The sequence below is a fragment of the Bradyrhizobium sp. 191 genome (assembly GCF_023100985.1).
Taxonomy (GTDB): Bacteria; Pseudomonadota; Alphaproteobacteria; order Rhizobiales; family Xanthobacteraceae; genus Bradyrhizobium; species Bradyrhizobium diversitatis.
This window is the reverse complement of the sequence record NZ_CP064692.1, coordinates 2,106,050-2,331,265: the sequence shown is the minus strand read 5'-3', so window position 1 is coordinate 2,331,265 and position 225,216 is coordinate 2,106,050. Positions and strand designations below refer to the sequence as shown.

Annotated in this window: 210 protein-coding genes, 1 tRNA gene, 5 pseudogenes and 1 riboswitch (1 of these 217 running past the window's edge); of the genes and pseudogenes, 121 read left to right on the top strand and 95 right to left on the bottom strand. The window is 64.1% G+C overall.

All coding sequences use genetic code 11. From position 1 onward, the window contains the following. Positions 1-20: 20 nt before the first annotated feature. On the top strand, positions 21-1,586 hold the full coding sequence (locus IVB23_RS10730; protein ID WP_247803476.1) for an alkaline phosphatase D family protein: 1,566 nt from the start codon (positions 21-23) through the stop codon (positions 1,584-1,586). Between the two features lie 148 nt (positions 1,587-1,734). Then, entirely contained in the window at positions 1,735-2,553 is an 819-nt protein-coding gene (locus IVB23_RS10725; protein WP_247803475.1) for an aldo/keto reductase, read from the top strand. 60 nt (positions 2,554-2,613) lie between these two features. Here IVB23_RS10725 and IVB23_RS10720 read toward each other — a convergent pair whose 3' ends face one another. Both IVB23_RS10720 and IVB23_RS10715 read right to left on the bottom strand, forming a co-directional pair. Then, on the bottom strand, positions 2,614-2,844 hold the full coding sequence (locus IVB23_RS10720; RefSeq protein ID WP_061878705.1) for a hypothetical protein: 231 nt from the start codon (positions 2,842-2,844) through the stop codon (positions 2,614-2,616). Positions 2,845-3,017: 173 nt separating this feature from the next. Continuing rightward, entirely contained in the window at positions 3,018-3,467 is a 450-nt protein-coding gene (locus tag IVB23_RS10715) for a hypothetical protein (protein ID WP_247804824.1), read from the bottom strand. A 161-nt stretch (positions 3,468-3,628) separates the two neighbouring features. Between IVB23_RS10715 and IVB23_RS10710 the strand changes: the two genes are divergently transcribed. Next, positions 3,629-3,901 (top strand): helix-turn-helix domain-containing protein, encoded by a 273-nt coding sequence (locus IVB23_RS10710; protein WP_061878412.1) that lies wholly within the window; start codon positions 3,629-3,631, stop codon positions 3,899-3,901. Positions 3,902-3,903: 2 nt separating this feature from the next. Here IVB23_RS10710 and IVB23_RS10705 read toward each other — a convergent pair whose 3' ends face one another. Both IVB23_RS10705 and IVB23_RS10700 read right to left on the bottom strand, forming a co-directional pair. Continuing rightward, entirely contained in the window at positions 3,904-5,136 is a 1,233-nt protein-coding gene (locus IVB23_RS10705) for a PLP-dependent aminotransferase family protein (RefSeq protein WP_247803474.1), read from the bottom strand. A gap of 52 nt (positions 5,137-5,188) precedes the next feature. Further along, on the bottom strand, positions 5,189-5,716 hold the full coding sequence (locus tag IVB23_RS10700; RefSeq protein WP_197968053.1) for a DUF3124 domain-containing protein: 528 nt from the start codon (positions 5,714-5,716) through the stop codon (positions 5,189-5,191). Between the two features lie 67 nt (positions 5,717-5,783). Here IVB23_RS10700 and IVB23_RS10695 point away from each other — a divergent pair, with 67 nt between their 5' ends. The 4 genes from IVB23_RS10695 to IVB23_RS10680 all read left to right on the top strand — a co-directional run bounded on the left by IVB23_RS10695 (position 5,784) and on the right by IVB23_RS10680 (position 11,180). Then, positions 5,784-7,514, top strand: coding sequence for a cation:proton antiporter (locus tag IVB23_RS10695; protein ID WP_247803473.1), 1,731 nt, complete (start codon positions 5,784-5,786; stop codon positions 7,512-7,514). Between the two features lie 189 nt (positions 7,515-7,703). Next, a complete protein-coding gene (ribB, locus tag IVB23_RS10690) occupies positions 7,704-8,780 on the top strand; it encodes a 3,4-dihydroxy-2-butanone-4-phosphate synthase (protein ID WP_061878408.1) in 1,077 nt (358 codons plus the stop codon). A gap of 131 nt (positions 8,781-8,911) precedes the next feature. Continuing rightward, positions 8,912-10,126, top strand: coding sequence for an acyl-CoA dehydrogenase (locus tag IVB23_RS10685; protein WP_028135001.1), 1,215 nt, complete (start codon positions 8,912-8,914; stop codon positions 10,124-10,126). Positions 10,127-10,262: 136 nt separating this feature from the next. Then, positions 10,263-11,180 carry an MBL fold metallo-hydrolase gene (locus IVB23_RS10680; protein ID WP_247803472.1) on the top strand — a complete coding sequence of 306 codons (918 nt, stop codon included), beginning with the start codon at positions 10,263-10,265 and terminating at the stop codon, positions 11,178-11,180. 71 nt (positions 11,181-11,251) lie between these two features. On the opposite strand, the gene IVB23_RS10675 is transcribed toward IVB23_RS10680, so the two are convergent. Both IVB23_RS10675 and IVB23_RS10670 read right to left on the bottom strand, forming a co-directional pair. Continuing rightward, positions 11,252-12,106 carry a DUF1499 domain-containing protein gene (locus IVB23_RS10675; protein WP_061878406.1) on the bottom strand — a complete coding sequence of 285 codons (855 nt, stop codon included), beginning with the start codon at positions 12,104-12,106 and terminating at the stop codon, positions 11,252-11,254. Between the two features lie 248 nt (positions 12,107-12,354). After that, complete coding sequence (locus tag IVB23_RS10670) at positions 12,355-13,983, bottom strand: fatty-acid--CoA ligase (RefSeq protein WP_061878405.1); 1,629 nt, start codon at positions 13,981-13,983, stop codon at positions 12,355-12,357. Between the two features lie 64 nt (positions 13,984-14,047). Here IVB23_RS10670 and IVB23_RS10665 point away from each other — a divergent pair, with 64 nt between their 5' ends. Further along, positions 14,048-15,142, top strand: coding sequence for an extensin family protein (locus IVB23_RS10665; protein ID WP_247803471.1), 1,095 nt, complete (start codon positions 14,048-14,050; stop codon positions 15,140-15,142). Positions 15,143-15,178: 36 nt separating this feature from the next. On the opposite strand, the gene IVB23_RS10660 is transcribed toward IVB23_RS10665, so the two are convergent. Beyond that, on the bottom strand, positions 15,179-15,865 hold the full coding sequence (locus tag IVB23_RS10660; protein ID WP_247803470.1) for a L,D-transpeptidase: 687 nt from the start codon (positions 15,863-15,865) through the stop codon (positions 15,179-15,181). A gap of 331 nt (positions 15,866-16,196) precedes the next feature. Between IVB23_RS10660 and IVB23_RS10655 the strand changes: the two genes are divergently transcribed. Beyond that, positions 16,197-17,174, top strand: a complete 978-nt coding sequence (locus tag IVB23_RS10655; RefSeq protein WP_061878401.1) for a magnesium transporter CorA family protein — start codon at positions 16,197-16,199, stop codon at positions 17,172-17,174. Positions 17,175-17,379: 205 nt separating this feature from the next. Further along, complete coding sequence (locus IVB23_RS10650) at positions 17,380-17,598, top strand: hypothetical protein (RefSeq protein WP_247803469.1); 219 nt, start codon at positions 17,380-17,382, stop codon at positions 17,596-17,598. A gap of 78 nt (positions 17,599-17,676) precedes the next feature. On the opposite strand, the gene IVB23_RS10645 is transcribed toward IVB23_RS10650, so the two are convergent. From IVB23_RS10645 to pdxH, 3 genes are read right to left on the bottom strand one after another with little or no spacing between them, the layout of a single operon-like run. Continuing rightward, positions 17,677-18,447, bottom strand: coding sequence for a class I SAM-dependent methyltransferase (locus IVB23_RS10645; RefSeq protein ID WP_247803468.1), 771 nt, complete (start codon positions 18,445-18,447; stop codon positions 17,677-17,679). A 14-nt stretch (positions 18,448-18,461) separates the two neighbouring features. Next, positions 18,462-19,214, bottom strand: a complete 753-nt coding sequence (locus tag IVB23_RS10640; protein WP_247803467.1) for an SDR family oxidoreductase — start codon at positions 19,212-19,214, stop codon at positions 18,462-18,464. A 50-nt stretch (positions 19,215-19,264) separates the two neighbouring features. Further along, positions 19,265-19,906 (bottom strand): pyridoxamine 5'-phosphate oxidase, encoded by a 642-nt coding sequence (gene pdxH, locus IVB23_RS10635; protein ID WP_061878398.1) that lies wholly within the window; start codon positions 19,904-19,906, stop codon positions 19,265-19,267. 119 nt (positions 19,907-20,025) lie between these two features. Between pdxH and IVB23_RS10630 the strand changes: the two genes are divergently transcribed. After that, the gene (locus IVB23_RS10630) at positions 20,026-20,427 is read left to right on the top strand and encodes an RT0821/Lpp0805 family surface protein (protein ID WP_247804822.1); all 402 of its coding nucleotides are present in this window, start codon (positions 20,026-20,028) and stop codon (positions 20,425-20,427) included. Positions 20,428-20,533: 106 nt separating this feature from the next. Next, positions 20,534-21,499 carry a J domain-containing protein gene (locus tag IVB23_RS10625; protein ID WP_247803466.1) on the top strand — a complete coding sequence of 322 codons (966 nt, stop codon included), beginning with the start codon at positions 20,534-20,536 and terminating at the stop codon, positions 21,497-21,499. Positions 21,500-21,817: 318 nt separating this feature from the next. On the opposite strand, the gene IVB23_RS10620 is transcribed toward IVB23_RS10625, so the two are convergent. Beyond that, on the bottom strand, positions 21,818-22,588 hold the full coding sequence (locus IVB23_RS10620; protein WP_247803465.1) for an anti-sigma factor: 771 nt from the start codon (positions 22,586-22,588) through the stop codon (positions 21,818-21,820). Between the two features lie 105 nt (positions 22,589-22,693). Then, on the bottom strand, positions 22,694-23,182 hold the full coding sequence (locus tag IVB23_RS10615; RefSeq protein WP_028180365.1) for a sigma-70 family RNA polymerase sigma factor: 489 nt from the start codon (positions 23,180-23,182) through the stop codon (positions 22,694-22,696). A gap of 172 nt (positions 23,183-23,354) precedes the next feature. Between IVB23_RS10615 and fabI (IVB23_RS10610) the strand changes: the two genes are divergently transcribed. From fabI (IVB23_RS10610) to IVB23_RS10595, 4 genes are all read left to right on the top strand, one after another. Then, positions 23,355-24,170, top strand: coding sequence for an enoyl-ACP reductase FabI (fabI, locus tag IVB23_RS10610; RefSeq protein WP_247803464.1), 816 nt, complete (start codon positions 23,355-23,357; stop codon positions 24,168-24,170). A 12-nt stretch (positions 24,171-24,182) separates the two neighbouring features. Further along, positions 24,183-24,782, top strand: a complete 600-nt coding sequence (locus IVB23_RS10605; RefSeq protein ID WP_197968074.1) for a histidine phosphatase family protein — start codon at positions 24,183-24,185, stop codon at positions 24,780-24,782. Between the two features lie 205 nt (positions 24,783-24,987). Further along, the gene (gene aroC, locus IVB23_RS10600; protein WP_061878393.1) at positions 24,988-26,076 is read left to right on the top strand and encodes a chorismate synthase; all 1,089 of its coding nucleotides are present in this window, start codon (positions 24,988-24,990) and stop codon (positions 26,074-26,076) included. Between the two features lie 114 nt (positions 26,077-26,190). Then, positions 26,191-27,381, top strand: coding sequence for an adenylate/guanylate cyclase domain-containing protein (locus IVB23_RS10595; protein ID WP_061878392.1), 1,191 nt, complete (start codon positions 26,191-26,193; stop codon positions 27,379-27,381). Between the two features lie 4 nt (positions 27,382-27,385). Here IVB23_RS10595 and clpS read toward each other — a convergent pair whose 3' ends face one another. The 3 genes from clpS to IVB23_RS10580 form a co-directional block, all read right to left on the bottom strand. Continuing rightward, the gene (gene clpS, locus IVB23_RS10590; RefSeq protein ID WP_061878702.1) at positions 27,386-27,691 is read right to left on the bottom strand and encodes an ATP-dependent Clp protease adapter ClpS; all 306 of its coding nucleotides are present in this window, start codon (positions 27,689-27,691) and stop codon (positions 27,386-27,388) included. Positions 27,692-27,826: 135 nt separating this feature from the next. Beyond that, entirely contained in the window at positions 27,827-28,210 is a 384-nt protein-coding gene (gene crcB, locus IVB23_RS10585) for a fluoride efflux transporter CrcB (RefSeq protein ID WP_247803463.1), read from the bottom strand. Between the two features lie 28 nt (positions 28,211-28,238). Further along, complete coding sequence (locus IVB23_RS10580) at positions 28,239-29,441, bottom strand: MFS transporter (protein ID WP_247804820.1); 1,203 nt, start codon at positions 29,439-29,441, stop codon at positions 28,239-28,241. Positions 29,442-29,563: 122 nt separating this feature from the next. Next, a riboswitch (Fluoride riboswitch) is annotated at positions 29,564-29,641 on the bottom strand. 327 nt (positions 29,642-29,968) lie between these two features. Here IVB23_RS10580 and IVB23_RS10575 point away from each other — a divergent pair. Both IVB23_RS10575 and IVB23_RS10570 read left to right on the top strand, forming a co-directional pair. Beyond that, positions 29,969-30,838: a DUF1194 domain-containing protein gene (locus tag IVB23_RS10575; RefSeq protein WP_247803462.1), complete on the top strand. Its 870-nt coding sequence runs from the start codon at positions 29,969-29,971 to the stop codon at positions 30,836-30,838. A gap of 164 nt (positions 30,839-31,002) precedes the next feature. Continuing rightward, positions 31,003-31,638 carry a hypothetical protein gene (locus tag IVB23_RS10570; protein ID WP_061878389.1) on the top strand — a complete coding sequence of 212 codons (636 nt, stop codon included), beginning with the start codon at positions 31,003-31,005 and terminating at the stop codon, positions 31,636-31,638. A 99-nt stretch (positions 31,639-31,737) separates the two neighbouring features. Here IVB23_RS10570 and IVB23_RS10565 read toward each other — a convergent pair whose 3' ends face one another. Continuing rightward, positions 31,738-32,475 carry a nucleotidyltransferase domain-containing protein gene (locus tag IVB23_RS10565; protein WP_247803461.1) on the bottom strand — a complete coding sequence of 246 codons (738 nt, stop codon included), beginning with the start codon at positions 32,473-32,475 and terminating at the stop codon, positions 31,738-31,740. A 108-nt stretch (positions 32,476-32,583) separates the two neighbouring features. Between IVB23_RS10565 and IVB23_RS10560 the strand changes: the two genes are divergently transcribed. Continuing rightward, on the top strand, positions 32,584-33,183 hold the full coding sequence (locus IVB23_RS10560) for a hypothetical protein (protein WP_247803460.1): 600 nt from the start codon (positions 32,584-32,586) through the stop codon (positions 33,181-33,183). Here the strand turns inward: IVB23_RS10560 and IVB23_RS10555 are convergent. The 8 genes from IVB23_RS10555 to IVB23_RS10520 all read right to left on the bottom strand — a co-directional run bounded on the left by IVB23_RS10555 (position 33,180) and on the right by IVB23_RS10520 (position 42,675). Further along, on the bottom strand, positions 33,180-34,259 hold the full coding sequence (locus tag IVB23_RS10555) for a Tat pathway signal protein (RefSeq protein ID WP_247803459.1): 1,080 nt from the start codon (positions 34,257-34,259) through the stop codon (positions 33,180-33,182). The genes IVB23_RS10560 and IVB23_RS10555 overlap by 4 nt on opposite strands. A 104-nt stretch (positions 34,260-34,363) precedes the next feature. After that, positions 34,364-35,611, bottom strand: coding sequence for a methyltransferase (locus IVB23_RS10550; protein ID WP_247803458.1), 1,248 nt, complete (start codon positions 35,609-35,611; stop codon positions 34,364-34,366). Next, positions 35,604-36,338 (bottom strand): TlyA family RNA methyltransferase, encoded by a 735-nt coding sequence (locus IVB23_RS10545; RefSeq protein WP_247803457.1) that lies wholly within the window; start codon positions 36,336-36,338, stop codon positions 35,604-35,606. The genes IVB23_RS10550 and IVB23_RS10545 overlap by 8 nt, the downstream gene beginning before the upstream one ends. A gap of 27 nt (positions 36,339-36,365) precedes the next feature. After that, complete coding sequence (locus tag IVB23_RS10540; RefSeq protein WP_061878386.1) at positions 36,366-36,920, bottom strand: nucleoside 2-deoxyribosyltransferase; 555 nt, start codon at positions 36,918-36,920, stop codon at positions 36,366-36,368. A 181-nt stretch (positions 36,921-37,101) separates the two neighbouring features. After that, positions 37,102-39,030: a 1-deoxy-D-xylulose-5-phosphate synthase gene (gene dxs / locus IVB23_RS10535; RefSeq protein WP_247803456.1), complete on the bottom strand. Its 1,929-nt coding sequence runs from the start codon at positions 39,028-39,030 to the stop codon at positions 37,102-37,104. A 617-nt stretch (positions 39,031-39,647) separates the two neighbouring features. Next, entirely contained in the window at positions 39,648-39,899 is a 252-nt protein-coding gene (locus IVB23_RS10530) for an exodeoxyribonuclease VII small subunit (RefSeq protein WP_008132970.1), read from the bottom strand. A gap of 74 nt (positions 39,900-39,973) precedes the next feature. Further along, a complete protein-coding gene (locus tag IVB23_RS10525) occupies positions 39,974-40,903 on the bottom strand; it encodes a histone deacetylase family protein (RefSeq protein WP_061878385.1) in 930 nt (309 codons plus the stop codon). A 122-nt stretch (positions 40,904-41,025) separates the two neighbouring features. Further along, complete coding sequence (locus IVB23_RS10520; RefSeq protein ID WP_247803455.1) at positions 41,026-42,675, bottom strand: bifunctional metallophosphatase/5'-nucleotidase; 1,650 nt, start codon at positions 42,673-42,675, stop codon at positions 41,026-41,028. 354 nt (positions 42,676-43,029) lie between these two features. On the opposite strand from IVB23_RS10520, the gene IVB23_RS10515 reads away from it, so the two are divergent. Further along, entirely contained in the window at positions 43,030-44,256 is a 1,227-nt protein-coding gene (locus IVB23_RS10515) for an MFS transporter (protein WP_247804818.1), read from the top strand. 74 nt (positions 44,257-44,330) lie between these two features. Here the strand turns inward: IVB23_RS10515 and IVB23_RS10510 are convergent, their stop codons facing one another. Continuing rightward, positions 44,331-46,109, bottom strand: coding sequence for an acyl-CoA dehydrogenase (locus IVB23_RS10510; protein ID WP_247803454.1), 1,779 nt, complete (start codon positions 46,107-46,109; stop codon positions 44,331-44,333). Between the two features lie 254 nt (positions 46,110-46,363). Between IVB23_RS10510 and IVB23_RS10505 the strand changes: the two genes are divergently transcribed. The 5 genes and pseudogenes from IVB23_RS10505 (at position 46,364) to IVB23_RS10485 (ending at position 49,507) form a co-directional block, all read left to right on the top strand. Next, a tRNA-Gln gene (locus IVB23_RS10505) sits at positions 46,364-46,438 on the top strand. Positions 46,439-46,597: 159 nt separating this feature from the next. After that, a pseudogene (locus IVB23_RS10500) lies at positions 46,598-46,735 on the top strand (IS256 family transposase); the annotation flags it as partial. 205 nt (positions 46,736-46,940) lie between these two features. Further along, positions 46,941-47,363 carry a 2Fe-2S iron-sulfur cluster binding domain-containing protein gene (locus IVB23_RS10495; protein WP_247803453.1) on the top strand — a complete coding sequence of 141 codons (423 nt, stop codon included), beginning with the start codon at positions 46,941-46,943 and terminating at the stop codon, positions 47,361-47,363. 86 nt (positions 47,364-47,449) lie between these two features. Next, positions 47,450-49,138: an amidohydrolase gene (locus IVB23_RS10490; RefSeq protein ID WP_247803452.1), complete on the top strand. Its 1,689-nt coding sequence runs from the start codon at positions 47,450-47,452 to the stop codon at positions 49,136-49,138. A gap of 27 nt (positions 49,139-49,165) precedes the next feature. Further along, the gene (locus IVB23_RS10485; protein ID WP_247803451.1) at positions 49,166-49,507 is read left to right on the top strand and encodes a 5-carboxymethyl-2-hydroxymuconate Delta-isomerase; all 342 of its coding nucleotides are present in this window, start codon (positions 49,166-49,168) and stop codon (positions 49,505-49,507) included. A gap of 28 nt (positions 49,508-49,535) precedes the next feature. Here IVB23_RS10485 and IVB23_RS10480 read toward each other — a convergent pair whose 3' ends face one another. Genes IVB23_RS10480 through IVB23_RS10470 form a run of 3 tightly spaced genes read right to left on the bottom strand, consistent with a single transcriptional unit; the run spans position 49,536 to position 51,877 of the window. Next, positions 49,536-50,330, bottom strand: a complete 795-nt coding sequence (locus IVB23_RS10480) for an IclR family transcriptional regulator C-terminal domain-containing protein (protein ID WP_061878379.1) — start codon at positions 50,328-50,330, stop codon at positions 49,536-49,538. 60 nt (positions 50,331-50,390) lie between these two features. After that, on the bottom strand, positions 50,391-51,629 hold the full coding sequence (locus IVB23_RS10475) for an FAD-dependent oxidoreductase (RefSeq protein ID WP_247803450.1): 1,239 nt from the start codon (positions 51,627-51,629) through the stop codon (positions 50,391-50,393). Then, entirely contained in the window at positions 51,626-51,877 is a 252-nt protein-coding gene (locus IVB23_RS10470) for a 2Fe-2S iron-sulfur cluster-binding protein (RefSeq protein ID WP_346659153.1), read from the bottom strand. The genes IVB23_RS10475 and IVB23_RS10470 overlap by 4 nt, the downstream gene beginning before the upstream one ends. 288 nt (positions 51,878-52,165) lie before the next feature. On the opposite strand from IVB23_RS10470, the gene IVB23_RS10465 reads away from it, so the two are divergent. From IVB23_RS10465 to IVB23_RS10390, 16 genes are all read left to right on the top strand, one after another. Beyond that, positions 52,166-53,851: an amidohydrolase gene (locus IVB23_RS10465; RefSeq protein WP_247803449.1), complete on the top strand. Its 1,686-nt coding sequence runs from the start codon at positions 52,166-52,168 to the stop codon at positions 53,849-53,851. Positions 53,852-53,908: 57 nt separating this feature from the next. Beyond that, complete coding sequence (locus tag IVB23_RS10460; RefSeq protein ID WP_061878376.1) at positions 53,909-55,267, top strand: aromatic ring-hydroxylating dioxygenase subunit alpha; 1,359 nt, start codon at positions 53,909-53,911, stop codon at positions 55,265-55,267. A 34-nt stretch (positions 55,268-55,301) separates the two neighbouring features. Next, positions 55,302-56,744 carry a glutamine synthetase family protein gene (locus tag IVB23_RS10455; RefSeq protein WP_247803448.1) on the top strand — a complete coding sequence of 481 codons (1,443 nt, stop codon included), beginning with the start codon at positions 55,302-55,304 and terminating at the stop codon, positions 56,742-56,744. 31 nt (positions 56,745-56,775) lie between these two features. Further along, positions 56,776-57,951: an ABC transporter substrate-binding protein gene (locus tag IVB23_RS10450; RefSeq protein WP_061878375.1), complete on the top strand. Its 1,176-nt coding sequence runs from the start codon at positions 56,776-56,778 to the stop codon at positions 57,949-57,951. 64 nt (positions 57,952-58,015) lie between these two features. Then, on the top strand, positions 58,016-58,384 hold the full coding sequence (locus tag IVB23_RS10445) for a hypothetical protein (RefSeq protein WP_247803447.1): 369 nt from the start codon (positions 58,016-58,018) through the stop codon (positions 58,382-58,384). Further along, entirely contained in the window at positions 58,384-59,253 is an 870-nt protein-coding gene (locus tag IVB23_RS10440; RefSeq protein ID WP_061878373.1) for a branched-chain amino acid ABC transporter permease, read from the top strand. Before IVB23_RS10445 ends, IVB23_RS10440 begins: the two co-directional genes overlap by 1 nt. A gap of 28 nt (positions 59,254-59,281) precedes the next feature. Further along, positions 59,282-60,259, top strand: coding sequence for a branched-chain amino acid ABC transporter permease (locus tag IVB23_RS10435; protein ID WP_247804816.1), 978 nt, complete (start codon positions 59,282-59,284; stop codon positions 60,257-60,259). A gap of 32 nt (positions 60,260-60,291) precedes the next feature. Continuing rightward, complete coding sequence (locus tag IVB23_RS10430; RefSeq protein ID WP_061878693.1) at positions 60,292-61,023, top strand: ABC transporter ATP-binding protein; 732 nt, start codon at positions 60,292-60,294, stop codon at positions 61,021-61,023. Further along, on the top strand, positions 61,004-61,717 hold the full coding sequence (locus IVB23_RS10425) for an ABC transporter ATP-binding protein (protein WP_197968428.1): 714 nt from the start codon (positions 61,004-61,006) through the stop codon (positions 61,715-61,717). The genes IVB23_RS10430 and IVB23_RS10425 overlap by 20 nt, the downstream gene beginning before the upstream one ends. 635 nt (positions 61,718-62,352) lie before the next feature. Next, on the top strand, positions 62,353-62,637 hold the full coding sequence (locus IVB23_RS10420; RefSeq protein WP_197968422.1) for a hypothetical protein: 285 nt from the start codon (positions 62,353-62,355) through the stop codon (positions 62,635-62,637). A 229-nt stretch (positions 62,638-62,866) separates the two neighbouring features. Continuing rightward, positions 62,867-63,952, top strand: a complete 1,086-nt coding sequence (locus IVB23_RS10415; protein ID WP_061878370.1) for an AI-2E family transporter — start codon at positions 62,867-62,869, stop codon at positions 63,950-63,952. Between the two features lie 64 nt (positions 63,953-64,016). Continuing rightward, a complete protein-coding gene (locus tag IVB23_RS10410; RefSeq protein WP_247803446.1) occupies positions 64,017-66,236 on the top strand; it encodes a DUF3141 domain-containing protein in 2,220 nt (739 codons plus the stop codon). 29 nt (positions 66,237-66,265) lie between these two features. Continuing rightward, a complete protein-coding gene (locus IVB23_RS10405) occupies positions 66,266-67,228 on the top strand; it encodes a phosphate acetyltransferase (protein ID WP_061878368.1) in 963 nt (320 codons plus the stop codon). A gap of 5 nt (positions 67,229-67,233) precedes the next feature. Continuing rightward, complete coding sequence (locus IVB23_RS10400) at positions 67,234-68,448, top strand: acetate/propionate family kinase (protein WP_247803445.1); 1,215 nt, start codon at positions 67,234-67,236, stop codon at positions 68,446-68,448. Further along, positions 68,445-69,233 carry an enoyl-ACP reductase FabI gene (gene fabI / locus IVB23_RS10395; protein ID WP_247803444.1) on the top strand — a complete coding sequence of 263 codons (789 nt, stop codon included), beginning with the start codon at positions 68,445-68,447 and terminating at the stop codon, positions 69,231-69,233. The genes IVB23_RS10400 and fabI (IVB23_RS10395) overlap by 4 nt, the downstream gene beginning before the upstream one ends. A gap of 18 nt (positions 69,234-69,251) precedes the next feature. Continuing rightward, on the top strand, positions 69,252-69,515 hold the full coding sequence (locus tag IVB23_RS10390) for a DUF3551 domain-containing protein (RefSeq protein ID WP_247803443.1): 264 nt from the start codon (positions 69,252-69,254) through the stop codon (positions 69,513-69,515). Positions 69,516-69,561: 46 nt separating this feature from the next. Here the strand turns inward: IVB23_RS10390 and IVB23_RS10385 are convergent, their stop codons facing one another. From IVB23_RS10385 to IVB23_RS10365, 5 genes are all read right to left on the bottom strand, one after another. Then, entirely contained in the window at positions 69,562-70,020 is a 459-nt protein-coding gene (locus IVB23_RS10385) for a MaoC family dehydratase (RefSeq protein ID WP_035672683.1), read from the bottom strand. A 13-nt stretch (positions 70,021-70,033) separates the two neighbouring features. Next, the gene (locus IVB23_RS10380; RefSeq protein WP_247803442.1) at positions 70,034-70,684 is read right to left on the bottom strand and encodes a 3-oxoacid CoA-transferase subunit B; all 651 of its coding nucleotides are present in this window, start codon (positions 70,682-70,684) and stop codon (positions 70,034-70,036) included. A gap of 4 nt (positions 70,685-70,688) precedes the next feature. Then, a complete protein-coding gene (locus IVB23_RS10375; RefSeq protein WP_247803441.1) occupies positions 70,689-71,342 on the bottom strand; it encodes a 3-oxoacid CoA-transferase subunit A in 654 nt (217 codons plus the stop codon). Between the two features lie 91 nt (positions 71,343-71,433). Continuing rightward, positions 71,434-72,033 (bottom strand): hypothetical protein, encoded by a 600-nt coding sequence (locus tag IVB23_RS10370; protein WP_247803440.1) that lies wholly within the window; start codon positions 72,031-72,033, stop codon positions 71,434-71,436. Continuing rightward, positions 72,030-72,956 (bottom strand): alpha/beta hydrolase, encoded by a 927-nt coding sequence (locus tag IVB23_RS10365; RefSeq protein ID WP_247803439.1) that lies wholly within the window; start codon positions 72,954-72,956, stop codon positions 72,030-72,032. Before IVB23_RS10365 ends, IVB23_RS10370 begins: the two co-directional genes overlap by 4 nt. Positions 72,957-73,087: 131 nt before the next feature. Here IVB23_RS10365 and IVB23_RS10360 point away from each other — a divergent pair, with 131 nt between their 5' ends. The 4 genes from IVB23_RS10360 to IVB23_RS10345 are packed head-to-tail and all read left to right on the top strand — an operon-like array spanning position 73,088 to position 77,165. Continuing rightward, on the top strand, positions 73,088-75,595 hold the full coding sequence (locus IVB23_RS10360; RefSeq protein ID WP_247803438.1) for an alpha/beta hydrolase: 2,508 nt from the start codon (positions 73,088-73,090) through the stop codon (positions 75,593-75,595). Positions 75,596-75,603: 8 nt separating this feature from the next. After that, the gene (locus tag IVB23_RS10355; RefSeq protein WP_247803437.1) at positions 75,604-76,467 is read left to right on the top strand and encodes an alpha/beta hydrolase; all 864 of its coding nucleotides are present in this window, start codon (positions 75,604-75,606) and stop codon (positions 76,465-76,467) included. 23 nt (positions 76,468-76,490) lie between these two features. Then, the gene (locus IVB23_RS10350) at positions 76,491-76,667 is read left to right on the top strand and encodes a hypothetical protein (protein WP_197968415.1); all 177 of its coding nucleotides are present in this window, start codon (positions 76,491-76,493) and stop codon (positions 76,665-76,667) included. A gap of 60 nt (positions 76,668-76,727) precedes the next feature. Then, complete coding sequence (locus IVB23_RS10345; RefSeq protein ID WP_247803436.1) at positions 76,728-77,165, top strand: potassium channel family protein; 438 nt, start codon at positions 76,728-76,730, stop codon at positions 77,163-77,165. Positions 77,166-77,622: 457 nt separating this feature from the next. On the opposite strand, the gene IVB23_RS10340 is transcribed toward IVB23_RS10345, so the two are convergent. Beyond that, a complete protein-coding gene (locus IVB23_RS10340; protein WP_061878358.1) occupies positions 77,623-78,306 on the bottom strand; it encodes a helix-turn-helix domain-containing protein in 684 nt (227 codons plus the stop codon). Positions 78,307-78,548: 242 nt separating this feature from the next. On the opposite strand from IVB23_RS10340, the gene IVB23_RS10335 reads away from it, so the two are divergent. The 4 genes from IVB23_RS10335 to IVB23_RS10320 all read left to right on the top strand — a co-directional run bounded on the left by IVB23_RS10335 (position 78,549) and on the right by IVB23_RS10320 (position 81,149). Continuing rightward, positions 78,549-79,181 (top strand): response regulator, encoded by a 633-nt coding sequence (locus tag IVB23_RS10335; RefSeq protein WP_247803435.1) that lies wholly within the window; start codon positions 78,549-78,551, stop codon positions 79,179-79,181. 221 nt (positions 79,182-79,402) lie between these two features. Further along, positions 79,403-79,732, top strand: coding sequence for a response regulator (locus tag IVB23_RS10330; RefSeq protein ID WP_245311967.1), 330 nt, complete (start codon positions 79,403-79,405; stop codon positions 79,730-79,732). Between the two features lie 128 nt (positions 79,733-79,860). Then, on the top strand, positions 79,861-80,208 hold the full coding sequence (locus IVB23_RS10325; RefSeq protein WP_247803434.1) for a hypothetical protein: 348 nt from the start codon (positions 79,861-79,863) through the stop codon (positions 80,206-80,208). A gap of 275 nt (positions 80,209-80,483) precedes the next feature. Continuing rightward, positions 80,484-81,149 carry a helix-turn-helix domain-containing protein gene (locus IVB23_RS10320; protein WP_061878355.1) on the top strand — a complete coding sequence of 222 codons (666 nt, stop codon included), beginning with the start codon at positions 80,484-80,486 and terminating at the stop codon, positions 81,147-81,149. A gap of 34 nt (positions 81,150-81,183) precedes the next feature. Here the strand turns inward: IVB23_RS10320 and IVB23_RS10315 are convergent, their stop codons facing one another. Both IVB23_RS10315 and IVB23_RS10310 read right to left on the bottom strand, forming a co-directional pair. Continuing rightward, positions 81,184-81,768: an invasion associated locus B family protein gene (locus IVB23_RS10315; protein ID WP_197968412.1), complete on the bottom strand. Its 585-nt coding sequence runs from the start codon at positions 81,766-81,768 to the stop codon at positions 81,184-81,186. Positions 81,769-81,805: 37 nt separating this feature from the next. Beyond that, a pseudogene (locus IVB23_RS10310) lies at positions 81,806-82,258 on the bottom strand (transporter); the annotation flags it as partial. A gap of 136 nt (positions 82,259-82,394) precedes the next feature. Between IVB23_RS10310 and IVB23_RS10305 the strand changes: the two are divergent. The 4 genes from IVB23_RS10305 (at position 82,395) to IVB23_RS10290 (ending at position 85,807) form a co-directional block, all read left to right on the top strand. Further along, complete coding sequence (locus IVB23_RS10305; protein ID WP_247803433.1) at positions 82,395-83,075, top strand: YoaK family protein; 681 nt, start codon at positions 82,395-82,397, stop codon at positions 83,073-83,075. After that, the gene (locus IVB23_RS10300; protein ID WP_247803432.1) at positions 83,072-84,763 is read left to right on the top strand and encodes a SulP family inorganic anion transporter; all 1,692 of its coding nucleotides are present in this window, start codon (positions 83,072-83,074) and stop codon (positions 84,761-84,763) included. The genes IVB23_RS10305 and IVB23_RS10300 overlap by 4 nt, the downstream gene beginning before the upstream one ends. 153 nt (positions 84,764-84,916) lie before the next feature. Continuing rightward, positions 84,917-85,339: a hypothetical protein gene (locus IVB23_RS10295; protein WP_247803431.1), complete on the top strand. Its 423-nt coding sequence runs from the start codon at positions 84,917-84,919 to the stop codon at positions 85,337-85,339. A 33-nt stretch (positions 85,340-85,372) separates the two neighbouring features. Further along, complete coding sequence (locus IVB23_RS10290; RefSeq protein ID WP_061878350.1) at positions 85,373-85,807, top strand: hypothetical protein; 435 nt, start codon at positions 85,373-85,375, stop codon at positions 85,805-85,807. A gap of 42 nt (positions 85,808-85,849) precedes the next feature. Here IVB23_RS10290 and ppk2 read toward each other — a convergent pair whose 3' ends face one another. Both ppk2 and IVB23_RS10280 read right to left on the bottom strand, forming a co-directional pair. Further along, positions 85,850-86,650, bottom strand: coding sequence for a polyphosphate kinase 2 (gene ppk2, locus IVB23_RS10285; protein WP_061878690.1), 801 nt, complete (start codon positions 86,648-86,650; stop codon positions 85,850-85,852). A 17-nt stretch (positions 86,651-86,667) separates the two neighbouring features. Continuing rightward, positions 86,668-87,120: a hypothetical protein gene (locus IVB23_RS10280; RefSeq protein WP_061878349.1), complete on the bottom strand. Its 453-nt coding sequence runs from the start codon at positions 87,118-87,120 to the stop codon at positions 86,668-86,670. A gap of 164 nt (positions 87,121-87,284) precedes the next feature. Here IVB23_RS10280 and IVB23_RS10275 point away from each other — a divergent pair, with 164 nt between their 5' ends. From IVB23_RS10275 to IVB23_RS10220, 12 genes are all read left to right on the top strand, one after another. Next, positions 87,285-87,710: a hypothetical protein gene (locus tag IVB23_RS10275; protein ID WP_061878689.1), complete on the top strand. Its 426-nt coding sequence runs from the start codon at positions 87,285-87,287 to the stop codon at positions 87,708-87,710. Beyond that, positions 87,703-88,938, top strand: coding sequence for an HlyD family secretion protein (locus IVB23_RS10270; RefSeq protein WP_061878348.1), 1,236 nt, complete (start codon positions 87,703-87,705; stop codon positions 88,936-88,938). The genes IVB23_RS10275 and IVB23_RS10270 overlap by 8 nt, the downstream gene beginning before the upstream one ends. Positions 88,939-88,960: 22 nt before the next feature. Continuing rightward, entirely contained in the window at positions 88,961-89,371 is a 411-nt protein-coding gene (locus tag IVB23_RS10265; protein ID WP_061878347.1) for a hypothetical protein, read from the top strand. 120 nt (positions 89,372-89,491) lie between these two features. Beyond that, positions 89,492-90,238: a DUF2092 domain-containing protein gene (locus IVB23_RS10260; RefSeq protein WP_247803430.1), complete on the top strand. Its 747-nt coding sequence runs from the start codon at positions 89,492-89,494 to the stop codon at positions 90,236-90,238. Then, positions 90,235-90,519 (top strand): hypothetical protein, encoded by a 285-nt coding sequence (locus IVB23_RS10255; RefSeq protein ID WP_061878346.1) that lies wholly within the window; start codon positions 90,235-90,237, stop codon positions 90,517-90,519. The genes IVB23_RS10260 and IVB23_RS10255 overlap by 4 nt, the downstream gene beginning before the upstream one ends. A gap of 96 nt (positions 90,520-90,615) precedes the next feature. Continuing rightward, complete coding sequence (locus IVB23_RS10250; protein ID WP_247803429.1) at positions 90,616-92,499, top strand: ATP-binding protein; 1,884 nt, start codon at positions 90,616-90,618, stop codon at positions 92,497-92,499. A 128-nt stretch (positions 92,500-92,627) separates the two neighbouring features. Then, a complete protein-coding gene (locus IVB23_RS10245; protein WP_247804814.1) occupies positions 92,628-94,265 on the top strand; it encodes a DUF3300 domain-containing protein in 1,638 nt (545 codons plus the stop codon). Continuing rightward, positions 94,262-95,176, top strand: a complete 915-nt coding sequence (locus tag IVB23_RS10240) for a DUF2950 domain-containing protein (RefSeq protein WP_061878344.1) — start codon at positions 94,262-94,264, stop codon at positions 95,174-95,176. The genes IVB23_RS10245 and IVB23_RS10240 overlap by 4 nt, the downstream gene beginning before the upstream one ends. Then, on the top strand, positions 95,160-95,627 hold the full coding sequence (locus IVB23_RS10235; protein WP_061878343.1) for a hypothetical protein: 468 nt from the start codon (positions 95,160-95,162) through the stop codon (positions 95,625-95,627). The genes IVB23_RS10240 and IVB23_RS10235 overlap by 17 nt, the downstream gene beginning before the upstream one ends. 254 nt (positions 95,628-95,881) lie before the next feature. Beyond that, positions 95,882-97,636 (top strand): beta-(1-6) glucans synthase, encoded by a 1,755-nt coding sequence (locus IVB23_RS10230; RefSeq protein ID WP_247803428.1) that lies wholly within the window; start codon positions 95,882-95,884, stop codon positions 97,634-97,636. A gap of 212 nt (positions 97,637-97,848) precedes the next feature. After that, a complete protein-coding gene (locus IVB23_RS10225) occupies positions 97,849-98,682 on the top strand; it encodes a universal stress protein (RefSeq protein WP_247803427.1) in 834 nt (277 codons plus the stop codon). A 127-nt stretch (positions 98,683-98,809) separates the two neighbouring features. Then, entirely contained in the window at positions 98,810-98,986 is a 177-nt protein-coding gene (locus tag IVB23_RS10220) for a hypothetical protein (protein ID WP_197968403.1), read from the top strand. 12 nt (positions 98,987-98,998) lie between these two features. On the opposite strand, the gene ppsA is transcribed toward IVB23_RS10220, so the two are convergent. Next, entirely contained in the window at positions 98,999-101,419 is a 2,421-nt protein-coding gene (gene ppsA, locus IVB23_RS10215) for a phosphoenolpyruvate synthase (protein WP_247803426.1), read from the bottom strand. 119 nt (positions 101,420-101,538) lie between these two features. Here ppsA and IVB23_RS10210 point away from each other — a divergent pair, with 119 nt between their 5' ends. Next, entirely contained in the window at positions 101,539-102,672 is a 1,134-nt protein-coding gene (locus IVB23_RS10210; RefSeq protein ID WP_247803425.1) for an SbmA/BacA-like family transporter, read from the top strand. On the opposite strand, the gene IVB23_RS10205 is transcribed toward IVB23_RS10210, so the two are convergent. The 9 genes from IVB23_RS10205 to groL form a co-directional block, all read right to left on the bottom strand. Continuing rightward, positions 102,659-103,600: a 1-phosphofructokinase family hexose kinase gene (locus IVB23_RS10205; protein WP_247803424.1), complete on the bottom strand. Its 942-nt coding sequence runs from the start codon at positions 103,598-103,600 to the stop codon at positions 102,659-102,661. The two genes, IVB23_RS10210 and IVB23_RS10205, sit on opposite strands and share 14 nt — an antisense overlap. 4 nt (positions 103,601-103,604) lie before the next feature. Next, a complete protein-coding gene (locus IVB23_RS10200) occupies positions 103,605-105,041 on the bottom strand; it encodes a GH1 family beta-glucosidase (RefSeq protein WP_247803423.1) in 1,437 nt (478 codons plus the stop codon). 294 nt (positions 105,042-105,335) lie between these two features. After that, complete coding sequence (locus tag IVB23_RS10195; protein ID WP_156504872.1) at positions 105,336-105,500, bottom strand: hypothetical protein; 165 nt, start codon at positions 105,498-105,500, stop codon at positions 105,336-105,338. A gap of 29 nt (positions 105,501-105,529) precedes the next feature. Continuing rightward, a complete protein-coding gene (locus IVB23_RS10190) occupies positions 105,530-105,727 on the bottom strand; it encodes a hypothetical protein (RefSeq protein ID WP_247803422.1) in 198 nt (65 codons plus the stop codon). A gap of 249 nt (positions 105,728-105,976) precedes the next feature. Continuing rightward, positions 105,977-106,156, bottom strand: coding sequence for a hypothetical protein (locus tag IVB23_RS10185; protein ID WP_061878337.1), 180 nt, complete (start codon positions 106,154-106,156; stop codon positions 105,977-105,979). A 23-nt stretch (positions 106,157-106,179) separates the two neighbouring features. Then, positions 106,180-106,902 carry a CBS domain-containing protein gene (locus tag IVB23_RS10180; RefSeq protein ID WP_247803421.1) on the bottom strand — a complete coding sequence of 241 codons (723 nt, stop codon included), beginning with the start codon at positions 106,900-106,902 and terminating at the stop codon, positions 106,180-106,182. 77 nt (positions 106,903-106,979) lie between these two features. Further along, positions 106,980-107,501, bottom strand: coding sequence for an Hsp20/alpha crystallin family protein (locus tag IVB23_RS10175; protein WP_247803420.1), 522 nt, complete (start codon positions 107,499-107,501; stop codon positions 106,980-106,982). A 241-nt stretch (positions 107,502-107,742) separates the two neighbouring features. Then, the gene (locus IVB23_RS10170; protein ID WP_194389022.1) at positions 107,743-107,961 is read right to left on the bottom strand and encodes a ChaB family protein; all 219 of its coding nucleotides are present in this window, start codon (positions 107,959-107,961) and stop codon (positions 107,743-107,745) included. Between the two features lie 79 nt (positions 107,962-108,040). After that, entirely contained in the window at positions 108,041-109,663 is a 1,623-nt protein-coding gene (gene groL / locus IVB23_RS10165) for a chaperonin GroEL (protein WP_247803419.1), read from the bottom strand. Positions 109,664-109,963: 300 nt separating this feature from the next. Here groL and IVB23_RS10160 point away from each other — a divergent pair, with 300 nt between their 5' ends. The 5 genes from IVB23_RS10160 to IVB23_RS10140 all read left to right on the top strand — a co-directional run bounded on the left by IVB23_RS10160 (position 109,964) and on the right by IVB23_RS10140 (position 115,577). After that, a complete protein-coding gene (locus IVB23_RS10160; protein ID WP_247803418.1) occupies positions 109,964-111,199 on the top strand; it encodes an efflux RND transporter periplasmic adaptor subunit in 1,236 nt (411 codons plus the stop codon). Beyond that, the gene (locus IVB23_RS10155; RefSeq protein WP_247803417.1) at positions 111,196-112,422 is read left to right on the top strand and encodes an FtsX-like permease family protein; all 1,227 of its coding nucleotides are present in this window, start codon (positions 111,196-111,198) and stop codon (positions 112,420-112,422) included. Before IVB23_RS10160 ends, IVB23_RS10155 begins: the two co-directional genes overlap by 4 nt. After that, a complete protein-coding gene (locus IVB23_RS10150; protein WP_247803416.1) occupies positions 112,415-113,101 on the top strand; it encodes an ABC transporter ATP-binding protein in 687 nt (228 codons plus the stop codon). The genes IVB23_RS10155 and IVB23_RS10150 overlap by 8 nt, the downstream gene beginning before the upstream one ends. Before the next feature lie 154 nt (positions 113,102-113,255). Next, on the top strand, positions 113,256-115,100 hold the full coding sequence (ftsH, locus tag IVB23_RS10145) for an ATP-dependent zinc metalloprotease FtsH (RefSeq protein WP_247803415.1): 1,845 nt from the start codon (positions 113,256-113,258) through the stop codon (positions 115,098-115,100). 258 nt (positions 115,101-115,358) lie between these two features. Beyond that, positions 115,359-115,577, top strand: a complete 219-nt coding sequence (locus tag IVB23_RS10140; RefSeq protein WP_061878332.1) for a hypothetical protein — start codon at positions 115,359-115,361, stop codon at positions 115,575-115,577. 464 nt (positions 115,578-116,041) lie between these two features. On the opposite strand, the gene mgtA is transcribed toward IVB23_RS10140, so the two are convergent. From mgtA to fixK, 5 genes and pseudogenes are all read right to left on the bottom strand, one after another. Continuing rightward, positions 116,042-118,582 (bottom strand): magnesium-translocating P-type ATPase, encoded by a 2,541-nt coding sequence (mgtA, locus tag IVB23_RS10130; protein ID WP_247803414.1) that lies wholly within the window; start codon positions 118,580-118,582, stop codon positions 116,042-116,044. 110 nt (positions 118,583-118,692) lie between these two features. Next, positions 118,693-118,899, bottom strand: coding sequence for a hypothetical protein (locus tag IVB23_RS10125; protein WP_247803413.1), 207 nt, complete (start codon positions 118,897-118,899; stop codon positions 118,693-118,695). Positions 118,900-118,946: 47 nt separating this feature from the next. Continuing rightward, positions 118,947-119,411 (bottom strand): hypothetical protein, encoded by a 465-nt coding sequence (locus tag IVB23_RS10120; protein WP_245311962.1) that lies wholly within the window; start codon positions 119,409-119,411, stop codon positions 118,947-118,949. 472 nt (positions 119,412-119,883) lie between these two features. Continuing rightward, the gene (locus tag IVB23_RS10115) at positions 119,884-120,162 is read right to left on the bottom strand and encodes a hypothetical protein (RefSeq protein ID WP_247803412.1); all 279 of its coding nucleotides are present in this window, start codon (positions 120,160-120,162) and stop codon (positions 119,884-119,886) included. 364 nt (positions 120,163-120,526) lie between these two features. Then, a pseudogene (fixK, locus tag IVB23_RS10110) lies at positions 120,527-120,665 on the bottom strand (nitrogen fixation protein FixK); the annotation flags it as partial. 554 nt (positions 120,666-121,219) lie between these two features. On the opposite strand from fixK, the gene IVB23_RS10100 reads away from it, so the two are divergent. Beyond that, positions 121,220-121,453: a hypothetical protein gene (locus IVB23_RS10100; protein ID WP_131866686.1), complete on the top strand. Its 234-nt coding sequence runs from the start codon at positions 121,220-121,222 to the stop codon at positions 121,451-121,453. A 43-nt stretch (positions 121,454-121,496) separates the two neighbouring features. On the opposite strand, the gene ftsH (IVB23_RS10095) is transcribed toward IVB23_RS10100, so the two are convergent. Together ftsH (IVB23_RS10095) and IVB23_RS10090 are read right to left on the bottom strand one after the other, a co-directional pair. Beyond that, a complete protein-coding gene (gene ftsH / locus IVB23_RS10095) occupies positions 121,497-123,338 on the bottom strand; it encodes an ATP-dependent zinc metalloprotease FtsH (protein ID WP_247803411.1) in 1,842 nt (613 codons plus the stop codon). A 244-nt stretch (positions 123,339-123,582) separates the two neighbouring features. Continuing rightward, entirely contained in the window at positions 123,583-123,861 is a 279-nt protein-coding gene (locus IVB23_RS10090) for a hypothetical protein (RefSeq protein WP_082821986.1), read from the bottom strand. 339 nt (positions 123,862-124,200) lie between these two features. Between IVB23_RS10090 and IVB23_RS10085 the strand changes: the two genes are divergently transcribed. The 3 genes from IVB23_RS10085 (at position 124,201) to IVB23_RS10075 (ending at position 127,481) form a co-directional block, all read left to right on the top strand. Next, positions 124,201-124,563 (top strand): copper resistance CopC family protein, encoded by a 363-nt coding sequence (locus tag IVB23_RS10085; protein ID WP_061878327.1) that lies wholly within the window; start codon positions 124,201-124,203, stop codon positions 124,561-124,563. A 7-nt stretch (positions 124,564-124,570) separates the two neighbouring features. Then, positions 124,571-126,226, top strand: coding sequence for a CopD family protein (locus IVB23_RS10080; RefSeq protein ID WP_061878326.1), 1,656 nt, complete (start codon positions 124,571-124,573; stop codon positions 126,224-126,226). A gap of 67 nt (positions 126,227-126,293) precedes the next feature. Then, positions 126,294-127,481 carry a CoA transferase gene (locus IVB23_RS10075; protein ID WP_247803410.1) on the top strand — a complete coding sequence of 396 codons (1,188 nt, stop codon included), beginning with the start codon at positions 126,294-126,296 and terminating at the stop codon, positions 127,479-127,481. 112 nt (positions 127,482-127,593) lie between these two features. Here IVB23_RS10075 and IVB23_RS10070 read toward each other — a convergent pair whose 3' ends face one another. From IVB23_RS10070 to IVB23_RS10035, 8 genes are all read right to left on the bottom strand, one after another. Beyond that, positions 127,594-128,316 (bottom strand): DUF72 domain-containing protein, encoded by a 723-nt coding sequence (locus tag IVB23_RS10070; RefSeq protein WP_247803409.1) that lies wholly within the window; start codon positions 128,314-128,316, stop codon positions 127,594-127,596. Between the two features lie 95 nt (positions 128,317-128,411). Beyond that, positions 128,412-129,560, bottom strand: coding sequence for an amidohydrolase (locus IVB23_RS10065; RefSeq protein ID WP_247803408.1), 1,149 nt, complete (start codon positions 129,558-129,560; stop codon positions 128,412-128,414). Between the two features lie 189 nt (positions 129,561-129,749). Further along, on the bottom strand, positions 129,750-130,838 hold the full coding sequence (locus tag IVB23_RS10060; protein WP_247803407.1) for a mandelate racemase/muconate lactonizing enzyme family protein: 1,089 nt from the start codon (positions 130,836-130,838) through the stop codon (positions 129,750-129,752). A 147-nt stretch (positions 130,839-130,985) separates the two neighbouring features. Beyond that, positions 130,986-132,179, bottom strand: a complete 1,194-nt coding sequence (locus IVB23_RS10055; protein ID WP_247803406.1) for a M20/M25/M40 family metallo-hydrolase — start codon at positions 132,177-132,179, stop codon at positions 130,986-130,988. Positions 132,180-132,212: 33 nt separating this feature from the next. After that, complete coding sequence (locus IVB23_RS10050; protein WP_247803405.1) at positions 132,213-133,457, bottom strand: MFS transporter; 1,245 nt, start codon at positions 133,455-133,457, stop codon at positions 132,213-132,215. 110 nt (positions 133,458-133,567) lie between these two features. After that, positions 133,568-133,753 carry a hypothetical protein gene (locus IVB23_RS10045; RefSeq protein WP_061878319.1) on the bottom strand — a complete coding sequence of 62 codons (186 nt, stop codon included), beginning with the start codon at positions 133,751-133,753 and terminating at the stop codon, positions 133,568-133,570. Then, positions 133,750-134,880 (bottom strand): PepSY domain-containing protein, encoded by a 1,131-nt coding sequence (locus tag IVB23_RS10040; RefSeq protein WP_247803404.1) that lies wholly within the window; start codon positions 134,878-134,880, stop codon positions 133,750-133,752. The genes IVB23_RS10045 and IVB23_RS10040 overlap by 4 nt, the downstream gene beginning before the upstream one ends. A 21-nt stretch (positions 134,881-134,901) precedes the next feature. Beyond that, the gene (locus IVB23_RS10035; protein WP_247803403.1) at positions 134,902-137,187 is read right to left on the bottom strand and encodes a TonB-dependent siderophore receptor; all 2,286 of its coding nucleotides are present in this window, start codon (positions 137,185-137,187) and stop codon (positions 134,902-134,904) included. Between the two features lie 146 nt (positions 137,188-137,333). On the opposite strand from IVB23_RS10035, the gene IVB23_RS10030 reads away from it, so the two are divergent. After that, entirely contained in the window at positions 137,334-138,014 is a 681-nt protein-coding gene (locus IVB23_RS10030) for a TetR/AcrR family transcriptional regulator (protein WP_247803402.1), read from the top strand. 74 nt (positions 138,015-138,088) lie between these two features. Here the strand turns inward: IVB23_RS10030 and IVB23_RS10025 are convergent, their stop codons facing one another. Both IVB23_RS10025 and IVB23_RS10020 read right to left on the bottom strand, forming a co-directional pair. After that, on the bottom strand, positions 138,089-138,358 hold the full coding sequence (locus IVB23_RS10025) for an HGGxSTG domain-containing protein (protein WP_247803401.1): 270 nt from the start codon (positions 138,356-138,358) through the stop codon (positions 138,089-138,091). Further along, positions 138,355-138,957 carry a hypothetical protein gene (locus IVB23_RS10020; RefSeq protein WP_247803400.1) on the bottom strand — a complete coding sequence of 201 codons (603 nt, stop codon included), beginning with the start codon at positions 138,955-138,957 and terminating at the stop codon, positions 138,355-138,357. Before IVB23_RS10020 ends, IVB23_RS10025 begins: the two co-directional genes overlap by 4 nt. Before the next feature lie 128 nt (positions 138,958-139,085). Here IVB23_RS10020 and IVB23_RS10015 point away from each other — a divergent pair, with 128 nt between their 5' ends. Then, entirely contained in the window at positions 139,086-139,370 is a 285-nt protein-coding gene (locus IVB23_RS10015; protein WP_247803399.1) for a hypothetical protein, read from the top strand. A 17-nt stretch (positions 139,371-139,387) separates the two neighbouring features. Beyond that, positions 139,388-140,371: a tripartite tricarboxylate transporter substrate-binding protein gene (locus IVB23_RS10010; protein ID WP_061878315.1), complete on the top strand. Its 984-nt coding sequence runs from the start codon at positions 139,388-139,390 to the stop codon at positions 140,369-140,371. Positions 140,372-140,381: 10 nt separating this feature from the next. On the opposite strand, the gene IVB23_RS10005 is transcribed toward IVB23_RS10010, so the two are convergent. Together IVB23_RS10005 and IVB23_RS10000 are read right to left on the bottom strand one after the other, a co-directional pair. Further along, positions 140,382-140,840, bottom strand: a complete 459-nt coding sequence (locus tag IVB23_RS10005; RefSeq protein WP_247803398.1) for an NUDIX domain-containing protein — start codon at positions 140,838-140,840, stop codon at positions 140,382-140,384. 67 nt (positions 140,841-140,907) lie between these two features. After that, positions 140,908-141,882 (bottom strand): lytic transglycosylase domain-containing protein, encoded by a 975-nt coding sequence (locus tag IVB23_RS10000; RefSeq protein WP_247803397.1) that lies wholly within the window; start codon positions 141,880-141,882, stop codon positions 140,908-140,910. 179 nt (positions 141,883-142,061) lie between these two features. Between IVB23_RS10000 and IVB23_RS09995 the strand changes: the two genes are divergently transcribed. After that, on the top strand, positions 142,062-143,096 hold the full coding sequence (locus tag IVB23_RS09995) for a L,D-transpeptidase family protein (RefSeq protein WP_247804813.1): 1,035 nt from the start codon (positions 142,062-142,064) through the stop codon (positions 143,094-143,096). Here IVB23_RS09995 and IVB23_RS09990 read toward each other — a convergent pair. The 3 genes from IVB23_RS09990 to IVB23_RS09980 form a co-directional block, all read right to left on the bottom strand. Continuing rightward, positions 143,093-143,368: a hypothetical protein gene (locus IVB23_RS09990; protein ID WP_247803396.1), complete on the bottom strand. Its 276-nt coding sequence runs from the start codon at positions 143,366-143,368 to the stop codon at positions 143,093-143,095. The genes IVB23_RS09995 and IVB23_RS09990 overlap by 4 nt on opposite strands. Before the next feature lie 78 nt (positions 143,369-143,446). Next, the gene (locus IVB23_RS09985; protein ID WP_247803395.1) at positions 143,447-144,304 is read right to left on the bottom strand and encodes a VOC family protein; all 858 of its coding nucleotides are present in this window, start codon (positions 144,302-144,304) and stop codon (positions 143,447-143,449) included. A gap of 147 nt (positions 144,305-144,451) precedes the next feature. Beyond that, a complete protein-coding gene (locus IVB23_RS09980) occupies positions 144,452-145,642 on the bottom strand; it encodes a urate hydroxylase PuuD (RefSeq protein ID WP_247803394.1) in 1,191 nt (396 codons plus the stop codon). 225 nt (positions 145,643-145,867) lie between these two features. Here IVB23_RS09980 and IVB23_RS09975 point away from each other — a divergent pair, with 225 nt between their 5' ends. Continuing rightward, the gene (locus IVB23_RS09975) at positions 145,868-147,205 is read left to right on the top strand and encodes a sorbosone dehydrogenase family protein (protein ID WP_061878310.1); all 1,338 of its coding nucleotides are present in this window, start codon (positions 145,868-145,870) and stop codon (positions 147,203-147,205) included. A gap of 296 nt (positions 147,206-147,501) precedes the next feature. On the opposite strand, the gene IVB23_RS09970 is transcribed toward IVB23_RS09975, so the two are convergent. Further along, positions 147,502-148,302, bottom strand: a complete 801-nt coding sequence (locus IVB23_RS09970) for an SDR family NAD(P)-dependent oxidoreductase (RefSeq protein WP_247803393.1) — start codon at positions 148,300-148,302, stop codon at positions 147,502-147,504. A gap of 257 nt (positions 148,303-148,559) precedes the next feature. On the opposite strand from IVB23_RS09970, the gene IVB23_RS09965 reads away from it, so the two are divergent. The 4 genes from IVB23_RS09965 to cyoD are packed head-to-tail and all read left to right on the top strand — an operon-like array spanning position 148,560 to position 152,407. After that, positions 148,560-149,393, top strand: a complete 834-nt coding sequence (locus IVB23_RS09965; RefSeq protein ID WP_247803392.1) for a cytochrome ubiquinol oxidase subunit II — start codon at positions 148,560-148,562, stop codon at positions 149,391-149,393. Then, entirely contained in the window at positions 149,383-151,383 is a 2,001-nt protein-coding gene (gene cyoB / locus IVB23_RS09960) for a cytochrome o ubiquinol oxidase subunit I (protein WP_247804811.1), read from the top strand. Before IVB23_RS09965 ends, cyoB begins: the two co-directional genes overlap by 11 nt. After that, positions 151,383-152,024: a cytochrome (ubi)quinol oxidase subunit III gene (locus IVB23_RS09955; RefSeq protein ID WP_061878307.1), complete on the top strand. Its 642-nt coding sequence runs from the start codon at positions 151,383-151,385 to the stop codon at positions 152,022-152,024. Before cyoB ends, IVB23_RS09955 begins: the two co-directional genes overlap by 1 nt. Beyond that, positions 152,021-152,407: a cytochrome o ubiquinol oxidase subunit IV gene (gene cyoD, locus IVB23_RS09950; protein WP_028177683.1), complete on the top strand. Its 387-nt coding sequence runs from the start codon at positions 152,021-152,023 to the stop codon at positions 152,405-152,407. The genes IVB23_RS09955 and cyoD overlap by 4 nt, the downstream gene beginning before the upstream one ends. A gap of 319 nt (positions 152,408-152,726) precedes the next feature. Here the strand turns inward: cyoD and IVB23_RS09945 are convergent, their stop codons facing one another. After that, entirely contained in the window at positions 152,727-153,515 is a 789-nt protein-coding gene (locus IVB23_RS09945) for a thermonuclease family protein (RefSeq protein WP_247803391.1), read from the bottom strand. Between the two features lie 200 nt (positions 153,516-153,715). Here IVB23_RS09945 and IVB23_RS09940 point away from each other — a divergent pair, with 200 nt between their 5' ends. From IVB23_RS09940 to IVB23_RS09930, 3 genes are all read left to right on the top strand, one after another. Further along, entirely contained in the window at positions 153,716-155,314 is a 1,599-nt protein-coding gene (locus IVB23_RS09940) for a GMC family oxidoreductase (protein WP_247803390.1), read from the top strand. 9 nt (positions 155,315-155,323) lie between these two features. After that, positions 155,324-155,773 (top strand): hypothetical protein, encoded by a 450-nt coding sequence (locus IVB23_RS09935; protein ID WP_247803389.1) that lies wholly within the window; start codon positions 155,324-155,326, stop codon positions 155,771-155,773. 91 nt (positions 155,774-155,864) lie between these two features. Beyond that, positions 155,865-156,884 (top strand): trypsin-like peptidase domain-containing protein, encoded by a 1,020-nt coding sequence (locus IVB23_RS09930; protein WP_247803388.1) that lies wholly within the window; start codon positions 155,865-155,867, stop codon positions 156,882-156,884. 146 nt (positions 156,885-157,030) lie between these two features. On the opposite strand, the gene IVB23_RS09925 is transcribed toward IVB23_RS09930, so the two are convergent. Next, positions 157,031-160,507 carry an indolepyruvate ferredoxin oxidoreductase family protein gene (locus IVB23_RS09925; RefSeq protein ID WP_247803387.1) on the bottom strand — a complete coding sequence of 1,159 codons (3,477 nt, stop codon included), beginning with the start codon at positions 160,505-160,507 and terminating at the stop codon, positions 157,031-157,033. Between the two features lie 156 nt (positions 160,508-160,663). On the opposite strand from IVB23_RS09925, the pseudogene IVB23_RS09920 reads away from it, so the two are divergent. The 3 genes and pseudogenes from IVB23_RS09920 to IVB23_RS09910 all read left to right on the top strand — a co-directional run bounded on the left by IVB23_RS09920 (position 160,664) and on the right by IVB23_RS09910 (position 164,330). Further along, positions 160,664-161,612 (top strand): annotated as a pseudogene (locus IVB23_RS09920) (hypothetical protein). A gap of 341 nt (positions 161,613-161,953) precedes the next feature. After that, positions 161,954-162,652, top strand: coding sequence for an isochorismatase family cysteine hydrolase (locus IVB23_RS09915; RefSeq protein WP_061878300.1), 699 nt, complete (start codon positions 161,954-161,956; stop codon positions 162,650-162,652). 10 nt (positions 162,653-162,662) lie between these two features. Continuing rightward, a complete protein-coding gene (locus IVB23_RS09910; protein WP_247803386.1) occupies positions 162,663-164,330 on the top strand; it encodes a regulator in 1,668 nt (555 codons plus the stop codon). Positions 164,331-164,382: 52 nt separating this feature from the next. Here the strand turns inward: IVB23_RS09910 and soxA are convergent, their stop codons facing one another. The 7 genes from soxA to IVB23_RS09875 all read right to left on the bottom strand — a co-directional run bounded on the left by soxA (position 164,383) and on the right by IVB23_RS09875 (position 170,629). Next, complete coding sequence (gene soxA, locus IVB23_RS09905) at positions 164,383-165,162, bottom strand: sulfur oxidation c-type cytochrome SoxA (RefSeq protein ID WP_247803385.1); 780 nt, start codon at positions 165,160-165,162, stop codon at positions 164,383-164,385. After that, the gene (gene soxZ, locus IVB23_RS09900) at positions 165,159-165,476 is read right to left on the bottom strand and encodes a thiosulfate oxidation carrier complex protein SoxZ (RefSeq protein WP_247803384.1); all 318 of its coding nucleotides are present in this window, start codon (positions 165,474-165,476) and stop codon (positions 165,159-165,161) included. The genes soxA and soxZ overlap by 4 nt, the downstream gene beginning before the upstream one ends. Then, positions 165,476-165,943 (bottom strand): SoxY-related AACIE arm protein, encoded by a 468-nt coding sequence (locus tag IVB23_RS09895; protein WP_247803383.1) that lies wholly within the window; start codon positions 165,941-165,943, stop codon positions 165,476-165,478. The genes soxZ and IVB23_RS09895 overlap by 1 nt, the downstream gene beginning before the upstream one ends. Positions 165,944-165,947: 4 nt before the next feature. After that, complete coding sequence (gene soxX, locus IVB23_RS09890) at positions 165,948-166,370, bottom strand: sulfur oxidation c-type cytochrome SoxX (RefSeq protein WP_245311961.1); 423 nt, start codon at positions 166,368-166,370, stop codon at positions 165,948-165,950. A 214-nt stretch (positions 166,371-166,584) separates the two neighbouring features. Beyond that, positions 166,585-167,856 (bottom strand): NAD(P)/FAD-dependent oxidoreductase, encoded by a 1,272-nt coding sequence (locus IVB23_RS09885; RefSeq protein WP_061878295.1) that lies wholly within the window; start codon positions 167,854-167,856, stop codon positions 166,585-166,587. 125 nt (positions 167,857-167,981) lie between these two features. Beyond that, the gene (locus IVB23_RS09880) at positions 167,982-170,168 is read right to left on the bottom strand and encodes a molybdopterin cofactor-binding domain-containing protein (protein ID WP_197968362.1); all 2,187 of its coding nucleotides are present in this window, start codon (positions 170,166-170,168) and stop codon (positions 167,982-167,984) included. Between the two features lie 11 nt (positions 170,169-170,179). Beyond that, complete coding sequence (locus IVB23_RS09875; protein ID WP_061878293.1) at positions 170,180-170,629, bottom strand: (2Fe-2S)-binding protein; 450 nt, start codon at positions 170,627-170,629, stop codon at positions 170,180-170,182. Positions 170,630-170,969: 340 nt separating this feature from the next. Here IVB23_RS09875 and IVB23_RS09870 point away from each other — a divergent pair, with 340 nt between their 5' ends. Together IVB23_RS09870 and IVB23_RS09865 are read left to right on the top strand one after the other, a co-directional pair. Beyond that, positions 170,970-172,589 (top strand): B12-binding domain-containing radical SAM protein, encoded by a 1,620-nt coding sequence (locus tag IVB23_RS09870; RefSeq protein WP_197968360.1) that lies wholly within the window; start codon positions 170,970-170,972, stop codon positions 172,587-172,589. Between the two features lie 204 nt (positions 172,590-172,793). After that, positions 172,794-174,989, top strand: a complete 2,196-nt coding sequence (locus IVB23_RS09865) for a hypothetical protein (RefSeq protein ID WP_247803382.1) — start codon at positions 172,794-172,796, stop codon at positions 174,987-174,989. 33 nt (positions 174,990-175,022) lie between these two features. On the opposite strand, the gene IVB23_RS09860 is transcribed toward IVB23_RS09865, so the two are convergent. Then, positions 175,023-176,411 (bottom strand): MFS transporter, encoded by a 1,389-nt coding sequence (locus IVB23_RS09860; RefSeq protein WP_247803381.1) that lies wholly within the window; start codon positions 176,409-176,411, stop codon positions 175,023-175,025. Positions 176,412-176,594: 183 nt separating this feature from the next. On the opposite strand from IVB23_RS09860, the gene IVB23_RS09855 reads away from it, so the two are divergent. Next, positions 176,595-177,656: an isocitrate/isopropylmalate family dehydrogenase gene (locus IVB23_RS09855; protein ID WP_247803380.1), complete on the top strand. Its 1,062-nt coding sequence runs from the start codon at positions 176,595-176,597 to the stop codon at positions 177,654-177,656. A gap of 323 nt (positions 177,657-177,979) precedes the next feature. Further along, positions 177,980-179,080, top strand: coding sequence for a calcium/proton exchanger (gene cax, locus IVB23_RS09850; protein WP_247803379.1), 1,101 nt, complete (start codon positions 177,980-177,982; stop codon positions 179,078-179,080). A gap of 174 nt (positions 179,081-179,254) precedes the next feature. On the opposite strand, the gene IVB23_RS09845 is transcribed toward cax, so the two are convergent. The 5 genes from IVB23_RS09845 to IVB23_RS09825 all read right to left on the bottom strand — a co-directional run bounded on the left by IVB23_RS09845 (position 179,255) and on the right by IVB23_RS09825 (position 185,457). Further along, complete coding sequence (locus IVB23_RS09845) at positions 179,255-180,529, bottom strand: aminotransferase class III-fold pyridoxal phosphate-dependent enzyme (RefSeq protein WP_247803378.1); 1,275 nt, start codon at positions 180,527-180,529, stop codon at positions 179,255-179,257. 30 nt (positions 180,530-180,559) lie between these two features. Continuing rightward, positions 180,560-181,984 (bottom strand): amidase family protein, encoded by a 1,425-nt coding sequence (locus IVB23_RS09840; protein ID WP_247803377.1) that lies wholly within the window; start codon positions 181,982-181,984, stop codon positions 180,560-180,562. A gap of 64 nt (positions 181,985-182,048) precedes the next feature. Beyond that, positions 182,049-183,635 carry an ABC transporter substrate-binding protein gene (locus IVB23_RS09835; RefSeq protein WP_247803376.1) on the bottom strand — a complete coding sequence of 529 codons (1,587 nt, stop codon included), beginning with the start codon at positions 183,633-183,635 and terminating at the stop codon, positions 182,049-182,051. 238 nt (positions 183,636-183,873) lie between these two features. Next, positions 183,874-184,476, bottom strand: a complete 603-nt coding sequence (locus IVB23_RS09830) for a TetR/AcrR family transcriptional regulator (protein WP_247803375.1) — start codon at positions 184,474-184,476, stop codon at positions 183,874-183,876. A gap of 237 nt (positions 184,477-184,713) precedes the next feature. Further along, positions 184,714-185,457, bottom strand: a complete 744-nt coding sequence (locus tag IVB23_RS09825) for an SDR family oxidoreductase (protein WP_247803374.1) — start codon at positions 185,455-185,457, stop codon at positions 184,714-184,716. A gap of 141 nt (positions 185,458-185,598) precedes the next feature. On the opposite strand from IVB23_RS09825, the gene IVB23_RS09820 reads away from it, so the two are divergent. The 5 genes and pseudogenes from IVB23_RS09820 to IVB23_RS09800 all read left to right on the top strand — a co-directional run bounded on the left by IVB23_RS09820 (position 185,599) and on the right by IVB23_RS09800 (position 191,831). Further along, positions 185,599-186,369 carry a methyltransferase domain-containing protein gene (locus IVB23_RS09820; protein ID WP_346659152.1) on the top strand — a complete coding sequence of 257 codons (771 nt, stop codon included), beginning with the start codon at positions 185,599-185,601 and terminating at the stop codon, positions 186,367-186,369. Positions 186,370-186,568: 199 nt separating this feature from the next. Beyond that, positions 186,569-187,570, top strand: a complete 1,002-nt coding sequence (locus IVB23_RS09815; protein WP_061878282.1) for a DctP family TRAP transporter solute-binding subunit — start codon at positions 186,569-186,571, stop codon at positions 187,568-187,570. A 68-nt stretch (positions 187,571-187,638) separates the two neighbouring features. Beyond that, positions 187,639-188,148, top strand: a pseudogene (locus IVB23_RS39435) (TRAP transporter small permease subunit); the annotation flags it as partial. Positions 188,149-188,415: 267 nt separating this feature from the next. Beyond that, on the top strand, positions 188,416-189,696 hold the full coding sequence (locus tag IVB23_RS39430) for a TRAP transporter large permease subunit (protein ID WP_245311984.1): 1,281 nt from the start codon (positions 188,416-188,418) through the stop codon (positions 189,694-189,696). Positions 189,697-189,902: 206 nt separating this feature from the next. After that, positions 189,903-191,831, top strand: a complete 1,929-nt coding sequence (locus IVB23_RS09800) for an alkyl sulfatase dimerization domain-containing protein (protein ID WP_247803372.1) — start codon at positions 189,903-189,905, stop codon at positions 191,829-191,831. A 182-nt stretch (positions 191,832-192,013) separates the two neighbouring features. On the opposite strand, the gene IVB23_RS09795 is transcribed toward IVB23_RS09800, so the two are convergent. Continuing rightward, positions 192,014-193,084 (bottom strand): glycosyltransferase family 4 protein, encoded by a 1,071-nt coding sequence (locus IVB23_RS09795; RefSeq protein ID WP_061878280.1) that lies wholly within the window; start codon positions 193,082-193,084, stop codon positions 192,014-192,016. Between the two features lie 274 nt (positions 193,085-193,358). Between IVB23_RS09795 and IVB23_RS09790 the strand changes: the two genes are divergently transcribed. The 4 genes from IVB23_RS09790 to IVB23_RS09775 are packed head-to-tail and all read left to right on the top strand — an operon-like array spanning position 193,359 to position 199,241. Further along, on the top strand, positions 193,359-195,122 hold the full coding sequence (locus IVB23_RS09790; protein ID WP_247803371.1) for an ABC transporter ATP-binding protein: 1,764 nt from the start codon (positions 193,359-193,361) through the stop codon (positions 195,120-195,122). 59 nt (positions 195,123-195,181) lie between these two features. Next, on the top strand, positions 195,182-197,386 hold the full coding sequence (locus tag IVB23_RS09785; protein ID WP_197968351.1) for an amylo-alpha-1,6-glucosidase: 2,205 nt from the start codon (positions 195,182-195,184) through the stop codon (positions 197,384-197,386). Positions 197,387-197,409: 23 nt separating this feature from the next. Beyond that, on the top strand, positions 197,410-197,931 hold the full coding sequence (locus IVB23_RS09780) for a PRC-barrel domain-containing protein (protein ID WP_061878277.1): 522 nt from the start codon (positions 197,410-197,412) through the stop codon (positions 197,929-197,931). Positions 197,932-197,954: 23 nt separating this feature from the next. Continuing rightward, positions 197,955-199,241, top strand: coding sequence for an MFS transporter (locus tag IVB23_RS09775; RefSeq protein ID WP_247803370.1), 1,287 nt, complete (start codon positions 197,955-197,957; stop codon positions 199,239-199,241). 65 nt (positions 199,242-199,306) lie between these two features. Here IVB23_RS09775 and IVB23_RS09770 read toward each other — a convergent pair whose 3' ends face one another. From IVB23_RS09770 to fixL, 4 genes are all read right to left on the bottom strand, one after another. Further along, entirely contained in the window at positions 199,307-200,005 is a 699-nt protein-coding gene (locus tag IVB23_RS09770) for a helix-turn-helix domain-containing protein (protein WP_061878671.1), read from the bottom strand. A 203-nt stretch (positions 200,006-200,208) separates the two neighbouring features. Continuing rightward, on the bottom strand, positions 200,209-200,625 hold the full coding sequence (locus tag IVB23_RS09765) for a response regulator (RefSeq protein WP_061878276.1): 417 nt from the start codon (positions 200,623-200,625) through the stop codon (positions 200,209-200,211). A gap of 43 nt (positions 200,626-200,668) precedes the next feature. Beyond that, complete coding sequence (gene fixJ / locus IVB23_RS09760) at positions 200,669-201,286, bottom strand: response regulator FixJ (protein WP_247803369.1); 618 nt, start codon at positions 201,284-201,286, stop codon at positions 200,669-200,671. A 3-nt stretch (positions 201,287-201,289) separates the two neighbouring features. After that, positions 201,290-202,807 (bottom strand): sensor protein FixL, encoded by a 1,518-nt coding sequence (gene fixL / locus IVB23_RS09755; protein WP_247803368.1) that lies wholly within the window; start codon positions 202,805-202,807, stop codon positions 201,290-201,292. A 216-nt stretch (positions 202,808-203,023) separates the two neighbouring features. Here fixL and IVB23_RS09750 point away from each other — a divergent pair, with 216 nt between their 5' ends. From IVB23_RS09750 to ccoS, 10 genes are all read left to right on the top strand, one after another. Then, positions 203,024-203,857: a universal stress protein gene (locus IVB23_RS09750; protein WP_247803367.1), complete on the top strand. Its 834-nt coding sequence runs from the start codon at positions 203,024-203,026 to the stop codon at positions 203,855-203,857. 38 nt (positions 203,858-203,895) lie between these two features. Next, entirely contained in the window at positions 203,896-204,321 is a 426-nt protein-coding gene (locus IVB23_RS09745) for a CBS domain-containing protein (RefSeq protein ID WP_028179364.1), read from the top strand. 301 nt (positions 204,322-204,622) lie between these two features. Next, a complete protein-coding gene (gene ccoN / locus IVB23_RS09740; RefSeq protein WP_247803366.1) occupies positions 204,623-206,272 on the top strand; it encodes a cytochrome-c oxidase, cbb3-type subunit I in 1,650 nt (549 codons plus the stop codon). A gap of 12 nt (positions 206,273-206,284) precedes the next feature. After that, positions 206,285-207,019, top strand: a complete 735-nt coding sequence (ccoO, locus tag IVB23_RS09735; protein WP_028179362.1) for a cytochrome-c oxidase, cbb3-type subunit II — start codon at positions 206,285-206,287, stop codon at positions 207,017-207,019. A 13-nt stretch (positions 207,020-207,032) separates the two neighbouring features. Then, positions 207,033-207,197, top strand: coding sequence for a cbb3-type cytochrome c oxidase subunit 3 (locus tag IVB23_RS09730; RefSeq protein ID WP_028179361.1), 165 nt, complete (start codon positions 207,033-207,035; stop codon positions 207,195-207,197). A gap of 6 nt (positions 207,198-207,203) precedes the next feature. After that, positions 207,204-208,079, top strand: coding sequence for a cytochrome-c oxidase, cbb3-type subunit III (ccoP, locus tag IVB23_RS09725; protein WP_061878271.1), 876 nt, complete (start codon positions 207,204-207,206; stop codon positions 208,077-208,079). A gap of 118 nt (positions 208,080-208,197) precedes the next feature. Further along, a complete protein-coding gene (gene ccoG / locus IVB23_RS09720; protein WP_247803365.1) occupies positions 208,198-209,664 on the top strand; it encodes a cytochrome c oxidase accessory protein CcoG in 1,467 nt (488 codons plus the stop codon). A 17-nt stretch (positions 209,665-209,681) separates the two neighbouring features. After that, positions 209,682-210,167: a FixH family protein gene (locus tag IVB23_RS09715; protein ID WP_247803364.1), complete on the top strand. Its 486-nt coding sequence runs from the start codon at positions 209,682-209,684 to the stop codon at positions 210,165-210,167. An 11-nt stretch (positions 210,168-210,178) separates the two neighbouring features. Further along, the gene (locus IVB23_RS09710) at positions 210,179-212,368 is read left to right on the top strand and encodes a cation-translocating P-type ATPase (RefSeq protein ID WP_247803363.1); all 2,190 of its coding nucleotides are present in this window, start codon (positions 210,179-210,181) and stop codon (positions 212,366-212,368) included. Beyond that, positions 212,368-212,535, top strand: a complete 168-nt coding sequence (gene ccoS, locus IVB23_RS09705; RefSeq protein ID WP_061878267.1) for a cbb3-type cytochrome oxidase assembly protein CcoS — start codon at positions 212,368-212,370, stop codon at positions 212,533-212,535. Before IVB23_RS09710 ends, ccoS begins: the two co-directional genes overlap by 1 nt. Positions 212,536-212,628: 93 nt before the next feature. On the opposite strand, the gene IVB23_RS09700 is transcribed toward ccoS, so the two are convergent. Further along, a complete protein-coding gene (locus IVB23_RS09700; RefSeq protein ID WP_247803362.1) occupies positions 212,629-213,831 on the bottom strand; it encodes an MFS transporter in 1,203 nt (400 codons plus the stop codon). 100 nt (positions 213,832-213,931) lie between these two features. After that, positions 213,932-214,414 (bottom strand): cupin domain-containing protein, encoded by a 483-nt coding sequence (locus IVB23_RS09695; protein ID WP_061878265.1) that lies wholly within the window; start codon positions 214,412-214,414, stop codon positions 213,932-213,934. Positions 214,415-214,652: 238 nt separating this feature from the next. Between IVB23_RS09695 and IVB23_RS09690 the strand changes: the two genes are divergently transcribed. After that, the gene (locus IVB23_RS09690) at positions 214,653-214,937 is read left to right on the top strand and encodes a hypothetical protein (RefSeq protein WP_247803361.1); all 285 of its coding nucleotides are present in this window, start codon (positions 214,653-214,655) and stop codon (positions 214,935-214,937) included. An 85-nt stretch (positions 214,938-215,022) separates the two neighbouring features. Beyond that, entirely contained in the window at positions 215,023-215,739 is a 717-nt protein-coding gene (locus tag IVB23_RS09685; RefSeq protein ID WP_247803360.1) for a peroxiredoxin-like family protein, read from the top strand. A gap of 388 nt (positions 215,740-216,127) precedes the next feature. Here IVB23_RS09685 and IVB23_RS09680 read toward each other — a convergent pair whose 3' ends face one another. Next, positions 216,128-217,015, bottom strand: a complete 888-nt coding sequence (locus IVB23_RS09680; RefSeq protein WP_247803359.1) for a LysR family transcriptional regulator — start codon at positions 217,013-217,015, stop codon at positions 216,128-216,130. 177 nt (positions 217,016-217,192) lie between these two features. Between IVB23_RS09680 and IVB23_RS09675 the strand changes: the two genes are divergently transcribed. The 3 genes from IVB23_RS09675 (at position 217,193) to IVB23_RS09665 (ending at position 220,265) form a co-directional block, all read left to right on the top strand. Further along, positions 217,193-218,017, top strand: coding sequence for a 3-hydroxybutyrate dehydrogenase (locus IVB23_RS09675; RefSeq protein WP_247803358.1), 825 nt, complete (start codon positions 217,193-217,195; stop codon positions 218,015-218,017). A gap of 70 nt (positions 218,018-218,087) precedes the next feature. After that, on the top strand, positions 218,088-219,230 hold the full coding sequence (locus tag IVB23_RS09670) for a patatin-like phospholipase family protein (protein ID WP_247803357.1): 1,143 nt from the start codon (positions 218,088-218,090) through the stop codon (positions 219,228-219,230). Between the two features lie 90 nt (positions 219,231-219,320). Then, positions 219,321-220,265: an oxygenase MpaB family protein gene (locus tag IVB23_RS09665; protein ID WP_247804809.1), complete on the top strand. Its 945-nt coding sequence runs from the start codon at positions 219,321-219,323 to the stop codon at positions 220,263-220,265. 245 nt (positions 220,266-220,510) lie between these two features. Here IVB23_RS09665 and glgA read toward each other — a convergent pair whose 3' ends face one another. Then, entirely contained in the window at positions 220,511-221,926 is a 1,416-nt protein-coding gene (gene glgA, locus IVB23_RS09660) for a glycogen synthase GlgA (RefSeq protein WP_061878261.1), read from the bottom strand. A 192-nt stretch (positions 221,927-222,118) separates the two neighbouring features. Here glgA and IVB23_RS09655 point away from each other — a divergent pair, with 192 nt between their 5' ends. The 3 genes from IVB23_RS09655 to IVB23_RS09645 all read left to right on the top strand — a co-directional run. Next, a complete protein-coding gene (locus tag IVB23_RS09655; RefSeq protein WP_247803356.1) occupies positions 222,119-223,315 on the top strand; it encodes a CoA transferase in 1,197 nt (398 codons plus the stop codon). A 131-nt stretch (positions 223,316-223,446) separates the two neighbouring features. Then, the gene (locus IVB23_RS09650; protein WP_247803355.1) at positions 223,447-224,982 is read left to right on the top strand and encodes an ABC transporter substrate-binding protein; all 1,536 of its coding nucleotides are present in this window, start codon (positions 223,447-223,449) and stop codon (positions 224,980-224,982) included. Between the two features lie 7 nt (positions 224,983-224,989). Continuing rightward, positions 224,990-225,216, top strand: partial view of an ABC transporter permease gene (locus tag IVB23_RS09645; protein ID WP_061878258.1) — the start only. Its footprint extends 724 nt past the window's final position; 227 of the gene's 951 nt are visible here — the first part of the coding sequence; the start codon lies at positions 224,990-224,992; the stop codon falls past the right edge of the window.

Sequence of the window (225,216 nt, the reverse complement as noted above, 5' to 3'; positions counted from 1 at the left end):
ATTCGACGAAGGTTTCCTGAATGGCAACGCTCCGCGCCCCGCGCGCATGGACCCGGCGGCAGTTCCTGGTCCGCTCCGCCTCCAGCCTCGCGATCGCCTCGCTTGCGAAACCCTCCATCAGTCGTGCCGCCGACCGCCCGCAGATCGCGGGCGGGATCCAGTCCGGCGACGTCTCGGACGGCTCGGCCGTGATCTGGGCGCGCGCCGACCGGCCCGCGCGGATGCAGGTAGAGTGCTCGACCGTCGAAAGCTTCAAAACCATCATTGCGTCGGCTTCCGGTGATGCATTGCCCGACGCCGATCTCACCTCAAAACTGCTGCTGGCCGATCTGCCACCGGGCCAGGATATCTTCTACCGCTTGCGCTTCGACGACATTGCCACCGGTCTCGCCGGCGAAGGCCGCATCGGCCATTTCCGCACCGCGCCGGCAGCTAGCCAGTCGATTTCGTTCCTGTGGTCCGGCGATACCGCGGGGCAGGGCTGGGGCATCGACGTCTCGCGCGGCGGCTATCGCAGCTATCGGACCATGCTCGACAACCGTCCGGATTTCTTCATCCACTCCGGCGACCACATCTATGCCGACTGCCCGATTCCTTCCGAGTTGAAACTGTCGAACGGCGAGACCTGGCGCAATGTCGTGACCGAGGAAAAGTCCGAAGTCGCGCATACCCTGGCGCAGTTACGCGGCAACTACAAATACAACCATCTCGACGAGCACTTCCGTGCCTTCCACGCTGAGGTGCCGATGTTCGCGCAATGGGACGATCACGAGGTGACCAACGACTGGTCGCCGATCGGAACCTATGACGAGACCGGACACGAGGACGACGGCACCCCGCGCCTGGTCGCGCGGGCCCGCCGGGCCTTCTTCGATTTCATGCCGATCCGCGACATCGGCGCGCGGCAGGGCCGGGTCTGTCGCAAGATCGCCTACGGCCCGCTGCTCGACGTCTTCATGATCGACATGCGCAGCTTTCGCGACGAGAGCTGGAACAAGGGCGACGACCAACGCGGCTGGATCCTGGGCGCCGAGCAGCTCGCCTGGCTCAAGCGGGAGCTCGCCGCCTCGCGCGCAACCTGGAAGGTGATCGCGGCCGACTTGCCGATCGGCCTGATCAGCCTGGATGCCGTGGCGCTCGGCAACGGGCCGCCCGACCGGCGCGAGCACGAGATCGCGGATCTGCTCTCCTCCATCAAGCGTGCCGGCATCCGCAACATCGTCTGGCTCACCGCCGACATGCACTACACCGCCGCGCACTATTACGATCCGAACAAGGCGCAATTCCAGGATTTCGAGCCGTTCTGGGAGTTCGTCTCCGGCCCGTTGCATGCCGGCAGCTGGGGGCCTGGCGAGCTCGACGACACCTTTGGCCCGGTCGCGATGTATCAGCAGGGCTGCAGCGCAGCGCAGGGCGAGAACCTCGCGCCATGTTTCGGACTGCAGTTCTTCGGGCGGGTCGACATCGATGGCCGCAGCGGTGTGATGACCGTGACCTTGAAGGACGTGGACAATCGTCACCTCTGGTCGGTCGATATCGTGCCGCAGCCGCAGGGGCGGCCGGCCGTGGTGGCGCAGCATTCCTAAGCGCGAACCCGATCTTGATGATTGTGGCTGGCCGGCGACTCGCGCGCTATAGTCGCTACTCTCGCCGCCTCTTTCCATCACCGAAGAGTCTGCTCACGCGGCATTGCTGCGCGCATCGGCGGCCTGCGATATCTCAGGAGCCTGTTTCATGGACCATCTGAAAACACAGGGCATCAGCCTGCCCAAGCTTGGCCTCGGTACCTTCCGCATGCAGGGCGATGCCTGCCGCGCCGCAGTCGAGAGCGCGCTGTCGATCGGCTACCGCCATATCGATACTGCCGAGATGTATGCCAATGAGGAGCCGATCGGCTCGGCCATCGCGTCGTCCCGCGTGCCGCGCGGCGAGCTGCACGTCACCACGAAAGTCTGGCACGAAAACCTCGCCCCTGACGCGATCCGGCGCGCCTTCGATGCCAGCCTGAAGAAGCTCAGGCTCGACCATGTCGATCTCTATCTCGTGCACTGGCCGTCGAAGGCTGCGGACTGGGGTGCGGTGTTCGAGACCCTGATGAAGCTCAAGGAGGAGGGGCGCACGCGAGCCATTGGCGTTGCCAATTTCACAACGGCACTGCTCAAGGTCGCGGTCGAGGACATCAAGGCGCCGATCGCCTGCAACCAGGTTGAATATCACGCCATGCTCGATCAATCGAAGGTGCTCGGCTATCTCCAGGCCAAGTCGATTCCGCTCGTCGCTTATTGTCCGCTGGCGCAGGGGCGTATCGCCTCGGATCCGGTACTGGCCGAGATCGGCGCCCGGCACGAGGCGACCGCCGCGCAGGTCGCGTTGAAATGGCTGCTCGACCAGGACGGCGTCGCCGCAATCCCGAAGGCTTCGCGCCGCGAGAGCCAACAGGCCAATCTCGACGCGCTCAAGATCACGCTCGACGATTCCGACCGCAAGAAAATCGCCGCGCAGTCGAAGGACAGGCGTTGCGTCAATCCCGGCTTCGCGCCGGCGTGGGATTAGTTCGAGTGCTTGGGCAATAGAAATGGCCCCGTGAGGGGCCATTTTCATTCGCGTTGCGCATTAGTCCCAGTGATGGTGGCGGTGGCTGCGCTTGATCACGACCACGCGGTCTCCGCGATGGTGGCGGTGCCAGCCGCGGTCATGATGGTGCATGCGATATTCGGCGCGGGCGCCGTGCGGACCGTGATGGTGATGACCGCGCTTGATCACCACCGTCTCTGCGCTTGCCAGGGTCGGCGCCGCGATCACGAGCGCACCGAGAGCTGCAACCACATAACCAAGCTTCTTCATGATGTCCTTCTCCAAATGAATGCACATCTAAACCGTGTATTCACGCGAACGTTCCGGAGAAACGGGGAGAGAATTCTGAATGGATGTTCAGGTGAGCATGATCCGGACTCAAAGAGCCGCGTCAGCGCAAAGTGTGCGGCGGTTTCCGATTGGATCATGCTTGGGAATGACGGCTAATCGCAGCGTTGCTGCGCGGGCGTTGGTGCGCCGGTGGTGACGTACTTGCCGTCCTTGATCGTGTACTCGCCGCGCTCGCTGCGATTGTAGATCGCGCGCAGGCTTCCGTCCTTCTGCAATAGAAGTCCGAATTCACGCGTCTGACGCAGCGAGGGGAAGAACACCATCACGTCGAGCAGGCCCTCGGCGTCGACTGTGGCCGACACCACCTCGTTCTCGTCTTTGGCTTCGCCGAAATTGCGCCGGTAAATCACCCGGCCATCCTTCCTGATCTCGTAGCTCAGGAGCGCCCCCTTGTCGCGGTCTGGCCGGGCCGCGCAATCCACCGCCCACGAGCCGAGCAGGCCCCATTGCTCGACGGTCGCGGCCAGCGTCTCGGCACCGGCCATGGAGGTGAACGCAACCCACAGCACTACAGCCGCGATCCAGCGGTTCAAACGTCGCATCATGTCCTGAAAAACCCCGCCTCGAAGACTTCCAAACTGTACCATCGCGCCCGCGGCCGTTCCACGGCGGCCGGCGATCACTCGTGAATTTGATCCGCGTCAATGAGGCAGCGCATTTCGAGGGTAGGATGGCATTCCCGAAGGCGAACGTGGATAGACCAATGCTGAATCAAGTCGTGGATTTTGCGGGCGAAGTGCTGCCGGGGAGCTGTGCCGTACCGCCTTATTCCGAGGCCGCGTTTCTGACCGAGCTGGGCGATCGCTTGCGGTCCTCGCGCATGCGCTGCGATCTCTCGCGCCGCGAGCTGGCCCGCCGCTCCGGAATCTCCGAGCGCTATATCGCCCAGATCGAGGCCGGCAAGGGCAACGTCTCGATCGTCCTGTTGCTGCGGCTGGCTTCCGCGATCCACGGCAGCCAGCCCCAGGCGGCCTGATATCAGGCCCGCTTCTCCACATTGGCGCTGCGGGCCGGCACGCCGAATTCCTTGCGGCAGACCTCGGCCAGCACGGCGACGCCCTCGCGGATCTGCTGATGCGTGGGGCTTGCAAAGCACAGCCGCAGTCGCGAGCTGGAATGGCCCCTGTTGGTCGACCATTCCGGCCCCGGATTGATCGAGACGCCGGCGGCAAGCGCGGCCTGATACAGCTTCAGCGTATCGACCTGGCCGGGCAGCTTCACCCACAGGAAGATTCCGCCCTTGGGCTCCTCGAACTCGGCGGCCGTCCCGAACTGCTCGTTGAGCGCTTCCATCAGCGTGTCGAGCTTGGTGCGCAACGCCTTCGTCAGGGCCGGCACGTGGGTCGAAAAATGCGGCCTGCAATAGGTGGCGAGCACCATCTGCTCGAGCGCGCCGGACCCGGCATCTGTCTTCAGCGACAGCATCCGCGACATCACCTCCCAGGGCGCGACGATGAAGCCGACGCGCAGCGCCGGCGCGATCGACTTCGAGAACGAGCCGATATGGATCACGCCGCCGTTCGGGCTCATCGCGTAGATCGCCGGCGGCCGCTGCCCTGACCACACGAGGTCGGCATAGCAATCGTCCTCGAAGATGGGGACGCCGTATTCGGCCGCGAGCCGCACCAGCTCAGTGCGCCGGCTCTCGGGCATGATGCTGCCGGTGGGGTTCTGCACCGTTGGAATGGTGTAGATGTATTTCGGGCGGATGCCGCGGCTCTTCAGGTCGGCCAGCGTCGTCGCCAGCATGTCCATGCGCATGCCGTCCTTGTCGAGGGGAATGCCGACGACATTGACCCCGAGCCGCGCCAGGCGGTTCAGCGAGCCCTGATAGCTCTCCTGCTCGAAGATCACGGTGTCGCCGCGCGCCAGCAGCGTGGAGTTGACGAGATCGAGCGCCTGGAGGGAGCCCGAGACGATCAGCAGATCGTCGACCGTGCAGGTGATGCCGGCATCGCGCTTGAGTTTCGTCACCAGGAATTCGCGCAAGGGCAGGTAGCCCTGCGGGCCATGGGCCAGCCCGTAAGTGGCGAGCGAGCGGCCCTCGCGCCGCAGCACCGCGTTGGTCGCTTCGATCAGCTCGTCGAGCGGCACTTGTTCGGAATCATTATTGCCGCCGACGAAGCTGTATTTGGCAAGGCCCGTCCAGCGCGCAGAGGGGGCCGGCAGCCCTGCCGGAAACAGGGGTGCGAAATCGAAGCTGGACGTCATGGGAGCGTTCCTCGTTTTGTTCTTGTTGAGCGGCGGCTTTGCACCGGCCGCCTTACTTCTTGCCGGCCGTCCTGGTTGGGCGGCCCTGGCTGATGAAAGCGTAATGCGCATTGGCGATGCCGCCAACCATGAGGGCCTCGACCACCGGCTCGGCGATCTCCCCCGTGGCGGCCCAGTCGACCAGGAAGTTGGCCCCGGTCCCGCCGCGCACGTCATCGGTCGGAATGAAGATCGAGACGGTGGCGAGCGGCCTCAACGCCACCGGCGCCTTCAAATAGCTCTCGACCTGCTTGCCTGCGGTGTCGAAATAGGCGATGCGTTTGACGACCAGCGGCTGGGTCTCGGAGGCGTTGTGCACGCTCAAGGTCACCGAGAAATCGACTCGCAGCTTGCCCTGGCTCATCGCGACGCTGGAATAGGCGGGCACGTAGAACCCACCGGAAACGGCGAGGTCCTCCTTCGGCAGAGCGGTGAGCGAATCGGCAAAGTTTTGTTCGATATTGACCTTGGATTGCGCTGTGAGCGAATCGGCGAAGGCGAGGGGACCCAGCAGCATGGCTGCGACGAGCCCTCTCCGCATGTGACGAATTGCTCGCTTGCCGCACCGCAACCCGCCTCTAGGGTGCGGCAAAACGGACCAATTAGGCATGCACGAGCTCATTCGCGACATCACTCTCTCAATCCTGTTTGCCTGGATGCTGGGCCTGCTCGCCCATTTCTCCCGGCAACCGCTGATCCTGGCCTACCTTATCGCCGGCTTCTGCATAGGTCCATTCGGCGCCGGCTGGGTCCATTCGCAGGAATCGATCAGCGTCATCTCCGAGCTCGGCCTGATTTTCATGCTGTTCATGATCGGGCTCGAAATCGACCTGAAGAAGATCGTGCGGGCAGGGCGGGTGATTCTGTTCGCGGCGGGCAGCCAGCTGCTCGGCGGCTGTCTGCTCGGGGTCCTGTTCTTCGTCGGCATCGGCCTGTCGCTTGGCGGCGGGCATTTCGATGCGGTCTATCTCTGCGTCGCCTGCGCGCTGTCGAGCACCGTCATCATTGTCAAGGTGCTCTATGAGAAACGCGAGCTCGATACGCTGCCGGGCCGCATCACCCTCGGCGTCCTGGTGCTCCAGGACATCTTCGCGATTCTCTTCCTGGCAGTGCAGCCGAGCCTGGCCAATCTGCAGGTCACCGTCATCCTGCTCTCGATCGGCCGCGTCGCTGTGCTGGTTGCCGCCGCGCTTCTGGTCAGCCGCTACGTGCTGCCGCGCCTGTTCCACCAGATCGCCCGGCGGCCCGAGCTGATCCTGCTCGGCGCGCTGGCCTGGTGCTTTCTCGTCGCCGAGATGGCCGAGCGGCTGTCGCTGTCGCGCGAGATGGGTGCACTGATTGCCGGCGTGTCGCTCTCGACCTTCCCTTACGCCCTCGACGTGACCGCCAAGGTCACCACGCTGCGCGACTTCTTCATCACGCTGTTCTTTGTCGCGCTGGGGATGACCATCCCCGTGCCCGGCCTCTCGGTGATCGGACTTGCCTTGATGATCGCGGCGTTCACGGTGGCGAGCCGCCTCGTCACTACCTTCACCCCGCTCTACCTGATGAAGCAGGGCCTGCGAGCCAGCCTGTTGCCGGCGCTGAACCTCGCGCAGATCTCCGAGTTCTCGCTGGTGGTGATCCAGACCGGTATCGCCGACCACCATATCGCCGCGGAGACGGCAAATGCCGCCTCCTTCGCCTTCGTGGTGCTGGCGGTGCTCTCGACCTTCGTGATGACCCGCAGCGACGAGATCACCCGCTGGGCGATCGGCCCCCTGAAGCGGATCGGCCTGCGCGACCTCGACCATGGCAACGGCCATGCCGAGGACGGGCACGAGGGCGGCCATGGCGAAGCCCGCCGCGTCGTGATCCTCGGCTTTTTCCGTGCCGCGAGCGCGCTGCTGGCCGAGATCGAGCGGCAGGCGCCGGTGCTGCTGGAGCAGATCACGGTGGTCGACTTCAACCCCAATGTGTACCAGACCCTGCTTTCGCGCGGCCTGCACGTGATCTATGGCGACATCAGCAATGTCGATACGCTGCTCCATGCCGGCATCGGCAAGTCCGAGATGATCATCCTCAGCGTGCCGGATTCGCTGCTGAAGGGCGCCACCAACGAGAAGCTGGTCCGCCACGTCCGCGCGCTCAATCCGACCGCGCTGATCGTCGCCACGGCCGACCTCCTGGCCGACGTCGGGGCGCTCTACGAGGCCGGCGCCAGCTACGTCACCGTGACCCGGCTCAGCGACGCCCATGAGTTGTTTACCGTGATCGAAGCCGCCCAGGCCGGCCTGCTCGCCGACAAGCGTGCCGAACTCGATCAGCGGCTCGGCGAGCGGCGCGAGGTGCTGCCCTGACGGCGTCCGGCCGCCTTCCTTGCGGGCCCTGCGCGCCTATATCCCTGGTATCTTCGGTGCAAGCCTGAAACCGCGTGGACGGGCCTGTCCCGGGGCATATGCGGTTGCGTCCAGGACACTAGCATCCGGGGCCAAGTCCAGCTAAGGCGTCCGGCTGAGCCTCCGGCCCATAACCGATAGAGATTGGGAATGCCCGATACCGTCCAGGAAGTCTTGCAGGCCTTTGCCCGGGGTGAGCTCGTGGTCGTCACCGACGACGAGGACCGCGAGGGCGAGGGCGATCTGATCGTCGCAGCCTCGCTCTGCACCGCCGACAAGATGGCCTTCATCATCCGCCATACCTCCGGCATCGTCTGCGCTCCCGTGACGACCGAGGACGCGCGCCGCCTGCGGCTCGATCCGATGGTCGCCCACAACGATTCCGCGCACACCACCGCGTTCACGGTCTCGATCGACTACAAGCCCGATGGCGGCACCGGCATCTCCGCCGAGGAGCGCGCCTCGTGCTGCCGCGCGCTCGCCAATCCCAATGTCGGCGCCAACGACTTCGCCCGGCCCGGCCACATCTTCCCGCTGATCGCCAAGGACGGCGGCGTGCTGCTGCGCTCCGGCCATACTGAGGCTGCCGTGGACCTCTGCAAGCTCTCGGGCCTGCCGCCGGTCGGCGTCATCAGCGAGCTCATGAACGACGATGGCAGCGTGATGAAGGGCGAGCAGGTCGCCCGCTTCGCCGCCCAGCACAAGCTCAGGCACGTCACCATCGCGGATATGATCGCCTACCGCCAGGCGCGCGAAAAGCTGATCGAGCGGGTCTCGACCTTCGTCACCGACAGCCCGATCGGCCCCTTGCAGGGCTATGCCTACCGCTCGCCGTTCGATTCCATCGCTCACGTCGCCTTCGTCTATAACGGCGTCGGCGACGGCAAGAACGTGCTGACGCGCTTCCACAAGCCGAACATCGTCAAGGACACCTTCACCGGTCACAAGCGCATGGCGGCCGTGCTCGAACATTTCAAGAAATCGGGCCGCGGCGTGCTGGTCTACTTGCGGGATGGTGCGGCCGGCGTCCCCGTGGCGCCGCTGCCGGACGAGTCGTCGACGGAAGCCGACCGCAACCGCCAGTGGCGCGAGGTCGGCGTCGGCGCGCAGATCCTGCGCGACCTCGGCGTCACCTCGATCCGGCATCTCACCTCCTCGGTGCACGACTACAAGGGTCTGTCCGGCTTCGGCATCGAGATCGTCGCCAACGAGCAGCTCGAAAGCTGACCACAACGTTTCCAGGTTCACGCCGTGGCGCGAGCCGGAATGACCGAAACCAGGATGCAATTGAACTTGTTGCCGCGGCGCTTTAGTTTGTCGGGCAATTATTGACGGAACCAGACGCGAAAGGACGTTTCATGAGCGTGCGCCCTCAGGCCAAGGACAAGCCGGCTGCGGCTTCTTTCCAGTGGGACGATCCATTCCTGCTCGACGAGCAGCTGACCGAAGACGAGCGCATGGTGCGCGATACCGCCCGCGCCTATGCCCAGGACAAGCTGTTGCCGCGGGTTGCCAAGGCCTATCTCGAAGAGAAGACCGATCGCGAGATCTTCAATGAGATGGGCGAGCTCGGCCTGATCGGCATCACGCTGCCCGAGGAATATGGTTGCGCGAATGCGAGCTACGTCGCCTATGGCCTCGTCGCACGCGAGATCGAGCGGGTCGATTCCGGCTATCGCTCGATGAACTCGGTGCAGTCCTCGCTGGTGATGTACCCGATCTACGCCTATGGCGACGAGAACCAGCGCAAGAAGTACCTGCCGAAGCTCGCCAGCGGCGAGTGGGTCGGCTGCTTCGGCCTGACGGAGCCTGACGCCGGCTCCGATCCCGCCGGCATGAAGACCCGCGCGGAGAAGGTTTCGGACGGCTATCGCCTCACCGGCAGCAAGATGTGGATCTCGAACGCGCCGATCGCCGACGTGTTCGTGGTCTGGGCCAAGTCGGCCGCGCACGACAACCAGATCCGCGGCTTCGTGCTGGAGAAGGGCATGAAGGGTCTCTCGGCGCCGAAGATCGGCGGCAAGCTGTCCCTGCGCGCCTCGATCACCGGCGAAGTCGTGATGGATGGCGTCGTCGTTCCGGAAGACGCCCTGCTGCCCAACGTCTCCGGCCTGAAGGGCCCGTTCGGCTGCCTCAACCGCGCCCGCTACGGCATCTCCTGGGGTGCGTTGGGGGCCGCCGAGGACTGCATGCATCGCGCCCGCCAGTACACGCTCGACCGCAAGCAGTTCGGCAAGCCGCTCGCCGCGACCCAGCTGGTGCAGAAGAAGCTCGCCGACATGGAGACCGAGATCGCGCTCGGCTTGCAGGGCTCGCTGCGCGTCGGTCGCTTGATGGACGAGGGCAAGTTCGCGCCCGAGATGATCTCGATCATGAAGCGCAACAATTGCGGCAAGGCCCTCGATATCGCCCGCACCGCCCGTGACATGCACGGCGGCAACGGCATCTCGATCGAATATCACGTGATGCGCCACGTCCATAACCTCGAAACGGTCAACACCTACGAGGGCACCCACGACGTCCACGCCCTGATCCTGGGCCGCGCCATCACGGGCATTCAGGCGTTTTTCTGATTTGGTTCTCCGTCATTCCGGGGCGCGCGAAGCGCGAACCCGGAATCTCGGGCCGCATTATTCCTGTTCAATCGAGATTCCGGGTTTGGCCCTGACGGGCCATCCCGGAATGACGTCAAAGAACAAAGAAGAAGCCATGTCCGATAACGACGACGTCCCGTTCAATCGCAACTTTCCGCTGAAGCCCGGCATCGTCGAGGAGGTCCGCCCCGGCGTGCGGCGCGTGCTCTGCAACAATTCGAGCCCGTTCACCTTCACCGGCACGGTCAGTTATATCGTGGGCGAGGGCAATGTTGCGATTATCGATCCCGGTCCGGACGATGAGGCGCATGCGGCTGCGCTGCTCGATGCCGTGCGCGGCGAGACGGTGAGCCATATCTTCGTCACCCATACCCATCGCGACCATTCCCCGAACACCGCGCGCATCAAGCAGGCGACAGGTGCGCCGGTCTATGCCGAAGGCCCGCATCGCGCCTCGCGCCCGCGCTTCGAGAGCGAGAAGCACAATCCGGAATCCGGCGTCGACCGCGATTTTGCGCCAGACGTCAACCTCGCACACGGCGACGTCGTCGAAGGCGACGGCTGGCGGCTCGAGGCCGTGGCGACGCCCGGCCACACGGCCAATCATCTGGCATTCGCCTGGCCCGAGCGAAAGTTCAACTTCGTCGGCGATCACGTGATGGGCTGGTCGACCTCCATCGTGGCGCCGCCCGACGGCTCGATGATCGACTACATGGATTCGCTGGATCGGCTCGCGGCACGCGAGGAGGATCTCTATTTCTCAGGCCACGGCCCCGAGATCCCCGAGGGCCAGCGCTTCGTGCGCTTCCTGATCCGTCACCGCAAGGCGCGTGAGGCCTCGATCCTGCACCGTCTCGCCAAGGGCGAGACCGACATCCCGACGATGGTCCGCGCGATCTATATCGGTATCGATCCGAGGCTGACGACGGCCGCCGGCTACTCCGTGCTGGCGCACCTCGAAGACCTGGTCGCACGCGGCGTGGTCGCAACCGATGGCGATCCCGTGATCGGCGGGACGTATCGGGTGGCCTAGCTAGGGGCGAATGGCGAATAGAGAGTGGCGAATTGCGTTTCTCTATTCGCTATTCGCCACTCGCCAATTCGCTATTTTTTAACGGTCTTCGCCGGCGCCTTGGGCGGCGCGACCGGCGTCTTCTTCACCGGCTTGAGCGCGTCGGCATCGGCGGCGGTGTTGAGATCGTCGATGAACTTCTTGATGCGCGCGGCGTTGCTGCCGAGATCGCTGTCGAAATTGCGCGAAGCGGAGCGCATGTCGACCCGGGAATCATCGCCATCCGGCACGACCCTTATCGAAACGTCCTCGCGAAAACCCATGATCGGCGTGCGCGCCACCGCCTCGATGCGGCCGATGCGGCGCGGCGGCTGCGGCGCGCGCTCGTCGATGACGATCCATTTGCGCTTGTGCACGAGCTGGAGCGCGATTGCATAGGCGCGGTCGACGGAAATCTCGAGCTCGACGGGCACGATTTCGGGATAGAAGCGGCGCTGCTGCTCCGCCGAGTAGAGGCCGGCATAGACCGCAGTATTGGTGCCCTCGCCGGTGCGCAGTCGCGCCATCGCGTCGAAGCGCGGCGGATCGATCGGGTCGGTGGTGATGTCGTAGATGGACGGCAGCTTGCGATATTGAAAGGCCAGATAGGCGGGATAGGCGAGGATCGCGCCGTCGATCAGGAAGGCGAGCAGGATGCGCGCCATGCCCCGCGAGCCGTTCTGCCAGATCGCGGCAAAGCCCGCGAGCCCGAACAAGATCGAGAGGCCTGATATCGCGAGCCCGCCGAAGAAAGTCGCAAGCGCCGGTTTCGGCTCCAGGAAATCGAAGCGGACGACGATGACCGACACCACCACCGCCACCACCGCGAACACGGCCAGATTGCGCGCCCAGCTCGCCAGGCTGGACACGGGCTCCGACTGGTAGGGAGCGGAAAACCTGCGGGCCATCGGGTGAGCTCTGCCGGGGTTGGCGATGCCGGCCGATCTGGCGCGACGATGGCTTGTTGAGACCACGGCGCGGCGGCAAATTCAAGGGAGACCGGACTGTTACTGCCCGTCATTCCGGGGCGATGCGGAGCACTCGAACTCAGGTGCGCCCTCGCGCACCTGAGAATCTCGAGATTCCCCGGTGCGCAATTGCGCACCTGAGGTCTGGTCCTTCGGACCATCCCGGAATGACGTAGCTTGCTGTGCCGCTACGCCGCCGCGTTCGGGAAGCGATAATCCTTGAACTGGTCGCGCAGCGCCGTCTTCAGGATCTTGCCGGTGGCCGTATGTGGGATGCCTTCGACGAAGGCGACGTCGTCGGGCATCCACCATTTGGCGATCTTGCCATCCATGAACTTCAGGATGTCCTCACGTGTGGCCTGCTGGCCCTGCTTGAGCTGCACGATCAAGAGCGGCCGCTCGTCCCATTTGGGATGGAATACGCCGATCACCGCGGCTTCCGCCACGGCGGGATGGCCGACTGCGAGGTTTTCGAGGTCGATCGAGGAGATCCACTCGCCGCCGGACTTGATCACATCCTTGGAGCGGTCGGTGATCCGCATGTAGCCGTCCTCGTCGATCGTCGAGACGTCCCCGGTGTCGAAGAAGCCTTCTTCGTCGAGGATGTTGGTGTCGACCCGGTAATAGGCCTTGGCCACGGCAGGGCCGGAGACCTTGAGGCGACCGAAGGTCTTGCCGTCCCAGGGCAGCTCCTTGCCGGCATCGTCGGTGATCTTCATCTGCACCGCGAAGGGTGCATAACCCTGCATCTGAAGCACGTCGAGCTTGGCATCGCCCGTCGCATTGTGGAACGGAGGCTTCAGCGCCGCGACGCTGCCGATCGGGCTCATCTCGGTCATGCCCCAGGCGTGACGCACGTTGGAGCCCATGTCGAGGAAGGCCTTGATCATCGAGCGCGGCATCGCCGAGCCGCCGCAGATCACCATCTTCAGATCCGGCAGCTTGAGATTGTTGGCGGCCATGTGCTGGAGCAGCATCAGCCACACCGTCGGCACGCCCGCGGTGTGCGTCACCTTCTCGGTCGAGAGCAGCTCATAGACCGATGCGCCGTCGAGCTTGGCTCCGGGCATCACCAGCTTGGTGCCCTGCGAGGGCGCGGAGAAGGCGATGCCCCAGCTGTTGGCATGGAACAGGGGAACCACCGGCAGCATTGTCTCGGACGCACTGGTGCCGAGCGCGTCGACATTGTTGGCCATCAGCGCGTGCAACACGTTGGAGCGATGCGAGTACAGCACACCCTTGGGATCGCCGGTCGTGCCGGAGGTGTAGCACATCGCCGCCGCCGTGTTCTCGTCAAAGTCCTTCCATTTGAATTTGCCGTCGGCCTGCGCAATCCAGTCCTCGTAGGCGACCGCGTTCTTCAGCGTGGTCTCCGGCATGTGAGCCTTGTCGGTGAGCACGATGTAGCGCTCCACGCTGGGCAGCTTGTCCGCGATCTTCTCCAGGATCGGAACGAAGGTGATGTCGGTCATCACGATGCGATCCTGCGCATGATTGATGATCCAGGCGATCTGTTCGGGAAAGAGGCGAGGATTGACCGTGTGGCAGATGGCACCGATCCCCATGATGCCGTACCAGACCTCGAGATGGCGCCAGGTGTTCCAGGCGATCGTTGCGACGCGGTCGCCGAGCTTGATACCGTCGCGCTCCAGCATCTGCGAGACCTTGAGCGCGCGCTTGTGGATCTCGGCGTAATTGGTGCGATGGATCGGTCCCTCGACCGAGCGCGTGACCACCTCCTGCTTGCCATGAATCCTGGCGGCGTGTTCGATGATCCGGTGGCAGAGCAGGGGCCAATCTTGCATCAAACCAAGCATTCTCACGTTCCTCCGAGAAGTCGCTGGGCGCGTTATCGCTCTCAGCTTGGGCCAAAGAATTGTCATGACTTTTAGCCTGCCGGACTTTCGCCGCAAATGGTCTTGTCGCGGCTATATGTCCGTCGGCGCGGCAATGGTTACCGCCGCGCTGGGGCTGCTGCTCGTGCCTGTCGAGAGGGCAGAGGCGCGGAAATATCCTGCGCCACTCGATATCTTCGGCCTTGGTACACCACGGCCGCGCGCGGCCGTTCGTACCGCGAAGATTCCCCTGCCAAAACCTCGCCCCGAAGAGGCTCCAAAGGCACCGAATAAGGCCTCGGACGAGGTCCCGCCGGAGGCAGGGGAGAAGTCGTCTCCAGACCAGCCGAGCGCCGACAAGCCTGCCGAGGCTGTGCCGCCACCCCAGAAGCAGGCCTCAGACTGCCGCGTCGCGCTGACGGAGGACATTGCGATCGCGCCCTCGATCCCGGACATCCGCGGCCCCGGCGCCTGCGGCGGCGAGGATCTGGTACGGCTGGAAGCGGTCGTGCTGCCGGACAAGCGCAAGGTGACGGTCAAGCCGGCGGCCATCCTTCGCTGCACCATGGCGTCCGCGATCGCCGATTGGCTGCGCAAGGACATGGTGCCGCTGGCCACCAGCCTCGGCTCGCCCATCAGCGACCTCGACAATTTCGATTCCTTCGAGTGCCGCGGTCGCAACCGCGTCGCTGGCGCGCTGCTGTCCGAGCATGGAAAGGCCAATGCCATCGACATCCGCGCCATCAAGCTCGCCAATGGGCAGTCGATCGGCCTCACGGACCGCACCCTGTCGCGCGACGTTCGCGAGCGCGTGCTGCACTCGGTCTGCGCGCGCTTTTCCACCGTGCTCGGTCCTGGCTCGGACTGGTACCATGAGGACCACATCCATCTCGATCTGGCGCAGCGCCGCAACGGCTACCGCATCTGCCAGTGGAACGTCTGGGATCCTCTGCCGCAGGTCGCCCCGCTCCTGCCGGTGGAACGCCCCGAGGAGGCGCCGCCGCGCGAGGTCGCGGCCAAGCCTGAGGCGAAGGAAGGTGCTGACGACGAGCCGGCGGAGAAATCGTCTTCACCTGAAGAGAAATCGCCCCCTGCCAAGAAGTCTCCATCGTCCAAGCAGGCAACAAAAAAGCGCCGGTAAAACCGGCGCCTTTTGTTGTCCAGAGATCGTTGGCGATCAGTAGCTGGCCGCCTGGCCGGTTTGGCTGTTGCCGAGCGCCAGTCGCGAATTGTACGGCGAGTCGCCGTGCTTGGGCTCGAGCACCACGACCAGGGTCCCAACCTTGACGCGATCATAGAGATCGATCGCGTCCTCGTTGGTCAGGCGGATGCAGCCTGACGAGATCGAGGCGCCGATATATTCCGGCTGGTTGGTGCCGTGGATCCGGAACAGCGTGTCCTTGCCGCCCGAATAGAGGTACAGCGCGCGGGAGCCCATCGGGTTGTCCGGGCCGGGGGCGACATAGGTCGGCACGCCCAGACGCGAAATTTCGCCGGGGGTGGGGTGCCAGGCCGGCCACTCGGTCTTGCTGCCCACCTTGGCGATGCCCGACCAGGCCATGGCCTCTTCGCCAACGGTGATGCCGTAGCGGATCGCCTTGCCGCCCTCCAGCACGTAATAGAGGTAATGGTTGTCGGAATCGACCACGATCGAGCCCGGCGATTCCTTGCGGTGGTATTCGACGATGGCGCGGCGGAACGGCTCAGCGACCGGGGTGTTCTCGTATTTGACCTTGGCGAGCAGTTCCTTGTCCTTTGGCTTGAAGGACTTGGTGTCGGTCGCCTCATAATGAGTGGCCTGCATGCAGCCCGACAGCATCAGGCCGGCGGCAAAAATCCCCAATATAACTTTCAGCGACGACATGGTTTGGTTCCAATCAAAACAATACCGCACGGACGGCTTGAGCTTGGCGCCCGAGTTCCTCGACTCCGTTAAGCCCATTATCGTTGAAATCTGCCACAATTCCAGCTCTGAAGGTCTTTTCCCGCGCTACGAGACCCTAGCTGTGGCTTTTCTGCCGCAAATTTTGCGCTGCTATGCGGGTTTTTCGGCGGGAGGCGCCGAACTGTCGATTCCGTGCCACAGTTGAGCCTCGGATCGCCACAAGTCCAAACGCTCCGTTAATGTTGTTGTCATCGTGAACCTGCCAGAATCGCGCTAAGGGCTGGCTGTCGCAGGATCTCTGGAGCTTTTCATGTTTTCGGTGTTTGTTCCCTCCGAGTCCGCCCTCAAGAAGGCTGTCATCGAGGATCTTGCGGCCGTGCCGGAGAACGCTGTCTGGATCGACCTCGTCAATCCGAGCGCGGCCGAGGACAAGGCGGTGGAGCGGCTCGCGGGCATCGCCATCCCGACCCGGGAAGACATGCAGGAGATCGAGATCTCCAGTCGCCTCTATATGGAGAACGGCGCGCGCTACATGACTGCGACGCTGATGTGCCACTCCGATACCGACATGCCCCGGACCACGGCGGTGACCTTCATCCTCGGCGACCACCGCCTGGTGACGGTGCGATATGACCAGCCGAAGCCGTTCGCGCTGGTCGAGGCCAAGCTCGCCCGCTCCTGCACGCCTTCCGTCACGGGCGAGATGGTGCTGATGGAGCTGCTGGATGCGGTGATCGACCGCTGCGCCGATATTCTGGAGCGTTGCGGCGCCGAGATCGATCAGGTCAGCCACGACATCTTCGAGCCCGAGAGCGAGCGCCATGGGCAGGCAAAGAGATACTCCCAGATCTTGATCTCGATCGGCCGCAAGGGTGATTTGACCTCGAAGGTTCGCGAGAGTCTGGTGTCGATCGGTCGCGTCGTCACGTTCCTGTCCGCGGTGGTCGAGGGCGTGAAATGGTCGAAGGACATGCGCGAGCAGCTCAAGACCATGCAGCGCGACGTCGCCTCGTTGACCGACCACGCCTCCTATCTCTCCAACAAGATCACCTTCGTGCTCGATGCCATGCTCGGCGTCGTCAATCTCGAGCAGAACAACATCATCAAGCTGTTCTCGGTGATGGCCGTCGTCCTGATGCCGCCGACGCTGATCGCCTCGGTCTACGGCATGAACTTCAAGGTGATGCCGGAACTCGAATGGGTGCACGGCTATCCGATGGCGCTGGTGATGATGCTGGCCGCCGCGGTCGTCCCGTACTGGATCTTCAAATGGAAGAAGTGGCTGTAGGAGTCGCGCTCGAGCGAAGATACCTACCGAGACCTTACGCCGCTCGCGGAGACACAATAGAACGTGTCGCAGAATAGATCGGGATTGAGGCGGTGCCGTGATGTCCGCGCCGTGCCGCAATTCCTCCGGTAAAATTTGAGCGGTGGGCTGAACGTTTGCGCGAAACTTGTCTGCGATAAGCAGTGCGTAGCCGCGAGGAACAGCCATGGTTGAGAAACACATAACGACGCCCCGCAACGTCATCGATCTGGCGAACTATCGCCAGGCGATGACGAGCGGCAAGGCGCCGTCGATGTCGGCACGCATGTGCCGGCACTGTGGTGCTCCGCTGCTGGATGGTGAGAACGACGACGACTGCTCGACTGCATTCAGCAAGGCCGCTCCGCGGCCGCGCGAGAGGTCGCGTCGGATTCGACTCGATTGAGGAACGGAAGGTAAGGGCGATCCAGGCCTTGCGGCGGCGTTGTCTGGATCGCCTTGCTTCCACTCTTCGGCAAATCTGCTAGGGTTTAACTATCTGCGCCGTCGAGACGATGGTCTCTTCGATAGCATAGTCGCGGCTGAACGGGACGAGATGATGCAAGACCTCGCTCAGCATCGCCTCGACATTCTCGCCCAGTGCGTCCCGTGACGAGGACGAATAAGTAAGCGTGCGCTTCGCCAAATCGTGCAGGCCGACCAGATGGCTGGTCTCGACGGTGACAAGCTCGGCGAGCTGCAACGGGCTGCCGTGGAAGAACGCGGAAAGGTCGCGATGTGTCCGCGTGCCCCGTCCTGCCTCCTCCCAGAGCTGCGAAGGCGACCAGCGACGGCGAATTTCGTTGTAACCATCGAGCCATGGGTTACGGCCGTCGGTAGCCGAGAACGAAGCGCAGATCGCGATCGCGCCCCCGTGTGCAACCAGCTGGCCGAGTTGGGCAACCGTCGCATTGCGATCCATCCAATGCAACGCACGGCCGATCGTGACGATGTCGAAAGTGCCGATATCGGGTGGAAGCGTCTCTGCCTTGCCTTCAATCAGCGTGACATGTCGACCCGCGCGGGAAGCGGCAAGCCGCGCGGCGTCGAGCATCGCAGGCTCCGGATCGACTCCGACGACACGGCCGACATAGGGGCCGAAGCCGAGCGCCAGCAGCCCGGGTCCGGTACCGAGATCAATCAGACTGCTCTGTTTGGTGAGACCGAGTTTTTGCGCGACGCAGCGGAAGAATTCGCGCGGATACGGCGGCCGCAGATGCTCGTAGAGTGAGGCGGTGCTTGCGAACCGGCCCATGCTTTCGTGCCTGCCTACACGTGCTGGCCGCCGTTGATGTGGATCTCGGCGCCGTTGACGTAGGAGCTGGTATCGGTGCACAGCACGTAGATGATCTTGGCCACTTCGTCGGGCGTGCCGAGGCGGTGCATCGGGATCTGCTGTTCGACGATCTTCTCGGTGCCCGGCGACAGGATCGAGGTGTCGATCTCGCCCGGGGCGATCGCGTTGACGCGGACGCCGATACGGCCGAAATCGGACGCCATCTCGCGCGTCAGCGAGGCGAGCGCGGCCTTCGAGGTGGCGTAGGCGGCGCCCGCGAACGGGTGCACGCGCGAGCCCGCGATCGAAGTGACGTTGACGACCGAGCCCTTGGCCGCCTTCAATTCCTCGATCAGCCCGCGTGCCATCATGATCGGCGCGAAGAAGTTGACATGGAAGACATGCGTCCAGGTGTCGAGGTCAGTGTCGACCGAGCCGAGCCGGGAGCCGCCCGGGCCCTTCGGCGAGATCGCGGCGTTGTTGACCAGCGCATGCAGCATGCCGCCCTCCAGCCGGTTGCGGATATCGGAGATCGCGCGCGCCGTATCCTGGGGATCGCCAAGGTCGACCTGGATGTGGTCCTCGGGCCCCGCGTCCCACGGGCAGTCCTCCGGGAAAGGATGCCGCGAGCAAGTGATGACGCGCCATCCCGCCGAGGAAAAGCGGATCACCGTGGCGTGGCCGATGCCGCGGCTTGCTCCGGTCAGGAGCAGCGTGCGGCGCGGCGCATTGGACGAATGCGGCATGGACATCTTTCAGGTCGACCCAAAGCTCGAGACTAGGTTGAAGACAGGGATCAAGGGTACATCCGCGTCTTGGACCATTTCTGGCCGGCGGCGTCGCGGCGAAATTCGATGCGGTCGTGCAGGCGGAACGGGCGGTCGTGCCAGAACTCGATACGCATCGGCGTGATGCGCCAGCCGCTCCAGCCCGGCGGCCGCGGCACTTCGCCGATGACATATCTGGCCGCAACCTTGGCGATGGCCTGCTCGAAGGCGAAGCGGCTCTCAAGCTCTTGCGACTGCTTGCTCGCCCAGGCGCCGATCTGGGCCTGCTTGGGGCGGGTGGCGAAATAGGCGTCGGCTTCAGTGTCGGTCACCGGCGTCACGTTGCCGCGGATGCGGACCTGACGGCGCAGCGACTTCCAGTGAAACAGTAACGCTGCCTTAGGATTTGCGGCGAGTTCGCGGCCCTTCTGGCTGGCGATGTGGCTGTAGAAGACGAAACCTTCGGTATCGAAGCCCTTCATCAGCACCATGCGGACGTCCGGCAGCCCGTCAGGGTCGACGGTTGCGAGCGCCATGGCATTCGGATCGTTCGGCTCGCTCTTGGTCGCCTCGTTCAGCCAGGCCTCGAACAGCGCAAATGGCTCGTCGGCGGCGGTGAAATCACCGGATGTTAAGGGTGTCTGGTGTTTCATCGAGGTCGTGTCGGTCATGTCTGGAGTCCGAGTTGCGTCCCGCGGCCCAAAATGCGTCCTTGTCCGCTACCGTCCTATATAGGGCATGGGATCGCGTTGGCCTATCGGCGATCCGGCCCTCCGGCCTCGCCGTGACGATGATTCTGGTCGGGCTCGGCGCCGGCGGCTGCAGCTTTTCCCGCAATGACACGAGTGCCTACGCCAAGACCGACGACAGCGATCTCACCGGCTCGATCGCGCGGTCGGCGAGAGACGCGGCGCCCACCGAGACCGATCTCGCCTTCGCGCGTAATGCCGCCTCCGACGTGCTCAGCAAGGGCGACAAGGATTCCAGCCAGCACTGGGAGAATCCGGAGACCGGGGCGCGCGGCTCGGTGACGCCGATCGCCCAGTCCTATGCCGCCGAGGACGGACGCAGATGCCGCGACTTCCTGGCGAGCTATGTCAACGGCAGCACCGAAAGCTGGCTTCAGGGCGCCGGCTGCCAAAGGAGCCGTGGCCGTTGGGAGATTCATACGCTAAAGCCGTGGCGGAGCTAAGTTCACCACGCTGCTAGTTGCAAAAATGCCACTCTCTTCCCACATGATCCGCAGGTGGGGCGGGGAGCCCTTTGAACAATTCGATTTCTTGAAGGAGACGTGACGAATGCGCGACCCCTATGAGGTCTTGGGGGTGCCGCGGAGCGCCAGCGCTGCCGCGATCAAGAGCGCCTATCGCAAGCTGGCCAAGAAGCATCATCCGGACAGCAACAAGGGTGATCCGAAGGCTGCCGAGCGCTTCGCTGAGATCAACTCGGCCAACGAGATCCTCGGCGACGAGGACAAGCGCAAGCAGTTTGACCGCGGCGAGATTGATGCCGAGGGCAAGCCACGCTTCCAGGGTTTTCCTGGCGGCGGGGGGCCGCGCGGCCGCGCGGGTCCCGGCGGGTTCGAGAGCTATACGTTCCGGAGCGGCGGGGCGGGTGGCGGCCCAGGCGGCGGCGCGTTCGAGGATATCCTCAACAGCATGTTCGGCGGCGGGGTGCGCGGCGCCCGGCCTGGCGCTGGCGGCGGCGCCCAGTTCGAATTCGATACCGGCGGCATTGGGCTCGATCTTGATGTCAATGTCGCCATGTCCGTCTCGCTGGAAGAGTCGGCCAAGGGTGGCGAGAAGCGCGTCCGGCTGCCGACGGGCAAGGAGCTCAACGTCAAGATTCCGGCCGGCGTCACCGAGGGCCAGCAGATTCGGCTCCGGGGGCAGGGCGAGAGCGCGCAGGGCCATCCGCCCGGCGATCTCCTGATCACCATCAACATCGCGCCGCACCCGTTCTTCAAGGTCGACGGCGCCGACCTCAGGATCGACCTGCCGGTGACGTTGTATGAGGCGGTGCTTGGCGGCAAGGTCCGTGTGCCCACCCTCGGCAATGCCGTGGAGCTTTCGGTCCCGAAGAACACCTCCAGCGGCCGGACCTTCCGCCTCAAGGGCAAGGGCTTGCCGAAAGCTGGTGGAACCGGGGATCTCTTCGTGACCATCAGGATTATGCTACCGGACGGGAACGACGCCGAGCTCGAAGCATTGATGGAGAAGTGGCGGGACCACCACCCCTACAATCCGCGTAGCGGGCTCGGCTAGGGCGCTATCCGAGGCCACCTCGACGATCGGAGCATTCTCTTCCCGAAAGGATGATGCTCAACTTGGGTCTGAAGCGCAGCGCGCTTCGGCGCTGACTTCAAGACATGTCGGCTGTCCGGCGGGCAGCCGAGAATAAGGTGCGGCCTCGAGAGGGGGACCAGCGCGGTACCAAAAGCCCCAATCGAGGCCGCCCGCGTCGATCGGCGGATCGAACGCTGCTCATTTTCGCGTGAGCATCCGGTGCGATAATGAGACGCGCCGATGTCTTGATTCCAAATTTTCAATGTCGGAATCTGGGCATCGCGCTTATGCGCTTGCTCAGGTGCCGTGTTTCTCCGCTTGGTCGTACACGGCCTGCGCCACCTTGGTCAGCCGCTCGCGATCGCCGCTGCCGCTGACGACGTAGCCGACGCCGCGTTCGGCCCAGAACAGCGCTCCGTCCTTGTCCGTCCTGGCGTAGCGCATCTGCGTCGCACCATTGTCGGTCTTGGTGGCGTAGATCGTGTACCGCTCACCCGAAGCGCCCTCATACATCAGGAACGACGCCGGACCGTTCGGCCCGGGCAGAAGCCGGCCGCCGACGAGCTTCAGACCGCTCGCCTCCAGGTTCGGAGCGAACACCGTCCAGCCGCAGCGCCGGGTCAGCCAGGCCTGCAGATGGTCACGCTCGTTGCCGCCGACTTCGACGGGATGGCGGACCTCGACGACGTAGAGGCGGTGGGCATCGAGCGCGTCTGCCGTAAGGCTCTGAAACGTGGAGGGCGCGTTGGCGGCGCCATGTGCCACCCAGCCGGCCGTGCCGCCGGCAACGAAAGCAGCCAGCACGGCTGCGGCGGCGCCGTAGAACCATTGCCGCGGGCGGCGCTCCAGCCGCTCCAGCTCCAGCCGCGCCGGCACGGGCTCCTGCGCGACGGAATCGTAGCGGGCGTGCAGCATCTCGGCCATGCTCCGCCAGGATTGGACCCGCTCGGCCTCGTCAGGGTGGGCGGCGAGCCAGGCCTCGACATCGGCGCGACGTTCTGCCGGCAGCTCGCCGTCGACATAGGCGTGCAGCTCGTCTTCGGTCGCTGGGATATTGCGGTCGTTCATATCGGTCGTCTCTGGCTCTGCGGCCCAAAAAATCGTTCGTGGCTCAACTTCGCTCGCGTCCTCGGCTGGCTGCGGGCGGACGATGTGCGATGCATCACGCTGTCCTCATTTCACCCGCCTGAGCGCCGGGCGCTCACCCTCCAGCGAGGCTTTAACGTGGGCCCGTGCGCGTGCCAGGCGCGACATCACGGTGCCGATCGGCACGCCCTGGATGTCGGCGACCTCGCGATAGCTCATGCCTTCCAGCATCACCAGGAGCAGCACCGAACGCTGTTCCTCGACGAGGGTGGCCAGCGCCTTCTCGATGTCACGTCCTTCGGCCTCGGTCCCGCTGGCATCCGGGTTGTTCTCCGTCAGCGGCATGAATTGCGGCCGCCTTGCCAGTGAGCGCCGCCGGTTCTTGTTGAGGTTGGTCAGGATCGTATAGAGCCAGCTCCTGACGTCGCCCCCGAGAAACAGGCGTTCCGAACGCAGCGCGCGCACCAATGTATCCTGCACCAGATCGTCGGCCGCATCCGCATCGCGCGTGAGCGCGCGGGCGTAACGCCGCAACGCCGGGATCATGACTTCCACACTCTGGCGAAACGCGTTCATTGCAGTCTTGAAGTCCCAGCGTTCGGCGCAAGCGCCTCAACGATCATAACACCCGAGTGGAAGGGCTATTCCGGCACTCGAAACAGCGTTAACGCCGCGTATTAGGGCTGTACCGCAGGGGAGGGCTGGTGTACCTCCAGACCTCAACGAGAGCTTCGACGGGACGTTCAAAATGGCGCAGAATTCAGGTCTGATGCAAGGCAAGCGCGGAGTGATCCTCGGCGTTGCCAACAACCGCTCGATCGCCTGGGGCATCGCCAAGGCATGCCACGCCGCGGGCGCCGAGCTCGCCTTCACCTATCAGGGCGATGCGCTGAAGAAGCGTGTCGAGCCGCTTGCCGCCGAGATCGGCGGTCTCGTGCTCGGCCATTGTGACGTCACGGATGCCGCGACCATCGACACTGCCTTCGCAGTGCTGAAGGAGAAGTGGGGCAAGATCGACTTCCTGGTGCACGCGATCGCCTATGGCGAGCAGCTCGACGGCCGCTACGTCGACACGACGCAGGAGAATTTTTCGAAGTCGATGCTGATCTCCTGCTATTCGTTCACCGCGGTGGCGCAGCGCGCCGAGAAACTGATGACGGATGGCGGGTCGCTCATCACGCTCAGCTACTACGGCGCCGAGAAATGGATGCCGCATTACAACGTGATGGGCGTCGCCAAGGCGGCGCTGGAGGCCAGCGTGCGCTATCTCGCCGCCGATCTCGGCGAGAAGAACATTCGCGTCAACGCCATCTCGGCGGGACCGATCAAGACGCTCGCGGCATCCGGCATCGGCGACTTCCGCTATATCCTGAAGTGGAACGAATACAACGCGCCGATGCGGCGCAACGTCTCGACCGAAGACGTCGGCGGCAGCGCGCTGTACTTCCTCTCCGACCTCTCGCGCGGCGTCACCGGCGAGGTGCATCACGTCGATTCCGGCTACCATGTGCTCGGCATGAAGCGGCCGGATGCGCCGGACATCTCGCTGGGCGGGAAGGACTAGCCCTGAGCCGGAATGCCCGTGCCCACGATCTACTTCCTTCGCCATGGCGAGACCGAGTGGAACGCGCTCGGGCGACTCCAGGGCACCAGGGACGTCCCGCTGAATGCGCGTGGCCGGGCCCAGGCCGTGCAGGCGGCCGGCATTCTGGCCGATCTGTTCAGGCGCGAGGGCAGGGACAGGGCGGCGCTGCCTTACGTGTCGAGCCCGCTCGGCCGTGCGCGGCAGACCATGGAACTCGCGCGCGAGACGCTTGGATTGTCGGCTTCGGACTATTCGCTCGACGATCGCCTGCGTGAGATCGGCTATGGCGTCTGGGAGGGGCTGACGCTGGCCGAGAGCGAAGCCTCCGATCCGGATGTCTATGCGAGTCGCCTCGCCGACAAATGGACCGTCGCGCCCGCGGGCGGGGAGACCTACGCGGCCGTGCAGTTGCGCATGCTCGACTGGTACGAGTCGCTTCTGGTCGATACGGTGGCCGTCGCCCATGGCGGCACCTGCCGGGCCCTGATGGTGGCCCTGGGCGTCGAGACCCCTGTCAGCGCTGCGGAGCTCTTTATCGAGCAGGGCGCGGTCTACGTGTTCCGCGACGGCCGGCTGGAGAAGTTCAGTTAACGGCAGCGCCACATCCTCCGCCGTCATGCCCGGGCTTGTCCCGGGCATCCACGCGCTTTTTGCCCGACGTGACCGAGACCGTGGATGGCCGGGACAAGCCCGGCCATGACGGCTGTGGGGACCATTTGACCCCCAATTCAGATCGCGTTACGTCACGTTGACATTCAACATAGTTGTTGCAAGTCAGCGTTAGGCGGCATCCGCGATGTCCTTCAACACCTTCGGCCACATGTTCCGCGTCACCACCTTCGGCGAGAGCCACGGGGTCGCGATCGGCTGCGTGGTCGATGGCTGCCCGCCCATGATCCCGCTCACCGAGGCCGACATCCAGCGTGATCTCGATCGCCGGCGGCCGGGCCAGTCGCGCTTCACGACGCAGCGTCAGGAGCCGGATCAGGTGAAGATCCTGTCCGGCGTGATGGCGCATCCGGAGACCGGCGTGCAGGTGACGACGGGCACGCCGATCGGACTCCTGATCGAGAACACCGACCAGCGCTCCAAGGACTATTCCGAGATCAAGGACAAGTTTCGTCCGGGCCATGCCGACTTCACTTATGAGGCCAAGTACGGTCTGCGCGACTATCGCGGCGGCGGGCGCTCCTCGGCGCGCGAGACCGCGATGCGCGTTGCCGCCGGCGCGATCGCGCGAAAAGTCCTGCCCGACGTGAAGGTGCGCGGCGCCTTGGTGCAGATCGGCCCGCACAAGATTGATCGCGACAAGTGGGACTGGGACGAGATCGCCAAGAATCCGTTCTTCTGTCCCGACAAGGACAAGGCCGCATTCTTCGAGACCTATCTCGACGGCATCCGCAAGAGCGGATCCTCGATCGGCGCGGTGATCGAGGTCGTCGCCGATGGCGTGCCGGCAGGTCTCGGCGCGCCGATCTATGCCAAGCTCGATTCCGATCTCGCGGCCGCGATGATGAGCATCAACGCTGTGAAGGGCGTCGAGATCGGCGCCGGCTTCGGCGCGGCCGAGCTCACCGGCGAAGAGAACGCCGACGAGATGCGCACCGGCAATGACGGCACGCGGTTTCTGTCCAACCATGCGGGCGGCGTGCTGGGCGGTATCTCCACCGGACAGCCGGTGGTGGTGCGCTTCGCGGTGAAGCCGACCTCGTCGATCCTCCAGCCGCGTCTCACCGTCGATCGGCAGGGAGCCGAGACCGAGATCTTCACCAAGGGCCGCCACGATCCCTGCGTCGGCATCCGTGCCGTCCCGGTCGGCGAGGCCATGATGGCTTGCGTGCTGGCGGATCACTTCCTGCGCGATCGCGGGCAGGTGGGACGGTAGTTGCTTCACCTCTCCCCGCTGGGGAGAGGTGAAGACCTGCCGCGAGCGTTCATGTCGCGGTACTAGCCCACCGCGCAGCTTGACGACTCCGCAACTTCGTTCGCAAATGCGCCCATGAACAGCTCCGAGCTTCAGCGCATCTGCGACTGGCTGATCGACGGCACCTGGGCGGCTCAGGAGCCGGCGGTAGGGATTGCCGATTTCTGCGAGCGTCTGGTCGCGGCCGGCCTGCCGCTGTGGCGGTTCGGCATCTTCATCCGCACGCTGCATCCCGAAGTCTTCGGCCGCAACTTCATCTGGCGGCAGGGCCAGGGAGTCGAAATCGGTGCCGTCGATTTCGAGGTTCTGGAGACGCCCCAGTTCGCACGCAGCCCGCTTCGCGTCGTGTTCGAGCAGGGCATCGAGGTCCGGGGACGCGCAAACGACCCCGACAGCAAGCGATTTCCGTTCCTCGGGGACATGCACGCAGAAGGCGCGACCGATTATATCGCGGTGCCGGTGCCTTTTCTCGATGGCTCCATCCACGCGACGAGCTGGATCACGCAGCGTCCCGATGGCTTCAGCGACGACGACATCGCGGCCATCCGAGCTCTCATTGCACCGCTTGCGCGCATCAGCGAGATCATCAGCCTGCGCCGCACCGCCGAGATGCTGCTCGACACCTATGTCGGCAATCGCGCCGGCGCGCGCATCCTCGGCGGCCAGATCCGCCGCGGTCACAACGACACCATGCAGGCGGCGATCTGGCTGTCGGACCTGCGCGGCTTCACCGCGCTGTCGGACCGGCTGCCGGCCGAGACGGTGGTCGAGATCCTCAACCAATATTTCGACTGTCAGGTGGCCGCGATCCGCGGCCATGGCGGCGAGGTGCTCAAATTCATGGGCGACGGCCTGCTCGCCGTGTTTCCGATCGACGAATATGTCGGCGATGCCGCCCATGTCTGCGCGCGGGTGCTGGAGGCGGCGCGCGAATCCCGCGCCAGCGTCGAAGCGCTCGCCTTTCCGGTCGGCGACATCGTCGAGCGCTTCCGCTTCGGCGTCGCGCTGCACGTCGGCAACATCCTTTACGGCAATATCGGCGGCGGCAACCGCCTCGACTTCACCTGCATTGGCCCTGCCGTCAATCTCGCGGCTCGGCTGGAGAAGATCACGGGGCGCCTGGGGCGGACCGTCGTTGCCTCGGAAGGCTTTGCCAATGTCTGCCGCCACGATTGGCACGAGCTCGGCGAATTTCCGATCGCGGGATTTTCCAAGGCGCAGCGCGTATACGGGCTCGCGGAAGAAGCGCACGTGCAGGCTGGCTGAACCGCTATTCTTCCGGCTCGGTCGTGAACAGCAGCGGATAGCCCTTGGCGCGGCCGGCGTCGGTGGCGCGCGTCGCCTTGGTCTCGGCAACATCCTTGGTGAACACCGCGACGACGCAGGCACCCAGCTTGTGCGCGGTGATCATCACCTTGTAGGCCTGATCCTCCGTCATGCGGAATTCGGCCTTCAGCACCATGGTGACGAATTCGCGCGGCGTGTAGTCGTCGTTGATCAGGATGACCTTGTGCAGCCGCGGCCGCTCGACCTTGGTCTTTGTCCTGGTTTTCGGCTTGGTGACGGTGTCGTTCATCGTTTCCTGAAACCCGGCCCTGATGAGCTCCAGCCCTCTGATCATATTGCAGGCGCCCGGGCTTCTCCAAGGTGGTCGGCGCGCCGCCATCATGTCGTTGCAGACGGGCAGGGATGCGTCGGTCGCGCTGAGCCCCTACGGAAGAGCGCGAACGAACTGCATTGCGGCGATCAGCGCCCCCACGGACAGCACTACCGATGCAATCATGTAGACGGCCGAGGCGACGGTCTGACCGCGCTCGATCAGATACCAAGCATCCAGCGAGAACGTCGAGAATGTGGTGTATCCGCCACAAATCCCCACCGTCAAGAACATCCGGGCGGTCTGCGGCAGGTTCCATCTCGTCGCGAACAGCGCGGCGAAAATGCCGATCAGGAATGATCCCGTCACGTTGATGATCAGGGTGCCCCAGGGAAAGTTGGTGCCGAAAGCGCGGCCCGAACCGATTGCAACGAGGTAGCGCACGACCGCGCCGAGCGCTCCGCCGGCGGCTACAGCCAGAATGTATTGGATGTTCAACGTGTCGTTCCCTGGTTTGTGACCTGCACTACCCGTTCTTTGCCGCCAGCCCGTTGCCGACCGTGAGCAGCCCGACGAGCGAGACCAGCGCGAAGCCGAGCCCTGCGAGGAACGTGCCTTGGGGACCATATGCGTCCCAAAGCGCGCCGGCGATCACGCTCGCGGCCAGCAAGGCAAGTCCCGTGAACAGGTTGAAATAGCCGAATGCAGTGCCGCGCAGGCTCGGTGGCGCAGCGTCGGCGACGAGGGCCGAGAGCAGCCCTTGCGTCAATCCCATATGCAGCCCCCACAGCACGACGCCGAGCGCGAGGCCAGCAAGGCTCGGCAGCAGGGCCAGCGCGAGGTCGGCGCCGGCGAGGAAGACGAGGCCGAGGGCGAGCAGGCTGGTCCGGTTGATCCGGTCCGACAGCACGCCGGCCGGATAGGCCGACAGGGCATAGGCGATGTTCATCAGCACCAGCACCGCCGGCACCCACATCACATTGAGTCCGATGTTCTGCGCGCGCAGGATCAGGAAAGCCTCGCTGAAGCGCGCGAGGGTGAAGACGATTCCGACCGCCACGACACGCCAATAGACCGCTCCGAGCTGCCGCATGGCGGCGAGATTGAGCGGTTTTTTTGCACGTGTCCGGCTTGGATCGGGCTCCGGCTCGTTCACCGCGAAGGCGATCAAACCAAAGGACAGGAACGCCGGCAGCACCGCCACCCAGAACACGAGGGCAAAATTGTCCGCCGTCCACCACATCAGGCCGATCGCCACGAGCGGTCCGACGAAGGCGCCGATCGTGTCGAGCGATTGCCGCAGGCCAAAGCTCGCGCCGCGCAGGCCGACCGGCGCGATGTCGGCGATCAGCGCATCGCGCGGTGCGCCGCGAATGCCTTTGCCGACGCGGTCGATGAAGCGCGCCGCCACCAGCCATTCGACGCTGGGCGCGAGCGGGAACAGCGGCTTGGTGAAGGCGGCCAGCCCGTAGCCGAGGGCGGCGAGCAGCTTGCGGCGGCCGAGCCAGTCCGACAGCGCACCGGAGAAGATCTTCGTGATCGAGGCGGTAGCCTCCGCAATACCCTCGATGAACCCGACGGTGAGCGTCGAGGCGCCGAGCACGGTGACGAGATAGATCGGCAGCAGCGCATGGATCATCTCGGAGGAGATGTCCATCAGCATCGAGACGAAGCCGAGCACCCAGATTCCTCTGGGCAGCATCGTGCGCGCAGCATTCGGTGTCGGCATCGTCACGTCGTCGTCTTCTCCTGGCCTTCTCCGGCTGGCCTTCGTTACAAGGCAACAAAAAACCCGCCATCGGCGGGTATGTCCATGCTCCCGCCAAAGGCAGAGGCCTTGAGATTGCCTCTCCTCGAGCAGGAGTCATCAGCCAAGCACGATCATCGACCGCCGGGCGGTTGTCGGGGGACTCCATCCCCATCTGTCCGACCAACCCTAGCATGGAAATCGTGCCGGACAAGTAGGCGCGGCGTGCACTCCAGGCTCGCCGCCGCCATTCCGGGGCTCGCGAAGCGAGAACTCTGGCGCGCCCTTGCGCGCCTGAGAATCTCGTCATTGCGGGTTCGGCTCTTCGAGCCGCTCCGGATTGACGAATCCTGTAATCGCGCGTCTTCCGGTGACGCAAGCGCGGCGACACGGCGGCGGTTTCGCGCTGGCACGCAAGTTCTTAACTCGAATGTGAAGCACAAGCGATCTTCGGCCTTTGCGGCAAGGCAATTGCATGTCACCATCGCGTCATACGACGGGAGACTGCGATGCGTTTGCTGTTCTCGATCGGGGCTGTGCTGGTGGCCGGCATGCTTGCCGGAGGGGACGTCGCGGGCATCGCGGCACCGGGACCCAAATTTGAATCGCCTGAGAGACGATCTCAATCGCAACGGCTGGCGGCCGACAAGGACGCGCAGGCGGTCGACGTCGAACTGATCCTCGCGGTCGACGTGTCTTACTCCATGGACATGGACGAACTCGCGGTCCAGCGCGAGGGCTATGCGCAGGCAATCCAGTCGAAGGAGTTCCTGCAGGCGCTGAAGTTAGGTCCGAACGGCCGGATCGCAGTGACCTATTTCGAGTGGGCCGCCTCCAGCGACCAGAAGATGATCATCCCCTGGCGCCTGGTCGACGGACCGGAGACGGCGGACGCAGTTGCCGCCGAGATCATGAAAACGCCGATCCGGCGCGCCTCGCGCACATCGATCTCCGGTGCGATCACGTTCGCGATGCCGCTGTTCGACGAGGATCCCTATCGGGGCTTGCGCCGCGTCATCGACATTTCCGGCGACGGTCCCAACAACAATGGCGGCCCGGTCACGGTGGCGCGCGATGCTGCCCTGGAGAAGGGCATCGTCATCAACGGCCTGCCGATCATGGTCAAGGAGCCGTCCTATTCGACCATGGATATCGACAATCTCGATTTATACTATGAGGACTGCGTCATCGGAGGTCCCGGCTCTTTCGTCATCACGATCAAGGATCGCGACAAGTTCAAGGAAGCGATCCGCACCAAGCTGCTGATGGAAGTCGCCGGCCGCACGCCCGAGCGCCCCGTGATGCGCGTTGCCGACAAGGAGCCGCGCGTCAACTGCCTGATTGGCGAGAAGATCTGGTCGGACCGCTGGGGACGTTAACGTCCCGGCTGAGACCTTTTGCCCATCCCAACCGGCAGTTGAATTTAACTGCCCGTTAACCGGTGCATGGCCCTAATCAGACTGTTTCCTTCTGTTTCCAGCCGGCATCCCGGCATTGCTGGAGCGAACGAAAGCGGGTTTTCCAACCTGCCTTTGAGCAAGCCATGGCCATCGTCACGTCGAGCACCAACCAGATTTCGCCCGCCAACGAGCGGATGTATCGCCAGAGTGCTCTGGTCGGTGACTGGAAGGGCAATTGGGTGGGCAACAACCAGCCGGTCGGCTTCAAGGTTGTGAACATCCGGGGCGCCCGGGCGCAGGTCGAGTACACCCATAACGGTCGCACCGAACGCGGCTTTGGCGAGGTCAACGGCACGCTCATCACCTTTGGCGGAGTCACGGTCGGCACCAAGGATGGGAAGAGCATGGTGCTGCTGTTCTCGGTGGGCGGCGCTGGCAAGCAGACCGCGAATCTCGAGAAGCAGGAGCCGCCGGCTTCCGACAGCCGTCTCATGGGAAGCTGGGGTGGCTATTCCAGCGACAACGGCAAGAGCGCGAGCTTCAAGGTGCTCTCCGTCAACGGCAAGGAAGCGCAGGTCAGCGTCACCACCGACGGCATCACCCGCCAGGGCACTGGCATCGTCTACAAGAACGTCATCATGTTCGGACAGACGCAGATCGCGACCGATGACGGACAGAACGGCAAGGTCATCTATCAGGTCGGCACCAAATCCTTCATGGTGCCGGTGACGAAATATCCGCCGGCGGATTCGTCGTCATCCGTCGACAAGACGGCATAGCCGTTCACAGCGGCGTCCCGCCGGATCGTGTCAGCGCCTTCAATTGCTGATCGACCTGCCGCAGGATCGCACAAGCCTGCGCCAAATCGCCATCCCCGATCAGCCGCCAGATTTCGTCGGACTGTTCCACCAGAGGGGCAAGCCGGCCGTCTCGATGAGTGCGCCCTTTTCGTTGATGAGATATCGACGGTTCAATGCAAACAGCACCTGCGCGATGCACGCGAGCGCTCTGTAGACGCAGCCCGCGACGTGGGTCCGCTCGTCGCGAGCTGTCGCAAGTTCCGCATTGTCGATGCTGAACAGGATTTCCCACTGAAAGCGCCGCAACAAGGCGCGGCCCAGATCCTCCGGATAGGGGAGCGCGATTGCTTTGAGCCGCGCGATCAGGCCCTTCGGATCGTGCAGAGGCTGACAATATGCGATCTCGCCCATCCAGATTGCCGAGCAGAAGCCGTGTGGATGGCCGGGCTGGTAGGCCATGAGGACTGTACCGTTTCGGCAGTCCATCATGACTCTCTCGACATCGTCGGCGTGACGGTAAAGCAGATCGACCTTTTGTCCCTCGACCGACAGCCATGCGCCGCCGATGATCCATGGCCCCCATTCGCCATATCTCGTTACGGTCGCAGTGCCGGGATCGTCGGCGATTTCCGCCACGACGGTCAGGAGCCGATCCGTATCGAGCGGGGCCGCGCTCGAACAATACAGCCCGATGTCGTAGTCGGACGAGGGATGCGCGCTGCCCCGCGCGCGTGAGCCGCCGAGCACGACGGCGTGAACACCCGGTACGTCGGCAAGAACGGATGTCAGGCGGGTGAGCAACGGATCGTGCGGCATCAGGTGCAGTTCCCTGGGGACCTGCAGCCGTGACACCGACGCGGTCGCTCCGCTGGCATTGATGATGTTCGCGGAGTATAGTTTGCGAAATTGTCGACGGTAGTCTGAATGTTCAAGCCTGCACTTTCATGTGCTCTTGCAGCTCTCGCAGCGCTCTGCCTCGGCGGAGAGCCGGTTCATGCGCAAGTCGTGCCGCTGAGATATTGGATTCCCGGCGGACCTTTCGGCCTCGGCGGCAGTGCCGGCCAGAGCTCGGACAGCTACGGCAACTTCGCGAGATTCAATGCCGGCGATGCCGATTGGCGCGCCAGCTCTGCGAACGGTTTCTTCGTCGGCAGCCAACGCGGCAATCTTGGTTTGAGCGGCTTCAGTCAGGCGGGCGCGATCGGCAATTTCAGCGCGCTCTCTTATGACAGCACGCAGTTCGGCTATAACATGAAGACTGCGGGTGGCATGCCCGTCACGTTCTTTGCCGGTTTCGACACGCTGAAGTTCGGCAACGGCATCGGCAGCTCGCTGGCGCCGCTCACCTCCAGCGCTGCGCCCGGCTATGGCGGGTTTGCGGGTGTCGAATTCAAGCCGACCTCCAACCTCAGCCTGTCGTTCGGGGCCGGATTCATCCAGCAGCAATCGGGACTCATGGACAGTGACATCAACTCGTCGATGCTGCCCGGCGAGTCTCCTGCGCTGGGCGGCCTTCGGCGCTAGGATTGGATCACCAGCTCCGGCGGACGCCGCAGCGATTTCGGCAGGTCTGGACCGGTTCCGAAACGCATCACGATATCGGGACGCCGTTCGCCGAGGCCGAGTGAGGCCCCGAATTGCTGCCTCAGCGCCGCCACCTCGACCGGCTGGTTGATGAAGGAATATTTGAGTCCGAGCGCGGTCGCCTGCAATCCGAAGCGCTGGCAGGCGCGTCCGACCGCGATCCAGTGCGACTTGTCGCTGCGATCGGCAGCGAGCACGACGACGCCCGCAGAGCTGTCGAGTTCTTCGCGGTATTTCTTATTCTCCCCGCTCTCGGTGAAGAAGAGCTTGAGAAGCGGCCGCGCCACCCACGAGGGCAGCGAGGGGTTTCCGGACGCGGGCGAGAACAGCCCGTCCATGGTTGCGAGTGCCTCCGCCTCGTTGAAGCGAATCCAGCTGACGAGCTCGCGCATGAAGGCCTTGTCGCGCATCTGCGCCGAGTTGCCTTCGAGCACGTAGTCGGTGACCCCGGCGATCGCGGTGCGTTCGGTCATCAGGATCGCAGCGACGTTCGGTTCGCGACAGGCCTCCTCGAGCCGACGCAATGTCTCGGGTGCGGCCGGCCTGCCGTCGAACGCTGCGCGGGTGCATTGCCTGATCGGAATCGCGGCCGCCAGTGCCGATGTGCTCTGCGGGGCCTCCTCGAGCGTGATCACGATGCGGTTGCCGTCGACGGCGGCATCGGCGTGCCAGCCCAGCGTGGACGCGGCGAGGATGAGATTTTCGGCGGCACAGCCGAGACTGACGAAGAGATGATGATCGTCCGGATCGACGGCGGGACAGCGGCGCTTGAAGTCAGGCGCAATCGCGATGACGTTGCTGCGGACCGAGAAGATCCACGGCTGGGTGTTGTGGCTGTTGGCTGCGAGGGTGGCAAAGCGCACGAGTTCGCGATCCCGCGGCACGGCTTGCAGCGGAGCCCGTGACGACTTTACCGTCTCGTCATAGGTGTTCGCCGCCGCTGCGGCAGAGGGGCTGGTGATGGCCGCCGCGGACAGCCCCAGCGAAGTCGCGATGAATTGTCGTCGGTCGAGCACGAACGTCCGCTCCGCGTCTCACGGCACGGAACGCTTTTAGCGGCAGCGGAGGGCAGAGCGATTGACCGGTATCAAGGTTGTCGGCTCGATGGGGATTTCGCAGCCTATCGCGCAAACCGCGCCACCAGCTCGACATGCGGCGTGTGGCGGAACTGATCGACCGGCACCACCGCCTCCAGCCGGTAGCCGCCGTCGACCAGCAGCCGCGCGTCGCGGGCGAAGGTCGCGGCGTTGCAGGACACTGCGATCACGACGGGCACCTTGCTTGCGGCGAGCTTCAGTGCCTGCGCCTGCGCGCCCTGGCGCGGCGGGTCGAACACCACCGCGTCGAAGTCGCGCAGCTCCGGCGGCACCAGCGGGCGGCGGAACAGATCGCGCGGCTCGGCCTTGATCGGCTTCAGGCCCGGTGTGCGCGCGGCCTTCGCGAGGGCCGCGACGGCGCCGGCGTCGCTGTCATAGGCCGTGACGCGGGCCTTCTCGGCAAGCCGCAGGGCGAACGGGCCGACGCCGCAGAAGAGATCGGCGACCTCCTTGGCCTTGCCGACGCGCTCGGCGACCAGTGCGGCGAGCGCCTCTTCGCCCGCCAACGTCGCCTGCAGGAACGAGCCCGGCGGCAGCGTCACCTCCGCGCGGCCCATCTTCACCGTCGGCGGCAGGCGCTGCAGCACCAATTCGCCGTGCCGCGTCAGTCGCGCCAGGCGATGCTGCTCGGCGACACGCGACAGCGCCGTCACCAGCGGGGTCGGCAGCGGGCCGGAGCCGCGCACGTCGACATCGAGGCCGTTGGCGGTGGCCGTGACCTGGATGTCGAGCGGCTTCGTCACCGGCATCCTGGACGTCAGCGGCTCGGCCAGCGCCCAGGCCGCGTCGAGTGCGCCGTCGAGTCCGGGATCGAGGATGGGGCAGCGATGGATCGGGATGACGTCGTGCGAGCTCGTGGCGGAGAACCCGACCTTGAGGATGTCATGCGTGCCGAACCGGCCGTGCAGGGTGATACGGCGGCGGCCCGCGCCATGGGCGTCGACCAGCGGCGCCACCTCGCAATCAATGCCGGCCTGCGCCAGCGTTTCCACCACGATGTTGCGTTTCCAGGCGCGATACGGCTCAGTCGCCCAATGCTGGATGGCGCAGCCGCCGCAGACGCCGAAATGCGGGCAGAACGGCTCGATGCGTTCAGGGCTTGCGACCTCCACCGCGAGCAGCTTGCGGCGGTCGGGATGGTGGCCCAAGACGTGATCGACCTCGACGGTTTCGCCGCCGAGCGTATAGGGCACATAGATGGCTTCGCCGGCGTCGAGGCAGACGCCGTCGCCGCGATGGCCGACATGATCGATCTTGATGCGCTCAACCACGGCGCGCGCCCAGGAAGAATTCGATGTTGCCGTCGCCGCCGGTGATCGGCGAGGGGAATATCTCGATGTTGGTGCAGCCGAGCGAAGCGGCGAAGGCCGCGATATCGGCGCAGACCTCCTGGTGCACGGCGGCGTCGCGGACGATCCCTTTCTTGTTGTGCTTCCGGTCCGCCTCGAATTGCGGCTTGATCAGCGCCAGCAGGCTCGTCGGCGCGGCCGCCAGCGACAGCGCCACCGGCAGCACCGTCTTCAGCGAGATGAAGCTGACGTCGATGACCACGATATTGGGCCGCGCCGGCAGGCGCTTGCCCTCATAGCTGCGGATATCGGTCTCTTCCATCGATACGATCCTGGGATGATCGCGCAGCGAGGGATGCAGCTGGCTGCTGCCGACATCGATCGCGAACACCAGGCTCGCACCGTTCGCCAGCAGCACCTCGGTGAAGCCGCCGGTGGAGGCGCCGACGTCGAGGCAGACATGGTCCTCGATTTCAATCGGGTAGCGCTCCAGCGCCCCGGCGAGCTTGACGCCGCCGCGGGAGACGTAGGGATGTGCGGGCTCGGCCTGGATCATCGCGTCCTCGGCGATCGTCTCCGACGGTTTTGAAACCTGCTTGTCGTCGGCCATGACGAGCCCGGCTTCGATGGCCGCGCGTGCCCGCGCCCGGCTCTCGAACAGGCCGCGCTCGACCAGCAGGACATCCGCGCGCTTGCGGGGAGGGGGCATCGAAACTCCGAAAGACGACTGAAGAGCTTATGTAGCGATCAATCGCGCGGCCGCCATCCGGACGCAAGCCTCGAACGCGGCGAGGTCGTGCCAGACGTCGATCGGCATCGCGGCCGGTGTTACCAGCGGGCAGCCGTGCAGCTCCAGCGCATGGATCATCATGAGGTTGTCGGCAAGGCCGAAATCTTCGACCGTCAGCCCCTGGGCATCGACCAGCCGTCCCTCTTCGGAGGTGACCTCCATGAAGCGCGAGACGCGGTCGGCATAGGCGGCGCCATCGTTGGAATAGGCGAGACAAAACTTGCCGCGCCCGGCCATGTAGCCAAGCTCATAGACTGTGCCGGGATCGGCGCCGGCGCCGCGGAATGGCGTGAGATTGGCGATGATGGCATCGGCCGCGTCCATCATCGCCTCGTTGCCGCAGAAAATCTGCCGCGAGGCATCGCGCGCGGTGAGGTCGATCGCGTTGTCGAGGGGGTAGAGCCCGGTGAGGCCATGAGCGGCACAGATCGCAACCTTCTGCCGGCCGATCTCGACGGCATCCGACAGGAATACGTCGGGGCCTGCCAGATAGATATTCATGGCGTGAGTGCCGGAAAATTTGGGTCGAGGTGCAAGCAGCAGCCTGCAGTCTGCTCTCTCCCCCGCCTGCGGGGGAGAGTTGGGGAGAGGGTGTCTCCGCAAGCGAGAACCCCCAAGAGCGGAAAGCCCTCACCCGACGCTTCGCGTCGACCTCTCCCGCAAGCGAGAGAGGTGAACCAGCTCAAGCCAGCTTGACCGTCTCGGTCTTCACGTCCTTGCCGAGCGCTTCGAACACCTTGGCGACAATACCCTTGGCGTCGAGGCCGGCGCGGGCGTACATCGCGGCCGGGGTGTCGTGATCCTGGAACACGTCGGGCAGCACCATCGTGCGGAACTTGACCATGCCGGTGTCGAGCGCGCCCTGGTCGGTCAGGAACTGCGCGACATGCGAGCCGAAGCCGCCGACCGAGCCTTCCTCGATCGTGATCAGGATCTCATGGTCGCGCGCGAGCTTGAGCACCAGCTCGGTATCCAGCGGCTTCATGAAGCGAGCATCTGCGATAGTGGTCGAGAGGCCGTGGGCGGCAAGCTCGTCAGCGGCCTTCTCGCATTCGGCGAGGCGCGTGCCGAAGGAGAGCAGGGCGATCTTGCTGCCCTGACGGATCACGCGGCCCTTGCCGATCTCGAGCGGAACGCCGACGTCGGGCATCTCGACGCCGCGGCCTTCGCCGCGCGGATAGCGCAGCGAGCTCGGACGGTCGTCGATCGCGACCTGGGTCGCCACCATGTGCACGAGCTCGGCCTCATCCGCCGCCGCCATGATCACCATGTTGGGCAGGCAACCGAGATAGGCGTTGTCGAACGAGCCGGCATGGGTCGCGCCATCGGCGCCGACGAGGCCGGCGCGGTCGATCGCGAAGCGGACGGGCAGGCTCTGGATCGCGACGTCATGCACGATCTGGTCATAGCCGCGTTGCAGGAAGGTCGAGTAGATCGCGCAGAACGGCTTGTAGCCTTCGGTCGCAAGGCCGGCGGCAAAGGTCACCGCGTGCTGCTCGGCAATGCCGACGTCGAAGGTGCGGTCGGGGAAGGCCTTGTTGAAGATGTCGACGCCGGTGCCCGACGGCATCGCCGCGGTGATGGCGACGATCTTGTCGTCCTTCTGCGCTTCCTTGACGAGGCTCTGGCCGAACACGTTCTGGTAGGCCGGCGCATTCGGCTTGGCCTTGGCCTGGGTGCCGGTCGCGACGTCGAACTTCACGACGGCGTGGTACTTGTCGGCGGAAGCTTCCGCCGGGCCGTAGCCCTTGCCCTTCTGCGTCACGACGTGGACCAGGATCGGGCCTTCTTCCATGTCGCGGACGTTCTTGAGCACCGGCAGAAGATGGTCGAGGTTGTGACCGTCTATCGGGCCGACATAATAGAAGCCGAGCTCCTCGAACAGCGTGCCGCCGTCCATCATGAAGCCGCGGGAATATTCCTCGACGCGGTTGGCGCGGTTGGCGAGGATCTTGGGCAGACGCTTGTTGATCTGCTTGGCCGCATCGCGCAGCGTGCGATAGGTCTTGCCGGAATAGAGCCGCGACAGATAGGCGCTCATGGCGCCGACCGGCGGGGCGATCGACATGTCGTTGTCGTTGAGGATGACGATCAGGCGCGAGTTCATCGCACCCGCATTGTTCATGGCCTCATAGGCCATGCCGGCCGACATCGCGCCGTCACCAATCACGGCGATAACGTTGTTGGTGCCGCCGGAGAGGTCGCGCGCCACGGCCATGCCGAGGCCGGCGGAGATCGAGGTCGAGGAATGCGCCGCGCCGAACGGATCGTAGTCGCTTTCGCTGCGCTTGGTGAAGCCGGACAGGCCGCCGCCGGTGCGCAGCGTGCGGATGCGGTCGCGCCGGCCGGTGAGGATCTTGTGCGGATAGGCCTGGTGGCCGACGTCCCAGATCAGCCGGTCGCGCGGCGTGTCGAAGACGTAATGAATCGCGGTGGTGAGCTCGACCACGCCGAGGCCCGCGCCGAAATGACCGCCGGTCACCGAGACGGCATCGATGGTCTCCTGCCGCAGCTCGTCGGCGACCTGGCGAACCTGCTCGACCTTGAGCTTGCGCAGGTCTTCCGGCGTCCGGATGGTGTCGAGAAGCGGCGTCTTACTGTATGCGTTCACGGCGATTTCCAATTTGTCAGCGCCGGAAGGTCATTCCGGTGCGCGATGGGTTTGCACAATATCGGCGCAGCGCGAGTCCTCAAACCGTCGGAGCCACCTGCATGGGGCAAGGCCCCCGTCTTCAAGCTTAGGTAAGCTTAAGTGCGCTCCGGTTCAGTCTCTGTGATCCCTGTCACTCAGATCGGCTTCGTCCGTCCCAAGCCAATTTCATTAGCAGTTTGAAGCGCTTGTCGTCGGCAATCGGTGCCCACGCAAGGCTTGCAAAAAGCCACACTCCGCGCAGCTTTACACCAAAGCTTGGGCCAAAGCCAACCCGCCGCACCGATGAGTGGTATGCAGGTGCAACTTGCGGGCCGGATTGGTTAACCTTGGCCCGGGACGAGGGGTTCCGGCCTTGCTCGGTTCCGCGGCAGGCTTTTTTGCCTGAATGAGAGCCTTTTTGCCCTCGGCGGCCGAATCTCGAACGGGTTTGGTATTGGCCCACCCGCCCGAAACTGCGGTGTTCGGTGGAAACAGCCCGTGCGATCATGAAAGCGACACAGGAACCACGTCCCGCGAAGACATTTTGCGGGGCGCCGGTCGTCAGGCGACCGAGCGGCGGAAAGTTCCCGGCTGACTTACTGGACGTCGAGCGGCGCAGTGCCGGTGGCCTGGCCGCTGGCATCGGTGGTGATCTTGTCGACGCGCGCCTCGGCCTGACGCAGCAACTCTTCGCAGCGCCGCTTCAGGGCCTCGCCGCGTTCATAGATCGTCACGGATTCTTCGAGCGGGACCTTGCCGTCTTCGAGCCGCTTCACGATCGTTTCGAGTTCCTCGATCGCGCGCTCGAAGGTGAGCCGGGAGACGTCGACTTGAGTATTTTCGGCCATATCCGTTTCCGATTGCCCGATTCGCTTGCCTTACAGTGAAGGCGGGTTTTGCGGGCTTAATGTGGCGGGCGTCGTCAGGCGCCCATCAAGGCGCCGACATGCGCCGTAACAGATTCTTTCAGTCCTTGCAGGTCATAGCCGCCCTCGAGCACCGAAACAACGCGGCCGCCTGCGGTCCTGTCGGCGAGGTCCATCAGCTTGCGCGTCACCCAGGCATAATCCTCGGCGCGCAGGTTCAGCGAGGCCAGCGGGTCGCGGTAATGCGCGTCGAAGCCGGCGGAGATGACCACCAGCTCGGGGCTGAATTTTTCGAGCTGCGGCAGGATGAGGTTCTCGAACGCGGAGCGGAATTCCGGCCCGCCGTCTTCGGAAGCGAGAGGCGCGTTGACGATAGTGTCGTGATCGCCGCGCTCGCTCTTGGCGCCGGTGCCTGGAAATAGCGGCATCTGGTGCGTCGAGCAGTACATCACGGTCGGGTCCGACCAGAAGATGTCCTGCGTGCCGTTACCGTGATGCACGTCGAAGTCGACGATGGCCGCGCGCTTGATGCCGTATTTGCGCTGCGCGTGGCGCGCCGCGATGGCGACGTTGTCGAAGAAGCAGAAGCCCATCGGCTTGCCGATCTCGGCGTGATGACCGGGTGGGCGGATCGCGACGAAGGCGTTGCGGTGCTCGCCCGCCATCACCGCCTCGGTCGCCGCGACTGCGCCGCCGACGCCGCGCATCACGGCTTCCCACGTGCCCGGTGACATCGAGGTATCGCCGTCGATATAGATCTGTCCGCTGGACGGGGCGATGTGGCGCAGCTCGGTGACGTAATGCTCGTTGTGGCACAGCGTGACGAGATCGAGATCGCCCTCCGGCGCCTCCTCGCGCACCAGGAACTGGAAACGCTCATGCGACAGCGCTTCTTCCACCGCGCGCAGACGATCCGGCCTCTCAGGGTGTCCCGGCGGCGTGACATGGTCGAGGCAGGCCTTGTGGGAAAGGAGAAGCGTGCTCATCAGGTCGGCCTCATGGGATGCGGACTTTTGACGTCGTTGGCGCATCCAGCGCCAAAACGCAATGCAAAACCCAATCTAAGCGCTTGGCCGGGAATGGCAAAGCGCCGGCGGTTTGATCCGGATCAATTCACGCGCAGGATGCGGATCGGCGGCAGCGGACCGATCGGGCCGTGTGCCCGGAAGAACGCGAACAGCGCGTCCGCATCGTAGCCGCCATATTGCGGCGCCGTGCCCTGTTTGGCGACGGTAAACCCGTCCCCGCCGACGGCGAGGTAATCGTTGAGCGTGACGCGGTAGCCGCTTCCAGGATCGACCGGCCTGCCGTTGAGCGTGATCTTCTCGAGGCCGACGCGCTCGCCGAATGGCTTCGATGCGTCCCAAGTATAGCTGAACCCGTTCGACACCTGGAGAATCCGTGGCCGCTTCGGGTCCAGCCATTGCTGCTCGAGCAAGTCCTTGAGCTGGCTGCCCGTCAGCGTCATGGTGACGAGGCGGTTGCGGAACGGCTGGCTGGCGAAGACATCGCCGAACGTGATCGCGCCATTCTCCTTCGGAACGATGTCGGTGCGGATGCCGCCGGGATTGGTGAGCGCGATGACAGCGCTGCCATCTTTCGCGTCGCGGGTTGCGAGCAATTGCGCGTCGGCAATGATATCGCCAAGCGCGCTCTCGCCGGCCTCGTTTGGCACGCGCGACAGCGTCTGCGTCACCGAACCGGCCGGCCGATTGGCGATCGGCGCGGAGAGCTTGTCGTAGGCGTCGATCAATGCGGTCTGCTCGGGATCCTTGGCCAGCGAAGCGTTGGCGACGATCACATTTTCGGCTTCGGCACTGACGATGTCGCGCGTTGCGGGATCGAGCTTGAGGTCGATCGCGGTGACCAGCGTGCCGTATTTGTCGCCGCTGGTGACGAGCCGCCCGTCGATATCGCAGACATAGGCGCGGTGGGTGTGGCCGCTGACGACGACGTCGACGGCACGATCGAATTTCTTGACGATGTCGACGATCGGCCCCGTGATGGCAGGGCATTCGTTGTAGTCGCCGGCGGGCTCGCCGCCCTGGTGGATCAACACCACGATCGCTTCGACGCCGCGCGCTTTCAGCTGCGGCACCAGCGCGTTCACCGTCTCGGCCTCGTCGCGGAATTCGAGCCCGGCAATGCCCGCTGGCGAGACGATGCCGGCGGTCTCCTTCAAGGTCAGCCCGATGAAGGCGACGGGGATGCCGTCGAATTCCCGGATCTCGTAGGGCGGCAGCACGCTCTTGCCGGTTGCGGTCTCGACCGTGGACGCCGCGAGGTAACGGAACTTGGCGCCCGTGAAGGGATGCGGTCCCTGGCAGCCGTCGACCGGATGGCAGCCGCCGTTCTGCATGCGCAGGAGCTCGGTCTTGCCCTCGTCGAATTCGTGATTGCCGACCGAGCTGATCGCAAGGCCCATCATCGAGAGCGACTCGATCGAGGGCTCGTCGTGGAACATCGCCGACAGGAAGGGGCTCGCGCCGATCAGATCGCCGGCGGCGACGAAGATGGTGTTCTTGCGCCCCTCGCGCAGCTGCTTCACCAGCGTCGCCATGTACTCGGCGCCGCCGGCCGCCACCATCACCTTCTTGGTCTTGTCCTCAGGGTCATTGATGCGGATGCCGCCCGGTGGCGGGCGCAGATTGCCGTGGAAATCGTTGATCGCGAGCACGCGCAGCTCGACCGGAGCGGCGGGCTGCGCCGAAGCAGGGACGGCGGCGAGGATGGTCAGGATCAGAAAGACGTATCGCATGGGACAAGACTAGACGCCGCGCGCGAAGATTTCACGATGCTTTGTCGTGAACACGCGTGTCGACACGTATGAAATCCTTGATGTCGGCCGTGCAGACGCCGGAGCCGCCGGGGATGATCATGCCGCGGATATCGTGCGCCGCGACGCTCGCGGGTCTTTGCGAAGCATCAGCCCACATCATCTCGCAGGCGTGCCAATGCGCCGCTCAACCTTTTCGACGCGGGCGTCCCACAATTCTCATGCATGGTACCCGCTGCCGTCACGTGTCGCAACAATTAGCTACAACGTTTCATTTGAATAACCTTTGGTTGTGGTGCATGATCTCGTGCCGTTCCATGGCCGACCGCCCGATTGATGATTGCCGCAACCCGGATTGACGAATCCTCGCTGCACTATCGTGGCTGGCGTGTCGTGCTGGCCTGCTTCCTGATGGCCTTCTTCATGTTCGGCTTCGGTCTCTACGGCCAAGGTGTCTATCTTGCCGAGCTTCAGCGCGCCCACGGCTGGCCGGGCACGCTGGTCTCCGCGGCAAGTACCTTCTCCTTTCTCCTGAGCTCCGTCCTCGTCATCTTCACCGACGATCTGCTCGAGCGCATCGGGCTGCGCTCGCTGATCCTGAGCGGCCTGACGGCGCTCGGCGCTTCGACCGTGCTGCTGGCGTTGATGCAGACGCCTTGGCAGCTCTATCTCGCCTATGCGCTGATGTCGGTCGGCTGGACCGGCATGGGGACCGTGGTGATCGCGACCGTGCTCAATTCCTGGTTCGAGCGACGCCGCGGGCTCGCGCTCAGCCTTGCCTTCAACGGCGCGACCTGCGGCGGCATCATCCTCGTCCCGCTGCTGCTGTCGCTGACCGGCAGCATCGGCTTCCGTTCCGCCATGTTGGCGGCCACGCTCGCGATGATGGTGCTGCTGTTGCCGGTGGTCGTGACCTTCATCGGCTGGCCGGCCCGGATGTCACCGGCATCGGACGGAGGCCGGACCGCTGCCGGCGCGGCCGCGCCAGGCCATTCCCGCAAGGCGCTGCTCGCCAACGCGGCGTTCTGGACCATGGTGCTTCCGATCGCGATGGCGCTGCTGGCGCAGATGGGCTTCATCATCCACCAGGTGACGTTTCTCGAACCGCTGATCGGCCGCTCCGCGGCAGGGCGCGCGGTCACCATCATGGCGGCGATGGCGGTGGTCGGGCGCCTGTCGCTTGGCCTGTTCGTCGACCGGCTCGATCCGCGTCTCGCCTGCGCTGCGTCGATGACGAGCCAGGCGGCGGCGTTGTTCGTGCTTCTCCAAAGCACGAATCCGACCGTACTGCTGGCCTGCTGCGCCGTCTACGGCTTCTCGATCGGCAACATGATCACGTTCCCGCCCTTGATCATCCAGCGCGAGATCGGCTCTACCGCCTTCGCCGCCGCGATGGGGTTGGGCACATCGATCAGCGGCATCGTCAGCGCCTTTGGCCCGGGCATCGTTGGCGTCGTGCGGAGCTTGACGGGCAATTACACCACGGCGTTCGCGCTGTGCGTCGTGCTCGATCTCATCGCGACGGGCATCGTGCTGTGGCGGCCGGGAAAGAGCGCAGCCTGAATCTCCGCAAGCCAAGGCCAGACTAAGGGGAAGGCTCGCGCAAGGTATTCGAGGTCGTGGCGAGCCGATCCGACTTACCCCAGCAGCACCGCATCCGCCGCCGCGACCGACTCTGCGCTTTCTGTCACCGTGCGCTCGAGCGCTCCCGCCTGCACCGTGATGTTCTCGGCAAAGAAGCGCGCCAGCGCGACGTAGCGCGCAGCGTCCGCGTTGCCGTCGGCCTTGGCGGCGAGCGCCTCGGAGGCGAGCAGGCAGCCGCCGAGCGTGGCGCCGAACTGCTGCAAATAGGGCGTCGCGCCGGCGAGCGCGTCGTTCGGTGCGGAGGCAACGCGCTCCAGGAGCCATTTGCTGGTGCGCCTCAAGGCGTCGAGCGCCTCGCGCAGCTTTGCACCCGTGGTGCCGAAGCCGGGATCGTTGGAGGCTTCGACCTGGCTGATGGTCGCTGCGAGCTCGTCGAGCAGCGCCCACACCGACGCGCCGCCATTGGCTGCGAGCTTGCGCGTGACGAGATCGATCGCCTGGATGCCGTTGGTGCCCTCGTAGATCGCGGTGATGCGGGCATCGCGGTAGTGCTGAGCCGCGCCGGTCTCCTCGATGAAGCCCATGCCGCCATGCAGCTGCACACCGAGATAGGCGACCTCGTTGCCGATGTCGGTGGAATAGGCCTTGGCCATCGGCGTGAGCAGCGCCGCGCGTGCGGCCGCTTCAGTGCGCACCTTCGGGTCCTTGGCGCGCGTCGAGACGTCGATTGCGACGGCGGTCGCATAGCAGATGGTGCGCGCGGCCGCGGTCTGTGCCCGCATCCGCATCAGCATGCGCTTGACATCGGGATGCACGAAGATCGCATCGGAGCCTTCGCCCTTCTTGCCGACCGCGCGGCCCTGCTTGCGCTCCTGCGCATACGACAAGGCCTGCTGGTAGGCGCGGTCGGCAACGCCGACGCCCTCCAGGCCGACGCCGAGGCGGGCCTGGTTCATCATCGTGAACATGCAGCGCATGCCCTGGTTCTCCTCGCCGATGAGAAAGCCGATCGCGCCGCCATGATCGCCCATGGTCATGGTGCAGGTCGGGGAGGCGTGCATGCCGAGCTTGTGCTCGACGCCGGAGGCGTAGATGTCGTTGCGCTGACCCAGCGAGCCGTCCGCATTGACCATGAATTTAGGGACGAGAAAGAGCGAGATGCCCTTGGTGCCGGCGGGCGCATCCGGCAGACGCGCCAGCACGAAATGCACGATGTTGTCGGTCATGTCGTGCTCGCCATAGGTGATGAAGATCTTGGTCCCCTTGATGCGATAGGTGCCGTCGGCCTGCCTTTCGGCGCGGGTGCGCAGCGCGCCGACGTCGGAGCCGGCCTGCGGCTCGGTCAGCTGCATCGTGCCGGTCCATTCGCCGGAGACGAGCTTTTCGAGATAGATCTTTTTCAGCTCGGCGCTGCCATGCGCGTCCAGCGCCTCGATCGCCGAGGCTGTCAGCAACGGGCAGAGGCCGAAGGCGACGTTGGCGGCGCTCCAGATCTCCGTGCAGGCGGCGTTGATCGCGAGCGGCAGGCCCTGGCCGCCGAAATCTTCGGGGCCGGACACCGCGTTCCAGCCGCCCTCGGTCCAGCGCTTGTAGGCGTCCGGCCAGCCAGGTGCGGTCGTGACCTTGCCGCCCTCAAGCTTGATGCCGTGTTCGTCGCCGATCTTGTTGAGCGGCGCCAGCACGTCGGATGCGAACTTGCCGGCTTCCTCCAGCACGGCGGCCGCGAGATCGGCATCGAAATCGCCATAATGGCCGGCCTCCACGGCAGCCTTGAGGCCCGCGCCATGGTTGAGCGACAGCAGCATGTCAGAAATCGGCGCGCGGTAGGTCATGGCTCACTCCCGGGGGGACAAATATTGACGCCGTATTCTCACGAAACGGAGGCAGTCTCAATGGTCGGGAGGTGGGCAGAGGCGGGCCGGAAACGGAGCCGATGCGGGTCATAGAGCATCAAGCGCGGCCGATCCCGGGCTGCGGTATTTTGCCCCTCCAGACGGTTGAAATGCTGCCCCGCTCCCTATAGACCGGCTGCGACTGGAGAGAATTCGCGGTAGCCCGATCTTCCGCCATTCCGTCAGTCGCCTGGTGGGGCGTAGCCAAGCGGTAAGGCAGCGGATTTTGATTCCGCCATTCGGAGGTTCGATCCCTCCCGCCCCAGCCAAGCAGTCGCGTCCCCGGAGGTGGTGTAGCTCGGTAGAGCAAAGCCACCCGGACATGCGCCTCCAATAGCGCCGTAGCGGGCGGGCGGCTTTGCGGTGGTCGCCGGCAGTTCGCCGGTAGGGTCGGGTTGCAGACACCAACCTGATTCGAGGAACCACCGATGACCGATGAGATAATGAACCTTCGCACGTTCACGTTCGTGGAGAAGACCCCTGACGCCGATCTGTTGCGCGAGATGATCGGCCTTGCTGCCCAGCGCCTGATGGAGCTGGAAGTCGAAGGCCAGACCGGCGCGGCCTAATGCAAGAAGAGCCCCGAGCGCCTGACGGTGCTGAGCTCCCACCCTTCACCGCTGGCGCTCACATCGATCTGCATCTGACGAACGTCGTCATCCGCTCCTACTCGCTGCTCAACGACCAGCGCGAGCGGCATCGTTACGCGGTTGCGGTCAACAAGGATACGGCAAGTCGCGGCGGCTCCACTTTCATTTCACGACCAGATCCGTGCGGGATACGGTCACCGCGTCCGGTCCGCGCAACAACTTCGCGCTCGTCGAGCACGGGGATCATTCGATCCTGATTGCGGGCGGGATCGGCATCAGCCCGCTGCTCGCCGCGAGCTCTTCCTGCATGGAAGGCGTCTGCGGCACCTGCGAGACGCGCGTCCTGGAGGGCATACCCGACCATCGCGACCCAGTTTCTCAGCAAGGAGGAACAGGCGACGAACAAGACGATGATGATCTGCTGTTCGGGCGCGAAGGCAGCGCGACGGCATTTTTGCTGAGGACAAGTCAGGAGCAACGCGCACCAGGCGCGAGGGCAGCTGTGGATCACCGGCCGAACGATTCTGCTTGTCGGATGCCTCGCTCAGCGCGAGTCGCACGGTGCAGGTGCAATCTGTCGTCCTCCAAGGTCGCCAAAGCCTAGTCTTTGACAATTGCAAGCCGGACACTTAAGTAGGCAGGGAATACGAACAATCGTTCGGTAATCGAACGAAGAGCTAAAGTGAATGGATGATGGATTCACGTGGCCATGGTGCCCGTGGCGCGAACCGCAGCGAGTCCATCGGCGCGCCCGATACGATTTACACCAACGGCAAGTTCCTCAAGGTTGACCCGCTGTTCGGCGTGGCGAGCGCAGTCGCCGTGCGAGACGGCCGCTTCGTCGCGGTCGGCAAGATCGATGAAATATCTGCGCTCGCGGGCCCGAACACGGCCATCATTGATTTGGGCGGTCGAACCGTCCTTCCGGGCTTGATCGATACCCATGCTCATGTCGAGCAGGCGGGATTGATCAAGTACACGGTGCAGCTGAACGACGTCACCACGGTCGAGCAGGCATTGGCCCGTATCGGGGAACACGCTGGCAGATTACCCAAGGGGAAATGGGTGCGCGGTGCACAATGGCACCCGGTCTCGCAATTGGCCGAAAAGCGCTTCTTGACGCGCGAGGAGCTCGATCGGGCGGCTCCCCACAATCCGGTATGCTTGCCGATTGGCCACTTCACTCTCGTCAACTCGGAGGCATTCGCCCTCGCGAAAATAACGAAGGACACGCCTGATCCGGATGGCGGGATCATCCATCGCGACAAATCCACCGGTGAGCCGAACGGTACATTGGAGGAGGCCGCAGAGGACCTTGTTCACGCCCTTCTGCCCGAATGGTCGGACGAGGATCGCGATGAGCAGATGAAGTTCGCGATGCGATACTTCAATCAATTTGGGCTGACATCCGCAATTAGCGCGGCAGTCGATCCCGCAACCTTCCGCGCCCATCAGCGAGTCCGGCAAGCCGGGCAGGCGTCTTTGCGCATCAGCGCCATGTACGCGCCGACGGGCGGCCTCAATCCCAGCATGACGATCGAAGAATGGGAGCTGTTCTTCTCTCGCATCGGCGCAGCTTCAGACTTCGGCGACGATTGGTTGAGCTATTCCGGCGTCAAGCTTCAGATCGACGGCGGGATGACATTGCGAACAGCCGCGATGCGGGATGGTTACCCCGACGATCGCGAATACAAGGGGACCATCGTTATCGAGCCATCCAGGTTCAATGCCCTGGTTGCAGCGGCCAATCGCTATGGCTGGCGCGTCGGCGTCCACGCCGTTGGGGACGCCGCCATCGACCGTGTCTTGGATGCCTACGAGCTCGCGGATGCTGAGAGATCTATCAAGGGACGGCGCTTTATCGTCATCCATGGCAGTCTTATGCGGCCAGATCAAATGCAGCGTGCCAAGAAATTGGACGTGCGTGTCGACGCGCAGACTTCGTTCCTCTGGGACAAGGCAGCTGTCGTGGCGAAATTTCTCGGCAAGGATACCGCCGACCGGGCCTTCCCCATGCAAACCATGATCGACATCATGGGATTGAAGTTGATTGGGCAAGGTACCGACTATCCGATCAACCTCCTAAATCCATTCGTTAACATGTATGTCATGGTGACCCGCCGCGACAAGAATGGCGACGTGTATGGAGAAGGCGAACGGATCAGCCGGAAGGAAGCTATCCAGCTCTACACGAGCGCAGCATCTCGATATTCGTTTTCAGAGGACAAAGTCGGATCGATAGAACCGGGCAAGTATGCCGATATGGTTGTTCTGTCCGACGATATCATGACGATTCCGGAAGAAGGCATCAAGGACATCACGGCTGTACGGACCATCGTTGGGGGCCGAACGGTCTACGATGGTGAGGCCATCTCATGAACGCGGCCTAAAAACGAGAATAACGTCATGCCGCACTTGGTGATCGAATATTCGGAAGGGGTGCTCGCTCGCGACGACGTAACAGGTTTGATGGAAGCGCTCTTTGAAGCCGCTTGGCGAACGGGGATCATGAAGGCGGAGGACGTCAAGGTGCGGGCGTGCGTCTACAACGATTTCCTGGTTGCCGGGAAGCGTGACAGCTTCGTGCATCTGTCGGTCTACTTGCTCGAAGGTCGGTCGCCCGACCAGAAGGTCGAGCTGAGTACGAGCCTTCGACGGACGATGACAGAGCGATGCCCTGATGTGGTCAGCATAAGCGTGGATGTCCGTGACATGGACCCGGTCGCCTACAAGAAACGGCTGAAATGACGGGTGCTCGCCAAAAGGCGGCAGCTTCTCAGACGAGCAGGGGCTGCGCGGCGAGGGACATCTCTTTGAGGAGAGGCAGGAAGCGATCGATCATCTCACCGGTCGTGATGCGATCGACATGAGCGCCAATATTTGCGGCTGCGATGACGGCGCCATCGTAGCGGCGAATTGGCACCGATATCGACCGAAAGCCCTCTTCGGCTTCCTGATCGACAAGGCTATACCCTTTGGTGCGGTCGGCAATGATTGTCGCAATCACTGCCGATTTGTCGAGCAGCGTCGACTGGGTCTGAGCCGCCAGCTTCATGCCGTCGACCGTTCTCGTCAGTTCGTCGTTTGCCAATCTGCCCAGCAGAACGCGTCCCACTGACGTGCAGAAAGCCGGCAGCCGATATCCTATGTCCAGTCCGGTCGAAAATACCCGCGCCGGACTCGAACGGGCGATAAAAACGACCTCTTCGCCATCCAGGATCGCAAGGGAGCAGACCTCCTTGGCCTTGCCGGCGACCTCGTCCATCAACGGCTGCATCACGGTGCTGATCTGGTTCGACGTCAAATAGGCCGAAGCCAAAAGCAGCACTCTGGGCGTTAGCGAAAACAACCGCTCGTTGCCCGCGACGAATCCGGATTTGACGAGGGTCATCAGAATCCGGCGCACCGTCGCCCGCGGAAGATTCGCGCTCTTGGAGAGGTCGCTGAGGGTCATTGGACGGCGATCGATGCCAAACGACTGTATCACGCGAAGACCCCGATCCAGGGTCTCGATGAACTCGCCTCCCTCCCGTGCCTTTTCCTCTTCTTCCGTACGCTTCAGCCTCGGCATTCTATTGGGCGGTCCCTGTCGGCGGCCTCTCGGAAGTGAGGACCATCACAAATACGCGGGTCAGGCGCCAGCCTTGTCTGCGGCTGTCACCAGGGATTTGAGGTCAAAGGAAGCGTCGGCGGCCTGCTCCGGTGCAGGGGAGATCCCCGCGGCAATCAGGCGTCGGGCTGCCATTTGCTCGCCTGGCCGGTTGATGCTGTCCACCGCGACCAATCGGCCCCGGCGATAGTAGAAGACCGAGAACCTTCCGTCGTCGACCGAACCTCGGACCGCCTGCCGATCATACTGTCCGGCCAGTCCGACGATCTGCAGCTTGACGTCATATTGGTCGGACCAGAACCTCGGCACACTCTCATAGGGCGCGGGAGCGCCGGCGATCGCCAGTCCAGCGGCCTTCGCTTGATCCTGGGCGTTTTGCACCGATTCCAATCTGACCCAGCTTTCGCAAAAGCGGTTGAAGTGGTTGGCGCAGTCACCGGCCGCGAAAATGTCCGATGTCTCGGATTGTCCGTGCTCGTCAACAACAATTCCGTTCGTGCATCTAAGCCCCGCCGAGCGCGCGATCTCGTCATTGGCGACACCACCAATCCCCACCAACACCAGGTCGGCGCGGACACTGGCACCGTTGCCCAGCACGACAGCGGAAACTTTTCGATCGTTTCCTTTGAAGGAAGTCACCGTTTCGTTGAGCATCACGTCGACGCCAGTCCGCAGATGCGTATCAAGAAGAAAGGTCGACAAGACCGGCGAGACTGCACGCTCAAGCAGGCGGCTGCTCGCTTCCACGACGGTGACCTTCTTGCCCAGCTTTGCCGCGGAGGCCGCAACTTCCAGCCCTATAAAGCCGCCTCCGACGATGACGATCTCCGCAGCATCGGCCAGACGTGCCTTCAGCTCGATCGCATCAGTCACCGACCGCAGATAGAAAATTCCATCGAAGTCCGCGCCCTCGACCGCGATGCGCCGTGCGCGCGAGCCTGTGGAGATGAGGAGTTTTTCAAACTTCAGAGCGTTGTCGCCGGCCAGAGTGACCTGTCGCGCGCGCAAATCAAGCAGCGTGGCGCGCTGCCCAAGAACGAGATTGATCTGCTTGCCTTCGAAGAAAGTCTCGTCGCGCAAGATCAGATTTTGCTCGCTGATGCGCCCGAGAAGGAAGTCCTTGGATAGCGGCGGCCTCTGATAGGGCAACCACTCTTCGTCGCACACAATGGTGATGGGCTGAGAATAGCCGGCATCACGAGCAGTGAGAGCGGCTTGAACGCCGGCATATGAGGCGCCGATGATGACCAGCCCCGTCATGATTGCCTCGCCGGCACATGGACCACCAGCTCGTCGAGAGGGGCCAGCACCTTCAGCTGGCAACTCAGCCGACTGTTCGGCCTTCGCTCTCCCGAGACGGCGGATAGCAACTCGAGCTCTTCTTCGCTCGGCTGAGGGAGAGAGCTTGTTTGTTCTTCATCGACGTAGACGTGACAGGTCGCGCAATCGAGGCAGCCGCCGCATTCGCCGTCGATACCGGGAACACCGTTGCGAACGGCCGCGAGCATCACGCTCACCTCGCGTCCGACCTCGAGGGATTTTTCGCTGCCGTCCTGCTGGACAAATCTCACTCGCGGCATCCGACCTCCGCTCCTTGGTTTTGTTCGATCTAAGAACGTAAGTTCGTTAGACGGTTAAACTCATTCTAGCGACCCTTCAACCTCGACTTGTTACCGCCGCTGCGGTTCCATTAGGCAGGATTTGCGGAAATATTTTGCTTGCTTGCTCGTCACACTGGAGTCATTCTGAAGAATAACGAACGGTTGTTCGTCTACCGAACTGACGGGAAGGGCGCAATGAAGCTGACAACGGCGATCATGGGCGTGGTGCTGACATCAAGTGCGGCGTTTGCCCAGCAGCAAGAGGCCAATGCTCCCTCGCTTGCCTTGATCAACGGCAAGATTCTCACCATGGACGGTCAGTCAAAGGTTGCGGAGGCACTCGCCGTTCGCGACGGAAAAATCCTGGTCGTAGGAGACACGGCGACGATCAAGGCGGTGGCTGGCGATCGCACCCGCACGATCGACTTGCAGGGCAAGACGGTCGTTCCCGGGCTGATCGACACACACGCGCATTTCAAGGCCGCCGGCCTATCCGACTACGTCGTGAACATGAGCGGCGCCAAGACTGTTGCGGATGCCCTCGCAAGCATCAAGCAGTTTGTGGCGAAGAAAAAGCCTGGTGAGTGGATCATCGGAAGCGCCTGGCATCCCCCGTCGCAACTTGCGGAAAAGCGTTACCTGACACGGCAGGAAATTGATGGCGTCGCGCCGAACAATCCGGTCTATCTCCGGACCGTTGGCCATTTCTCGATGGCCAATTCGATGGCGTTCGAGAAAGCCGGCGTAACCAAGGCCACGCCAAACCCAAGCGGCGGATCGTTTGAGCGCGACAGTGCTGGTGACCTGACCGGCGTTCTGGTCGAGACGGCGATCGACAAGGTCGAAAAGGCCGTTCCGGAGTGGACGGCGGACGACGAGTTTCGCCAATTCAAGCTTGCGGAAGGTGTGCTGAACTCGTTCGGGATCACCAGCGTCGTCGAAGGGGCCACCTCGCCCAGGGACATCGCGGCCCTGCAGCGCGTGGCGCAGGCCGGTGAAGCAACGCTACGGGTCGGTCTCATGTGGCGCCCGGAGCCCCCCGGCGAGAACGCGGCCTGGGAGGACATCATGCGCGGCAACGGCGCCTCGTCCGGCTTTGGCGATGACTGGCTGAAGTTTGGCGGAATCAAAATCCTCTACGATGGCGGCATGACGCTCAAGACGGCGCTCATGCGCGATGCCTATCCGGACTCGCATAACGACTACCACGGCATTGCCCAGCAATCGCCGGAACGTCTGAAGGAGCTGGTGTCCATTTGCAATCGCTACGATTGGCGCGTAGGTGTCCATGCCGTCGGCGACAAGGGCATCGACCAGGTTCTTGATGCATTCGAAGCAGCCGACAAAGAAAAGTCGATTAGGGATCGTCGTTTCGTCCTGATCCACGGAAGCTTGATCGTGCCCGAGCAAATGGAGCGCGCGAAGCGCCTCGGTGTCAGGGTCGACTTACAGAACGTGTTCATGTGGGACAAGGCGGCCACCGTCGAGCGTTTCCTGGGCGCGACGGTCGCCAATCGGGCCGTGCCCACGAAGACTCTCATCGAGAAGGTGGGGCTGAACAGCCTCGGCGCCGGCACCGACTTCCCGGTGAACACGATCAATCCCTTCATCAACATGTATGTCATGGTGACCCGCAAGGATCGCGCCGGAGGCGTTTATGGTGCGAACGAAGCCATCAGCCGCGAGCAGGCGCTGCGCCTCTACACCAGCGCGGCATCGCATTATATGTTCGAAGAGAACGAGAAGGGGACGATCGAGGCCGGAAAACTGGCGGACCTGACCGCGTTGTCGGCGGATCTCATGACGGTCCCCGAGGAGCAGATCAAGGACATCAAAGCCGACCTGACGATTGTCGGCGGCAAGATCGTGTTTCAGCGTTAGTCTGCGTCCCGATAACAAGAGGACGCATCTCGAAGCCGGAGAGAGGAGACCCAAGTCATGATGAGCCAAGAGCAGAACGACCTCATTACCCGCGTCGGACCGAAGGCGCCTGCCGGAAAGCTGATGCGGATGTATTGGCAGCCTGCTGCGCTCGTCGACGAACTCGCGGAGGGGCGCCCCATCAAGGCCGTCAAGCTTCTCGGCGAGAACTTCGTTCTGTTCAAGGACGAAACGGGGCGCTATGGCCTGCTCGATCGCGACTGCCCGCATCGGGGTGCCGACCTCGCCTTCGGCCGGCTCGAGAACGGTGGCCTGCGCTGCGCCTTCCACGGGTGGCTGTTCGACGCCACGGGACAGTGCCTCGAGACGCCCGCCGAGCCTGCAAACTCCTCGCTCTGCAAAAACATCAAGCAGCGATCCTACCCCGTCCTGGAGAAAGGTGGAATCCTGTGGGCGTATTTGGGTGAAGGCGAGCCGCCTGCGTTTCCGGAGATCGACTGCTTCGCGGCGCCGGGCGAATACACCTTCGCCTTCAAGGGCCTGATCGAATGCAATTGGCTGCAGGCCCTGGAAGTCGGCATCGACCCGGCTCACGCATCGTTCCTTCACCGGTTCTTCGAGGATGAGGATACATCGGCGGCCTACGGCAAGCAGTTTCGCGGTGCGTCGGCCGACTCGGAGATGCCCATGACGAAGGTCCTGCGCGAGTACGACCGGCCGATCATCAACGTCGAGCACACCGAATACGGCCTGCGGCTCATCGCCTTGCGAGAAATCGACGAGCAGCGCACCCACGTTCGCGTCACCAACCAGCTATTCCCGCATGCGTTCGTCATTCCGATGAGCACGGAGATGACGATTACCCAGTGGCATGTGCCCGTCGACGACGTGAATTGCTATTGGTATGCGATTTTCACCAGCTACGCCGCGCCCGTCGACAAGGCGAAAATGCGCGCGCAGCGCCTCGAGCTTTACGAGTTGCCGGAATACCGCTCGCGGAAGAACAAGTCGAACGACTACGGCTTCGACCCGCACGAGCAAGCGACCGAGACTTACACCGGCATGGGCGCGGACATCAACGTCCACGACCAGTGGGCCGTCGAGTCGATGGGCGCCATTCAGGACCGGACGCGTGAGCATCTCGGGCAATCCGACAAGGCGATCATTCAGTACCGCCGGTTGCTTCGCCAGGAGATCGAGAAGGTGGCCTCCGGAGGCAAGCCGCTGTTGTTCCTCGACGCTGCCAGCGCGCGCAGCATCCAGGGGCCGGCCACAATGGACGGCATCGGTCCGACGAAGGGCTGGGAAACCTACTGGATGGAAGTGGACGTCAAGCGTCGTCGGGGCGCTCCCTGGGCCGCGCCGGTCCCCGCCGAGCTCGCCAAGAAGGTGTCTCACCTGACCGCCGCCGAATAACCCAGGCCGGCCCAGCTCAGCAAAGGAGATGTCGTTGAGTTTCGTCGAAAAGCACGGTCTCTGGTCGGCCGAACAGAAGGAGGCTGCCATCCGCATGCGGCGGATGGCGGAGGAGCAGGAGTTGCATACGATCCGGCTCTCCTTTCCGGACCAGCACGGCATCTTGCGCGGCAAGGCGCTGGTCGCTTCCGAAGCGCTCTCGTCGATCGAGAGCGGCTGCTCGATAACGACGACATTGCTCGCGAAAGATACCTCTCACCGCACGGTGTTTCCCGTCTTCACCGCCGGCGGCGGGTTCGGGATGCACGAGATGCAGGGAGGAGGCGACATCATGATGGTCGCCGATCCCACCACCTTCAAGGTTCTCCCCTGGGCACCAAAAACCGGGTGGGTGCTTTGCGACCTCTACTTCTCCGACGGACGACCCGTGCCCTTCGCCTCCAGGGGCCTGTACCAATCCGTGCTGGGGCAGCTCAAAGACCGGGGCTATGATTTCAAGGCGGGCCTCGAGGTCGAATGCCACATCTTCAAAGTCGAGAATGCCCGACTAGCGCCAGGGGACGCCGGCAGTCCCGGGCAACCGGGTGAGCCTCCGGAGGTCAGTCTGCTTTCGCAGGGCTATCAGTACCTGACGGAGCAACGCTATGACCAGATGGAGCCTGCGCTCGAGCTGATCAGGCAAAACATCGTGGCGCTGGGCTTGCCGCTTCGGTCGATCGAGGTGGAATACGGACCGAGCCAGTGCGAGTTCGTGTTTCAGCCCACCGTCGGCATTGAGCCGGCAGACACCATGGTGCTGTTTCGTACGGCAGTGAAGCAGATCTGCAACCGCCACGGCTATCACGCGACCTTCATGTGCCGGCCGCGGATACCGAACGTGATGTCATCGGGGTGGCACCTTCACCAATCGCTGGTCTCCCGAACAGACAGCGTCAACGCGTTCATGACGAGCGAACCGGCCGGTCTGTCGAAACTTGGCAAGCACTATATGGCCGGGCTGCTGGAGCATGCCAGGGCATCCGCGGTCTTCTCGACGCCGACGATCAATGGCTACAAGCGCTACCGTTCCTATTCGCTGGCTCCGGATCGGGCGATCTGGGGACGCGACAACAGGGGCGTCATGATCCGCGTGCTGGGCGGTCCCGACGATAAAGCCACCCGGCTCGAAAACAGGATCGGCGAGCCGGCCGCAAACCCCTATCTGTACATGGCGTCGCAGATTCTGGCCGGCCTCAACGGCATTGATAGCCAGCTCGATCCCGGTCCGTCGGCGGACACCCCCTACGAGACCAAGGCAAACCTCCTACCGACCTCCTTGCGCGAGGCGGTGTTCGCGTTGCGCGATGACCCCTTCTTCCGCGAGGCTCTGGGAGAGAAATTCGTCGACTACTACGTTTTCATCAAGAACGCGGAAATCGAGCGCTTCCAATCGACGGTCACCGAGTGGGAGCAGCGAGAATATTTCGAAATGTTCTGAAACAGCATCACCGAAGCGGGAGAATAGAGATATGAGCTTGAGGTTTGGACTTGTTGGGGCCGTCGCGATTGCCACCGCCTGGGTGTCGCCAGCGCAGTGCGACACGATCAAGGTGGGGATCATTGGCACCATGTCCGGTCCGTATGCCTTGTTCGGCCAGAACTTCAAGTACGGCATTGACGCCTGGGTGGCCAAGCATGGATCGAAAGTCGGCGATCATCAGATCGAGTTTGTCTATCGCGACGAAGAATCGCCGAACCCGGCCAAGTCGAAATCATTGGCTCAGGAGTTGATCGTCAAGGAGAAGGTTCAATACATCGCGGGACTGTACTTCACTCCGGACGCCCTGGCCGTCGCTCCACTTCTTGAGGAAGCGAAGGTGCCTATGATCGTCATGAACGCCGCGACGTCCGCGATCGTCGAGAAGAGCCCCTACATCGTGCGGACGTCCTTTACGATGTGGCAGAACACGGTCCCCGCGGCAAAGGTGGCGAAGGCCAGAGCGGCCAAGAAGGTGGCGATCGCCGTCAGCGATTACGGCCCCGGCATCGATGCCGAAGCAGCCTTCAAAAAGACGTTCGAGGCAGATGGAGGCACCATCGTCCAATCGGTCAGGATGCCGCTCAATACGACCGACTTCGGCCCAATCATGCAAAGGATCAAGGATTCCGGCGCAGACATGATCTTCACGTTCTTGCCGGCCGGTCCGCCAACCCTGGGGTTCGTCAAGGCCTATATCGACAACGGACTGAAAGCGTCCGGCGTGAAGTTGTTGTCCACGGGTGATGTCGTGACCGAGCCCGATCTTCCGAATATTGGTGACAGCGGCGAAGGCATCTTGTCGACTTACCACTACGCGGTCTCGCACGACTCCCCAGAGAACAAGACCTTCCTGGCCGATCTGATCAAGGCTGGCGCCAAGCCTGACGACATCACCATGGCGTCGGTCGCGGCCTATGACGGTGCTCGGCTCATTTACAAGATGGTCGAGGCCACGAACGGTCAAAAGGATCCGGACAAAGCCCTTGCGGCCGTGAAGGGCATGAAATGGGTCAGTCCGCGCGGACCCGTGTCGATCGACCCGGATACCCGGCATATTCGTCAGAACGTATATCTGCGCGAAGTCGTGAAGCAGGACGGCAAGTTCCTCAACAAGGAACTGCAAACGTTCGACGCGCAGCCGGACTGGGGTCTGGCGAAGAACTAGAGCGGATCGCTCGCGATGTAAATCTCGCGAGCGATCTCTTCATCGTGTCGAAGAAGGGCCCAGAATGAGTGGTCGGTCGCAGTCTATTCGCTTCGTCAGCGGTCGCATCTATCGCGGTGCCAGCGACCGGATTCCGGCCGATACGCTGGTGACGCAAAATGGCGCCCTTCTTTGTGTCGGCGTTCGGGACGAGGCCCGCTCCACAGACGTCACCGTCGATCTGCGCGGAGCAACGGTGATACCCGGCTTGACGGACACACACAGCAGTCTCCGCGCCGGCAGCGCCGCAGACCTGATCGCCTTGGAACAGGACCCGTTCGACTCGTCCGTCGACCTGCGGTCGGTCAAGACCTTGATGACGGTGGTCCGCGGGACCATTCAGCATGACGCGTTGGGGTCGCAACATTTCAAAGTCGCGGAAGTAATCAACTAATGGCGTGGACGGGTCTCAGCATCGGGCTGGATGCCCTTTCGTACGGCATGGTGCTTTTCATCATCTCCATCGGACTGTCCATCATGATGGGCCTGATGAGGGTCGTGAACCTTGCTCATGGCGCATTTGCGATGATCGGGGGATATCTCGCGTCTTTTGCGCTCAAGAGCGCAGGAGTTGGATATCCGCTCGCGATTGTCCTGGCGGTTCTCGGCACCATCGCGATCGCTTTTCCGCTTGAGTTTCTTCTCTACCGCCGGATCTATCGCAAGTCCGATGAGCTGACCCAGATTTTGCTCACGATCGGCATTGCGTTTGTCATCATCGGCGTTGCCAACTACATTCTTGGCCCGACAACCAAATCCATTCCGCTGCCTCCGCTGCTGAGCGGTCCCGTCGATCTCGGCTTCCGAATGATCCCAGCTCATCGGATTTTCGTGATGATTTGCGGAGTGTGCACCGCGGGCTTGCTCTGGCTACTGATCGACCGCACCGAGTTCGGGATCCGGCTGCGTGCCGCGGTCGACAACGGTGATATGGCCGAGTCGCTCGGAATCAAGACGCAGATCCTTTTTTCCGCGACCTTCGCGCTTGCGGTCGGCCTGGCGGCGTTCGGGGGCGTGGTGGGCGCCGAATTGTTGCCCGTCGAACCCTTTTACGCGCTCAGATATATGGTGACTTTCCTTGTCGTCGTCTCGGTCGGCGGGGCGGGATCGATCCCAGGCGCCGTGGCGGCATCGATATTGCTTGGCCTTGCAGACACGACCGGCAAGTACCTTGCACCCGAATATGGTGAGTTCTTCTTCTATCTTGCGGTCATCCTGGTCGTGTTTCTGTTCCCGAACGGCCTTTTGGGCAGGAGGCACTGACGTGACCGATCGAGCCATGGTCGATGGCATGAGCCCGCCTCGTTTTTTCGTGCCGCTCGAGCTGCGCGCTGTCGCAATCACGCTGGCGCTCGGAGCGCTCGGCTACACTCTTTTTCCGGACGACCTCGCGTTTCTGACGCGACTGATCAGCATCACGCTTCTGGTGCTGTCGCTCGATCTGGTCACGGGGTATTGCGGTGTCGCCACCCTGGGGCATGCGGCGATCTACGGTGTGAGCGCCTACGTCGTGGGCAACGCCTGCCTTGCCGGACATTCCGACCCCCTGCTGTTGTTGCTCGTGGGCGCAGTGGCTGGTGCCGTGATGGGGCTGGTCTCAGGGCTCCTTGTCACGAGGTTCAAGGGTCTCCCCCAACTCGTGCTGTCCATTGCCGTCGGACAGCTCATCGCGGCGCTAGCCAACAAACTGTCCAGCCTGACGAGCGGAAGCGACGGATTGTCCGGCATTTCGCCTGGACGAATCTTCGGGGTCTATGCGTTCGACATGTACGGTCGCACCGGCTACGTGTTCTCCGTTGCGGTGCTCATGGTCGTGTTCGTGGTGCTGCTTCGAATCGTGCACTCTCCCTTCGGCCTGCTTTGTCAGGCAATCAAGGATGACAGCCTTCGAGCTCGGATGATCGGGGCCCGCGTGTATCCCCGGCTCGTGCTGATGTATGGCGTGTCGGGGGTTGTTGGCGGAATTGGTGGTGCTCTCAATGCCATCAATACGGGCGTCGTGGGACTGGATAGCGTCGGATTTGAGCGGTCGGCTGAAGCTCTCGTCATGCTGGTCCTGGGTGGCGCAGGCAGTCTCTGGGGCGCGCTGATCGGATCCATCGTTTTCCAAGTGTTCGAGCACTATGTCTCGGCTGCGAATCCATTCCATTGGATGACCATGGTCGGTGCGTTGCTGATCGCGGTCGTTTTGTTCGCCCCGAAGGGCCTGGTATCCCTGGGAGGCTTGCTTGCTGGTCGCACCGCCTCGGTGCTGAGGAGGCGCCCGTGAGCCAGTCGCTGCTCGAACTGCGAAACGTGTCGATGTCCTTCGGCGGGATGAGGGTCAACGATGATATATCCTTCAGTATCGGGAAGGGAGAAAGGGTCGCGTTGATCGGCCCGAACGGCGCGGGCAAAACCACGCTCGTCAACGTCATCTCCGGTGACTTGACCCCTTCACAAGGGGCCGTACACCTCGCCGGGGTTGATGTGACCGCGCTACCGATTTCCGATCGCGTCGATGCCGGCTTGATCCGAACATTTCAGATTACGAGGCTCTTCAAGAGCCTGACGGTCGCACAGAACGTCGCGCTCGCCGTGATGCAACGAAAGGGACTCACGAGGAATATATTTTCCTCCCCGATGGATCGGCCGGACGTTCGTCGGGAGTGGGAGCGGGCCCTTGGAACGCTTGGTATCGCACATCTGGCCGACAGGCAGGTCTCGCAACTGGCGTACGGTCAGCAGCGCCTTCTTGACCTGGCAATCGGGCTTGCTCTCGAGCCGAAGGTCCTGCTCCTGGACGAGCCTGCGGCAGGGGTGCCGTCAGAGGAGTCTTCCAAGATCATCGAGGCGATCGACAGATTGCCGTCTGATATCGCGGTTTTGATGATCGAGCATGACATGGACCTGGTCTTCAGATTTGCCCGCCGTGTGCTCGTTCTCGCCAACGGAAAGCTGATCTTCCAGGGCGATCCGGCAGAAGTCACGCACCATCAGGAAGTCCGTCGAGCTTATCTAGGTAGCTACGCAGATGCCCGCCACGCGTCTTGAAGTCAAAGGTCTCAGTGCCGGGTATGGCCCCACCCGCGTTATCGATGACATGTCTTTCGAGGTTCTGCCCGGAGGTCGTCTCAGCGTCCTTGGTCGAAACGGAGTCGGCAAGACGACCTTGCTCGCATCGCTCATGGGTCTGACAACCCATCATGGCGGGAAAGTATTCCTGGGGGAAGCAGATCTCACGGAGTCCAAGGCATCTACACGTGCTCAGCGAGGTTTCGGCTACGTACCGCAGACGCGCGACATTTTTCGGTCGCTGACGGTGGAAGAAAACCTGGTCGCAGGTCTCAAAGATCGAGGTCGAGAGGCGCTTGAAGAGGTCTACGTGATGTTTCCGAGGTTGGCCGAACGTCGACGCCATTTCGGGACGCAATTATCGGGCGGCGAGCAGCAGATGCTCTCGCTCGCCAGGACGCTGCTGGGAAGGCCTTCAGTTCTCCTCTTGGATGAACCGCTCGAGGGGCTCGCGCCAGTGATCTGCGATCAGATCATGGAAATCATCACCGCGCTGGCGAGTTCCGGTGAGATGACCATCGTTTTGGTCGAGCAGCAGATCGAACGAGCGCTGCGCTTTGCCGATCATGTCATGGTGGTTGAACGCGGCAAGGCGGTCTGGAGTGGGGAATGCTCGCAGCTACGGGACGACCCCAAGATGGTCGAGCGCCTGCTCGGTGTTGGGGTGCACTGAGGCATGCTTGTCTGATTGGATCACCCATCCAGATTGAGTTGCGAGGTGCGGCACAAGTCTGCGACACGCACCACCGTGTTGCTCCGATTTCTGTAGCGATTTCAGGCGCCTGAGTGCGGCGACAATCTGGCTGAGCACCCTCCCGCCCCAGTCAGATCGCCCGCCCGCCTGACATCACTCGTGGGGAGCTGCCGCCCGGCCCTGCGAGCTCGACGCTCACATCGGGATGCGCCTTTGCAAAATCCCGGATCCGGATCCTATCAACTCACGTACGGCTTCGCCGAGGACGTGCTGCGCGAATTCCGGCGACGGGTTGCCTCGGCGCACCGAGCGGAGCGAAACGGTCTCGTTGCTCTCTCCGGTGAGCCGAATTGGCGAGCGTCTGCGCCCGGTCTCTTCGCCAGGCCGGGATCGACGTCATCCTCGGCGATTCCTTCGGCATCCCGCGGCACCAATTGAATCGAGAGGTTGTTTGTTCAACGGCGCACCGCCTGCGTGATGTCCCATTCCATCGATCTGCCGACTGCATCCCGACCATTGATCGAGATCAACGAACCGGAGGTATCCGCGCCGATGCTGAGCGTGGCCAACAGGGGCGACAAGCCCTCCTGGCGCTGAGCCATGGACGACGCGGAATGCAGCTCTGGCTGATACCATCCCTCTATGCCGCTGCAAGTATCGTGGCAGGCTTGTTGGTGTCGCGGCTGGAAGCCAGGTTCATGGCGTCTGGTCTTGATCTCTCGACATCATCTGCCCAGGCGTACCTCTCGGCCGTCGCTTCCGGAATCGAACGATCCGGATTCGATCCGGAGGATCGCGCCGCGGCCCGCATCGAGGATCGACAGGGCCTCGGCCTGTCTCATCGCGAGGACGAGAGCGACCCGATCAGACGCGCGGGACGGGGGCGGGTGGCATCATGAGCACCGGCTCCGCCGGATTGAGGCGCGTGAGGTTGCGGGCGCCACGCGTCGCTGCAGCAGCCTGCACCGGTCTCACGCCGGGGTGGCTCGTCTGCGGCGGATTTGACATCGCCGCGGTTCTTCCCCTCCGGAATTCCTACATTGACTGGAGCGGTGTCGTCCTTCCGTTCCGGGGGCTCCTGGCGAGCATCGGCATCTGTCTCCGACGAGACGGCGGAGAGGGGCGGCCATGAGAACACTCCTTCAACGTCTCACCGGCGAAGACGCGATCCAGCTGTTGATGCGGCTTGGATTGCTCGCTCTGTTGATCTTCTGGACATTCTACCTGGTCCGTCCGTTCGTGACCATTCTGGTCTGGGCCCTCGTGCTTGCCGTCGCGCTCCATCCCGCCTTCGTCCTGCTCGCCAACGCTTTGGGCGGCCGCCCAAAGCTGGCGGCGGCCATCTTCACCGCAATCAATCTAGCCGTCTTCATCGGCCCTGCGGCCTGGCTCGGCATGGGTGCGGCGGATGGCATCAAAGACTTCGCCGCCGAACTGGCCGCGGGCGAACTGACAATTCCATTGCCGCCGCAGGCCCTCAAGACCTGGCCGCTGATCGGAGCGCAGCTTTACGAGCTGTGGGAGCAGGCCTCAACGAATCTTCGCCCGGCCCTGTATCAGGTCGCGCCTTATCTGAAGCCGTTCGCCGGCACGCTGCTCGGTCTTGTGGGCGATGCTGGCGTGGGAGCAGTCAAGTTCCTGCTCTCGGTCGTCGTCGCTGGCGTCATCCTTCCCTATGGCCCGCAGCTCGTGGCCGCGGGCCGAGGCTTTCTCGCGCGGATCGTGCCCGAGCAGAGCGAGCATTTCCTGGATTTGGCGGGAGCGACCATTCGAGCGGTATCCCAAGGCGTGATCGGTATCGCGGTGGTCCAGGCGCTGCTGGCCGGTATCGGTTTCAAGCTCGCGGGCATCCCGATCGCCGGCCTCCTGGCGGTTCTGGTCCTGCTGCTCTCGATCGTGCAGATCGGCGCAGCCCTCGTCATGATTCCCGTGATCGTCTGGATCTGGACCGACAAGGACGTCACTACCGCATTGCTGCTGACCTTCTTCCTCGGAATCGTCAGCATCCTCGACAACGTCCTGAAGCCCCTGGTGATGGGGCGCGGTTTGACCACGCCGACACTCGTCATCCTGATCGGCGTGATCGGCGGAACGCTGGGGCATGGAATCATCGGTCTCTTCATCGGCCCCATCATCCTGTCGGTCGCCTGGGAGCTTGCAGTCGCCTGGATCAAGACGGACGCCGCCCCACTGCCGGCCGTCGTCGAACGTTGACTTAAATCAACGGTGGCGGCTTCCGGAAGCGCCTTCTGAATGCCTACGACAGCGAGATCGGGACATGACGATGGAAAACTTGAATCTGCCGGGTGGTCCCCTGTCCGGGGTCGTCGCCGCGGCCGTCGAATACATGGTCGATGCAGGGCAGCGGAGCGTGTTGTTTCTGGACATTATGCGCCAGCGCGGCGACCAGTATCGCGAGCACGTCGCGCAGACGGCGCCGCATGTCCTGCAATATGCTGCTGAACTGATCATCGACGGGCGCAAGCTCGACGAGCCCGTCAACTATGCGCTGGTGCGCATCATTCCACCCAAGGGGGTCGAGATCGATCTCGAACGGCGGCCGTTCATCGTGGTCGATCCGCGCGCGGGACACGGTCCGGGAATCGGCGGCTTCAAGGCGGACAGCGAGATCGGCGTTGCCATGAAAGCGGGGCATCCCTGCTACTTCATCGGCTTCCTGCCGGAGCCGATGCCGGGGCAGACCATCGAGCGCATCGCGCGCGCCGAGGCGCTGTTCATCGAGAAGGTCATCAGCCTGCATCCGAAAGCCGACGGCAAGCCCTGCGTGATCGGCAATTGCCAGGCCGGCTGGGCCGTCATGATCCTGGCGTCGCTGCGGCCTGAATTATTCGGGCCATTGATCATCGCCGGCGCGCCGCTCGCTTACTGGGCCGGCGTGCACGGCAAATATCCGATGCGTTATTCCGGCGGCCTGTTGGGAGGGAGCTGGCTGACTGCATTGGCCAGCGATCTCGGCGCCGGCAAGTTCGATGGCGCCTGGCTGGTGCAGAACTTCGAGAACCAGAATCCATCCAACACGCTCTGGACCAAGCAGTACAACGTCTATTCCAAGGTCGATACCGAGGCCGATCGCTACCTGGACTTCGAGCGCTGGTGGGGCGGGCATGTCAACCTGAACGCCGAGGAGATCCAGTTCATCGTCGATGAGCTCTTCATCGGCAACAATCTCGCGGCCGGCAAGATCGAGATGTCGGACGGGCAGAAGGTCGATCTGCGCAATATCAGGTCGCCGATCGTGGTGTTCTGCTCCAAGGGCGACAACGTCACGCCGCCGCAGCAGGCACTGGACTGGATTCTCGATTGCTATGCAGACGTCAACGAGATCAGGGCATATGGGCAGACCATCGTCTACACCGTTCACGAAAGCATCGGGCACCTCGGCATCTTCGTCTCCGGCGGCGTCGCGAAGAAGGAGCATGCGGAATTCTCCAGCAATATCGACCTGATCGACATCCTGCCGCCTGGACTTTATGAAGCGACGTTCGAAGCCAAGGGTGAGGAGACCACGAGTTCCGATCTCGTCGTCGGGCAGTGGGTGATGCGCTGCGAGGCGCGAACGCTCGACGATATCCGCGCCATGGGCGGCAATTCGCCCGAGGACGAGCGGCGCTTCGCAGCCGCAAAACGCGTCTCCGAGATGAATCTCGCGGCGTACCGGAAGTTCGTGCAGCCCTGGATCAAGAAGATGGTCACGCCACAGATGGCGGAGACCATGCGCAACCTGCATCCGCTGCGATTGCAGTACGAGGTCCTCAGCAGCCAGAATCCCTGGATGGGCGCCGTGAAGACGGCCGCCGATGAGATCGAGGAGAAACGCAAGCCTGTGGCAGAGGACAATCCGTTCCTGGCCTTCCAGGAGCAGATGTCCAAGCAGATCGTTCATGCGCTGGACAGCTGGCGCGACGCCCAGGAAGCCCTGAGCGAGACGATCTTCCTCAATGTCTATGGTTCGCCTGCACTTCAGGCGGCGGTCGGGATCGATCCGAACTGGGAGTCTTCGCGCAGGCGCGAGATGTCGGCGGAGCACCGGACAATGCTCGAGAAGCGTATCGCCGAGCTGAAGTCCAGGGTGGGGGAGGGCGGTCTTCGTGAAGCCGCCCTTCGTGGCCTGCTCTATATCGGCTCGGCCCGCGGAATGGTCGACGAGCGGAGCATCGAGGCGCTCCGTCGGATTCGCCGCGATGCCGGCAGTTCACGTTTGACGCTGCCCGAGTTCAAGATGCTGGTGCGCGAGCAGTTCTTCATGCTGTTGCTCGACCAGCAAGGCGCCCTGGCCGCGATTCCGAAGATGCTCCCAGAAGATGTCGCGCAACGACTCGCGGCAGTCGCAATGATCCGCGAGGTCCTTTCCGCGAGCGGCGAAATCACCGGCGAGCGTGCAAGCCGCCTGCAGCGTATCGCCGCGCTGTTCGGCGTCGAGGCGGGAGAGGGGACGTCGAACATTACCCCTTTCGACCCAAAGGCGAAAGCATCTTAGGCGTTCATGGAAGAGGCGGGAGCGAGATCATGTCAGCCGATACGAGGCCAGCGCAGTCTCCCAGCAAGTACGATCGCTTGATTGCGGCAGCGAAGGCCGTGCCACCGGTGCCGACCGTGGTGGTGCATCCTTGCGATGAAACCTCGTTGCGCGGAGCCGTCGATAGCGCGCAAGCCGGGATCATTCGACCGATCCTGGTCGGACCCGAGAGAAAGATCAGGGAGACGGCGGGCAGGCACGATCTCGATATCTCCGGCTTCGAGATCGTCGATGCCGCGCATAGCGAGGAAGCCGCGTCCAGGAGCGTCGAGTTGATCCATGCTGCCAGGGGCGAGATGCTGATGAAGGGCAGCCTGCATACCGACGAACTCATGCGCGCCATCACGGCGAAAACGGGCGGCCTGCGCACCGATCGCCGTATCAGCCACGTCTTCGTGATGGATGTTCCGGCCTATGCCGACACGCTGCTCGTCACCGACGCCGCCATCAACATCTTTCCCGATCTCGATGCCAAGCGGGACATCATCCAGAACGCCATTGATCTGTACAACCAGGCCGGTTTTGGAAAATCGCCGCGCGTGGCGATCCTGTCGGCCGTGGAAACCGTGACCTCAAAGATCCCATCGACGATCGAGGCGGCCGCCCTGTGCAAGATGGCCGACCGCGGCCAGATCAGCGGCGGCGTGCTCGACGGGCCCCTGGCCTTCGACAACGCCATCGATCCCGAGGCGGCACGGATCAAGGGCATCAAGTCCGAAGTTGCCGGGCGAGCCCAGATCCTCGTCGTTCCCGATCTCGAAGCCGGCAACATGCTGGCGAAAAATCTCGCCTACTTCGCCAAGGCCGACGGCGCCGGCATCGTGCTCGGTGCCCGGGTGCCGGTCGTGCTGACGTCCCGGGCGGACACGCCCCGTGCGCGCATGGCGTCCTGCGCGGTGGCATCGCTCTATGCTAATGCCCGGCGCCAACATGCGCCGACAGTCGCTGCGTGACCGCGATGGATACGATCCTCGTCGTCAACGCAGGCTCCTCGAGCGTCAAGTTCCAGATATTTTCTGTCGAGGGAGAGGGTATCCTTCGCCGGCAGATCAAGGGCCAGATCGACGGCATTGCCAGCCGACCACGGTTGCGGGCGAGTGGCGCGAACGGTGAGACGCTGGCCGAGCGAGCATATCCGATCGAGGCAGTCGCGGACGTTCCGGCGGCGATGGAGATCGCCGGGAGCTGGTTGCGTGAAGAGCTTCGCATCCATCCGATCGCGGTCGGACACCGCGTCGTGCATGGCGGCCCGGACTTTGACCGGCCGGTGTCGATCGATCACGGCGTTGTCGCCCGCCTGGAACGCTTCGTCAATCTCGCACCACTGCACCAGCCGCACAATCTGGCGCCGATCCGGTCGATCCTTGCCGGCTTCCCGAGCTTGCCGCAAGTGGCGTGCTTCGATACCGCCTTTCATCGCACGCACAGCGCGGTCGCCGATCACTACGCGATCCCGCATCACCTCCATGCCGAGGGGGTACGCCGCTATGGTTTCCACGGGCTGTCTTACGAATATGTCGCGAAGGCCCTGCCGCAGATTGCGCCCGACATCGCGAACCGGCGGGTCATCGTGGCTCATCTGGGGAGCGGTGCCTCGATGTGTGCGCTCAACGAGGGACGAAGCGTCGAAAGCACCATGGGCTTCACGGCGTTGGACGGGCTGCCGATGGGCACGCGGCCCGGCCAGCTCGACCCCGGTGTCGTGCTCTATCTCATCTCCGAGAAGGGCATGTCCGCGGCGAACGTCCAGGACTTTCTCTATCGCGATTGCGGACTGAAGGGACTCTCGGGCGTCAGCAACGACATGCGGGAGCTCGAGGCCAGCGACGACGTCAGGGCCAAGCTGGCGATCGACTATTTCGTGTATCGGATCTGCCTCAATGCCGGCATGCTCGCGGCCGCATTGCAAGGTTTGGACGCCTTCGTCTTCACTGCCGGCATTGGCGAGAATTCCGCGACGATTCGCGCCCGTGTGGTCGAGCAGCTCGGATGGCTCGGTGTCAGCCTCGACCACGCCGGCAATTCTCGCAATTCGCGGCTGATATCGCGTGCCGAGAGTCGTATCCCCGTCTATGTCGTACCGACCGACGAGGAACTGATGATCGCGCAACACACGCTGTCGCTGCTGATGAAGCAGCCATCGAGCAACTCCAGACAAGAGAGGGCGTCATGATCCCCGTGTTCCCGGATACCAAGGTTGCCTTGAAGGGTAAGAAGGGCCTCGTCGTCGGCATCGCCAACGACCAATCCATCGCCTGGGGCTGCGCAAGGGCGTTTCGCGCCCTCGGGGCGGAGCTCGCCGTCACCTACCTCAATGACCGTGCCAAGAAGCATGTCGAACCGCTGGCGCAGGCGCTGGAAGCGCCGATCTTCATGCCGCTGGACGTCATGATGGAAGGCCAGACCGAACAAGTGTTCGAGCGGATTGCAAGCGAGTGGGGGCAACTCGATTTCCTGCTGCATTCGATCGCGTTTTCGCCGAAGGAGGCGCTGCACGGTCGCGTGGTGGATGTCGGCCGCGACGGCTTCCTGAAGACGATGGATGTCTCCTGCTGGTCGTTCATGCGGATGGCGCATCTCGCCGAGCCGCTGATGAAGAACGGGGGCACGATGTTCACCATGACCTATTACGGCAGCCAGATGGTCGTGAAGAACTACAATGTGATGGGGGTGGCCAAGGCCGCGCTTGAAGCAGCCGTCCGCTACATTGCGGCCGAACTCGGTCCGAAGGGCATCCGTGTTCACGCGATCTCACCAGGCCCGCTCGCCACGCGCGCGGCATCGGGCATCCCCGAATTCGATGATCTCATGGACAAGGCGCAGTCCACCGCGCCGACCCGCAGCCTCGTCAGCATCGAGGACGTCGGCAATGCCACGGCGTTCCTGGCGCTCGACGGGGCCAAGCTGATCACCGGCGGCGTTCTCTATATCGACGGCGGCTATCACATCATCGACTGACTGACGGAGGAGGTTCTGGTGCGTGCGCTTGGGTTGAGCCTGTTTCTGCTCGCGATCCATTTCGTGCCGGCGCAGGCGCAAACCTACGATCCTCGCTATGCGATATGCATGAAGGTCTATGAAGGGTCCTTTGGCGGAGGCGAATGGATCGATTGCAGCTACACATCGCTGCCGCAGTGTCAGGCTTCGGCATTCGGTCGCGCCGCCACATGCGTGATAAACCCGTACTTCGCTCAGGCTTTCCCCCGTGGGAGATACCCGCGATATCCACGAGCCTATTGACGGCGTCCTCCATGTCGCCGCGGCTAGCCGTTGGCAGCACACCTAGCTAGCGATAATGCAGCGCGATCAGCTCGGCGACGCAGGCCGGCTTCTTGCCGCCCTCGATCTCGATGACGAGGTGATAGTTGACGCGCAGGCCGTCCGGCGGCACGTCCTCGGCTTCGGCGACCGTGATCCGCCCGCGCAGCCTCGATCCGGCGGGGACGGGGGCAAGATATCGAATTCGATCGGCGCCGTAGTTCAGGGTGTTGCGCAGGCCCTTCAGGCCCATCACCGAACGAATGAAAAGAGGTGCAAGCGACAGGGACAGCAGGCCGTGCGCGATGGTGGTGCCGCCCGGCGCTTCCCTCCTGGCGCGCTCCTGATCGACGTGGATCCACTGCTCGTCGCAAGTCGCCTGGGCAAACTGGTTGATGCGATCCTGCGTCACCTCGATCCAGTCGCTGACACCGATCTCGGTACCGACCGCGGATTTGATCTCGTCGAAGTTGCTGAATATGCGCATGATGGTGGCCTGCTCAGATCTTCATTTGCGGGATGTCGTCGGACACGACCAGCTCGGCGTCCGTCACCGCCATGACCTCGCCCACGCTGATGCCGGGAGCAATCTCCAGCAATGTGGCCTTGCCGTCAGGAAAGCCGATCACCGCCATGTCGGTCACGACCAGCTGCACCGGCCGGACCGACGTCAACGGCAGCGTGCAATTGGCGACGATCTTGGACTTGCCCTTCGCGGCATGCTGCATGGCGACGATGACCCGCTTGGCGCCGCTGACGAGGTCCATCGCGCCGCCCATGCCCGGAACCATCTTGCCGGGGATCATCCAGTTGGCGAGAAGTCCGTGGGCATCGACTTGGAGCCCGCCGAGCACGGTGACATCGACATGGCCGCCGCGGATCAGTCCGAACGACATCGCGCTGTCGAAGGTGCTGGCCCCCGGCAGCGCGCTGATCGGGCGGCCGCCGGCGTCCGTCAGGAGAGGGTGCTCCAACCCTTGCTCCGGAATCGGGCCCGTGCCGATCAATCCATTTTCCGACTGAAAGAACACGCTCAGTCCCGCCGGGACGTAGTTGGCGACGAGCGTCGGAATGCCGATGCCGAGATTGACGAGGTCGCCGTTTCTGAGCTCCCTGGCGACGCGTCGGGCGATGATCTCCTGTGCATCCATGGCTTCACCCGCTTGGGTTGGTAATGAGATAGTCGACCAGGGGCGCCGGCGTCACGACGTGGTCGGGCGCGATGACGCCAACGGGCACGATGTGTTCCGCCGTCACGATCACGGTGTCCGCCGCCATCGCCATGACCGGATTGAAGTTGCGCGCGGTCAGCGCATAGGAGAGGTTGCCGAGGTAATCGGCGAGAAAAGCGTGCACGAGCGCGAACTGCGCCCGCAATGCGGTCTCGAGCAGGAACGGCTTTCCGTCGACCTCGATCTGGCGCTTGCCCTCCGCGACCAGCGTGCCAACGCCGGTCGGCGTGAGGACGCCGCCGAGACCGCACCCGCCTGCGCGAATGCGCTCGACGAAGGTGCCTTGCGGAATCAAATCGACTGCGATTTGCTTGGCCAGCATCTGTTGCTGCGCCTTCGGATTGAGGCCGATATGGGTCGCGGTGAGACGCGAGACCAGTTCCGCATCGAACAGCTTCCCGACACCCTTGCCGGGCAACGCAGCGTCATTGCTGATGATGGAGAGCCCTGCCTTTTGCTGCCGGACGAGCTCGTCGAGCAGACGCCACGGCGTGCCGACCCCCATGAAGCCCCCGACCATGATGCTTGCGCCTGCCGGGATCATCGCGACGGCTTCTTCGATGGAAACGGCCCTCATGGTCCCAGCTCCAGTCGACAGAGATCAAGGAAGCGACGGTGGGATGCTCGCTTTGCGTTCATCCTGGTCCCTTGATCTGCGTCAAGGCTTCTCATGATTTGTGGACCACGATGCCGACGCCTTCGAGCGCGCTGGTCCATAGCTTGCGAGTCTCGACGTGGCGATGTTCGAGCGCAGCGCTGACAGCGTCGCGATGGGCCAAAAGCTCCGGTCCTTTCAGGAACAGGATTTGTGCCTGCAGCAACCGGCCGCTCTCCAGTTCGATGCGCCGCAAGGCCATGACAAAGGGATCGTCGGCATTGGCTTCCCTCGGGAGCAAAGCTGCCGGCCTTATGCCGGCATGAACGGCATGCGCAAGTGTTGCCAGGCTGACAGCCCGCGCCAGCGGCTGGTCCGGAATGCCCTCGGCTGGTTGCGGAAACCATGCCGTCTCCCAGGACATCGACAGGTATCCCAGCGCAAGGTCCGGGACCCAGGACGTCGCCCGAAGCAGCAGGGAGACGATCTCCGCCTCATGGTAGACCTGAGCGTTCAATTCGGTCTGCCAGGCGGACACGAGCTTTGCGGGCAGCACGAACGCGAACTGCCGCGCCAACGCGCCATGGGCGGAGGTCAAGAACGCAGCGACGCGAGTCTGCTGGTGCGGCGGCACACGGCCTTGCGGGTCGAGCGGTCCAAAGAATCCGCTCATGTGGCCGGTCCCTGCACGGGGATGGCACGCAGATGATCGTAGCCGGCAGGAAACGCAATGAGCTCGCCACCGGCCTCTTCCGGCGCGATCCAGACAGCCTTGTTGCCTTGCCATCTCCCGGCCAGCACGTCCTCGGCGAAGCGAGCGAGCAAATCCGCGGTCAGCGCCGGCTTCTCCAATGTGAAGGCGTGATAGGCGCGCTGGATGATCACGAGCGCGCTGTTCGGAATCTCGGCGCGCAGGGTCTCATGGACTGCACGGGGCGTCAGGAAGTCGAACTCGCCGTTCAGGATCATGGTCGGCAGGGTGATCGACGACAGTTGCGACGTCAGCGGCCGGAAGTCGAGAAAGGACTCCATCAAGTTTTGCAGCGCGAAGACGTCGTTGACCAGCCAGCCCTGCCGCTTCACGCTGTCGAGCTTGTCCAATACCGGTCCTAGCCATTGATCGGAGACGTTCATCGGCAGCAACAGATCCTGGAGGTAGCTGGTGCCGCCCAGGATCAGCGCGGTGCGGAGCGCGTTGCCAAGCAGGAACAGTTGCGGCGGAAGCTCCGCGAAGCAGCTCATCGGCGCCAGCCCGGCCAGCCGCTCGCCGTGCTCGATCGCATAGCGCAGCGCGATCAGGCCGCCGAAGCTGATACCGGCGAGAAAAATGGGTCCGTCACCGAGTTCGTCGACCAGGAGATGAAGCGCCGTCACCTGATCATCCTGGTTGATGAAGAGAGCGGGCTTGTCCGACTCCCCCTGGCCGAGCAGGTCGAACGTCGCGACGCGGAATTGCCGCGCAACCAGGGCGTCACGATACGCGGACCAGAGCTCGGCATATTGTGTAAGCCCGTTGACCAGCACATAGGCCGGAGCGTTCGCTGGCCCATCAAGCTCATAACGGATGCGATACGAGCCGTGGCTGAGAAAGGGCATTGCGAGGTCCGGACCAGATGGATGGCAACCACAATGCTCGTCCACGAAGACAGCGATCCATTGAGTTAGATCAAGGGTCGGCCGCGATCGCGTACCTAGCCTTTTGACAAAATTGCCAGGAGGAAGCCGCCATGGCCGGAAGGAATTTCATTCGGCATTGCTGTGTGAGTCTGCTGTTGCTGTTGGTGGGGACCGCGTTGGCGGTCGCGCAGCCCTACAGCCGCCGCTCGTCGCAGATGCAGCATGATGAGCTGAAGAAGACGGTCGAGATCCCGAACTTTCGCCTCGGCGGCAAGTACGATCTGTCCGATCCGTCGAAATGGGAGAATGGTGGCGAAGGCGGCGTGACGCTGGAGTCGCTCGGGGCGGGCAAGTTGCACTCGGCCTACATCGCCGTCGGCACGCCGCGGCGCAATGCTGCCGGGGAGATCACCAATGCCGTGATCATCAACTCGTACTATTCCGGCGACTCGACGGACATGTACGAGCAGTGGGTCAAGGGTGCTGCCTTGTCGGGTGGCGTGCCGATCATCGGGCCGGGCCGGCCGATCGACACCAATCGCTACTATGTCGTCATGGTCGATCCGCTCGGCACCTGGGGCGCGAGCAAACCGTCCGATGGTCTCGGCATCAAGTTTCCGCAATACAGCTACTACGACATGGTCCAGGCGAACTACCGCATGCTGCGGGACGGCTTGAAGATCGCCCGCGCTGCCTTGGTCACCGGCGTCTCGATGGGAGGCACGCAGACCTATGTCTGGGGCGTCATGCATCCAGAGTTCATGGGCGGCTTGATGCCGATCGGTGGCACCACCCAGTCGGATTCCGAGGACCCCGTCGGCAACTGGACCTTCCAACTCATGACCGCCGCGATCGAGGCCGATCCGGTGTGGCAGCAGACCAAAGGCGATTACTACAAGCTGCCGAAAGAGAAGCACCCGATTCCCGGCATAGCCTTCGGCTGGTCGGTGCTCGGCCTGACCGGCTACGACTTCGCTTTCCGCACGACGCAGAGCTTTGCGGCCGTGCAGCCGGAAGTATTCTACTGGAATCCGCCGAACGAGAAGGCCGCCAGCAGCGTGATCACGCGCGCCAAGCTCTACGACGCGGTCGATCTCGTCTGGCGCAACCGGGTGGGTGAGATTCACAACGTCAACCCCTATCTGGGCCGCATTCAGGCGCGCACGATGGTGATGCACATCACCAACGATGGCTGGCTGAACTTCAAGCTTGCCGAGCGCGCCGTCGATCGCGTGCCGGGCGCCCAGCTGATCTCCGAGGAGAGCCCGGTCGCCCATTACGGCGTGTTCTCGATCATCAACCACCGCAAGCACGATCCGAAGTTCGTCGCCTTCATGGAGGACGTGGCGAGCCTCGACCGCGCGCAGAAATACGTCGACAAGAATTATCGCGTGCCCGGCGTGGCCGCGAGCATCGACCCGGGCAAGTCGTTCTGGAAGGATTTTGTGACCTACCCTTATCCGGTCAAATACGCGACCACGAAAGACAAGCGGGGCACGTCCTGGCAGATCGGCTACATGGACGAGTACGCCGGCACCGAGAAGGATCCAAAGGTGCTCGTCATCATTCATGGCAAAGGCGCGTTCGGCGGGCACTACGGTAACGTCATGCAGTATGCGCTGCGTAGCGGCCTGCGCGTGATCGTGCCGGACCTGCCGCACTACGGCATGTCCGGTCCCGGCAATCTCGACAAGAGCCCGGCGCGGACGATGCAGGACATGCGCGAGGCCGTGTACGATCTCGTGGTCAATCAGCTCGGCGTCAAGAAGGCCTATTACCTCGGTCATTCGCTTGGCGGCCAGGTCGTCATGGGCTATGCGCTCACGTGGCCGGACGCCGTCCTGGGCCTTGCGCTCGAAGCTCCTTCGGGCCTCGAAGAGTATCCGCGCGACATCACGATCGCCAAGGACAAGAAGGCGCGCCTGTTCGATCAGGTGTTCGATCATGATTTCGACAAGTGGAAGGAAACCTGGGGGCCGACCGGCATCCTTGCCGCGGAGATCGGACGCCCGGAGCAGAGCGTCCGCGACTTCTTCTATTTCAAGAAACGTGATCCGGAGACCAACGCCGTGTCGGCGGCGAAGAGCGGCTATTTCTACAACGATAGCGAATATGCCCGCTTCCACACCGAGCAGCGCGTCGGGCTCATCAAGGGCAACCCGAAGGAGCTCGAGCAATGGGCCAACGTCTTCATCTACGACATCTATTCGATAGGGTCCGAGCTCCAGCAGGATGACCCGAAGAACCTCTACCAGCGGGTGGCCCAGATCAAGGCGCCGATCTTCATCTCCTTCGGCGACAAGGAGCCGTTCATCCCGACGCCGGCGTTCAACGGCTTGACGGACCTCGGACGCGACGTCATCACGCCGTTCATGTCGCGCATGACCAGTGCAGGCAACCGGCCGATCCTCAAGATCTATCCGGAGACCGGTCACTTCATCCACACCGACAATCCGGTGGAATTCCCGGTCGACGTGGTGGATTTCGTGATCAAGGGAACGGTCGATACGTCGTCGCCGCTCAGCACGGATCGGATGATCAAAGGTTCGGCGGTCTCGGCCTTGCCGGTGGCGCCGACGCCACCCGGCGCTGCACCGACCGCCGGCCTGAACAAGTAGGCTGGATCATGTCAACGGTTGAGGCAGGTGAGGTCCGGTTGGGCTGGCGAGAGTGGGGCCAAGGCGACGTCACCGTCGTCTTCATCCACGGCAATCTCGCCAGCAAGGACTGGATCGAGCTCGCTGCACCAATGTTTCCGAGCGGACTGCGCGTGATCGGAATTGACTGGCGCGGCTGCGGCGACAGCGATCGGCCGAAACCTGCGGCCGACTATATCAACTACTCGATGCAGCAGCATGCGCATGACATGCTGGCAGCACTGGATACGCTGGGCATCGGGTTCTGCCATCTCGCGACCCACTCGACCGGCGGCATCATCGCTGCACGGATGCTGCTGATGCAGCCGCAGCGGTTCGGGCGGGTGTTCGCGCTCGACCCGGTCACGCCGCTTGGAATGTCCTTCAATGCCGATCAGATCGGCCTTTTCCAGGCGATGATGGCGAACAAGCAACTGACGCGGACGGTGATGGCCAGTGCGGCGTCCTCGCTGTTCGTGCCAGAGAGCCTTGCGCCGAACGCGATCCCGCGATTCCGCGAGGGCCTCGGCGAGATCCCGGCGCTGTTCGATCGCATCATTGAGCAGACTTTTGGCGTCTCCGAGGGTGTCTGGATCGGCACGCCGGTCAACCTCGCCCGGGAAAAGGAAAGCCGGGAGCTGGAGCGCCGCATGCCGGAAATCCAGCATCCGCATCTTGTGCTCTGGGGCGAGCAGGACGGGTGGATAGCGCTGGCGGATCTGGAGAGTATGGCGGCGGCGATGCCGGACTGCCGGCTCGTGACCATACCCCGGATGGGTCATTCCATGAATCTGGAGCTGCCGGCGCTTTATGCCGGCTATTTCGGCGCCTGGTTCGGAGGATTGGCGCATTAGCAATTGTTCAATGGAGGATGCGCATGGCTGAAACCAAAAAGCTTTCCGTCGAGAAGGCGCTCGACAAGATGCGCGGCGAAGAGCAGACGAAGTCAAGGACTGAGCGGCAGGATGAGAAGACCGAGGCGCTTCAAGAAGAGATCAGGCGCATGAGAACTCAACGGCTGCGCCTCGACCGGACGCCAGGCAAGCGAGGTTGAAGTGCGCTCACGCCATCGGGCGGGCAAGCCTGGCGAACGGGCACGCGGGGAGGAGGGACAATGGTGCTTCAATTCCTGCTTGGCACCATTGTCAGCCTGATGAACATCATGATCCACGCGCTGGTCATGGTCGGCGCGATTGGGATCGCCCGTTCGGCCGGGCTGCGACATACGGTATGGCCGAGACTACACCTGATGGCCGCGATGGTCGCTACCGCCGCGGTTCTGATGGTGGCGCACACTTTGGAAAGCGTCGTCTGGTCGGCGGCTTACCTGATGGCCGGCGTAGCGCCTGCCGGCAGTGACTTGGTCTATTTTGCCTTCGTCAACTACACCACGCTCGGCTATGGCGACATCACGCCGGTCGAGACGCGCCGCCTGCTGGGCCCAATGACTGCGATGAACGGCATCCTGCTGTTCGGCTGGTCGACCGCGGTATTGTTCGAGGTGCTGCGCAAGACCGTCGAGCACCTGGCGGCGATCGAGACCCGCGACTGATCTATTCTTAACTCCTGATACGAGCGAACGAGGACGACTGGTCGGTTTCAGCGACGGCCAGCTCGATTGACGGGCCCCCCACGGTTCGCCGGGGTTCCAGGTCGCACGGCTTCGCGGGCGATCGGGCGCGGCCGTAGGACGACCCCCGGCTCTCGCGACGCAGCTCGGCGGATAATCCACGTACTGGCAGTAAACGACGGCTCCGGCCCCGGGTCGTCGCCATCAAGCTTGAAAATGCCACCGTTGTCCCGATGGCCAAGGAGGCCAACGTGAACGAGGCCGAACATGAGTTGCGCGACCGCATGAATCCCTCCCTGAAATGTCGTACTCCGCGCTCGAAGCACTCCGACCTTGCGACCTGGACGGTGAAACCGTCGTCTTTCGTTGATTGAAATCAATCGCCAGGTACAGTTGGCTGCATGATCACGGCGTAGGTTGCGATTAGCGACTCGCGGCTTCAGCTCTGGAGGTCGAGGCTGGCAAGCTTCGCCCGGTCTTGCAGCACGATCTGCCGTTGGGTATTGCCGACGAAGCCGAGAACGCCCAATTCGTGCAGCCGCGACAAAGCACGCGACACCGTCTCCAGCGTCAGGCCGAGGTAATCGGCGATGTCGCGCCGCGACATCGGCAGCGCGATGACGCCCGCGGCGGTCAGGCGCTTGTCCATCTCGAGCAAGAAGGCTGCAACCCGCTCAAGCGATGTCTTGCGGCCCAGGAGCAGCATGTGGTCCTCGGCATGATGGAGATTGGCGGTGGTCATGCGAAACAGGTTCTTGGCGACCATGACGTCGCTCTTCGCCACCATTTCGAGACTTTGCCGCTTGATGAGGTGAACGGTGGTGTCGATGATGGCTTCCGCCGTGAAGCGATGAGCTCCGTCATTCTCGAGGCCGAAAATGTCGCCCGGGAGATGAAACGCGCCGATCTGGCGCCGGCCGTCGGTCAGCAGCTTGTAACTTCGCACTGCACCAACCTTGACCTGATAGACGTACTCTGCCGGCTCTTTCTCCCCGTAGACTTCAGTGCCCTTCTTGTAAGTGAATTCGCTTAGACTGACGATCGTGTTCGAACTGCAGGTCATTCCGAAGTCACGGAGGGAATTGGGGCGCGGGGACCGTTCTGTTGCGATGCGCACAAACATGGACCGCCTCCTCTGGTCGCTGAGCTGGTTCGTCGCTGAGATTATTTCGCTGCCGGGAGCGCCTCGCTGTTTCCCGGGCGATTGGTGTACGATGAAGGCCGTGTTATAAGCCATTGCCTCTCAGGTCATTGTACCAAGGGGCAGGGGCTAATACCTTGCTCGACGTGAATCGCCTCAGGCGCATTTTTCTTTGGTTGCTTTTGTTGCGTATTTGAAGGTTGCGGGACCCTCCAGGAGGTCAAATGCCCGGCTTGGTTCACGTGGTGGACGACGACGCCTCCTTCCGCACGGCCGTCGAGCGCCGGCTGAAGCTCGCTGGTTATGAGGTCGCCACCTATTCATCGGCCCAGGATCTGCTCGAGCGGCTGCCGGGCGGTGATGGCCCCGGATGCATCTTGCTCGACGTGCAGATACCCGGGTTCTCCGGTCCTCAGCTACAGAGCCACCTCGCCGGGCTCGGGTCCACGCTCCCGATCGTGTTCGTGACAGGCTACGCAGATACGCCGACGACCGTGCGCGCCATCAAGGCCGGAGCCGAAGATTTTCTCACCAAGCCCGTCTCGTCGGAACAGCTGCTCGATGCGCTCGCGCGTGCCTTGATCCGCCAGCAGGCCGACCACATCCAGCGCACAAAGCTCGGTTTGCTCCAGATGCGGCTGAAGTCACTGACGCCGCGCGAACGCCAGGTGTTCGAATTGATCGTGCGCGGCAAGATCAACAAGCAGATTGCCCACGAACTCGGCACCGCTGAACGCACCGTAAAGGCCCATCGCCATCAGGTGATGGAGAAAATGCAGGTGCAGTCTCTCGCGGAACTTGTGTCGATGGCGGAGCGGCTAGGCGTACTGGATCCCGAAGCCAAACGGCCCGGCTGACGACGCCTGTGGTTCCGGCGGGTCTCCGTCAAGCAACCTGCACACAAGGACTATTTCAAAGCTCGGCAAGGGTATGCTGTAGTCCGGATGCGCGGGCTGTAGTCGGGCTTGTTGTCCGACTGATCCAAATCGTCCGGCAAACTGACGCCAGCCAATACCTGGAAGGACCGCCGAACTTGTCCTCGTGCAAACCTGTTCTTGTCGTCGACGACGACGCGTCGATGCGCATGAGCATCAAGCGCCTTCTGCGCGCGCACGGCTTCACTGCGCTGCTGTTCGACTCGGCACATGCGCTGCTCGACCATGGCGACTGCGGCGAGGCAGCATGCATCATCATCGACATCAATCTGGACGATGCCTCTGGAATTGAGTTGCGCCGCAGGCTTGCTGAGCATGGCGTTGCGGCACCGGTCATCTATATCACCGGCAACGACAGCCATTTGAATCGCACGGCCGCAATCGAGTCCGGATGTATTGCCTATCTGACCAAGCCGTTCGCGGCAAAGGCGTTGATCGACCCCATCCATCGCGCCTGGTCGACGGCAAACTAGCGGCCAGCGGTTTGCCTCGTCATCCCGTGTTGGGGGTAACCGTTGACGCGGATCAACCACATCACCCATGGCGCTGGATATTGAAGTCTGCTTCTCATCGGGAGCAATCGTATGCAGGGAGATGAGGTATGAAACGGCTATTAATGGTCACTGGCATGGCTGCTGCGCTGTCGTCCGGCGCGGCGCTCGCCCAATCGGTCAACCTTACCGGCACTTACACGTGCGTCCAGATGTGCCGTGGTAACTTGCCGGCCCACGTTACGCAGAACGGACCCGAGCTCAATCTCACCACCGAGGCCGGCGTGCCGTCGCGCGCATGGCCGGACTGGTTCTCGCCAGCGAGCCGCATCTGGATCGATGCTTACGACATAAGCGCTGTCTATACCCCCGACGGCATGACGATCCAGTTCGACAACGGGACCATCTGGCAGCGCTATGTGCCGCCGCCTGCGCCGTCACGTCGCAGGGCGAAATGAGCCAAACCCGTCGACAAGGCCCTGGGCGGCTTGATGCCCACCGACATGGCGCGACCGCTGACTTATACAAAAAGGGCTTACGGCCCAAATTGCACAAACTTCCCCCCATGTTGGCGCAGAGGAGCACGTGGCCTTTCGAACCTCCTGGTGCCCGTCCTCGCTCGCCCGGCAATAACGTAGCCACCGCTTTGAGTTGAGCCAGATCAAATGCTCTCGTATGCTATTGCCTAAAATTCCCGAATTCACTGCCAATTCTATTTGTAGGGAGTTCTGCAATGTTGATCAGGACCAGGACAGTGAGCCGTCCTGCCGATGACGGGCAATTGGAGGCCCTCGTCGGCGAACGGGTCTTTTGCAGCGAATTCACTTATCGGAGAGGAACGGAAGTCTTTGGAGAGGGCGAGGAGGCCGAGTACGTCTACCAGATCGTGTCTGGTGCGATCCGGACCTACAAACTGCTCTGCGATGGTCGCCGACAGATCAACTCGTTCCACCTTCCGGGCGATCTGTTCGGGCTGGAGAACGGCGCGGTTCATCGTTTTACCGCAGAAGCAGTCATTCAGACCAAGGTTCGCATCACGAGCCGTCGACACTTGCTCGACAGGATCGAGCACCAGGAGGCGGGCCAGGCAAGCCTGCTCACCCTCGTCACGCGCAATCTTCAGCACGCGGAGAACCACATGCTTCTCCTGGGCCGGAAGACGTCCGTCGAGAAAGTGGCCGCATTCCTTCTGGAAATGGACCGGCGACAGGATCATCCAGACGTGATGAGCTTGCCGATGAGCCGCCGCGACATCGCCGACTATCTTGGATTGACGCTCGAGACGGTCTCGCGTGCTCTCTCGACCCTGCGTGATGACAACATGCTGCGGTTTGACGGGCAGACGCAGCGCCAGCTCGTGCTTCTGGATCGCGAAGGACTGGCGCAGCTCGATGCCTGACGGTACAGGGACGATGTTCCGTGGGTTCGCCGTTTCATTCGTTGATGTCCTGCTCGAGCATCTGCGCCGGAGCGCCCTTGTGGACTGAGCCGAACTGCGCCAGCGGCAGCGAAGTCGTCAGCGACAGCAGATTGGAATCGACCACTTCCAACAGGAGTGCCTTTCCCGCTTCCATGTCTCTGATGATCCCTGGGTCTGCGACGTCAGCCGCGATGCAGGCGTTGCTGAGGCACCAGCTGTAGGGCACATGATAGGAATTGCCTTGGTCGACCGTGAGCTTGACAGGGTGCTGCAAGTACATGCCGACGGGTACGAACACTTGCAGGCGCTCGTTGCGGTCGCCGTCGCGCTCGATCAAGTCCACACGGACGGCTGTTTGGCCGGTCGGAAAGGTGCCGGTCATCGAAGTCCGGCACAGCGTCCGAGCACCACCTGCCTTGAAGCACAGCTTGCGCCAAATTCCGTACGTGATGTCCTTTGCCTCGCGCTGACCCCGGGGCGCGACCTCGGCAGGCTTGGCCGCCCGCGGCTTTTCGCGCGCGACCGCCTCCACAACCGGCGCTGTCGTGACGATGGTTGCAGTCAGCCAGGCCGAGAGGCAGTAACGCGCGGTGATCATGGCCGTGTCTCCAAACATGGCAATTCGGCTATCTTCGAGCCTCGAGCTTCTTCGCCTCGACCTTCAGGTCGATCCGCATCATCTTCGGTGCGAGCAGCGGGACGTATATCAGCGTGAGAATATAGCCCAGCACATAGGTGACGGCATGGCCGGCAGCGATGTTCGCCTCCTGATGCTCCAGCACGTCCTCGGGAAGTCCGAGCTGGGCCAGCGCACCCGAGGCCGTGCCGATCACCGAGGATTGCGTCAATGCGCCTGCGGCAAGTCCCGACGCCGTGCCGGGATCGAGGCCGAAGAAGGCGAAGATGAGCACGGCGATCAGGCCGGTGCCCCCGAGCCGACCGATCAGCACCGCCACGATCAGCGTGCACGCGGTCGTGCCGAGAGAGAATCCATGGATCTTGATCCGGCCGAGAACGGTCCCGAGCGCCATCGACAGCAGCAGAAAGATCTCCGGCGCAGTTGAAATGATTCCCCTGACTGCGTTCATCGACGTGGATCCCGGCGCCCCGTGGCAGGTCAAGCTGGGCTCGCAAGCGGCCGGGACGGTTGATCCAAGTCAACCCTTTCGCGGGCGGGACCACTCTTGATGGTCCAATACACCCGCGACAAACCACGTCACGAACATGAGCCTGATGAACACCGCCAGTCTTTCGCTGCGCCGCGACGAGACGGTTTCGATCGCGCTGCTGCTGGCTTTCGTTGGCGGCTATCTCGACGCCTACACCTGGATCACCCATGGCGTGATGGCGAATGCCCAAACGGCAAACCTCGTTCTGCTATGGGTCCATGGTTCGGCCGGGAATTGGGACGATGCGCTTCATTTCGTGCCGCCAATTCTCGCATTTGCAGTCGGCATTCTGCTGGTGTCCTGGCTTCGCGGCGTCATCGGACAGCGCATCAGCGCCATCAGCTCACTCCTCGAGATCCTGCTCCTGGTGACGATCGGCGTCCTGCACAACCGCCTGCCGGATCTCGCCGGCACGCTCGGAATCTCGTTCGTTGCTGCGATGCAGACGGCCGCTTTTACCAAGGTCGAGGGCGTAACCTACAGCTCGGTGATGATCATCGGCAACATGCGTCAGGCCATTGAAGGCGTTCTCATGGCCCTGTCAGGTGGCGGTCCGCCCGGGCCGCTGCGACGCTCCGGCATATTCGCCGCGCTTTGCGTCGCGTTCGGCGTGGGCGCGGCCGTCGGGGCCTTTGCGACCAAAGGCATTCCAGATCTCACGCTAGGCATTCCCGTGACCGCTCTGCTGATCATCCTGTTGCGCTGCGAAACCGAACGGAGCGAGGTGCCCGCATGAACTCGCCGTCCGACCGACCCCTGGGATGGTCGCGATTCTTCCCAGTCTCCGGCTGGCTTGTTGCCTATCGTGGCGAATGGCTGGCATCGGACGCAGTGGCCGGAATAACGCTGGCCGCCTACGCGATTCCCGTATCGCTGGCCTATGCGACGCTCGCCGGCCTCGCGCCGCAGGTCGGCATCTATGGCTACATGCTCGGCGGTATCGGCTATGCGCTGCTCGGGTCCTCGCGGCAGCTCGCAATCGGTCCGACTTCGGCAATTTCACTGATGATTGCCTCCACGGTCGGGGTGCTCGCGGGCGGGGACGCGGTGCGATACGCGCAGATCGCCAGCCTTGCGGCTTTTGCGGTCGCGGTCCTGTGCTTCGTCTGCTGGCTGTTCAAGCTCAGCGTCCTCGTCCGCCTGGTCAGCGACAGCATACTGGTTGGCTTCAAGGCCGGTGCCGGGCTCACCATCATCATGAGCCAATTGCCAAGCCTGTTCGGCGTCGCGGGCGGTGGGCATAATTTCTTCGATCGCGCGTTGCGACTCGTAGCGCAGATCGGCGACACCAACCTTCTCATCGTGACGATCGGCGCGGTTGCGCTCGCGCTTTTGCTTCTCGGCGAACGGCTTTTACCGGGAAAGCCGGTCGGCATCACGATCGTCGCGCTGTCGATCCTCGCTGCCACGCTGCTCTCCCTTCCGGCCGCCGGCGTACCGGTGACCGGAAAGATCCCCGAGGGATTGCCGACACTGGCTCTGCCGACGTTTGGTCTCCTGCAGTTTGACGATCTCTTTCCGCTCGCCGCAGGCTGCGTGCTCCTAGCCTACATCGAGGGCGTCTCCGCTGCGCGCAGCTTCGCGGCCAAACATGGCTACGCACTGGACGTGCGGCAGGAATTCCTGGGGTTAGGGGCCGCGAATCTCGCTGCGGCTTGTGGTCACGGCTATCCCGTCGCGGGCGGGCTGTCGCAATCCGCTGTGAACGACAGTGCAGGCGCGCGCACGCCACTGGCGCTGCTGATCTGCTCGGTCGCGCTGGCGCTGTGCCTGCTGTTCTTCACCGGACTTCTGACGAATCTGCCGAAGGCCGTCCTGGCCGCCATCGTCTTTGCCGCAGTGTATCGGCTGGTGGACGTTCAGGCCCTGCTGCGGATGTGGAAGGTCAGCAGGCTCGACTTCTATGCTGCGGCGATTGCGCTCGTGGCCGTGCTGCTGCTCGGCATCCTGCAGGGTGTCCTGCTTGCGTCGATTGCATCGATCTTCCTCCTGCTGGCCCGCGCATCGCAGCCGAACATTGCATTCCTTGGCCGGCTCCCGGGAACCGGCCGCTATTCCGACAACGCCAGGCACGACGGCGTCGAGCCGCTCGTTGGCGTCATTGCGTTCCGTCCTGAGGCCTCGCTCCTCTACATCAACGCCGAAGCCATCCTGGCGGTGGTCCTCGAGGCGCTGCGGAAGTCGTCCGACATCAGGCTGGTGGCCTGCGACCTCTCCGCATCGCCCTACATCGATCTGGCTGGCGCGCGTATGCTGCGAGATCTCCATGACGAACTCGCCTCTCGTCGCATCGCCTTCTGCATTGTTGGCGCTCATGCGCAATTGCGCGACCTGCTGCAGGCGGAGGGGCTTGCGGAGAAGACCGACAGCTCGCAGTGGCTGCGATCGCTCGACAGCGTCCTCGGTGACTCTCAAGTCAAGTAGCCTCTGCTGCAGCGCGAAGCGTCGGAGAGCGAGAAGTCACCAGCGCGTCTCCGATATCTCGCGACCGTTGACTTGGATCAAAGGAGCGGGCCCCCCGCCGTCCACGGTCCATCATCATCTTCCACGCGAACCGATAAGAATCGGGAGATACATATGTCGAATGACGCCAAGCCCACGCAGCAGCGCATCGATCAGTTCTTTTCGGGGCCCGGTGCAAGGGCTGACGATTGGCGCGATCTGGTGGATGCTGCAAAAGCGTGGGCCCGCGGCGGCGACCGCGCGAAATACGATGCGGCGCTGGCCGATCTCTCGGTCACGGAGGAGTTTCACGGCTATCCCGGCCTGCAACTCATGGGGGCGCTACGCGAAGCAGCGGCGGCCGGCGACGGGGCAACATCGCTTGCCCTTGCGACACGGATCACCCAGGCGTTGGCGACGCGATCCTTCCGCCAGCCTTCCGGCGACTGGAATGCGAAGGACGAGGGCGACGGCGATGCGCCCGAGCTGGTCCCACCGACCTTCGGTGCGCATACGACGCGCAGGCCCGGCTACTTCGCGATGCTGCTCGCCCAATAGTCCGGCGTCAAACTCCAAGAGGAAACGAAAACCATGAGAAAGCCTGTTGTCTATGCGGCCCTGATCGCGTCCCTCACCGGTATCGTCGGATTCAGCACGTCGGCGCGTGCCGATACCGGCCAGGTTGCGGTCGTCTTCACCAAGGGTGGCTTCATCGTCGGCGCCGGTGGCGGCGAGGGCGTTCTGCTCTACCGGGGCAAGAAATATCCATTCACGGTGTCGGGCATGAGCGTGGGCCTCACCATCGGGGCATCGACCACGAAGTTCACCGGCCGGGCGCTCAATCTGAAGGGGCCGGCGTCCATCGAAGGCTCCTACGCAGTCGGCGGAGCGGGCGGCGCCATTGCTGCAGGAGCCGGCGCCGTGCAGTTGCAGAACGCCAATGGCGTGATCCTTCAACTCAGCGGCCCCAGGGTCGGCGCGGAAGTGTCGGCTGCCGTTGGCGGGGTCACGATCCGTCTGAAGTGATCGGAACAGGCGACGGGCTGCGTCACCGCAGCCCGCTCGCCTTCAATATCGTTCGGCGACGAAATTCATTCCCTTCAGGCTGGCCTGGTCGTTGTAGCGTCCCTTGTCGGTGCGCTTCGGCAGCCTGATCTTGTCCTTCTTGATGCGTTTGTGGGGGATGGCGCCAAGAATGTGGGCGATGCAGTTCAACCGCGCCCTACGTTTGTCGTCGGAGCGGACGATGTACCAGGGCGCCTCCTTCGTGCTGGTCTTGTTCAGCATCAGGTCCCGCGCCCGCGAATAGTCGTACCACCGCCGAAAGGATTCCAGATCCATCGGACTGAGCTTCCATTGCCGGACCGGGTCGTCGATGCGGGCCTTGAAGCGCCGCTCCTGCTCGTCCATGCCGACCTCGAGCCAGATCTTGACCAGGATGATGCCGCCGTCGATGACGTACTTCTCCATCTGGGGGCATAGCGTGAGGAAGCGCTGGTGATCCGCGGGAGTGCAGAAGCCCATGACGTATTCGACGCCGGCGCGGTTGTACCAGCTCCGGTCGAAGATCACGATCTCGCCGCCGGCCGGAAACCGCTCCATGTAGCGCTGGAAGAACAGCTGCGTCTTCTCGCGGTCGGATGGCGCGGGCAGGGCGACGACCCGGAACACGCGCGGGCTGACCTTCTCGGTCATGGCCTTGATCGTGCCGCCCTTGCCGGCGGCGTCCCGGCCCTCGAACAAGATGATGACACGGAGCTTGTTTTCCCGCACATAGTCCTGGAGGTGGCACAGCTCGACCTGGAGCTTTTCGAGCTCCTTCTCGTAATCCTTCCGCTTCATCCGCTCCGCAGCTGCGTCCTTGGCCATGCCCATCCTTCCCGTTGCTAATCGTCCCAGGAAATGGTCACGCCGATGTCGCCGGGCATGCCGCCGGGAAAATCGATGATCTGATAGGAGATGCGGTAGCCGCGCGGCTTCAGATAATCGGTCCAGAGCTGGAAGATCTCCTTGGGGATTCCGGTCAGGGTGTTCTCCCACCCTTTTTCCATCTGGTTGATGGCGCGTCCCTTGTCCGTGCACAGCGTGTTGGGAAAGCGGTAGACCTGCACTTCGGTGAGGCCGTTTCGCACCGCACGCTGGATGACGGTCGAGGCGAGCTTGATCTTCTCCTCCTCGCTCTTGCCGGAGGGTTTGCTCAAGCGCTCGATCAGCGCGCGCTTCTCGGCCTCGGCGGCTGCGGCGAGGCGGACATATTCCTCTGCCTTTTCAGCCTCCTTGAGGGCGGCTTCCTTTCGAATTTGGGCGGCGTTGGGGATGAGGTCGTCTAGGCCGGGCATGGCTGGCGGCTCCTGATGGTTGTCCAATCAGCATGCCGGAAACGCTAGGGCGGACGGAAAGCGTTCCCTTGATTCAAATCAAGCAAACGAGGGCGTACCCGAACACAGTACCGCACCTGCAAGTTTTTGACCGGGAGAGACGTTTGAGCGATCAGCTTCATCCGATGGCACCGCATCATCTGCCGTTCTATCTGGCGCCGGGCAGCGGTACCGACACGCTGATGGTGGTGATGGGCGTGTTCCTGATCGGGGTCGTGCTCTGGGTCGGTACGCTCTATTGGAAACTGCACAGCCTGCCCGAGCGGATGGCGCACAAATCGCAAAAATTGCAGTTCGAGTTCGTTGCGGTGCTCGGCCTGATCTCCCTGTTCACGCACATGCACATCTTCTGGATCGCCGGCCTGCTTCTCGCGATGGTCGACCTTCCGGATTTCGGCACGCCGCTGCGCAGCATTGCAGGGTCCGTCGAGAAGATCGCCGACGCGACGCCGGCCTCTGATGCGGGGGAAGTCCAGGCCGAGCCGGCCGTCGCGCCGCCTCCGGCGGACAGGCAGGGACCCGCCAAGGAGAAGGAGCACAGCCATGCTTGAGCTGCTGATCTGCTCGCTCGTGACGATCCTGCCGGACTATCTCTACCGGCGCTACGCCCAGGGCAAGCGCTTCGGCAAGGAAATCACCTTCTTCTCGGTCTGGTACGAGCTGCGCTGGGGCATCACCGCCTGCCTGATGCTGACGGTGTCGCTGATCACCATGATCTTCTATTTCCATCCGGCGACGTCGTCGGCGGCGCTGTACTTCCGCACCGTGCCGATTCTGCCCGAAGGCTCGGGCCGTGTTGCCGAAGTGAACGTCGGCTTCAGCGCGCCCGTGAGGAAGGGCGATGTGCTGTTCACCCTCGACAGCTCGAAGCAGAAAGCAGCGGTCGAGACCGCCAGGCGGAAGGTGGCAGAGGTCGATGCCGCCATGCAGACGGCGCAGGCCGATGTGGTCAAGGCCGAGGCGCAGATCGGCGAGGCGAGAGCCAACTATCAGCAGGCCAAGGACGAGCTCGAGGTAAAGACCGAGCTCCAGCGCCGCAATCCCGGCATCGTTCCGCAGCGTGACATCGACAAGCTCCAGGTGCTGGTCGATCAGCGACAGTCCGGCATCGACGCCGCGACCGCGGCGAAGCAGTCGGCGTCCTTGCAGGTCTCGGCTCTGCTGCCGGCACAAAAGGCCAGCGCCGAAGCCGCGCTCGACCAGGCTCAGGTCGATCTCGACAAGACCCTCGTACGCGCCGGCGTCGACGGGCGCGTCGAGCAGTTCCTGGTTCGCCCCGGCGACGTCGTCAACCAGCTGATGCGTCCGGCCGGCGTTCTCGTTCCGGAGGGTGCGGGCCGCAAGGCGCTCCAGGCCGGTTTCGGCCAGATCGAGGCGCAGGTCATGAAGGAGGGCATGGTCGCGGAAGCGACCTGCATATCCAAGCCATGGGTGATCATTCCGATGGTGATCACGACGGTGCAGGACTATATCGCCGCCGGACAGTTTCGCTCCGGCGAGCAGCTCATCGATCCGCAGAATGCCGTCCGCCCCGGCACGATCCTGGTGTACCTGGAGCCGCTCTACAAGGGGGGCCTCGACGGTGTCACACCGGGCTCGAGCTGCATCGTCAACGCCTACACCAGCAACCACGAAGAGATCTCGGCCAAGGACACCCCGACCAGCCGGAAGATCGCGCTGCATGTCGTGGATGGCGTCGGCCTCGTGCATGCGCTGCTGCTGCGGATCCAGGCGCTGTTGCTGCCGATCCAGACGCTCGTGCTGAGTGGCGGGCATTGAACGACAGAGGAGGAGGGAGCAGATGGGTTTGCGGAGAATGGTCGGGCCAGGTGCGGCACTGATTTCGCTTGTCGTTACGGCCGTCGGCGCCAACGCGCTCGATCTCAACGGCGCCTGGGTCAGCGATGCCGACAATTGCGACAAGGTGTTCGTGCGTAAGGGGGCCCAGCTCGGTTTCACCGACATGTCTGACGTCTATGGCGGCGGCTTCATCATCGACGGAGATCAGATCATCGGAAAATTCGCGCGCTGCCGGATCAGGGCGAGGAAAGACGCAGGTCCCACCGTCAATCTGGTTGCGGCCTGCGCGACCGACATGATGCTCTCCAGCGTCCAGTTCAGCCTGAAGGAGCTGGATGCAAACAGCCTCATCCGGCTGTTCCCGGGTATTGAGGACATGGAGATCCGCTATCACAGGTGCCCGGCGCCCTGACGACAAGTTTCGGGAGCATTGACTCATGTCAAGCAAGCAAGCGGGCGGCGCATCTCAATGGCCTTCATCCGAGGAGGATACGCGATGAGATCAACAACCCTTCGTAAGATATTGCCTGGCATGGGCACGGCTCTGCTGCTGGCGGCGACCTCGTCCGCGCATGCCGATGATCCAGCCAAGATCCTGAAATCGATGACGGACTATCTGGCCGGCCAGAAGACAATGTCCGCGTCCTTCGATAGCGACATCGAGATCATCACGCCCGAACTGCAGAAGATCCAGTTCGCGAGCTCCGGCGAGATCAAGATGAGTCGCCCGGACAAGCTCCGGGTCAGACGCACCGGCGGCTATGCCGATGTTGAGCTGGTCTATGACGGCAAGCTGATTTCGATCTATGGCAACAATGCCAAGAGCTATGTCCAGGCGGACGCGCCCGGGACCATCGACAAGATGATCGACGCGCTTCAGGCGCGTTCCGGCACCGGGATGCCGGGCGCCGACCTGCTGCTCTCCAATGCGTTCGACGAATTGATGGCCACCGTCATCGAGGGCAAGCATATCGGGCAGGGTGTCGTCGATGGCGTCGAGTGCGAGCATCTTACGTTCCGCACGCCGGATACGGACTGGCAGATCTGGATCGAGGCCGGGGCCAAGCCCGTGCCGCACAAATACGTCATCACCAGCAAAACACTCGCCGGGGCGCCGCAATACACGCTCCGGATCAAGGATTGGAAGACTGACGCTTTGAACGCAGATGTCTTCGCATTCGTTGCGCCGGCGGGCGCCACCAAGGTCGATCTTGAGGGTGCCGCAATCGCAGAGTTCGACGAGCTTCCCCCTGGTACGCCGACAGGAGCAAAGAAATGATCGCGCTTCGAAAAGTCATCCTGTTTGCCGCAGGGGTAACCGCCTTCAGCGCCGGATTGTCCTCGAATGAAACAAATGGCCTCATCGAAGGAAGGTTCTTTGCCGAGGCCCAGGCGAGGGTCGGGCGCCCCTTGACTCCCATGAGCTATGCCGGTGTTGCCCGGAGAACCACACGCCGCGCGGTCGCCGTAGGAGCGGCGGGAGTTGCTGCCGGTGCCTACTACGGTTCGTCCTGCGTGCAGGTCGTCGATGCCTATGGCCGGGTCGTGACGCGCTGCTGACAAGACCCGCCAGGGCGAGACGCTTCTTCCGTGCGGCCGTGCTCGGATTGTGCTTTGATGAGAGCCGTTCGATCATTGTGGCCGCCGAAAGAGAGCATGAGCGGACGTGTCCCCAGTGCTGCAGGCGCCTCGTCCGGCCGGGCCGCGTGTCTCGCCGCTTGCCTGGTCGCCTTTCTGGTCGTCGTCGTCGCGCCGGCGATGGGTGCCGATCGCAGCGCGCCCAAACGGATCTTGTTGCTGCATTCCTTCGGGCGAGACTTTCGCCCATGGAGCGAGTATGCGCTAAGCATCAAGGCCGTGCTGGAGCAGCAGGCGCAGTGGCCGCTCGACGTCCAGGAGCATACCCTGCTGACGGCACGGTTCAACAATCCCGGGCCGGAAGAGCCGTTCGTCAACTATCTCCGCTCCCTCTACGCGGGCGTACCCCCTGATGTTGTTGTTAGCATCGGGGCGCCGGCCGCACGGTTTGCCCAGAAATATCGCGATCAGCTTTTTCCCGATACGCCGATGGTCCTGACCGTGGTCGAAGAGCGGCTGGTGAACCGCGCGGACTTGACCGACAACGACACCGTGGTCTCCGTCCAGAACAACTTCACGGCTGCCTTCCACGGTATCCTCAAGGTCCTGCCGGAGACGAAGACGATCGCTGTCGTGATCGGCGCCTCTCGCCTGGAAAAGTTCTGGCTCGACGAGATCAAGCGCGAGGCGACCCCCTTCGAGGGGCGCGTGGCCTTCGTCTGGTACAATGAACTGTCGTTCGACGAGATTCTGAAGAGAGCATCGGTGCTTCCGCCGCACACGGTTCTGTTCTGGGGCTTGATGTCGGTCGACGGGGCCGGCATTGTCCATGAAAGCGATCTTGCCCTGCGCAGTCTTCGTGCCGTCGCCAATGCTCCGATATTTTCCTACCAGGAGCCGTTTTTCAACGGCTATACGGTCGGCGGCCCGATGCATTCGATCGGGGACACGAGCAAGAAGACGGTCGAAGCTGTGATTCGCATCCTGGCCGGCGAGAGACCCAGCACGATGAGGTTCGAGCCCCTCCAGTTTGGACCTCCGAAGTATGATTGGCGTGAGATGCAGCGCTGGGGCATCAACGAGAGCGATCTGCCCGTCGGAAGCGAAGTTCTGTTTCGGCAGGCGGGCCTTTGGGAGACGTACCGCTGGCAGATCGCAATGCTCGCCGCCGTCATCCTGATCCAGGCGGGCCTGATCGGCGGCCTGCTTTACGAGCGGCGCCGGCGGCTCGTGGCCGAGGTCGAGTCCCGGCAGCGTCTTGCGGAGCTGGCCCACGTCAACCGGTACGCGGCGGCAGGCGAGCTGACCACGTCGATTGCCCACGAGCTGAATCAGCCGTTGGGGTCGATCCTGACGAACACCGAGACGGCGGAGCTGATGCTGAAGAGCGAGTCGCCCAATCTGGTGGAAATCGGAGAAATTCTCGCCGATATCCGGCGCGACGACCAGCGGGCCAGCGAGGTGATCCGCAGGCTGCGCAGCATCCTGAAGAAGACGCCGTTCGAGATCGCCAATATCGACCTCAACGACACGGTGGGGGAGGCAATCAGGCTGTTGTCCGCTGTCAGCGATGGGCGCCGAATTGCCCTGAAATTTGCGCCATCCACTAGCGTGCTGCGGGTCAAGGGCGATCCCATTCAGCTTCAGCAGGTCATTCTCAACCTGATCATCAACGCGATCGACGCGATCTCGCAGGCCGGTGCGACGGAGCGGGAGATCAATGTGGCGACGGCCCAGTCCGATGCGTTTGCGGAGATCCGGATCGGCGACAGCGGGCCGGGAATTGCTCCCGCAGACCTGAAGAACATCTTCAACCCGTTCTTCAGCACCAAGCCGCAAGGCATGGGCATGGGCCTTGCCATCGTCAGGACCATCGTTGAAGCCCACGGCGGCAAGATCGCTGCCGAGAACCAGCTATCGCGCGGTGCGCTGTTCACGATCCTGCTGCCCATCGCGCATTGACCGTCTGTCGCTGAACTGTCGACGGGCGCATCGCAGCAAATCGCATGCGCGAGGTTTCTTTGATCTTTGTCAACGAAGGTCGGCTTGGCGCACCGATGCTGACACTTGCCTCGACGATGGAGGATGCGATGTTTCGTAGCGGCAAGACCCTGATTGCGCTCATGCTGTTCATGGCGACACCCGTCGCAACGTTCGCGCAGACGTCCGACAAGCCAGCGGCCCCGGCGATGCAGCCGGCGAGCCCGGCCGCGCCGTCTGCGGAACTGCTGAAGCCTGAGCAGCTCGAGGCGCTCGTGGCACCGATCGCTCTTTACCCGGACGATCTGCTCGCAAACGTGCTGGCCGCCTCCACCTACCCACTGGAGGTGGTGCAGGCAGACCGATGGCTCAAGGAGCGCAAGTCACTGAAGGGCGATGCATTGAAGACCGAGGTCGACAAGCAGTCCTGGGACGACAGTGTCAAGGCGCTCGCGAGTACGGCGGATGTTCTCGCCATGATGAGCGACAAGATCGATTGGACCAAGAATCTGGGCGATGCGTTTCTTGCCCAGCAGCCGGACGTGATGGACGCGATCCAGCGCCTGCGCACCAAGGCCTATGACAACAAGAAGCTTGTTACGACGAAGCAGCAGAAGGTCAGCGTTCAGACCCAGGACAACAAGCAGGTCGTCGTGATTCAGTCGGCGGATCCGGAAGCGATCTATGTTCCCTATTATGATCCGGCAACGGTCTACGGATCGTGGCCTTACGCAGAATATCCTCCCTATTACTTCGGATATCCGTCGTATATCGGCGCCGGCGTGATCGCCACGGGTCTCGCGTTCGGTACGGCCTGGGCGATCGGACGCTGGGGCAATTATTGGGGCGGCGGCTGCAATTGGGGCAACCGCAACGTCTACGTCAATCACCGGGCCACCAACATCAACGCCGGCTGGCAGCACAATCCGACACATCGTCAGGGCGTGCGCTACAACAATGCCAACGTGTCGCAGCGTTTCGGCAACAACAATATCAAGGCCGGCGCGTCGGACCGGATGGATTTCCGCGGCCGCGATGGCAGTCAGGTGCTGCGTCCCAGTCAGGGTGCTGGAGATCGCGCGGGTGACCGTGCGGGCGATCGCGGCGATCGTCAGGGAGCAGGGGATCGCGCCGGGGCCGGTACGCGAGATCGTCCGGGCGGCGGCGATCGCGTGGGCGCAAGCGATCGTGCCAAAGGTGCCGGCGATCGTGCCAAGGGTGGCGGCGATCGCGCCAAGGCGGCAAACCGCGCCGGTGGCGGTGCGGCAAGCCGCGGCGGTGGTGGCAATCGTGGCGGCGCGATGAACGTCTCGTCCGGGCGATCGGCGGCCGCGGCGTCGGCGCGCGGTCGATCCAGCATGGCGAGCATGCCACGCGGCGGAGGCGGACCGAGCATGGCCGGCCGCGGTGGCGGCGGAATGTCGATGGGAGGTGGCGGCGGCTTCCGCGGCGGAGGCGGAGGCCGCGGTGGCGGCGGCCGGCGCTCCGATGTCGCGCTGAAGCATGATGTCGTCCTGCTCGGCCATCTCGGCAATGGGCTCGGCTACTATCGCTTCAGCTATATCGGCAGCGACAAGGCCTATGTCGGCGTCATGGCGCAGGAGGTCGCGCAAATCATGCCGAACGCCGTCATGCGCGGCAGCGACGGGTATCTGCGGGTCCATTACAAGAGGCTCGGCCTGAAATTCCGCACCTACCGCGACTGGCTCGCCGCCGGCGCGACGATCCCGGCGGAGGTGACGCCATGATCGGTCTGAAATCATGTCGTCGCGCCGCTTTGCCGAGCGTCATGGCGCTCGCGCTGATGTGCACCGCGAGCCTGGCACAGCAGTCCTACCGGACGCCTGAGGAGGCGGGGTCCGCGCTCGCTGCCGCGGTCAAGAGCGGACCGCGTGAGATCCTGAAGGTCCTCGGCAGATCGGCGGCCGACATCGTCTCGTCCGGAGACGAGGTCGCCGATGCCGATATCCGTGCACGCTTCGTCTCCATGTATGACTCCAAGCATGCGATCAAGGCGGAGGGCAACAAGAAGGCCACGCTGATGCTCGGATCCGAGGACTTCCCGTTCCCGATTCCGCTCGTCAACACCAGAACGGGCTGGGAGTTCGACACCGACGAGGGGCGCATCGAGGTGCTTCGTCGCCGTATCGGCCGCAACGAGCTCGATGCGATCCAGACTTGTCTCGCCTATGTCGATGCCCAGAACGAATATGCCGACAAGGATCGCGGCGAGGGCGCAGGCGTCTACGCGCAACGCATTGTCTCCACGGCCGGCAAGAAGGATGGTTTGTTCTGGTGGGACGACAGCGACCCAAGCCCGCTCGGCGCGCTGGCGGCACAGGCCTCGGCCGAAGGCTACAAGGCTGGTGACAGGCCGGCTCCGTATCACGGCTATTACTTCCGCATCCTCAAAGGGCAGGGGTCTGATGCGCCGGGCGGCGCGCTCAACTACGTGGTCAAGGGCAAGATGATCGGTGGCTTCGCGTTGATCGCCTGGCCCGCAGAGTATGGAAATTCCGGCGTCATGACCTTCCTGGTCAATCACGCCGGCACCGTCTACCAGAAGGACCTCGGCAGGCGGACGGAGTCCGTCGCGCAGCGCACCACGCTGTTCGATCCCGACCAGACCTGGAAGAAAGTCGATGCTGCGAAGCCTTGACCACATGCGCCCTGCACGGCAGGCGTTCGTCATTCGCCTGGCGGCGCTGGCGCTGCTGGCAGTTTCAGTGCCGGTGACGCCTTCGCTTGCCCAGGCATCCGGCGAGGTGCGGGTCAAGATCGTGAAAGCGGGCCTGCTGGTCGGGGGTGGTGCCGGCAGCGGCGTTCTGACCTATCGTGGCCGCAACTATCCGTTCCGCATCACTGGCGTCAGCCTGGGCATCACCGCTGGCGCGACGGTCGGTCGGCTCGATGGCCGGGCGTCAGGAATTCGCCACATCGGCGACTTCGCCGGCACTTACAGTTCTGTCGGTGGCGGCGCCGCTCTGGTCGGCGGCGTCAATGGCGTCCATCTCCGGAACGACAAGGGCGTCACGATGGTGCTGCAGGGACCCAAGGCTGGGGTGGAATTCGCCGCCAATCTCAGCCACATCACGATCTCGCTGAGATGACGGGCGCGCCTTATTGGGGCCCATATCCATATTATCCGGCCCCGGTCTTCTATCCTGCGGGACCTTACCATGCACCGTACGGGCCCATCCACTACGGGCCGTACGTTCGCCGCACCGGAATTGGCCCTGAACCAACCGGCTTGTGGAAACGCGAGCGATCCTATAATTCCTTCAGGAGCGACCGTCGAACAAGTTCAATTGCATGATCCCCTTGCTTCTCATGCAGTCGCGATTGCAGGCGCGCAACTGAAACAATGTGGCGCGTCCGCGACATCGCGGCAGGTGAAAAGCGGCACTGCACGTGTGATCAGTTGGTCTATCCTCGAAAAGCAAGCTGGTTCTCCAGGCTGTTGCTCTCGCCAAGCGGGGAAGCCAGTCACGTCGCGCCTGCCGGAAGACCGCGGGATGCTGTTCGCGTTTCGCTCGCGCTCTTCCTGATATCGCTGGGCGCCATCGCCGTCGTGTGGTGGTGGTTGGGGACTCCAGTCCATCTGGTGCGCGCGCCCATCGATCCGAACGACAAGGTCCAGTGCATCTCATACGCTCCATTCCGCAACCATCAGACGTCGCTTTCGCCTGCGACGCAGGTATCGCGTGAGCAGATCGCGGAGGATCTTGCTCAACTGGCGGAGATAACCGACTGCATCCGTACCTATGCGAACGATCTTGGTCTCGACCAGATCCCCGAACTTGCGGCCAGAGCGGGGCTGAAGGTCATCCAGGGCATTTTCCTCGACAGGGACAAGCAGAAGAACCAAACGCAGATTTCGACGGCGATACGCCTCGCCAGGGAATATCCCGAGACCGTGATCGCGCTCGTGGTCGGAAACGAGACGCTGCTGCGCAAGGACATAACTGTATCCGATCTCGCCGACACGATCCGCTCGGTCAAGGCGCAGGTCAGTGTCCCCGTGACCTATGCCGACGTCTGGGAATTCTGGCTGAGCAATCGTGAGCTCTATGACGTCGTCGATTTCGTCACGATTCATATCCTGCCCTATTGGGAGAACGTGCCGATCCCGGCGGAATCCGCTGTTGCGCACGCCGACGCAATACGCCGACAGGTCGCGGCGGCTTTTCCGGGCAAGGAAATCCTGATCGGAGAGATAGGTTGGCCGAGCCAGGGACGGATGCGGGAATCGGCGTTGCCGTCCCCTGTCAATCAGGCTCGGGTGGTCTCGGAGGTCCTCGACCTTGCCCGACGCGAGCATTTCCGCGTCAACCTGTTCGAGGCCTATGACGAATCCTGGAAGCGGGAGATCGAGGGCACGGTCGGCGGATCATGGGGACTGTTCGGAGGCGAGGAGCGCGTGCTCAAATATCCTGCCGGCATCCCCGTCAGCAACTTTCCGCTCTGGAAGCTGCAAATGTGCAGTGGAATTGCGCTAGCGACGCTGGTCTTCGGCGCGGCGTGGTTGACCTCGCGTCGCAAGCCCGGGCGCGCTGGCCTGGCTTCATGGTTTGGGGTCGCAATATCGGCGACGACAGCCGGAATCCTGTTTGGCGTGGCCGCCCAGAAGGTGTTCTTTGAAAGTATCGGAATGGGTGGCTGGCTCCTGTGGAGCTCTCTGCTGGTGGCCGCCACGGTTTCGCCGGTGCTCGGCGCCAACGCCCTGATATCGGGGCGCCCACTGCCCAGTTGTCAGGAATTGCTCGGCCCCAAAGGCTATCGGACGGAATCGATGCTCGTGACCATGCACGGGTTGGCCCTGATCGGAACGGCCGTGATCGGTACGGCCACTGCGCTCGGGCTTGTGTTCGACCCGCGCTTTATCGACTTTCCTTTTGCGGCTCTCACCATGGCGGCGTTACCTCTCGCGGCCGTGACGCTGCTCAATCCGCCCGGGAAGGGAAGCCGTCCTGTGGCGGAGACGTTGTTTGCGGGCGTGTTTGTCGGAGCGGCGGTCTACGTAGGATTCAACGAAGGGCCGGCGAACTGGCAGGCGATATGGACTTGCGCCGCCTATCTCCTGCTTGCCGCGACGCTGTGGCGAGTGCGCGCCTCTTGATCGCCATCAAGGTCGCCTCGGAGCCGGAGCACGCGATGATCGGCACACGCTTGATCTGACGCTCCTCGAGCGGGAGCTGGTTTTCGGCATCTTGCCGCCGGGCCAGCCGGATTGTTCGGGATCAAGGAGCGCGACCGAACCGCTTGATTTGCGTCAACGGGACGATCGGGAAACGCGAGATAAGAGTCCCATTCGAGTAATGGAGCAATGACATGTCTCTTGCCAGCTCTCTTGCCAGCGTCATGGTCTACGTCGATTCCGAGCAGCAGGACGAAGGCCAGATCGCCGTCGCCGAAGCGGTCGCGAACGGCTTTGAAGCCGCCTTGCTCGGCGTCTCGGCCATCGCAATCGATCCATCGTTCGTAGCCGAAGGCGTGATCATCGAACAGACGAGTGCGGAGGATCTCGAGCGCATACGCGCAACGCTGTCGGACAAGGAGGCGTGGTTCAGGCGCATCGTTCGCCTGCCGAATGAAAAGGTGGAATGGCGCTGGACGATCGGCTTTCCGACCGAGTTCCTGGTCGAGCAGTCCAGGGCGGCGGACCTCGTCGTGGTGCGGCGCAGCCAGCTGAAGCCGAATTACTCCCGCCACCTCGATGCGGCGGGAGCGATGTTGCGGCTGGGCCGTCCGATCCTGTCGGTGCCGGACGGCGTCACCCGATTTTCGGGCGATCGGATCGTGGCCGGCTGGAAGGATGCCCGGGAGTCGCGCCTGGCCGTTCGGGACGCGCTGCCGTTTCTGACCCGCGCTTCGCAGGTCACGGTCGCCGAAATCTGCACGTCGAGCGAGCAGGATGCGGCGCGAGACCGGGTGCGGGACGTGACCAGATATCTTCAGCGTCACGGCGTGAGCTGCCAGCACGAGGTGCGCGTGCATACGGCGGAGCCCGACGCGGGCTACCTCGTTCGGCTGGCCGCCGATGTCGGCGCCGACCTCATCGTGACCGGAGGCTACGGGCACAGCCGGTTGGGCGAGTGGGTCTTCGGCGGCATGACGCAGAGCCTTCTGCGGCACGCTCCGGTCTGCCTGCTGATGTCGCACTAGAGCGTTTTCGAGCGAAGTGGATACCGGTTCGCGTCAGGAAAACGCGTCAAAACAAGAGTCTAGAGCCCCGTTCCGATTCCATCGGAGCGGAAAAGGCTCTGACGTCCACGTCCCAGGAGAGTGTGCAATGGACAAGGATGGCCAGAAGAGCGGGGCGAAGCGAAAGGCGGAGGTGCCCGCACCTGAGCGCGACGCACCGGTCCTGGAGACCAGGCCGGCCGACCGCGCGATCAGGGATGCCCTCGAGGACGATGAGGTGCGTCAGGCGCTTGGCGTACATCGCAGGAGTGACGGCTCGTCCTAAACTCATCGCACTCTAGCCCGCAGCCCGCCGGCCTTCCCCACTGTCGCGCTCCGCAGTGCGGACGATCTCGATGGTCCGCAACACGCTCGACGGATTCACGCTGATCGAGTCGATCCCGAGCTCAGCCAGATATCTCGCGATTTCCGGATAGTTGGCGGGAGCCTCGCCGCAGATGCCGACGTGGCGCCGGTTGCGCTTGGCGCCAAGCACGGCCATCGACAGCATTTGCAGCATGCCGGGATCACGCTCGTCGAAGTCGAAGGCGACGATCTCGGAGTCGCGGTCGACGCCGAGCGTCAGCTGGGTGAGATCATTGGAGCCGATGGAGAAACCGTCGAACAATTGCGCAAACTGGTCGATCAGGATGACGTTGTTCGGGATCTCGCACATCATGAATATCTCCAGGCCGTTCTCAGCCCGCTTGAGGCCATGAGTTGCCATGGCTGCAATGACCTTGCGCGCTTCCTCGACACGCCGGCAGAACGGAACCATGATTTTGAGATTGGTGAGGCCCATCGCCTCGCGCACCCGCTTCAATGCAGCGCATTCCAGCGCAAATCCTTGCGCATAGGCGGGATGCGCGTAGCGCGCGGCGCCTCGAAAGCCGAGCATCGGGTTCTCCTCGCGAGGCTCGAAATCGGCGCCGCCGAGAAGGTTCGCATATTCATTGGTCTTGAAATCGGACAGGCGCACGATCACCGGCCGGGGATAGAACGCGGCGGCGATGGTGCCGACGCCCTCCGAAAGCCGCTCGACAAAGAACTCCGACGGTTGCTTGTGGCGTGCGGTCAGCAGCTTGATCTTGCGCCGGTCCCGCACCGAGGTCACCTTGTCGGGGCAGGCGAGCGCCATCGGATGGATTCCGATATGCTGGTTGATGATGAATTCCATCCGGGCGAGGCCAATGCCATCGCTCGGCAGGGATGCGGTCTTGAACGCGACCTCGGGATTGCCGAGGTTCCCCATGATTTCGGTGCGCGGCTTCTGCACGCTTTCGGTCGCGGTCCGTTCGACGTCGTAGGGCAGGGTGCCCTCGAAGACGTGACCGATGTCACCTTCCGCGCAGGACACCGTCACAGCCGTGCCGGTCTTCGCCCTCTTGCTGAAACCGCCCGTTCCGACCACCGCGGGCACCCCGAGCTCGCGTGCGATGATGGCGGCATGGCAGGTGCGGCCGCCATGATCGGTCACGATCGCGGCGGCGAGCTTCATGACGGGCTCCCAGTCCGGGCGCGTGGCCGTCGCGACAAGCACCTCGCCCGGACGGAATTTCTGGAGATCCCGCTCGTTCCTGATCAATCGGATGCGCCCGGCCGCGATCTTTTCCCCGACGGCACGGCCTTCGGCCAGCGCCGTCCCGGACGATTTCAGGACATAGCTCTCGAGTGCCTCCGGCTTCCGCCGCGAGGCGACCGTCTCGGGCCGGGCCTGGATGATGTAGAGCGCGCCGTCCTTGCCGTCCTTGGCCCATTCCACGTCCATCGGGGTCGGCTTGCCTGACTTTTGCGAGTAATGCTTCTCGACGAGCATCGCGCATTCGGCCAGCGTCAGGACTTCGTCGTCATTGATGCAGAATTGCCGGCGCGCATTTGCCGGCGTTGCCTCGTTCCGGGTCGTGTTGTGCCCGCGGCCGTAGACCATCCGCTTTGCCTTGGATCCCAGGCGGCGCGACAGAACCGCGCGGAAGCCAGCGTTGAAGGTCGGCTTGTGAACGTAGAATTCATCGGGGTCGACGACGCCCTGCACGATATTCTCGCCGAGCCCGTAGACCCCGGTCACGAATACGACGTCGCGAAAGCCGGTCTCGGTATCGAGCGTGAAGGTGACGCCGCTTGCCGCAAGATCCGAGCGGACCATCTTCATCACGGCAACCGACAGCGCGACCTTGAAGTGATCGAAGCCATTGTCGATCCGATAGGAGATCGCACGGTCCGTGAACAGTGAAGCAAAGCAGCGGCGGCAGGCCTCCATCAGTCCGTCCGCGCCCCGGATGTTGAGAAAGCTGTCGTGCTGACCGGCAAAGCTCGCGGTCGGAAGGTCCTCGGCCGTGGCCGAGCTGCGAACCGCGACCGCGACGTTGCGTCCGTATTCCTGCTCCAGCTGCCGATACGCCTGCCTGACCTGATCGCGCAGATCCTCCCGGTCGGTCGCCGCGTAGACGATCGCGCGCGCGGCGGCGGCGCGGCGGGCAAGATCGGCGATCCGCCGCTTGTCGACGCCGGCGAGGAGCCGGCCGAGCTTGTCCCATGCGCCCGCCTCGGTCAGGGCGTCCCGATATGCGGCCGCGGTCAGCGCAAAGCCGTTCGGGACTTTGACGCCCTCGGGCGTCAGCGCCGAATACAATTCGCCCAGGGATGCGGTCTTGCCTCCGACCAGCGGCACGTCGGCGAGACGTATGTCCCCGAACCAGCGAATGTAGCTCGATGCGTCCATCGCGCATTCTCCCGCGCTGCAAAATGGGTCTGAATGGCGACGACTTTGGCGCATCTCCGCGCCGTCGGTTTGCGAAAGATCAAGTGCGCAGCTCATGCCCGCTTTAGCTGTGAACGTCGATGATGATCGAACCGGACCAGAACGGCTCTTCGCGGGCGAAGTCGCGATTTTGGCAGAGCGCCTCCGGCTTCTGGCGGGGAGCATCGGCCTGGCGCGTATGGATGCTATGCGTGCTGTTGGTGACCGTCGTCGTCCTTCAGCTCTACGTGCAATTTCGCTTCAACTACTGGAATCGCGACTTCTTCGATGCGCTGGAGAGCCGCGATCCTGCGCGGCTGAGAGGGCAGGCGTTCCTGCTCGTCCCTCTGTGCCTCGGCAGCGTCACGCTCGCCGTCACGTCGGTCTGGGGCCGCATGACCGTGCAAAGAAAGTGGCGGGAATGGCTGACCGGGAAAGTGATCGACTATTGGGTCGAGGATGACCGTTATGCCCGCCTCGCGGCGGTGCAGAGCGAGCAGCAGATTCCCGAATACCGGATCGCCGAGGACGTCAGGATCGCTACGGATGCTCCGATCGACCTTGCGCTCGGGCTCGTATCCGCGCTGCTCAGCGCGGTCATTTTCATCCAGATTCTCTGGACCGTCGGTGGCGACATCGCGCTCCCTGTGGGAAGTCATTCCATCCGGATCCCGGGCTACCTGGTCATCGGTGTCGCGCTCTATTCCGGCATCGTGACGACCGCGATGACGCTGGTCGGGGCGCCCCTGACCCGGCTGGTTCAGATCAAGAACCAGGCCGAGGCGGAGTTGATCACGGCGGCTCATGAGCTCCGCGATATCGGGGAGGGTGCCGCGCCGCGAGACCGACGGTCGGAAGTCTGCCGTGACGTTCGCGGTGCGCTCGGGGCCACCATCGATCAATGGCGCCGCCTGTGCTGGCAACTGATGCGGACGACGATCGTGTCACATGGAAACACGCTTCTGGCGCCGATCATCGGCCTGGTGCTTTGCGCGCCGAAATTTCTTTCCGGAGCCATGACGCTGGGCGAGCTCACGCAAGCCGCCGCGGCCTTCACTCTGGTGCAGGCCTCGTTCAACTGGGTTGTCGACAATTACGCGCGTATCGCCGATTGGAGGTCGTCGCTGGAACGGGTCGGCGGTCTTCTGCTGTCGCTCGACCGCCTCAACCGGGAAACGCCGCCGCAGCAGGCAGAGCCCCCGGCGCTTCCGACCGGCTCGGTCAGATTGCCGTAGAGAGAATGACCTGCTCGGCGAGGCGTTTGACGTCGTCGGGCCGGCAGAGTTCTGTGCCGGGATTGAGCAGGGCGGCGGCGCCGGCAGCGACCGCCTGTCGAAAGCAGTGTTCGAGGCTGGCTCCGGATGCCAAACCGTAAACCAGCGCGCCGAGAAAACTGTCACCTGCGCCGACGGCGCCGACGGGCACGATCGCCAGAGGTTTGGCGCGCCACACGCGGTCGCTCGTCACCAGCGCGGCGCCGAGATGTCCCATCGTGAGGGCGACCATCGCCGCTTTGCCGCTGCGTACCAGCGTTCCGGCGGCGGCTTCCCATTCGGCGGAATCGGACGGCTCGTGGCCGACCAGCTCGCGCATCTCCCGCAGGTTCGGCTTGACCAGTTCGACTCCTTCCGCCACCGCAGCAACAAGGGCCTGACCGGAGGTATCAAGGATCATCTTGGCGCCGCGCTGCTTGACGATCCTTGCGACCCTTGCATAGAAGTCGTCGGGCACGCCTGCCGGCAGGCTTCCGCTGGCAACCACGAAGCTGGGAAACGGCTGCAGCGCCGACAGCAGGGCAAGGCATCTCTGCCATTCGTGCTCTGCAAGAGGCGGCCCTGGCAGGATGAATCGATAGGGCTGGCCCGTGCCGATCTCGCGGACGAAGAAGTCTTGTCGGGTCTCGCCCACGATCGGAAAGGTCAGGCTTTCGACGCCCTCCTTGTCCAGCAATTGACGCAGCAGGTCTCCCGTGAGGCCGCCCACTGGATAGAGCGCGGTGGCATTGCCGCCGAGGCGCTTGACCACGCGCGCAACGTTGATGCCGCCGCCGCCGGGATCGCGGCGCTGCCCGATGCCGCGCAGCTTGGCGACAGGAACGATCCTGTCCACTGTTGTCGACACGTCGACCGCCGGATTGGGCGTGATCGTGAGGATCGCGCTCATCGGCCTAGCTGGAGACCGTGGAGGCGGCCATCGCGCCGGGCATTGCCGTCACGTTGTCGAGCCCCGCACGGTCTGCGGCAATCTGCGACCGTCGTGCCGACCGGATGAGATCGGAATACCAGTTCGCCGACGCTTTCGGGGTTCGCTTCTGCGTGGCAAAATCGACATGAACGAGACCGAAGCGCTGCGAGTAGCCCGATGCCCACTCGAAATTGTCGAGCAGCGACCACACGAAATAGCCCTTGACGTCGGCTCCGGCCCGCATCGCTTCCTGCATTGCCCTTGTATAGGCGTCGAGATAGGCAATTCGTGCGGTGTCCTGAACGCGGCCTGTATCGTCCGGCTTGTCGTCCGCGGCGGTTCCGTTCTCCAGCACGTAGATCGGCAACCGGAAGCGCCGGTGGATGTCGAGCAGCGTATCGCGGAACGCGTCGGGAATGATGGGCCAGCCGATAACAGTCCGGTGCACGCTATCCGGCGGTGCACCGAAGCCGGCGCCGATCGGATTGCTGTCGGCCTTGACGTAGTGCGGCGAATAGTGGTTGAGCCCGAACCAGTCGACCGGCCGCGCGATCTGCGCCATGTCGCCGGGCTTGACGTAAGGCTCGATGGCCTCGGCAAGCTCGAGGGGATAGTGGGCAAAGTGCTGCGGATACGGGAATGCGTCATTCCAGTACGGCGCAAAGCGCCGCGTCGCCGCAACATCCTCCTCCCGCGTGGTAACGGGATAACAGGGCTGGCGGTTGTGAATGGCACCGAGCGATGCATCCGTCACCGATTGCCGGAGCACGTCGATGGCGCGGCCATGACTGAGGTTCACGTGGTGAATGGCCCGGTGCAAAGCGCTCCTGTCGGCAATGCCGGGCGCGTTCCAGCCGAGACCGTATCCGAACAGCGTGAATACGCATGGCTCGTTGAAAGTGGCGAACCGCTTGACGCGGTCGCCAAAGCGTCGGGCCGCCAGCGCGGCATAATCGGCGAACCATCCCGCGATGTCCCGGTTCTGCCAGCCGCCGAGGTCCTGCAGCGCCTGCGGCAGATCCCAGTGATAGAGACAGACCCAGGGTTCTATGCTGGCAGCCAGGAGTGCATCGACGAGCCTGTCGTAGAAATCGAGGCCCGCCTCGTTCGCGGCCCCGCGACCGCGAGGCAGGATGCGCGGCCACGAGATCGAGAAGCGGTAGGCGCCGACGCCGATATCGCGCATCGTCGCGATGTCTTCACGGTAGCGATGATAGTGATCGCAGGCGATATCGCCGGTATCGCCATTCTTGATGCGGCCCTTCTGCCGGCAATAGCTGTCCCATATGCTGTCGCCGCGCCCATCCACATGGGACGCGCCCTCGATCTGGAAGCTCGAGGTCGAGACGCCCCACAGAAATGGTTCTGCTGCCGGCACGCGCGTTTGAGGTGAGGGAGCGGCTCCGTCTGTCGTTGTCATGTGCCTGCCTTGAGATGGCGCAGTTCAGATCATGTTCGGTCCACAATGCTGCTCTTTGCCGATCGACGTTTGACCGAGATCAACCGCCAGGCAAGCAACGGGCGAGGGGAGCGGGCGGGGTTCTAGCGCGGCGGCACCCGATCGCGGCCGGGCGGTTGATCTCGATCAAGCCCCTGTTCGATTACGGCGGCGGTGACTTCGTCTCGCTGCAGGCAGAGCCTTCCTCGATGACGAACCATTGTAACGATCGTCCCTGACGCCGCGGTCTCGCGACGGGCGACCGCGCCGATCGACCTAGTCCTCCGCCACGGGACGGGTGAAATCGGGATTCGCAGTCTGGCCGGGTGTCGAACGCACCGATTGCTTGGCAGATCTGGCGATCGACGAAAAATAGAGCGCGAGTTCGAGGATGCCGTACATCGCGAATATCATTAGCGCCTTGATTGCTTCGTTGGTCATCTGAATATCCTCCAACAGCCCGATCTCGATTAGCGTTGGGCCATTTCGGTCAGTGCGTGCATCGGACGTGCCTGGTGAACGGCCAGAGTCTTCGCCTTCTGCATCAATTCAGGCTGCGCCAAGTGCACGGTCAGCGTGGTCGCTACGACGGCGATGCCAGCCAGCAATCCGGTAACGGCCACTTTCAGATGCGTTGTCCTGTCTGCAGTGTAGATCGAGTGGTTCATTTGCAGGCGCCTCGCCGGTGCGTGCTGACAAACCCTTACTAGCGGATAAATTGCCCGTCCGAAATTTGGGAGCTTCACCTAAGGTGATGTCCGGAGCCACACGGCGAACACCTGCACTCCCGGAGTACCGGCCCACCGCGTTACCTTTGCTGTGCCTTGCCGATGCCATCGGGCGGCTTCGCGCATCTGTGCGGCAGGAGCGGGCGAGCCGGTCGGCGGCAGGCGCCGGCCACCGTGTCGCGTCGGCAGTTAGCGCGGGGCCTGTCGGTCCCGCCCGGTATAGGCGGCAATCAGCCCGACCAGGACAGTCACGAGCAACATGGTCACGATGGTCTGGATCAAGCCGAAGTTCAGTGCGTCACGTGCCACGAACAGCGCCGTGATCGGCGCTGCTATGGCGAAGAGAATCCGAACGAACCATCCGAGCATGGTGACCTCGATCCGCGGGGAGTTCAGCCGGCGGCCCTCATGTCTTCGGGCGCTTCCACGTAGAACCCGCTATAGGTGTCGACGAAGCAGAGATGGTCGTGAACGTCCTTGACGCCAGCGGTGCTCTCGGCGGCAACGATCGCGGCCCGACGCGCCTCGTCGGTGGTGACGAGGCCGTGCAAATGCACGACGCCTTTGCGGACATTCACCTCGAAGCCGATCGGACGCCAGTCCGTGGCGTTGACCGCGCGCGTGATGCGCTCGCGAATGTGCTCGTCATCGGCAGTCGGATCCGGAATTTCGTGCAGGAGGCTCGCCACGGCCTGCAGCAGGTTCGACCTCGTGACGATCCCGACGGGCGCCTTGCCCCGCAATACGGGGACGCGCTTGATGTCGTTCTTCTCCATCAGGTCGACCAGCTCGGCCAGATCCGTGTCCTCCTGCACCGAGACGACCTGCTTCGTCATCACGTCCTCCACCTTGCGGCCGCGCTCGTGAACGAATTCGGCAGCCGCGCGTCCTGGTCCCATGAAGAACTTCAGCCAGGCGGCGTGCCTGCGACCGGTTCCGATCTCGCTACGGCGGAGGAAGTCGCTTTCCGAGACCACGCCGACGAGGTTACCGGCATCGTCGATGACGGGCAGACCGCTGATGTGCATTCGGAGCATGATCCTGGCCGCCTCCTCGATCGTCGTGTGCGGCGTTACGGCAACGAGGTCCTTCGTCATGATATGATGCGCGCGCATGGTGTGTCCTCGAGTTCGCTGGCGAATGTCCTGGGTGAGGCGAGGCTGCGGCTGTCACAGCCTCGCGTCGGCGGCCGTCAGGCGGCCTTCACGCTGATGGTCTTGGCCGGCTTCTGGGCTTCTTCGGTCTTGGGAAGGACGACCTTGAGCACGCCGTTCTTGAACGTCGCCTCGATCTTGTCGGCGTTGACGCCGTCCGGGAGCGCGAAGTAGCGCTCGAACGAGCCGTAGCGGCGCTCGGAGACGTAGTAATCCTTCTTCTTCTCTTCGGTCTCTTCCTTCTTCTCGCCCCTGATGGTGAGACCTCCGTTGACGAGCTTGACGTCGATGTTCTTCTCGTCGAGGCCGGGAAGCTCAGCCGTGATCTCGTAGGCCTTGTCGCTTTCGGCGACGTCGACGGCCGGCGCATTGAAGTTCTTGGACAGGTCGCGCTCCAGCCGGGCAAGCGAGCGGAGCGGCCGTTTCCAGAAGCCGTTGCCGAAATCGTCGAAGATCTGGTCGATTTCGTTTCTCAGCGCCTGGAACGGTTGCCATGCCTCGCCGGCGGCTGCAGGCGCGGCGGACGGTTTGGTGACAGGAAGTTTGGGTTCGGTTGCCATGATCATTGTCTCCTTCGAGCTTGACCATTCCGGTCATCGAAAAGAATAGCCATGGCCCTCGTGCACCGGTTGATTTCGCTCAAACTCGAGAGCATCGCATGCGAGATCAGGCGGTGTCGGCAGGTCATGGGATGATCATGCCCAATGCGGGTGTGGAACTCGTCGTTCCACATCCGACGTCCCGCAATACGGGTGGATACATCGACGTTTCTCGATGGCCGGGCAGTCGAGAGCGATGGGCTCATGAATCCGGTCGCTTTGGCAACCATTGGTCGCCGAGTTTCACGTAGGAGCGCTTCACCGCAGCCCAGGCCGTGCGGTGAGCGATCTCTTCCTGCCGGAGGTCCCCGGCATGCGAGGCAAAGGAATGGTTGAATGCCTCCCGGTAGATGTCCAGGGCATGAGGCGGCAAATGGTGCCGCACGCCAGGGGGAAGGTCCTTGTTCGAGCGATAGGGCATCGTTGCATCCTGTACGGAATCTTCGCCCGCCTTGCGCCGACGGCCAATGCCTCTGCGTTCGCTGCAGGGCCTGCGGCGGCTACATCGCCATGTCGGACTCGGGCAGCCGCTCGCGCTTCGGCTCCGGAATCTCCGTCATCGTCGCCTCCGTCAGAAGAAGCACGCTTGCGACGGACACCGCATTTTCGAGCGCGATCCGTACGACCTTCACGGGATCGACGATGCCGGCCTCCACGAGGTCGACATAGACCTTCCGGGCGGCATCGAAGCCGGAATTGCCTTCGCTCGCCAGCATCCTGGCAACGACGACGCCGCCATCGGTTGCGGAATTTTCGGCGATCTGGCGCGCGGGAGCTTCGAGCGCGCGCTTCAGGATCTGCACGCCCGTTCTTTCGTCGCCCTCGCAGGTGGCCTCCTCCTTGGCCACTGCTGCGATCGTGCGGAGCAGGGCAAGCCCGCCGCCCGGAACGATGCCCTCGGCCACGGCGGCCTTCGTCGAGCTGATCGCATCGTCGAGCGCCTCCTTCTTCGCCTTCATCTCGGCTTCGGTCGGTGCTCCCACCCGGATGACGGCGACGCCACCCGAGAGCTTGGCGAGGCGTTCCTCGAGCTTCTCGCGGTCGTAGTCGCTGGTCGTCTTCTCGATCTCGACGCGGATTTGCGCGAGCCGCGCGTCGATACGGGCGCGATCGCCGCCACTCCCGATCAGGGTGGTATTCTCCTTGTCGGCGACCACCCGTGCGGCGCGACCGAGCTGCTGGAGGGTGGCACTTTCGAGCTTGAGCCCGATCTCCTCCGAGATCACCTGCGCGCCGGTGAGGATGGCAATATCTTCCAGCATGGCCTTGCGCCGGTCGCCGAAGCCAGGTGCCTTGACCGCGCAAGCCTTGAGCACGCCGCGAAGCTGATTGACGATGAGCGTCGCCAGCGCTTCGCCCTCGATGTCCTCGGCGACGATCAGAAGCGACCGGCCGCTCTTGGCGACCTGCTCGAGCAGGGGAACCAGATCGCGCAGGGCGCCGATCTTGTGGTCACAAAGCAGAACGTAGGGATCCTGCAGCACGGCTTCCATGCGGTCCGCATCCGTGACGAAGTAGGGCGATAGGAAGCCGCGGTCGAACTTCATGCCTTCCACGACCTCCAGCAGCGTCTCGGTGGTCTTGGACTCCTCCACCGAGATCACGCCGTCACCGCCGACCTTCTCGATCGCATCGGCCACCAGCTCGCCGATGGAGATGTCGTTGTGCGCCGAGATCGTGGCGACCTGGACCTTTTCCGCCCTGGTCTTCACCGGTTTCGCCATGGCATGCAGGGCGGCGATGGCAGCCTGTGTCCCGCGATCGAGGCCGCGTTTGAGATCGATCGCGCTCGCGCCGGCGACGACGTTCCGGACGCCGTCTGCAAGGATGGCATGGGCCAGGATGGTCGACGTGCTGGTGCCGTCGCCGACGACATCGCCGGTCTTCTCGGCGGCCTGCCGCAGCACCTGGGCGCCCAGGTTCTCTTCTGCGTCCTTGAGATCGAATTCCTTGGCAATGGTGACCCCGTCGTTGCACACGATGGGTGCGCCCCACGATTTCTGGATCAGGACGGATTTCGACTTCGGCCCGAGCGTGACGCGCACGGCATCGGCGAGAAGGGACGCGCCGCGCAAGACTTTTTCACTAGCCGCCGAGTGAAACAGGACCTGCTTGTGCGCCATTTTTCACGTCCTCCATCTTGCTTCATGGCCGAGGCGATTTGCGGGTCAGTTTGGACGAGTGAGCTGCAGCCGGATTGATCTTCGTCAACGTGAGCATGCCGGCGTCGAAGCCCCAGGAGTTCTCGACAGGCCGTCGATCGATGCAAACTCGACAATATTTTGAGACAGCGCGCATTTTGCGGGCAGCGCGTTGACTTGGCGCAATCTGGAACAGGGGTGATGCGGTATTCAGTTTGGCGGAATTCGCATCAGCGCAGAGTCATGGTCGAGCAAACACTATCGGTTTCGAAGCAGGAGCACATGACCCGGCTCTCCGCCGCGTCGGCGTGGTCGGGAGTCCTCGTCCACAAATGGTTCGTGCTCGCGGTCCTCGTTCTGCTCGCCCTTGGTGCCTGGCAGGGCGTCCGCATCCTGTTCGGACCTGCCGTCGTGGTCGACCAGGTCGCGCGCGGGCGATTGATCGAGACCGTGGTGGCGAGCGGACATGTCGAGACACCGTACCGCGTCGAGATCGGCAGCCAGATCACCGGCACGGTTGCGGACGTGCTGGTGCAGGAAGGCGAGAAGGTCAGCAAAGGGCAGCCGCTGATCTCGCTGGAGGCACGGGAACTCAAAGCGAGCGTGATCCAGGCGCAGGGGGCGGTAGCCCAGGCCGAAGCCCGGATCAGGCAGCTCGAAGAGCTGACGCTGCCATCCGCGAAGGAGGCTCTGACACAAGCGCAAGCAACGCTTCTGAATGCCCAGCAGACCCATAACCGCACGGCGCAGCTCGAACACAATGGCTACGCGACCAAGGCAGCCTTGGATGACGCGCAGAAGACGCTCGACGTCGCGCGCGCCGTGAAGCGCGCGGCGGAGTTCCAGGTCTATACCGCAAGCCCGGGCGGCAGCGACTATGTCATGGCGCAAACGCAGCTCAACCAGGCGCGCGCCAATCTGGACACGGCGGATTCCCGCCTGGGCTATGCGACGATCGTGGCCCCTCGCGACGGCGTCCTCATCACCCGGAACGTCGAGCGAGGCACCGTGGTGCAGGCGGGGAAAGCGCTCCTGGTGCTGGCGCCGTCAGGTGACCTGCAGCTGGTCTTGCAGATCGACGAGCGCAATCTCGGCAAGCTCGCGCTCGGACAGAGCGCGCTGGCGTCCGCAGATGCCTACCCGGACCGGCGTTTCGCCGCCAAGGTCTCCTACATCAATCCGGGCATCGACATTTCCCGCGCGACCGTCCAGGTGAAGCTGACGGTGGTGGAGCCATCCGACGACCTGCGCCAGGACATGACCGTCTCGGTCGACATCGAGGTTGCCGCGAAAGACAATGCGAAGGTGCTTCCCGTCCGCTCGGTCCATGACATCCTCTCCGGACAGCCCTGGGTCCTGACCGTCGAGGGTGGTCGTGCGGCCAAGCGTCCGGTGAAGCTCGGCCTGCGCGGCAGCAGCAACATCGAGATCGTCGAAGGGCTCGAAGCCGGTGATGTCGCGATTCCACAGAGCTCCGGCGTCGTGACCGGGCAGCGCGTGCGGCCCGTCCGGCCATGAATCGCTGGCTTCCATTCGAGTGGATCGCTGCCGTGCGCTTCCTGCGCGAGGGGAGATTGCAGACCATCTTCATCATCGGCGGCATTTCGATCGGCGTTGGCGTCATTGTCTTCATGTCGGCGATGCTTGCGGGCATGGAGGCAAATTTCATCAGGCGCGTGCTGACGTCGCAGCCGCAGATCCAGCTCCTCACGCCGGATCAGGTCGCGCGTCCCCTGCGCAATGCCGCCGGCGAGATCGAGGACGCGGTGGTGCAGCGGCCGAGCCAGCGGGTGATCTCGATCGACCAGTGGCCGAAGATCAGAACCCAGATGCTGGCGATGCCCGAAGTCACCGCAGTCTCACCCACCATCACCGGATCCGCGCTGGCGATCCGCGGCGACGCCAGCCGGGCGGTGACGCTGACCGGAATCGAGCCGGACACCTATTTCAACATCGTCAAGGTGCCGGACTACATCGTCGCCGGCAGCGCGCGCCTGACCAGCGAAGACATCATCATCGGCACCGAGCTCGCCAAGAATCTCGGCGCCAGCGTGGGCGACAAGCTGAACCTCCAGGCGGCAAGCTCCGCCAACCGGGTGCTGACGATCTCCGGCCTGGTCGATTTCGGCAACAAGGGCGCCAATCAGCGGGTGGCCTTCATCGCGCTGCGGACGGGACAGTCTCTGCTCGGCATGATCGGCGGCGTCACCACCATCGACATGACGATCAAGGACATCTACGCGGCGGAAACCATCGCCAAGCGGATCCAGGCCGCGACGGCCGTCGAAGCCGATAGCTGGATCGCCACCAACGCGCAGTTCTACACCGCCGTCCGGGCGCAGATCTACACGAACACCTTGATCCGTGTGTTCGTGGGCCTGTCTGTGGCCTTTGGCATTGCCGCGGTGCTCATCGTCTCGGTGATCCAGCGCTCCAAGGAGATCGGCATCCTCAGGGCAATGGGCACCTCGCGCGGCCAGATCCTGCGGGTGTTCCTGCTCCAGGGTGGTCTGCTCGGCTTTGTCGGCTCGCTGTTCGGCGCGACGATGGGCGCCCTTGCGCTGATCTATTGGCACGCTGTCGCCTGCCAGGCGGATGGAAGCGAGTTCTTTCCGTTGATCCTGGAGCGAAACCTCTTCATCTATACGGCGCTGCTCGCCACGGTCACCGGCCTGTTGGCTGCGACAGCGCCGGCGGTGCGCGCGGCGAAACTCGATCCGGTGGTAGCGATCCGTGGCTGAGGAAATCCTGAGGCTCGAGCGCGTCTGCAAGACCTACAATGTGGGCCTGCCATCGGAGGCCGAGGTACTGCACGACATCGAACTCGAGCTCGACCATGGCGAGTTCCTGGCCTTGATGGGTCCGTCCGGCTCCGGCAAGAGCACGCTGCTCAACATCGTCGGTCTGCTCGATCGGCCCACGTCCGGCCGGCTCCTCATCAAGGGGCGCGACACCGGGCTGCTGCACGACGACGAACTCACGCATCTCAGAGGCCACACCATCGGCTTCGTGTTTCAGCATCATTTGCTGATCTCTGCGTTCACCGCGCGTGAAAACATCATGATGCCGATGCTCGCGGATCGCGGATTTCCGAGCGCGGAGATCGCGGCCCGGGCCGATCATCTCCTCGCCGAGGTCGGTCTCGGGAGATTCGGAAACAATCTCGCCAACAACATGTCGGGCGGCCAGCAGCAGCGGGTGGCGGTGGCCAGGGCGCTCGCGATGAATCCGGATCTCGTACTGGCGGACGAGCCGACCGGAAATCTCGATTCGAAGTCGGCCGATGCCGTCTTCGAACTGATGCGACGGGTCAATCGGGAGAGCGGCACGAGCTTCCTGCTCGTCACCCATAATCTGGACCTCGCGCGCCGCTGCGACCGCATCATCGAGGTGGTCGACGGCCGGATTGCGCAGCATTGAACGCAGGGACTCCGGCGCGAGCGTCATGTGCTGTCAGCCCTGTTGAGTTCATCGGCCCGGTCGTGTGGGACCGCGCTGTTGACCTGAATCAAGCAGAGGTCGCCGTTCCCTCATTACCATTCACGGCGCAGCCGACGGCGATGGGAGAAGCAGAGTGGAGTCCGATCAAGGTTCACGGAAGCAGAGCATGGTCATGGCCGCTGTCTTGGCAGGCGGCCTGCTGCTCGTCATGCTGCAGTTCGGGCTCGCGACGTACAGTTCAATCGAAACCATTCCCTACAGCCAATTCGAGCAGCTGCTGGCGCAGGACAAGATCGCCGAGGTGTCCGTCGGCTCGGACATGATTCAGGGGAAATTGAAAGAACCGCTTCCGAGTGGAAAGGCCGCATTCATCACGGCGCGGGTCGATATGGCTTTGGCCGAAAAGCTCGCGGCAAAAGGCGTGAATGTGACCGGCGTTCCCAGTGGCGGTCTGCTGCAGAGCTTGCTGTCCTGGATCTTTCCGGTCATCGCCTTCTTCGTGATCTGGTTCTGGATCGGCCGCCGCATGGGCGGCGGACAGGGCCTGGGCGGGTTGATGGCGATCGGCAAGTCCCGTGCAAAGGTCTACGTCGAAAAGGACATCAAGGTCACCTTCGCGGATGTAGCCGGAGTGGACGAGGCGAAGTTCGAGCTCCAGGAGGTCGTTTCATTCCTCAAGGACCCCGCGAGCTATGGCCGATTGGGGGCGCATGTACCCAAGGGAATATTGCCGGTCGGACCGCCGGGAACGGGAAAGACGCTGCTGGCCCGCGCCGTGGCGGGAGAGGCCGGCGTTCCGTTCTTCTCGATCTCGGGCTCGGAGTTCGTTGAGATGTTCGTCGGTGTCGGCGCAGCCCGCGTCCGGGATCTGTTCGAGCAGGCCCGAAAGGCGGCACCGTGCATTATCTTCGTCGACGAACTCGACGCGCTGGGACGCAGCCGCGGGCCGCTGTCGTTCGGAGGCTACGACGAGAAGGAGCAGACCCTCAACCAGCTGCTGTCCGAGCTTGACGGCTTCGACCCGAGCGCCGGCGTCATCCTGCTGGCGGCCACCAATCGCCCCGAGATCCTGGACCCCGCACTGTTGCGCGCGGGTCGCTTCGACCGCCAGGTTCTGGTTGACCGGCCGGACAAGAACGGGCGCGTTGCCATCCTCAAGGTCCACGTCCGCAAGATCCGTATGGGCAAAGGCGTCGACCTCGACAAGGTGGCGGGACTCACGACCGGCTTCACCGGCGCCGACCTCGCAAACCTCATCAACGAAGCCGCGATCGCCGCGACCAGACGGAGCGGTGAGGAGGTCACGTTCGACGATTTCGTCACGGCGATCGAGCGGATCGTGGCCGGCATCGAGAAGAAGAGCAGGGTGCTCAGCAAGGACGAACGGCGCAGGGTCGCCTATCACGAGATGGGCCATGCCCTCGTCGCGGCCAGCCTGCCCGGCGTCGACCCGGTGCAGAAGGTCTCGATCATTCCGCGCGGGATCGGCGCGCTGGGATACACCATCCAGCGTCCGACCGAGGACAGGTTCCTGCTGACGATCGAGGAACTCAAGAACCGCATCGCGGTGCTGATGGGGGGACGCGCATCGGAGCGTCTGATCTTCGACGGTGCGATCTCCACCGGCGCCGCCGACGATCTTCAGCGTGCGACCGAAGTCGCGATCGAAATGGTGACCAAGTACGGCATGGACGAGACGGTGGGGCAGCGCACCTATGCGCCCAAGCCGCAGGTGTTTCTCGGGGCGGCCCAGGACAAGATCGTCGGGACTGCCGAGGCAACGGGCCGCGAGATCGATCTCGCCGTCCGCAACCTGATCGAGGAGGGCGACCGCAGCGCCAGGGATATCCTCCAGCGGCGGCGTGGTGACCTGGACGCCGGCGTGGAACTGTTGATCGCCAACGAAACGGTGACGTCCGAGCAGTTCGCGCCGCTGCTCGGCCAGCGCAGCGAGGAGAGCAAGCCGGTCGCCGCGTGATTGCGGCACGGATGAGCGTTTAAAATGTATGTGATCCTCCTGAAGGGCGATCCGAGCCGTGCAGGACATGTCGGGGCAGCACGGGCTTGATCCGGATCAAGCCTGGGATCCGCGGGCGCGTTATCATTTAACTTGCGTAACGCGACCCCACGTTACGTCCCCCAGTGGCCGCCGAGGTTCATTGCCCCGCATCTCGGCGGCTCCTTCTGTCAGCATGACGATCTCAACCGAACTGCATGGGGCCGCGGGAATGAGCCGATGCCCACCTACTATTTCGATATCAAGGACGGTGTGCCCGTCCGGGACAAGTCGGGATTGGAGCTTGTGAGTGACGGCGCGGCCATCGCGCACAGCAAAAGCCTCGCCGACAAGGTGCGCAGAGAAAAACCGAAAGGCCATCCCGCGCTCAAGATCGTCGTCATCGACGAGAACGGCCGGGAAGTTCACCGCGAACAGATTTATCCAGGCGCAACCTGAGCACCGGTAAAGGCTCTCTCTCTGCCGGAGCCCGATACCTGCTCCACATCGCGGAATTCGGCCCCTCATTGATCTAGCGCAAGGCCGCGAGCTGATCGGCTTCTAGCCTGAAGCCAAAGCGCTGGGTCGAAGTGCTCGTGTCCCTCGCCCAACAGGCGCTCAACATAGGGGGAAGCACTGTGAGGCGGCAGCGCGTCAAGCAAACCGCATCGTTTCAGGACCGCCTTTCGGCGTGGGCCGAACGGCTCCGTGAGCAGGCCGCGAGGCTGAAGCCTGGCCGCGAGCAGGACGACCTGCTCGCGAAGGTTCGTCAGGCCGATGTCGCGGCTCACCTCGACGAATGGGTCAACTCTCGGGGTCTTCAGCCACCAAAGTAGGATTGCTCTGCTTCCTGCCGAATGCGGGCCAGACGGCGCGCCGTCGCCCTCGCGCACGGCATCGAACCAGATCGATCGTCTCGAGAGTCAAGTCTTCGGGATCGCGAGGCGCTTGGCGGCGTTCGCCGAGATCAGATAGGCCGCTGCGATGGCAATGATCGCCGCCAGTATTCCTCCGGAAAGCGCGGTAAAGCCGAACAGTCCGCGCCACGGACCAAGCGCAAGCGCCAGCCCGGCGAGAAGGGCGCCGACAGACGTCGCGATCAGGATGTTGTGGGGGCGGTTCGCGCGCCATGGCATGCGGCGCGACCGGATGACGAAGATGACCAGGATCTGGGTGAAGATCGATTCCACGAACCATCCGGTTCGAAACAGTGCTGCATCCGCCTCGAACACCTCGAGGAGAACGACGAAGGTGATCGCATCGAACAGGGAGGACGCCATTCCCATGATGATGGAGAAACGCAGGATGCCGGCCATGTTCCACGTTTCGGGCTGGGCCACGTCTTCGCGGTCGACCTCGTCGAACGGGATTCCGATTTCGGAGAGATCGTAGATCAGATTGTTCAGCAGGATCTGCAGCGGCAGCAACGGCAGGAATGGAAGAACGATCGACGCCAGGGCCATCGAAAGCATGTTGCCGAAATTCGAGCTCGTTCCCATTCGGAGATATTTCAGGATGTTGGCAAAGGTTCTGCGGCCCTCGCGCACGCCTGCCGCAAGCACGGACAGGTCGGGGGTCACCAGGATCATGTCGGCGGCTGCGCGGGCGACCTCGGTCGCGCCCGTGACGGATATGCCGACATGGGCTGCGTGGATAGCCGGCGCATCATTGACGCCGTCTCCCATGAAACCGACGACGTGACTGCGGCGTCGGAGTGCGGCAATGATCCGCCGCTTCTGGTCGGGGTCGATCCGGGCAAACAGATCGACGTCATCGACCCGGGTGACGAGTGCGGCATCGGTGAGCTTTGAGATCTCGGCTCCGGTCATGACCCGTTCCGACGGGAGACCGACCGCTCGCGCGACATGGGAGACCACGGCATCATGGTCACCCGAGAGGATCTTTATCGTCACGCCGAGCGAGGTGAGCGCTTCGATCGCCGAGGCCGCATCCTGTTTCGGCGGATCGGCGAATACACAGAAGCCGAGCATGGTCAGATTGGCCTCGTCACCGACGGCGATCGTCCGTTGCCCAACCGGAATGGACCTGATTGCGACGGCAAGAAGCCGGAAGCCGTCGCGGGCATATCGAGCCTGGATGTCTGCCATTTTCTGTTGCCACGCGGCGTCGAGCGGATGAGCCAGGCCATCGATCTCCACGGCAGCGCAGCGGGCCAGGATGGATTCCGGAGCCCCCTTTGCGATCAGCATGTGCTCCTCGTGCCGTGCGGCGAGAACGGACAAGCACCTCCGCTCGAAGTCGAACGGGACTTCCGAAAGCCGGGCCCAGCCGTCCGGGCCATCGCGGCTCGCTGACAGGATCGCGTCGTCGAGAGGACTTCTGACCCCGGCCTGGAACGTGCTGTTCAGGCGCGCGAAGCTCAGCACGCGGTCGCTGGGCCGATCCTGCGGATCGATATGCGCCTCCAGCGTGATCCTGGCTTCCGTCAACGTGCCGGTCTTGTCGACGCAAAGCGTGTCCATCGCGCCCAGGTCGTGAATGGCGGACAGTCGCTTGACGATGACTTTTCGCCTCGCCATGCGCAGCGCGCCGCGGGCGAGGGTCACCGTCATCACCATGGGCAACAGTTCGGGCGTCAGGCCGACGGCGAGTGCGACCGCGAAGAGGAAGGACTCCATTGCGGGACGATGCGCGACGAGATGAGTCATCAGCACAAAGAGGGTGAGAAAGAGCGTCAGGCGAAGGATCAGCACGCCGAGCCTTCGGACGCCCTCCTCGAGAGCCGTCGGCGGTGCGTCGGCGGCCATTGCGGCGGCGATCGCGCCGAAGCGCGTCCGGCCTCCGGTCCTAACGACCAGCATCCTGCCGCTTCCGCCCACGGTGCTGGTTCCTGCAAACAGGGCGTTCGTGGCGTCCGCCGGCAGTGCCGCCGCGCAAGGAGCGTCCGTCTTGAAGGCCGGAAACGGCTCGCCCGTCATCAAGGCTTCATTGACGTGCAATTCCTGGGCATCGAGGACGATGCCATCGGCCGGTATCAGATCGCCGATGCGGAGCTTCACGACGTCCCCGGGGACGAGAGCCGTCACCGAGACGGTCATGCCGCTGCCGTCCCTGATGACGTCGGCCTGAATGGCGACGGATTCCCGCAACGCTTCGGCCGTCCGCTCGGCGCGATGCTCCTGAACGATATCGAGCGTGATGGACAGGGACAGCACGGTCGCGATGATGGCAAAACTGCCGATATCGCCGCTCAGCCCGGATACGAGCGCAGCCGCCAGCAGCATCGCAATCAACGGATTCCAGAGGCGTTGGCCGAGCTTGCGCAGAGCAGACCGGGTTTGGGAGGCGTCGGCGTGGTTGGCTCCGAAAATTGCCAGCCTTCGTTTCGCTTCGGTTTGTGTCAGGCCTTCCGGACCTGAGCCGAGCGCGCGGCAGAGCTCGTCCTTTGGCGTTTGCCAGAACTCGGCAGCCAAAGCCTCCGCCGGAATGGATTGCGCGATCATTGGAAGGGCTCGCCGGTCACTGACATCTGGGCCAGGCGAGGGTAAGAGGCTGCTCGATCCCCGGGTTGATGCAGCTCAACCCGGTTTCGGGTGACACAGTCTGTGCATTGCTAATAGACGGATACAGCACGACCTGTGTCTGCGTGAGCACCGTCCTGATACGGCCGATCGATAGCGGCGAGGGCGGCCTGTTCCTGCGACAGGCGGCACTCGATGTAGTTGCGCTCGACATCGGTGAGATGCGTCTTCAGCAGCCGGTGATAGCGCTCGATATTCCTGCCGTGGGCGCGACTGAGCGCAAAGCTGACTGCCGACATGTCACCTGCTCGTGTTGATGTTGAGAGCTACGCGCCGCTTCAGCGCATCATTTCTTCCGGCTGTTCGCCGCTGGCGAAAATATCTGGTTGGCAGGTGGCTGCCCGCCGGTCGGAACGGCGATGGTCACGAAGCCGCGGCCCATCGCGGTGTGGCAGGCATTGCAGCCGTCGGTCAGCGCGCGCATGGAGGCGGTGAACTTGCGATCATCTCCGGCCGCGATCGCGTCGGCGACCGAGACCAGCGGCTCCCTCATCGTGGTCACGTTGCTGATGGGCACCGCCGGATAGAAGACGGCTGCTTCGGCCAGGCTATTCGTCAGCTGCCTGAGCTCATACGCGGCCAGGTCCCAGTTTTTCGCCTTGCCTGCATACCACAGCTTGAGATGCTCGAGCTGTGCCATGCCCATGACCTCGACGAGACGAGGCACCTCCTGTTTCGCGCTCGCGGACGGCGGAAAGTCGGATTGAGCAATCGCGGATGTGACCGCACCTGCCGAAATCGCGAGAACCACACACCAATGTCTTAGCGTCATCCGAGCATTCCCTGTCAGTTTCGCCCTTTACTATCAGGCTCCTGTTCCAGGCCTTTGCGCTGAATCAAGCTTTCGCGTTCCCGCCGCCGGATCTCGTCAGGAAGAGGCGCGGCGAACAGGGCGAGAGAAGCAGCGGACGGTCAATTCGAATTTGGTGCCTCGGCGCGAAGCGCCCGAGCGGGATCAATTCAGCCTTCCAAGAAGTCTGCGGATGATCTTCCTCAAATTGTCGGCGTACTCGTCGATGACCTGGCGCCTCTCGGCCGATGGCGAAAGCCGACGAGCATCGCCTTCGTCCGCTGACGGAGTATCCGTCCGGGATCCCCCGCGGATGATGGAGGCGGTGGGCTTTGTTGGTTTCACGGGATTTCTGGCCTCTGGATAGAGCTGCGCGCTCCGTTCAGGATAAGAACCAGTTCCATCCGCCCGATCCCTTCCACTCGCGCCGGGCTCAACGCCCCGGGGCCGTCGGATCGCATTTGGGGCAGCATCCGTCGGCGGCTGCTCCGAGCTGGCGGCCAATCTCCATCCTGAGAGTTTCTTTCTCCCATTTCGTGCCGTCACTTCGGGCCATTCGCTTCACGCGTTCGAAGGCGTGGCTCTCGGCAGCGTCATCTCCGATGCGGACGATCACGTCGCGGTGGAAGGGGCAAACAGTCGTCGCGCGGGTCGTCTCCAGTGCGTAGCGCACGACCGCGGTGAGATCGTCGGTGTGAGTGTCGGTAAGCATGTCGGCTCTCCTGATCAGCGTATTCCTTTGCCCGGACGATCCCAAGGGTTCGACGAAAATCGGCCCCGGGCTCCATGGGAGCGCCGAGGCCGATTGTTCGCTTGGTTCTTCCATTCAGGGTCCGAGCTCGTCCAACAAACCCGCGTTGCCGACATTCGTTCCATCGAACTCTCCGGCGGAGCCGCGCTCCGGCCTGCTCCATGCTCGCGGTTTTCTGCACCTGTCTATGAAAGCGCCGCCCGGAAGGCCTGAAAATCCGAACTTCGCTTCCTTCGGCAACGGTACCTCAGCAAGCGCATCCCGATGCCGTCGTGACGCTACAATCGGGGTCGCCAACATGTCTTGATCCAGCTCAAAGGCGCGATCAGGCGTTCATGTCCCTGAGGTGCTGACGATTGCGCAGCACGATCTGCCTGGCACCGGAAAAGCCGAGAATGCCTCCGCTGTGCAGCTCGGACAGTGCGCGCGTGGATCCGTTCAGGACAGTTGCCTAAGTATTGGCCCGCAATTTCAATGCCGGAGCGGCGGGCGCATATCGTCAACATGGAGCGCAACATCATCTTCAAGTGCCCGCGCACGGGCATGAACGTGCAGCACTGGCTTCCCGGCCCAATGTCGGGAGCCGCGGACACGCACGTCTCCGTCCGATGTCCCGCTTGCGGCTCGCTGCACTTCGTCAACATCGCCACTGGCAAGATGTTGAGCGAAGGGAATCATCCGGCGTCGAACGACTACGGCTCCAGCCGGTCTCGCCGCCCAGCCTGATCCCTCACATGCTTGACGCGGTGAGAGGCGCGCCCGCGCTCCGATGCGCCGGGATAACGCGATCACTCCACCCGCCAGAGCAGCCGTTCCGCGTCCCCGTCGCTGCGCCGTCCACCGCGCTCGCCCGGCGCATCCTCTGTACGATCCGCCTGACCCTCCCCAGCATCGCGCAGCGGCGAAGGAGACTACCAGCTCCTTCTCCGCTGCCGACAGGCTCTTGAAACGCGCAGCTTCCATTCCAATTTGGTCCACGCAGGTTCCGATTTGGCTGCACGCATGCTTGGCTTTTGGAATGAATGACTATCGTGACCTTGTCGGCGCGGCTCTTGCGCTGCTATGTGCCGGCCTGATGTTGGTGGCCGGCCATATCTTGCTCGAATGGCGCGCCAGGCATGCCGATCCCGGCATAGGGATCGTGGCGCCCAGGAGCGAAGGCACGCCATCGCCGCTCATCTCGAACGGTTCGCCGCCAGACCGGAGGATGATCGAGCTCCCGGCCGGGATCAGGCGGAAGCGCGCTGCGTGAAGCCGCCTTGCGGCGGGGCGCGTGTTGAACGCCGGCGCGAACCCTAGATGGCGCGCAGCGCTTCCTTGGGCATCTCGCGGATCAGCACATCGATATCGCTCTGCTCGAGTGTCTCCCTCTCCAAGAGCTTCTTCGCGGCGCGGTCCAGGATCGGCCGCCGTGTGCTCAGGATGCCCTGAGTGCGCTGGAAGACCTGGTCGACGATGGCTTTCACCTCGCGGTCGACTGCGGCCGCAGTCTCTTCCGCATAGTCGCGCTCGCGAACCGGATAGGGGCGGTCGGCGCCGGCAAGGAAATTGCCGGGATCACGCTCATAGGCGACGCTGCCCAGTCTCTCGGACATGCCGTAGCGCGTCACCATGCTGCGGGCGATGTCGGTCACGCGGCGCAGATCGTCGGCTGCGCCGGTCGACAAGTGCCCGAACACGATCAGCTCCGCGGCGCGGCCGCCGAGCAGCACCGCCATCTTGTTCTCCAGCTCTTCCTTCGTCATCAGGAACCGGTCTTCGATCGGTCGCTGGATGGTGTAGCCGAGCGCGCCCACGCCGCGCGGGATGATCGAGACCTTGTGCACTGGATCGGTCCCCGGCAGTGAGAGCGCGACGAGGGCGTGCCCCATCTCGTGATAGGCGACGATCTCGCGTTCCTTGGCGTTGAGCAGGCGGTTGCGCTTTTCGAGGCCCGCGACCATGCGCTCGACTGCATTGTTGAAGTCACTCATGCTCACCGCCTCGGCAGCGCGACGTGTCGCCAGAAGTGCCGCTTCGTTGACGAGATTGGCAAGATCCGCGCCGGTAAAACCCGGGGTGAGTGCGGCAACGGCGTCCGCATCGACACCGTCCGCCAGCCGCACCTTCTTCATGTGCACCTTGAGGATCTCGATGCGGCCCCTCTTGTCGGGTCGGTCGACCAGCACCTGCCGGTCGAAACGGCCGGCACGGAGCAGGGCAGGGTCAAGGATTTCCGGCCGGTTGGTGGCGGCGAGGATGACGAGCCCGGAGCGCGAATCGAAACCGTCGAGCTCGACCAGCAGCTGGTTGAGCGTTTGCTCCTTCTCATCGTGGCCGCCGGCGAAAGGGCCGATGCCGCGGGCGCGGCCAAGCGCATCGAGCTCATCGATGAAAATGATAGCCGGCGCCTTTTGGTGGGCCTGCTGAAACAGGTCCCGCACACGCGCGGCGCCGACGCCGACGAACATCTCGACGAACTCCGAGCCCGAGATCGAGAAGAACGGCACTCTGGCCTCGCCGGCGACGGCCTTGGCAAGGAGGGTTTTGCCTGTGCCCGGAGGTCCCACCAGCAGCACGCCTTTCGGCATACGGCCGCCGAGCCGGCCATAATCGGTCGGGTTCTTCAGGAAATCGACGACCTCGCGAAGCTCGTCCTTGGCTTCGTCGACCCCGGCGACATCGGCAAAGGTGACGCCGGTATCGGATTCGACATACACCTTGGCCTTGCTCTTGCCGATCGCCATCAGCCCGCCGCCGATCCCGCCGCCCTCGGCCATGCGGCGGCCGATGTACCACCAGATGCCGAAGAACAGCAGCACGGGCATGACCCACGACAACAGGTCGCGCAGAAACGTGCTCTCGATCTGCCCGGTGAAGCGGACGTTGTATTTCTCCAGTTCCTGCGCGACGTCCTGGTCGACGCGCGTGGTGACGAATTGCTTCTGGCCGCCAGGCAGCGGCTCCTTCAGTGTGCCCTGCAGGGTGCGGTCGGAGATGCCGACGGTATCGACTTTCCCCTGGCGCAACAATTGTTGGTATTCACTGTAGGGGATTACCGCGATTTGGTGCGCCGCGGAGATCAGATACTGAATCAAGATGACTGCGAAGATCGCCGCGACAGCATATCCGAGATTGAAACGGACATTCTTGTTCATGCGAGAACCAGATCCGATCGTGTTACGCGGCCGGGCTGCGTCGAAGCGCATTGTTGCGCGCCCGTTCGGGCCCGGCACGCGTCCGGACCTGCATCCTATCCACAGAACTTCTCCCGCTGCCTTCTGTTCCGGGCAGACCATCGGGCTCGGGTTGGAGGCACTCGCATTCGCAAGGGCCGTGTTCAGGCGATCGGGATGTGAGGCAGCGATAAGGCCCGGCTGCAGGCCGGGCCTTATTCTCGGCTTACCAGGGATACCAATAGGGGTATGCCGCCGGATAATAGCGGACGGTCCGATAGTATCGGGGTCCGTAGTAATATGCCGGTGGACCATAGACCGGCGCATAGTAGATCGGAGGTGCGGTCGCCGCCGCCAGTGCTCCGGTGAACAGGCCGAGCGCCACGGCCGGACCTATCCCTGGACCACCCCAGTGATGATGGCCCCGCCAGTGGGCCGAGGCCGGCGCAACCGTTCCAATGAGGAGCGTTGCTGCGGCGGCGATTGCAAGAGCAAGCTTTCTCATGTGCCTTCCCTCGAACATATGCCCGCGCAAGCGACGGGCTCTTCCTAACCTCAGCATCAGTGTTGATATCGCCGGACCCGCGGGTTCGGCTGTGTTTGACTTAGAATTGGTCGCGTCGACTTCAAGTCTCCGTGCTTGGCTCGACGCGTGCCTCCCGCATCGGCATTTTGCGGCGGCCGGTGTGTCGCGGCGGCAACAGCCGATCCTTTTCCGTCGATTGTAACCGGCTGGCGGCTCGCGCGCCCTTGGCGAAGTGCGCCGCGGTTCCAACATAGGCACGGACCACGCGCCGGGGGGCGGTGCAGTGGCGGGACGGCTGCCGACAGCGAGTGACCAACCATGCGCGTATTCGTTCGAATCGCGATCCTTCTATCCGCCATCTGGTGTCTTGCCGACCCGAATGCAGCCTCGGCACACGCCATCATCGTGTCGTCCTCGCCGGCGGCCGGTGCGACCGTCTCGGGGGACGCCGTCGCGATCAGCCTGCATTTCAACAGCAGGATCGATCGCGCCCGTTCCAAGCTGACGCTGCTGGCGCCGAACGGCGCCACGCAGGCGCTGACGCCCGCGGCCAATGCTCCGGCCGACGAGCTCAAGGCCGAGGCGACGCGGCTTTCCGGCGGCGCATGGCGCCTGCGCTGGCAGGTGCTGAGCGTCGACGGACACATCACGCGCGGCGACATTCCGTTCATCGTTCATTGACCTCGCCTTGTACCTGTTTCTCGACATCTTCGGCTATCTGTCGGTCGTTCTGCGCGGCCTGATCCTGATCGCCCAAGCCTTCACGCTCGGCGGTCTTGCCTTTCAGATGCTGTTGTGGTGGCCGTTGCAGCCGCAGCTGTCGGTGTTCGGTCTCACGATCGAGGAGAAATGCCTGACGGTGCTGAAGGTCAGCGCCTTCGCCTGGGCGCTCCTCACCATCGCTTCGCTGGGTCTCAATGCCGCCGCGCTGGTCGGGACGCTTCAGGTGTCGTGGCGCGAGGCGATCAGTGCCGATTTCGCCCGGGCCGGCCTCGTCATTGCGGCGAGCGCATTCGGCCTCGCCGTGCTGGCAAATGGACGCGCGCAGGGCCTGCGATCCCTGGCACTCCTCGCGCTTGCGCTGCTCGCGCTCGCGATGCAGACCCGGCTGACCCACGCGGCGAGCCGGCCGGTCCTCAGCTGGCCGCTGCTCCTGTCCGATGCCGGCCACATGCTGGGCGCCGCGATCTGGATCGGCGGGCTCCCCTATTTCCTGATCGCGCTGAACGGCTGCAAGGTGCCCTCCGACTGGCGCCTCATCGCCCGGCGCTACTCGCTGATGTCCATGGCCGCAGTCGCGGCCATCGTCGGCGGCGGTCTCGTCATGGCCATCGATTACATCGGCTCGATCGAGGCGATCTACGGCACCGCCTATGGCGTCATGATCCTCGCCAAGATCGGGTTGCTGTTGATGCTGCTCGCGCTTGGCGCGGGCAATTATCTCTTGGTCGAACGGCTGCGGCGCGATCCCGCAACGCCGATCCTCCGCCTCAAGCGCTTCGCCGAGGTCGAGGTCGGCATCGGTCTCACCGTTCTGCTCGCGGCTGCGTCGCTGACGTCGCTGCCGCCCGGCGTCGATCTGTCGCGCGACCGACTGAGCTGGCAGGAGATCGTCGAGCGCGCCACGCCGCAATGGCCGCCGCGCCTGACCAGCCCGGACTACGACAAGCTGACCATCGCGCAGCTCCAGGCCAGGATCACCCTGGCCGATGCCGGGCGCAGCAGCGCACCGGCCGCCTACGTTCCCGGCGAAGGCACGATCCTGCCGCGCAACGCCGAGGACATCGCCTGGTCCGAGTACAATCATCACTGGGCCGGCGTCTTCGTGGTGCTGATCGGCCTGCTCGCCTTGATCGAGCGGTTTCGCTGGGGCCGCTGGGCGAGGCATTGGCCGCTGCTGTTTCTCGGCATGGCGGCCTTCCTGCTCCTCCGCGCCGACGAGCAGGCCTGGCCGCTCGGGCCGGCCGGATTCTTCGAATCGCTGCGCGATCCCGAGGTGGCGCAGCACCGCATCTTCGTGCTGCTGATCGCAGTATTCGGACTGTTCGAATGGCGCGTGCGGCTGCGCGGCGACAAGGCCGGACGCGCGGCCTTGGTGTTTCCACTGACGACCGCGCTCGGCGGCGCGCTCCTGCTCACGCATTCCCATGCCATCGCCAACATCAAGGACCAGCTCCTGATCGAGATGAGCCACACGCCGCTTGCGCTGTGCGGGATCGCCGCGGGCTGGGCGCGCTGGCTCGAATTGCGGCTCGACGGCCGCGTCCGCGGCGTCGCGGCGTGGATATGGCCGGTCGCCTTCATCCTGGTCGGGCTCGTCCTGCTGGACTACCGCGAGGCCTGAGCGCCGGCGCCATCTTGCCGCGGCAATCATTCCCTGTAATCTGAGCAAAACACTGGGGAAGAAGCCGATGGGAGGAGTTCTGGAGGGCGTGCGCGTGCTCGATTTCGGGCGCTATATCGCCGGGCCCTATTGCGCCACCCTGCTAGCCGAGTTCGGGGCCGAGGTCATCCGCGTCGAGAAGCGCGACGGCAGCGAGGACCGCTTCGTGGCGCCGGTCGGCGAGAACGGCGAAGGCGCGCTGTTTCTCCAAGTCAATCGCAACAAGAAGTGCATCACGCTCGATCCGATGAAGGCGGAAGGGCAGGAGGTGATGCGCCGCCTGGTCGCGACCGCGGACGTCGTGGTCGCCAATCTGCCGCCGCAGACCCTGCGTGCGATGAAGCTCGACTACGAATCCTTGAAGGCGATCAAGCCGGACATCATCCTGACCACGGCGACCGCGTTCGGCGGGCCGGGTCCCTGGTCCGACCGCGTCGGCTTCGACGGCGTCGGGCAGGTGATGTCGGGCGCGGTCTACATGACGGGCGCGGGCGATCCGCCGTACCGGGCCGCGGTGAACTGGGTCGATTTCGGCACCGCCTTGCACTGCGCGTTCGGCACGCTCGCCGCCCTGATCGAGCGCGGCAAATCCGGACGCGGGCAGATCGTCGAGGGCGCGCTGCTCGCAACCGCCTTGTCCTTCACCAATGCCACGCTGATCGAGCAGGCCGTCATCAACGTCAACCGCGTGCCCACCGGCAATCTCGGCCAGACCGCGGCTCCCGCCGACATCTACCGCACCAGGGACGGCTGGGTGCTGTGCCAGGTCACCGGCCATCCGCTGTTCAAGCGCTGGGCGCGGCTGATGGGCGAGGAGGAGGTTTGGCTGAACGATCCGCGCTTCGCCGACGACATCAGCCGCGGCAACAACGGCCGCATCATCAGCGAGCGGATGGCGCGCTGGTGCGCCGAGCGCACCACGCAGGAGGCCGTCGATGCGCTGGGCCAGGCGATGATTCCGACCGGCCCCGTGCTCTCACCGCAACAGGCGCTGGATCATCCGCACATCCGCGCCGCCGGCTTCATGCAGGATGTCGATTATCCGGGCCTGCCGAAGCAGGCGCCGGTCGCCCGCGCCGCGGTGCGGCTGTCGGAAACGCCGGGCAAAATCGTGAGCCGCCCGCCGACGCTCGGCGAGCACACCGATCTCGTTCTCGCCGAACTCGGCTATGATGCCGCGGCGATCGCAGCGCTTCGGCAAGGCGGCATCATCTAGCGCATTATGAGGCACGATCGCAGCAGCGGCGGAGGTGCACTCCCTCTCCCGCTTGCGGGAGAGGTGAAGCGAGCCGCAGCCCCGACTGCGCCAAAACGCATCCCGCTCAGCATCACAGCAGCTGCTTCAATGCCTTGGCATCGGCGGGTGCGGCGCTCTTCTGGTCGTTGTCGAAATAGACGTAGACGTCGCAGCCCTGCCGCTTCCACGACTTGATGCGCTTGGCCCATTGCCCCAGCGTCGCCTTGGAGTAGTGGCCGTGATAGCGCCCGCTTGGCCCGTGTCCGCGCACATAGACGAAATCCGCCGTGCGCTTCCACGGCGCCGGCGCATCGTGATGGTCGGACAGGCACAGCGAGATGTTCTCTTCAGTCAGCATCCGCAGGATGCGCGGCTGATACCAGCTCGGATGTCGGAATTCGAAGCTGTAGCGGCGCTTCCGCGACAATAGCTTGAAGAACGAGGCCAGCCGGTCCGCGTCCGCCTCGAATTGCGGCGGCAGCTGGAACAGGACCGGGCCGGCCTTGCCGCCGAGCCGCGAGATGCGGTTCTCCAGCAGCTCGAGGCTGTTGACGGAGCGGTCCGACAGCCGCTTCCAGTGCGTGATGAATTTGGACGCCTTCCAGGCGAACACGAAGTCGCGGCCGGTCTGCTCGCGCCAGCCCTTCACCGCCTCCGGCGTCGGCGTCCGGTAGAACACCCCGTTCAGCTCCGTGGTGTCGAACTGCCCGGCGTAGTAGCTGAGCTGCTGCTTCAGCGTCACGCCCTCCGGGAAGAACGGGCCGCGCCAGGAGGCGTAATGCCAGCCGGAAGTTCCGATCAGAACGCGCGCCATGTCTTACGTGCCATCCCTTGCCATGTGCCGGGAGGGAACGCCCGTGCCGCCGATACGTTGCTCGTCGGATTGATCTACGCAGGACCGGAACAGAGTTAGTTCGAGGCCAGCGCCGCCTTGGCCACTTCGGCCATCCAGCCGGACGCGACGGGCAGGATCGCGTCGTTGAAATCATAGCGCGGGCCGTGCAGCTCCGCGCCGTCGCGCAACGCGCCATTGCCGATCCAGACGAAGGCGCCCGGCCGCTGCTGCAGGTAATGGGCAAAATCTTCGCCGGCCATGCTCGGCGCGAGGTCGCGCCGCACCGGCGCGTGCAGCTTCTCGGCAGCGATGCGCGCGAGGTCGGCCTCATCAGGCGAGTTGATCACGACACCCACGCCCCAGACGATCTCGGGCGTGACCTTGACGCCGAAGCTGGTCGCAATGCCGGCGCAGCTGCGCTCGATACCATCGAGGATGACGTCCTTGACCGCCTCGCGATGGTAGCGCAGCGTGCCGCGGATGGTGACGCGCCCGGCGATCTGGTTCGGCGCGGTGCCGCCTTCGATCGTGCACAGCGACAGCACGGCAGTGTCGAGCGGATCGACCCCGCGCGAGGCGATCGATTGCAGCGCGACGATGAGATGGCCGGCCGCCACCACCGGATCGCGCGTCAGATGCGGCATGCCGGCGTGGCCGGCATGGCCCTCGATGGTGATGGTGATGCGCCCGCCGGAGGCCATGACGACGCCGTCGTGGACCGCGATGGTGCCGGCGGCAAGGCCCGGCCAGTTGTGGAAGCCGAAGATCCGCTCCATCGGAAAGCGGTCGAACAGCCCGGCCGCGACCATCGCGCGCGAGCCGCCAAAGCCCTCCTCCGCCGGCTGGAAGATGAAATCGACCGTGCCGCTCCAGTCGCAGTCGGCGACGAGCAGCGCCGCGGCGCCCAGTAGCGAGGCGGTATGGCCGTCATGGCCGCAGGCATGCATCACGCCGGGAGTCTTTGAAGCATAGGGCAGGCCGGTGTCCTCGGTGATCGGCAGCGCATCCATGTCGGCGCGCAGGCCGACCCGGCTTCGTGCGTGGCCACGCGTCAACGTCGCGACGATGCCGTGCCCGCCGATCCCTGCCTCGAACGGAATACCGAGCTCGGTGAGCCTGTCCTGCACGAAGGCGGAGGTGGCCTTTTCCTGGAGCGACAGCTCCGGGTGCGCATGAAGGTGCCGGCGCCACGTGGTCAGTTTCTGGTGCAGTTCGGGGTGCAAGGCAGGGAATCTTTCGCAAGGTGTCGGTTGCCGTCACCATAAAGGATTATCACCGTCATGCACCCCGCGCCTTGGAATGCCTCGCGTGCAGCCACATCGTCATGGCCGGGCTTGACCCGGCCATCCACGTCTTCCTCTCGGCACAAGGAACGTGGATGCCCGGGACAAGCCCGGGCACGACGGCGTGCTCTACGCGGCTAGCGTCGCCAGCCCCGCCCAGTCGAAGCTGATCCCATGCCCGGGCCGGTCCGGCGCGAGCGCCAGCCCGTCCTGCAGCACCAGCGGATGTTCGATGTATTTGTCGAGCCCGAAGCCATGCGCCTCCAGATACGACCGGTTCGGGCAGGCCGCGAGCAGATGCACGGTGATGTCGTGCGCGCCGTGGCTGGTGACGGGCAGGTTGAACGCTTCCGCCAGCCGGGCGATCTTCATGAAGGCGCTGACGCCGCCGCAATTGGTGACGTCGGGCTCGGGATAGGACACCGCGCCTGATGCGATGTAGTTCTTGAACTCCCACAGCGAGCGCAGATTCTCGCCGGCCGCGATCGGCACGCCGCCGGCCTGCATGATGCGGGCGTGCCCGGCGACGTCGTCGGGAATGATCGGCTCCTCGAGCCAGGTGAGGTCATAGGGAACGAAGGCGCGGGCGGCGCGGATCGCCTCCTCGACCGTCCATTTCATGTTGGCGTCCACCATCAGCGGAAAACCGTCGCCGAGATGCTGTCGCATTGCGGAGACTTTTGCGACGTCGGATTTCAGGTCGGGCCGGCCGACCTTCATCTTGATGGCGCGAAATCCCTTGGCGAGATTGCCGTCGGTCTGCGCGAGCAGCGCATCGACGGAGAGATCGAGGTCGATGCCGCCGGCATAGCACGGCACGTGCGCATCGAAGCCGCCGAGCAATCGGTACAGCGGCAGCTTGGCGCGCCGCGCCTTCAGATCCCACAGCGCGATGTCGAGCGCCGAAAGCGCCAGCACCGCCGGCCCGCCGCGCCCGCCATAATGCAGCGCCCACCAGACATGATGCCAGAGCGCCTCGGTATCGTCGGCCTCGCGTCCCTCGACCAGCGGCGGGATCTCGCGCTTGAGAATGTCGGCGACCGCGCCGCCATTGCGCCCGACCGTGTAGGTGTAGCCGACGCCCTCGGCGCCATCGGCATCGCGAATGCGGCAGGTGATCAGCTCGAACGCCGCGATCTCGCCATGTGTGGAGTCGGAGAGGGTGACGGGGAGGCGGATCCGGTAGAGCCCGGTCTCGATGTTTGCGATGCGCGGCATGGTGCCTCCCTTTTGTTCTTGTTTCGTAGGGTGGGTTAGCCGAAGGCGTAACCCGCCATTCTTCATATCCGCGGAAGCAGAAGAGGTGGGTTACGCCCCGTGACTGCGCTTTGCGCAGCCCAGCGCTAACCCACCCTACAACCCAACTCACCGCATCGTCGCGAGTTGCACCGCCAGTGCGCAGGCGCGGTCATATTCGTCGAGATTGATCCATTCGTCGACCGTGTGCGCCTCGTTCTGCCCCGCACCGAAGGTCACGGTCGGAATGCCGTGGCGGACCATCCAGTTGGCATCTAAGCCGCCATTGGCCGTGCGGACGTTCGGCGTGCCGCCGACCGCGGACACGGCCTCGACCGCGCGCTTGATCACGGGCTGGCTGTCCTTCATGCGGAACGGATAATAGTCGGTCTCCGCCTTGAACTTGACCTTGCCGGACTTGCCTTGTGCATTCGTGACCTTCTTGGCCGCCTTCTCGAACGCGGCCTTGTAGGCCTTGGTGATCTCCTTGAAGAACTTGCCGTCATGGCTGCGGCTTTCGCCGCGCACATGCACGTAGTCGGTGACGACATTGGTGGCATCGCCCGCCGGACGGCCCTCGCCGCCGGTGACCGGGCCGACATTGCTGGTGCCCTGCCGCTTGCCCTTCACCACCTTGCCGAACCAGCCGCCGGCCTTCACGTCCACGAGCGCGAGCGCCAAGATCATGGTCGAGGAGATGCCGCGCTCCGGCGCGACGCCGGCATGCGAGGCGCGGCCGAAGATCTCGACGCTCCAGCGGTCGGCGCCGACGGCACCGATGACGACGTTGGAGGCGGCGCCGCCGTCATAGTTGAACGCCATCACGGGCGAGCCGAGTTCGTCCAGCTTGACGTGGCGCGCGCCATAGAGCCCGCTCTCCTCGCGTACGCAGAACAGCAGCGTGATCGGCGGGTGATCGAGCTTCTGCCTGGCGAGCTCGGCGGCCAGCGTCACCAGCACGCCGCAGCCGCAGCGGTTGTCGCCGCCGAGCGCGGTCCTCGCTTCGTTGACGATCTTGCGTCCCGATTTCTTCGGCTTCGCTCCGGTGCAGAGCGGCACGGTGTCCATGTGGGTCATGAACATGATGCGCGGCTGGTTGTGCAGCGCGCCGCGGCCGGGCAGGTCGACGATGAGGTTGCCGGTCTCGGTCGGCACGGGAATGCGAGTATTGGCATCGTCGAGCCGGATCGCCTTCGCCGGCACGCCGGCCTCCTTGAGCGCGGCGGCAAGCTCGCGCCCGATCGCCGCCTCCTGTCCGGTCACGCCCTCCACAGTGAGGAAGCGCATGAGGCGGTCGGTGGCGGCCTTGGTGTCGACGGGCATGAGTGATTCCTTTGGCGAGCTGGGCGCGTCATCCTATGGGCTTGGCGAGGTGTAAGCCAAGAAGATCAACACGCCGAACGCCAGCATGGCAGCCATGAACAGCAGCACCGCCGGCAAGCCCGCGAGCGCCGCCACCGCGCCGGTCACCGACTGCATCAGCGCCGCGCCGAGGAAGAAGGCGAGGTTGACGGCCGCGAGGGCCTTGCCCGCGACTTGCGCGTCCACCAGCTGCCTGGACATGCCGAACAGCAGCGGCTGGGCGGAGGTCGCAAGCCCGATCAGCACGAACAGCACGAGGTCGTATTGCGGCGGCATCACGGGCAGGCCGAACAGCGTGGAGACCGCGGCATGCGGTGCGCCCAGCGCCATCAGCGCCAGCAGCACGGCGGCAGCCAGATGCGAGCCCGCCACCAGGGCGCGGCGGCGACCGAGCCTGCGGTCGATCATGCCGATGCACAGGGGGCCCGCGATCATCGCCAGCGTGAACGCGCCGAGCTGGTTGCCGGCCTCGACCCGCGAGAGTCCCTTGACGTCCATCAGCCACGGCCCGCCCCACAGGCCGCGCAGCACCAGCGAAGTCGCCAGCGACACCAGCGCCAGCGCGATCAGCCCGCGCAGCGGGCGCGAGAGGCCGAGCCTGAGCACTTCGATCATCTGCGTCAGCGGCGAGGACTCGTCCTTGTGCTCGGCCGGCTGATGTGGGACCAGCGCGAACACCGCAAGCGCCACCGCGATTCCGCCGATCGCCGACATCCAGAATCCGGCGCGCCAGCCGTAGGCGTCCACCACGAAAGCGAGCGGGCTCGACGACAGCAGCATGCCGATATTGCCGATCGAGAGGATCGCGCCCGACCACAGCCCGAAGCGGGCCGCCGACAATTGCTTGGCCGCCAGCGTCATCGGGCACATCAGCATGCCCGAGGTGGCAACGCCCAGCATCAGCTGTCCGACGGCAAAGCTTTCCGGCCCCGTCGCAAACCCTGACGCGACCGCGCCGAACACGGTCCCCGCGAGCAGGCTCAGCGACACCGGCCGCACGCCGAAGCGGTCCATCGCCGCCCCGACCGGAATCTGCGCCGCCGCAAAGGCGAAAGGATAGATCGACGTGAGGCTCGCCAGCGCCTGCGGCTCGATATGGAAATCCGCCGCCATCAGATCGAGGCTCACAGCCGGAATGGTGCGCAGCAAGGTCGAGAGCATGTGGCCGCAGGCAAGCGCCACCAGCGCGAAGATCAGCGCGCGGGTGGCGGTGCCCGCGTCGTTGGCGGCTTTGGTCATGAGCGTTTCGTCCCGGCAAGGGTTTTGGCCGGGTTACACGATTTTGCGGGAGGCTGCCAATGGCGAAAGGTGTAGCGTCAGCGTGGGGGCCGCCTGACCTGACGTCAGGGCTATTGAGGCGGCGGCATCAAGCCCCGAACGAGGTAATAGAGACTGCAGACGCAGGGAACAGCCAGCGTCGCCCACGAAAGCGGCCACCAGATGCCGCCTTCGCCGATCAAGGCGGCCAGCAGGCCGAGCAGCGTCACGAGCGCCAGCAACGCGGGGATCAGCCACAGTGTTCGCCTCGACGTCATCGGGCAAACTCCGTCGCGGCCGCTCGCATGTCGGCCGCGGCCGTGCGGCTTGTCCGCCATCTCGCGAGCCAGAGATAGAGGCCGCTGGCCAGGATGACGATGGTGACGATATCGAGCACGGCCCAGATGATTTTCAGCGGCAGCCCGCCGTAATCGCCGAAATGCAGCGGCTGCGACACGAACAACGCGGTCGCATACCATGGCATGTCGCGCACCGCGACGACCTCGCCGCTGGCTGCATCGATGATGGCTGGCTTGAGAATGCGGCTCGTCAGCGGCGTATCGCCGGTGAGGAACGCCGCGTAGTGGGTTGGCGTTGAAAACGGGCTGCCGGGAAAGGCGAGCGTCGTGACAGTCATTCCCGGTACGGCCGCGCGGACATTGGCGAGCACCAGGTCAACCGGAGCTTTGCGATCGCCTTGCGCCTGTCCCCTGTTTTGCGCGGCCATGTCGAGCAACTGGTTCGACTGCCACATCAGCTCGATTGGCGCGGCCAGCGTGTTGATCACGCCGGTCAGCGTGACGATGCCGAACCAGGCCAGCGTGATGATGCCGAGCAGATTGTGCAGGTCGAGCCAGCGCAGCCGGTTGCTGTGCCGCTTGCGTATCTCGCCGAACTTGAGGCGCCGCGCGAACGGCCCGTACAGCACCATGCCCGAGAGGATCGAAACGGTCAGCAACAGCCCCATGCCGCCGAGGAACAGCGTGCCCTTGATGCCGGCAAACAAATCGGCATGGAGCCGCAGCATGACATAGATGAAGCCCTCGTTGGGCTGATCGGCGCTGAGTGCCTTGCCGGTCCTGACGTCGAACATCTTGTAGAAGAAGGTGTCCGGAGCAGACGTCATGCTGGCGGCCGTCGGTATCTTCACGATCGGTTTCTCGCGGTCGTAGAATAGATACGGCACGACCTCACCCGGCCGCTCGGCGAGCGCCTCGGCGATCATCGTGTCGACCGACGCGCGGACGCCGGGTTCGGCGACCTCGTCGATCGCCGGATTCGGTCCCAGCTCCTCGTGAAAGATGAGGGGCAGCCCGGTGAGACACAGCAGCAGCGCAAAGATGGTGCAGATCAGGCTGCTCCACTTGTGAATCCAGGACCACCATCGCAGCTGTCTCGCCGTCATGGCCGGCACAACATCATGCGATCACCACCTGTAGCGCAGGCCCGCCAGCACGAGGCGGCCATTTCCGAACTGGCAGTAGAAATTGGAGCTGCAGCTGGTGTAGTAGCTCTTGTCGAAGAGGTTGGTGACGTTGAGCGTTACCTCCGCGCCCTTCCAGGCTCGCACGAGATTGGCAAGATCGTATCGCACGGCGGCATCGAACACGACGTATCCCGGCGACACCAGGCTGTTGATGTCGTCGCCATAGCTGGGACCGACCGAGCGCACGCCGCCGCCGATGGTCAGGCCGGCAAGGCCACCGGTGAGAAAGCTGTAATTGGCCCAGAGCGATTCGAAATGCGTCGGCACGGCTTGCGGTCGCTTGCCGATCGCTGTGAGATCGGTCGATTTCGTCACCTTGGTGTCGAGGAAGGTCGAGGCCGCGATGATCTCGATGTTCTCGGTCAGCTTGCCGCGCGCCTCCAGCTCGACACCGCGCGAGCGGATCTCGCCCTGCTGCACGCTGAAGCCCGGTATGGCGGACGGCGTCAGCGTGTTCTGCTGGCGCAGGTCGAACACTGCCGCCGTGAACAGCATGTCGGCGAAGGCCGGCTTGTATTTCAACCCGCCCTCATACTGCTCGCCGGTCGTAGGCACGAAGGGCAGGCCGTTGCTGCCGACGCCGATGGTCGGCTCGAACGACGTCGAATAGCTGACATAGGGGGCAAGGCCGTTGTCGAACAGATAGAGCAGGCCGGCGCGGTAGGTCTGCTTGTCGCTCTCCTGCGACGTTTTCGTCGCGGAGATACGGTTGTCGTTGCTCTGCTCGGTCCAGTCGTGCCTTGTGCCGAGCGTCAAACGGAAGCCGCCGAACTTCATCTGGTCCTGGACGTAGAGTCCGGTCTGCGACAGCGACTGGTCGTTGTTGATGAACGGGAACAGCGTTCCCACCGGCTGATAGTAGGCGGGGTTCACGACATCGAGCGACGTCGCACCGCCGAATTGGTAGAGCCACGAGCTGTGCGAATTCTGCTGGTCCCAGCCGGCGAGCACGGTGTGTTCGACAGCCGATGTCCGGAAGTCGAAGCGCAGGCGGTTGTCGGCGGCGATGCCGTCGGCGCTCTCGATCGACCGGATCGCTGCGCGGGGGATGGTCCCGGCCGCGGTCAGCGCGCCCGCCATCTGCAGCGACTGGAAATCGGTGTCGACCTTGGAGTATCGCAGGGCCGAGTGGAAGCTCACGACGTCGTTCAGGCGGCGGTCGAACACATATCCGACGCCCGATTGCTCGCGCTCGAAACGATCGAAGCCGGGATCTCCGATGTTCAGGTTGCGATTGAGATACGGCCGGTACGCTGCCGGCGCCAGCGACTGCGGATAGAGCGAGTTGAAATAGCCGCCCTTCGGATCGCGCTGGTAGAAGCCGGACACCGTCAGCTGCGTATCGGCATCCGGGCGCCACGTAATCGCCGGCGCTACGCCGAAGCGCTGTTCGTCCACGTCGTCGTAACGCGTGCCGGACATCCGGCCGATCGCGCTGATGCTGTAGAGCCATTGATGCGCGGCATCCAAAGCGCCCTGGCTGGTGATGCCGCCCTGGACGCGGCCGTGGCTGCCGCCTTCGATGCGCGCTTCGTTGTAGGAAATGTCGCTCGGCTGGCGGCTGACCAGATTGACGAGACCGCCGGGGCTGATCTGCCCGTACAGGACGGCCGAGGGGCCCTTGATGACCTCGATGCGATCGAGCAGGAAGGCGTCGATCGACGTGACCGCAAAAGCCTGGCCGCGCGGCAGCTTCAATCCGTCCAGGAAGCTGACGAAATTGGTGGAGGTGCCGAAGCCGCCGATGCCGCGCAGGAACACGCTGTCATAGCGGGTGGTTGCGTCGCGTTCGGAGAGGACGCCTGCCGTGTATTGCAGGGCATTGCCGACGGTCTGCGGGTTTTGCGCGTCGATCTGCCGGCGGGTCACCGTGGTGACGGATTGCGGCGTTTCCAGCACGGGCGTGGACGTCTTCGTCGCCGTCGACTGGTTGGTTGCAACCATCTGGTCGCGCGTGTCTTGCCGGGCCGTCGCCGATGCAGCCGCGGCGGGCGTGGCCCTCGCCGGCGCGTCGGAGCTCGTCCTCGACCGGTTGCTGCGCCGTGTCGCGCTCTGCTGTCGCTGCGATGTCACGTTGCGGGCCGACCGCTGCGCTTGCGGCGCGTCCACCGTCACCGGCGGCAGCGCGGTGTTCTGCGCAAATGTCGGCCCGTCCAGCGCAAGAAAGGCAGTCGAGCCAAGCAGCAGCGCCGCACCTCGCAGAACCCGCTGCGATCCCCCCGTCATTCCCATCGTCAAAACCCCACCCCAAATCCGGCGGGCAGGGTTAAAACAAAACGGGACGATAGTGTCCAGTTATGAGGTTGGATTTTTCGAGTATTTAGAACTATTAAAAGTCCAGAACGGCGATTCCGGATCGCGCAGGGGAAGGCATGAAGCAGGCAGTCAAGTCCGGCAAGCGCACGAAGAGGCGCATCGGCGAAGGTCGCGGCGGGCGACCGACCAAGGCAGAGGCGCAGGCGATCGAGGACCGGATCCTTGCGGTGGCCGCGGATCTATTCGCCCGGGATGGCTATGCCGCGACATCCATGGAGCGAGTCGTCTCGGAGTGCGGCGCCGGCAAGGACACCATCTACCGGCGCTATCCGTCGAAGCGCGCAATTTTCGATGCAGTCCTCGACCGAAGCCGTCGGCGCATCATGGCGCGCCTCGGCGACCTTCAGGTGAGGCAGTCGAGCCAGGACAGCCTCGCGCAGCTCAAGGAGCTGACGAGCCTCCTGCTCGACATCAATCTCGATCCGGAACTGGTTGCCTTCAAGAGGATCGCCGCCAGCGAAAGCCTGGTTGCCGCCGGCAGTCATGCCGCGCCGGAGCCGGATGCCATCATGTCTCTGCTGCGAACATCGGTGACGAAGGCCCAGGCGGATCGGCACATCGTTCCGGGCGATGTCAATTTCCTGACCGATTTTCTCATCAACAGCATCATCGTGGGCCCGACCACGCTGGCGATGTTCGGATACAAGCCGCTCGCCTCGCCCAGGGAGCGGAAGCTGTATTTCGAAAAGGCATGGAGATTATTCTTGGGGGGAGCTGCCGGTCGGCGCGACGGGTGAGGGCTGCCGTGTTGCCGGGCGGCGGGCCGGACTTGATGTGCTGCCGCGGCCGCAGCAGGACGCGACTTCGGAGATCAGGTAATCTCTTTCAGCAATTGCTGCGCCTCATCCAGCAGAGAATCGATACGTTTTCGTTCCTGAATCGCATCCCTGGTAAACAGCCCGTGCTTCCATGCATTCCGGTTTCCTCCTGGCGCTCCCGATCGCCGCGCTCCGCCGTGCATGCGACATCGCTGCTTACCCTTGATGGCCGGTGCGCGGCAGCTAGTCCCATTGCGGGTCATCGCGCCGCAGCGAAGGCTTGACTGCATCGGCGCCGTGTTGCGGGCGTGGTCGCCGGTCATCGGTTCGTTGCTTGCATTGCGTCCGAGTTTGCGTCCGAGACAAGTACGCTCGCATGCTGCGTGACGTTGCCGACGATCGCCCGTCCGCCGTCCTGCACCGACAGGTTCTGCACCGTGATCGCGCGCTCGTCGCTGTTGCGGTGGCGATTCAGCGCCTCGACCTGGGCGGCGAAGGTGCGGGAGAGCCGGGTCAAAGCGCGGGCGATGCCCTCCTGCTGCGCGAGATCGTCGGTGCAGGCGAGCCGGCAGGCACAGCGCATCGCGGCCATGTGCACCGACACCATCTGGGCCACCAGCAAGGCCTCGATGGAATCCTTCGGCGCGATGCTCCTGATCGTCGAGATCATGAAGGCGAGATTGGCCTCATCCGGCTTCTGCCCGACCACGCTGGCCTTGACCAGTTGCCTCAAGATGCCGTGCATCGCATCGCGGTCGGCGGCGCCGAGCGCCTCGGCCAGCAGCCGCTCGCCGGCCTGCGGGTCGGGATGGCTGATCGCGATACGCCGCTTGTAGAGTTTTACGCGCGGGGTCACGGCGGGGGCGCTGCGATCGTTTGCCGCGAGCGGCGAAGTGATGGGCCGCGAGAGAGCTGTCGTCATGTGCTGTGGTCCTTCTGGTGGCGCAGGCGCGAACGGCCGTTCGCTGCTGCGCGCGAATGCGGATTTCGGGATGTCGATGAAGGGTTTGGGCGCAACTGCGTCGGGACGGCCGCGATGGGCAGGCCGTGATGCTCACGCGTGTTGCGATGATGCCATTATGCCACTGTTTTGCCCGACGCGACAGAATTTATTTTGTAAATCCGAAAAATTTCCACGGCCCTGCGCAAGCCTTTGTTCTGAAAGGGGCCGCCTACTGTGCATGGGGTTGTTTTCGCGCTTTTGTTTTGGAATCGGCGCGTACGTGCCGTGCGACGGAATGCCAACGCCCGAACGCGATTGCGGAATCCGGCGTGGCCGCTATTCATGATCCTCGAATGCGTCGCACGAACAAACATGCACAAGCGGCGCTGTGAGGCCTGGGAGAGAACGAATGCAACGAACGGTCCGCCTGCTGGCAGTCATCGCCGGATTGTGCGCTTCTGCGGCGTCGACGCAGGCCCTGGCTCAGAAATACCCGGTGCGGCCGGTCAAGGTCATGGTCGGCTTTAGCGCGGGCGGCCCGGTCGATGTGGTCGCGCGCATCATCGGCGATCGCCTGAGTAACAAGCTCGGACAGCCCTTCGTGGTCGAGAACCGCGCCGGCGCCAACGGCATGATCGCCGCCGAAGGCGTCGCGCGTGCGGACGCGGACGGGTACACCATGCTGGCCTGCAACTCGTCGACGATCACGCTCAACAAGACGCTGTTCAAGGACGCCCGCTATGACCCGCAGGGAGACTTCGCGCCGCTGACGACCGTCGTCTCGGCGCCGCTCGTGCTCGTCGTCAATCCGGAGAATCCCAAGACGGCCGACATCAAGACCGTCGCCGATCTCGTTGCCGCGGCAAAGGCTGCGCCCGGGGCGCTTGCCTACGGCTCGGGCGGCAACGGCAATCTCGCCCATCTCGCCATGGAGCTGCTCGGCCAGAAGGCCGGCATCAAGATGATCCACGTGCCCTATCGCGGCGGCTCGGCCGCCGAGGTCGGCATCCTCGCGCAGGAGGTGCTGGCGGTGTTCGATCCGCTCTCCGCGGTGCCGCTGGTAAAGGCCGGCAAGTTGCGTGCGCTGGCGGTGTCGTCGGCCGAGCGGTTGCCGGCGCTGCCCGACGTGCCCACCGTCGCGGAAGCCGGCTATCCCGGCTTCGACATCTCGTTCTGGGTCGGCTTCTTCATGCCGAAGGCGACGCCCGCGCCGATCCTGGAGACGCTGCACCGGGAGATCGTCACTGCCGCCAAGGATCCCGCGGTCGCGGAGAAGCTCGGCTCGCAGGGCGTCGTCAGCGTGCTCGGCACGGCCGACTACGCCGCGAAGATCGCGAAGGAGACGAAGGAGCTCGCCGAGGTCGTCGTGGCCGCGAACATCAAGGCGGAGTGAGGGCGGGGCGCTATCCGCCGATCAGCTGCGCCAGCCGGTCGAGCAGCGGACGTTGGCCGGCGTTGATCTTCTCCCACGCCGCGTCGAGCGTGAACCATGCGGCGCGGTCGACCTCTGGGAACGTCTGCCGTTTGCCGCTGCGAGGCGGCCATTCCATCTCGAACGTGTTGCTGCGAATGCTGGCCGTGTCGATGTCGAGCTTGGCCGCGAACGCGGTGACGACCTTTCCGCCGCGTTGCTTGACCTGACCCAGCGCGGTCAGCGGCACCGTCACCTCGACGCCGAGCTCCTCGGCAAACTCCCGTCGCGCGGCGGCTTCCGCATCTCCCGCGTCCGCATACTCGCCCTTCGGAATCGACCACGCACCGAGATCCTTGCTGCGCCAGAACGGACCGCCGGGATGAACGAGCAGAACCTCGATCTCTTCGCGCTTCCGATAGGCGATGAGCCCCGCACTGTTCGATGGCATGGCAGGTTCCGTGCAGCAGCGATCCGGCTCTCCGGAGAAGGGGAGTCGCATATTCCAGCAGCGAACACTAGCCGGACGGACGTTCGCGCGATGCGAAGCGAATGGCGCGCGCCTTTGCGCCCTTTCCGGCGGCGCGTGCCGCGATCATGCTGCGTCCCTTGCGGTGGGCCGCGGCATTGTTCCGCAGCTGGGTTGCAAACCGCTTGCGCGCGCGGTTCGTCGTCGCCCGGGCGGCGATCTGCTCGGCCTTGCGAATGATGCTCGCGACCGAGGGCGTCAGGTTGACCGGAACCCAGGCGACGTCCCTGGCCTTGGAGAGACTGCCGATGCCTTCACACGGCGCCTCGCGCGGCAGATCGATCCTGATCGCAAGCGCCTCGGAGCGTTCGATCCAGTCCTCGGCCTTGGTGCCGGTGATGATCCGGACATAGTCGCGCGTCTCGCGCGGCAGCCCGCTCTCTCGGGCCAGCCATTTCTGGATGCGGCCGGGACCTGCGTTGTAGGCGGCGGCGGCAAGGCCGAGATTGCCGAAATCGTCGCGAAGCTTGCGCAGGAATTTTGCCGAGGCCGGCAGCGCCTTCATGGGATCGAAGGGATCGTCGAGCCCGACCTCCGTGGCCGTCTCCGGCATGAACTGCGCGACGCCCTGCGCGCCGGCATGGCTGACCTCGTTGGACTTGAAGCGGCTCTCCTGCCAGAGCAGGCGGGCGAAGAAGGGCACCGGAATGCCGCTGGACTCGGCGGCTTCACGAAGCGCGTGACAGAATTGCTCGGTTGGTGAATCCGGCGCCCGTACCGCCGGCTCGACGGCGCGCGGCGGCTCGATCACCTGCTCGATCACCTGCTCATGGGCAGCGTGCGCGTTCGCGAGCTCGATGGCCTGCACGCTGGCGACGAAGAATTCGACCATCGGAACAAGTCGCGAGGCATGATTGTTCTGAAGAATGGTGGTGTGGAGCGGTGATGCTTGCCGGGACGACGACGCATCGAGGTCGCACATCAGAATCAGGAATGCGGCGCAAGCCGCGACGACAAATCGCATTTGCGGAGACAACCTCGAACTGTGGGATGAATGGTCGGTGATGCGCCGGCGGCAGGGAGTTCTTAACCGTCCGATTGCGGCAAAGCTGCGATCTCGTCGTTCCTTCGGTGTTACTACGGTGTTCCCGAAGAGAAACTCTCCGCGGCCTCGCGGGCCGCTTGCGAGTAGGATGCGCGATGATGATACGAGCGATGCTTGGCGCGGTGATTTCGCTGTGGCTCATCGGCCCGGCGCTCGCAGGCAATCTCGATCCGGCTGCGGTGAATGACGCTGCGCGTCCTCCGAGACCGCCGGCCACCGACAAGCTCAATCCAGCGGTGGTGAAGCTCCAGGTCCTGCTCGATCGTGCGCAGTTCTCGCCCGGCGAGATTGACGGCAAGCTCGGCGAAAACGCGCAGAAGGCACTCAAGGCATTCGCGGCGCAGAACGGCATCGCATCCGACAAGGCCATAGCGCCGGAGCTCTGGGACAAGCTGACAGCGGCGAGCGAGGGTCCCATCGTCGCCGACTACAGGATTGCCGACGCCGACGTAAGAGGCCCGTTCCTGAAGGAGCTGCCGGGCAAGCTCGAGGACATGAAATCGCTGAAGGCGCTGAGCTACACCAGCCCTCTCGAAGGACTTGCCGAGAAATTCCACATGAGCGCGGATCTGCTCAGGGCGCCCAACCCGGGCAAGGCCTTCGACAAGGCGGGAGAGACGATCGTCGTCGCCAACGTTCCGGCACGGAGAGAGCTGCCGCGCATGGCCCGGCTCGAGGTCGACAAGAACAACGGGACGTTGAAGGCGTTCGACGCAAGCGGCGCTCTGCTGGCGTTCTATCCGGCGTCAGTCGGCAGTCCGGATCGTCCGACGCCGAGCGGCACGCTCAAGGTGACGAGCGCACACGAGAATCCGACCTATCGCTACAATCCCGACTACAAGTTCAAGAGTGTCAGATCCAAACGGCCGTTCGACATCGAGCCGGGTCCGAACAATCCCGTCGGAGCATACTGGATCGGCTTGTCGGCGCAGGGCTATGGCATCCACGGAACGGCAGAGCCCGACAAGGTTGGCAAGTCGGCGTCTCATGGCTGCGTCAGGCTGACCAATTGGGACGCGCGTGCGATCGGCGAGAACGTCAAGCGCGGCACGCCCGTCGTCTTCCTCGATGCGCCGACGGATACCTCCGCGAAGCAGCAAGGCCGGCCCACATCGAGGCGTGCCTCGAACTAGTCTTTTGGGAAATCCTTGCGCATCGCGATCTCGGCGGCATCGCCGGGCGACAGCACGGTCTGCTCGAACGCCGGTTGTGGCCTCGTCATGATATCGTAGAGTGAGATGCCTTTGATCGGCTTGCCCATGAGTTCGCGGACGCATTCGGCGAGCGTGCCGTTATAGACGAGATAGGGCGCGCCCCGGTCCTTCAGCCTCTCGCCCTTCAGCGACGGCCACTTCTTCAATTCGGCCGGCGCGTCATAGGCGATCGGCGATTCCTCTTTGAACATGCCTATGGTCCCGGCGACTTGGATCGCCGGGAATCCTAGCGCCGCCGGGGTAAACACCCGTTAAAGAATTAGTTCAAATCAGCCGGCAACGAAGGCGAGCAGGGTGCCGTTGGCCTTGGCCGGCGGCACGCAGATCGCATCGCCGCTTCGGACGGCGGCTGAACCCAGCGCCTTCCCGGTTGCCGCCAGATCGCCGCTGACCAGCACCAGCGCGGCACCGCCGCGCTCGGAGAGACCGGTCAGCGGCACGCCGGGATAGCGTTTGCCGAGCTGGTCCAGCGTCAGATAGACGAAGTCGGCGCGATCGCCGCCGGAAGGTACGGTGACCGCGCCGTCCGCCTCGGTTTTCGGCGCGCGGTCGATGAGCCGGCCGAGATGCGCGGCTTCCTGCGCCGGCTCGGGCGTTGCGATCAGCGTCTGCTTGATCCGCCTGGCCGCATTGGCGTGCTGCATGAGTTCGGGAATCCACACGGTCTCGCGCGTCTTGTGCTGGCACGCGAAGATGCGCACGCCGCCGGGCGCTTCCGCGGTCGGCCACATGAAGGTGCGGAATTTCGCCGCCGAGACCGTGCTGTCAGGCAGCGTCACCGGCCGCTCGAAATCGGTCGGGCCGATCGGCGCCAGGCCCCGTGCGCGGATCTCCTCCGCGCCGGCGGCGGAATCGACCGCAGTGAACGCGATGCGCTCGATGCCCTCTCCCTGCCTGTCGAGGAACGCGCGCGCCGGCGCGTTCTGCTCGGTCGCGGCGAGCACGCCCAGCAGCTCCATGTAGTCAGGGTCGAACATGATGGTGTAGTTGCCGGTGCCCATATGCGCGCTGTGGGTGCCGCGCGGCGACACCGTGAAGCCGAGCTGCCGGTAGTTCTCGGCGGCCTTGTCGAGGTCCTTCACCATGACGACGGCGTGGTCGATACCGATGACGTTCTTGAGGGCCACTGTTCTTTCCCCGATTGCGAACTGATCTTGCGCCGCGCCGGCGGCCATGGCCCCTGTCTACGCCGGTTAGGCGGTCAAGTCATTTTCAATTCAGCAGGGCAAAGCGGAAATTCATTCCGCCGAATGGTCTGGCCGCGCAAGTCGGCGTCAGCGCGCCTGCGCGAGATAGGCCGCGAGGACGGCGCGCTCCTCGCTGGTCATCTCCGTGATGTTGCCCGGCGGCATCGCGTTCGACCAGGCCGCGACACGGCCGATCAGGCGGATGTTGCGATGGATGTGCTCGGGCGCGTCGAGCAGGATGCCCTTCGGGGCGGTCACGATGCCGGCCCAGACTGGCTCGGCCGCGTGGCACATGCTGCAGCGGGTCATCACGATTTCCTCGACATTGGCGAGCGTCGGCTGTGCGGGCAGCGCGCCGGTCTTGACATCGCGCGGGCCGGCCGCGGAGAGGAACAGGATCGCGACCACGCCGACTGCCGCCACGCCCCACACCCACCACGGCGATTTGCGCCCCGCGTGTCGTTCGTTGAAGAAGTGGCGGATCACCGGGCCGAGCGCCAGGATGATCGCGACGATGATCCAGTTGAAGCGCGTGGCGTAGAGCAGGGGATAGTGGTTGCTGATCATCAGCACGACGACGGGAAGCGTCAGATAATTGTTGTGGACCGAACGCTCCTTGCTCGCCTTGCCGAGCTTCGGATCGGGCGCCTCGCCCGCGATCAGGCTGGCCACGATCTTCTTCTGGTTCGGGATGATCAGCGCGAAGACGTTGGCGACCATGATCGTGCCGATGATCGCCCCGATCTGGTTGAAGGCGCCGCGGCCGCTCAGCACGTGGGTGAAGGCGTAAGTCAGCGCGACCAGGAACAGATAGCCGCCGATGGCGAAGGGCAATTCGTGCTGCGCAAGCCCGCTGCGACAGGCGGCTTCATAAAGCAGCCACGCCAGCGCGAGGCTGCAGAAGCTGAACAGCCCGGCCTGGAACGGCGTGATGTCGAGAATCGCCTTGTCGACCAGGAACAGGTCGGCCTCGAGATAGTACACCACCACCATCAGCGCGAAGCCGGACAGCCAGGTGGTGTAGGCCTCCCATTTGAACCAGGTCAGCTCGTCCGGCATCTGGCTTGGGGCCACCAGATACTTCATGATTCGGTAGAAGCCGCCGCCATGGACCTGCCAAGCCTCGCCCTGCACGCCATCAGGCAGGTCGCGTCCAGGCCTGAGGCTGAGATCGAGGGCGATGAAATAGAAGGAACTGCCGATCCAGGCGATCGCCGCCACCACGTGCAGCCAGCGCAGCAGCAGGCTCGCCCATTCCGATATGACCGATCCCCACATGATCTTCCCATCAGTCGCGACAGCGATGTCGCAGCTTTGATGACCGCAGCCGCACCCTTACAATGTGTCGCATCTATCTGCGATGTTTTCCAGTACGATGGTACACCTGATGCACATCGTGCGGGCCTGAGCCGGCGTCGAATGCGGCGGGTGTTTGACTTGCCGCAGAACGTTTGCGGAAGAATGGCGTTGACGACCTGTACGTACAGGTGGGGAGAAGGCGACGTGAAGAACAGGACTCCGTACGCGGCGATATCCGCGGGGCTGCTGGCTGCAGTTGCAGCCGGCGCGCAGGCCGAGCCGGTGTTGCAGGGCAAGGATGCCTATGGCGACTGGCGGGCCGACAAGCCCGGCACCGTCAGGTTGATCCAGCCGCAGGATCTGGTCAGGCCCGGCGCCACGCGCTCGGTTGCGAGTTCCGCGCGCGTCGTGCCGCGTCCGCAAGAAGCCTCGCCCCAGGTGCCGGCAGGCTTCAAGATCGAGCTGTTCGCCGAAGGCCTGCGCGCGCCGCGCATCATCCGCGTGGCGCCGAACGGCGACATCTTCGTCGCGGAGACACGGGCAGGTAACATCCGCGTGTTGCGCGCCGGGGAGGGCGGCAAGGTCGCGACCAACGAGGTGTTCGCCAGCGGACTGCGGCAGCCGTTCGGCATCGCCTTCTTTCCGAACGGCGACAATCCGCAATGGGTCTATGTCGCCAACACCGACGGCGTCGTCCGCTTCCCCTATCAGGCCGGCGATCTCAAGGCGCGCGGCAAGGCGGAGACGATCGTGGCAAGCCTGCCGCATGACGGCGGCCATTCCACGCGCGACATCGCCTTCACGCCTGATAACAGGCGCATGCTGGTCTCGGTCGGTTCGCTCAGCAACGTCGCCGAAGGCATGGGAACGCCGCCGGGCGGATTGGAGGCGTGGTCGAGGGCGCAGCCGCTTGGCGCGGCCTGGGCGAGCGAGACCGAGCGCGCCACCGTGCTGGCCTTCAATCCTGACGGCAAGGAGCGGAAGATCTACGCCACCGGCCTCCGCAACTGCGTTGGCCTTGCAATCCAGCCGCAGACCGGTCTGCCCTGGTGCTCGACCAACGAGCGTGACGGCCTGGGCGACGACCTCGTCCCCGATTACGTGACCAGCGTGAAGGAGGGCGCGTTCTACGGCTGGCCCTGGTTCTACATCGGCAGCAATGAAGACCCGCGCCATGCCGGCGCGCGGCCGGACCTGAAGGACAAGGTGACGGTGCCCGACGTGCTCATCCAGCCACATTCGGCCTCGCTCGGCATGACCTTCTACCAGGGCACGCAGTTTCCGTCCGAATACCAGGGCGACGCCTTCGCCGCCGAGCACGGTTCCTGGAATCGCTCGAAGCGCACCGGGTACAAGGTGATCCGCATCCGGATGAAGGACGGCAAGCCGACCGGCGAATACGAGGATTTCGTTACGGGGTTTGTCGTGAGCGACACCGAGGTGTGGGGCCGTCCGGTCGGCGTCGCCGTGGCGAAGGATGGATCGCTGCTGGTGTCGGAGGATGGGAATGGCACGATCTGGCGGGTGACGCATTCGCGGTGAGCGACTTCTCTTCGCCTCTCCCCGCGTGCGGCAGGGCTATCGCATATGGTGTGAATGATGCTTCGGCGTCGGGACTGGGCTCCCTCTCCCGCTTGCGGGCAGGGGCAATCGCATGTGAGTTTTGCAGAGGTCGTCATGCCCGGGCTTGTCCCGGGCATCCACGTTCTTTGTGCTGCGTGGCAAGGCGTGGATGGCCGGGGCAAGCCCGGCCATGACGATGTGGAGACAGTCGGTGCCCATAGCCACATCTCATATGCGATAGCCCTGCCGCGTGCGGGGAGAGGCAGAAGAACGACCTACCCCCGCCGCACGCTTGCGCCGCCATCCACCGGCAGCGTTACGCCGGTGATGAAGTTCGCTTCGTCGGACGCCAAGAACAGCGCGGCGTTGGCGACGTCCCATCCGGTGCCCATCTTCCCGCGCAGCGGTACCTTGCTGTCGCGCTCGGCTTCGACCTCGGCGCGGGTCTTGTGCCATTCGCGGGCGCGGGTGTCGACGGCCATCGGCGTGTTCATCAGGCCGGGCAGGATGACGTTGGCACGGATGCCGTACTCGGCGTTCTGATACGCCAGCTGTTCGGTGAAGGCAATCATCGCCGACTTGGTCGCCTTGTAGGCGACGTAAGGATACGTTGTGATCGCGGCCATCGAGGAGATGTTGATGATCGCGCCGCCTCTCTGCGAGCGCATGATCGGGATCACCTCCTTCGCGGCGAGTATGCAGCTCTTCAGATTGATCGCGACGACGCGGTCGAACGCCTCCTCGGTCAGTTGCAGCAGCTCGGCGTCGCCGCCGGACAGGCTGACGCCGACATTGTTATGCAGCACGTCGATCCGGCCCCAGCGCGCTTGCGCGTCGGCCACCATCGCCTTGATGTCGGCAGCCTTGGTCACGTCGGCCTTGAAGGCCGCGGCGGTGCCAAGCTTCGCGGCGATCATTGCCACCGTTTCCTGCGCCGACTCCAGATGATGGTCGACGCACAAGACCTTCGCGCCTTCGCGCGCGAAGGTGAGCGCGGTGGCGCGGCCGTTGCCCACGCCTTCGCCGGGACTTTGCCCGGCCCCGACGACGATCGCGACCTTGTCCTTCAACCGCATCTCAGTTCACTCCCCGGCACGGGCACCATTCGCCCCATCATTTTCGTGCAGATTAGCAATCGCCCCGACCGGAGAGAAGGGCGTGGCTCCTGCGTGCATGTCATTGACATCACATGGAATTGCATATTGCGGCCGGCCTGTCGCGCATGACTGAGCCGTGCCGTGCAGGAACCGTTCTGAGCTCGCAGCGTTTGCTGCCGGAGCCTTTCCCGCGCTAGGCTCTGCCCCGGGGGCTCCCAACCGCCAGTGGCTTGCCGATGAATCTGCTCGATCCGCAAGGGCCCGTGGCTACGGGCAACAGCACCATCCTGGTCGATTCCGTCTTCATCATGCTCGTGATCGTGGTGCCGACCATTTTTACGATCCTCGGCTTCGCTTTCTGGTTTCGCGCCTCGAATCCGAGAGCGCGCTACCAGCCTGGCTTCGTCTATTCCGGCCGCGTCGAAATGGTGGTGTGGTCAATCCCTGCACTCACGGTCATCCTGCTCGGCGGTGTCGCCTGGATCGGTTCGCACCAGCTCGATCCGGCCGCGCCCGTGCCGGGCACCGGAAGTCCGGTACGGATCCAGGCCGTGTCACTCGACTGGAAATGGCTGTTCATCTATCCGGACCAGCGCATCGCCACCATCAACACGTTGACGGTGCCTGCGGGCGCCGAGCTGAATTTCCAGCTGACATCGTCGAGCGTCATGAACACGTTCTTCATCCCGCAGCTCGGCAGCATGATCTACACCATGAACGGCATGGTGACGAGGCTCAACCTGCGTGCCGACAATGAAGGCAAGCTCCAGGGCCTGTCCGCGCATTTCTCCGGCGACGGGTTTCCCGACATGATGTTCGACGTCAACGTCGTCTCGCCGCTCGCCTTTCCGGAATGGGTGGCGAATACCGCGAAGACGGACGCGGTGTTGAATGCGGACAGCTACAAGAAGCTGATGCAGCAGGGCATCGAGAAGGGCCGACCTGTCTATCGCCTGGACGATCCACGGCTGTTCGACCTGATCGCGACCCAGCACATTCCGCCGGGACCAGGGCCGGAGCTCGCATCCGAAGCAGGCCGGGCGCACAGTGGAGGCCATGATGCTCGGTAAGCTCGATTGGTCGGCCATTCCGTTCGATCAGCCGATTCCGCTCGTCGCCGGCGCGGTGGTGCTGGTCGCCATCCTCGGCGTCCTGGCGTGGGTCGTGGTGAAGGGACATCTGCCCTATCTCTGGAGCGAATGGATCACCAGCGTCGATCACAAGCGCATCGGCGTCATGTACATCCTGCTCGCCTCCGTGATGCTGCTGCGCGGCGGCAGCGACGCCATCATGATGCGGATCCAGCAGGCGATCGCCTATCAGTCGCAGGGCTATCTGCCGCCGGAGCACTACAACCAGATCTTCTCCGCGCACGGCACCATCATGATCTTCTTCGTGGCGATGCCCTTCGTGATCGGGCTGATGAACCTCGTCGTGCCGCTCCAGCTCGGCGTGCGCGACGTCGCGTTTCCGACGCTCAATTCGGTCGGCTTCTGGCTGACCGCGACCGGGGCGCTGCTGGTCAACGTCTCGCTCGTGGTCGGGGAGTTCGCGCGCACCGGCTGGCTCGCCTTTCCGCCGTTGTCGGGGCTGGTCTACTCGCCCGGTGTCGGCGTCGACTATTACGCCTGGTCATTGCAGATCTCCGGCGTCGGGACGCTGGTCGCCGGCATCAATCTCGTCACGACCGTGCTGAAGCTGCGCACGAAGGGCATGAACTATCTGCGCATGCCGATGTTCTGCTGGACCACGCTGGCCTCGAACCTTCTCATCGTCGCGGCCTTCCCGATCCTCACCGCCACGCTCGCGATGCTCTTGCTCGACCGCTACCTCGGCTTCCACTTCTTCACCAACGAGGCCGGCGGCAACGTCATGATGTTCATGAACCTGATCTGGGCCTGGGGCCATCCCGAGGTCTACATCCTGGTGCTGCCAGCCTTCGGCATCTTCTCGGAGGTGGTGTCGACCTTCTCCGGCAAGGCGCTGTTCGGCTATCGCTCCATGGTGCTGGCGACCATGGCAATCTGCGTCGTCTCGTTCATGGTCTGGCTGCACCACTTCTTCACGATGGGGGCGGGGCCCGACGTCAATGCCATCTTCGGCATCGCCAGCATGATCATTGCGATACCGACCGGCGTGAAGATCTACAACTGGCTGTTCACGATGTATGGCGGCCGCATCCGCTTTGCGACGCCGATGTTGTGGTCGGTCGGCTTCATGGTCACCTTCATCATCGGTGGATTGACGGGCGTCCTCGTTGCAGTGCCGCCGGCCGACTTCATGCTCCACAACAGCATGTTCCTGGTCGCGCACTTCCACAACGTCATCATCGGTGGCGTGCTGTTCGGCGCCTTCGCCGGCCTGGAATACTGGTTTCCGAAGGCGTTCGGTTTCCGCCTCGACGAGCGCTGGGGCAAGGCCGCGTTCTGGTTCACCTTCCTCGGCTTCTACGTCACCTTCATGCCGCTCTACATCGCCGGCATGCTCGGCATGACCCGTCGCCTGCAGCACTACGACGTCGCGGCCTGGCGGCCCTGGATGATCGTTGCGGCGTTCGGCATGGCCGTGCTGACGATCGGCGTGATCTGCCAGATCGTGCAACTCGTGGTCAGTGTCCGCAATCGTGAGGCGTTGCGCGACCGCACCGGCGATCCCTGGGACGGGCGCTCGCTGGAATGGGCAACCTCGTCGCCGCCGCCGGTGTTCAACTTTGCCTTCAATCCCGATGTGCGCGGCGAGGACGCCTATTGGGAGATGAAGGTCCACGCGCGGCAGCAGTCGCTCGCGCACGAACAGCCGGAATATCAGGACATCGAGATGCCCCGGAATTCTCCGACCGGATTCGTCTGCGCCTTCTTCGCCACCATCATGGGGTTCGCGCTGATCTGGCACATCTGGTGGATGGTGATCCTCGGCGGCCTCGGCGCCTTCGCCACCTTCGTCGTGTTCGCCTGGCGCGACCATGACGAGTATGTCATTCCTGCCGAGGAGGTCGCCCGCATTGACCGCATCAATGTCGAGGAGCGGCGCAGCCTCGTCAGCATGGCGGGAGCAGTCTGATGGCGATGACCGCGACCGCCGACCACGCCCGTGCCGATCCCCATCACATCGGCCTCGTCATCGAGCATCCCGGCCCCGCGCCGAAGCGGATCGTGACCGCCTACGGCTTCTGGGTCTTCCTGCTCTCCGACATCGTGATGTTCTCCTGCTTCTTCGCGGCCTATGCGGTGCTGTCCGGCCAGACTGCCGGTGGCCCGAAGGGCGCGGAGATCTTCGATCAAAGGAATGTCGCGATCGAGACGGTCTGCCTGCTGCTCTCGAGCTTCACCTGCGGGATGGCCAGCATCGCCGCCGACGTGCGCAACCGGTTCTGGTTCTATCTCGGCATGACCGTCACCTGCGTGCTCGGGCTCATATTCCTCGTGCTCGAGTTCCGCGAATTTGCCGATCTCATTGCGCGCGGGTACGGTCCGTCGCGCAGTGCGTTCCTGACCGCGTTCTTCTCCCTGGTCGGCTGCCACGGCCTGCATGTCTCCGCCGGCGTGCTGTGGCTCCTCACCATGATGGCCCAGGTGTTCGCAAAGGGCTTTCGCGCCGACATTCTGCGCCGGATGATGTGCTTTGCGCTGTTCTGGCATGCGCTCGACATCATCTGGGTCGCAGTGTTCTCGGTCGTCTACCTGCTCGGGGGTGCGCCATGAGTGAGCAGACGCATGGAATGGTCAAGCACGACCTCGCACCGGGTGAGGAAGAGCAGCATAGTGTCGGCACGCGGGTCGTCGGATACGTGGTCGGCCTCGTGCTCGCGCTGCTGCTTACGGCGACCTCGTTCTTCATCGCCGGCACCGATCTGGTCTGGCAGCCCTCGATTCCGGTCGCGCTGATCGTGCTTGCGATCGCACAGATGGGTGTGCATCTCGTGTTTTTCCTGCACATCACCACGGGGCCCGACAACACCAACAACGTGCTGGCGCTCGCCTTCGGGCTGCTTGTCGTCTTCCTGGTGGTGGGCGGGACGGTCTGGATCATGGCGCATCTCAACGCGAACATGCCGCCGATGGACCAGATCATGCGGATGCAGTGATCACGCGCAACGATCGCAAGAAGGCGTCACGGGGCATCCGGAGCGCTGACGTTGCCGCGGCGTCATGGCTCGTCCCGGGCACCACGCCTCGGCTTACACAGCGGTGCACAGAAAAGAACGGCCGCTTGCTCGTGACAAGCGGCCAAGTCTAGGGAGGAAACGCCCGAGCAAAGACAATCGGGCCGGAGCCGGATTGTTGCCAAGGAAACGCTCGCGCTAGGCGCTCGCGTACGCATACAAATGCAGCAATTGCGGATGAAGTTCAATCCCGGATCAATACGTAGTCGGAATACTACTCACAGATGCGGAACCAGACGGTTCATTTTGGCCGGCGGCAATTATAGGCCTTGCGGAAGCCGGCGGCCTGGGCGTCGTCCTCCGAGCAGAACCAGCGGTCGGGTCTGGTGGTCGCGGGATAGCTCGGGCATCCCCGCAGATGGTAGATGCCGATATTGCCGGTCACGCGGGCGCGCACCGCAAGCTTGCCCTTGATGCTGCAGCTGGGCGGCATCGTCGGTTCCTCCGGGAACAGCACGGCGCGAATCTCCTTGTCGCGGTCGGGCCGGCAGGCGGCGCCCAGGAGCGTGCCGTCCTTCTTGCCGGCGCGAAAATCTTGCGGTGCAACAAAACAGCCCTTCCAGATCCCGGCGGCAGCTGTCCTGGCTTCGGCTGCGGCGGGCTTGACGTTGGCCTTGATCGGCTCCCGGGCGACGGCAAAGCCGAGCCTGACCAGCTGTTCGTTCAAGGTCGACTTGTCGCCCTCGGCCGTGCAGATCGCCCGGTGTCGCTTGCCGAAGCTCTTTTCCGGCCCGACATCGTCGCAGCGCACCACGCGTCCCTTGATCAGCTTCGTGAGCTGATCGCGGGCCTCGATGCCGCACGTCCAGGCATCGGCGTGATCGTCGATGCAGACCTGGTCCAGCTCGGGCGCATCGACGCCGTCCAGCCGATACGTCACGTCGCCAAGCTGGATGGAGTTGCCGTCGCGGGCCGTCGCGGCGCCGGTCAGCGCCGAGGCAGGGGAGGAGGCGCCCAGAAATCCGGACAAGGCGAAAAACGAAATGAGCGCAAAAACGCGGGCGCTGGCAAAGAAATTTCGGAAGGACATACGGTCTCGCTATCGATGGGCTCGTGCGTCCCGTTCCTAGCATCGGGATGTGGCGATACCAATGGTCTGCACCCCGCGAAGCGCGACATTCCGGCCTCGCGGCTTTACTCGGCCGTCGCTCTGACCCTATCGTTCGCCGGCCTCGCTAGCCGCGAAAGGCCGAATCGCCCGGGAAGCGGCGAGGGGGAGGAAAGCTTGCGATGAAAGACCCCGTGGACGTCCTGATCATCGGCGCCGGCGCTTCAGGTGCGGCGGTAGCATGGTCGCTGGCCGAGACCAAGATGCACATCCTCTGCCTGGAGCAGGGCGGCTGGATGAACCCGGCGGAATATCCCAGCACCGGCCGGGATTGGGAGGCCAAATTCTACGGCGAGTGGTCGTCGAGCCCCAATGTCCGCGGCCGGCCCGAGGACTACCCGATCAACGACGACAACTCCCCGATCAAGGTCGTCAATTACAATGCGGTCGGCGGCTCGACGGTGATGTACACCGCGCATTGGCCGCGGCTGCATCCCTCCGATTTCAAGGTGAAGACGCTGGACGGCGTCGCCGACGACTGGCCGATCGATTACGACGCGCTGACCCCATTCTTCGAGGAGAACGACCGCATGATGGGGACGTCCGGCCTGTCAGGCGATCCACGCTCGCCGCTGACGCATCCGCCGATGCCGCAACAGCCGCTCGGATTGTCCGGCGCCATCATCGGCAAGGCCATGAACAAGCTCGGCTGGCACTGGTGGCCGTCGGATACGACGGTCGCGACCATGGACTATGAGGGCCGGGCACGCTGCATCAATCTCGGCCATTGCACGCCGGCCTGCGCGCAGGGCGCGAAGTCATCCACCGACATCACCTATTGGCCGCATGCGATCCGCGCCGGCGTCGAGCTGCGCACCCATTGCCGGGTGCGGGAGATCACCACCGACGAGAACGGCATGGCTTCGGGCGTGGTCTATTACGACAAGGACGGCGTCGAGCAGTTTCAGCCCGCGCATGTCGTCATCATCGCCTGCAACGGCGTGGGCACGCCGCGCCTGCTTTTGAACTCGGCCTCGGGGCGCTTTCCCAACGGGCTTGCCAATTCGTCCGGCCTCGTCGGCAAGAACCTGATGTTTCATCCCTATGCTCAAATCTACGGATTTGTGAAGGAGCCGACCGACAGCAATCGCGCGCCGCCGACCTGCCTGTGGAGCAAGGAGTTTTACGACACCGACCTGTCGCGCGGCTTCGTGCGCGGCTACGGCATCCAGTTCGGCCGCGGCGCGGGGCCGGTGTTCGAGGCGGTCGCGAGCGAGCAAAAGGGCATTCTGCCATGGGGCGCGGACCATCATCGCGTATTCCGCAAGCTCAACGGTCATCGGCTCGCGGTGTCGGCGATCTGCGAGGATCTGCCCGAGGAGCACAACCGCGTCACGCTCGATCCCGTGCTGAAGGACAGTCACGGCATCCCCGCGCCGAAGGTCGACTATACGATCAGCGAGAACAGCCGGAAAATGATGGAGCACGGGCTGGCACGCGGCAGGGAGATTCTCGAGACCGCCGGCGCGACCGACATCTGCATCAACAATCCGATCCCCTGGGGCGGCTGGCATCTGCTCGGCACCGCGCGGATGGGCACCGACCCCGAGCGTTCTGTGGTCAACGAATGGGGCCGCGCGCACGACGTGAAGAACCTCTTCATCGTCGACGGCAGCATCTTCGTCACCTCGGGCGGCGTGAACCCGACGTCGACCATCCAGGCCCTTGCGCTCTACATCGCCGACCAGATGAAGCAGCGCCTCGCCAATTTGTTCGATTAGAGGATTGCCATGTCCGAGCAACTGACCCTCACGCCGCGGCAGCGCCAGGACTTGCGCACCATCGCCGCGATGATCATTCCGCCAAGCGAGGAATACCGCGTTCCGGGCGCCGATGACGACATCATCCAGGCCGACATCCTCGCAACGCTCGGCCGCGACACCAAACAGGTCGTGGCGGCGCTGGATCACCTGTCGCGGCTCGCCGGCATGCCGCTGGCCGATCTCGAGCCCGCCGCGCGCGACGGCGTCGCCCAGCAGTTCCGCATCTCCGGCGGCGCCGCCGCCGCAACGCTCGTCCGCGTGGTCCTGCAATGCTACTACCGCGACGACCGCGTGTTCGGTTCGCTGGGGCTCGAGCTCCGCGCGCCATTCCCCAAGGGCCATGTGCTTCCCGATGGAGACTGGACGCTGCTCGACCCGGTCAAGGCCAGAGGCGGCTCGCTGAGGCGAGCGCCCTAGCCATCTGGGCAGTCCAGCCCTGCGCTCCAGGCGGGCACCTTGCGCGGCAGGACACAGGCCACCATCTGTGTGAGCCTCAAGGACTCTTGCCATGCTGGACTTCACCTCAGACATCGTCGATGACGCCCCGTCATCGCGAACGACAACATCTGCCCCTGTCGACGACCGGGCCCTGCTGGATGCCTATTCCAATGCCGTGATCGACGTGACCGACCGCGTCGGTCCCGCGGTCGTGCGCGTCGAGACCGGGCCGAAGGTGCCGAACGGCCGCGAGCGCGGCGGGCTCGGCTCGGGTATCGTGATCTCGCCGGATGGCCTCGTCCTCACCAACAGCCATGTGGTCGGCAGTTCGAAGGAAATTCGGCTGCGCGACGTCGAGGGCCACGTCGGCGACGCCCAGGTGCTCGGCGTCGATCCCGATACGGACCTCGCGCTGCTGCGCGCCAACGGCGCGCGCCACTTGCCCTATGCCGCGCTCGGTAATTCCAAGACCCTGCGCCGCGGCCAGCTCGTGATCGCGATCGGCAATCCGCTCGGCTTCGAATCGACCGTGACCGCCGGCGTCGTCTCGGCGCTCGGGCGCTCGATCCGCTCGGTCGGCGGGCGCACCATCGAGGACGTGATCCAGACCGATGCCGCGCTCAATCCCGGCAATTCGGGCGGGCCGCTGGTGTCGTCGCATGCCGAGGTCATCGGCATCAACACCGCCATCATCAACGGCGCGCAAGGGATCTGTTTTGCGGTCGCCAGCAACACCGCGCAATTCGTGCTGTCGGAGATCATTCGCCACGGTTACGTCCGCCGCGCCTATATCGGCGTTGCCGGGCAGACGGCACCGGTCCCGCGGCGGCATGCGGTGCTGGCCGGCGTCGAGAACAAGATGGGCGCGCTCTTGATGCATATCGAGCCGGATGGACCTGCGGCCAAGGCGGGCCTGTTGCCCGGCGACGTCGTGATCAGGCTCGACGGCGTCGAGATCAACGGCGTCGACGATCTGATCCGCGTGCTCGACCGCGACCGGATCGGCCGGCGGCTCGCCATCGACGTGCTGCGGCTCGGCCGCCTGCGGGCGATCGACATCGATCCGATCGAGCGCAAGCCGGGGCGCTAGCGCGGAGCAGTGGAGAACACGTCTCCACAATCTCGTCATTGCGAGCGGAGCGAAGCAATCCAGAATCGTTCCGCGGCGACAGTCTGGATTGCTTCGTCGCAAGGGCTCCTCGCAATGACGCGTGGAGAGGGCTTGAGCTCTAACCGCTACTCCGCAGCTGCCGCAAAGCGGCTGTTCTCGAGCTCTGCTTCCAGCCGCGCCGTCTCCGCCGCCGCCAGCCTGATGTTGGCTTCCTTGACATGGCCGAAGCCGCGGATGGTCTGCGGCACGCGCGCAAGCCTTGCCAGCAGCGGGATCTGCTCCGGCTTCAGCCCTGTGATCCGCTGATCGATCATCGATAGATAATCGGCGATCAGCTTCCGCTCGGTCCGGCGCTCCTCGGTGCGGCCGAACGGATCGAGCAGGCCGCCGCGCAGGAACTTGAGCCTGGCGAGCAGGCGGAAGGCGTGGATCATCCAGCTGTCGAACTCCTGTTTCTGCAGATGTCCGGTCGTCTTGTCGCGCTTGGCGAAGATCGGCGGTGCCAGGTGATACTTCAGCGTGAAATCGCCGTCGAACTTCTCCGACACTTTCTTGGCAAAGCTGCCGTCAGTGTAGAGACGGGCGACTTCATATTCGTCCTTGTAGGACATCAGCTTGAACAGGTTCTTTGCGACCGCTTCGGTGAGCTCGGTTGACCCCGGCGAAGCCGCGCTCTCCGCCTTGCGCACCTTGGCGACGGCTGCGAGGTAGCGGTCGGCATAGGCCTTGTCCTGATAGAAGGTCAGGAATTCCGCGCGCGTCGCGATGATGTCGTCGAGCGATTTCGCCGGCGCGAACGCTCTCGCTTTGAACTGAAGCACGCTGCGCACGCGCGACATGTCGTGGGCGGCGAGGCGGCCCCAGGTGAAGGCGAGCTTATTCATCTCGATCGCGGCGCCGTTGATCTCGATGGCGCGAAGCAGGGCCTCCAGCGATAGCGGGATCGCGCCCTTCTGGAAGGCGAAGCCGAGCATGAACGGATTGGTCGCGATGCTATCGCCCATCAGTGCCGAAGCAATGCCCGTGGCGTCGATGATGTCGAGGTTGTTGTCGCCGACGGCGTCGCGCAGCACGGTCTGCATCGTTCCCATCTCGAAATCGAGATCGGGGTTCTGCACGAAGCTGGCGGTCGGCTGCAGGTCGGCGTTGATGTAGGCCTTGGTCACGCCGCGCTCGGCGCGGCTGAGTGCGGTCGGGCCGGCCGAAACGATCATGTCGCAGCCGAGGATGACGTCGGCACCGCCGGTGGTGATGCGGACCGCGGAGATGTCCTCCGGCTTCGGCGCGATGCGGACATGGCTCATCACCGCGCCGTTCTTCTGCGAGAGGCCGGTGAAATCCAGTGCCGAGCAGCCGCGGCCGTCGACATGGGCGGCCATGCCGAGCAGGGCGCCGATGGTGATGACGCCCGTGCCGCCGATGCCGGTGACGAGGATGTTGTAGGGACCATCGAGCTCACGCGCCGGCGGCAGCGGCAGATCGGCGAACAATTGCCCGGAATCGACCGCCGAGGTCTTCATGCGTTTGAGCGTGCCACCGTGCACAGTCACAAAACTCGGGCAGAAGCCCTCGACGCAGGAGAAGTCCTTGTTGCAGTTCGACTGGTCGATCTGGCGCTTGCGGCCGAACTCGGTCTCCAACGGCTGCACCGAGACGCAATTGGAGGCCTGCGAGCAATCGCCGCAGCCTTCGCAGACCAGCTCGTTGATGAAGGCGCGCTTGGCGGGATCGGGATACAGCCCGCGCTTGCGGCGGCGGCGCTTCTCGGCGGCGCAGGTCTGGTCGTAGACGATGACGGTGAGGCCCTTGATGTCGCGCAGCTCGCGCTGCACGGCATCAAGCTCGCGGCGGTGATGGATCGTCGCGCCTTGCGGGAAGTAATTGCCTTGCGGGTACTTGGCGGGATCGTCCGAGACGATCGCAAGCCGCTTGACGCCTTCGGCCCAGACCTGATGCGCGATCTGGGCGACGTTGAAGGCACCCTCGGCCGGCTGGCCGCCGGTCATGGCGACGGCATCGTTGTAGAGGATCTTGTAGGTGATGTTGATGCCGGTGGCGGACGCGGCGCGGAGCGCCAGAAGACCGGAATGGGTATAGGTGCCGTCGCCGAGATTCTGGAAAATGTGCTGCTCGGTGGTGAAGGGCGATTGGCCGATCCAGTTCACGCCCTCGGCGCCCATATGCGAGATCAGGTCTGTCCGGCGGGTCGGCATGCTCAGGGCCATGCCGTGGCAGCCGATGCCGGCCATGGCGCGGCTCCCCTCCGGCACGCGCGTCGAGGTGTTGTGCGGGCAGCCCGAGCAGAAGAACGGCGTGCGCGCGAGCTTGATCGGCGTGCTTGTCGTGACCGGGTTGTCGAAGGCCTCGAGCCGGGCGAGGCGCTGTTCCAGCACCGGGCTGTGATGGCCGAGCTTGCGCAAACGCACCACCAGTGCGGCCGCGACGATGGTCGGTGTCAGTTCGCCCTCGCTCGGCAGCAGCGGTGCGCCGCGCTCGTCGCGCTTGCCCGTGACGGTCGGACGGCGGGATGCATCGACGTTGTAGAGGATGCGCATCAGCTGGTCTTCGATGAAGCCGCGCTTCTCCTCGACCACCAGCACGTCCTGAAGACCTTCGGCGAAACGTTTGGCGCCGCTTTCCTCGAGCGGCCAGGTCAGCGCGACCTTGTAGATGCGCAAGCCGAGATCCTGCGCGTCCTTGTCGGTGATGCCCAGATCGGCGAGCGCCTGGCGCAGGTCGAGATAGGCCTTGCCGGTCGCGACGATGCCGAGCCGCGCCGGCTTTGAATCGAGCACGATGCGGTCGAGCTGGTTGGCGCGGGCGAAGGCCTGCACCGCGGCCATCTTCGGGCCGAACAGCCGCTTCTCGGCTTCCAGTGGCGGATCGGGCCAACGGATGTTGAGGCCGCCGGGCGGCATCTCGAAATCGTCGGGCAGCCTGATCTGGATACGTTCGGGATCGCTGTAGATCGACGCGGAGCTCTCGACGGTCTCGCTGATCGCCTTGAAGCCGACCCAGCAGCCGGAGAAGCGCGACAGCGCGAAGCCGTAGAGGCCGAGATCGAGATAGTCCTGCAGCGTCGCCGGATTGATCACCGGAATCAGCGCCGCCGCGAACACCTGCTCGCTCTGATGCGCCAGCGTCGAGGACTGGCAGCCGTGGTCGTCGCCGGCAAGCGCGAGCACGCCGCCGTTCAGCGAGGTGCCGGCCGCATTGGCATGCTTGAGCGCGTCGACCGAGCGGTCGACGCCGGGACCCTTGCCATACCAGATACCGAACACGCCATCGACCTTGGCGCCGGGAAACAGGCCGACCTGCTGGCTGCCCCAGACCGCGGTCGCGGCCAGGTCCTCGTTCAGTCCGGGGACGAAGGCAATGTCGTGCTGCTGGAGATGCGACTTCGCGCGCCACAGCGCGTGGTCGTACATGCCGAGCGGGGAACCGCGATAGCCCGAGATGAAGCCGCCGGTGTTGAGCCCCTGAAGCCGGTCGCGTTCGCGCTGCAACATCGGCAGTCGAACCAGAGCCTGGGTGCCGGACAGAAAGATCCGCTTCGATTCGAGCCGGTATTTGTCGTCCAGCTCGACCTGCATCAGCGTCATTTCGGAAGTCCTTGGCTCTCGGGGTTTGCGCTGCGGGAGGGATTGCGGCTGCGCGTCGCGAATTGTGACAGTCAAAAGCATGTCACAGCGAAGTCAATATCGCTGGCCGCATCCGTGGCGGTCCTGTTAGTCATGGCTGCCTGTGGAGGAAAAGCCATGACTGCAAACGCGTTCGAGACCGAGATCACCGAGACCACGGAGGCGCTGATCGGCCCGTGGCGCAGGCCGCGGCAGATGCTGCAAGCGCAGGTCTACGATGCGCACGCCTCGATCCATGACGATGCCACCGCCCAGAAGCTGGGCTTCAAGGGCGGCACCATCGAAGGCCCCACGCATTTCAGCCAGTTCGCACCGCTCGGCGAGCGGCTGTGGGGACAGGCGTGGTTCGACACGGGCTGCCTTTCCGCACATTATCGCAGCGTCTGCTACGAAGGTGAGGAAGTGCAGGCGATCGTGTCGAAGCCATTGCCCGGCACGAGCCTATGCCAGATTCAGATGGTCAAGCGCGACGGCACCGAGGTGATGCGCGGTACGGCCTCGGCCAGCGATGCGCCGGTTGCGACCGCGCTCGAGACGCGCCTCGGCGAGCTCAAGCCGCTGACCGATCCCGTGATCCTGCGCGATGTGAAGGTGGCGCAGACCGGCAAGCGGCAACCTGTGCGCATGGCTTTCGATCAGAACATGGGCGACCTCTATCCGTTCTCACTCCGGCAGAAGCTCGCCGTCATCACCGAGAACTCGCCCTACTACTCGAGCGCGGATAGTCCCTGGGGCAGGCCCATCATCCCGATGGAGATGCTGAACGTGCTGTTTCAGTACCGCTCCAAGGACGATCCGTTGCCGGCCAAGGGCCCGGCTGTCGGCCTGTTCGCCGACCAGGAGATCCGCCTCGTGAAGGGCCCGCTCTTCGTTGGCGAAGAGTACGAAGCGCGAGGTGGTCGCGCTCTCCGGCAGCCGCCGCACCGAAAGCGCCTGGGTAAAGACGCGCGTGTTCGACAGTGCGGGCGCGATGGTGGCGACCATGCTGCTGAACATGGCGACACTGAAGGACTCGTATGCGCCGTATGAGAGCGAGTACCGGCAGCTGTATGGGGCGGGGCGGTAGGGGCAAGGCGTCGCCACACACCTGCGTCGTCATTCCGGGGTGACGCGTAGCGTCGAGCCCGGAATCCATTTCACCTCAGGTACTGCGGCCCGATGGATTCCGGGCTCGCGACTGCGTCGCGCCCCGGAATGACGGCTGGTGAAAGTCTCGCCACCGCTTAAGCATTGAGCAAATGCACGCCGTAAAAGCGCCGCGCAGCGAATGAGCACACGCGCACTTAAGCTCGTAACATTTTGACAGAGCAGATAATTTCTCGAAGCTCTCCTTCCAATCGGAATTGTACACAATGGCACGGCGCTTGCAGAACTCCTGGCCAAGAGAGTTCTCGCGGGGCCTGCGTCATGTTGAACTCAGCCAAGCCGACAAAGGGCGTCATCAGCGCCGAGCCCGAGCCGATCACGCTCGACTGGCCCGCCACCGCGCTTCTCATCATCGACATGCAGCGCGACTTCATGGAGCCCGGTGGCTTCGGTGAAACGCTGGGCAACGACGTCAGCCAGCTTGCACGCGCGGTGAAGCCGATCGGTACGGTGCTGACGGCCGCGCGCGACACCGGCATGCTGGTCATCCACACCCGCGAGGGGCATCTGCCTGATCTCTCCGACGCCCCGCCGGCGAAGGTCGAGCGCGGCGCGCCGAGCCTTCGCATCGGCGATCCCGGTCCGATGGGGCGCATCCTCATTCGCGGCGAGGCCGGCCACGACATCATTCCCGAGCTCTATCCGCTCGACAGCGAAATTGTGATCGACAAGCCCGGCAAGGGGGCGTTCTACGCGACCGAGCTCGGCGACGTCCTTGGGAAATACGGCATCGAGAATTTGCTGGTGTGCGGCGTCACGACAGAAGTGTGCGTCAACACTACCGTGCGCGAGGCCAATGATCGCGGCTATCGCTGCGTCGTCATCTCCGACGGCTGCGCATCCTACTTCCCCGAGTTTCACGAGATGGGCCTGAAGATGATCAAGGCCCAGGGCGGCATCTTCGGCTGGGTCGCGGATTCAGCCGCAGTTCTGGAGGCAATGAAGGTTTCGACCACATAGGGGTACTATCATGAGCACATTGACGGGGTCGGCCGGCAGTTCTGAGCTGAACAAGTCCGAGTTCAAGCCGGCGCTATGGACATCGGGCGACTGGAACGCGCTTTTCGGCTTCGGCACCAACATCCTCGTCAACATGCTGGTGCTCACGGGCCTGTTGCGCTTCGTGCTGAAGATGCCCGACAGCCTCGTGTTCGGCCGCATCCTGCCCGCGCTCGGGCTGATGATGTGCCTGTCCACCTTCTATTATGCGTATCTCGCGTACCGGCTGGCGCAGAGGACCGGCCGCAACGACGTCTGCGCGCTGCCCTCCGGCGTCAGCGTGCCGCACATGTTCATCGTCACCTTCGTCATCATGCTGCCGATCACGCTGAAGACCGGCGACCCGCTCAAGGGCTGGTCGGCGGGCCTCGTCTGGGTGTTCTTTCAGAGCTTCATTCTCATGATCGGCGGCTTCATTGCGCCGTTCATCCGCAAGATCACGCCGCGCGCAGCGCTGCTCGGCACGCTTGCCGGGGTCTCCGTCACCTTCATCTCGATGCGGCCGGCGCTGGAGATGTACATGACGCCGCAGATTGGTCTGGTCTGCTTCGCCATCATCCTGGTGAGCTGGTTCGGCGGTGTGAAGTATTGGCGCGGCATTCCCGCCGGTCTCGTCGCCATTGCCGTCGGTATGGTCATCGCCTGGGGCTCGAACCTGTTCGGGCTCGGCCTTGGCGGCTTGAGCCTCAAAGGCGTTGGCGCTGCCTTCGCCAACTTCGGCTTCTCGGTGCCGATCCCGGCAATAGGCTATGTCTTCTCCGGCTTCGAATTCCTCGGCATCATCCTGGTCACCGCCATTCCGTTCGGCATCTACGACCTCGTCGAGGCTATGGACAATGTCGAGAGCGCGGAAGCGGCCGGCGACGACTATCCGACCACGCGCGTGCTCACCGCTGACGGCGTCGTCAGCCTGATCGGCTGCCTGATGGGCAATCCCTTCATCAACGCCGTCTATATCGGCCACCCCGGCTGGAAGGCGATGGGCGGCCGGATCGGCTACTCCGCGGCGACCGGCATCATGGTCGTGGTGCTGGCCTGGTTCGGCATCATCTCGGTGTTGCTGGCGCTGGTGCCCGTCGTCGCGATCTCGCCGATCCTGCTCTATATCGGCATGCTGATCGGCGCGCAGGCGTTCCAGACCACGCCGGTCAAGCACGCGCCCGCCATCGTGCTGGCGCTGACCCCGCATCTGGCCGCCTGGGCCAAGCTCCAGATCGATACGATGCTCGGCTCCACCATGAACGCGGCGGCAACCGTCGGCGGAATGGCGGCCGACAAAGCCGATGCGGTCAAGGCCGCCGCGATTGCCGCGCTGCCGCAGCAGGGCGTGTTCTATCACGGCCTTGAGGTGATGGGCGGCGGCTCCATCCTCGGCGGCCTCATCCTCGGCGCGATCGGAGTCTTCATCATCGAACGGGATTTCGAGAAGGCGTCCGCCTTTGCGCTGGTCGGGGCCGTGCTGACTTATTTCGGCTTCATGCACGGCGAGGCCGTCGACATCGGCGGCGGCTTTGGCGTGACGCCCGCGGTCGCGCTGGCCTACGCCGTGATGGCCGCCGGCCTGTTCGCCGCCGCCAAGCTCGGCGCCAGCGAGCCCTACGTCGCGCATCCGGAGATGTCGGCCGCGCCGGCGGAGTAGGCGTGGCCTCAAGTCTCGCGGAACGGCCGGGCGGTGTCCCGGCCGGTTCCTTTCAGGGACGCACCGCCGGCGTCTCCATCGGCAGGCCACGCGCCCGCGACATCAGATAGAGCTCGAGCGCGACCAGCTCGGGCGAGCCGTAGTCATAGGCCTGGGCGCGGACGCCGGTCATGCAGCTGCGCAGCCGCCGCGCGAGCGATCCCAGCGTCTGCCATTCCAGGCGGTAGAGCGGATAGCCGGTCGGCTGTCCCTGCGTGATCGGCGCGCCCGCAAGGCGCTTGTCGAAATTGTCGTCATGGCAGTTGGTGCAAGCGAGGTTGAGCTGGCCCTCGCGCTGCATGAAGAGCGCGCGGCCCTGCGCGACAAAGGGTTTGGCTTGCGGATCGTCACCGGCCGTGATCGGGATGCCGCGCGACTGGTGGGCGACGAAAGCGGATAATGCGAGCAGGTCGCGGCTCTCGTAGGGCAGCGGCGCCGCCTGCTGATGATCGGCGCGGCAAAGATTGATCCGCTGATCGAGCGTGACGGGACGGCCGAGGGACTTGTCGAAGGAGGGGTAGCGCGCCGCGACGCCCTTCATGCTGCTGCGCGCATCGCCATGACAATCCGCGCAGGCTCTGCTGGCGCTGCCGGTCTTCTTCGCCCAGAGCGCTTCGCCGTCGAGCACGAACAGCATGCCGGGATTGGTGGTGTCGTCGTCCTGCATGGCGCGCGTGTCCGGGCCCATGAAGGTGTAGCCGGAGCGGCGTGCATCGGGTGGGATTTCACCGGCGAGCAGGGCAGGAGCTGCGGTGAACAAGGTTGCCACCGCTATCGCGCGCCAGGAGATCATTCGATCGTGATCGATGCCGACGCGGTTGTCGAATAGCCGTTATCTCCGATCCATTCGAACTCGAATTTGCCGCTGTCCTTCGCGACCGTGAAGAACGACAAATATGGGTTCGCCGCGATCGCCGGAAACAGATCGGCGCGAAAAATCTCCGTGCCGTTGTAGCGACATGCAAAGCTCGTGATGATGTCGCGCGGCACCAGCTTGCCGTCGGCGGTGTGGCGGAAGCCGGTCTCCATGATGTGCGAGGTCAGCGTGCGGATCTCGATGATGTCGCCGCGTTTGGCCTTCGAGGGAACGTTGATGAGGGCGGCCATCAGTTCGTCTCCTCGGTGCAGGCGGCCAACGTCACGACGACGTCCGCGGCAACCTGCCAGAACGTGTCGTCGGAGAGATGCGCGATCGCGACGACCTTCTGGGTATCGGCGAGCCGGATCCGGGTCGAGACCTGGGCTCGGCCGGTGGAGTGGCCGAAATAGAAATTGCCGATGTTCGGCTGCGGGTTCTTTTCGTTGAAGACGTGGATGCTCTTGACGTGGTCATCGGCCGTCATCGGGCTTGCAACGCTCACCGTCATCGGCACCGTGTTGCCGTTCTCGACCAGCGGCGGAATGTCGAGCTTCACCCTGCCGTTGCGAATCTGTGCTTCGCCGACGACGTTGCGGATCGCGGTGTTGAGCATTGCCGGCGTTGCTTCGATCGGCCGCAGCGTGACGATCGGGATGGTGCCGGCGACCGTCACGCCGCCGGCGAGGCCCAGGAATTGTCGTCGCGTGGTTGGCATGAACCTAGTCCCGAAGCGTTGCAAGAAAAGCCACGATGTCCTCGATCTCCGCAGCCGACAAGATCGGCTTGCCGGCGAAGTTGCGTCCGACGCGGACGAGGCCGTCGGCGCGATAGTAGGACGGCATGATGGTCTGCGGGTTGAAACGCGAGGCATCGACCAGTCGAAGCCGCAACTGGCTCACCGACCACCGGTTCCCGGCGCCGGTGAGATCAGGCGCGAGATCGCCCTGGAACCGGGTTTCCGGAAATGGCCCGGAATGGCAGAGAATGCAGGTCGTCGTGCGCGCCAGCACCAGCGCGCGCCCGCGCGCGGCATCGCCGGGGAAACCTGTGAGCGAGGCGGGAATGCTGTCGCTGACGATTGTGTAGGGCAGGAGCTCTTCGGCTCTCGCGCCGGCGGCAAGTGCAAGGCTTAGCGCGATCACCGCAGCGACAATCGAAGGAATGTGAGACGAGAGATCAAGCCGCGGCCTCCTCTTGCCTCTCCCGCTTGCGGGAGAGGTCGGCGCGCAGCGCCGGGTGAGGGTTCTTTCCTCTGGGGGAGTCTTCGCTGTTGAGACATCCTCTCCCCAACCCTCCCCCGCAGGCGGGGGAGGGGGCACACTGGGGTCGTGGCGGCAGGCCCGTTCCATCATTGCTCTAGCCAAAACAATCCGCCGTGATGGCCTGAAACCAGCGCTCGGCTTCAGTCGCCTCGCGCGCCCGCAATTCGCGTGGCGCGTCGACTGGGCTGGTCGCGCCGCCCTCGACCTCGGCAAAGATGTCGCCCCTGGGCTGGTAGTTGCCGGCGAGCGAGAAACCGTAGCCGGGCGCGACGGTGCTGTAGCAGACCCCTGCGAGTCGTGGCGCCTCCGGTGTGCGACCCGCGAGCAGGTTGACGATCGCGGCCGCGCCGGCCTTGCCCTGCGCGCTAGCAGCGGAGGCCGATTTTGGGATGCCGCCGCCAAGGCTGGCGTCGCCGATGACGTGGACGTTCGGGACGAGTTTCGATTCGAACGTGACAGGATCGATCGGGCACCAGCCGGTCGCATCAGCAACGCCCGCGACCCCGGCAATGCGGCCGGCGCGCTGCGGTGGGATGACGTTGGCGACATCAGGGGTGTAGTTGCCGAATTCGGTGACGATGGTCTTGGTCGCGGCATCGATTGAGGTGACGCGGCCGCCTTGCGAGAGGGCGACGCGTTCGATCATGTCGCCGTAGAGCTCCTTCCATGCCTGTTCGAACAGCCGCTGCAGGGAGAAAGTGTCCTTGGCATCGAGGATCAGAACTTTCGAGCGCGGCTTCTTCGTCTTCAGGTAATGCGCGATCAAGCCGGCGCGCTCGTAAGGCGCGGGCGGGCAACGAGAGGGATTGGCCGGGATTGCAATGGCGACGGTGCCGCCATCCGGCATCGCTTCGAGTTGCCTGCGCAGCAAAAGCGTTTGCGCACCGGCCTTCCAGGCGTGCGGCATCGTCTCCGATGTGGCCTCGTCGTAGCCGGGCAGGGCTTCGAGATGGAAGTCGATGCCGGGCGAGAGCACGAGCCGGTCATAGCCAAATGCGGTGCCATCGCTCGTGGTCACACGACGCTTTTGCGCGTCGATGGCCGTTGCAGCCTGGGCGACGACGGTGATGCCGGCAGCGCCGAGCCTGTCATAGCCGAACTGCTGCGCCTCGATCTCGCGCAGGCCCGCGATCACCTCGTTGCTGAAGGGGCAGGAGACGTAGGTCTTGTTCGGCTCGATCAGGGTGACCTGCAATCTGGCGTCGGCGCGCTTGAGCGCCCGGGCGCAAGCCGTGCCGCCAAAGCCGCCGCCGACCACGACGACGCGGCCCGCCGATTGCGCGCGCAGCATCGAAGGTGCGACGAGCGATGTGGCCGCGACGGCGATGCCGAGGATGGCATTCCGCCGTGTCACCGGCGCATTCATGAGGCTTGTCCGGAAAATGCTGCGGCGGCCGGCATGGCCGCCGCGAGTCGTTGTTTGAGCATGATCCTTTTCGGAAACCGCTTCGCGCTTTGCGCTAGCGCGGCCCTTCGGGTCCGAATCATGCTTTACGCGAACGTGATGTTCTGGTCCCGCAGCGGCACCGAACGGATGCGCTTGCCGGTCGCGGCGAAGTACGCATTGAGTACGGCCGGCGCTGCGACGCCGATGGTCGGCTCGCCGACGCCGCCCCAGAACCCGCCGCTCGGCACCATCACCGATTCCACCTTCGGCATCTCGTTGATGCGCATCGAGTTGTAGGTGTCGAAGTTGGTCTGCTCGATCTTGCCGTCCTTGACGGTGCAGCCGCCATAGAACAGCGCGGAGAGGCCATAGACAAAGGAGCCGGCAATCTGCCGCTCCACCTGCGCCGGATTGACGATGTAGCCGGGATCGGTGGAGGCGACGATGCGATGCACCTTGATCTTGCTGCCGTCGGTCACCGAAATCTCGGCGGCGCCGGCGACATAGCTGCCGTAGCCCATGACCTGCGCGATGCCGCGATAGACACCCTGCGGCGCCGGCGTGTCCCAACCGATCTTCTCGGCCACGGCATTGAGCACCGCGAGGTGCTTGGGGTGATTGCCCATCAGCTTGCGACGAAATTCGAGCGGGTCCTGGCCTGCGGCCTGAGCCAGCTCATCCATGAAGCATTCCATGTAGATCGCATTGTGATTGACGTTGACGCCGCGCCAGAAGCCCGGCGGAACGTGCGGGTTCCGCATCGCATGCTCGATCAACAGGTTCGGCACCGAATAGCCGAACGCGGCGTCTCCGGACTGGGCGACGCCCTGGAACGCGACGGGATCCATGCCGTTCTGCAGCGCTTCGGGACGTAGCGAGAACAGGATCGACTGGCCGGACAGGCGGTAGTGCAGCGCGATCAGATTGTTGTTGGCGTCGAATGCGCCGGTCATCTTGCACTGGGTGATCGGGTGATACCTGCCCTGCGCCATGTCCTCTTCGCGCGACCACAACAGCTTGATCGGTGTGCCCGGCATCTGCCTGGCGATCATGACCGCCTGGCGCACATAGTCGGTCTGACCGCGCCGGCCGAAGCCGCCGCCTGGCATCACCTTGTGCACGTCGCACTTCTCGGCCGGCAGGCCGGAAGCCTCCAGCACGGCAGCGAAGGCCGCCTCGCCATTCTGCGTGCCGCACCAGACCTCGCATTTGTCCGCCGTGTAGATTGCGGTGGCGTTCATCGGTTCCATCGTGGCGTGGTTCTGGTAGGGATAGCTGTAGACGGCCTCGACCTTCTTGGCGGCGCTGGCAATCGCCGCCTTCGCATCACCGTTCTTGTTGCCGACATAGGCCGGCTGCGCGTCGTCGAGTCCCTCGGCCAGCCATTTCGCAATCGACGCGCTGGAAACCTTGGCGTTGTCACCCTCGTCCCAGACGATCGGCAGCGCCTCCAGTGCGGTCTTGGCGTGCCACCAGGTGTCGGCAACGACGGCGACCGCGGTATCGCCGACCTTGACCACCTTCTTGACGCCCTTCATGCCGGCGATCTTGGCTTCGTCGAAGCTCTTCAGCTTGCCGCCGAACACGGGGCAGTCCTTGATCGCGGCGTTCAGCATGCCCGGCAGCTTGACGTCGACGCCGTAGATCATGGCGCCGGTAGTCTTGTCGACGGTGTCGAGCCGCTTTACGCCCTTGCCGATCAGCTTCCAGTCCTTCGGATCCTTCAGCTTGACGTCCGCTGGCGGCGTCAGCTTCGCCGCAGCCTCGGCGACCTTGCCGTAGGTCGTGGTCCGGCCCGAGCGTGTATGGGTGATGACGCTGTTCGCGGCCGTGCATTCGGAGGCCGGCACTTTCCACGCATCGGCGGCGGCCTGGATCAGCATCACGCGCGCGGTGGCGCCGCCCTTGCGGACATAGTCCTGCGAAGAACGGATGCCGCGGCTGCCGCCGGTCGAGAAATCGCCCCAGACGCGCTTGCGCGCGACGCTCTGGCCCGGGGTCGGATATTCGGTCGTGACCTTGGTCCAGTCGCATTCGAGCTCCTCGGCGACGAGCTGGGCGAGACCGGTGAGCGAGCCCTGGCCCATCTCGGAGCGGGCGATGCGGATCACCACGGTGTCGTCGGGCCTGATCACGACCCAGGCGCCGATCTCGGGCGAGCCGTCGGCGGCGCGCACCACGGCGGGGCCGCCGAAGGGAATGTCGAGGCCGATTGCAAGCCCCGCGCCGACGGCAGCGCTGCCGATGACGAAGGCACGACGGTTCATCTTGGGAGAGAGGTGCTTGTTCATGGGGCGGCTCCTTACGCGCTTGCGATCGTGTGGATCGCCTCGCGCACCTGCTGGAAGGTGCCGCAGCGGCAGATGTTGGTGATGGCTTCGTCGATGTCGGCGTCGGTCGGCTTCGGCTTCTCGTTCAGCAGCGCCGCCACCGCCATGATCATGCCGCTCTGGCAATAGCCGCATTGCGGCACGTCCTGGGCGATCCAGGCTTCCTGAACCTTGTGCAGGGAATCGGCGGATGCGAGCCCCTCGATCGTGGTGATCTTCTTGCCCTCGGCCTCGCTGACCGAGATCCCGCAGGAGCGCATCGCCACCCCATCCATGTGGACCGTGCAGGCGCCGCATTGTGCAATGCCGCAACCATATTTGGTCCCGGTCAGGCCGGCGTTCTCGCGGATCGCCCAAAGCAGCGGCGTATCCGGCTCGACGTCGAGAGTGAAGGTTTTTCCGTTGATTGTTAGGTTTGCCATCGCAAGTCCCCTGATTGGCCCAATCCACCGATTGAACTCAGGGGCGCAATCTGTCCGGCAAACTGGAACTGTTCAAATCAACAGTCCGAGGGCTAGCCGGGAGGCATTGCCCGGCCCGCGAGAGTATGGACCGCGGCGCTGTTTTGCCTCATCCCTTCGTCGATCGATTCGGGTTGACGTCTGCTCCATGGGCGCCAATCCGTGGCTTCAGGCGACGACCGGCCGTCAAGGCCGGTTCCAGGCCCGGGTCGCGCCCCGCACAGCGGCGACAGTTTGTCCCTTTTGCCGGGATGCAAGACGCCTGCGCTCTGGTACACTGGGCCGAAGCAAAAGGAGTTCCATGAACGTGCCGAGTCCCTGCAACGTGCTGATGCTCTACCCGCTGTTCTCGGCAGAGTCCTTCTGGAGCTTTGGCGAATCCTGCAAAGTGATGGGCGTCAAGCGCCCTGCCGCCCCCTTGGGCCTGATCACCGTTGCCGCGATGCTGCCCGAGAGCTGGACGGTCCGGCTGATCGATTGCAACACTGCGCCGCTCGGCGACGATGATCTCGCCTGGGCCGACGTCGTGTTCACCGGCGGAATGATGCCGCAGCAGGCCGACACGCTGCGCCTGATCGAGATGTGTCGCGCCGCCGGCAAGCCGGTCGTGGTCGGCGGTCCGGATCCCACCTCGAGCCCCCACCTCTATGAGCGGGCCGACTTCCGGGTGCTCGGCGAGGCCGAGAGCGTCATCGACGAATTCATCGCAGCCTGGGAGAGCGGCGCACGTTCCGGCACCTTCACCGCGCCGAAGTTCCAGGCCGACGTCACCAAGACGCCGGTGCCGCGCTTCGACCTGCTCAAGTTCGAGGACTATCTCTATCTCGGTGTGCAGTATTCGCGCGGCTGTCCCTTCACCTGCGAATTCTGCGACATCATCGAGCTCTATGGCCGGGTGCCGCGGACCAAGACGGTCGAGCAGATGTTCGTCGAGCTCGAGACGCTCTACCGGATGGGCTATCGCGGCCATCTCGACTTCGTCGACGACAATTTCATCGGCAACAAGAAGTCGCTGCGGCAATTCCTGCCGAGGCTCGCCGAATGGCAGCGCACGCACGGCTATCCCTTCGAATTCTCCACGGAAGCCTCGGTCAACCTCGCCGACGATCCGGAGCTGCTGGAGCTGATGGGGGCGGCCAATTTCTTCGGTATCTTCGTCGGCATCGAAAGTCCGGACCCGGCGACGCTGGTCGCGATGCGGAAGAAGCAGAACACGCGGCGCAACATCGCCGAGAGCATCCACAAGATCTACGCCGCCGGCATGCTGGTCACCGCGGGCTTCATCGTCGGCTTCGACAACGAGAAGGTCTCGATGGCGGAGGCCATGATCGAATTCATCGAGGAGGCCGCGATTCCCGTCGCCATGGTCGGCCTGCTCTATGCCTTGCCGAACACGCAGCTCACGCGCCGCCTCGAGCGCGAAGGCCGGCTGCATCCGGGCCATGATGTGGCGCCGACCATCGGCGCCGATCAGTGCACGGCCGGCATCAATTTCGATCCCGTCCGCCCGTTGCGCGACATCCTGTTGGACTACAGGCGGGTGCTGGAGCACACCTACAGCCCGGCGGCCTATGCAGGACGCGTCGACCGCCTGATGACGCTGCTCGACCGATCCAGGCAGCGCCCCGAACTCGCCGAAGGAGATATCCGCGCCAGACTGGGGGCGATGGAGACGGTGCACAAGGTGGTCTCCGCCCTTCCCGAGGCACGGGGGCCGCTGTGGCAGACCTTCATGAATTGCGCCAAGCGTGACACCTCGTCCGCACGCATCGCCGTGCAGATGATCGCGGCCTATGCGCATCTCGGACCGTTCTCGCGCAAGGTGATCGCGGCTATCGACGAGCGTCTGGCCGCGCTGGACGAGCACATGCCCAATCCCGTCGTGGAAATGGACGCGACCGAGATTCGACATCTGGCCTGAGATCCGGAAGGCCTACGGGGGCCGCGGGGCGCTTCGATGCGCCGCCGGGCAGGCCTTCTGGCAATCAAAGCGGCTGTCATGTGTGAGATCCCGGCTTGACAGCCGAACAACCTCAAGCTGATCGTCATCCGGACGACACCGGGCCTGCCATGATTTCGGTGCGCCGCTGCGTCATTGCCAGATTGGCTTTAACGGGGTTGAGCCATGTTCAGGAAGGTGATCCGCTGGTCGATTGCATTGATTGCCGTGGCGGTTCTGGCCTTTGCGTATCTGCCTTCCTTCATCGCCGATTCCATCTACAAGAACGTCGACGACATCACCGACGGCGAGATGCCCGCCACGGTCACCGCCTTTCAATCGGGGCCGGACGTCGTCAGCACCATCGGCGGCAGCGGCGAGGGCTTGAACTGCAGCCTGCCGCCCTGGGCCAACATCTTGTTCGACGGCGGGACGGATTCCAACCAGAAGCGCCATCTCGTCCTGCAGCGCTTCAGGCAGGCCTGCGTCTTTCACGATCTGTGCTATCGCCACGGCCTTGCGACCTACGGCTATAACCAGAACGACTGCGATCGCATTCTGCAAAACGCGGCTTTTCGGCTGTGCGTGTACATACGAAACAGCAGTCAGGAGAGCAGCGCGGCGCGCTGTCAGACCGATTCCAAGATGGTTCTGGCCGGCGTGAGTCTCGGAGGGTACGACGCCTATCGCGGTTGGGACCGGTCGACCTATTTCGAATTCGACTCGGATCCGTCGCGATCGAACGGGTTTCAGGTCAGTCGCGTGGTCGATCATCCATTCAAGGCGACGCTACCTGCCAAATACGCAGATGACCCCGATCAGGTCATTCTCATGTTCGAGAACCTTCGCTCCAATCTGGCCGTGACCTGCATCACCTGCGCGACTGTTCCCGTTCTCGAGTGGACCACCGATCCCAACGCCGTCAGCGCCGAACTGCGCTCGGTCGGGGTGACGCGGTTGCCGGACGTGCTGCTCAAGCGCGTGCCCATGCTGACCGAAACCATGCCGGTCTGGTTGCCGCCACGCCGGCGGCACGCGGCGCCGCATCTCCTGGTCGATGGAGCGGGCAAGAACCATCTGATCTGGATGAGCCGGAACAACTCGGAGAACAGCATATCCTGTGTCGTCAGCGCCGATGCGGCGCGACTCCTCACCAATACCTTGCCGACCCGGGATCTCTGCTCGGTCGATGCGGGCCCATCGCTGACCCGCGTGGAAGTCGACATGTTCGCGACCTCTCCGCTTCCGATGGAGGTACCCGGAAGTTCGGATCTCATCTATGCGACCTCGGCGAGCCCACAGAAGACGACAGAGCACCATCTGAGCTTCTGTTCGCGCTCTGCGTCCCGGAAGGTCGAGGAGACCGACCATGACGATCGGTCCAAATGCGTCACCTTCCCCGAAACGGAGGTCCGCAACGGCGCGGCGCTCGGCGCATTTCAGAACTTTCCGCTGGTTCGCCCCGGGCAGCAGATCTATTTCGCGCGGGACATCGCACAGCAGGCGGACTCGCTGCTGACCGCCGCCCGGCAGCGCGCCTTCGGCAATAGCTTTTCGCCCGAAGGCGCCCTGCTCGTGATCGACGTTGCACCGCCGCTCGCCGCAAAAGGACCCCTCTCGGCCAGGCTGAAGAAGATCGTTCGGTTCGACATCGACGATCGCTTCGATCCGATGATGCCGATCACGCGCAAGGTGGACGACCTGCGCTTCCTGAGCCTCGAGGCGGCGAAGTCGAGCGTGCACCTTCGCTTGGTCGATTTCGCCAAGGACAAGCCCTCCGTCGGCAATGTGCAACTGATGATGGGCAACGGCGAGGTGGAACTGGATCGCTCCTGGGCAGAGAGGCCCACGCTGGTGCTGGAGACCAGGGACGCGCGACCCAGAACCAAGCTGGTGTTCTCGCGCGGAGAAGTCGCGGTCCAGGCGGACAAGCCCGTCACGTCCGACGCGACGACGGAAGCGTTGACGCTGCAGACATTGGTTTTCGAACGCGATGCCGCGGCGCCTTCGAATATGCCCTTCGTGAAATCGGCCGGAGCGGCGTGCCGGGTCGTATACGAGTTCGCACCGAACCACACCGACTGGCCGTGCTACCGCGCGTTCGATCCCGAACGTACGATGCGGGCGTCGCCGGCGACGCGGATGCAGGCCTCCCAGATGCTGGTCGGGCGGTTCACCCGAGCCGGCGGCCATGGCATCGCATTTCCCGATCTCTGCCTGAAATCAGAGCCGATCATTCTGGCGCCGCAAGGAAGCACGTTTGTGCCCGTGAACGAGACCGCGGGTTGGACAGGGCCGCCAAGGCTGACACGGACGGTCAAATGCGAGCCGCTCGATACGGCGGCAGTCGTGAGCCGTCCGATCGCGCAGAAGGCGCCGTGAGGGTCGCCTGAAAAGCGCGCCAACGCGTCCGGTCTACTTCACGGCGAGCCGCAGGAAGCTCATCACGCTGCCGAGCGCGGCAAAGCCTGCGCCAAGCGCGAGCGCCAGTGTCGCGCCGTCGTGACCCGCGAGCGCGAAGCAGGCGGCGGCGAGCGCCGCGCCGGTCGTCTGTCCCGTCAGGCGCGCAGTGGCGACGATGCCCGAGGCGCTGCCGCTGCGGTGCGGCGGCGCGCTCGACATCACCGCCTTCATGTTCGGCGCCTGGAAGAAGCCGAACCCCATGCCGCAGATCACCATGCGCCAGATGATGTCGGGAATCGCAGGATTGGCCGGCAGCATGGCGAGCAGCGCCATGCCGAGGCCGAGCAGCACGAGGCCGATGCCGCCGAGCAGGCCGACGGCATAGCGGTCGGAGAGGCGTCCCGCGATCGGCGCCATGATGCCGACCACCAGCGGCCAGGGCGTCATGAAGAAGCCGGTCTCGACCTGAGAGCGGCCGAGCACGTCCTCGAAGTAGAACGGCAGCGAGACGAAGGCGAGCCCCTGCACCGCGAAGGAGCACACCGCGGTCGCCGCCGACAGCGCGAACATCGGCCGGCTGAACAGATCGATCGGCAGCATCGGCGCGGGATGGCCGGCATGGCGGCGCGCCAGGATGAAGCCGAGCGCGAGGGCGGAGACCAGTTCGATGCCCACGACCACCGGCGACAAATTGTGCGCGGCGCTGCCGATGCCGGTGATGAACAGGCCGAGGCAGGCGACGGCGAGGATCGCGCCGAGAAAATCGAAACCATGATCGGCGCGCGAGGTCTTCGGCAGCATCGCAAAGCCGATGCCGATGGCGACGAGGCCGAACGGGATGTTGACGGCGAACAGCCAGGGCCACGGGCCGATCGCCAGGATGGCGGAGGCGATCGAGGGACCGAAGGTAAAGGCGGTCGCGACCACCAGCGCGTTGTGGCCGAAACCGCGGCCCTGCATCCGTCCGGGATAGACGAAGCGCACCAGCGCGGTGTTGACGCTCATGATGCCGCTCGCGCCCAGGCCCTGCAGCGTGCGCGCGACGAGCAGGCTGTCCAGCGACCACGCCACCGCGCAGAGCAGCGAGGCGATGGTGAACAGAATGAGGCCGCCGAGATAGATGCGCTGGTGTCCGACGATTTCGCCGAGCGCGCCCAGCGGCAGCAGCGTCGCGACCAGCGCGATCTGGTAGACGTTGACGACCCAGACCGACTGCTCCGGCGTGACGTGCAGATCGGCGGCGATGGCGGGCAGGGCGATGTTGGCGATCGCGGTGTCGAGCGAGGCCATCGCCAGCGCGGTGAAGATCGCAGCGATGGCCCAGCGCCGCTGGCCGGCCGGCAGGCCATCGGACATGGTGTGATCGGGCTCGCGCGTGGCGGCCGGTAACGTGATTGTCATTGCCTCGTTGTCATTGCGTTCGCGCGTTGCTCCGGCGGCGGAGCTGGGGCCTCTCGGCATGTACTACGGCCGGGCCGCCTGCCACAGGCACAAGCGCGCATGCTGTGTATGCGCGAAGGTTGGGCGCTGATGCCATCCACCGGCGTATGATCACGGCGGCTGTTGCAATCTTAGGAGAGCGCCATGCACATCGTCGTGTTGCCCGGTGACGGCATCGGACCGGAGATCACGACCGCGACAACGGGCGTGCTGCGGGCAGCCTCCGAGCGCTTCCAGCTCAATCTGCGGCTGGAGGAGCATGCGGTCGGTCACGTGAGCTTGAGGCTATCAGGCACCACCGTCCGCCCCGAGCTGCTCGACATCGCCCGCACGGCCGATGGGCTGATCCTGGGGCCGACCGCGACCTTCGACTTCAAGGACGAGGCGCATGGCGAGATCAATCCGTCGCGGCACTTCCGCAAGAGCCTCGATCTCTACGCCAATGTCAGGCCCGCGCGCACCTATGCCGGGCGGCCCGGCCGCCTCGGCGAGTTCGACCTCGTCGTAGTGCGCGAGAACACCGAAGGATTCTACGCCGACCGCAACATGGAACAGGGCAATGGCGAGATGCTGGTCACGCCTGACGTCGTGATCTCGCTGCGAAGGATCACGCGGGCGTGCTGCGAGCGCATCGCGCACGCCGCCTGCCGGCTCGCGATGAAGCGGCGCAAGCATCTGACCATCGTGCACAAGGCCAATGTGCTCAAGATCGGGGACGGCATGTTCCTGGACATCTGCCGCGCGGCGGCAAGGACATATCCCGGTCTCGTGGTCGACGACATTCTGGTCGATGCCATGATGGCGCATGTGGTGCGCAATCCCGATCGCTTCGACGTCATCGTCGCGACCAACATGTTCGGCGACATCCTGTCCGATCTCACGGCGGAACTCTCCGGCAGCCTGGGCCTCGGCGGCTCGCTCAATGTCGGCGACCGCCATGCCATGGCGCAAGCCGCGCACGGCTCGGCGCCCGACATTGCGGGGCAGGACGTCGCCAATCCGGTGTCGTTGATCCTGTCGTCGGCCTTGCTGCTGGCCTGGCACGGCGAGAACAGCGGCGCCGTGCGCTATGAGGAGGCTGCGCGCGCGATCGAGGCAGCGGCGGCGAAGGCGATCGGCGAGGGCAGGGCCACGCGCGACGTCGGCGGCAGGCTCGGCACCATCGCGGCGGGGGCTGCGATTGCGGAGATCCTGCAGGGAGGGTGAGGAGGTCTCGCGAATTTTTTTCGGTGGGCTCAAGACAAAATCGCGAAAACAACCCCATGCACAGTAGAAGGCCCTTGATCGACAAGGGGTTTTTCGAGGAGCCTCGCGACGACATCCGTGACCTCGATCACGTTGATCCGTCGGGCAAAACACTGGCATGATGCTACGTGCCGGCGGTCGTGAACGAGGGCGCATTCTCACGATGCGTGATGTCCGGCCTCACGCCATTTGGCGGCGCGCCGTCTCGCCTTGAGGCAGATCAATACTCACCCCGCAGGGCCGCCAGACCATCCATCAACGCATCAATGGAAGGCGGCGTCGATATGGCGGCTTTGCTCAGGGAAATCCGGGACACCCCTTTGCTCTGGATGCTGGTCTTTGTACCCATCGTGCTGGTGGCCGGTGCGGCTGCGCCGCACTCCCACACGCTGCTCTTCGTGCTGGCCGTGCTTGCGATCGTGCCGCTGGCGGCGCTGCTCAGCCACGCCACAGAAGCGGTCGCTGCCAAGACCGGCGATGCCGTGGGCGGACTGCTCAATGCAACGCTCGGCAATCTGACGGAGTTGATCATCGCCATCACGGCGCTGCGGGCGGGCCAGTACATGCTGGTGAAGGCCTCGATTGCGGGCGCGATCGTGACCAACGCGATATTCATGCTCGGCGCCTGCCTGCTGATCGGCGGCATGCGCTACCATGTGCAGGAGTATAACCGCGCCGGCGCGCGGCTCTCGTCCGGCTTGTTGTTGATGGCAACGGTCGCGCTGCTGGCGCCTTCGGCCGTCGCCGACCTCGAACATCTGCCGCAGGGCGGAGGCGTACTTCACAAGCTGAGCGTCGGCATTTCGATGCTCCTCATCGTCGCTTACGCGCTGGGCCTGTGGTTCTCGCTCGGGACACACAAGGAATTGTTCGCAAGCGCCGATTACGGCGAGCACGAGGAGACGCACTGGCCGATCGGGGTTGCCGTCGGAACGCTGCTGGTCGTCACCGTGCTGGTCGCGCTGGTGAGCGAGATCTTCGTGGAATCGGTGCAGAAGGCGGCGGAAACCTTCGGAATGAGTCCGGCCTTCGTCGGCTTCATCATCGTTTCGCTGGTCGGTGCGGCCGCCGAATTCGCGGTGGCGTTTGCCGCGGCACGCAAGGACCGGCTCGACATGGTCGTCAGCATTGCGCTCGGCAGCGCCTCGCAGATCGCGCTATTCGTTGCACCTGCGCTGGTGCTGCTGAGCTACGTCGTGGGACCGACGCCGATGAACCTTCAGTTCTGGCCGGGCGCCGTCACAATGGTGATGATTGCAACTGTTACGTCGACCTTCATCACCACAAGCGGTCGCTCGGCATGGTTCGTCGGCGCCTTGATGATTTTCATATACGCCGTGTTTGCCCTGACCCTGTATGTCGTCCCGCCGGCGGGTCAGGAATGAGGTGCTGCTGCCTATCGGCACGGGCGTGAATTGGCCTGTCGGGGGATGGCGGCGCGCGTGACGAATGAGGCGGTCAAGGTCATTGTAACCGGCGGGATAACTGACCGCGCTGGAACTATGCTCGAATGATGGCGCCGCTCAACCTTCAGCGCCCATCGTCTTCAACGCCCAGGTTCAAAGTCCAAGGCGTTGCAGCACCAGCTCGTTCGATTGGGCGGGCAAGGACGGCAGCCGCCTCTTCAGTTCGGCGAATGCTCTGTCCGTGATGTCGAGCGTGTTGTCGATGTCGTGCGTCGTCAGGGCGGCGTTGAAGAACATGTTGTGATAGGGGTGAAGGTAGGCCCCAGATCGAACTGCAAAGCCGGCCCAGAAGTAACCCTTCCGCATGTCCGGATCGTCGTCGAACAGGATTTGCGGCATCTGCGACGGTCCGGTCTGGCGAACCCCGATGCCGTGCGCGGAGGCCTGCGCCGCGATGCCGGCGCGCAGCCGCGTGGAATTGGCGACGATCCGTTCGAGATAATCGGTCGTCCGGATCTCCCGCAGGGTCGCGATCGCCGCCGCCATCGGCACAGCGGAGAACCAGAAGGATCCCGTGACGTAGATGCTCGACGCTGCGTTGCGCGCCTTCTCCGAGCCGAGAAGGGCCGAGATCGGATAGCCGTTGGCGAGCACCTTGCCCCATGCGCTGAGATCGGGCTGAACGCCGTGCACCGACCAGCTGCAGTCGCGCGAGAGGCGAAAGCCGGTGCGTACCTCGTCGAGGATCAGCAACGCATCCGCATCATCGCAGAGCTTCCTCAGTCCAAGCGCATATTCGGCCGAGGGCGCGTACTGGTCGTTGAACGTCTCGTGACGGAATGGCGTCGCGAAGACGCCGGCGACATCGCCGGCGGCCTTGCGAAACGCCTCCGTCGCACTGTCGAGGTCGTTGTAGTCGAAATAGATGATGTGGGCCCGATCCTCCGCGGTGATGCCCTTCATGTTGGGAGTATTCCAGGGGGCGGCGCCGTGATAGGTGCCCTTCGCGACGAGAATTTTGCGGCGATCCCGATAAGCCCGTGCCGTCACCATCGCCATCGAGGTCGCATCGCTTCCGTTCTTGCAGAACATGGCCCAGGCCGCATGCCCGATCATCGATACGAGGTCTTCCGCAAGCACGACCATGGCTTCGGAGGGACCGGTCATGGTGTCTCCCATCGCGGCCTGAGCCCGTGCGGCTTCCTCGATGCCGCGGTGCCGGTAGCCGAGCAGATTGGGACCGAACGCACACATGTAGTCGACATAACGGTTGTGATCGCAGTCCCAGAGATAGGCTCCCTCGGCTCGCGAGAAGAATTGCGGAAAGTCCTCTGACAGAAGGGCGACCGATTCGTGACCATACATGCCCTTCGGGATCACCTGCCGTGCGCGTTCGCGCAGTTCGGAGTCCTTCGAATTTCTCATCATGGATTGTCCTGTCGGATTTGGGGCCGCGCGTCAGCTCGGCATCGCGATGTCGGGACGACGCTGTCTCCACGGCATTGCAGCCTCGAAGGCGGCGGCAGCCTGCAGGACGCCAAGATCGTCGAAGCGGCGGCTGACGATCTGCAGGCCCACGGGCAGGCCGGCGCGGGTCATGCCGCAAGGCACGCTCGCGGCCGGGTGGCTCGACATGTTGAAGGGGTAGAGGAATTCCGACCATTCAAGCCAATCCCAATCGTGCTCGGGCCAATGTTCCGGCCTGACCCGCTCGACGGGAAAGGCCGCAACCGATGCGACCGGCGTGACGAGATAATCCCAATCCTCGAGAAAGCTCGATATCTCCGCGACGTACGCGAATTTGCGCTCGCGCATGTTCATGTACTCGGTCGCGGAATAGTTGGCTCCCTCGCGAATGCAGGCGACGAGGTCGCTGCCCATGCTGCCTTCCCATTCCGGCAGCAGTCCGGCCCGGCGTCCCCAGAGAACCGCCCAGAAGAAGCGCCCGAGCTCCGGTCCCTGCGGTCCCCATTGCGGCGTCACGATCTCCACTTCCGCCTGAAGCTCCCCGGCAAAGACCTTGGCCGCCGACGCGACGATTGCTGCGATCTCGTCGTCGACGCGGGCATGGCCGAGGTCGGGGCTGAACGCGATGCGCTTGCCCTTCATCGAGGCCTTCAGCTTCGCGAGGTAGGCATCGGGCGCCGCTTCGCAGGATGTGTGGTCGAGCGGATGCGGGCCGGCCATTGTCTCCAGCATCAGCGCGGCATCGGCGACGGTTCGCGTCATCGGGCCGATATAGGTGGCGTAGTCGTTGTTGGAGACCGGCGCGTAGGGGACCCGGCCAAAGGTCGGCTTCAAGCCGAAGACGCCGCAGAAATGGGACGGCATCCGGATCGAGCCCGCTCCATCCGAGCCGAGGTGCAGCGGTCCGTAGCCGGCCGCTGCACCTGCGCCTGCGCCTGCAGACGAGGCGCCGGCATTGAAGCCGCGCTTCCATGGGTTGTGCGTCACGCCCGTCACCGGATTGCGGCTGATGCCGGACCAGCCGAATTCGGACATCGTGGTCTTGCCGAGGATGATCGCGCCGGCATCGCGCAGGCGCGCCACGACGATGTTGTCCTCGCGGGCAACAGGGCCCTTCAGCGCATGCGTGCAGGTCGCCGTTTCGTAGCCGGCAACACCGAAGGCGTCTTTGATCGTGACGGGAATTCCTTCGAGAGGCCGAGCCTCTCCGCTGCGCAGGCGCCGCTCGGAGTCCCGTGCTGCCGCCAATGCGTCGTCTCGCATCACCACGGAGAACGCGTTGATCGCCGGCTCGAGCGCCGCGATCCGGTCGAGGACGCCCGATACGGCTTCTACCGGCGAGAGCTCGCGGCGTTCAAAGCGCGCCTTCAGTTCCAGCGCGGTTGCGTAACCCAATTCGGCGTGCAAGTCGTTCATGTTTTCGGCCATCCACCGAGGTGTTGATTGCATGGGTCGACGTGTGATCGACGGGCCCCGAGGATCAGGCCTTCTTCACACCGTAGAACTGGGAGAAGCCCAAGGGAATGCCGCTGAGCTTCTGGGAGTACGCGGCCGGCTGCGCAAAGTAGCCGAGCGGCAGATACGGGGTGTCCTGCATGGCCTGCGCCTGGATTTCCCGAACCAGCCGCTGTCTTTCCTTGTCGTCCTCGGCCGACAGAAATGCGAGGCGCAGGGCCTCGATCTTCTCGCTGCTCGGCCACCCGAAGGTGCCGGCCTTGCCGATGCCCCTGAGATAGGAGTGAGCGGCGGGATTGATCGCGGACGCGCCGGGGACGTAATTGCACCATGCGCTCCAGCCGCCCTGGTCGAGTGGGCGCTGCGACGCAATACGCTGCAACACGGTGCCCCAGTCGGACACCTGGTAGTCGACCTCGAGGCCGATCTTCTTGAACATGTCGGCGGCGACCAGGCTCATTGAATTGAGGGCGTGGAGGTCGGTCGGGACGACGAAGACGATACGCTCGCCCTTGTAGCCCGCCGCCTGCAGATCGCGCTTGGCCTTGGCGTAGTCCGGCGCGCCCGCGAAGACGTCCATGCCGGCATCGTTTGCGAAGGGGGAGGCGGGCAGGAAGAAGCCGACATTGTCCTTCCAGAAATTGCCGTTGGTGCCCATGACGGCCGTCATGAATTCCGTCTGGCTGATGGCCGACAGGATGGCGCGACGGATTGCGGGATTGTCAAAGGGGGGAACGAGATGATTGAGCCTGATCATCGCGAGATAGCCGCCGGTGTCCTTGACCTCGACCTTGATGTTGCCTCGCTTGGCGAGCAGCGGCAACAAGTCCGGAGTCGGTTGCTCCCACCAGTCGACTTCGCCGACCTGAAGGGCGGCCGCGGCCGTCGCAGCATCCGGCAGAACGCGCCAGATCACGCGGTCGAGGTGGATGGTCTTGGGGCCGGCCATGAAACTGGCGGTGCCTGACGGTCGCGGGACGTAACCGTCAAACCGCTTGTAGACGACCTGGGATCCGACGACGCGTTCATCCGGCACGAACTGGAACGGTCCGCTGCCGATCATCTCCTTGACCTGCTCCGTGCCCGGCGTGAGCGCAAGGCGCTCGGGCATGACGGGGCACACGCTCGATGGCTTGCCCAGCGCATAGGCCAGCAAAGGAAAAGGCTTCTTCAGGTCGAAGACGATCGTATTGTCGGACGTTGCGGAGAGTTCAGCGGTGGCGCTGCGAAGATCTCCACCGAAGACGTCTCGGCTCCACCAGCGCTTGATGCTGGCCACGGCATCCCGCGCCAGGACCCGTTCGCCGTCGTGAAACTTCAATCCCTCGCGCAGCGTCAATGTCCAGCGCAGGCCGTCGCGGTCGATCTCGTGACCAGCCGCCATCTGCGGCTGTGCTTCGAAGCGTTCGTCGACGCCGTAGAGCGTGTCGAACACCATCAGTGCATGGTTGCGGGTCACAAGCCCCGTCGTCTGCACAGGATCGAGCAAAGTGAGATCGGATTGCGGAACGAAGGTCAGGACCTTCTCACCCGACGCCGAGGCGAGGCGAGGCGCTGCAACTGTGGCCGTTGCCGTGGCGGTTGCGGCTTTCAAGAAGTCTCGGCGGTTCATGGCACTCCTTTCTAGGGAAACGGAGATCAGGCGGCGGACCTCACCATGCGCGGGATAATACTGATATAAATTTCGATTATAAAGCGGAGTCTTTGGGCGCGTCCTCCAGGGAAAGATCTCTGCATTTTCACGATCATACGGAAATGTGAGCAAAAATTGGTCAGAGATCCGCCCGCGGCGGAAGCGGGGAACGTCGGTGGCCTGAGAGATAGTAGAATTTTATATGATTAGAGAAGCGTCAGGGGGCGCGCCGATCGACGACTTCCGGCAGGTAGCATCGCAAATATGCGATGGAGCATCTGATCGATTCCTCGAGATATTCCGGGGTGATGGATCGATGGAGGCTGTAGGAGAGCGCCCAGATGCCATCCACGAGCGCGATCGACACCGCGACCCATTTCTCCAGATCCGGTACCTTGGGCATGTCGAACGTCGCACGCAGATAGGCGGTACGCTGCTTTGCGAGATTGGCGTTGCCGCTGAGATCCGTGTTTCTCACCTCGACACTGACGCCTGCGCCCATGAAAAGGCGCAGCGCTGCAGGATTGCGGTTCAGATGCGCTGCGCCGGCCTTCTGGCTGTTGGCGATGTAGTGCTGCCAGGTCTGGGGACGAGGATGAACCGGGCCCGCGGCGCGTGCCGCGATCTCGGCGTGGTAGCGTTGCGCCAGGGCTACAAAGGCGGCGCCTCGGTTCGGAAAGAAATGATAGACCGAGGCGAGAGGCACATCGGCTCTCTCGGCGATTTGAGCGAGACTGATATCCTCGTCCAGCCGTTCGGCCAGCAGGTCTGCGGTGGCATCGAGCAGAAGCTGAAGCCGCTCGCGACCGCGCTTGCGCATCGGCGAACGACGTCCAGCACCCAATTCTTTGCGGTTCCCCAAACTGTTCGCCATCACGCACAGAGATTCAGACGAAGCACGGCGCGAAATACTGAAATGCACTGCGCTCTTCGACAGCCGGGCGTGTACCGGTCATCGTAATTATCACCAACCCCTTGGCCAGATCAACCGGCGCTGCCGACGTGAAGCCGTCGCATCGCGTCGGCCGCGGGGCGTCGCGGTCGTCTGTCACCCACCCTAAAACTGATATCTCCGCAATCCCCCATCCACCGGGATCACCGTGCCCGTGATGTAGCGCGCCACCGGTGAGGCCAGAAACACCGCGAGGGCCGCGAGATCTTCCGGTTCGCCCCAATAGCCCACCGGGATCTCTTCCTCGGCAAAACGCTCGCGATAGTCCGGCGCGTAGTTGCGGCGGATCTGTTCGCTCATGATGCGGCCGGGCGGGATGCAGTTGATGGTGATGCCGTGCGCGCCGATCTCGCGCGACAGGCCCTTGGCCCAGGCGTGCACCGCGGCCTTGGCGGCGAAGGCGGCGTTGAGGCCTTCCGGCTCGGACTTGCCGGTAATGTTGACGATGCGGCCCCATTTGCGTTCGATCATCTGCGGCAGCAGCACGTGCGCGATGCGGCGATAGCTGGAGAAGTTCAGCGCGATCGCCTCGTCCCATTTGCTGTCGGGCGCATCGACGGGGAGGGGACGGCTGCCGCCGGCATTGTTGACGAGAATGTCGACATGGCCGAACTCGTTCAGCGCGAAGGCCGCAATGTTTTCGGCGGCATCCTTGGCCATCACATCCTGCTCGAACGGCGTGATCGATCCGCCGCCGACTTCTTTCGCCAGTTCGGCCAGCAGGTCGGTTCGGCGCGCCACGCCGATGACGCGCACGCCTTCGGCCGCGAGGCCCCTGGCGATGGCGCGGCCGATGCCGATGCTCGCGCCGGTGACGACAGCGGTTTTCGATTTGAGCCCGAGGTCCATGGTCGCATGCTCTCTTGGTTGCTTTGCGTTTTGCTGTTCGTTTCCTGCCCCGTCCCGCGTGCGGCGATTTGCCGAACCGAGACGAGCAGTGGTAACCAAGAGCCTCGGCGAAGGAAACACGAAAAAGAAAAGGCTCAAATGATGGTCTGGGATCCGCAGCAATATCTGAAGTTCTCCGGCCATCGGCTCCGGCCCGCCGTCGACCTCCTGATGCGGATTCCGGATTTTGCCCCGCGCGCGATCGCCGATCTCGGCGCCGGCGCCGGCAACGTGACGAAGCTGATCAGGGAGCGCTGGCCGGATGCGCGCGTGACCGGCGTCGAGGGGTCGGCCGAGATGGTCGCCGCGGGGCGGAAGGCCGCGCCGGACGTGGAATGGTCGCACGAGGATCTCGGCCATTGGAGTCCCGCCGGGCGGTTCGATCTGATTTATTCCAATGCCGCACTGCACTGGCTGCCCGATCATGCGGCACTGTTTCCGTCGCTGATGGAGAAGGTGGCGCGTGGGGGCATCTTAGCAGTGCAGATGCCGCGCAACTTCACCGCGCCTTCGCATGTGCTGATCGGCGAGACCGCACTGGACGGTCCGTGGCGGTCCAAGGTGGAGCATCTCGTCACCCCGCCGCCGGTCGAGGGGCCTGCCTTCTATCACGATCTGCTTGCGCCGATGTCGGCCAACATCGACATATGGGAGACCGAGTATCTCCAGGTGCTCGAGGGCGAGAACCCCGTGAAGGAATGGACCAAGGGGACCTGGCTCACGCGCTATCTCGACGTCCTGCAAGGCGAAGAGAAGATCGCGTTCGAAGCCGCCTACGGGATGCGCGTTGCAAAGGCCTATCCGAAGAATGCTGCGGGGCAGACGCTGTTCCCGTTCCGGCGCCTCTTCATGGTCGCCCAGCGCAAAGGCTGATTGAAGTGCCGCATTGCGGCATAAAGCGCACGTTCCCTTTGGACTCGCGCGGACACCGGGTTGCGCATGCAGCGGTCCTCAAGTTAGCTTGGCTGCGGCAAACAGGGCTTGGGTCCAGTTGTTCGGGTAGCGGGTTGCTGCCAGGACTGACCTGAAGAACAAGAAGAACCCGGTTTCCAAGTTGTTGGGAGGTACGTTCATGCGCAAGCTGCTTGCCGCGGTCGCCGCCGCGGCTGTTTTCTTGGCTCCCGCCATCGCCCAAGCCCAGAGTCCCATCGTCATCAAGTTCAGCCACGTGGTCGCCAACGACACCCCGAAGGGCAAGGGCGCGCTGAAATTCAAGGAGCTCGCCGAGAAATACACCGACGGCAAGGTCAAGGTCGAAGTCTACCCGAACTCCACGCTCTACAAGGACAAGGAGGAGATCGAGGCGCTGCAGCTCGGCTCGGTGCAGATGCTTGCGCCGTCGACGGCGAAATTCGCGCCGCTCGGCATCAAGGAGTTCGAGGCGCTCGACCTGCCCTGGCTGTTCAGGGACGACCAGACCTATGCCGGCGCGATGAAGGGCACGATCGGCAAGTGGCTGTTCCAGAAGCTCGAGGCCAAGGGCATCACCGGGCTCGCCTATTGGGACAACGGCTTCCACATGCTGTCCGCCAACCGTCCCTTGCTGAAGCCGACTGATTTCCAGGGGCTGAAATTCCGCATCTCCGGATCGAAGGTCGCCGACCAGTATCTCCGCATCATGGGCTCGATCCCGCAGATCATGGCGTTCTCGGAAGTTTACCAGGCCTTGCAGACCGGCGTGGTTGACGGCTGCGAGAACACGGCGTCAAACTACCTCACGCAGAAGTTCTACGAGGTGCAGAAGGACATCACCGTATCCTATCACGCGCATCTGCAATATGCTGTCATCGTCAACTCGAAGTTCTGGTCAGGTCTTCCGCCCGATATCCGCACCAAGCTGGACAAGGCGATGGCGGAGGCGACCGACTACACCAACTCGATCGCGCGCCAGGAGAACGAGGACGCGCTGGCCGAGATCAAGAAGACGGGGAAGACCAATCTGCATTATCTCACCGACGCCGACCGCAAGGCCTGGCAGGAGGCGATGCAGCCGACGTATAAATGGGCAAAGGGGCGGGTCGGGCAGGAGGTGCTCGATCTCCTCGCCAAGGAACTCGACGTCAAGATGAACTGACGGGCTGCGCCCTAATAAGAACAATACCAACGGTCGGGGGTGATCGCACTCCCGGCCGTTGCGCTTGAATGATCCAATCCGGGGGGACCAAGTTGTTGCGCGCGCTGAATCGTTTTCTCGATCATCTCGAGGAGTGGCTGATCGCGACGATGATCGCGGCTGCGACATCGCTCATCTTCGTCGCCGTGCTGCACCGCTACGGTGCCGGGCTGTCGATCGACATCGCGAAATGGGCGGAAGCGCGAAATCTCGCCTTCCTCGCCGTGCCGGCGCGAGCGGTGTTTGTGTGGCTTGCCGCGCTCGACCTGTCCTGGGCGCAGGAACTCTGCATCTACATGTTCATCTGGATGGCGAAGTTCGGCGCCGCCTATGGCGTGCGGACCGGCATCCATGTCGGCGTCGACGTGCTGGTCAACATCCTGCCTGGCGGGTCGCGCCGGCGCGTGATCACCTTCGGCCTTCTGTGCGGCGCGCTTTTCACCGCCATCGTCGGCTATTTCGGGGCCGCCTTCGTCACCCACATGTGGCAGAGCGGCCAGCAATCCAACGATCTCGAAGCGCCGATGTGGATGGTGTATCTCACGATCCCGCTCGGCTCCGGCCTGATGTGTTTCCGCTTCCTGCAGGTCGCCTGGTCGTTCTACCGCACCGGCGAGCTGCCGCATCACGACATGGCGGGCGTCGAGGGTGTCGAGGCGGACCCGGTGCATCCGGCGCCGGTCTCGCCCAGCCAGGTCGTCCGCGACGAGCGCAGCCCGCTCGGCTGGATCCTGATGCTGCTGCCGGTCCTGATCGTCGCCATCTGCTTTGCCCATGCAGGCCATCTCATCACGCTGCCGCAGGGCGTGCGCGTCGCCATCGTCTTCGCGCTGCTGCTCTCGCTGATGCTGACGGGCATGCCGATCTCGATCGCGCTGGGTCTGACCGTGCTCAGCTTCATGTTCACGCTGACCGACGTGCGAACGGAATCGGTGGCGCTGAAGCTGTTCACCGGCATCGAGAATTTCGAGATCATGGCGATCCCGTTCTTCATCCTCGCCGGCAACTTCCTGACCCATGGCGGCGTGGCGCGGCGGATGATCAACTTCGCGACCTCGCTGGTCGGCCATTGGTACGGCGGTCTGGCGCTGTCGGGCGTGGTCGCCTGCGCGCTGTTTGCCGCCATCTCCGGCTCATCGCCGGCGACCGTCGTGGCGATCGGCTCGGTGATCCTTCCCGCGATGGTCGCGCAAGGCTTTCCGAAGCGGTTCGGCGCGGGCGTGATCACGACGTCGGGCTCGCTCGGCATTCTCATTCCGCCGTCGATCCCGATGGTGCTCTACGCCGTGTCCACCAACAGCTCGGTAGGCAAGCTGTTCATCGCCGGCATCGTGCCGGGGCTTGCGCTCGCCTCGCTGCTCGGCGCAACGACGTTCTATCGGGCCTGGCGCAACGACTATCCGCGGATGCCGAAAGCCACCTTCCGCGAGCGTTTCGATGCGTTCCGCAAATCGATCTGGGGCATCCTGCTGATCGTGATCGTGATCGGTGGCATCTATAGCGGCCTGTTCACGCCGACCGAAGCTGCCGCTGTGAGCGCGGTCTACGCCTTCATCGTCGCCGTGTTCATCTACAAGGACCTGAGGCTGCGCGACGTGCCGCGCGTGCTGCTGTCATCGGCGAATCTCTCCGCGATGCTGCTCTACATCATCACCAACGCCGTGCTGTTCTCGTTCCTGATGACCTACGAGAACGTGCCGCAGGCGCTGGCGCAATGGATGATCGACCAGGGCCTGGGGTGGATCGGCTTCCTCCTGCTCGTCAACCTGCTGCTGCTGATAGCGGGCAACGTGATGGAGCCGTCCTCCATCATCCTGATCATGGCGCCGATCCTGTTTCCGGTCGCGATCAAGCTCGGCATCGACCCCATCCATTTCGGCATCCTGATGACGGTCAACATGGAGGTCGGGCTGTGCCATCCGCCCGTCGGCCTCAACCTCTACGTCGCCTCCGGCATCGCCAAGATGGGAATCACCGAACTGACGGTCGCGGTGTGGCCGTGGCTGCTGACGATGCTGGGATTCCTCGTCGTGGTGACGTACTGGCCCGGCCTGTCGCTCTGGCTGCCTCGCTTGCTGGGGATGTAGCGGGCGCGCGGCACGAATGGTGCACCCTCTCTCCGGTCGGAACACCCCCTGTGGGAGAGGGTACATCGCAACGAAGCGGCGAGCCGGGTGAGGGGTCTCTCCTCACGAACAGTATTGCGAATGGAAAGAACCCCTCATCCGGCGCTTCGCGCCACCTTCTCCCACAAGGGGAGAAGGGAAGAGAACTCCGTCTTGGAGGAACGAGCATGACCGAACTCAGCAATGAGCCGAAGGACGCATCGCCGTCCGTCATCGCGCAGCAAACGGCGATGCTGAACGCCTTGCCGTTTTCCGACAGGCGCGACTTCGACGCCGCCGCGCGCGGCTTTCTCGGCACGATCGAGAATGCGACGATCATGAATCCGCAAGGGCGGACGGTCTGGAGCCTCGAGCCCTACGGCTTCCTGTCCGCCGAGCAGGCGCCGCACACGGTCAATCCGAGCCTGTGGCGGCAGTCGCGCCTCAACATGCAGCACGGCCTGTTCGAGGTCGTGCCCGGCGTCTACCAGGTGCGCGGGCTCGACATCGCCAACATGACGCTGATCGAGGGCGACAGCGGCGTCATCGTCGTGGATACGCTGACCTCGATCGAGGGGGCGCGCGCCGCGCTCGATCTCTACTTCAAGCATCGCGGCACGCGACCGGTCGCGGCGATCATCTTCACCCATACCCACACCGACCATTGGGGCGGCGCGCGCGGCGTGCTGGCGGAGGATGCACTCGCCACCGGCAGCGTGCCGATCATCGCGCCGAACCTGTTCATGGAGCACGCCGTCTCCGAGAACATCATCGCAGGACCTGCGATGCTGCGCCGGGCGCAGTACCAGTTCGGACCCCTTCTCGCCAAGGGCGTGCGCGGGCAGGTCGATTGCGGTCTCGGCAAGTCGATGGCGGCGGGCTCCGTTGCGCTGCTGCGCCCCACGGACCTGATCATGGCGACCGGCGATACGCGCGTGATCGACGGCGTCGCATTCGAATTCCAGATGGCGCCGAACAGCGAAGCACCGGCGGAGATGCACTTCTTCGTTCCGCGCTATGGGCTGTTGAACCTCGCCGAGAACTGCACGCACAATTTCCACAATCTGCTGCCGTTCCGCGGCGCCGACGTGCGTGACGCGCTGGCCTGGTCGAAATATCTGGGCGAGGCTTTGCAGCTCTGGGACGGCAAGGCCGAGGCGATGTGCGGCCAGCACCATTGGCCGGTGTGGGGACGCGAGCGCATCGGCACGATGATCCGGCAGCAGCGCGACCTCTACAAGTTCGCGCATGACCAGACCATCCGCCTGATGAACCACGGCCTGACCGCGGCCGAAATCGCCGAAACGATCCAGCTGCCGAAGAGCCTGGAAGGCGCCTGGCACGGCCGCGGCTATTACGGCCACATCCGGCACAATGTGAAGGCGATCTACCAGAAATATCTCGGCTGGTACGATGCCAATCCGGTCAATCTCGATCCGCTGCCGCCGGTCGAGGCGGGCAGGAAGTATGTCGAGTACATGGGCGGCGCGGACGCGATTCTGGCGCGGGCGCGCACCGATTTCGACAAGGGGGAATTCCGCTTCGTCGCGCAGGTGCTCGGCCATCTCGTCTTTGCCGAGCCGGACAATGCGGCGGCGCGCGCACTCTTGGCCGATACGCTGGAGCAGCTCGGTTATGCCGCCGAGAGCGCGACCTGGCGCAACGCCTATCTGTTCGGCGCGCAGGAATTGCGCCAGGGCATGCCGAAGGTGCCGGCGCGTCCGCCGATGCCGCGCGAAACGCTGGCGGCGCTCCGCACTTCCCAGCTCTGGGACGTGCTCGGTATCCGCCTCAACGGCCCCAAGGCGGAAGGCAAGCACATCGTCCTGAACTGGCGCTTTTCCGACACCGGCGAGACGTTCGTGCTCAATCTGGAGAACTGCGCGCTCACTTACACCGAGGGCGCGCAGGCGGAAAACGCGGACGCCAGCTTCACGCTCGCGCGCGCAACGCTCGATGAGGTGATCGCGAAGCTGACGAGCTTTCCGGAAGCGGTCGCCGCCGGCAAGGTCAAGCTCGCGGGCAATCCGATGAAGCTCGCCGAGCTGATGGGACTGATGGACGAATTCCCGCGGATGTTCGAGATCGTGGAGCCGAAGCGGGCGGTGGTGAGATAGTCTACTGTCGCCCCACATTCAGTGTCGTCCCCGCGAAGGCGGGGACCCATAACCCCAGGGAGACGTGTTGGCGAGACTGGCAACTTCGAGTCTTCGTAACACCACTACCGCGGAGTATGGGTCCCGGATCGGCGCGCGCTTGCGGCGCGCTTGTCCGGGACGACAGTTGTGGGTGTGACTAGCTACTCCGCGCTGCTGACCAGCTTGATCCGCGGCGCCTGTGCCTCGGTCAGGCTGCGATAGGCCGCAAGATAGTCCAGCGCCATGCGCCGTGCGGTGAAGCGCGTCTCGAACTGCTTGCGGATCGCGGCGCGGTCGAGTTGTGGCAGGCGTTTCACCACGCCGGCAGCGCTGATGACGTCCTCGACGATAAAGCCGGTCAGCCCATCGTCGACGATCTCCGGAACCGAGCCGCGGTTGAAGGCGACCACCGGCGTCCCACAGGCCATGGATTCGATCATGACGAGGCCGAACGGCTCCGGCCAGTCGATCGGCAGCAGGAGGCCGAGCGCGCCGCTCAGGAAGTCAGACTTCTCGTGATCGCTGATCTCGCCGATGAACTCGACCAGCGGATTGTTCTCGATCATCGGCCGGATCAGCTCGTCGTAATAATCCTGGTCGGCGCGATCGACCTTGGCCGCGATCTTGAGCGGAATGCCGCAATGGGTCGCGATCTTGATGGCGCGGTCGACGCCTTTTTCCGGCGCGATGCGGCCGAGCACGGCGAGATATTCCTGTTTCGCCGGCTTCGGCGTCAGCAGGGTCTCCGGCAGGCCGTGGTGGATGGTCGTCACCCAGTTCGCCTGCGGCACCGGCCGCCGCTGCGCGTTGGAGATCGAGATGACGGGCATCCTGGAGAAGGTGTTGAAGACCGGCTGATGCTCCGGCAGGTCGAGCCGGCCGTGCAGCGTGGTCACGAATGGCGTCGGCTGCCGGTGGAACAGCGACCAAGGATAATAGTCGAGATGGAAATGGAGGAAATCGAACTCCTCGTCGTCACATTTCTGCCGCACCCGCTCCAGCAGCACCATGTGCAGCGCGTTGGGATCGCGCACGGAACCGTCGAGACGGAGCGCCTTCGGCCACAATGCATCCAGCTTTGCCGACGTCTGCGAGTCGCCGCTGGCGAACAATGTCACGTCATGTCCAAGGGCTACCAGCTCCTCCGTCAACCAATGCACCACCCGCTCGGTGCCGCCATACAGCTTGGGTGGAACAGCCTCCGTCAACGGAGCTACCTGCGCGATGCGCATCTCACCATCTCCTCTGCGATCATGAACGTTGAAAGCCCCCGCGTGTCGGCACCGGCTATGCCAGCCAAGGGAACGTTCCCGCACTTGCGAAGTTCCTTACTCCAAACGTTACATATTCGACACGTCGGGGGACTGTCGCGATGCTGCCACTAGATCTTCGCACATCGCCCGCATCCGCATGTCGTGATGGCGTTGCCCGGGAACCGAGGCGAAGTGGTCGATGTTCACTCGGCCAGTAACGAAACGAAAATCAGCATAGCGGGGCGATAGCCATATGGATCAGCTTTCTGGATACGCGCGCAGGCCATTTGCCTTTGTCTTGCGCTATCTCCGGCGTCGTCTCGCCTCGCATCTGGTGATCCTGGCCGCCGTCGTGGCGGCCGTCGCCTGTTCCGTGGGCACCCAGTACGGCGTCAAATCCCTGGTCGACAGCCTGTCCGCCGGACCGGGGCATGGCGGCAGCGTATGGCTGGCATTCATTCTGCTCATGTCGCTGATCGCCGCCGACAACTTCCTGTGGCGGATCGCGAGCTGGACGGCGAGCTTCACCTTCGTCCGTGTCACGGGTGATTTGCGCCGTGACATATTTCGTCATCTGACCGGGCATGCGCCGAGCTATTTCTCGGACCGGATGCCTGGCATGCTGACGAGCCGCATCACGGCGACGTCGAATGCGGTGTTCACCGTCGAGAACATGTTCGTCTGGAACGTGTTGCCGCCCTGCATTGCCACAGTTGCGGCAATTGCCCTGATTGGAACCGTCAGTCCTTACATGGCCCTCGGCCTGGTCGTGATCGCCGGCGGCATGGTGGTCGCGATGTTCCATCTGGCAGCCGCCGGCAAGCCGCTGCATGACGATTTCGCCGACAAGGCCGCGGTGGTCGACGGCGAGATGATCGACGTCATCAGCAACATGCCGCTGGTCCGTGCCTTCTGCGGCATCGGCCACGAGCATGAGCGGTTCGACGCGACGGTGAACCGGGAGCTCACCGCGCGAAGCCGCAGCCTGCGTTATCTGGAGAAGCTGCGGCTGTTGCATGCCGCCATCACCGTGCTTCTGACGATCGCGCTGATGGCCTGGGCCATCACGCTGTGGCAGAAGGGCCAGGCGACGACCGGCGATGTCGTGCTGGTCTGTACGCTCGGCATCTCCATCCTGAGCGCTACGCGCGATCTCGCGGTGGCGCTGGTCGATGTCACCCAACACGTCGCACGCCTGACCGAGGCGATCGCCACCCTGCTGGTGCCGCACGAATTGCGCGATCACCCCGAGGCCGAGCCGCTGGTGAAGAGCGGCGCTGCCATCGCGTTCAACAACGTCACCTTCGGCTATCCCGGCGGCGAGAAGATCTTCGAGCGGTTCAGCCTGCGGCTCCAGCCGGGCCAGCGCGTCGGCCTCGTCGGGCAGTCCGGCGGCGGCAAGTCGACGCTGTTCACGCTGCTCCAGCGCTTCTACGACGTCGACGAGGGCAGCGTCACCATCGACGGCCAGGACATCTCCAAGGTGACGCAGCTGAGCCTGCGCGAGGCGATTTCCGTCGTACCGCAGGACATTTCCTTGTTTCACCGCTCCATTCGCGAGAACATCCGTTACGGCCGGCCGAACGCGACCGACGACGAGGTGCTGCGCGCGGCGATCGCTGCGCGCTGCGACTTCGTCGAGAGCCTGCCTGACGGCCTCGACACCATGGTCGGCGACCGCGGCGTCAAGATGTCCGGCGGCCAGCGCCAGCGCATCGCGATCGCGCGCGCCTTCCTCAAGGACGCGCCGATCCTGCTGCTGGACGAGGCGACTGCCGCGCTCGACAGCGAGTCCGAGGAGGCGATCCGCGAGGCGCTGTCGCGCCTGATGCGCGGCCGCACCGTGATCGCGATCGCGCATCGACTGGCGACGCTGCGCAATTTCGACCGCGTGGTGGTGCTGAGAAATGGTAAGATCATCGAGGACGGCTCGCCCGAGCGTCTGATGCAGGGCCACGGGCCGTATCGTGAGCTGGTCACGCGGGAAATGAGCCGGCTCGCGCAAGCTGCCGCGTAAACCAACAGTCGCGTTTCTCGAGTCGGTTGCGTTTTGAAACAGGCGCAGGGGAGCAGCTCATGTCGGCAGAAGCCGTCACCCAATTCGTCTCCGTGACGCGGACCTCGGAACAGGTCGCGGAACAACCGTTCTATATCCCGATGACGGGGCCGTCGGCGCGGCCACGGCGTTCGCTCAAGCACGACGACACTTTCATCGTGCTCGACAGCCATGGCGACATCGGCGCATCCGCCGGTGGGCCGGACGGCCTGTTCCATCACGATACGCGCTACCTCGCGCGGCTCGAGCTCGTGCTCGACGATCTCCAGCCGCTGCTGCTCGGCTCGAATCTGCGCGACGACAATTCGGCGTTGACCGTCGATCTCACCAATCCGGACATCTACCGGCAGGGCAGCCTCGTGCTGCAGAAGGACCTGCTGCACATCGTGCGCACGGTCTTCCTGTGGCGTGGCACGGCCTATCAGCGCATCGGCGTACAGAACCATGGCGACCGGCGCACCAGCGTCGACCTGACGCTGCTGTTCGGCAACGACTTCGCCGATTTGTTCGAGGTCCGCGGCGAGCGGCGGCCGCGCCGCGGGATCGGAACCAGTCGGCTGCTCGGGCCGACCGACGTCATGTTCGAATATCGCGGCCTCGACGAGGCCGAACGGGCGACCGGACTGCATTTCGACCCGCGTCCGACGCGGCTCTCGGTCAACGCCGCGACCTGGGAGCTCGACCTGGAACCGCACCAGGCCAAATCGCTGTTCGTGGCCGTGTCCTGCAACCGGCCGGTGACGGAAAAGCCGGTGCGGTTCTTCCCGGGGCTGCTGGCGCACCGCCGCGAGATGCGGCAGTCGACCATGGGCGCGGCCAGCATCGAGACTTCCAACAACATCTTCAACGAGGTGCTGTGCCAGGCCATGGCCGACCTCAACATGCTGATGACCGAGACGCCGCAGGGGCGATACCCCTATGCCGGCATTCCCTGGTACTCGACGACGTTCGGTCGCGACGGCCTCATCACGGCGCTCCAGATGCTCTGGGTCGATCCGCGCGTCGCCAAGGGTGTCCTGCGCCGGCTTGCGCATTTCCAGGCCACGGCGAGCGATCCGCTCGCCGACGCTGCGCCCGGAAAGATCCTGCATGAGATGCGCGGCGGCGAGATGGCGGCGCTCGGGGAGGTGCCGTTCGCGCATTACTACGGCAGCGTCGATTCGACCGCGCTGTTCGTGCTGCTCGCAGGAAGCTATTTCGAGCGCACCGGCGACGAGGCCACGCTGATCGAGCTGTGGCCGGCGATCGAGGCGGGGCTGGCCTGGATCGACGGCCCTGGTGATCCTGACCAGGACGGGTTCGTCGAATACCAGCGCGCGACCGAGAAGGGGCTGGCGAACCAGGGCTGGAAGGATTCCTACGACGCGATCTTCCATGCCGACGGCCAGCTTGCTGAGGGCAATATCGCGCTTGCGGAAGTCCAGGGCTACGTCTTCGCTGCCAAGCAGCTCGCCGCGCGTTGCGCGCTGCGGCTCGGCAAGCCGGAGCGGGGCCGCAAGCTCGAGGCCGACGCCAGGGCACTCGCCGAGCGCTTCGAGACGTCGTTCTGGTGCGAGGAGCTCGGCACCTATGCGCTCGCGCTGGACGGCGAGAAGCGGCCCTGCAAGGTGCGGACCTCGAACGCCGGGCAGGTCCTGTTCAGCGGCATGGTCCGCGAGGATCGCGCCCGCCTCGTCGCCGCCGATCTGATGGGGCCGCATTTCTTCTCGGGCTGGGGCATCCGCACCGTCGCGCAGGGCGAGGTGCGCTACAATCCGATGTCCTATCATGACGGGTCGATCTGGCCGCACGACAATGCGCTGATTGCGCTCGGGCTCGCGCGCTACGGCCTCAAGCATTCGGTGGCGCATGTCTTCAAGGGGCTGTTCGATGCCGCGACCTATATGGATCTGCGCCGGTTGCCCGAATTGTTCTGCGGCTTCCGGCGCGAGAAGCGGCGCGGCCCGACGCTCTACCCGGTCGCCTGCGCGCCGCAGGCCTGGGCAAGCGCGACGCCGTTTACGCTGCTGGAGGCGGCGCTCGGCCTCGAGTTCGATGTGGCGCGGGGCGAGATTCGCCTGCGCAATCCGCATCTGCCGGCGTTCCTCAACGAGGTGATCCTGCGCGATCTGCGCCTCGGCGAATCCAGCGTCGATCTTCGCGTCAGCCGCCACGGCGACGACGTGGCGCTGGAGGTGCTGCGCACACGCGGCCAGATCCAGGTCTCGATCGTGCTGGCGCGCTAGCGGTGCATCGTGAGGAGGGTGTCATGCGTGCGATCGGAGCGTTGATCCTGAGCGTGGCGATCGTGGTTGCCCTGACGGTCGCACCGTCGCGCGCCGCGGAGGATCAGCCCGCAGGCCAGAATGAAGCGAACGTGCCGCCGACGGCACCGCCGCCGGTCTCGACCGTTCCGGTGACGCCCAAGGACGCCGCGCCGCCACCGTCGGTGACCATCATTGGCGCGAGCGAGGCCCACGGCGTGCTCGGCCGCGACGTTCGCAGCGCCGCCGGCGAGGATATGGGCCGCATCGTCGACGTCATCGTCGATCGCACCGGCCATGTGCGGGCCGCGGCGATCGATTTCGGCGGATTCCTCGGCGTCGGCAGCCGCAAGATCGTGGTGGACTGGAACGCGCTGCGCTTCGGCAAGATCGCCAACAAGAAGGACAGCATCACGCTGGAATTGACCAAGGCGCAGGTCGCGGCCGCGCCGGAATACAAGGAGGACACGCCGATCGTCGTGCTCGGCGCGTCCGGCAGCCTTCAGCCGCTGCAAGCGATCCAGTGAGGTGCCGGGAGGGCTCACCGCCTGTGCTGTTGTCGAGGAAGCCGAACCATGCGGATCGCGGCGCTCGCGGCGAGCAGGACAAGGTCGCCGCGCCGTCGGCCGCGGCTATTCCGGCGCCGTCGCGCCAGAGCCTGCGCGGCCTCGACTGGTTCATCTTCTTCCTCGCCGACGTGCAGACCGGCTTCGGCCCCTTCATCGCGGTCTACCTGACGACGCAGAAATGGACCCAGGTCGAGATCGGCCTCGTGCTGTCGATCGGCGGCATCGTCGCGTTGATCGGGCAGATGCCGGGTGGCGCGATCATCGATGCCGCGAAGTCGGAGCGCCTGGTCGCCGCCCTCGCGATTGCGACCATCGGCGTCTGCGCGCTTGCCTATGCCGCCATGCCGATCTTCCCGGTTGTGGTTGCCGCCGCCACCTTGCACGCGGCGGCGAGCTGCGTGCTCGGGCCGGCGATCGCCGCGATCAGCCTTGGCCTCGTCGGCCCGCTCGCGATCGGCGAGCGGCTCGGCCGCAACGCGCGCTTCGCCTCGCTGGGTAATGGCGTCGCGGCGGCGGTAATGGGCACCGCGGGTTATCTCCTGTCGAGCCGCTCCGTGTTCCTGGTCACTTTCCTGCTCGCGATCCCGACCCTGATCGCGCTCTCGCGCATCCGTGAGAACGAGGTCGACATCAGGCGCTGTCACGGCGAGATGCCGCCTGAAGCCGCCGACCGCGGCGATACCAACATCTGGCACCTGATCCGGCAACGTCCGCTCATCGTCTTCGCGCTCAGCGTGCTGTTGTTGCAGCTCGCGAATGCTGCGATGATGCCGCTGATGGCGAGCGCGGTGACGGCGCGGTCGAGCCAATGGGCGACCGTGCTCGTCGCCGCCTGCATCATCGTGCCGCAGGCGATCGTGGCGCTGCTGTCGCCGACGGTCGGGCGCAAGGCACAGCTCTGGGGCCGGCGTCCCCTGCTCCTGATCGGATTCGGCGCGTTGACGATTCGCGGACTGTTGTTTGCGACCGTGCGCGATCCCTACCTGTTGGTGCTGGTGCAGGTGTTCGACGGCTTCACCGCCGCGGTGTTTGCAGTCATGATTCCGCTGATCGTGGCCGACGTCGCCTTCGGCAGCGGTCATTTCAACCTGGCGCAGGGGATCGTGGGGACGGCGACCGGCATCGGCGCATCGCTGAGCACGGTGCTCGGCGGCTATGTCAGCGACAAGTTCGGCAATGCCACCGCATTCATCGGGCTGTCCGGCGTCGCCGCGACGGGGCTCCTTCTGATCCTGCTGATGATGCCGGAAACCCGGCGCACGGCATGACCGCGGCAAAAGAGAAGGCCGGCCGAAACGGGTTCGGCCGGCCAAGTCACGGGGGAGAAAATCGGTCAGGCGTCGAGATTGTGCAGGCGCTGGCGGTTGCGCAGCACGATCTGGCGGGCGCCGGAGAAACCGAGAATGCCCTGGGCGTGAAGCTGCGACAGCGCGCGCGACACGGTTTCGAGCGTGAGGCCGAGATAGTCGCCGATGTCGCGGCGGCACATCGGTAGCGCCATCATGCCGGCAACGGCGAGGCGGCGGTCCATTTCGAGGAGGAAGGTCGCAACACGCTCCATCGCGGTCTTGCGGCCCAGGAGCAGCATGTGGTCCTCAGCATGACGAAGCTCACCGGCGGTCATCGTCCAGAGCTTGCGGGCAACCTGCACGTCGGTGCCGGCGGCCTTCTCGAGGCTCGCGCGCTTCACGAGGCGGACGGTGGTGTCGATGATGGCTTCCGCGGCGAGGCGGTGAGTGGGACCGGATTCGAGGCCGAACACGTCGCCGGCGAGATGGAAGGCGCCGATCTGACGGCGGCCGTCGGAGAGAAGCTTGTAGCTACGCACCGCGCCGGTGACCACCTGATAGACGTATTCGGACGCCTCGTCCTCGCCGTAGATCTCCTCGTCCTTGCCGTAGGAGAACTCGGTGGCGACCAGGCCGACATGGCCCGTGATCGCGCCGAACTGGTCGGTTACGGGGTGGGCAGGGGCAATCTTGCCACCGATTTGGGTGTTGATCGCCTGGGTGTTGATTGTCTGGGTCAGCATCTGCGCCATCTCCGTTGTGATGGCGCTTTCCTACGCGGTATCGGGGGCTTCGAAAATTTCGAGCGATATCTTAAGGGGGGTGCCTTACGTAGAATCCCGTAGGCTTAGGCGCGATGAGATCAGGATGAATCGTCATCGCGCCTAGGTCATTGTTTGAGCATGATCCTTTCGGAAAACCGCTGCACACTTTTCCGGATCATGCTCTAGGCGCGGGGGCGGTCCTGGATGGCGTGGCGGATGCACTTGACCAGGTTTTCGTCGAGAAGCGGCTTCAAAACCACGTCCTTGATGCCCGCCGTCGCCGCCCGGGCCGAGATGTTCTCGTCGGGATAGCCGGTGATCAGGACCACAGGCGCGTCGCGGTCGGATTTGCGCAAGCGGCCGGTCAGCTCGATACCGTTGATGTCCGGCATCTTGTAGTCGATGACGTAGCAGTCCGGCCCGGGCGCGCCGCTGATATTGAGTAGCGCCGTGCCGCTCCTGAATGTCCGCACGGCAAAGCCATCGGTCTCCAGCAGGAACCGCAACGATCCCAGCACGGCGGCATCATCGTCGACCACAAAGACGGTGAGTTGTGGGGAGGACGGCAGCCGCGCACCATGTGAGCTGACCTCGATCATCCTGACTGGTTAGCACGGCCCCGGGAAGGCGCCTTGACCTGCCTCAATCGTTGAGCATGCCGGCACGCATCGCCAGCCGGACCAGTTCGGAGAGGCTGCTCGCCTGCATCTTGGTCATGACATTGGCCCGGTAGACCTCGATGGTGCGCGGGCTGATGTCGTATTCGCGGGCGATCAGCTTGTTGGAGAGGCCCGCGATCAGCCCTTCCATGACCTGGCGCTCCCTGGGACTCAAGGACGCGACGCGGGCGGCGATGTCCTGCGCGACGGCTTCGTTCTTGGCGGCGGGCTCGGCCTGGCGGATGGCCGAGTCGATCATGGCGGTGAGACGGTCGTCATCGAACGGCTTTTCCAGGAAATCGACCGCCCCGAGCTTCATGGCTTCGACCGCGAGCGGCACGTCGCCATGACCGGTCATGATCACGATCGGGAAGGGGCTCTGCTGCGCCTTCATCCGCTTCAGCAGCTCGATCCCGTCGAGCCCGGGCATGCGCACGTCGGAGACGACGCAGCCGAAGGCGAGGCCGGGCAGGGCTTCGAGAAAGGCGAGGGCGTCGTCGAACAGGGTGACGCCGAAGCCGGCGGAATCCAGCAGGAAGTTCAGCGAGTCCCGCATCGCTGCGTCGTCGTCGATGACGTAGACATGTCCCTTGGTCGTCATGGATCAGCTCTCGTCGGTTGCCGGCAAGGTGAAGCGGAATGTCGCTCCGCCCGCCGCGTTGCTCTCGGCCCACATGCGGCCGCCGTGAGCCTCGATGATCGAGCGGCTGATGGACAGTCCCACGCCCATGCCGGTGTCTTTGGTGGTGAAGAAGGTCTGGAACAGGTTAGGAATGACGTCGTCCCGGAAGCCGATGCCTGTGTCTGAGACCTCCACCTCGATCATGTCGTCGCCGACGCGGGTGTTGGCGACGACGAGCTCGCGCCGCGGCGACTGCGCCATGGCCTCGAGCGCGTTGCGGAACAGGTTTACCAGCACCTGCTGAATCTGCACCCGGTCGGCGAGGACGAGATCGGCGCCGGGATCGAGGCTGAAGCGGAGCTGCACGTTCTGCTCGCGCGCGCCGGCGAGCCCGAGCGCGCCGGCTTCCTCGATCAGCTTCGACAGGCTCTCGACCCGCTTTTCCGATTCGCCGCGGGAGACGAAGTCGCGCAGCCGGCGGATGATCTGGCCGGCACGCAAGGCCTGCTCCGCCGCCCGATCGAGCGCGCTTTCGACCTTCGGCGAGTTGGGATCGCTGCTGCCGGCGAGGAGGCGCCGCGATCCCTTCATGTAGTTGCTGATCGCCGCCAGCGGCTGGTTGAGCTCGTGGGCGAGCGCGGAAGCCATTTCGCCCATTGCGGTCAACCGCGACACGTGCACGAGCTCGGCTTGCAGCTCTTGGAGCCGCGCCTGGGTCTGCTGGTGCTCGGTGAGGTCGCGCACGAAGCCGGTGAAATAGGGCTCGCCCGCGCGTTGCGTCTGCCCGACGGACAGGTGCATCGGGAAAGTCGTGCCATCGCGGCGCTTGCCCGTCACGATCCGGCCGATGCCGATAATGTGCGGATCATTCGTCCGGAGATAGCGCGCGAGATAGCCGTCATGACGAGACTGATCGGGCTCCGGCATGAGAATGCTCACGTTTCGGCCGATGGCTTCCTGCTTGCTGTAGCCGAACAGCCGCTCCGCGGCGCTGCTGAAGAGCTGCATGATGCCGCGCGAATCGATGACGATCATGGCGTCGGGCACCGTTTCGAGAATCGAGCGAAGATGATTCTCCTGGGAGCGCAGGGCCTCCTCGAGCTGCTTTTCCTCGTTGATGTCGAGGAATATCCCGCTGAGATGACGTGGCGTGCCCGAATCGTCCCGGATCACGCCGGCCCTGGCCCGGATCCATTGACCGTTTCCGGACGCGGTGCCGAGCTTGAAGGACAGATCAAGCTCCCCGCCGCCTTCCGAGGTGCGCCCGATCGCCTTCAGGAAATTGTCCCGGTCGCTCGGCTCCAGCAGGGACAGAAAGAGATCGTAGCTGACGGCCTGGTCCCGCTCGAGGCCAAACAGCCGCTTGGCCATCTCCGACCATTCAAGCTCGCGCGTCTTCAGATCGAGGTCCCAGGTGCCCACCCCGAATCCCTCGATGCGGCCCCGGAAATGCTCGCCCCGACCGTCGTCTGCCGGATGGGTCACGCGGGTCGGCGCCAAGCTCTGCTCCTGTTCTCAGCGGGCAGGCAGGATGCCTTTACCGCTACGGCAATTTCGCCCAAGGCTCGCCCAGAGGCAAGCGCGGACGTTGAATTCGCCGTCGTATCTCTCATTGAACAGCGAGAGAGCCAGAAAGCGCCTGTTTGATCTATCTCATCCTGCCGCGCGGCAGCAGGCTTACGATTTGCAAAAATTTGGTGATGCTGGAGATACCCGATGACATACGCGACCGTCATGGTCAGCTTGGCGCTCGATCAGCCCAACGAAGCGCGTCTTCAGGTCGCGGGGGAGCTTGCCGAGCGCTTCGAGGCTGCCATCGTCGGGGTCGCCGCAGCGCAGTTCGCGCCGCCGCTCTATTTCACCGACGGCACCGAGGCGCAGGCGCTGATCGACGAGGGCGAAGCTTCGGTCAAGCGACGGCTGGCCGACCTGGAAGCACAATTCCGCGCAGCGACGAAGAATCGCGGCGGACACGTCGAGTGGCGCAGCGCGATGGATTTTCCGACGCGATTCGTGCTGGCGCAGGCGCGTTGCGCCGACATCGTCGTCAGCGGAGGGCAGAGCCCGGCCTTCTCCGACGCTTTCTCGCTCGCAAGCCCCAAGGATCTGGTGCTGCAGGCCGGCCGTCCGCTTCTCGTCGTCCCCGATCGGGTCAACTGGCTCGACCTGCGCAACGTGCTGGTGGCGTGGAAGGATACGCCGGAGGCGCGGCGGGCGGTGACCGACGCGCTGCCGATGCTGCGCAAGGCGAGGGACATCACCATCGTCGAAATTCCAGAGCAGGGCAACGACCGTTCGGCCGTGATGGCCGGCGTCATCGACGTCGCCGCCTGGCTCGGCCGTCACGGCGTCACCGCGACCGCACGCGTCTCGGAGGCCGCAAGAGACGAAAGCCCCGCGGCGCATCTGGAGAAGGTCGCCGGCGACGTCGGCGCCGGCCTGATCGTCGCGGGCGCCTATGGTCATTCGAGATTTCGTGAGCTGATCCTCGGGGGCGTCACCCAGTATCTGGTCACGCAAACGGCTCGGAGCGTGCTGCTGTCGCACTGACCGCCGGCCGGTCAGTATCGAATCGAGGAGGACGCGTCATGTACAAATTTCTTGAACAGACTGTCGACGGCTACATGACGCGCAACGTCAAAACGGTGCAGCGCGGCCTCGACTTGTTCCAGCTTAGCGAGATGTTCGAGACCGACGATTTCAACTCCTATCCGGTCGAAGACGACGGGCAGGTCGTCGGCATCGTCACCAAGTTCGACATCCTGAAGTGCTTCGCCTTCACGCCGACCCAGATGTTGCCGCGCTATGATGACCTGATGAGACGCAAGATCGGCGACGTCATGACTCCCGAGTTCATCTATGTCAGCCCCGACACGCGGCTGACACGCGTGCTCCAGATCATGGTCGAGCACCGCATCAGGAGCATCATCGTGCTCGACGGTGCACAGAAGCTGGTCGGCATCATCGCCCGTGAGGACGTCATTGCGGCGCTCAAGGCGACGGCGCGGGACTGACGTGACGCCTTTTTCCTTCTCCCCTTGTGGGAGAGGGTGGCGCGAAGCGAGGGGTATCTCTCCACACAGACACCGTTCCCCGCTGCACCAACCCCTCACCCAAGCGAGTTTGCCGCGCTGTCCTTGCTGCCCTCTCCCACAAGGGGAGAGGGCATTTCAACTAGCCGCACCGAAAAAATACGGAGGAACCGAGAAAATATTTGTCCGCTACGGCTCGCCTTCAAGGCCAGCTTGATTTCAATCAATTCCCCGCGAGGGTGAATGTGATTTCTGGCGTTGTGTTCTTTCAGAGAGAATCCGCATGAGCCAGCCCTCCATCTCAAAATCCATGACCATCGGTGAAAGCGGCTTGGCTGTCGTATTCGCAGTCACCGCTTTTCTTTGCGTGATCGCCTCGGCCAAGGCGCTCGATGCACCCTTCGCCTTTCACGCCGCGCTCAGCGCGGCGGCGAGCCTGGCTGCGGTGTTCTTCATCGTCAACCGCTACTTCGAACGGCCGGCGGCGTTGCCGCCCCAGGAAATCAACGGCCGCCCGAACTACAACATGGGGCCGATCAAGTTCTCCGCCTTCATGGCGATGTTCTGGGGCATTGCCGGATTCCTCGTCGGCCTCATCATCGCCTCGCAGCTGGCCTGGCCCGCGCTGAACTTCGATCTGCCCTGGATCAGCTTCGGCCGCCTGCGGCCGCTGCACACCTCCGCCGTGATCTTCGCCTTCGGCGGCAACGTCTTGGTCGCGACCTCCTTCTACGTGGTGCAGAAGTCCTGCCGCGCGCGCCTCGCCGGCGACCTCGCGCCGTGGTTCGTCGTGCTGGGCTACAACTTCTTCATCCTGGTCGCGGGCACGGGCTATCTGCTCGGCGTCACCCAGTCGAAGGAATATGCCGAGCCGGAATGGTACGCCGATCTGTGGCTGACCATCGTCTGGGTCGTCTATCTGCTGGTCTTCCTTGCCACCATCTTCAAGCGCAAGGAGCCGCACATCTTCGTTGCGAACTGGTTCTATCTCGCCTTCATCGTGACGATCGCGGTCCTGCATCTCGGCAACAACCCCGCGCTCCCGGTCTCGGTGTTCGGCTCGAAGTCCTACGTCGCCTGGGGCGGCATCCAGGACGCCATGTTCCAGTGGTGGTACGGCCACAACGCGGTCGGCTTCTTCCTGACCGCCGGCTTCCTCGCCATCATGTACTACTTCATCCCGAAGCGGGCCGAGCGGCCGATCTATTCCTACCGGCTCTCGATCATCCACTTCTGGGCGCTGATCTTCCTCTACATCTGGGCCGGCCCGCACCATCTGCACTACACGGCGCTGCCCGACTGGACGCAGACGCTGGGCATGACCTTCTCGATCATGCTGTGGATGCCCTCCTGGGGCGGCATGATCAACGGCCTGATGACGCTGTCGGGCGCCTGGGACAAGCTGCGCACCGATCCCGTGCTGCGCATGCTCGTGGTCTCCGTCGCCTTCTACGGCATGTCGACCTTCGAAGGCCCGATGATGTCGATCAAGGTGGTCAACTCGCTCAGCCACTACACCGACTGGACCATCGGTCACGTGCACTCCGGCGCGCTCGGCTGGGTCGGCTTCGTCTCCTTCGGTGCGATCTACTGCCTGGTACCGTGGGCCTGGAATCGCAAGGGCCTCTACAGCCTGAAGCTCGTCAACTGGCACTTCTGGATCGCGACCCTCGGCATCGTTCTCTACATCTCGGCGATGTGGGTGTCCGGCATCCTCCAGGGCCTGATGTGGCGTGCCTACACCTCGCTCGGCTTCCTCGAATATTCCTTCATCGAGACCGTCGAGGCGATGCATCCCTTCTACATCATCCGCGCCGCCGGCGGCGGGCTGTTCCTGATCGGCGCGCTGATCATGGCCTACAATCTCTGGATGACGGTTCGCGTCGGCGAACAGGAAGCCCAGATGCCCGTCGCTCTTCAGCCGGCGGAATGAGGAGCTAAAGAAATGTCGTTCTGGACACGCCACCAAATCTTCGAAAAGAACTCGATCATCCTGGTCGTCGGCATCCTGCTGGTGATCGCGATCGGCGGTCTCGTCGAGATCACGCCGCTGTTCTACCTCAAGAGCACGATCGAGAAGGTCGACGGGGTCAGGCCCTACACGCCGCTGGAGCTCGCCGGACGCAACGTCTACGTCCGCGAGGGCTGCTACCTCTGCCATTCGCAGATGGTTCGGCCGCTGCGTGACGAGGTCGAGCGCTACGGCCACTTCTCGCTCGCCGCCGAGAGCATGTTCGACCATCCGTTCCAGTGGGGCTCCAAGCGCACCGGTCCGGACCTCGCCCGCGTCGGCGCCAAATATTCCGACGACTGGCACGTGACCCATCTGACCAACCCGCGCGCGATCGTGCCGCAGTCGGTGATGCCGGGCTATCCGTTCCTCAGCAGGGCCGAGGTCGACCCGGATGCGATCGCCGGCGACATGCGCACGCTCAGGACGGTCGGCGTCCCCTACAGCGATGAGCAGATTGCCAACGCCGCCGCCGACCTGAAGGCTCAGGCCGATCCGGACAACGCCGGCACCGATGCCTTCGGCAAGCGCTACGCCAAGGCCGTCGTGCGCAATTTCGACGGCAAGACCGGCACGCCGACGGAGATGGACGCGCTGATCGCGTACCTGCAGATGCTCGGCACGCTGGTCGACTTCAAGATCTACAACGAGAAAGCCAATCTTCGCTGAGAAGGCATGAACGATGAAAGCCATCCTGACCGTCCATAATCTTGCGTCCGATCTCGTGACGACGATCTGGACACCGGTGTTCGTCGCGATCTTTCTCGCGATCGTCGCCTACGCATTCTGGCCCCGTAACAAGGCTGTGTTCGACAAAGCGGCGCACCTGCCGTTGCGGGAGGAGTAGAGAACCATGACCGATCATTCTAGCGACATCGATTCCGTCTCCGGCAAGTCCACGACCGGACACGAGTGGGACGGCATCAAGGAGCTCAACACGCCGCTGCCGCGCTGGTGGGTGATCACCTTCTATCTCACCATCGTCTGGGCGATCGGCTACTGGATCGTCTATCCGGCCTGGCCGCTCATCTCCAGCAACACCACCGGCGTGTTCGGCTACTCCTCGCGCGCCGACGTCGCAGTCGAACTCGCCAACCTCGAGAAGATCCGCGGTGACAAGATGGTGGCGCTGGGTGCGGCCTCGCTCGTCGACATCGAGAAGGACCCGGCTCTGCTGGCGCTCGCCCGCGCCAAGGGCAAAACCGTGTTCGGCGACAATTGCGCGCCGTGTCACGGCTCCGGTGCCGCCGGTGCCAAGGGCTATCCCAATCTGAACGACGACGACTGGCTTTGGGGCGGCACGCTCGACCAGATCATGCAGACCATCCAGTTCGGCGCACGGTCCGGCCATGCCAAGACGCATGAGGGCCAGATGCTCGCCTTCGGCAAGGACGGTGTGCTGAAGGGCGACGAGATCGTCACGGTCGCCAATTACGTGCGGTCGCTGTCGGGCCTTTCCACGCGCAACGGCTACGACGCCGCCAAGGGCCAGAAGATCTTTGCGGAGAATTGCGCCGCCTGTCACGGCGATGCCGGCAAGGGCAACCTGGAGCTCGGCGCACCGAACCTGACCGACAAGATCTGGCTCTATGGCTCCGACGAGGCGAGCCTGATCGAGACCATCAGCCAAGGGCGCGCCGGCGTGATGCCGGCCTGGGAAGGCCGGCTCGATCCCGCCACCATCAAGGCGATGGCGGTCTATGTCCATTCGCTCGGCGGCGGCAAATAGCCGATCCGCGACCGACGACTTCAGGCGGGGGCGAAGAAAAGCGCCCCCGTTTGCGTTGGATCAAGGGCCTTGCCGGCGCCGGGTCTAGGTTTGATCGCACCTCTTGAAAGATTCAGCGATGAACAAGGCCGTCAATCCGAACGAACTCAAGCCAGCGGACGACAGCGGGCCACTCTATGCGGCCCGCAAGAAGGTCTACCCGCAGAGCGTCTCGGGCACGTTTCGGCGGATCAAATGGTCCCTGATGGCGGTCTGCCTCGGCGTCTACTATTTCCTGCCGTTCGTACGCTGGAATCGCGGCCTCGGCGCCCCCAGCCAGGCGGTGCTGATCGATCTTCCCAACAGCCGCTTCTATTTCTTCTTCATCGAGCTGTGGCCGCAGGAGGTCTACTACTTCACCGGCCTGCTGATCGTGGCCGCGGTGGCGCTGTTCCTGATGAACTCGGTCGGCGGCCGCATCTGGTGCGGTTATCTCTGCCCGCAGACGGTGTGGACCGACCTGTTCTACGCCGTCGAACGGCTGGTCGAGGGCGACCGGCGCGAGCGGATGAAGAAGGACAAATCGTCCGATCCGCTGAAGCTCGAGCGCATCTCCGAGATCGTGCTCAAGCATTCGATCTGGATCTTGATCGCGTGGTGGACCGGCGGCGCCTGGGTGCTCTATTTCAGCGACGCGCCGACCCTGGTGAAGGAGCTCGTCACCTTCCAGGCGCCGATGATCGCCTATATCTGGATCGGCATTCTCACCGCGACGACCTACCTGCTCGCCGGCTTCATGCGCGAGCAGGTCTGCACCTATATGTGCCCGTGGCCGCGCATTCAGGCCGCGCTCACGGATGAATGGGCGCTCAACGTCACCTATCGCTACGATCGCGGCGAGAAGCGCACTTCGGTGAAGAAGGCCGCCGAACTGCGCGCGCTCGGCCAGCAGGTCGGCGATTGCGTCGACTGCGACCAATGCGTCGCGGTCTGCCCGACCGGCATCGACATCCGCAACGGACCGCAGCTCGAATGCATCCAGTGCGGGCTCTGCATCGACGCCTGCGACAACGTGATGGCGAAGATCGGCCGGCCGAAGCGCCTGATCGGCTACGACAACGACATCAACATCCACCGCCGCCAGGAAGGCAAGGCGCCGATCTACCGGATCGTCCGGGCCCGCACCGTCGTCTACAGCGCGATCATCGCGGCGGTCGGCGGCATCATGATCTACACGCTCGCGACCCGCAGCCTGCTCGACGTCAATGTGCTGCACGACCGCAATCCGGTCGCGGTCAAGCTCAGCGACGGCTCGATCCGCAACGCCTACACGGTGCGGCTGCTCAACAAGAGCGGCTATGACCGCGTCATCGCGATCGATGCTGACGGGCCGGTCAATTCGACCATTCACGTCGTCGGCGTCGATTCGGTGACCCCGGATCGGCCGATGATCGTGATCCCGCGCGACTCGACGAGCGAGCTCCGCCTTCTCGTCACCGCGCCGGCCGACAACAACCCGGAGAAGTCGATTCCGGTCCGCTTCCACGTCACGGACATCGGGCTCGGCGTCGCCGCTTCCGCCACCGACAATTTCGTCTCGCCTTAAGGGATCAGGAGACTGCCATGGCTTCCAAGCCTCTGACCGGAACCAAGGTCTTGCTGATGCTGGTCGCTTTCTTCGGCGTCGTGATCGGGGTCAACGGGACCATGATGAAGCTCGCGATCGCGACGCTGCCCGGCACCGACGTCGACAGCCCCTACGCCGCGGGCCTCGTCTATGACCGCGAGATCTCGGCGGCGCAGGACCAGGCCGCGCGCAAATGGAAGGTCAACGCCCATATCGAGCGCCGCCGCGACGGCGGCGCCTCGGTCCAGGTCGAAGCCCGCGATGCCGGCGGCCAGCCGATCTCCGGGCTCAAGTTCGGCGGCCGGCTGGAGCGGCCGACCGACAAGCGTGCCGATCTCGCCGTCGAGCTCACCGAATCCGGCATCGGCCTCTATCGCGGCAGTGCCGCGTCGGTCGCGCCGGGCCAATGGGACCTGGTGATCGAGGGCGAGGCGCGGGGAACACGCGTGTTCCTGTCGCGCAACCGCGTGATCCTGAACTGAAGGACTTCGTCATGCACGTCACGCGGGACTTCTCGCATTACGTCCGAAACGCGGGTGAGGGCATCCAGCACATCGATCTCGCGGTCGAAGGCGTTCACTGCGCTGGGTGCATGGCCAAGATCGAACGCGGCCTGTCCGTGATCCCCGACGTCACGCTGGCGCGCGTGAATCTCACCGACCGCCGCGTCGCGCTGGAATGGAAGGCGGGCACGCTCGATCCCGGCCGGTTCATCGATCGACTCGAGGAGCTCGGCTACAAGGCCTATCCGTTCGAGACCGAAAGCGCGGAGGAGGCCGAGGTCGCCGAATCGCGTTTCCTGCTGCGCTGCCTCGGCGTCGCGGCATTCGCCACCATGAACGTGATGATGCTGTCGATCCCGGTATGGTCGGGCAACGTCTCGGACATGCTGCCGGAGCAGCGCGACTTCTTCCACTGGCTGTCGGCGCTGATCGCATTGCCGGCGGCGGCCTATGCCGGCCAGCCGTTCTTCCGCTCGGCCTGGCGCGCGCTGTCGGCGAAGACCACCAACATGGACGTGCCGATCTCGATCGGCGTGATCCTGGCGCTCGGCATGTCCGTGGTCGAGACCATCCACCACGCCGAGCACGCCTATTTCGACGCCGCGATCATGCTGCTGACCTTCCTCCTGGTCGGCCGCTTCCTCGACCAGAACATGCGGCGGCGGACCCGCGCGGTCGCCGGCAATCTCGCGGCGCTGAAAGCGGAGACGGCTGCGAAGTTCGTGGGCCCCGGCGAAATCTCGCAAGTGCCGGTGGCGGCCATCCATCCCGGCGACATCGTGCTGCTGCGGCCGGGCGAGCGCTGCGCGGTCGACGGCACCGTGATCGAGGGACGTTCCGAGATCGACCAGAGCCTGATCACCGGCGAGACGCTCTATGTCACGGCGGAGCAGGGCACGCCGGTCTATGCGGGATCGATGAACATCTCGGGCACGCTGCGGGTGCGGGTCTCGGCGGCCTCGGAGGCGACGCTGCTCGCCGAGATCACGCGGCTGCTCGACAACGCGCTGCAGGCGCGCTCGCGCTACATGCGGCTCGCCGACCGCGCCTCGCGGCTATACGCGCCGGTGGTGCATGCGACCGCGCTTCTGACCATCCTCGGCTGGGGCATCGCCGGCGCGAGCTGGCATGACGCGATCGTCACCGGCGTTGCCGTCCTCATCATTACCTGCCCCTGTGCACTGGGCCTTGCCATTCCGACCGTGCAGACGATCGCCTCCGGCGCGATGTTCAAGTCCGGGGTGCTGCTGAATTCCGGCGACGCGATCGAGCGGATGGCGGAAGCCGACCATGTCATCTTCGACAAGACCGGCACGCTGACGCTGCCTGATCTCGAAGTGATGAATGCGGCCGACATCCCCGCCGACATCTTCGAGCTCGCCGGCCGGCTCGCGCTGTCGAGCCATCATCCGGTCGCCGCCGCCGTCGCTCAGGCCGCCGATGCGAAGTCTCCGATCGTCGGCGCGGTCGAAGAACCCGGGCAGGGCGTCCGCGCGACCGTGGACGGCGTCGAGCTTCGCCTCGGCCGTCCGTCCTACTGCGGTGCCGAGACGCTGGTCGGCGGCGCCACGCTCGATCCCGAAGCCTCCGTCGTCGCTTTCAGCAAGGGCAGCGAGAAATTCGTCCTCTCGGTACGCCAGGGCCTGCGTCCGGATGCGCAGGCCGTGGTCGCGGCCCTGAAGGCGCGCAACATCGGCATCGAGATCCTGTCCGGCGACCGCGAGCCGGCGGTGAAGGCTGCGGCGCAGGCGCTCGCCATTCCCGAGTGGCGCGCCGGCGTCACGCCGGCCGACAAGATCGCGCGGATCGAAGAGCTGAAGCAGCGCGGCGCCAAGGTGCTGATGGTCGGTGACGGCATGAACGATGCGCCGTCATTGGCGGCTGCCCATGTGTCGATGTCGCCGATCTCGGCCGCGCATCTCAGCCAGGCCACCGCCGATCTCGTCTTCCTCGGCCGGCCGCTCGCCCCCGTGGTTGCCGCGATCGATGCTTCGCGCAAGGCGCTGCACCTGATGCGGCAGAACCTCTGGCTTGCGATCGGCTACAACGTGCTTGCCGTTCCGGTCGCGATCAGCGGCATCGTGACGCCCCTGATCGCGGCAGCGGCCATGAGCGGATCCTCGATCCTGGTCATGCTGAATTCGCTGCGTGCCCGCAGCACCTCGCGGGAGATCGTGTGATGGAGATCCTCGTCATCCTGGTCCCGCTGGCCTTGATGCTCGGAGGTGCCGGTCTCGTCGCCTTCCTCTGGTCGCTGCGCAGCGGCCAGTACGACGATCTCGACGGTGCCGCCTGGCGCGCCATCGCCGACGACGAGCCGCCGCAGGAGGCCCCGGTCGAGCGTTAAAGCATGATCCGGAAAAGTGCGCAGCGGTTTTCCGGATCATGCCTAAACAACAACCTAAAGCGCGATGAGGATTCATCCCAATCGCATCGCGCTTTAGCGCTTCAGGTCGACGGTGAGCAGGGCGGCCAGCGCGAGCGCCGCGCCCACACCGGTGACGCAGGCCTGCCAGCCGAGAGCATCGAACAGCCGGCCGAGTACGGCCGTGCCGACGAGCCCGCCGCAGAAATAACACGCAAGATAAGTCCCGCTGGCGATGCCGCGGTTGTCGGTTGCGGCCTGTCCGACGAAGCCCGTCGCGGCGGCCTGCGCGAAGAATGTGCCGATGCCGACCAGAACCATGCCGGCGAGCACCGCGCCCAGATGCGGCGCCAGCATCAAGGGCAGGCCCAGCCCGGCGACAGCGAGCGCGCTCCAGATGGTGGGGCGCGTTCCCAGCCGCGCGGCCACCTTGCCGGCCAGCAGCGTCGTGACGACCGACGGCAGGAAGACGAAATAGACGAGGCCCAGATCCATCATGCCCAGCGACAGCGGTGGCCGCACCAGCACGAAATTGACGAAGGTGAAGATGCCGATGAAGGCGAACAGGATGCAGAAGCCGATGCCGAAAGCGGCCCGCAGCCGTCGATCGCGCCAATGCGCGATAGTGGCGGAGACCGGCGAAGCCGCCGGCATCATCGCATGCATCGGCCGCACGCGCTGGATGGTGAAATAGACCAGTAACGCGCCGGCCAGGTTCAGCGCTGCGAAGAAGTAGAAGTTCCAGGCGAGTCCGAGGCTATCGGCCACGGCCGCCGAGATCAGCCGGCCGACAAGGTTGCTGGCGACATTGCCGGTGATGTAGGCGGCAAACGCACTGCCGGCGTCCTTGGCACTGCATTGCTCGCCGAGATAAGCGAGGGTGAGCGCGAAGGCGGCCGCCATGCACAGGCCCTGCGCGACGCGCAGGACGGTGAAGACGGCAAGATTTGGCGCGGACGCCAGCAGGCCGGTGGGAATCGCAAGAAGTGCCAGGCCGAGCAGGATGCCCGTTCGCCGGTCGATATGCGGGCTGAAGAAGCCGACGACGAGACCTGCGACCGCCATGCCGAAGGTGCTGGCATTGACGGCAAAGCCCATCGCTGCGGGTGTGACGCCGTAGTGCCGCGTCAGCGAGGGCAGGATCGCCTGCGTCGCGAAAAGGTCGACGACGGTCAGGAAGGCGGTGAGGCCGATCACGAGCGACCGAAGCGCGAGACCAGGGGAATGCGCCTCGTTCGTCATCACGTCCTGTTTGATGGGAGCGGAAAGATCGGTCATGGCCTGATTTTCCTGTGAGGAATGTGGCGCCCGGCACGCCGGCGGCATGGGGGATCCCGGGCGCCACACCCGGCAACGAGTGCTGGGGCTGGGGCGCTCGTTACATGTGATGGTCGTTGGGATCCTTGCGGACGTCGCCGACGTAGAGGATGACCGTCTCCTTGCCGAGATTCTTCCACCAATGCGAGGTGCCGTAGACTTCGGGGCGGATGTCGCCGGCCTTGTGCACGATCGGATCGACGCAATTGGAGGCGTATTCGACGATCTCGCCCTGCTGCACGAAGATCAGGGCGGGGCGGTCGTCATGGCTGTGCCAGGGCACGATGCCGCCGGGCGCGATGGTCAGCTTGCGGAAGCGCAGTTCGCGGCCCTCGATATGCGCCGGCTGCTTGCCGAGGTCGATCGCGCCGAGCGTGACGTCGGTGACGCCGACGGGTTTGTGGTCGACCATCTGCTGTGCGTTCGGCTTGATCTTGCCGGCTGGGCATTCGCCGGCGACTACCGGCTGCGCCGAGAGGGTCAGCGCGCCGACGATTGCAAGGCCTGGCCAGGTCAGGCGCGACAGAGCGTGGCTCGTGAACATGGGGAGGTCTCCTGTGTTGGCCGCAACCTCGCTGGTCGCCGGCTGTGGCAGGAGTTTCTTCGAGCCACGGCCCGTCCTGAAATGCCCTTTCGCTCTCGGTGCGATAGCGCGGCGCTATGCCGATAGGCGGCGGCTATCGAACCGATTGTGGATCGGCATTTCCGCTCGCGCGGCTTCCACCGTTCGATGGCGAAGCGCCCGATTGGCGGGCGTTCACGTCAATCCGGAGGAGCATCCCATGACAAGACTGTCCAAGACCCTGATCGCCACCGCCGCGTTTGCGGTCATCGCCACATCGGCCCTCTCGGAGGCCACCTGGGATTTCAAGGCCGGCATGGCCTATGTCTATCGTGGGCCCGGCAAGATGTCGGCGATGGCGATGGCGCCGGCCGAGAAGAACCACGAGGCCATGATGAAGCACGCGAAGAAGGTACCCGACAACACGGTCTTCTTCATGGACAACGGGACGCTGTACTCTGCCTCGGGGCGGCTCGATCCCACCGGCAACTTCTACGTGAACTGAACCGATCCTGGCAGCGCGGCCGCCCCTTGCGGGCGGCCGAACCGGGAAACTACTATTGGCCCCCAGGGAATGCCGGAGCAGAAAGATGACGTCTCTCTCGCCAGCCGACACCGAACAGCTCAGACTCGCCTTCCAGCGCTGCCGCGACATGGACGGTACGCTGAACGAACAGCTCCGCGCCTATGCGGATGCCAGCCGCGAAGTCTTCCCGGCCTATGGCGAGGCGGTCGATCGGCTGGTGGCGCGATTGGACGGAAACGGCGGTGGCGCGACCGCGCCGCGCGCGGGCGATGCGATGCCGCCGTTCATGCTGCCTGACGAGGGCGGGCGTCTCGTCGCGATGCCTGCGCTGCTGGAGCGCGGTCCGCTCGCCGTGATGTTCTTCCGCGGCCATTGGTGTCCCTATTGCAGGCTCAATGTCCGCGCCGTGGTTCAGGCACGCGATCGCATCGAGGCCATGGGGGCGCAGGTCGTCGCAATCGTGCCGGAGACGCAGGAATATACCGGACAGCTCAAGGCCGAGTCCGGCGCGCCGTTTCCGATCCTGACCGATCTCGACAACGGCTACGCGCTGTCGCTCAATCTCGCGATTTGGCTCGGCACCGAGATTCAGCAACTGCTGTCCTATCAGGACATGGCGAAATTCCACGGCAATGACGGCTGGATGCTGCCGATCCCGGCCGTGTTCGTCGTCGGCCGCGACGGCATCGTGAAGGCTCGCTTCGTCGATCCGGATTTTCGCAAGCGCATGGAGATCGACGATCTGATCGAAGCGCTGGAGAGCGCGAGCCGGGAGGACTAGGTCTGCGCGGGCGAGCTGCTCGTCTTTCTCCCCTTGTTGTCGAACAGATACATGATGCTCTCGCAAGCAGCGAGATGCAGATTGAAGTGCCCTCGCCCCTTGTGGGAGAGGGCAGCGACGCCGGTTGACACGAACTCACTTGGGTGAGGGGTATGCCTCCAAGCTTTCCGTGTGGAGAGATACCCCTCATCCGGCGCTTCGCGCCACCTTCTCCCGCAAGGGGAGAAGGAAGGCGCCGGATGAGGGGTATCTAGTCCCATACACTGATGTCCGTGGAGATATACCCCTCACCCAAGTGAGTCCGCTTCCGGCACCTTCGCTGCCCTCTCCCACAAGGGGCGAGGGCGCAGCAATGCGCATCTCGCCTGCTGGGAGAATGCTTCCCCAGCTACCCCGCGATTTCCCGCCAATCGGCGCCGCGCAGCATGCGCATCACGGCATTGCCTACGGCCGTGCGTTGTCGGCCCGCGACCCCATAAAGGTTGACGGTACGGCGGGCGTCCAGCCCTGCCACTGCGGCGCGTGTCAGCCGCTCCGGCACGGGCGAGGTGTGCGGCACCATGGCGACGCCCATGTCGGCCTCGACCAGCTCGATCAGATCGCGCTCGTTCGAGACCTCATGGCCATGTTCGATGTCGATGCCGTGTTCGCGCAGGCTCGCGGAGATGCGGCGCGCGTGCTCGCAGAAGGTGCGGCTCAGTAGCTGCTCGGATCGCAAATCGTCCAGATCGACGCTGGCGCGGCCGGCCAGCCGGTGTCCGTCGCCGACCACGAGCTCGAAATTCTCGGTGAACAGCGGCCAGACGTCGAGCCGGTCCCAGGCCTCGTCGATCTCCGCAGCGATGCCGAGCTCGGCTTCGCCCTTCTTCAGGAAATCGCCGACCTCCCGGTTCGAGCCGCGCAGGAAGCGGAATTCGAGCCGGTTGAACTGCCGCTTGATCTCGTTGAGATGGGGAATGAGCAGGGCGAGGTCGATCGAATGCGTCAGCGCAATGCGGAGCGCACCGATCTCGCCACTTCTGAACGAGGAGGCGAGCGAGCGTGCGCCGGCGGCGGCGTCATAGCACTGCTTCAGAAGCGGATGCATGCGCTGACCGAGCTCGGTCAATTGCGCCGCCGGCCGTTCGCGGCGGAACAGGTCGCCGCCGAGCTCGGCCTCCAGCTGCTTGATCGCGCGCGTCAGCGACGGCTGCGTGACGTTGCACTCCTCGGCTGCGCGCGTGAAATTCAAGAGCTGCGCCACCGCGAGGAAATAGCGGACCTGGTGCATTTCCATGGATCGGCTCCGAGCGAGAATGAACTCGATCTTATCGGATCGGCCGGCGAATGACATCCCGCCCGCAATAGCGCGCGCCTATGGATTCGGAAGCCAGCCGGTATTTCCGTTTGGGCGGCCGATGCTCCAGCTTCTGCGCAGGCTGGAAGCCCAGTCATTGCCAATGGAGACCGCGTCATGAACATACCGCTGAAGCCGCAGACATCTCAACCTGCCCGCGCGCTGGCGGGCAAGGTGGCGCTGGTCACGGGCTCGACCAGCGGAATCGGCCTCGGCATCGCGCGTGCGCTGGCGGCGGCCGGCGCCGACATCGTGCTGAACGGGCTTGGCGTTGCCAGCGAGATCGGCCGGACCCGCGAGCAGATCGCCGCCGAGTTCGGCATCAAGGCGAGCTACTCGCCGGCCGACATGACGAAACCCAAATCAATCGCCGAGATGATCGCGGCGACCATCGCCCAATCGGGCCGGCTCGACATTCTCGTCAACAATGCCGGGATCCAGCACGTCGCGCCGCTCGATCAGTTCCCGGTGGAGAAATGGGATCAGATCCTCGCGATCAACCTGACCTCGGTGTTCCACACGACGCGGCTCGCACTGCCGGCGATGCGGCGGAACGGCTTTGGCCGGATCATCAATGTCGCCTCCGCGCACGGTCTGGTCGGCTCGCCATTCAAGGCGGCCTATGTCGCGGCCAAGCACGGCATCGTCGGACTCACGAAAGTCACCGCGCTCGAGACCGCGGAGGAGGGCATCACCTGCAATGCGGTCTGCCCGGGCTACGTCTATACGCCGCTGGTCGAGGCGCAGATCGACGGGCAGGCCAAGGCGCACGGCATCTCCCGCGACGAGGTGATCCGCGACGTGCTGCTGGCACAGCAGCCGAACAAGCGTTTTGCGACAGTCGAAGAGCTCGGCGCGCTCACGGTGTTCCTGTCGACAGACGCGGCCGCGTCCATCACGGGCGTAGCGCTGCCTGTCGACGGCGGCTGGACCGCGCACTAACATGAGCCGGCGTAACAAGCCGCAGTCGGCAGCGAATACCCGGGCAGTGCAGGCTGATCAGGAGCGACCCATGAATGGCACGCAAACCAACATACAGCGCAAGGATATCCCGGGTCAGGTCGTGCTGGTGCTCCAGGGCGGCGGCGCGCTCGGCTCGTACCAGGCGGGCGTCTACCAGGCGCTGCACGAGGCCGGCATAGAGCCGGACTGGGTCATCGGCACCTCGATCGGCGCCATCAATGCGAGCCTGATCGCGGGCAACGCGCCGGCGCAACGGCTCGCGCGCTTGAGGGAGTTCTGGAAGCGGATGGAGCAGCAGCCGGTCTGGGACTGGCGTGCCGGATTTCCGGGCTTCAACGAAAAGCTGGCCTATTGGTCGACCGTCACCCACGGCATTCCAGGCTTCTTCCGCCCCAATCCGCTGGCACATGCCGGAGATTCCTTTCCGCTGGGGGCCGATCACGCCGGCTATTATTCGACGGCTCCGCTGGAGAAGACGCTGAGCGAGCTCGTTGATTTCGACCTGGCCAATCGCTGCGCGCCGCGCCTGACGGTCGGTGCGGCTCATGTCGGTACCAGCGAAATGCGCTATTTCGACAGCCGCGACGGCGAGCTGACGGTGAAGCACGTGATGGCTTCGGGCGCGCTGCCGCCGGCTTTCCCGGCCGTGCGCATCGACGGCGAACTCTATTGGGACGGCGGCATCCTGTCGAACACGCCGACGGAAGCGGTGTTCGACGACAATCCCCGCAGGGATTCGCTCATTTTCTCCGTGCATCTGTGGAATCCCGTCGGGCCCGAACCGAGCACGATGGCGGAGGTGCTGAACCGGCACAAGGACGTGCAATATTCCAGCCGCATCGCGAGCCAGATCGTGCGACAGCAGCAGGCCCATCGCCTGCGCCATGTGATCAACCAGCTTGCGGCACGGCTACCCGAGAGCGAGCGCGACGACCCCGCCGTGCGTGAGCTGACGAGCTACGGTTGCCCGACCCGCATGCATGTGGTGCGGCTGCTGGCGCCGCAGCTCGAGCGCGAGACGCATACCAAGGACATCGATTTCAGTCCGTCCGGGATCACGCGGCGGTGGCATGCCGGCTATGCCCATACGAAGGCGGTGCTGGCGCGCAAGCCGTGGATCGGCGAATTCGATCCGCTCGCCGGCGTGGTGCTGCACGAGCACATGGACGAGATGCCGATGGCAGCGGAGTAGGGCCTTGTTCGTCATTGCTTTGCACGACGACGATTTCGCAGGCGCGCGGTCCGGAGTATGGTCGCCGTGTCTTCATCGCGAGGCCTGCAATTGGTCGCTGAGAAGGATCTGGAGGCGTCGCTCGATACGCTGCGTACGAACGCGGCGGGACCGGTCGCGGGCGTGTTCGGTCCGGCCTCGCTGACCTGGCAGATCGACCGGGAGGCCGTGATCTTTCTCGGTGCCGGCCGTGCGCTGCTGCTGCAGCTGGCCCATCCATGGGTGGCGGCGGCGATCGCCGAGCATTCGCGCACCCTTGCCGATCCGATCGGCCGCTTCCATCGCACCTTCGACATCGTCTTCACGATGGTGTTCGGCTCGCTGGACCGGGCGCTGCTGTCGTCCCGGCAGCTGCATCGGCGTCACAGCATGATCGTCGGCGAGATGCCCGAGACCGTGGGTCCGTTCGCGGCCGGCTCGCGCTACTGCGCCAACGACGTCCCAGCGCTGCGTTGGGTCCATGCGACGCTGGTCGAGACGGCGCTCATGGCACATGATCTGGTGCTGCCGCCACTCTCGGTGGAGGAGTGCGATCGCTATTGGAGCGAAGCCAGGCTGTACGGCGCCCTGTTCGGATTGACGGGGGATGATTTGCCGGCGGACTGGTCCGGCTTCGTGGCCTACACTACCGCAATGGCGCAGTCGGAGACGTTGACCGTCAGCCCAGCGGCGCGCGAGATCGGCGCACAGATATTCAGCGGCGCCCGCCCCTGGTTGCGGCCACCGCGATGGTATCGCGCGCTCACGGCAAGGATGCTGCCAGAGCGCTTGCGCGCCGGCTTTGGTTTCGAGCTTGACGCGCGGGATATCCGGTCCGTCGACCATGCACTGCGATGGATCAGGCGCGTCTATCCGAGATTGCCCGACAGGCTGCGCTATGTCGGCCCCTACCAGGAGGCGCAGGCGCGGCTGCGGGGCGAGATGTATCCTGATTGGATGACCCGCTGTCTCAACCGCGCCTGGATCGGACGGCCGCAGATGGATGTTCGTCGCTGAGCGCTCCCGGCGTGTCCCGGACAAGCTGCAACGCACAAGCGTTGCGGCGCAGAGCCGGGACCCAACAGAGGCCACGAACCCAGTCGAGACACAGTCGAGACATGGGCCCCGGCTCAGCAACGCACCACGTCGCAAGGCGACGCGCTGCGTCCGGGGCACGAGATCGGAGTGGGGCGCGCGACTTTATCGCGCTCTGCGCGGACCCGGTGGCTCGCAATGACGGAGTATGCGGAAACGCCTCGGCCTCACACCGACGCCAGCTTGCGGTACAGTGCGCTGTAGCTGCCGGCCGAGATGCTCCAGGAGAACGATCGTCCCATGGCGCTGCGGCGCATGGTATCGAGCTGGTCTTGCGCCATGAAGGCCGAGAAGGCCCGGCGGACGCCGCCGAGGAAGGACTCGTGCGAGGGCTTCGAAAACAGGAATCCGGTCTCGCCGTCGGTGATGGTCTCGGCGAGCCCGCCGGTCTGGTGCCCGATCGGCAGCGAGCCGAAGCGCTGAGCATACATCTGGCTGAGGCCGCACGGCTCGAAGCGCGACGGCATCAAGGTGAAGTCGCTGCCGGCGAAGATGCGGCGCGCCTGGGCGTCGTTGAAGCCGATCGCAACCCCGATGGCGTCCGGGCGACGGCGGTGCGCGTCGATCAGGGCCTGCTCGAGCGCCGGCTCGCCGGAGCCGGTGACCACGATCTGCCCGCCGGCGTCGACGATCTCGTCGGCCGCCGACAGCACGAGGTCGATGCCCTTCTGGTGCACGAGCCGCGCGACGATGCCGAACATCGGGCCGCGCGAGACCGCTAAGCCGAACTGCTTGCGCACGTAATCCGCATTGGCCCTCTTGCCGACCCAGTCGCCAGCGCCGAACTGCTGGGCGAGCTGGGCGCAGGAGCGCGGGTCCCAGCTCTCGTCGATGCCGTTGAGGATGCCGGTGAGCTCGGCCGCATCCGAGCGCAGGCGAAGCAGGCCTTCGAGGCCGCAGCCGAATTCGGCCGTGGTGATCTCCCGCGCATAGGTGCCGCTGACGGTGGTGAGGTGCGAGGCGTAGACCAGCCCGGCCTTGAGGAAGGAGACCTGGTCGTAGAACTCGACGCCGTCAATGTGGAAGGAGCTCTCCGGTGCGCCGATCCGCCGCAGCGAGTCCTTCGGGAAGAGGCCCTGATAGGCGAGGTTGTGAATGGTCAGGATCGACGGCAGCTTGGCGCCGCGCCAGGCAAGGTACGCCGGCACGAGCGAGGCCGGCCAGTCATTGGCATGGATCAGGTCCGCTGCCCAATTCTTGTCCAGCTTGCCCATGGCGAGCTCAGCCGCCGCGGAGGCAAATCGCGCGAAGCGGATGTCGTTGTCGGGCCAGTCGCGTCCGGCCTCGTCTCCATAGGGATTGCCGGGCCTGTCGTAGAGCTGTGAGCACAACAGCACATAGACCGGCAACCCGTCCTTGGTCGCGGCCCGGCCGAGCGAGCAGGCCGGCATCTCCGCAAATGCAGGGCAGCGGCCGACGATCTGAATATGCGTGAGTTGCTCGATGATGTCGCGATAGCCGGGCAGCATGATCCGGATATCGGCGAAGGAGCGAAGTGCACGGGGAAGAGCGGCGGAAACGGCGCCCAGTCCGCCAACGCGGATGAAGTCATCCATCTCAGTGGTGACGAACAAGACCCTCAAGAACAGCTGCCCTCTTCCGATCCCGCTTGCTGCTATGCAAGAACGGGTCCAGTTGTCCTGGAATTTCCAAGCCCGCCCACGCGACGCGTCCGTGCGGTAACCACTTTCCTACTCGGCCGCCGCCCTCTAGGGTCGCCGCATCAACAACAAAGCACTTCGTTGGTTCCTAAGAGACCCAAGGCGTGAGCAGGCATGCAGTTATCAGATAAGCATGAGGGGACGTTGACAAAGGTCATGGCAGGTTTGCGGGTCCTGGATTTCTCGACCACCATCGCCGGCCCCCATTGCACGCGGATGCTCGCCGACATGGGCGCCGAGGTCATCAAGATCGAGACCGACGGCGGAGAGACGATGCGGACCCGGCCACCGCTGCGCAAGGGGTGCAGCACCGTGTTCGGCCAGCTCAATGTCGGCAAGAAGAGCGTGGTCCTCGACCTCAAGTCCGAGGACGGCAGGGAGGCGGTGCGCCGGCTGGCCGCGACGGCCGACATTCTGGTGGAGAATTTCCGCCCGGGCGTGATGCACCGGCTGCGGCTCGACTACGACAGGCTGTATCAGGTCAATCCGAGGCTGATCTACTGCTCGATCTCCGGCTACGGCCAGACCGGCCCCTCGGCCGAGCTGCCGGCCTACGCGCCCGTGATCCATGCGGCCTCCGGCTACGACATGGCGCATCTGGCCTACCAGCCGGGCCGCAGCCGTCCCGATTATTGCGGCATCTACCATGCCGACGTCGTCACCGGCACCTACGGCTTCGGCGCGATCGCCTCGGCGCTCTATCAGCGCACGGCCACCGGGCTTGGCCAGCACATCGACGTCTCCATGCTGGAATCGATGCTGACCTTGACGGTGATCGAACTGCAGAACGCGCAATTCGCGGTGAAGCCGCCGCCGCGACCGATGTTCGGGCCGACCGAGACGGGCAACGGCTATGTCATGATCACCGTCGCCAGCGAGAAGACGTTTCAGGGATTGATGGGCGTGATTGGACGCCCCGAATGGATCTCCGATCCACGCTTCGCCACCTACGCCGCGCGTCGCGAGAACTGGGCGGACCTGATGGATGGCGTCGAAGTCTGGTCGCGCCAGCTCACGACCGATGCATGCCTCCTCGCGCTCGGTGCGGCCGGCGTGCCGGCCTCGGCCTATCGCACCGTGTCCGAGGCGCTCGCCGATCCGCAGCTCGCGCATCGGCAGGCGCTCTCCGAAGTGCAGGACGAGGGCGGCTCCTTCCGGGTGCTCAATCTTCCGTTCCGGATGTCCGGCGCCGATACCACATCGGGCAAGACGGTCGCCGCGCTTGGCGAGCACACGGATGCGCTGCGCGACGAGATCGGCCTCGCAGGCGATGGGCAAATTCCGCCAGGCAAAACAGCCGCGACACATTGAGCAACATCGCCGCCGCGTGCGGCGTTTGAACTCCCGTGCGTTCCTCTTGCGGTGGCGAGCATTTGTCGCCAATCTCGCCCTCAAGTCATTCGACGATCCGAAACATCGGACGCGGGATCCCGGGAGGAACCATGACGAACATTGCTGCCGCAGTGCGCAAGCACGTGCCGATTCTCCTCGTTGCGGCGTTCGCACTGGCCGTGCCCGCCCAGGCGCAGAAGCCGGGAGGCAGCATCACGGTCGGCCAGGAGCTGGATATCCCGGGCTTCGATCCCCTCAAGGTCGGCGTCTACGACACCTCGACCTTCACCGCGGCTGCCGCGATCTTCGATACGCTGACCACGCTCGACGACAAGGGCGAGGCCGCACCGAAACTGGCGGTGTCATGGACCCATTCCGACGACTACAAGAGCTGGACCTTCAAGCTGCGCCAGGGCGTGAAATTCCACGACGGCACGCCGTTCAACGCGCAGGCCGTCAAGGAGAATTTCGACCGGCAGAAGGACCCTGCCAACAAGTGCCGCTGCGCCTTCTACATCACCAACGTCAAGGAGGTGCTGGCGCCGGACGACTACACCCTCGTCTATAACCTCACCGATCCTTCGGTGAACTGGCCGGCGGTGATCACCATCCAGAGCCAGAACAATGCGGTGCACTCGCCGACGGCCTGGAAGACCAAGGGCGACGATTACAATCGCAACCCGGTCGGCACCGGTCCCTACATTCTGAAATCCTGGACCGCCGGCGACCGCATGGTGCTGGAGAAGAACCCAAACTACTGGGACAAGGGGCGGCCGTATCTCGACCGCATCGTCCTGAAGCCGCTGCCCGACGCGCAGTCGCGCTTCGCCTCGCTGCAATCGGGCGAGGCCGACATCATCTGGGACGACGAGAACGACGCCGACAACATCATGAAGGCGCAGAAGGATCCCAAGCTCACCGTGCACACTTACAAGGGCTCGGGCGCGCAGGTCTACGCCTTCAACACCAAGGTGGCGCCGTTCGACGACGTGCGCGTGCGCCAGGCGCTGGTGATGGCGATCGATCGTCTGAAGATGTCGCAGGCGATCAGCAACGGCCTCAGCCGGCCTGCATCCAATCCTTACGGCGACGGCTCCTGGGTCAAGTGCAAGGACGACGGCGCGCTGCCGTTCGAGGTCGAAAAGGCCAAGGCGCTGATCAAGGATTACGGCAAGCCGGTCGAGTTCAAGATGCTGGTGACGGCAACGCCCCGCGGCCGCATGATCGGCCAGGTGCTCCAGCAGTTCTGGAAGCGCGTCGGCGCCAACATGGAAATCGAGCAGGTCGACCAGGCCACCATTCCCTCGCGGGCCTTCACCCGCCAGTTCCAGCTGACGCCGTGGCGCATCGTCGATCTCGCCGATCCCGATCCGCAGATGTACGCGAACTTCCGCAGCGGCAGCCCGCTGGCGCTCTCCGGCTTCTCAAATCCCGAGCTCGACAAGCTTCTGGACCACGCGCGCGTAACCGCCGACCTCGGCCAGCGTACCGAGGATTACTGCGCTATCAGCCGCCTGATCAACAAGGAGGCGATCTGGTTCTGGACCTTCCAGAACACCTATTACGCGCTGTCGAGCGCCAAGCTGGAGGGCTTTCCGAAGATCTACAACGGCGTGATCGACGTCTCGAACACCTGGCTGGAATGACCACGCGATGCTGAACTTCGTCGTTCGGCGGCTCCTTGCCATCCTGCCGGTTCTGCTGGCCGTCTCGCTGCTCACCTTCCTGATCGCCTCGCTGCTGCCGGGCGATCTCGCCTTCGTCATCCTCGGCGATCAGGCGACGCCGGAGAATGTCGCGGCGCTGCGCCGCGACATGGGGCTGGATCAGCCGCTGTGGTGGCGTTACCTGAGCTGGCTCGGCCACGTGTTGCAGGGCGA

Bases quoted from the DNA above. Each gene is read 5' to 3' on its own strand.
- IVB23_RS10440 (WP_061878373.1), top strand. From the start codon at position 58,384: ATGGCGTGGACGGGTCTCAGCATCGGGCTGGATGCCCTTTCGTACGGC.
- IVB23_RS09650 (WP_247803355.1), top strand. From the start codon at position 223,447: ATGACGAACATTGCTGCCGCAGTGCGCAAGCACGTGCCGATTCTCCTC.
- IVB23_RS09945 (WP_247803391.1), bottom strand. From the start codon at position 153,515: ATGTCCTTCCGAAATTTCTTTGCCAGCGCCCGCGTTTTTGCGCTCATT.
- IVB23_RS09780 (WP_061878277.1), top strand. From the start codon at position 197,410: ATGCGTGCGATCGGAGCGTTGATCCTGAGCGTGGCGATCGTGGTTGCC.
- ccoS (WP_061878267.1), top strand. From the start codon at position 212,368: ATGGAGATCCTCGTCATCCTGGTCCCGCTGGCCTTGATGCTCGGAGGT.
- ccoG (WP_247803365.1), top strand. From the start codon at position 208,198: ATGAACAAGGCCGTCAATCCGAACGAACTCAAGCCAGCGGACGACAGC.
- IVB23_RS10000 (WP_247803397.1), bottom strand. From the start codon at position 141,882: ATGCGATTTGTCGTCGCGGCTTGCGCCGCATTCCTGATTCTGATGTGC.
- IVB23_RS10100 (WP_131866686.1), top strand. From the start codon at position 121,220: ATGAATGACTATCGTGACCTTGTCGGCGCGGCTCTTGCGCTGCTATGT.
- IVB23_RS09745 (WP_028179364.1), top strand. From the start codon at position 203,896: ATGTACAAATTTCTTGAACAGACTGTCGACGGCTACATGACGCGCAAC.
- IVB23_RS10515 (WP_247804818.1), top strand. From the start codon at position 43,030: ATGATTGCCGCAACCCGGATTGACGAATCCTCGCTGCACTATCGTGGC.
- IVB23_RS10400 (WP_247803445.1), top strand. From the start codon at position 67,234: ATGGATACGATCCTCGTCGTCAACGCAGGCTCCTCGAGCGTCAAGTTC.
- IVB23_RS10410 (WP_247803446.1), top strand. From the start codon at position 64,017: ATGACGATGGAAAACTTGAATCTGCCGGGTGGTCCCCTGTCCGGGGTC.
- IVB23_RS10530 (WP_008132970.1), bottom strand. From the start codon at position 39,899: ATGGCCGAAAATACTCAAGTCGACGTCTCCCGGCTCACCTTCGAGCGC.
- IVB23_RS10240 (WP_061878344.1), top strand. From the start codon at position 94,262: ATGATCGGTCTGAAATCATGTCGTCGCGCCGCTTTGCCGAGCGTCATG.
- IVB23_RS10465 (WP_247803449.1), top strand. From the start codon at position 52,166: ATGAAGCTGACAACGGCGATCATGGGCGTGGTGCTGACATCAAGTGCG.
- IVB23_RS10630 (WP_247804822.1), top strand. From the start codon at position 20,026: ATGATTCTGGTCGGGCTCGGCGCCGGCGGCTGCAGCTTTTCCCGCAAT.
- IVB23_RS09830 (WP_247803375.1), bottom strand. From the start codon at position 184,476: ATGCGCAAGCGCGGTCGCGAGCGGCTTCAGCTTCTGCTCGATGCCACC.
- IVB23_RS10575 (WP_247803462.1), top strand. From the start codon at position 29,969: ATGCGTTTGCTGTTCTCGATCGGGGCTGTGCTGGTGGCCGGCATGCTT.
- IVB23_RS09855 (WP_247803380.1), top strand. From the start codon at position 176,595: ATGCACATCGTCGTGTTGCCCGGTGACGGCATCGGACCGGAGATCACG.
- IVB23_RS10700 (WP_197968053.1), bottom strand. From the start codon at position 5,716: ATGCGGAGAGGGCTCGTCGCAGCCATGCTGCTGGGTCCCCTCGCCTTC.
- IVB23_RS10010 (WP_061878315.1), top strand. From the start codon at position 139,388: ATGCAACGAACGGTCCGCCTGCTGGCAGTCATCGCCGGATTGTGCGCT.
- IVB23_RS10305 (WP_247803433.1), top strand. From the start codon at position 82,395: ATGAGCCTGATGAACACCGCCAGTCTTTCGCTGCGCCGCGACGAGACG.
- IVB23_RS09880 (WP_197968362.1), bottom strand. From the start codon at position 170,168: ATGAACAAGCACCTCTCTCCCAAGATGAACCGTCGTGCCTTCGTCATC.
- IVB23_RS10545 (WP_247803457.1), bottom strand. From the start codon at position 36,338: ATGCCCCCTCCCCGCAAGCGCGCGGATGTCCTGCTGGTCGAGCGCGGC.
- IVB23_RS10685 (WP_028135001.1), top strand. From the start codon at position 8,912: ATGAGCGTGCGCCCTCAGGCCAAGGACAAGCCGGCTGCGGCTTCTTTC.
- IVB23_RS10435 (WP_247804816.1), top strand. From the start codon at position 59,282: ATGAGCCCGCCTCGTTTTTTCGTGCCGCTCGAGCTGCGCGCTGTCGCA.
- IVB23_RS10345 (WP_247803436.1), top strand. From the start codon at position 76,728: ATGGTGCTTCAATTCCTGCTTGGCACCATTGTCAGCCTGATGAACATC.
- IVB23_RS10220 (WP_197968403.1), top strand. From the start codon at position 98,810: ATGGACAAGGATGGCCAGAAGAGCGGGGCGAAGCGAAAGGCGGAGGTG.
- IVB23_RS10290 (WP_061878350.1), top strand. From the start codon at position 85,373: ATGAGAAAGCCTGTTGTCTATGCGGCCCTGATCGCGTCCCTCACCGGT.
- IVB23_RS10075 (WP_247803410.1), top strand. From the start codon at position 126,294: ATGGGAGGAGTTCTGGAGGGCGTGCGCGTGCTCGATTTCGGGCGCTAT.
- IVB23_RS10280 (WP_061878349.1), bottom strand. From the start codon at position 87,120: ATGCCCGGCCTAGACGACCTCATCCCCAACGCCGCCCAAATTCGAAAG.
- IVB23_RS10405 (WP_061878368.1), top strand. From the start codon at position 66,266: ATGTCAGCCGATACGAGGCCAGCGCAGTCTCCCAGCAAGTACGATCGC.
- IVB23_RS10170 (WP_194389022.1), bottom strand. From the start codon at position 107,961: ATGCCCTATCGCTCGAACAAGGACCTTCCCCCTGGCGTGCGGCACCAT.
- IVB23_RS09710 (WP_247803363.1), top strand. From the start codon at position 210,179: ATGCACGTCACGCGGGACTTCTCGCATTACGTCCGAAACGCGGGTGAG.
- IVB23_RS09840 (WP_247803377.1), bottom strand. From the start codon at position 181,984: ATGAACGACTTGCACGCCGAATTGGGTTACGCAACCGCGCTGGAACTG.
- IVB23_RS10695 (WP_247803473.1), top strand. From the start codon at position 5,784: ATGCACGAGCTCATTCGCGACATCACTCTCTCAATCCTGTTTGCCTGG.
- clpS (WP_061878702.1), bottom strand. From the start codon at position 27,691: ATGAACGACACCGTCACCAAGCCGAAAACCAGGACAAAGACCAAGGTC.
- fabI (WP_247803444.1), top strand. From the start codon at position 68,445: ATGATCCCCGTGTTCCCGGATACCAAGGTTGCCTTGAAGGGTAAGAAG.
- IVB23_RS10475 (WP_247803450.1), bottom strand. From the start codon at position 51,629: ATGACGGGGCTGGTCATCATCGGCGCCTCATATGCCGGCGTTCAAGCC.
- ppk2 (WP_061878690.1), bottom strand. From the start codon at position 86,650: ATGGCCAAGGACGCAGCTGCGGAGCGGATGAAGCGGAAGGATTACGAG.
- IVB23_RS09925 (WP_247803387.1), bottom strand. From the start codon at position 160,507: ATGACGCTGATGCAGGTCGAGCTGGACGACAAATACCGGCTCGAATCG.
- IVB23_RS10245 (WP_247804814.1), top strand. From the start codon at position 92,628: ATGTTTCGTAGCGGCAAGACCCTGATTGCGCTCATGCTGTTCATGGCG.
- IVB23_RS09675 (WP_247803358.1), top strand. From the start codon at position 217,193: ATGAACATACCGCTGAAGCCGCAGACATCTCAACCTGCCCGCGCGCTG.
- IVB23_RS10340 (WP_061878358.1), bottom strand. From the start codon at position 78,306: ATGTTTGTGCGCATCGCAACAGAACGGTCCCCGCGCCCCAATTCCCTC.
- IVB23_RS09820 (WP_346659152.1), top strand. From the start codon at position 185,599: ATGGTCTGGGATCCGCAGCAATATCTGAAGTTCTCCGGCCATCGGCTC.
- IVB23_RS09695 (WP_061878265.1), bottom strand. From the start codon at position 214,414: ATGTTCACGAGCCACGCTCTGTCGCGCCTGACCTGGCCAGGCCTTGCA.
- IVB23_RS09770 (WP_061878671.1), bottom strand. From the start codon at position 200,005: ATGCTGACCCAGACAATCAACACCCAGGCGATCAACACCCAAATCGGT.
- IVB23_RS10665 (WP_247803471.1), top strand. From the start codon at position 14,048: ATGACTTTTAGCCTGCCGGACTTTCGCCGCAAATGGTCTTGTCGCGGC.
- IVB23_RS09715 (WP_247803364.1), top strand. From the start codon at position 209,682: ATGGCTTCCAAGCCTCTGACCGGAACCAAGGTCTTGCTGATGCTGGTC.
- IVB23_RS10525 (WP_061878385.1), bottom strand. From the start codon at position 40,903: ATGAGCACGCTTCTCCTTTCCCACAAGGCCTGCCTCGACCATGTCACG.
- IVB23_RS10560 (WP_247803460.1), top strand. From the start codon at position 32,584: ATGTTCAAGCCTGCACTTTCATGTGCTCTTGCAGCTCTCGCAGCGCTC.
- IVB23_RS10645 (WP_247803468.1), bottom strand. From the start codon at position 18,447: ATGGGCCGGTTCGCAAGCACCGCCTCACTCTACGAGCATCTGCGGCCG.
- IVB23_RS10175 (WP_247803420.1), bottom strand. From the start codon at position 107,501: ATGGCAACCGAACCCAAACTTCCTGTCACCAAACCGTCCGCCGCGCCT.
- IVB23_RS10705 (WP_247803474.1), bottom strand. From the start codon at position 5,136: ATGACGTCCAGCTTCGATTTCGCACCCCTGTTTCCGGCAGGGCTGCCG.
- IVB23_RS10660 (WP_247803470.1), bottom strand. From the start codon at position 15,865: ATGTCGTCGCTGAAAGTTATATTGGGGATTTTTGCCGCCGGCCTGATG.
- IVB23_RS10250 (WP_247803429.1), top strand. From the start codon at position 90,616: ATGAGCGGACGTGTCCCCAGTGCTGCAGGCGCCTCGTCCGGCCGGGCC.
- ftsH (WP_247803411.1), bottom strand. From the start codon at position 123,338: ATGAACAAGAATGTCCGTTTCAATCTCGGATATGCTGTCGCGGCGATC.
- IVB23_RS09870 (WP_197968360.1), top strand. From the start codon at position 170,970: ATGAACGTGCCGAGTCCCTGCAACGTGCTGATGCTCTACCCGCTGTTC.
- IVB23_RS10615 (WP_028180365.1), bottom strand. From the start codon at position 23,182: ATGAACGCGTTTCGCCAGAGTGTGGAAGTCATGATCCCGGCGTTGCGG.
- IVB23_RS10320 (WP_061878355.1), top strand. From the start codon at position 80,484: ATGTTGATCAGGACCAGGACAGTGAGCCGTCCTGCCGATGACGGGCAA.
- IVB23_RS10710 (WP_061878412.1), top strand. From the start codon at position 3,629: ATGCTGAATCAAGTCGTGGATTTTGCGGGCGAAGTGCTGCCGGGGAGC.
- IVB23_RS10720 (WP_061878705.1), bottom strand. From the start codon at position 2,844: ATGAAGAAGCTTGGTTATGTGGTTGCAGCTCTCGGTGCGCTCGTGATC.
- cyoD (WP_028177683.1), top strand. From the start codon at position 152,021: ATGAGTGAGCAGACGCATGGAATGGTCAAGCACGACCTCGCACCGGGT.
- IVB23_RS10270 (WP_061878348.1), top strand. From the start codon at position 87,703: ATGCTTGAGCTGCTGATCTGCTCGCTCGTGACGATCCTGCCGGACTAT.
- IVB23_RS10675 (WP_061878406.1), bottom strand. From the start codon at position 12,106: ATGGCCCGCAGGTTTTCCGCTCCCTACCAGTCGGAGCCCGTGTCCAGC.
- IVB23_RS10540 (WP_061878386.1), bottom strand. From the start codon at position 36,920: ATGAATATCTATCTGGCAGGCCCCGACGTATTCCTGTCGGATGCCGTC.
- IVB23_RS10570 (WP_061878389.1), top strand. From the start codon at position 31,003: ATGGCCATCGTCACGTCGAGCACCAACCAGATTTCGCCCGCCAACGAG.
- IVB23_RS10275 (WP_061878689.1), top strand. From the start codon at position 87,285: ATGGCACCGCATCATCTGCCGTTCTATCTGGCGCCGGGCAGCGGTACC.
- IVB23_RS10070 (WP_247803409.1), bottom strand. From the start codon at position 128,316: ATGGCGCGCGTTCTGATCGGAACTTCCGGCTGGCATTACGCCTCCTGG.
- IVB23_RS09690 (WP_247803361.1), top strand. From the start codon at position 214,653: ATGACAAGACTGTCCAAGACCCTGATCGCCACCGCCGCGTTTGCGGTC.
- IVB23_RS10655 (WP_061878401.1), top strand. From the start codon at position 16,197: ATGTTTTCGGTGTTTGTTCCCTCCGAGTCCGCCCTCAAGAAGGCTGTC.
- IVB23_RS10485 (WP_247803451.1), top strand. From the start codon at position 49,166: ATGCCGCACTTGGTGATCGAATATTCGGAAGGGGTGCTCGCTCGCGAC.
- IVB23_RS10300 (WP_247803432.1), top strand. From the start codon at position 83,072: ATGAACTCGCCGTCCGACCGACCCCTGGGATGGTCGCGATTCTTCCCA.
- IVB23_RS09865 (WP_247803382.1), top strand. From the start codon at position 172,794: ATGTTCAGGAAGGTGATCCGCTGGTCGATTGCATTGATTGCCGTGGCG.
- IVB23_RS10425 (WP_197968428.1), top strand. From the start codon at position 61,004: ATGCCCGCCACGCGTCTTGAAGTCAAAGGTCTCAGTGCCGGGTATGGC.
- IVB23_RS10330 (WP_245311967.1), top strand. From the start codon at position 79,403: ATGCGCATGAGCATCAAGCGCCTTCTGCGCGCGCACGGCTTCACTGCG.
- IVB23_RS10420 (WP_197968422.1), top strand. From the start codon at position 62,353: ATGCAGCTCTGGCTGATACCATCCCTCTATGCCGCTGCAAGTATCGTG.
- IVB23_RS09915 (WP_061878300.1), top strand. From the start codon at position 161,954: ATGTTGAACTCAGCCAAGCCGACAAAGGGCGTCATCAGCGCCGAGCCC.
- IVB23_RS10180 (WP_247803421.1), bottom strand. From the start codon at position 106,902: ATGCGCGCGCATCATATCATGACGAAGGACCTCGTTGCCGTAACGCCG.
- IVB23_RS09885 (WP_061878295.1), bottom strand. From the start codon at position 167,856: ATGAATGCGCCGGTGACACGGCGGAATGCCATCCTCGGCATCGCCGTC.
- IVB23_RS10085 (WP_061878327.1), top strand. From the start codon at position 124,201: ATGCGCGTATTCGTTCGAATCGCGATCCTTCTATCCGCCATCTGGTGT.
- IVB23_RS09670 (WP_247803357.1), top strand. From the start codon at position 218,088: ATGAATGGCACGCAAACCAACATACAGCGCAAGGATATCCCGGGTCAG.
- IVB23_RS10490 (WP_247803452.1), top strand. From the start codon at position 47,450: ATGATGGATTCACGTGGCCATGGTGCCCGTGGCGCGAACCGCAGCGAG.
- IVB23_RS10725 (WP_247803475.1), top strand. From the start codon at position 1,735: ATGGACCATCTGAAAACACAGGGCATCAGCCTGCCCAAGCTTGGCCTC.
- IVB23_RS10605 (WP_197968074.1), top strand. From the start codon at position 24,183: ATGCCCGTGCCCACGATCTACTTCCTTCGCCATGGCGAGACCGAGTGG.
- IVB23_RS10520 (WP_247803455.1), bottom strand. From the start codon at position 42,675: ATGCGATACGTCTTTCTGATCCTGACCATCCTCGCCGCCGTCCCTGCT.
- IVB23_RS10670 (WP_061878405.1), bottom strand. From the start codon at position 13,983: ATGCTTGGTTTGATGCAAGATTGGCCCCTGCTCTGCCACCGGATCATC.
- IVB23_RS10385 (WP_035672683.1), bottom strand. From the start codon at position 70,020: ATGCGCATATTCAGCAACTTCGACGAGATCAAATCCGCGGTCGGTACC.
- IVB23_RS09990 (WP_247803396.1), bottom strand. From the start codon at position 143,368: ATGTTCAAAGAGGAATCGCCGATCGCCTATGACGCGCCGGCCGAATTG.
- aroC (WP_061878393.1), top strand. From the start codon at position 24,988: ATGTCCTTCAACACCTTCGGCCACATGTTCCGCGTCACCACCTTCGGC.
- IVB23_RS09700 (WP_247803362.1), bottom strand. From the start codon at position 213,831: ATGACCGATCTTTCCGCTCCCATCAAACAGGACGTGATGACGAACGAG.
- IVB23_RS10040 (WP_247803404.1), bottom strand. From the start codon at position 134,880: ATGACGGCGAGACAGCTGCGATGGTGGTCCTGGATTCACAAGTGGAGC.
- IVB23_RS09835 (WP_247803376.1), bottom strand. From the start codon at position 183,635: ATGAACCGCCGAGACTTCTTGAAAGCCGCAACCGCCACGGCAACGGCC.
- IVB23_RS10580 (WP_247804820.1), bottom strand. From the start codon at position 29,441: ATGCCGACACCGAATGCTGCGCGCACGATGCTGCCCAGAGGAATCTGG.
- IVB23_RS10350 (WP_197968415.1), top strand. From the start codon at position 76,491: ATGGCTGAAACCAAAAAGCTTTCCGTCGAGAAGGCGCTCGACAAGATG.
- IVB23_RS10355 (WP_247803437.1), top strand. From the start codon at position 75,604: ATGTCAACGGTTGAGGCAGGTGAGGTCCGGTTGGGCTGGCGAGAGTGG.
- IVB23_RS09845 (WP_247803378.1), bottom strand. From the start codon at position 180,529: ATGATGAGAAATTCGAAGGACTCCGAACTGCGCGAACGCGCACGGCAG.
- IVB23_RS10450 (WP_061878375.1), top strand. From the start codon at position 56,776: ATGAGCTTGAGGTTTGGACTTGTTGGGGCCGTCGCGATTGCCACCGCC.
- IVB23_RS10315 (WP_197968412.1), bottom strand. From the start codon at position 81,768: ATGATCACCGCGCGTTACTGCCTCTCGGCCTGGCTGACTGCAACCATC.
- IVB23_RS10185 (WP_061878337.1), bottom strand. From the start codon at position 106,156: ATGCTCGGATGGTTCGTTCGGATTCTCTTCGCCATAGCAGCGCCGATC.
- IVB23_RS10365 (WP_247803439.1), bottom strand. From the start codon at position 72,956: ATGCCCTTTCTCAGCCACGGCTCGTATCGCATCCGTTATGAGCTTGAT.
- IVB23_RS10005 (WP_247803398.1), bottom strand. From the start codon at position 140,840: ATGCCATCGAACAGTGCGGGGCTCATCGCCTATCGGAAGCGCGAAGAG.
- IVB23_RS10595 (WP_061878392.1), top strand. From the start codon at position 26,191: ATGAACAGCTCCGAGCTTCAGCGCATCTGCGACTGGCTGATCGACGGC.
- IVB23_RS10415 (WP_061878370.1), top strand. From the start codon at position 62,867: ATGAGAACACTCCTTCAACGTCTCACCGGCGAAGACGCGATCCAGCTG.
- IVB23_RS10200 (WP_247803423.1), bottom strand. From the start codon at position 105,041: ATGACAACGACAGACGGAGCCGCTCCCTCACCTCAAACGCGCGTGCCG.
- IVB23_RS09785 (WP_197968351.1), top strand. From the start codon at position 195,182: ATGTCGGCAGAAGCCGTCACCCAATTCGTCTCCGTGACGCGGACCTCG.
- IVB23_RS09875 (WP_061878293.1), bottom strand. From the start codon at position 170,629: ATGGCAAACCTAACAATCAACGGAAAAACCTTCACTCTCGACGTCGAG.
- IVB23_RS10480 (WP_061878379.1), bottom strand. From the start codon at position 50,330: ATGCCGAGGCTGAAGCGTACGGAAGAAGAGGAAAAGGCACGGGAGGGA.
- soxA (WP_247803385.1), bottom strand. From the start codon at position 165,162: ATGATCTCCTGGCGCGCGATAGCGGTGGCAACCTTGTTCACCGCAGCT.
- IVB23_RS09795 (WP_061878280.1), bottom strand. From the start codon at position 193,084: ATGCGCATCGCGCAGGTAGCTCCGTTGACGGAGGCTGTTCCACCCAAG.
- IVB23_RS09800 (WP_247803372.1), top strand. From the start codon at position 189,903: ATGACCGAACTCAGCAATGAGCCGAAGGACGCATCGCCGTCCGTCATC.
- IVB23_RS10125 (WP_247803413.1), bottom strand. From the start codon at position 118,899: ATGTCGGCAGTCAGCTTTGCGCTCAGTCGCGCCCACGGCAGGAATATC.
- IVB23_RS09655 (WP_247803356.1), top strand. From the start codon at position 222,119: ATGCAGTTATCAGATAAGCATGAGGGGACGTTGACAAAGGTCATGGCA.
- IVB23_RS10295 (WP_247803431.1), top strand. From the start codon at position 84,917: ATGTCGAATGACGCCAAGCCCACGCAGCAGCGCATCGATCAGTTCTTT.
- IVB23_RS10155 (WP_247803417.1), top strand. From the start codon at position 111,196: ATGAATCGCTGGCTTCCATTCGAGTGGATCGCTGCCGTGCGCTTCCTG.
- IVB23_RS10205 (WP_247803424.1), bottom strand. From the start codon at position 103,600: ATGAGCGCGATCCTCACGATCACGCCCAATCCGGCGGTCGACGTGTCG.
- ppsA (WP_247803426.1), bottom strand. From the start codon at position 101,419: ATGGACGCATCGAGCTACATTCGCTGGTTCGGGGACATACGTCTCGCC.
- IVB23_RS09895 (WP_247803383.1), bottom strand. From the start codon at position 165,943: ATGCCAACCACGCGACGACAATTCCTGGGCCTCGCCGGCGGCGTGACG.
- mgtA (WP_247803414.1), bottom strand. From the start codon at position 118,582: ATGATCGCGCAATCCATTCCGGCGGAGGCTTTGGCTGCCGAGTTCTGG.
- soxZ (WP_247803384.1), bottom strand. From the start codon at position 165,476: ATGGCCGCCCTCATCAACGTTCCCTCGAAGGCCAAACGCGGCGACATC.
- IVB23_RS10195 (WP_156504872.1), bottom strand. From the start codon at position 105,500: ATGACCAACGAAGCAATCAAGGCGCTAATGATATTCGCGATGTACGGC.
- IVB23_RS10565 (WP_247803461.1), bottom strand. From the start codon at position 32,475: ATGCCGCACGATCCGTTGCTCACCCGCCTGACATCCGTTCTTGCCGAC.
- IVB23_RS10025 (WP_247803401.1), bottom strand. From the start codon at position 138,358: ATGACCGGCGACCACGCCCGCAACACGGCGCCGATGCAGTCAAGCCTT.
- IVB23_RS10640 (WP_247803467.1), bottom strand. From the start codon at position 19,214: ATGCCGCATTCGTCCAATGCGCCGCGCCGCACGCTGCTCCTGACCGGA.
- ribB (WP_061878408.1), top strand. From the start codon at position 7,704: ATGCCCGATACCGTCCAGGAAGTCTTGCAGGCCTTTGCCCGGGGTGAG.
- fabI (WP_247803464.1), top strand. From the start codon at position 23,355: ATGGCGCAGAATTCAGGTCTGATGCAAGGCAAGCGCGGAGTGATCCTC.
- IVB23_RS10045 (WP_061878319.1), bottom strand. From the start codon at position 133,753: ATGACGTCGAGGCGAACACTGTGGCTGATCCCCGCGTTGCTGGCGCTC.
- pdxH (WP_061878398.1), bottom strand. From the start codon at position 19,906: ATGACCGACACGACCTCGATGAAACACCAGACACCCTTAACATCCGGT.
- IVB23_RS10225 (WP_247803427.1), top strand. From the start codon at position 97,849: ATGTCTCTTGCCAGCTCTCTTGCCAGCGTCATGGTCTACGTCGATTCC.
- IVB23_RS09955 (WP_061878307.1), top strand. From the start codon at position 151,383: ATGGCGATGACCGCGACCGCCGACCACGCCCGTGCCGATCCCCATCAC.
- IVB23_RS10160 (WP_247803418.1), top strand. From the start codon at position 109,964: ATGACCCGGCTCTCCGCCGCGTCGGCGTGGTCGGGAGTCCTCGTCCAC.
- IVB23_RS10325 (WP_247803434.1), top strand. From the start codon at position 79,861: ATGAAACGGCTATTAATGGTCACTGGCATGGCTGCTGCGCTGTCGTCC.
- IVB23_RS10140 (WP_061878332.1), top strand. From the start codon at position 115,359: ATGCCCACCTACTATTTCGATATCAAGGACGGTGTGCCCGTCCGGGAC.
- IVB23_RS09935 (WP_247803389.1), top strand. From the start codon at position 155,324: ATGTCCGAGCAACTGACCCTCACGCCGCGGCAGCGCCAGGACTTGCGC.
- IVB23_RS10510 (WP_247803454.1), bottom strand. From the start codon at position 46,109: ATGACCTACCGCGCGCCGATTTCTGACATGCTGCTGTCGCTCAACCAT.
- ccoN (WP_247803366.1), top strand. From the start codon at position 204,623: ATGAGCCAGCCCTCCATCTCAAAATCCATGACCATCGGTGAAAGCGGC.
- IVB23_RS10235 (WP_061878343.1), top strand. From the start codon at position 95,160: ATGCTGCGAAGCCTTGACCACATGCGCCCTGCACGGCAGGCGTTCGTC.
- IVB23_RS10060 (WP_247803407.1), bottom strand. From the start codon at position 130,838: ATGCCGCGCATCGCAAACATCGAGACCGGGCTCTACCGGATCCGCCTC.
- IVB23_RS09815 (WP_061878282.1), top strand. From the start codon at position 186,569: ATGCGCAAGCTGCTTGCCGCGGTCGCCGCCGCGGCTGTTTTCTTGGCT.
- IVB23_RS10115 (WP_247803412.1), bottom strand. From the start codon at position 120,162: ATGCTTACCGACACTCACACCGACGATCTCACCGCGGTCGTGCGCTAC.
- IVB23_RS09750 (WP_247803367.1), top strand. From the start codon at position 203,024: ATGACATACGCGACCGTCATGGTCAGCTTGGCGCTCGATCAGCCCAAC.
- cyoB (WP_247804811.1), top strand. From the start codon at position 149,383: ATGCTCGGTAAGCTCGATTGGTCGGCCATTCCGTTCGATCAGCCGATT.
- IVB23_RS10430 (WP_061878693.1), top strand. From the start codon at position 60,292: ATGTCCTTCGGCGGGATGAGGGTCAACGATGATATATCCTTCAGTATC.
- groL (WP_247803419.1), bottom strand. From the start codon at position 109,663: ATGGCGCACAAGCAGGTCCTGTTTCACTCGGCGGCTAGTGAAAAAGTC.
- IVB23_RS10715 (WP_247804824.1), bottom strand. From the start codon at position 3,467: ATGCGACGTTTGAACCGCTGGATCGCGGCTGTAGTGCTGTGGGTTGCG.
- IVB23_RS10050 (WP_247803405.1), bottom strand. From the start codon at position 133,457: ATGACCAAAGCCGCCAACGACGCGGGCACCGCCACCCGCGCGCTGATC.
- IVB23_RS10370 (WP_247803440.1), bottom strand. From the start codon at position 72,033: ATGAGCGGATTCTTTGGACCGCTCGACCCGCAAGGCCGTGTGCCGCCG.
- IVB23_RS10460 (WP_061878376.1), top strand. From the start codon at position 53,909: ATGATGAGCCAAGAGCAGAACGACCTCATTACCCGCGTCGGACCGAAG.
- IVB23_RS09930 (WP_247803388.1), top strand. From the start codon at position 155,865: ATGCTGGACTTCACCTCAGACATCGTCGATGACGCCCCGTCATCGCGA.
- IVB23_RS09980 (WP_247803394.1), bottom strand. From the start codon at position 145,642: ATGTGGGGATCGGTCATATCGGAATGGGCGAGCCTGCTGCTGCGCTGG.
- ccoO (WP_028179362.1), top strand. From the start codon at position 206,285: ATGTCGTTCTGGACACGCCACCAAATCTTCGAAAAGAACTCGATCATC.
- IVB23_RS10260 (WP_247803430.1), top strand. From the start codon at position 89,492: ATGGGCACGGCTCTGCTGCTGGCGGCGACCTCGTCCGCGCATGCCGAT.
- IVB23_RS09910 (WP_247803386.1), top strand. From the start codon at position 162,663: ATGAGCACATTGACGGGGTCGGCCGGCAGTTCTGAGCTGAACAAGTCC.
- IVB23_RS10680 (WP_247803472.1), top strand. From the start codon at position 10,263: ATGTCCGATAACGACGACGTCCCGTTCAATCGCAACTTTCCGCTGAAG.
- cax (WP_247803379.1), top strand. From the start codon at position 177,980: ATGGCGGCTTTGCTCAGGGAAATCCGGGACACCCCTTTGCTCTGGATG.
- IVB23_RS10730 (WP_247803476.1), top strand. From the start codon at position 21: ATGGCAACGCTCCGCGCCCCGCGCGCATGGACCCGGCGGCAGTTCCTG.
- IVB23_RS10190 (WP_247803422.1), bottom strand. From the start codon at position 105,727: ATGAACCACTCGATCTACACTGCAGACAGGACAACGCATCTGAAAGTG.
- IVB23_RS10255 (WP_061878346.1), top strand. From the start codon at position 90,235: ATGATCGCGCTTCGAAAAGTCATCCTGTTTGCCGCAGGGGTAACCGCC.
- IVB23_RS10650 (WP_247803469.1), top strand. From the start codon at position 17,380: ATGGTTGAGAAACACATAACGACGCCCCGCAACGTCATCGATCTGGCG.
- IVB23_RS09965 (WP_247803392.1), top strand. From the start codon at position 148,560: ATGAATCTGCTCGATCCGCAAGGGCCCGTGGCTACGGGCAACAGCACC.
- IVB23_RS10020 (WP_247803400.1), bottom strand. From the start codon at position 138,957: ATGACGACAGCTCTCTCGCGGCCCATCACTTCGCCGCTCGCGGCAAAC.
- fixJ (WP_247803369.1), bottom strand. From the start codon at position 201,286: ATGACGACCAAGGGACATGTCTACGTCATCGACGACGACGCAGCGATG.
- IVB23_RS10035 (WP_247803403.1), bottom strand. From the start codon at position 137,187: ATGACGGGGGGATCGCAGCGGGTTCTGCGAGGTGCGGCGCTGCTGCTT.
- IVB23_RS10360 (WP_247803438.1), top strand. From the start codon at position 73,088: ATGGCCGGAAGGAATTTCATTCGGCATTGCTGTGTGAGTCTGCTGTTG.
- IVB23_RS09790 (WP_247803371.1), top strand. From the start codon at position 193,359: ATGGATCAGCTTTCTGGATACGCGCGCAGGCCATTTGCCTTTGTCTTG.
- ccoP (WP_061878271.1), top strand. From the start codon at position 207,204: ATGACCGATCATTCTAGCGACATCGATTCCGTCTCCGGCAAGTCCACG.
- IVB23_RS10470 (WP_346659153.1), bottom strand. From the start codon at position 51,877: ATGCTCGCGGCCGTTCGCAACGGTGTTCCCGGTATCGACGGCGAATGC.
- IVB23_RS09825 (WP_247803374.1), bottom strand. From the start codon at position 185,457: ATGGACCTCGGGCTCAAATCGAAAACCGCTGTCGTCACCGGCGCGAGC.
- IVB23_RS09940 (WP_247803390.1), top strand. From the start codon at position 153,716: ATGAAAGACCCCGTGGACGTCCTGATCATCGGCGCCGGCGCTTCAGGT.
- IVB23_RS09685 (WP_247803360.1), top strand. From the start codon at position 215,023: ATGACGTCTCTCTCGCCAGCCGACACCGAACAGCTCAGACTCGCCTTC.
- IVB23_RS09970 (WP_247803393.1), bottom strand. From the start codon at position 148,302: ATGCGGTTGAAGGACAAGGTCGCGATCGTCGTCGGGGCCGGGCAAAGT.
- IVB23_RS10090 (WP_082821986.1), bottom strand. From the start codon at position 123,861: ATGAGAAAGCTTGCTCTTGCAATCGCCGCCGCAGCAACGCTCCTCATT.
- IVB23_RS10375 (WP_247803441.1), bottom strand. From the start codon at position 71,342: ATGAGGGCCGTTTCCATCGAAGAAGCCGTCGCGATGATCCCGGCAGGC.
- IVB23_RS10380 (WP_247803442.1), bottom strand. From the start codon at position 70,684: ATGGATGCACAGGAGATCATCGCCCGACGCGTCGCCAGGGAGCTCAGA.
- IVB23_RS10030 (WP_247803402.1), top strand. From the start codon at position 137,334: ATGAAGCAGGCAGTCAAGTCCGGCAAGCGCACGAAGAGGCGCATCGGC.
- IVB23_RS10015 (WP_247803399.1), top strand. From the start codon at position 139,086: ATGCTCACGCGTGTTGCGATGATGCCATTATGCCACTGTTTTGCCCGA.
- IVB23_RS09730 (WP_028179361.1), top strand. From the start codon at position 207,033: ATGAAAGCCATCCTGACCGTCCATAATCTTGCGTCCGATCTCGTGACG.
- IVB23_RS10620 (WP_247803465.1), bottom strand. From the start codon at position 22,588: ATGAACGACCGCAATATCCCAGCGACCGAAGACGAGCTGCACGCCTAT.
- IVB23_RS09765 (WP_061878276.1), bottom strand. From the start codon at position 200,625: ATGATCGAGGTCAGCTCACATGGTGCGCGGCTGCCGTCCTCCCCACAA.
- IVB23_RS10055 (WP_247803406.1), bottom strand. From the start codon at position 132,179: ATGCCCGTCGACACCAAGGCCGCCACCGACCGCCTCATGCGCTTCCTC.
- IVB23_RS09995 (WP_247804813.1), top strand. From the start codon at position 142,062: ATGATACGAGCGATGCTTGGCGCGGTGATTTCGCTGTGGCTCATCGGC.
- IVB23_RS10230 (WP_247803428.1), top strand. From the start codon at position 95,882: ATGTGGCGCGTCCGCGACATCGCGGCAGGTGAAAAGCGGCACTGCACG.
- IVB23_RS09860 (WP_247803381.1), bottom strand. From the start codon at position 176,411: ATGACAATCACGTTACCGGCCGCCACGCGCGAGCCCGATCACACCATG.
- IVB23_RS10335 (WP_247803435.1), top strand. From the start codon at position 78,549: ATGCCCGGCTTGGTTCACGTGGTGGACGACGACGCCTCCTTCCGCACG.
- IVB23_RS10625 (WP_247803466.1), top strand. From the start codon at position 20,534: ATGCGCGACCCCTATGAGGTCTTGGGGGTGCCGCGGAGCGCCAGCGCT.
- IVB23_RS10445 (WP_247803447.1), top strand. From the start codon at position 58,016: ATGAGTGGTCGGTCGCAGTCTATTCGCTTCGTCAGCGGTCGCATCTAT.
- IVB23_RS09680 (WP_247803359.1), bottom strand. From the start codon at position 217,015: ATGGAAATGCACCAGGTCCGCTATTTCCTCGCGGTGGCGCAGCTCTTG.
- IVB23_RS10265 (WP_061878347.1), top strand. From the start codon at position 88,961: ATGGGTTTGCGGAGAATGGTCGGGCCAGGTGCGGCACTGATTTCGCTT.
- IVB23_RS10210 (WP_247803425.1), top strand. From the start codon at position 101,539: ATGATGATCGAACCGGACCAGAACGGCTCTTCGCGGGCGAAGTCGCGA.